Source organism: Pseudomonas sp. MF4836, assembly GCF_002018875.1.
Classification (GTDB): Bacteria; Pseudomonadota; Gammaproteobacteria; order Pseudomonadales; family Pseudomonadaceae; genus Aquipseudomonas.
Window position 1 is genome coordinate 1 of the sequence record NZ_MVOL01000001.1, and the last position, 223,271, is coordinate 223,271.

Sequence of the window (223,271 nt, forward strand, 5' to 3'; positions counted from 1 at the left end):
GGTCATGGTGGCGGCCACGGCGGTGGCCCGGGGGGTTACGACGGCGGTGGTCGTGGCGGCCCCGGTGGTGGTGATCGCCGCTGAGTGCTGAAACCTGGGATGGCGGCCGTGAGGCCGCCATTTTCATGTGCCCGGGTCAAAGGTCCTTGGGCACGGTAAGGGGCAAGGCCATCACGGGCGCATCGGCCAGGCGCCGTCCAGATTTCTCCATCAGGTACCCGACAATCTCCTGGGAGGTCATTTCGAGCTGTGACAATTCCGGATCCTTGAACCAGTCGTCCGGCCAGAAGATCAGGTCCGAGGCATTGGCATTGGCAAAGTTGGTTTCCAGCAGTTGCAGGGCGTAGTTCACATCCGAATCATCGCCGCCGCTGGTGCAGACAAAATCAGCCAGGGCGCAGGCCTCGTCGAAGCTCAAGTCGGCAACGTACTTTTCCTGATGAAACGCCGAGCGGATGAAGTCATCGGCATCGGTGTAGCTGTGGAAATCACGAAACTCATAGAATTCGAACGGCCGGCTGGCGAGGCTGTTCCACTGCTCGATCAGCGCGATGATTTCGGGATCGTCTTCATAGCGGCTCTGATCGATAAGGTGTTCCAGGGCTTCGAGCAGGGTGTTCATGGTGGCCCGTTGTTGCGGGTTCGGGCGTAACGGTTGCAGCCGATCCGGAATGGCCATGCAAGGCTCCTGTGCAGCGAAATAAATAATAATGCCAGTACGAACACTGTCCTGTGGCGAGGGAGCTTGCTCCCGCTCGGCCGCGCAGCGGCCGCAAACCTTGAACCCGCGATTAACCTGCAGGAACGAGGTTGTGGCCATTGGGGCGGTTACGCCCCGGAGCGCCGGTCGACCCAGCAGGAGCAAGCTCCCTCGCCACGGGTGATTTGTCGCAGTATCGCAAGCGGCAGCGGGCGCCATGCTACCTGAGCGCCGCGGCCAGGGGCAGGCATCAGCCGATCCGATCGCCACCCAGTGCGTCGCGCTGCATCGATTGAAGGTTGCGCTCGATGGTTTCGCAGATGGTTTCCATCTGGATCTGGTGTTCGCTGGCACGAAACGGGCTTTGCAGGTCGGTGCCGATGCGTTCGATGGCCAGCAGCATAAAGCCGACCACGGTCGAGGCCAGCGGGGTGTACCAGCCCAGGGACTCCACCAGGCCCACCGGCACGATCAGGCAGAACAGCGAAATAAACAGCCGTGGAAAATACACATAGGGGTAGGGCAGCGGCGTGTTGGCGATCCGCTCCATGCCGCCCTGGCTGTTGGACAGCTCGACCAGGGTGGTTTCCAGCCGCGCCAGGCGAATGCTGTCCAGGCGCCCGGCCTTGTACTCCTTGGCCAGCAGCGCCGCCGAGCCATTGAGAATGTTGTTGGCAAAGTTGTTGGTGGCGCCGCTGCGGGCAAACTCCTCGGTGGGAATGAATGCCCGCACTTCATCCGGGCACGGCTGGCCCTTGAGGTGCGCCGCCAGGCAGTTCACATAGGCCACGTGACGGCGCAACAGGGTGGATTTCACCGGGTTCACTTCGCTTCCCGGGTCATCCAGCAGGGTCAGCACTTGCCGGGCGAAGCTGCGGGAGTTGTTGACCATCGCCCCCCACAGCGTCCGCGCTTCCCACCAGCGGTTATAGGCGCTGCTGTTGCGAAAGCTGATCAGCACCACCAGCGCCGAGCCGAGCAGGGTCAGGGGCATCAGCGGCAGGTTGATCTTGCTGTTGAGAAACAGCATGAAGTCCACGGTGACCGCCACATCCCAGATCAGCAGCCAGAACAGGGCCCAGCCCACGTAGCCCAAGGTCTTGATGATCAGGCGGTATTTTTTGACGATGGCAGCGTTCAAACGGGAACCTCGCAACGGGCGGTAAGCATCAATGCCCTAGCTCGGACGCCGGTTGCCGGGGAAAGGTTCGCCGGCTGCCGCAATCAATGATCCCGAGGCCTGAATCGTTTCAGGCCGGCTGCGGCGCTGCACGCCCCACGGCCTGGGGGCTGGCCGTCAGCAGCAGCCGCGCGCACAGGCCACCTTCGGCGCGGTTATGCAGCTCCAGCTGACTGCCGATCTTGCCGGCGATCATGTTGACGATCGCCAGCCCCAGGCCCGCGCCGTTGGCATTGCCCTGGCTGTAGAACCGCTCCAGCAGCCGCGCCCGGTTCTGTTCGTCGATGCCGGGGCCCGAATCCTCGACGCTGAGGTGGATCGCCCCCGACGCCTGGGGCTGCACCCGGACCCAGACCTCGCTGCCCGGCGGCGAGAAGTTCAGGGCGTTGGTCACCAGGTTCTGCAGGGCGATGGCCAGGGCCACCGGGTCGGTGTCGACTTGGCACGTCTCGTCGCCGTCCAGCACCAGTTCGACGTCCTTTTCCAGGGCCAGGGGCGTCAGCTCCGCCAGCTCCTCGCGGACCAGGGCGGTGAGCTGCACGGTGCTGCGGGTGGGGTTGTTCAACTGCGGCTCGATCCGCGCCATGGTCAGCAACTGGCTGCCGATGCGGGTCGCGCGGTCAACCCCGCTGACCAGAAAGTCCAGGGCCTCGCGCCGCTGTTGCGGGGTGCCGGCGCTCTGCGCGTTTTGCGCGTGGATCCGCAGAATCGCCAGGGGCGTGCGCAGTTCGTGGGCGGCATCGGCGATAAAGCGTCGCTCGCGTTCGAGCAGGGTGTCGATCTGCGCCAGCAACTGGTTGAGGGCGGTGTGCATCGGCTCCAGGTCCCGGGGCAGGGGCTTGAGCTGCAAGGGTTGCAGGGTTGCGGTGTTACGCCCGCGAATCGCCTGGGCCATGGCCCGCAGGGGTTTCAGGCCCCAGCCGATGCTGAGCCAGATCAGCAGCGCCAGCAGCGGCACGCCGATCAGGGTCGGCCACAGGGTGTGGCGCATGATGCGCTGGATCAGGTCCTGGCGAATGTCGTCGCGTTCGCCGACCCAGATCAGCAGCCCCTGCTGGTCGTCGGCCAGGAGGAAGGCGCACCACTCGTTGCCGTTGTCGTCGATGTCGTGGGAGCCGAGGGTGGCGGGCGGTGCCTTGAGCTCCGGGGCTTCGGCGGAGCGCACCAGCAACTGGCCGTCGCTGCGCCAGACCTGGAACGTCAGGCGGGTTTCGTAGGGGTGGGCCACCCCGTCTTCGCCGACCCGGCTCATGGCCTGGTCGAAGGCCTGGTACAGCCGGTCCCAGTCCGCCTCGCCGGGGTCGCGCTGGCGCAATACGCCTTGCAGCAGGCGCGCGCTCTGCGCCAGTTGGGCGTCGTACACCTCTTCGATTTCATGGTGGCTGTCGCGCAGCACCAGCCAACTGATCAGCACATCCCCCAGCAGCACCAGGAGCAGCACCGGCAGCAGAATCCGCGCACGTACCGAATTCATGGCTTGAGCTCCAGCACGTAACCCACGCCGCGCACGGTGCGGATCAGCTCGGCGCAAAGCTTTTTGCGCAGGTTGTGGATCAGCACTTCCAGGGTGTTGCTCTCGACCCGGTCCTGCCAGCCGTACAGCGCCCGCGACAGGCGCTCGCGGGTCACTACCTTGCCCGGGCGCACCATCAATTGGTGCAGCAACTGGTACTCCATGGGCGTGACCACGATGTCCTGGCCCTGGTAGCTGACCTGCTGCGTGGCCGGGTCGAGGCTGACCCCGGCGTGCTCCAGCAGCGGCTGCGCCCGGCCCTGGCTACGGCGCAGCAGGGCGCGGACCCGGGCCTTGAATTCCTCGACATCGAACGGCTTGACCAGGTAATCGTCAGCCCCGGCGTCCAGCCCGGCGATGCGCTCGGCGGTGCCGTCACGGGCCGTGAGGATAAGCACCGGCAGGTCGTGCTGCTCGGCGCGCAGTTGTTGCAACAATTCCAGGCCGTCGAGGCGCGGCAGGCCCAGGTCCAGCAGCAACAGGTCGAAGCTCTCGGTGCGCAGGGCATGCAGGGCGCCGAGGCCATCCTGCAGCCAGTCCAGGGTGTAGCCCTCGGCGCTCAAGGCCACGCGAATACCCTGGCCCAGGGCACGATCATCTTCGACAAGGAGCAGGCGCATGGTGGGGTCTCGGTAGGGAAGCAGGCGCTGGAACGGCGGCATGATGACGCCAGGCGTGGCGCTCCGGCAGTGCCTTGTGTCGGGAAAGATGTAACGGCTCGTTGCCAACTAAGGTTGCCCTAAGCTTGGTTTTGCACAGTGCGATCTCCCTCATCAGACGAGAGCGTTCCCATGCGTAAAATTCTCCTGTTGTCCCTGATCATCGCCAGCCCCCTGGCCGTTGCCGGCCCGCAATGCACCACCGCCGAGCGCTCGCAATGGCAGGACCAGAAGGCCTTCCAGGAGCAGCTCAAGGCCCAGGGCTACGAGATCAGCAAGTTCAAGGTCACCGACGGCAACTGCTACGAGATCTACGGCTTTGACAAAGACAAGCGCAAGGTCGAGATCTACCACGATCCGGTGACCGGCAAAGCGGTCAAGACCGAGATCAAGGGCTGATGCCAGCCGAGTCCCTGCGCCTCTGGGACCCCGTGGTCAGGCTGTTTCACCTGTCCATCGCCGGGGTCTTCGTCGCCAACTACTTCTTCAATGAAGCCGGTGACGACTGGCACATCTGGCTCGGCTACTACGCCATGGCCTGGTTGCTGGTGCGCACAGTGTGGGGATTTATCGGCCCGCGCAGTGCGCGCTGGGCCGACTTCTGGCCGACGCCGGGCCGGCTCAAGGCGCACTTGCGCTCGCTGCTGGAGCGGCGTGCGGCCCACCGCCTGGGCCACTCGCCCCTGGGCGCGCTGGTGATGCTGCTGATGCTGCTGGCGTTGCTGATCATCGGCCTCAGCGGCTGGGCCATGGAAGAGGTGGATGCACTGTGGGGCGCCGACTGGCCGCTGCTGGTGCATGAAACCACGGCCAATGTGCTGCTGGGCCTGGTGGGCGTGCATGTCTGCGCCGCGCTGTACGAGAGCGTCCAGGTGCGCGACAACCTGCCGTTGTCGATGCTCACCGGTCGCCGTCGACGCCTGCCGGATGACGCCGCGCCCTGACTGTTGTTTCCCTTGTTCCCACCCTGCATCTGCAACGGGCTCCTTATGCGTGTGCTTCCTGATCGCCTGATGTCTATCGGCTGTGGCCTGCTTCTGCTGGGGGTGTTCCTTGCCGCCTGGCGCAGCCATCCGCCCCATGAGCTGGCGCCGTTTGCCGAGGCCGGCCCCGCGACCGTCGCCACGGCGGCCGAGGCCCGCCCGCAATACAACAGCCGCTTCGTGTCTTCGGAACTGAATGATTTCGTGCACTCGTCCTCGGTCACTGCCTTGCCCGGTGGCGACCTGATGGCCGTGTGGTTTGCCGGCTCCCGGGAGGGCGCCGCCGACGTCCAGGTGCGCAGCGCGCGCTTTGACGCCAAGAGCGGCGAGTGGGGCGCGGAACAGGTGTTGGCGACCCGGGAAAGCACCCGCACCGGCACCCAGCGCTACATTCGCAAGCTGGGCAACCCGGTGATTGCCCTGGCCCCGGATAACCGCCTGTGGATGTTCTATGTCTCGGTGTCCGTGGGCGGCTGGGCCACCAGTGCGATCAACGTGATGTTCTCCGACGACCTTGGGCAGCACTGGAGCGCGCCACGGCAACTGATCACCTCGCCGTTCTTCAATATCAGCACCCTGGTCCGCGCCGCGCCGGTGTTCCATGCCGACGGCTCCATCGGCCTGCCGGTGTACCACGAGTTCATGGGCAAGTTCGCCGAGTACCTGTACCTGAGCAGCGATGGCCAGGTGGTGGACAAATTCCGCATCAGCCGGGGCAAGAATTCCCTGCAGCCGACCATCGTGCCCCAGGACGGGCGCCGCGCCATCGCCATGCTGCGTTACGCCGGCGACAACCACCATCGGGTCCTGGCCAGCCGCACCGAAGACGCCGGGCAGACCTGGAGCGAGCCCTATCCGCTGGAGCCGTCCAACCCCAATTCGTCCCTGGCCGCCGTGGGCACCGCCGACAACGGCTTGCTGGTGGCCCTCAACGATCTGCAGGACGGGCGCTTCAAGCTCAGCCTGTACGGCACCGATGCCGACCTCAATCAATGGCGCAGCCTGGTCGAGCTGGACCAGTCTCCCGATCCCCTGGGCCAGCCGTTCTCGCCCGAGGCCTACAAGGAAATCATCGGCGAGGGCTTTCGCGCCTCCAGCGGCGCCCGGCGCCTGCCTTTGGAACAACGCTTCCTGAGTAACCTCGACTACCGGGTGTGCAAGCCCCGGGGCTGTGATTTCGAGTACGAATACCCGTACTTCAGCCGCAGCGCCGACGGCATGTACCACCTGGTCTACTCGTGGAATAACACTTTTATCAAACATGTCAGCTTCAACGAGGCCTGGCTGGCGGAGCGCCTGTGATGTTTTCCCTGTGGCAAGCCCATCTGAGTTTTATCCTCCTGAGTTTTGTCCTGCTCGGCAGCCTGCGCCTGACCGCGCCCTGGCGGCCCTGGCTGTTGCCGGTGCTGGCGCTGGTGAGCTTTGTACCGATTAATGGTTTGTCGCTGGCCGCCTATGTGCGCAGCTTTACCGATGATCTGGCCATCAGCACCCTGGTGTTGCTGGGCTGGGTCAGCCTGCTGCGCCTGGGGGTGGTGCAGCCGTTGCCGTACGGGCAGCGGCTGCAGGTGGTGCTGCTGTTCGGGCTGCTGGCCCTGAGCCTGTACCCGGCCACCCTCGGCCTGACCTATGTCGATCCGTACCGCTGGGGCTTCAACCCGCGACCGATGATTGTGCTCATGGGCGCGGCGGCGCTGGTGCTGCTGTGGCTGCGCAACCCCCTGGGCGTGTGGATGCTGGGGGCGGGCACCCTGGCTTTCGCGCTGCGGCTCAAGGCTTCGGAAAACTACTGGGACTACCTGATCGACCCCTTGCTGGCGGGCTACTGCCTGGTGGTCGGGTGCGGCTTGCTGGCTGCCGCCGGCTGGCGCTGGCTGCGGCGGCGCCCGCGGGCCGGGGCAGGTCAGTTGAAACCTTCGCTTTGACAACACAGAGGTAAACATGGGGTGGTTGCAATCACGCCGCCTGCGCTACGGCGTGGGCGCGATCGGCTTGGTATTTGCGGTGCTGGCGCTGTTGCGGCTGGTGTTTGTGCTGGGGTTCTCCGGGATTGACCTGGCGGCCGCCGAAGACAAATCGCCGCTGCTGCAAACCCTGGGCATCGGCCTGCGCTTCGACCTGCGTCTGGCCCTGTTGCTGATGCTGCCCCTGGCGCTGCTGGCCTGGCTGCCGCGCTGGAACCTGCTGCGGGTGCCGGCCCTGCGTTGGCTGGCCCGGGGGTATCTGCTGCTGGTGCTGGGGGCGGTGGGGCTGGTGTACATCGTCGATTTCGGTCACTACGCCTACCTCGGCGTGCGCATCAACGCCACGGTGCTGCGTTACCTCGACGACGCGCAGATCTCGCGGCAGATGGTCTGGGAAACCTACCCGGTGCTCTGGATCAGCCTGGCTTGGCTGGTCGCGCTGGGGCTGTGGTTATGGGCCCTGGTCAAGCTGGAGCGGCTGACCCTGGATCGCCCGGCCCGGCCCATCGGCACCCTGGCCGTGGCCTCGGCCGCCGTGGTGGGGGTTGTCGCCGTGCTGCTGGCGCTGCTGGGGCGGGTGGAAAAGCTCAACCTGGAAAACCCCGTGCCCCTGCGCTGGAGCGATGCGTTTTTCTCGGGCAACAGCCAGGTCGCGGCCCTGGGCCTGAACCCGGTGCTGTTTCTGTACGACACCCTCAAGGCCGGCCAGGCGCAATTCGACGAAGCCCAGGTGCGCCAACATTACCCGGCCGTGGCCCGCTACCTGGGGGTGCAGCAGCCGGATGCGCAGCGCCTGAACTTCAGCCGTGAGCAGGGCGTGCAGCCTTACCGAGCAACGGGGCAACGGCCACCGAATGTGATCTTCGTCATGCTCGAATCCCTCGGCACCAGCGCGGTCGGCGCCTACGGCAACCCGCTGAACCCGACGCCCAACCTGGACAAGCTGGCGAGCCAGAGCTGGTTCTTCAAACACTTCTACGTGCCGGTCACCGGCACCGCGAAAACCGTGTGGGCCAGCATCACCGGGGTGCCCGACGTCACCCGCCAGGAGACCGCGACCCGCCACCCGCTGATCACCCGCCAGCACAGCCTGATCAATGCGTTCGAGGGCTATCAGCGCCTGTACATGATTGGCGGCAACGCCGGCTGGGCCAACATCAATGCGCTGATCCGCCAGAGCATCGACGGCGTGCAGCTCTACGACGAGAGCTACTGGAAGTCGCCGCTGGTGGACGTCTGGGGCATCTCCGACCTCGACCTGTTCAAGGAAAGCGACGCCCTGCTGCGCGCCGTGCCCAAAGACCAACCGTTCTTCGCCTACCTGCAAACCTCGGGCAACCACCGGCCGTTCACCATCCCCAAAAGCAACGACGGTTTTGAGGTCAAACAGCTGACTCTGGAGCAGGTGCAAGCCGCCGGCTCCCGCAGCCTGGAGCAATACAACGCGGTGCGCCTGCTGGACTTCAACATCGGCCGGCTGATGGACATCGCCAAGGCCGGGGGCTACTACGACAACACGATTTTTGTGTTCTTCGGTGACCACAACACCCGCATCAGCCAGATCCCGCACATGGCCCCGGCCTTTGAACAGCTAGGGCTGGAAAGCAACAACGTGCCGCTGCTGATCCATGCCCCGGGGCTGTTGCAGCCACGGGTGATCGAAGAAGCGGTGGGGCTGGCTGATCTGCTGCCCACGGTGGCCGGCATGGCGGGCATGTCCTTCACCAACGGCGCCATGGGGCGGGATATTCAACAGCCAGCGCCGGAAGGGCAGCGGGTAGTGCCGTTGGTATTAAGGGAAGGGACCTTCCCGGTGATCGGCGGCGTGACCCAGGACTTCCTGCTGCAAATGCAACACGACGGCAGCGGGCCGACCCTGCATGATTTGGCCTCACCGACCCCACGTGACGACGTGGCCCAGCAACACCCCGAAGAGTTTCAGCGGTTGCTGGAACTGACTCGGGGGCTGCACGAAACGGCACGCCTGATGCTGTATAGGAATGTGCGTTAGTTGTAGCCGCTGCCGAGGCACGAGGCTGCGCTGGCCGGTGCAGACGCCGTGGTGTGTCAGGCATATGGATAGCGTTCTCAAGGGCCAGCGTCCGAACGCGGCCCGAGTCTAGCGGCAGCGGCTACAGGTTGGTTTGCAGTCGGCGTACCGCGTCGCGGGCCTGGGCGCCGAGTTCGGCGAGGTCGAGGTCGGGCAACTGGTCGTTGTCCACCGTCAGCCGCCCGCCCACCAGCAAGGCGCGCAAGGTCGGGCGGCCGCCGCCGACCACCGGGCCGATGGCCGGGTCGTGCAGGCCGAAGTAGCGCGGCTGGTCCAGGCGGTAGATCGCCAGGTCCGCCGCCATGCCCACCTGCAGGCTACCCACCGCGTCCAGGCCCAATACCCTGGCCCCGCCCGCCGTGCCCCAGCGCACCACGTCCTCCACTGTCGCCGCGTGGGCGCCGCCTTCTTCGTCACCGCCGGCATAACGGGGGCGGGCCCGTTCACCGGCCTTGGCCCGCTGCATCAGCCAGGCAGCGTGGGTTTCGCTGATCATGTCGCAGGCCTCGTTGGAGGCCGCGCCGTCGACGCCGATCGACACCTGCATCCCCGCCGCTTCCATGGCCACCACATCGGCGATGCCGCTGCCCAGGCGGCCATTGCTTTGCGGGCAGTGGGCGATGCCGGTGCCGCTGGCCCCCAGCAACTGGATCTCCTCGGCGTCGAGCTTCACCAGGTGGGCGAGCCACACGTCCGGCCCCAGCCATTCCTGCTCGGCACAAAACGCCACCGGCGACAGACCGTGGCGCTGCTGCACCTCGTTTTGATACTCCACGGTTTCGCTGAGGTGGCTGTGCAAGCGAATGCCCAGGCGCCGGGCGACCCGGGCGGTTTCCCGCAGGTGCTCCGGGGGCATGGAGTAGGGCGGACTGGTGGGCGCCATCACCACCCGGCGCCAGGCATCAGCGGCCGGATCGTGGTAGCGCCGCACCAGACGCTCGACGTCGTCCAGGTACTGCGTGAGGGTTTCCGGCCCCGCAGCCGTCCGGCCTTCGGCCTGACGCACCTGCGTCGCCCCGCCCCGGCACAGCACAAAGCGCAGCCCCAGGCGTTCGGCTTCCTCGAACAGCACCTCGGCGCTGTCGAACTGCATGCCCGGCAGGTACAGGTAATGGTGGTCGGCGACGGTGGCGCAGCCGGAGCGCGCCAATTCCACCAGGCCGATGCGCGCCGCCAGGCGAAAGCTCTGCTCGTCGAACAGGCCACGGTAGCGATAGGGCACCGCCCCCAGCCACGCCCCCAGGCTCTGGTCGATGCCGGCGGGAATGCCCTTGAGCAGCGACTGGAACAGGTGATGGTGGGTGTTGACCCACGCCGGATAGACCACGCAATCCCGGGCGTCCAGCACACGCTCCCCGGGCAACGGGGGCAGGGCACCGAGGGCGGCAATGCGGCCGTCGATGATGCGGATATCCGGCCCGGCATGGCGCGCGGCCGCGCCGGGCAAACCGGTGAGAATCGCGCTGGCATTGCGCACCAGCCAGCTGTGTTGAAGGTTCATATGAGGCTCCATGCGCCGCACTTGCGGCGGACTCAAAAGGTTAGCCGAATTCGCTTTCGTGCCAATTGCGCAGGCTCAGGCGGGCGAGCAGCGCCATCAGGCTGAACAGCGCGACACCGGTCAGGGCGATCAGCACCAGGGCGGCAAACAGCCGGGGAATATTCAGTTGGAAGCCGGCCTGGAGAATCTGGTACGCCAACCCGGCGCCGGTACCGCCGGTGCCGGCGACGAACTCCGCCACCACCGCGCCGATCAGCGCCAGCCCGCTGGCAATCCGCAGCCCGGCAAAGAAACACGGCAGGGCACTGGGAATGCGCAGGCGCAGCAACACCTGCCAGCGGCTGGCGCGGTTCAAGCGGAACAGGTTGAGCAGGCCGGGGTTGACGCTGCGCAGGCCGAGCACGGTGTTGGCGATGATCGGGAAGATCGCCACCAGGGTCGCGCAAATCACCAGCGCCACCGTGGTGTTGCTGCACCAGATGATGATCAGCGGCGCCACCGCCACCACCGGGGTGACCTGCAACAGAATGGCGTAGGGAAACAGGCTGGCCTCCAGCACCCGGCTCTGCACAAAGACAAAGGCCGCCAGGGTGCCGATCAGCACCGCCAGGGCGAACGAGAAGAAGGTGATCTTCAGGGTCATCCACAGTGCGCCAAACAGCATCGGGCCATCGCTGACCAGGGTGCGACCGATGTCGGCCGGGGACGGCACCAGGTACACCGGCACCTGCCAGGCCACGCAAGCCAATTGCCACAGGCCCAGCAACACGGCGCCGAGCAACAGCGGCGAGACGATGCGCAAGACCGTGGGGTGACGCAACCAGGGGGTAAAGGATGGGCTCATGATCGGGCTCTCGGAAAGGAACTCAGCAAGGATCGCCATTGGCCTGGGCCAGCAGCCGGGACAGATGCGCGCACTGCTCGATAAAGGCCGGGGAGGTGCGGTAGGCCTCGTCCCGATGCAGCGGGCCGTCGATCGCTACATCGGCGATCACCCGCCCCGGGCGTGCGCCCATCACCACCACCCGCGACGACAGGTACACCGCCTCGAAAATGCTGTGGGTGACAAACACCACGGTCAGGTCGCGGCTGGCCCAGAGCTGGCGCAGGTCACTGTCGAGCTTGTTGCGGGTGAACTCGTCCAGGGCGCCGAAGGGCTCGTCCATCAACAGCAGGTTGGGCTCGGTGGCCAGGGCCCGGGCGATGGAGGCGCGCATCTGCATGCCGCCGGACAACTCCCGCGGGTACACCTGGCTGAAGCCGCCCAGGCCCACCAGCGCCAGGGCCGCATCGACCTTGGGCTGGCTCTGTTCCTTGGGTATGCCGGCCAGGTCCAGGGGCAGGCGCACGTTGTCGCTGACCCGGGCCCAGGGCATCAGCGTCGCCTCCTGGAACACCATGGCCAGGCTGCGCCCCGGGGTGTGGGTGGCCGGACGGTCCTTGCCCCACCAACGCACGTGGCCGGCGGAGGGTTGCTCCAGGCCGGCGAACATCTTCAGCAAGGTGCTTTTGCCACAGCCCGACGGGCCGAGCAGCGACACGAACTCGCCGCGCTGGATCGCCAGCCTGACCCGGCTCAAGGCGTGGGTGCCGTTGCTGTAGGTTTTTTCCACCTGGTTGGCGAACAGCGGCGTTTGCACGCCGACGCTGTCGGCGGCGGGCAAGGGCTGTGGCTGGGCGTTGGCCCGGGTAATGGTCTGCATCAACATCGCGCTCTCCCCTGAGGTCATGAGCGGCTGGAAAAACCCCGGCGCACCGGGGCGCGGTCAGTGGCTGAGGAACACTTCGCTTTCGCCGTGGGCTTCGAGCAGGCCCAGCAGTTGCCGGCGAATCACCAGCCCGGGCTTGTCCGAGGGCATGTGCAGCTCCACCCGGCGTCGGGTGTCGACACAGGCGTCGTAATCGGTGGCTTCGAGAATGTCCCGGTCCTCGGCGGTGATCGCCGCGTCCCAGTCGATCAGCTCCCGGGTCGAGCACTGTTCCTCGCTGTCATTGCGATACAGCCATTGCACCAGCATCAGCCGCCCGTCCTCCATGGGCGTGGCGCAGTTGTAGATGATGTGGTGGATGCCGCTGTCCGGGTACATGCAGCCAAAACGCCGGGAGAAGGGCAGGTAATAGCGGTTGATCAGGTGGCGCTGGGTGATGGGCTCGGTGCTGCCGGTGATGCGAAAGCTTTCTTCGGGGTTGCGGATCGGCACCCGGGTTTCCGCCTCGAAGCCGTAGTCGGTTTCGCGGAACTCGTAGCCCGCCGGTTGCGGCTGGTCGAACAGACCGAAGTTGGCCTTGTGCACAAAGGAAAAGTGCGAGTTGTCGAAGGAGTTTTCCATGACCCGCAGCGGGCTGGTTTTCCACTCTTCATAAAACTGGAAGATGCGCCGGTAGCCCGGGGCGCCGTCCTCGGGAAATTCGGGGATCGGTTGCAGCGGGTCGTCGAGGGCGACCCAGGCGTAGCCGTATTTTTCCTGGCAATGGAAGGCCTGCACCGCCGCGCCCTTGGGGATCATGCCGGCGGGGTTTTGCGGGATCTTCACGCAGGTGCCCGTGCAGTCGTATTCCCAACCGTGGTAGCCGCAGGCGATGTTGCCTTCTTCGCTGACAAAACCCTTGGACAGCTTGGCGGTGCGGTGGCAGCAGCGGTCGCGCATGGCCACCGGGGTGCCGTCGGGGCGCTTCCACAGCACTAGGGCTTCGCCCAACAAAGTAAAGGGCTGTGGCCCGGCATCCAGGGCGGACATGGGCAGCAGGGCGTACCAGAAACGGCGCAATACAGGTTGTTTGGTTACCAACATAACAAGTGTCCTCAGGGTCATCGTCGAGCCGGCTCTGGGGCCTGGCTTCGGGGGCTATTGCGGTTGGCAGGGCGTGGTCAGCGGCTGGCGGCCTGTTCGGCGGCGGGCAGCACCTTCAAGTCCTGGACGAAGCGCGTGGTGTAGGCCTTTTGCCAAGGCGCATCGGCGCCGAGCAGGCCGGCTTCCACCATAAAATCGCGGGTGGCTTGCCAGCGCGCATCGCTCATCACCCCGATGCCCTGGGTGGCGGCATCGCCCCCGGTCACCAGGCGGTATTGCTTGAGGGTCGACAAGCCCCAGGCCAGCAGCTCATCGCTCATGTTCGGGTTGTCGGCCTTGATCAAGGGGTTGGCGCTGGGGTTGTCCAGGTAGCGCTTCCAGCCCTCCATGGACGCCCGGACAAACGCCTGGACCCGCTCGGGGTGTTGCTCGATCACGTCCTGGCGAGTGACCAGGGTCGAGCCGTAGGGCGGGTAACCGGCATCGGCGAACAGATAGAACTTGGCCTGCTCACCGGTCTTCAGCGCCTGGAACAACTCCGAGCTGGCATAGGCCTGCTGGGTGGTGTCGGCGCCCGCCAGGAAGGGTTGCAGGTTGAAGGTGTAGGGCCGGGCCTGGCTGTCCTGCAACCGATACTTGCCCTTGAGCCACGGCCACCAGGTCTGCTGCCCGGAGGTGGACACCAGCACCTGCTTGTTCTGCAACCCGTCCAGGCCGCTGACATCGGCATGGGTCAGCAAACCCTGGGGGTCACCCTGAAAGGGCGCGGCCACCGCCACCACCGGCAGGCCCTGCTCCACACTCTTGAGGATTTGCAGGTCGTAATTGACGATAAAGTCCGCCTGCTTATTCACCAGCAACTGCATGCCGTTGACCTGCGGCCCGCCCATGCGAATGGTCACGTCCAAGCCTTCCTTTGCATACAAACCGTCGGCCAAGGCCTGGTAAAAACCGCCCTGTTCCGCCTGGGCGTACCAGGACGTGAGCAGCACCACCTTGTCATTGGCCAGGGCCCAGGAGGGCGCCACCAGGGCCGCGGGCAACAGCGCGGTGGCCAGTAGCGAACGAAGCGGATGACCCAAGGCAAAGCGAGTTTTCATGATGTGTTCTCCACAACGATTCGAAAACCGCCGCGCGCCAAAGCGGCACGCCAGCGAAGGCCGGTCGGAGAGAACGTGGGAAGAGAGAGGGCGCCAGGGCGCAACGACGTGAACACACGGCTGACACTTCTCTCTTGCCCGGGGCGCTGGCGCCGCGTTCAAGCATCCGATCGGATGTACGCCCCACGGGGGGCGCAAGAGCAATGTCCTATGCCATCGCTGGCACTAACCGCTTCTACTCGCCAGGAGCCAAAGCCAGAACTGTGCCAAGTGCTCGCAGCCGCTCAAGCTCGGGTGTTCGGCCATCGGTGGGTAGGGTGAGGCGGGAGGGGATGAATCGCGACGGTGCGAGCTGGGGCAGGCGAGCGTCAAAGTGGTGCGCAGCCATGGGTTGTTTGGTGTTAATTGCTGATCAAGATTGTGCTGAATCAATGGTTGAGATTGTATTCGATCAGTTGGCACGACCTCTGCTAAGTCCCCAGTCGAGTAGAAGCGGTCAGCACTGAACGGGTCCGACACCGGACACCTCAGCGCAGGGCATTGCTCTGGCGGCATCACGCCGCGCACCCGGCAGGGTCGTGCCTCAGCGCAAGCTGAGGGCCAGAACAAGGGTCAGTCCGCAGCCTGGGCATGCCTTGCCGGTGATATCCCCCGATCACCTATCAAGGGCCGTCCATGAACGCACTCCGCACCGCCAAACCTGTACCTTCACGCCTGCGCCGCAGCCTGCTGCCACTCTGCGCCCTGGCCAGCGCCGGCGCCGAAGCCAGCCCCCTGCTGTGGAACGACAACAGCCTGAGCTACCTCTACGGCCAACACTTCAAAGTCGATGGCACTGGCGACGACACCCAGCAAACCATCACCTTCGAACATGCCAGCGGCTGGACCTGGGGCGACGTATTCCTGTTCGTCGACAACAAGTGGTCCAACGGCCTCTCCGGCAACGACGGCCACACCTACTACGGCGAATTCTCCCCACGCCTGTCCCTGGGCAAAATCAGCGGCCAGCCCCTTAGCTACGGCATCGTCAAAGACCTGCTGATCGCCGCGACTTATGAGCGCGGCGAAAACCGCAACCGCAAATACCTCCTCGGCCCCGCCGTCGACCTCGACCTGCCGGGCTTCGACCGCTTCTCCCTCAATACCTACTACCGCCAACCCGACGGCATCACCGGCAAAGCCGCCGGCCAATGGCAAATCAACCCCACTTGGTCCATGACCCTTCCCCTGGGCCGCTCCGACATCCTCTTCGACGGCTACCTGGAGTGGTACGTCAACGACGTCGGCACCAAAGGCACCTCCAACTTCGTGGCCAAAAGCTTGCACATCAACCCGCAGCTTAAATACGACGTGGGCAAGGCACTGGGGCAGAAGGCCAAGCGGTTTTACGCGGGGCTGGAGTGGGATTACTGGTCGGATAAATATGGGATCGAAGACAGCCCGGGGTTTAAGACGGACCAGAATGCGTTGAGTGTGTTGGTGAAGGTGCATTTTTGAGGGGGAAGGGGGCGCATTGCGCCCCAGCCGGAGTGCAGAAAAGAGTAGCCTCTAACTGGCTACCATTTCGGGACGAAAACTACTGGAAGTCAGGCGCTTGAGTGCTATACCAAGCGCCTGATCGTCGAACAGTCTGCTCTTGCGAGCAGCCGCACCGGCTCCGCCATCCCAATGTTTCAGGGCGTCACGCACGGCAGGAATAGTCGGGGAAACCCCGTCCTGGCTCAGCAACCAGTCGACCGTCGCCAGCAACTCCATACCGAATGGGGATTCAAAACCATCAATCAGCTCAGCAGTGCGTTCAAGGGCGAGCGCGTAATCCTTGGCTTCTGTTTTTAAATAGGTTTGCAAAAAAGCTTTACGCTCTTCGTCAAACCAAATCACATCGCTGATACCCGCATCGCTGATGCGTTTATTGCAATGCAGATAGCTGCCATCCAGATTGTTCAGCAGATGCTCCAGCCGGTTGGCGTAAGGCCCGTATTTGTGAGCAACGAACTGAAGTTCCAGAGGATTTTTGGTGTTCGGCAGATTTTCTATGGCGCGTTCAAGAAACCAGGCCAGCTTCTGAATCTCAAGCAGGCTGCATTCCATACCTAACACCCAATAGCGCCTAACCAGCTCGGCAATGAGCGCGCGAGCAGGAGTGAGCTTTTCCACGCCGCTACGTTTGGCCACATTCAAATACTGATTAGAAGGCTCGAATACCAACACATCGACATCCAGATCGCTCAGGACCTCAACAATCTGCTCGCGAACTTCTGGCCATTTCAAACCACCGTTGCCCGCACCTAAGGGTGGAACTGCCACGGACTTAACATGGTTATCAATCAAAAAGCGCCGTAGATCATGTAAACCTTCTGTGATCCATGCCATCTGTGACGGTGATCGCCAGTGACGCTTGGTGGGAAAGTTCACGATCCACCGAGGGCCGTCCAGTTCGTTGACGGCGGTGACGTGCATTTTTCCTGTTTCCACTTCGCTAGCCTTGCAGGCTGCCGAATACAGACGGTAATTCTCGGTAAAGCGCTCTTTAAACATCAGCGCGATACCTTTGCCCATCACGCCCACGGTATTCACCGTGTTGACCAGAGCTTCAGTCTTGGCTTCCAGAAGGTTGCCTTGGGTAAAACGGATCATTGGAAATACCATCCCGGACGTGCATGAACAGGCAAGGCCAAACCTCGGGTAGCCAGGTCTTGTTCTATGCGTTTCTTCATTGCACCGCTGTAGCACATGATGCCGAGGAGTCCTGTAATCGGTAGGTTACGGTGAATCAGCGCTTCGGCTTGATAGCGCTCCATTTTTTTGGGGTCATCAGGATCGCGCTTAAAGTCGCGTCGCTGAAGGATAGTCCAGTCGATCTGGCCGAGATCCGCCAGATCGCTGTAATAGTCTGTCCAATCTGGGTAGGCATGTGCGTTTGTGAAGACGAACGGTAACCCTAGCTGTTGGATGCGGTACAGGCTTGAGACCAGGATTACGATCTCGTCGTTGCTGCGCTGCTGGACACTCCACCCGGAGTGAATGTTTTTCATCATCACAGAGAAGGGGGTGAAGTAGAAGGGTATGTAATCTGCCAGCACTCCACCTGGAGCAATCGGCACATGGCGGTTTCGGCGTTTGTCGATCAGATCAACGTTGCCAATGTTCACGTACTGCGGCGCCTGCATCTCGGAGCTAGCGCAGTGCAGACCGTTGTCCAGAATCCAGGGCAGATTATCGCGATGGACGATCCTCCAAATCAGAGATTTTTCTGGATTCAGACTGCTGTAATTCATCGACGAAACATTCCGGGATTCACTCCAATTTGTACAGAAACACCAGCCTCGCGCATTTTAGCCCCGCAAAGTGCTTCAACCTCCGGGTTGGAGACAAAAATCTTGAAAAAATCATTAGCAGAAACAACGGTGGGAGACAGGCATTCTGCCATGCAGACGCTTTTGCAGTGAGGGTCGTGATAGTCCCTTTGGTTCATCACATCCCAGTCAATGGCTTCGAAGCCTGTCTTATAGTCAAGCAATTGAATGGTGTCGTTAGCTAATGGATGTCGAGGAATGACCTTCCAATCCTTTTCAATCGCTAAGGATCGGCGAATAGAAATGACTACGAATTGAGTGTCGCGTTTATTGCCCTGAACGCTTCCGTCAAATGGATTCGCGGCAAACCAATGAAAGGGGACGTAGTTTTCAAGTCCCAGAGCTTGTCGTTTTTTAAGAATTTCAGCATCAGCTACGTCTTTGAACCCTTGGAGTTGCGCACGTGGCTTGAGGCCGCTTTGAAAAATATTGCTTAAATTTTCAAGGGCGGTGAGGTGGTAAAGCAGCTTCTGTTCCTTGATATCTGCCATGTCGGTCTCCTTGACCTATGCAATTGCTGAGCGATTTCAGCCCTGCTGCTTCTTCCGTGGGGACAACAACCTCAGGTAAATACTCACACGCTGGTGCGATTTGGCAGGTGCCGATGATGATTCTATGGTGCCATCATTTGGGGTCGCAAGGTCAATCTGAGCTTCGCCAGCCGACCAGCAATTATTCCAATGGATGCGGGCTTTTGTTGCCGTCAATCAGTCCATATTTCCGTTAGTTAGAGGGGGAGTGTTGAAAGTGGTTTAGTGGTTAATCGGGTAGGAGCGGGGTAAATCACGTCTTACCCCGTTTTCTCCTTCCTCAGACCTGCTGAGGGTTTTCTGCCGGCTTGCCGGCATCCAGCAACGAATCCACCACCGCCCTGGCCATTTCCACCGAATGGATCATCGACCAAATCAACCCGCGCTCCACGCCGCTGGCGCGTTCGGTGATTTCATCGCTGACCTGTACCGCGCTATCGAGCAGCAGCGATATATGAATCAACGCTTCTTCAGCGCTGATGCCGGCGCGGACATTAAACAGGGCGTCGCGCCCGACTGGGGTGGACGCTGTGTTTTTCAGGGAACTGAGGATTAATGCCTCGGCGTTGTTCGCGGTCAGGGCCAGGCGAATACGCTGGGTGTCGCGATCGTGTTCGGGGGTTCTGAATTGCCCGGGTAAGGTCAGGGGCGGATCGGGAACAAGCTTTTTCATGGTGCATCTCCAACGTGAGTGGAGCTGCCAGGTATCGCTGCTAAACGAATGGGTGGCAGCTGAACGCAGGTTAGCAGACCGGTCACATTGGAAACCCGGCGCACCCGAAGGTGCCCTGCGCACAGCCGCCATAACGTGCAGACGAAAGTCTGCCGATAGGTGACGTTGATGCGCCAATGTGATGTGTCGAGCTGCTAAACCCGGCCACTGATAAGCAGTGACGCACCGAGCCTAGACAGCGCTTTTCATAGGCGCAAGCGGTTTGGATTCTCTAGGAAAAGTCGCTCAATGGAAAGCGAAGCGCCTTACGTTGGGTGGGGAATGAGGGTGGGTTTTGGGTTTCGGGATGTAACGTCCCGTGTGGAGGCTCAGAATGTCGAGGCACTGAGAGCTCGGTAGACGGCTTAAAAAATGTCCTGACGAAAGCGCAGTTTCAAGAAAACTCTCAATCTGCTGGGACAAAATCGCTAGCGCTCGACAGCGGAGCGCCATTCAAACCTTGCACTTGATCCAATCGTCGGGTATCAGCTCTACGCACTAGAAAGGTCATGCCGTCGATCTGAGTGACGGAGTGACGGAGTGAACTTAGGTATCGGCTAGCTTCGCTTGCGAGAATCAGCTCGAGAGTGGCTATGAACATAACAACAGGGAGAAACACCCATGGCCGTATGGCTAGTCCGGGCGGGGTCCGCAGGTGAGTTTGAAGACAAGTTCATTAGCGAGCGCCGCGTTTATGTGACGTGGGATGGGCTGAATGTCGATTTGAGCACCCTCAAAAATCGCGAACAAGTACAGGCAGAGTTGTCGGTTCGTTACCCAGAATCGAAGCCGAAAACGCTGCAAAATTGGAGCAGCCAGATTTGGCCCTTCCCTCAGCGTATGCAGGCTGGAGATTTGATCGTACTGCCGCTCAAAACCCAGCCGGTGGTTTATATCGGCAAACTTGTCGAGGGCTATCATTTCTCCAGCGCTGGCCCTGATCCATTCTTCCATTGGCGAGCGGTTGAGTGGATTGGCGAAGCAATCCCTCGTTCCAACTTCTCCCAAGACCTGCTCTACAGCTTCGGCGCGTTTATGACCATTTGCCGCATTCAGCGCAATAACGCAGAAGAGCGCATTCGCTCCATGGCCAGCCACAACTGGCAGCCCGAGACGTTGCAGCAGTTGGTGTGTGACACCGCTACTGCATCGGATGAGGTGGCTGTTGAGGAAGCCGAAACAGATCTAGAACGCACCGGTAAAGACCACATCGTTCGACTGATCGAGCGACGTTTTAAAGGACACCGCCTGACTACCCTGGTGGCGGCGATACTGCGTGCACAAGGCTTTAGCGTCTGGCAAAGCCCCGAAGGCGCCGATGGGGGCGTTGATATTTTGGCCAGTAACGGCGTGATGGGCTTTGGTGGGCAAGCTATCTGCGTTGAAGTGAAGTCGGGCACAGGTTTGGTTGATCGACCAACTGTCGATAAATTGCTCGGCGCAATGACTAAGTTCAATGCTGGTCAGGGGCTATTCGTGGCGTGGGGTGGTTATCGCGCAAATGTGCAAAAGGAGCTGGCGTCGAGCTTCTTCCGCCTGCGCTTGTGGAACCAGGACGATCTGCTGGAGCAGCTGTTTATGTATTACGACCGGCTGGATGAGGGGATCAAATCAGAGTTGCCATTGAAGCGGGTTTGGACAGCGGCGCTGTCGGAAGAAATTTAATTGGGTGGAAAAGCCGGCTTGTGGTTAGCTTTTAACTGATCTATGTTTTTGAAAAACAATGATTTAGGTGTTTTGGAAAGCGCTCTGATCCCCCATTTGTTCCCCCACTTTTTTGTGGTTTTTGCACGGCATTTGACAGGCTTTTTTCGTGGTTCGGCCTACGGTTTTTCGTGAGGCTGAACCCGAATAGTGACATCCAACCCGTGGGGCCATCAGTCGTTGCTGTACCCGGCAAGTCGACTCTTAAAGTATTCGCGGTCTCCTGATCGGTACAGTATAAGTAGCAGCCCTTCATCCCACGAGTCATCAATGTTCGATACGTGTTTTTGATGATCAGGTCTGTCTCTTGCTGCGCCAGAGCAGGTTGCTCCTTCATCAACTTCTTCGAGCCACGAATAGATTTTTCGTGCTTATCTCGCTCATGCGGCGACGTCACCACCTGCCCATCACGCACGAATAGATCCGGTCCAATGATCACTCCAATATAATCAACTTCCAGCCCTTGGCATGTGTGGATACAACCGACCTGCCAGGATCTATAAAAGTGTTTTCTGGCGTGGAGAGCATCCATAGATCTCGGAAACTTGTGCAATAAATATGTTCTGCCCGCCATAGCTTGGGTGTCTTACGCACAATACCGGTATGGAATTTGTAATTCGGCTTGCAGAAGCGGCAGCATCGTTTCCTATAGCTACAATGCGTGACGGATTCAGCAGGCGAATTAGCTCTTTTAGTAACTCCTCACCGATTTTTCTTTCTAGAGTATTGTGCTGTCGATTTGTAAACTGTTCGCCCGCTGCGTGCGGATGAAGAGGAAAAACATTCCAGAGAAATATTTGTGCATCTACTTGGTCTAACATGTTCCAAATAACTGCAGCTGTCCGTTCCGTGACAGCGTTCCCAATGGTAGGTCTTTCGGCGAATAGATTGAACCGTTTGGCATGGTTTTCAATGTGCGCGTCATCAGTCAATGCTAGACCTGTACGGCGGCCGCCGCGATAACCAAGATCCCGTCCGATCCATATGGCATCGATAGGGCGGCTTGTTGCGCTGTATATTATTTTGGATAGCATTTGGGCACGAAGGCTGGGGGCTTCTATACTGTCATGTATTTCGCAGCGATCTGAATACGGGTTGAAGCAATTTTCTAGGTGCAATTTAACGATTGTTTCAACAAAAGGGTGTAGCTTCATATGTTCTACTCTAGTGGTTCATATCGTATGGTACGCAGTGAGCGATCACCAATGATCCAGCCTCCTTGAGCCGCTTTCACTTGGCGGAAGACGCTGTACCCTTCTAATATCGCCTTTTCCCAAAGTTTTAAAGGGCAACGTTCTACTTCGTAACCGCTTACAAATTCCCCAATGATTTTCAACATTCCAAGTGAGATTTTATCTTGGTTTTCAAAGAAGTTTAGTTCTTTGGCTCTTGAAAAGATCCAGGCAGTCAAACCTTCTTCAACAACGATTGCTCGTCCGCTATCTTGCTCCTCGTCGTACTCAGGGTTACTTTTTCGCTTATGTTTTATCAATGAGCGGACTACTGGCGACCAATGGAGAATGGCTGCGTATGCAAGATGAAATACATCATGAAAGCGGTATCCATCGTGGTCGGATATATTGTCTGTCAAAGGATCTCCGATGAAAACTCCATTCCATTGGAGATAGCTTCTGCTGCTTTCACGTTGATTAATACGGATTTTAAAGTCGCGCGGAAGTTGCTCGTCAAACGAAAAATTTGAATCAAAGTCGATTAAGTCTGCAGGGTTTGGATCTAGAAATGCTCCGCGAGCTTTGCGTAGGTTTGCCCTAGCAACCTCTGAAAATACTAGCTTGGCAGCGTGAAGGGCATCAAGATAGTCTTTTGCGAAATTTACAACATTTTCTCGCGAGGGCACACTTCCCAACAATGACGCCGCAGAACGACCGAGGCGTACCAGTGAAACATCTGCAGAATCTCTTGAAGCAATTGGCATTGCTACATACGCGAAAGCACCGTCAATAACATCACTTGCTACGCCCACGGTTTGAAAGTTTTCACACTTGACTGCGTCGGAAAATATATCGCTAAGTGGAAGTTCCAAGCGTTTACAAAGCGCTGCTAAATACCAAAGTGTATCTCCAAATTCTTCTTCTGCTGCTTTTTTAAAGCCGGGGTAGGCGGACTGCTCTCGAATGTGTTTTTTTGCAGTGGACATGATTCCACCGACTTCACCATATAGACCTTGTAGTATTGGGTTGACATCTTTTAGATCGAGCACGTCAGTAAGGGCAATTTCCGTGGCATATTCGGAAAGTAAGAGAGAACCTTCTTTTTGCATGAGGCGTCACTTCCTGAGTGAGATCCATTCAAAAGGCGCTCCTTGATACCCTGTTAAATCAAGGCTGCGCACCCATGTTTCCAAGCTTTCGAAAAGTTGTGGGTCATTGAAAGTAGTCGATCCAATCCCACTTTTGCACAAACGGCGTCCTCGTCGATCCACAAGGTGTACGGGAAACTCCGGCCCTTCTCCGCCAAAATAGACGAAATCGCTGCTAATTAGTACGCGATTTGTTCCGGTGTCCCTTTTAACATGTTCAGGTTTAAGTGCACCATCTTCTTTTGAGTGAAAAGAGTCTCGTTGATTCCAGTCCGATTCAGGGTTGCCTCGAAAGTAAATGTTGTCGCCGCAACTCTGCTTTCTGCTCCCATTACGGAATGGCTTTTTATTGTCAAAACGGAGGTCTGACGCGTATTCATCGAAAGAAATCGCTTCAGTGATTTTCATGGCGTAAACCAGATGTCCGCCTCTTCTGACTTTTCTGTCGTTACTCCCACTACCAACAACCCAGTCACCAATGTGTGCACTTTTACGAATGGTTGGCTTGCAGGTAGCTAAAGTACAAAATCCATAGTGGGGATTGGGCGCAAATCCGCTATCATAACGTACAACATATGAGTGGATACGTGCCATCAGCAGGGGTGCCTATTAAGTTCAACTGGCTCGCAGTCACTTCCGTCTGGCTTTTCCCACGTATCCTTTCCGTTAATGGCATCTATTATTGAGTCGCCGTTCCAACCTACTAATGCATCGGCGTATTCTTTGAGAGCTGAGGGAAGATCGCACTCTTTTTCTCCGTGTTCCCACACGCCAATAACTCTTTTTCCTTGTTTGGCAGCATATTCAATTTCCCAGTTTACCCAGTCACTATCTTTTGTTTGTGGGGAAACATAACAAATAAATACACCTGCCCAATTTATTGCAGGGGCAAGTATTTGGGTTTTAATGTAATGCGGATCGGTCGCATTGTTGAATTTTCCGGTATGAATAGATGAGTCTCGGATATCTAGACCTTTTGGAGCCAAAAGATCCTTCAGTTTCTGCAATCCATGATCGTCTTTGTGTACGTGACTGATGAATACGTTTTTTTGTTTGGCCATGCCTCTACTCCCTGATGCAGTGCGGTCATTTTGCCAGCATAGACCGTTTTCAGATCAGTGAGTAGGTCCGACGTAGCATCAGGTAGCTATGTCGCTGTTGTTCAATTCCCCGTCTCTGCGGGATCAAGCCGACCCTGTATGCATCGATAGGATGCGTTTTCATGCTCATGTAGGCTCCAGCATTAGCTATGGTCACGTACTGATGCCTATTCCTCACCTCGTCCCGCCAAAAAAGTTGAGTGTTATCAGGGATCAACGCCCCTGCGACCTGTGAGGGTTGTCCACTAACGCGGGACTTACGACTCCTTACGACCGGGAGCTTGGGCATCTCATGATCTGGCCTCCTGAACACTTCCGAAGACGTGGGCGGGTGGAGACTGCGCTGGCTGACGAGACCAATGCCGCGAGATCCTGAGTCGGTGAAGGCAGTGGAGCGATGACAGGGGCATACCTGACTGTCAGTCAGGTGCAGTCCGTTCCGTGTGCTGCGGCACCATCATCTACATCGCTGTTGCGGGTGACTTCGGTGTTTGTCACGCCGATTGTCACGAGGGGGATGCCGCAAAGCCTTGTACGAAGTGGGCTGCAGCAGCGGTAGGAGCGCCCGTCTCTTTCCGGAAGAAAGAGACGGGCGCAGGTTGGCGCAAGGAAATGGCCAAGCGGATAGGTTGCTGCAGGGCAGTTATGAAAGGGGATGAGTTGCCGCAGTGGGCGCACTGGTAAAAGTAGGCATCCATCACATCGCTGTGACCGTGCGAGCTACCGGACGCTAATCGCACTTTGGGAGAACCACCACGGTGTGGCGTAGCCTTAAAGGTTCTGGCTACCAGGGAGCCGCTAACGGCAGCGCTTTGAGGCTTCTTTCTATCGCCCGCGTATGGCTGGGTCAACCGAGTTGCGCGCAGTCCATTGCGCCAATCAGCGGTGCTGGAAGGCGTTGGCCGTTAGTGATACTGGGTGGACATTTAGCCGTTTATCGTCTTTTTAATGTGAACCCCTGCGCGTGGGAATGTTAAGCCATCCCATGCGCAGGGGCTCGGTTGGAAAACCTAGAGCGAGGCTGATAATGGTCCGAAGAAGCGTGAGTGTCATGCTACAGCGTGGGGGACCAAGCATGTCGAGACAAGGGGGGAGAGGGTTATCAATAGCTATTCCACGTGGGTACGCCACGGGCAAAGCTACCGAGATGACTCCACTTATTGCCGCGGTCTTCGACGTAGTGGTTCGTGACTTGGTTCTTTAAGTACTTGGTGACCACCGGATAAAGACCCAGATATTCTTGTCCTTGGAAACTCTGGTTTTCAGAGTCCAACAGCGGAAGGATGGCGACCCGGCCAGGCTTGTGGCCGTCGAAGAACCCTAGCTCCCAGGGCATCCATTTCGAGTTTGAAGCGTTTTCAGTGGCGATATACATCATGGAGCTTGAGTGCTTCATGCGGTCTCGGAGGATGGCAGCTGTCTCCTTGTCCACCGAGCTGCGGTCCAGTTGCCGATCGACAACCCAGTCCACATAGACGCGCATTCCCTGCTTTTGCAGGAGAATCATTACCCCCAGAACAAGGTCCGAATCGTCGGTGGAGTGTGACAGGAAGATGTCGAACTGCTCGTATGATTTGTAGTTTTCCATTGTTGCGGTCAGAACAGCTTTTGCAGTGCGATATCCACGAGCGCCGGCCGCAGCGGCACGCGCCTCGCTTTTGGTAAAAAAAGCCATATTGAGTACTTCTGGTATGGGTTACTGATTGATGGAGTTTTCGATCCAGCTCGCCAAGTTGTCCCTAATATCGCCATAGGCATCGCTATAGTTGGGCTCATACACAAAGGGCTTAACGATCTGACCGCTTTTGTTCTTGAAGCTGAACTGATTAAAAGGGTTGGCCCCCATTGTCCCGAAGCCATTGCGGGGGCAATTCAGGCGGTGGATATGAACACCCACCACTGCCTTGCCCAGCTCCCAGGCTCGCTTGATTTCGTACTGGACCCATGGACGGTTGGCGGTCTGGCTGCCGATCAGCACCACTAAGCAAGATTTTCCGTTCAGGTTCTGGTCGATCCAGTTTTTCACGCCTTGCTCAGTGCGTTTGATCTGTTCCCACGTGTTAGGGCTGACGGGCTCATCGCCTTCCAGCGCACCCATTCGGCGGATCTGCTGCACTCGCATCACATCGTTGTCGAAGTGAAAGCTATAGAAAACCTTGCGTTTCATCACTAACCCCCAAGTTTCTTAATGATGGACAGAATTTGCCGTTCGATTTTGGCCCGATTAGCTGCGGGGTCCGCGAGTTGCGCCACCTCCGCTTCAAGCCAGGGATAATCGCAGAAGTGGTTAACTGGATCCGCAAGCATCTCGTCTGCCAGAGCCTTCGCCATGTAACCGGAAGTTCCAATGGGCAGTGCTACGACGCCTTTCTCCTGAGCAATTTCGAATTCCTTATGTACGCCGTCGGCGTTAACGACGCTGCCGTCCTTAACCTTGTTGCCGAAAATGAAGAGGGCTATGCCTGAAAGCCCAATCATGCGGTGCCTGTATTCATGCCACAGATCGGGCAGGTCTTTGCCATTCGAGGCCACCTGTGGGAACGGCCGCATGATGAGTTGATCCTCTGAGTACTTTTCTGGTTTGGAATAAATGGCATCGAGAGCACCGTTGATGACCGCGCTCCCGATTCCCCAGCCAAATCCATTGACGACTCTGTAACCCCCTTTCACCAAGGATGCAGAAAGGGAGTGCACGAAATTCAGGGCATCCTGCTTGTCCCAGGCACCGTACTCTTCGGCGCTACCGGAAATGAAGATGGTCTTCTTGAGGAAGCGGCTCTCGATCTCCTTCAAAATCACTGGTATTTCATTGTAATCGTCGATCAGAAGTGCCTGAATGCCAAACCGCAGCAGGTCGCGAACATGGTGCTCCTGTCGGCGCCGCCGATACTTCGCGGACTCTTCGTCCTCCTTCCCTTGCAGCTCAGCAGGCTCCTTGCGAAGGAAGCAGTAGTGGGTTCGCCGATAATCGTCCGGCACGTGCAGTCTACTGAGCACGTAATCCAGGTTGGGGTCCGTGAAACTGAAGCCTATGAACAGGAATGTCTTAGAAATCAGATCCCCACTCAGGGTTGTTACAAAGGCTTCGTGGCTCTTGTGGTATTTCTCGTATTGAGACTTATAGAGAATGGCAGCACCTGGCGACGACACGTCACCGTGCATTTTGTAAACGACGGCGTCACGCTTGGGGCGAGAGGTAACTAGGTCGTCTGTTTTGCGTTTGATATCCGCGACGCGGTAGTTCTGCTTGAGGCTATCTTCTATCAGAGTGTCGTAGTTGGTCGTCCAATACGTTCTGATCGGAAGTCGGGAGATGATGTCGTGAGCTTCGGAGGGTTCTGCCTGCTCCGAGAATTCTTCAAGGATTTTTCGGGCCAGGCCGTTCGAGCTGTTTTTCTGGTTGACATGGTATTGCGCAACCGAAATCAGGTCGTGCTCCAGCTCAACCTTAAGACCCAGTTCTTCAGCGATTTCACTGAGCAGCTCGCTCCAGTTGACGAAACCGCAGCTTTTAGAAAGGCCCGCGCCGGCAAACACAGCGGCCCCCCCATTCTCAATGTCCTTTACATACGTTCTGATGAACGCTTCAATTTCGGCTGAAAACTTACCGGTCATACCCGGATACTTCCCTGTAATTGGCCAGTAGCCATCATACGGGGAGAGGGGGGGGTGTCAATGCAGCCCCAGGGGGTTATTAAGCGTCCACCGATCTTGCAAGTAACTATGCGAGCTTCCGGGCGCGAATCGCACTTGGGGTGAACCACACTCGGTGTGGCGTAGCCTTAAAGGTTCTGGTTACCTGTCCTGTTTGTCGGTAGGGGCGGGCTGATTTATGGCGTTAGCCGCGTTACGGGGAAGTGACCTATAGCCAGCACCTGCTACATCCGGTTTGGCAGCACTCAGCCAATTCCTGCTCAATCTGCTCGATGCTAGGCAAGGTCGATTGCAGCTCCGCCGGTAGCGCCGCCCTCAGTTGACACTCCGCGACGCCCATGGGTTTGGCGCTGTCACGCAATGCGTATTCTGCCACTACCTCGTTTTTGCTTTTGCACAACAGCAAGCCGATGCTGGGGGCGTCGTGCTGGCTTTTCATCTGGCTGTCCACGACTGTCAGGTAGAAGCCCAACTGGCCCAGGTGTTCAGGCTTGAACTTGTCAGACTTCAGTTCGATGACCACATAGCAGTGCAGCTTGAGGTGATAAAAAAGCAGGTCGATGAAGAAGTCTTCTCCACCCACTTCCAGTGCCACTTGCCGGCCAACAAAGGCAAAACCTGCCCCCAATTCCAGCAGAAATCGGGTGACATGCTGTACCAGGGCATGTTCGATATCGCGCTCGTTTGCCTCCCGGCTCACATCGAGAAAGTCGAACACATAAGGGGCTTTCAGTACCTGTTGCGCCAGGTCCGAGTTGGGGGCCGGTAGCTGCGTTGAGAAGTTGGTTTGTGCCATGCCTTCACGCTCCAGCAAGCGAGTTTCGATGTGCATGCCCAGCACGTTTCGGGCCCCGCCGTATTCAACGGCTCGTTGGGCGTAGGCCAGGCGTTCTTGTGGCACGTTCAGCTTGGTGATCAGCAGCAAGCTGTGGCTCCACGGCAATTGTCCAACAGCCTGTTGGACAATTTCAGAATCGGGCCAGGCCTCGGTAAAACCATCTGACCTTCAATCGATTTTGCTATCCTGCGCCCCTTTCCCCCCTCAGCAAGGAGCGCCCGCATGACCCGGTCCATTGATGGCTGTACGCAAACAAGGGCTGGCAAACGGCGTTACCTGCCTCACCTCCTGGCCCCAGCCCTCCTGCTAGGCCTCGCCCTAACCACCTCAGCAGCCCACGCCAACCCCACCACCACCTACCGCGGCACCCTCGGCGCCACCCCGGTTGAGCTGGCTCTAACCTACGACTCGCAATACGGCGGTGGCTTCTCCGGTTATTGGTTCACCGAAGCCGAGCGCTTGCCCATTCCTTTGGAGCTGACGCCGTTTCGCCAGGGCGCGGGGCTGTTGATCAATATCATGGACAACCCGACCCTGCCGGCGGCGGCCGTGTCGTTGCTGCCTTTCACTGAAGGTGCTGATGCGCTGCAGGGCTCTTTTGTCGATCTGCGCACGGGCGCGCAGCAGCCGTTGCAGTTGCAGCGGGTAACGCGTTTTGGTGACAGTCAGCGGGATGCCTTTGACGGTGAGTTGTTGCAGCCGGTGCAGGACAAGGATTTCTATTTCAGTGTGCATGCCGCGCGCAAGGCCGGGGAGGAGGTGGCGCGGGTGGACCGTATTCGGGTGATGAGTCGTGTCACGGGGACGCAGGTGCAGGAGATCAGTGGGCCGTGGTGCATGCCTGCGGTTGGCACCGGGACGCTGACTTTCGGGCATTTCCAGGCCGGGTCGCCGATGGATTTTCAGGCCCAGAGTTATCGCCTGGCGGAGTCGGATGGCCGGCTGTTGTGCGGGCCCACTCAGTACTACCTGTACAACCGTGAAAGCCAGCAGTACCTGCGCCATCCGCTGCTGGAGCAGTTCGCCGTGGACGGTACGTTGCGCTTTTCGCCCAGTGGCCAGATGGAGTTCAGCAAGCAGGACTTTATCAATTTCGATCAGCGCACTCGGCGTTGGGATTATTACCGGGTAATCAGCCCGGATCGGCTGGAGTTTCTGTCGTCTGGCGAGGAGCGTTTCTGATGGGGTGGGGTGATTTTTATCGCGGATTGGCGGCGGGGCTGCTGGTGCTGTGGATGCTGCCGGCGCAGGCGGCTCATGGGGTGTATGAGGGCACCTTGGGCAAGCAGGCGATTGTGCTGACCCTGGGTAACCAGAACGCCGTGTACCAGGGCACTTACGCCTACCAGCGCTATCGCACGCCGATCCGGCTCAAGCCGACCTTCAGTTTCAGCAATAAGGTGCTGGCCATGGATGAGCTGGACGAGCAGGGCTTGCCGGTGGCGCGTTTGCAGTTCAACGACTTGATGGTCAGCCGTCAGCGCGAGCAGGTACGCGGCAGTTGGACCAGTTATCGCACCGGCAAGACTTTGCCCATCAGCCTGAAGCTGGTGGGCCTGGTGGATTCGGACCGTTCGTGGCCGCAGCCGAGCACCGCGCTGTTGCAGAGTGCATCCACCTCGCGTTGGTATTTCCAGTTGCCGATGCAGGGCAATGATCGGCGGGTGACGGCCATTGAGGTGCTGAGCAAGGCCACCGGCAAGCCCTTGCAGACCCTGGCGCTCGCCGAGCCGGGGTGCCCGAACCAGGGCGTGGATACGTTGCAGGTGCAGGCCGAGGGGGATCGCGTGGGGATCAGTTTGAGTGGCTGCTCGTTGCCGGGGTTTGCGTGGAATAAAAGCAGCGGACGGTTTGAGGTGTTGCCGTGAGGCTGATCAGAACCTGCAAGTTAATCTGTGGAGTTCCCTATGTTGGATAAACCATCACCGGTGCTGATTCAGGTGTACATGGCCGATGACGATGGCGCCGTTCGCGAGGAGCTGCTGGCGCGGCAGATCGATGAGGACACTTACGAGTTGCTGTCCTCCCCGGGCCTGGCGCAAAACCTGGCGCGGGGCGATATCGTTTCAATCCGCAATCCCGAAGCACCGGCTGAAGTGCTGCGTCGGGGCGGTAATTTCTGCATTCAGATCTATGCCGATTACATTGATCCGGAGGTGATCAGTGCACTTGAAAGCGACGTCATTCGTGAGTTGGGTGGCACCTTGGATGGGGTGTGCGAAGGCAATTTGGCGTTGGCTGTTCCTGCAAAAAACGGGATGGAGAACATCAACAGGTTTTTCGACCGCTTCCGCGAAAAAACCGGGATCCAGTGGTACTACGCGAACGTCTATAAAAACCTTGATGATGATGAGGACGAGACGCTGTTGAATTGGTGGTTGGAGTGACCGGACTGTGGCCAAAGCGACCAAGTAACCGATCAAGTAAGCGACCAAGTAGCCCGGCAGCTTTGGGTCATTGAGGGGCGATGCGCCCAGGCAATTGTCCAACAAGCTGTTGGACAATTCTGTCCCCGCCGATGAGCCATGCCGTTTCAGGCAATCTGCAGCCGGGGTGCTTTATGAACGCGTTTTACCAACAGCCCCAAGCCCCCACCCACCAGCAATATCGCCGCCATAAAGTACATCGCCGCCTGAGTATTCCCCGTCACCTGGGTCAGCCACCCCACCACAATAGTGCTGAAGAACCCCGCCACGTTGCCCAGGGTATTGATCAACGCCACGCCCGCAGCGGCTGCGGCGCCGCCCACCACAGCGGTGGGCAAGCCCCAGAACACCGGCAGGCTGCTGATCATGGCGGCGGTGCCGATGATGAGGCCGAACATGGCCAGCATCAGGTTGTCGCCGAAGAAGGTGCCGAAGGCCACGCCTAGCGCGCCAATCCCCGCGCAGACTGCCAGGTGCCAGCGGTACTCGCCGTGGCGGTCCGAGCTGCGGCCCACGATCACCATGGCCACCGCTGCGGCGGCGTAGGGCAGGGCGGTGAGTACGCCGATGGCCCAGGGCTGCTGCACGCCGCTGTTGCGGATGATGGTGGGCAGCCAGAAGCTGATGACGTATTGGCCCAGCACCAGGCAGAAGTACACCGCGCCCAGTAGCCAGATTTGTGGGTTGAGCAGGCCGTCGCGCAGGCGGTGGCTTTGTTTGTGTGCGGCTTCGCGGTCGATGGCGGCTTGCATGCCGTGGCGTTCTTCGGCGGTGAGCCAGTGGGCGTCGGCGATGCGGTCGCGCAGGAGGAAGAACACCGCGGCGCCGAGGGCCACGGCAGGCAGGCCTTCGATGACGAACAGCCATTGCCAGCCGGCGTAGCCGGAGACGCCGTTGAGGTGTTGCAGGATCAGGCCGGAGATCAGTGAGCCGAACAGGCTGGAAATCGGCAGGGCCATGATGAACAGGGCCGTCATCACCCCCCGGCGTTGGCTGGGGAACCAGGTGGTGAGGTAGAAGATGATGCCGGGGAAGAAGCCGGCTTCGGCAATGCCGATCAGCAGCCGCAGCACGTAGAAGGTCAGCGGCGTTTCGATAAACATCATGGCCGCCGACAGCAGGCCCCAGGTGACCATGATCCGCGCGATCCAGCGTCGCGCGCCGAAGCGGTGCAGGGCGATGTTGCTGGGGATTTCGAACAGCAGGTAGCCGACGAAGAAGATCCCGGCGCCGAGGCCGTACACCGCTTCGCTGAACTTGAGGTCGTCGAGCATCTGCAACTTGGCGAAGCCGACGTTGACCCGGTCCAGGTAGGCCACCAGGTAGCACAACACCAGCAGCGGGATGATGCGCCAGGCGGTCTTGCGGTAGGCCGAGTGCAGGGCCGCGTCGTCGAGGGCCGCGGGCGGCGGGGAAGGTTGGTTCATGGCTAGCCTCTTTATTCTTGTTGTCGAAGCAATGGGTGAAACAGCGGTTCAGCCTTCGGGCAGCAGGCGGGTCGCGGGCCATTCGCCGGAGCGGCACATGTCGCGCACCACCTGGCCGATCAGGGCGGCGATCAGGGTTCGCAGGTTGCTGCCGGGCAGGGCCTCGCACACGCAGATACCCAGGGTGCGAAACACCACGCGCGGGGTGATGGCGTGGGCCACCAGCCGGCCTTCGGCGACTTCGCGCAGGGCCAGGTTGAGCGGCATGATGCTCGGGCCGATGCCGGCCTCCACCGCGCTTTTGAGGATGTGCACCGAGTTGACTTCCATGGCCACGGTCGCCGGCGGCAACTGCTGCTGGGCCACGGCCTGGTCGACAAAGGCGCGGGTGCTGTGACTGTGGGCGCGGCTGGGGAACACCAGGGGCTGCGCCACCGCCTGGGCCAGGGTCACGTCGCCGGGAGGCGGCATGTGCGGGGCGCCGGCGCGGTGGATCAGGTAGAAGTCTTCTTCGATCAGCGGGCTGAAGCTGACTTCCGAGGGCAGGCCGATATCGGTGAACAGGGCGATGTCGACCCGGCCGCGCACCAGTTGGTCCACCAGGTTGCCGGTGAGTTCTTCATTCAAGTGCAGTTGCACCTGGGGGTAGGTGCGGGCCACGGCCTGCATCAGCGGCAGGGCGACGATAGTGGCCACGCTTTGCGGCAAGGCGAGCACGATCGAACCGCTCAGGGTCGCCGCTTGCGGGTTGACCGCGGCCTTGGCCGCGCTCAGGTGCTTGAGGATGCCCTGGGCGTATTCATAGAACACCTTGCCCGCCTCGTTGGCGACGATGCCGCTGTTGCTGCGATGGAACAGCACCGCGCCGAGTTCGGCTTCCAGGGCCGACATCTGCTTGCTCAGGGCCGATTGCGCCACGTGCACCTCCCGTGAGGCCCGGGACAGGCTGCCGGCATCGACCACGGCGACGAAGTATTTGAGTTGCCTGATTTCCATAAGCCTTCCTTGCGCGCTGAGGGCCGACGCCTATTCGACTGGCGTGCCGCGGACGAAGATCTTGCCCGGGTTCATCAGTTGCTGCGGGTCGAGGGCGGCCTTGATCGCGGCCATGATATCCACCGCGTTCTGTCCGTGTTCCAGGCTCATGAAGCCTTGCTTGGTCAGGCCGATGCCATGCTCGCCGGTGCAGGAGCCGTTCATGGCGATGGCCCGTTCTGCCAAGCGATGTGCCACCTCTTCGGCGCGCTGCACTTCGTTCGGGGCCTCGGGGTTGACCAGGATCACCGCGTGGAAATTGCCATCGCCCACATGGCCGAAGATCGGCGCCAGCAGGCCGTTTTGCTCAAGGTCGGCAGTCGTGGCTTCGATGCATTCGGCCAGGCGCGAGATCGGCACCACGGCGTCGGTGGTCAAGGCCCGGCAGCCGGGGCGCAGGGCGATGGCGGCAAAATAACCGTCGTGCCGCGCCTGCCACAGGCGGCTGCGGTCTTCGGGGTGCACGGCCCAGTCGAAGTCCTGGCCGCCGTGTTCATCGGCCAGCATGCGGATGGTCTCCACCTGTTCCTTGACGCTGGCTTCGGAGCCATGCAGCTCGAAAAACAGCGACGGTGCCTCGTGCAATTGGGTCTTGCTGTAGGCATTCAGAGCGCGGACGGTGAGGGCGTCAATCAGCTCGATACGGGCAATCGGCACCCCCAGCTGGATGGCCTGGATCACCGTGCGCACCGCCTGGTCGACGCTGGGGAAGTTGCACACCGCGGCGGAAATCGCTTCCGGGATCGGGTGCAGCTTGACCGTCAGTTCCGCCACCGTGGCCAGGGTGCCGCCGGAGCCGATCAGCAGATGGCCCAGGTCATAGCCGGCCGAGGATTTACGCGCCCGACCCCCGGTGTGAATCACCCGGCCATCGGCCAATACCGCGGTCATGGCCAGGACGTTTTCACGCATGGTGCCGTAGCGCACGGCGTTGGTGCCTGAGGCCCGGGTCGCCGCCATGCCGCCCAGGGAGGCATCGGCGCCGGGGTCGATGGGGAAGAACAGGCCGGTGCCGTGCAGCGCTGCGTTCAGCTGTTTGCGGGTCACCCCGGGTTGCACGGTGACGTCCATATCGTCGATGCGTACTTCCAGAATCTGGTTCATCGCCGACAGGTCGATGCACACCCCGCCATGCAGCGCATGCACCCAACCCTCCAGGGAACTGCCGCTGCCGTAGGGAATGATCGGTACCCGGTGGCGGTGGCAGGCCTGCTGCACGGCGACGATTTCATCCAGGCCGTTGACGAAGGCCACGGCTTGCGGCGGCATGGGGTCGAGGGCGGAGATATCGCTGCCATGGTGTTCGCGAACACTGGCCGAGGTGCTGAAACGTGGGCCCAGCAACAGCGTCAGTTCATCCAGCAGGGCGTTGGGCAGCGGCAGGGAAGCAGGCGTAGCGGTGGCGGTGGGCAGCATCGAGCAGTCTCCGGTTTTATTGTTCCTCGGGTTCGGCGGCTTGGCCGTGGGCCCGGGGCGGGGGAGTTACCCATATCCTAACTGCATACAGGGGGTGTGGGTCGTGCAGAATTGAGATGGCGGTATCGCGCAGGCAGATGGTGGCGGGCGCGGTTGGCGTTGCAGGCGAACACCCCTACGCCCCGTTCCGTGTCACCCCTGACCCTTGCACCTGACCAGCGCCAGATACACCCCGGCTTCTTTCCCGGGTTCGATGTAGTGCGCATCTTCAAGGTCCGTGACCTTGGTCGGCGCCATCACCAGTTCCAGTTGCGGTGCACCTTCGTACCAGGGGTCGGGGTCATTCAGCCCGTGCCTGAAGGCGTCGAGGAATGCCTGGCAGCTGTCGAATTTGCCGTAGCTGTAGCCGCCTTGCTGGTCGCTGTAGAAGCGCGAGTAGGTCAGGAGCACGATGCCCCAGCGTTCGATGCGCTCCTTGGGAGAGGTGCGGGGAATCGCCTTGGCCAGGTCGTTGCGGATTTGCCAGATCTTGTCGTAGGTATTTTTGTTGTTGTGCACCACCTTGAATTCGAGGGCGGTGGAGGGCTGTTCGGCGTAGCTGTCCTCGACCCAGATATCCACCTTGCGCCGCTCGGCGGCGATCAGCCAGCGCGGGACGTTGGTGCGCGCGGCCAGGTCGCCTGAGAGGCGGTAGTCGATGCGTTCGTCGAGTTGGCCACCGAGGCCGAGCGGGTCGCGGTGAATGTCGAGCAAGGCGGCCGATTCCAGGCTCAGCCACAGCTCGGGGGCGACGGTGACGACGATGGATTTGAGCACGCGCTGGCGTTCTTCCTGTTGCAGATGCGCCAGCAGCAGTTTGGCAAATGGGGGAACAAAGGACATGGGATTTCCGTATCAGGGTTGAAAGGTCCGTGGCGTCATTTGCCCAGGACTCGCAGGGCAGTCAACAGCGCGCGGATCATGGCATGCCTTTTTAATACCGTCAGCTGTGGGCCTTATCCTGGCGACCAGGCCTGTGGCATTGCAGCAAATGCCCAAGGCGCCGATACAGGGTGTATGGTTCTGCTGGACCGCCCGCTGGCGGCGTGTTCAGCATGACGGCGCTGTTGCTCGGCCCTGGGGTTTGTCACTGCCCTTGGGGGTGACGATCCTGAGCTTCGCGCCTTTTTGACGATTGCCTATTGCACCGGTGCTGCCCTGTTGAAACGCGATCTTCGGCTTGCCTCATTGTTGACCTACCTGGTGTGTTCATCGGTCATTCTGTTGACGCTGTGGCAGGTCTGGACCGCTCGCGACAACACCCTGAGTGATATCCAGACCGATACGGTCAACCTGACCAACGCCCTCAACACTTACACCGACGGCATCTTCAAGCAGAGCGAGCTGGTGCTGATCGGCCTGGCCGAGCGGGTCGAGCACCTGGAGGATGATCCGCGCCAGATGTCGCGTTTGCGGGGGGTGGTGGCGCAGCAGATGGCGGCGTTGCCGCAGCTCAATGCGATGTTCTGGTACGACGCCCAGGGCGATCTGAAGTTTTCCACGGTGACGGCGTTGGGCCCGATGAATGTCACCGATCGCGAGTTTTTCACCTACCACCGCGACCACCGCTCATGGACCGCGTTTATCGGCCCGGCGATTCGCAGCCGTGCCACCGGCGACTGGGTGATCCCGGTGAGTCGGCGCATCGACTATCCCGATGGCTCCTTTGCCGGGGTAGTGTCGGTCAGCATCGGCCTGGATTACCTGCTGGGTTTCTACAAGCGCATCCACGTCGGCGACACCGGGGTTATCAGCCTGACCTCGTCCCAGGGGCGCCTGCTGTTGCGTTATCCGTTTCACGAAGCGGACATCGGCCGCGACCTGTCTTCGGCGCCGATCTTTGCCCAGGCGCTGGAGGAGCAGGATTGGGGCACTGCGGATTTCGCCTCCAGGGTCGATGGCATGCGCCGTCTGTATGCCTTTCGCAAAAGCGACCAATACCCGCTGGTGACCACCGTTGCCGTGGGCCGTGACGAGGCCTTGCAAGGCTGGTGGAGCCAGACCCGGCAATCGATGGCGGTGGTCCTGCTGCTGTTGGGGCTGGTTCTGGTGCTGGGGCGGCGTTTGATCACCCATATCAACCGGCGGATTGGCGCGGAGCAGGCGCTGCTCGCCAGCCAGGGCACCCTGCTGGAACTGAACCAGGCCCTGGAGGTGCTGGCTTCCCAGGACAAGCTCACGGGGCTGGCCAACCGTCGCAGTTTCGACGGCTTCCTGGACATCGAATTCAAGCGTGCTCGGCGCACGGGCAACCCGTTGTCGCTGGTGCTGATCGATGTCGATGTGTTCAAGCGCTACAACGATCACTACGGGCACCTGGCAGGGGATGAATGCCTGAAAAGCATCAGCCGCCTGATCGAGGAGTGCGTGCGGCGCCCCGGGGACCGGGTGGCGCGCTACGGCGGCGAAGAGATTGCCGTGGTCCTGCCCAATACCGATGAAGCCGGGGCGCGAGCCGTGGCCGAAACCATCCGCCAGACCATTGAGCGCGCGGGCCTGCCGCACCTGGGCAGCCCGTTCGGGATCATTACCGTGAGCCTGGGGGTGGCCACCTGGGTGGCGCAGGATGAGCCTTGCGACCCAAGCCAGTTGATCGAACTGGCGGACCAGGCGCTGTACTCGGCCAAGGCCCAGGGCCGCAACCGCACTCACACCTTCGCCCATCCGTCCATCCACGCCCTGTAGCCGCTGACCCGCCACGCGCGGCTGCGACCAGCAACAGGGCGTGCCGCCGCATGCCCGAGCGCGCGGCGGGTCAGCGGTTACAGAGCCGGTTCAGGAGTGCCATGTGCCGGCTGGGATGCGGCCTGGGCGGCGCGCTGCAACTGGCTGGCGACCAGGGTGTTTTTCAGCAGGTAGGCAATGGTCATCGGCCCCACGCCGCCCGGCACCGGGGTGATGGCGCTGGCCACGGTGCGCGCGCTGGCGTAGTCCACATCGCCCACCAGGCGGCTGCCGGACTCGCCGGCAATCCGGTTGATCCCGACATCGATCACCACCGCTCCGGGTTTGAGCCAACTGGCGTCGATCATCTGCGGCCGGCCCACGGCCGCCACCACGATGTCTGCCAGGCGGCACAGCGCCGGGGCGTCGACGCTGCGCGAGTGCACCACGCTGACCGAGCAATGGGCCTGCAACAGCAGGGTGGCCATGGGTTTGCCGACAATGTTCGAACGGCCGATGACCACCGCGTGCAGGCCGCTCAAGTCACCGCAGGTTTCGTGCAGCAGGCGCATGCAGCCGCTGGGCGTACACGGGGTCAGGACGTCGATGCCCTGCACCAGGCCGCCGACGTTTTCCCGGTGGAAACCGTCCACGTCCTTGATCGGGTCGATGGCATGAATCACCGCCTGTTCATCGATATGGGCCGGCAACGGCAGTTGCACCAGGATGCCGTTGACCGTGACGTCGGCGTTGAGCCGGGCGATCAGCGCCAGGACTTCGGCCTGGCTGGCGTTGGCGGCCAGCAGGTATTCCAGGGAGCGGATCCCGACTTCCTTGGCCCGTAGCAGTTTGTTGCGCACATACACCTGGCTGGCCGGGTCTTCACCGACCAGGACCACCGCCAGGGCAGGGAAAATCTGTTGCCCGGCCAGGGCCAGGACCTCTTCCCGGACCTCGTCGAGGACCAGGGCAGAAATGGCCTTGCCGTCGATATCGCGGGCAAGTGAAGGGGTGCTGCTGATCAAAGGCGTCACCTTGAGCGTGAAAGAGTAAGGGGCGAGGCGGTCATCGGGCGGCGGATGGCCTCAATGCCGGAGCCGAGACCTGAAGCCGCGAAGCAGGCTACCAGTTGCTGGCGGGCCTGCACCAGCCGCAGTCCTGCTGCCAGGGTGACGCAGAGCAAGAGATCGGTAGTTTTTGCCATGCGAGGCGATCGGCGGCGCCCTATGGGCCCAGCCAGGTGAATGTGCACGCTGTAGCCGCTGCCGAGCCCGCGAGGCTGCGCTGGCCCTGGAGAGCGCCGGCATTGGGTCAGGACCACCGGCCTTCAGCATCGTGCGCGATAGCGCCCCGGGGTCATGCCGAACCAGCGCAGGCAGGCTTTGTGGAAGCTGCTCTGGTCGCGAAAGCCCAGCAGGGCGCCGATGTATTTGACGCTGCGGGTCGAGTTGCGCAGGAAATTATGGGCGAGCATCAGCCGCGCCTCATCCTGCAGCGCCGAGAAATGCATGTCTTCATCCCCCAGTCGCCGTTGCAGGCTGCGGGCGCTGACCCCCACTACCTGGGCGATATGGTCCAGGTTGCTCGACCCGCCCTGGGCCAGCCGCTCGGACAGCACGCGCCGCACCTGGGCGGTCATCGAGCCGCTGAGCAATTGGTTGAGGCGGGTGCGGGCGTATTCCACATGCAGCACGTCCAGGGCCGGGTCGGCGCTGGGCAGGGCGATCGCGCAATCGCTGGCGCTGAAGGTCAGGCTGTTGTGCGGGGCGTCGAACTGCAGGTTGTTGCCCAGCAGGCGCCGCAACAGGCGGGTGTCCTCGGGTTCGGGGTAGGTAAAGGCCGCCGCCAGGGGCTGGGGCTTGTGGTTGGGCAGCAGCCAGTGCACCAGGCCCAGGGTCTGCGCGGTGCCTGCGTCGATAAACGGCCGCGGGGTCAGCGAGGGTTCGTTGGTGATGTCGAAGCCGATCAGCTTCAACGCATGGGGTTTGCGTTCCAGGCACATGCAAAAGCCATTGCTGACCAGCGAGTGGTAATCCACCAGCCGCTGCAAGGCCGCGCCCAGGGTCGCGCATGACATCACCGCGTAACCCAGCACCTCCAGATTAGCCGGGTGTGCACGGGTATAGGCCAACAGCCCGAGGTCGGCATTGCCGGTGCGTTGTACCGCTTCTTCCATGACCTTGTAGACCAGTTCCAGTTTGACGCCCTTGGGGTTTGCATAGACGTCCTCGCCACTGTCGAAATGCTTGAGCAGAGCGTCAACGTTAGCTCCTGCATCACTCAGGGCATGGGCAAGCACCCGAAAACTGGCGCTGGTCATTCTGTGCATAGTTCTTCCTGGACTAGTGGCTAAGTGATATCGCGCGGGCCGTTGCATGATCGCAATAAACAAATGGCCGCAGTCGATTAACCGGGTATGCGCGTTTCCCAGGACAAGCGAAAGGTACCCGGGAACACTTCCGGGCAGCTCTCCGAGGGTCGATCATGGCCGGCAATCAACCATGGCCGTGGCGCGCAACTCGCCGTGGCCCTGCCTATGGACGTGTCATGCAAAGAGTCAGGGACTTTTACCGGGAGCTGTCACGGGGCCAGTTGCTGTTGGCCTTCCAGCCTGTGGTGTGGCTGCCGGGCAGCAGCCGCGTGTTGTATCAGGAGGGATTGCTGCGCCGTGCCGATGCCCAGGGGCCCGAAAGTTATCCCTTCGCCCTGATGGAGCAGCACCAGATGATGCGCGACCTCGACCGCAGCGTGGTGCAGTGCGTGATCGACCGGTTGCAGGCCGATGAGCACCTGCGCCTGGGCTGCAATATCTCTGCGCAGAGCGCGATCATCGACACCTTCTGGCAGGAGATTCTGACCCAGCTGCGGGGCACGCCCTCGGTGGCCTCGCGGCTGGTGATCGAGATCACTGAAAGCGCCCGTCCGCCCAGCACCGGGGCGGCCATCGAGTTTGTCCTGTGCTTGCGCGAGCTGGGTTGCCGGGTGGCCATCGATGATTTCGGCTCGGGCCTGGGCACCCTGGAATTCATCCGCAAGACCCGCCCTGACATCGTCAAGATCGATCAGGGCTACCTGCAGCGCGCCCGCCTGGAAACCAACAGCGCCCAGACCCTCGGCCACCTGGTGCAACTGTGCAAGACCCTGGCGCCCTGCGTGATTATCGAAGGCATCGAGACCGAGGCCGACCTGGCCCTGGCCACCGCCTGCGGCAGCGAGTGGGGCCAGGGTTACCTGTTCGGCCGGCCCCGGGCCGACGCCCTGGGCGCCAGTTGTCGCTTGCGTGATCGCCCGCTGACTGCCTGAGGCCCGGGCCCAGGGGTCAGTGTTCCGATGGGTGCTGCAGCTCGTATATCTCCTCGGGCGTCAGCGGGGCCACGGGGGCGGGGTCGTAGTCATAGGGCTGCATTTTTGGCCGCTCTGGCTGGACCGCATCGTAAGGCAGCAGCACGGTGTCGATCAGCGCATCCGCTGGCAGGGTGACGACGATATAGACCGGGCACACCACCGTGACCCAGCATATGCCCCGCAGGATTTTGCCGTAGCCCATCTCATACCCGGTGAGCAGCTGGGCGCTGGTCTTGGTCCCACGGTAATAGCGGTCGTCGCGCCAGTCGTAGGTCCCCGGAACCCGGGCCATATAGGTGCCGCAGCCGGAAAGCAGCAGCGTATTGAGCAGTAGCAAGCGGGCGAGAATCTTGATGATGAGGTTTCCAGGGAGCAAGGCCGGGCAGCAAGACACCCGGCGCAGCACCGGGCGAGCAACGGGTTGAACGCGGGTCAGGCGTCGACGGGCAGCATCACGGTGTCGACCACCACATCGGCCGGCAAGGTGACGATGGCCACGACCGGGCAGACGATGGTGAACCAGCAGAAGATCGTGGCGTAGCCGTCGTAGCCGCGTGCGCCGTAGGTGGTGAGCAGCGCGACGTTGGCCGAGGTGCCCTGGTAGGTCCCCGAACCGCTGGCGTTGGAGCTGAGGCGGGCAATAAAGGTGCCGCAGCCGGTGAGGGACACCAGGCAGAGCACGAGCAGGATATTGAGCGTTTTGATGAGGCCATTCCTTAGCGAGCGGTTTTTTCCGCGCGCATGGTCGCAGAAGCCTGGGCTTGACGCTAGATTGTTCGCCCTCAATCAACGACTAACACCGGGGAGCTGGCTGGCGATGACGATTTACCGCACCACAGGTGAGTTATTTATCGAAGAACCCATGCCCTGGGGCCTGCGCGGCGACCCGTATTTATGGCGGGCCATGGCCGCGCATTTTGCCAATACGCCGCTGCCGGCAACGGCGGCAGAACTTGAGGATTCGATCACCCAGGCGTTCGAGCGGCTGACTGGCAAACCCCTGGCGACGCCAACCCATTTTTTCGTCGAAACCTTCGCCCATGGCGGCATGAGCAGCGGCGGTATTTCCCCGCAGTTCTGGCGCGAAAGCGCGCTGCCGCTGCTGCTCGGGCGCCTGGCTGCAGGCTGATCAGCGCGCGGGGATCAACCCCACCAGGGTCGGTATCACCCACCTCCACCCCGGCCTGAGTCAGCAGAGTCGTGGCCTGGCCCCGGTGGTGGGTCTGATGATTGAAAAAATGCAGCAGCAGGGCGTAGAGGTTACGCGCGCCGGTTTCGCCTTGCAGGTTGCGGTACTGCAGGTCGTGATCGAGGTCGGTTTCGCTCAGGGCCTGGGTCCAGTCGAGCAACGCCTGGTCCAGTGCCTGACGCTGTTGCCACAGGGCCCGAATATCGGGCGCCAGCAACGCCTTGAGATTCACCGGCGGCGCCATCTGCCGCAGCGGTTCCAATGCCTCGTGCCGCGCCGGGTGTCCGGCAAAACGCTGGAGCCAGACGATGTCCCCCGCCAGCAGGTGATTCAAGGTCCCGAGGATCGAGCCGAAAAAGGCTTGGCGATCGAGGCCGATGGCGCTGTCCGGCAGGGTCATCGCCGCGGCGTACAGGTTGTGGTTCATCCACTGGTTGTAGCGGGCCATCAGGCACAGGTGTTCGGTGCGGGTCATGGTGCAGTCCTGCAGGTCGTGGTCGCTGGGCAAGGGCGACAGCTTGGCCTCGCCCAGGATCGCGGCGCAAGAAATAAGCGCCTTTTTTTCAAGGCCGGCCAGGCGGGCGATCATTCGCGGGACGCGATCAGGCGCAGTCAATTATCCTGCGCGCCAAACGTTGATGAGGGAACACGGTGAACGACTCGGAACAGGTGGCGCTGTTTGTCCTGCTCAAGGCCTTCGACAGGTTGGGTCCTTGGCTTGAAGGGCAGGGCATCGCACTGCCGCAGCAGGCGCATCGCTTTATCGACCTGGCCTGGGGCTGCCTGGCGGCGGGAGCTGCGACCTTGAACACGCAGGCCCTGGACGCTGCCATAGACGCAGCAGTGGTCGATGAGCAGGGCGCAGGCACCGCCGAGATTCTGAAAAACCTTTACCTGTATGCGCTTGCCGATTTCGCGATGTTTTTCTCCGAGGCCACGCCCGCCAGTTTGAGCGCAGCCGAAAGCGCCATCGTCGATGCCTATGACTATGGGGCAGGGCAACAGTATGTGCTTGAGCGCAAGCAGGGTAAGGCGGTGGTGTTGAGTGTCGAGGATGAGCAGGCAATCGCCGGGATGCCGCTGTACCGTGATGCGGTTGCCTCATTGCACGCGGACCGGACCTTCGCCCAAGGCCTGGGCGACTGGGCCCGGGTCTTGGAGTATCGCTGAGCGGCCGTTATCCATCAGCGGTATGCCTGCCTGAAATCAAAGTGCTTGATCCGGATGTCCATGACGAACCAAGGAGCGCGTTGTGCAAGACGCAGTCGCAGTAGAAACCATCAGGGCCGCGTTGTACGCCACCACCGGCAAGAAGGTCGGCAAGCGCGTGCAGGCACTGGCCATCGAGCATGCCAGCCTGGCCTTGAGTCACGAGCATTACCCCGACGCGGGTTTTGCCCTGCTGCTGGAGATACTCACGGTCGATGCGTTGTTCAATAAGCGCGGCATCGAGTATTTCCTGGTGAACCTGGCCGCCGACATGCACCAGTTGTCGCTGGCGCAACGACAGGCGTTGTTGCAGGTGGCCGGCGAAAACTACCCTCGCTACACCTACCTGGACGGATGTTGGGTCCTGGGTGATCTGATTGCCCGGCACTATGAAAAATCCCAGGCCATGGCCTTTTTCAAAAAGGTCTTTCGCAGCGCCAGCGCCGAAGGTCAAGAGGGCGTGGCCCTGGGGCTGGATGTCATTGCCCGCCATGCAAAACGCGACCCGGGAGTGGTCAGGGAAGTGCAGCGGATCTTGAGGTCTGCGTCGTGAGGCAGCAGGAGCAAGGGGCACAACATGTTCGATGAATACCGGGCGGATACCGCCGTCTACCAGGCGCTGGAGCGCCACTTCAGCGAGTTTTTCCAGGCTGAAATCAAGCGCCGGCAGGCAGACGCCAACCTGATGAATACGCCTTACTACAGGACCACCTTCGCCAATGGCCAGCCGTTTTTTGACGGCAATCCGATCTTCTCCGCCAAACATGAACGCACAGGCGAAACCCTCAGGGTGGTGCTCGACGAGGACATTCAGCCACTGTGTTCTTACCTCGACAAAGAGGGGCAATCCGAGCGGGTGATTGTGGGCCATGTCTCGGCGCTGGCCGACATCCGGCAGCAAGTGGCGCAGTGGATAGCCGTGCAGCTCGGCGTTTGAACAACCCTTGCCCGAGGGGGGAATGGGGCCTGACTCCAGACGCGTGCATGGCTCCTTCCAGCCATTAAAAAAACCGCCCCTTTGGCCCCGATAACATCGTTTCTCGGGGCGTGGGCTTTTCTCTATATTGGCCCGCAGATCCAGCGCAGTCCCTGACTGCGCGCCCTTTAGCGTGAGCCTTCACCATGAATAAGAAACCTGAAAGCACAGGGCTGCACTCTGCCGGCACCGGGACCCGCGTGGTCTGGGGCGGCGAGCAGGTCAAGCACCCCTACAACGCCACCCAGACGCCGATTGTCGCCAGTGCCGCCTACGGCTACGACGACATCGACCAGTGGTACGACGTGGCGCTGGGCAAGGCCCCGGGCTTTATCTACAGCCGCATGAGCAACCCCACGGTGGAGGTGCTGGAAGCCAAGCTCTGCGCCCTGGAAAACGCCGAATCCGCCGTGGCCTTCAGCAGTGGCATGGCCGCCATCAGCAGCGTGCTCTACAGCTTTTTGCAGCATGGCCAACGGGTGGTCTCGACCAAGGACAGCTACGGCGGCACCAACAAGATTTTCGAAGAGTTCCTGCCGCGCATGGGCGTGGCGGTGACCCTGTGTGAAACCTTCGACCATCAGCAAATCGAACGGGAAATCGCCAAGGGCTGCGATGTGCTGTACCTCGAGACCCCGACCAACCCGACCCTGAAAATCGTCGACATCCAGCGCCTGGTGGCCGCGGCGAAACAGGTCGGTGCGCTGGTGGTGGCCGACAATACCTTTGCCACGCCACTGAACCAGAACCCCCTGGCCCTCGGGGTGGACGTGGTGATCCACAGCGCCACCAAGTTCCTCAGCGGCCACGGCGACGTGTTGGGCGGCCTGGTGTGTGGCAGCGAAACGCTGATGGCCCAGGTGCGGCACTACCGGGAAATCAACGGCGCCGCCCTCGACCCGTTTTCGGCGTACCTGATCATCCGCGGCATCAAGACCCTGGCCCTGCGCGTGCGTCAGCAGCAGCACAGCGCGCGGGCCCTGGCTGAGTTCCTGGGCAGCGAGCCGCTGGTGGAGTCGGTGAATTACCCGGGGCTGCCCAACCACCCGAATCACGCCGTGGCCTGTGCGCAGATGCGCGGCTTTGGCGCCATCGTCAGCTTTGTGCTGGTGGGCGGCATGGACACGGTCAAGCTGCTGCTGCCGCGCCTGCGCTATGCCCATTGCGCCGGCAACCTGGGGGCGGTGGAAACCATCTACGGCCCGGCGCGCACCACCAGCCACGTTGAAAATACCCTCGAAGAACGCCTGGCCCTGGGCATTTCCGAAGGCCTGGTGCGGGTCTCGGTGGGCATTGAAGACACCGACGATCTGCTCGCCGACCTGAAGCAGGCTTTCGCCTGGGTCAGACGTTCACTGCAGCCGGACGCTGCGGTCCAGACATCCCTGGCCGAACCCTGCGTTGAGGCCGCCAACTGAGTTCAGCCACACCCCCTCACGGCAAGGTCGCCGTGAGTTCTCCATGAAGAGCCAAAAAAAATAAAAACCTGTCGGCATCGCCTTTGATTTCTGCCCGTGTCTGTGACGCAGACGTCGACCCTTGCCCTGACCCCTTTCATGAGAAAAATCATGTCCAGTACCCCACAACAAATCGCCGCGCGCAGCGGCTTCAAGCAGGAAATGCAGACCCGCCACATCGTCATGCTGGCCTTGGGCGGCGTGATCGGGACCGGGCTGTTCCTGACCTCCGGTTACACCGTCAACCAGGCCGGTCCTTTGGGCGCGGTGATCGCTTATATCATCGGCGCGCTGATGGTCTACATGGTCATGATGTGCCTGGGCGAGCTGGCGGTGCAGATGCCGGAAACCGGCTCCTTCAGCACCTACGCCACGCGCTTTCTCGGCCCGGGCACCGGCTACACCGTGGCCTGGCTGTACTGGCTGACCTGGACCGTGGCCATCGGCTCGGAATTCACCGCCGCCGGCATTCTCATGTCGCGCTGGTTTCCCGACACCCCGGTGTGGATCTGGAGCGCGCTGTTCGCCGGGGTGGTGTTCCTGACCAACGTGGTGTCGGTGCGCCTGTTTGCCGAGACCGAGTTCTGGCTGTCGCTGGTGAAGGTGATCACCGTGGTGGTGTTTCTGCTGATCGGTGGCGGGGCGATTCTCGGCCTGTTGCAGATCGATCAGGTGCACAGCATCGGCCTTGGCAACTTCACCCGCGAGGGCTTGTTCCCCACCGGTTTCATGCCGATTGCCATGACCTTGCTGGCGGTGTCGTTCGCGTTTTCCGGCACCGAGCTGATCGGCATCGCCGCCGGTGAAACCAAGGACCCGCAGCGCAATGTGCCGCGGGCGATCCGCACCACCGTGCTGCGCCTGGCGATCTTCTTTGTCGGCACCATCTTCGTCCTCGCCACCCTGTTGCCCCGGGAGCAGGCCGGCCTGGTGGAGAGCCCGTTTGTCACGGTGTTCACCTACATCGGCATTCCGTACTCGGCTGACATCATGAACTTCGTGATCATCAGCGCGCTGCTGTCGGCCGCCAACTCCGGGCTGTATGCCGCCTCGCGCATGCTCTGGACCCTGAGCGACCAGGGCCACCTGCCCAAGCAGTTCTCGGCCCTGACCCGCATGGGCACGCCGCTCAACGCGATCATCGTGAGCATGGCCGGCGGCGCTGCGTCGTTGCTCAGCAGCGTGTTCGCCGCCGACACCATCTACCTGGCGCTGGTGTCGATCTCCGGGCTGGCGGTGGTGGTGGTGTGGATGAGCATCGCCGCCAGCCAGATCGGCTTTCGTCGGCACTATGTGGCCAATGGCGGGGATATCCGCGACCTCAAGTTCCGGGTTCGCGGCTACCCCTGGGTGCCGCTGGGAGCGCTGGCGTGCTGCGCCCTGGCCTGTGTCGGCATCGCCTTCGACCCGGAGCAGCGCGTGGCCCTGTACTTCGGTTTGCCGTTCATCGCCTGGTGCTATTTCGTGTATTACATTACCCGCACCAGCCGCGAGCGACGCTTGTCGCTTGCTTCCTCGGCACACCCGGCAGATGCGCTCCAGGCGCGCTCCACGGGTTGAACACGCGCGTTCGGTGCCGGGGGCGTCAATGAGGTTCGGGTCATGAAGCAAAAGACATTACCGCCACTGAACTGGCTGCGGGCCTTCGAGGTGTCGGCCCGCTGCCTGAACTTCACCCACGCCGCCGAGGAACTGTTCCTGACTCAGGGCGCGGTCAGCCAGCAGATCCGTCAGCTCGAAAGTCACCTCGGTGTGGCGCTGTTCAAGCGCCTGCCCCGGGGCCTGGGCCTGACCGAAGAGGGCCAGGCCTACCTGCCGGTGGTGCAGGACGCCATCACCCGGCTGGCGGTGGGCACCAACGAGATTTTCGGCCAGCACAAGCGCCGGCCGCTCAAGGTGCGCGGCAGCCTGTCGTTTTTCGTGCACTGGTTGGCGCCCAAGCTGGTGGATTTTCGCCAGGCCCATCCCCACGTCGATATCCGCTACATCAGCAATATCTGGGTCAAGGAACTGGACGGCGAGGACGACATGGAAATCCGCTGGGGACACGGTCAATGGCCGGGGCTGGTGTCCCAGCGCCTGACCTGGGACACGCTGTTCCCGGTGTGTTCGCCGGCGCTGATGGCGCGCTCGCCGCTGCGGGTGCCGGCAGACGTGGGCGAGCATCCGCTGCTGCACGTGCTGGGTTACGAAGAGGGCTGGGGCTACTGGTTGAACATGGTCGGCGCCGAGGGCGTGGACTCGTCCACCGGTATGCAGTTCGACACCCTGATTTCCACCCTGCGCATGGCCGAGCTGGGGCAGGGCATAGCCCTGGCGCGCTCGTCGATGGTCGATGAAATGCTGGCTGACGGGCGCTTGATCGAGCCGTTTACCCAGCGCATCGAAGCCAGCGAATCGTTCTATCTGGTACGCGGTTCCGGGGCCGATCAACACCCCGATGCCGTGATGTTTTCCACCTGGCTGGTTGAGCAGGCACACCGTTTCAAATAGATGGCTGGAGCCACCCATGCGTTATGTCAGTACACGGAGTTCGGCGTTGCAGGCCGATTTCGAGAAGGTGGTGTTGTCCGGAATAGCCGACGACGGCGGGCTGTTCGTGCCCCTGGAACTGCCACTGTTCAGCCCCCAGGACATCGGCAACTGGTCGACCCTGGCCTACCCCGAGCTGGCCTATCGGGTGATCCGCCCGTTTGTGGGCGAGTCCATCCCCGACGCCGATCTCAGGCAACTGCTGGAACAGGCCTACAGCGGTTTCAGCCATCGTTCCGTGGCGCCCTTGCATCAGGTCGACCGTAATGAGTGGGTGCTGGAGCTGTTCCATGGGCCGACCCGGTCCTCCAAGGATTTTGCCGCGCGTCTGCAGGCGCAGCTGGTGCAGTACTTCCTGGGTAAACGCCAGCGTCGCGGCGTGGTGCTGGGGGCCAGCAATGGCGATACCGGGCTGGCGGCCATCGACGCCTTCAAGCACTGCGAGCAGGTCCAGGTGGTGGTGTTCTATCCGCCTGCGGCGGTGCCGGCGCAGCAGTTGCGGGAGTTGCAGGCGGTGGCCCACCCCCGGGTGCACCGGTTCGAGCTGGAGGGCAGTTTTGACGAGTGCCAGACCATCGTCAGCCAGCTGTTCCGGCACTGGCCCTGCGCGGGCTACGAAGCCATCAGTTTCAATTCCAGCAACTGGGTCGGGGTGCTGGCGCAGCTGGTGTTTTATTTTCATGCGGTGCTGCAACTGGGGGGCGGCCAGCGGCCCATCGGGTTCAGCGTGCCGGCGGCGAGTTTCGCTGAAGTCTATGCCGGCTACATCGCGCAGAAGATGGGCCTGCCGATCACTCAGATGATCGTGGCCACCAATCAGAATGACGCGCTGCACCAGTTGTTCCTGAAGAATCACTACTCCCGTTCGCGGGCCAATAAAACCCTGTCGCCGGCCATGGACCTGTCGATCTTTTCCAACCTCGAGCGCTTCCTCTGGGAACTCTACGGCCACGACGGCCAGGCGGTCAGCGGCTTGATGGCGGCGTTCGAAGCGTGCGGCGAAATGACCCTCGGCAACGAGTTCTGGCTGCAGGCGCGGATGATCATCGACTCCTATGCGGTCAGCGATGACCAGACCCTGGAGGAGATCAGCTCGCTGTACCGCGACACCGGCTACGTCATCGACCCGCACACCGCCACCGGAGTGCTGGCGGCGCGCCTGTACCGGCGCAGCCTGGTGGCGCCGATGGTGACCCTGGGCGAGATCTGCCCGGGCAAGTCGGCGCTGTTGCTGGCCGAGCTGGAGATCCCGGCACCGCCGGCCCGGCCCGTGACATCGGCCTCGGCGTCGGACCAGGTGTATCGGCTGCGTCCGGACCAGTTGGACATCATTCATCAACGGCTGGGCGCGCTGTGAACGCGCCGCACCGGGAGGTTCTGTGAAGCGAATTCTCGACCCGCTGGATGAGCGCATCATCGCCGAGCTGCGGCTCAATGCCCGGGCTGCCCATGCGGAGCTGGCGGCCAAGGTCAACCTGTCGCGCAACGCCGTGCGCCAGCGCATCGAGCGCCTGGAACGCGACGGCGCGATCCAGGGTTACACCGTGCGTGAAGGGGAAGGGCGGCAGGCATCGGCCACGATCAATGCGGTGATCTTCGTCTACCGCTACGACCGCATGCGCGGCGCCGAAGTCTTGCAAGCCCTGCGCGCCATGCCGCAAGTCACCCAGTGCGACGTGATGAGCGGCGAATTCGACCTGATGCTGCGCGTCGGCGCCGCCTCGGCCCAGGGCGTGCACCAAGTCTGGAACGACATCGCCGCGCTGCCCGGCGTCGAAAACACCGTGACCTCCTTCGTGTTGTCCTCGGTGGTCTAACCCTGATTGCCTAAAAGGCGCAGCCTGCGCTGTCCCTCTCATACACCGGTTGTGCATCAGGCGACCGCATCGCTTTGCAGGGCCTGCGTCCAAACGCAGCCCAACGGCAACCGACCTGTGGCGAGGGAGCTTGCTCCCGCTCGGCTGCGCAGCAGCCGCAAACCCTGCTACCCGTTTCTGCCTGAATGCACGCGGTGCCTGTTTTGGGGCCGCTTCGCGCTGGAGCGCCAGCCCGGCCCAGCGGGAGCAAGCTCCCTCGCCACGGTACACGCCGCTGCCGAGCCTGCGCTGTCCCTCTCATACACCGGTTGTGCATCAGGTGTACCGCATCGTTTTGCAGAGCCAGCGTCCGCACACAGCCCAACGGCAACCGACCTGTGGCGAGGGAGCTTGCTCCCGCTCGGCTGCGCAGCAGCCGCAAACCCTGCTACCCGTTTCTGCCTGAATGCACGCGGTGCCTGTTTTGGGCCCGCTTCGCGCTGGAACGCCAGCCCGGCCCAGCGGGAGCAAGCTCCCTCGCCACGGTACACGCCGCTATCGAGCCTGCGAACCCAACCACCCGCCCTGTACCTGACACTCCTCGGCGCCCTCAATGGCCAGCGCAGCCTATCGGCAGCGGCTACAGGTTGCCCCGGCCCGGAACACGGGCCGCGCCCTGGTCAAAACGCTCAATAAATAGAGCAAATTGGCCTATTTCACTGCCCTGGCCGCGTCCCTAATCTAGTGCCCAACAACCCCTCACCCGGATCAAGGGCCATAACAAAATGACTGAATACAAACTCGCGCTGGTGGGCTTCGGTGGTGTCAACCGGGCCTTGGCCCAACTGATTGCCGAGCGCAATGCGCGCTGGAAAACCGAGCTCGGCTTCACCCTGAAAATCGTCGGCGTGACCGACCTGTTCCTCGGCTCGCTGATCGGCCGCGAAGGCCTGGATGCCGGGGTGCTGGCACGCCTGCCAGCGGTCAAGGGGGCCTTTGCCCAACTGCCGGGCGGCAGCGCCGAAGCGCAGAACGCGGCAGTGATCAAAGATTCCGGCGCCGACATCATTGCCGAGGCCACCTTCACCAACCCGGTGGACGGCGAGCCGGCCACGTCGTTCTGCCGCTGGGCCCTGGAAAACGGCCAGCACGTGGTCACCACCAACAAGGGCCCGATCGCCCTGCACGGTCCAGAGCTCAAGGCCCTGGCCCAGCGCCATGACGTCGGCTTCGAATACGAAGGTGCGGTGATGAGCGGCACCCCGGTGATCCGCCTGGCCAAGCAGACCCTGGCCGGCAGCGAACTGAGCGGTTTCGAGGGCATCCTCAACGGCACCTCCAACTACGTCCTGACCCGCATGGAAGGCGGCCTGGGCTTTGCCGAGGCGGTCAAGGAAGCCCAGGCTCTGGGTTACGCCGAAGCCGACCCGACGGCTGATGTCGAAGGGCATGACGTACGCCTCAAAGTGGTGATCCTGGCCAACGAGTTGCTGGGCGCCAAACTCACCGTCAGCGATGTCAGCTGCAACGGTATTTCCGCCCTCGACCTGGCCGACATCGAACAGGCCCGCGCCGACGGCGCACGCTGGAAACTGATCGGCGCCGCCACGCGCCACGCCGATGGTTCGGTGAGTGCCAGCGTCGAGCCGCGCCTGTTGGGCAACGATCACCCGCTGGCCGGGATCAGCGGCGCCACCAATGCGGTGTCGTTCAACAGCGAGCTGCTGGGCGCGGTCACGGTCTCCGGACCGGGCGCCGGGCGCCTGGAAACCGCGTTCGCTCTGCTCTCGGACATCATCGCCATCCACCGCCGCGTTGCGCAGCACTAGGAGAAGGCCTGTGAACCTATCGCGTCTGGCCCTGGCGGTTGTCGAATCGCCGATTGATGTACTGAACCCCTTTGATGGCAGCCTGGTGGGCAGCGTCGAGGACATGAGTGCCGCCCAGGTTCCGCAGTTGCTGGAACAGGGGCGCAGCGGCGCGCGGGTGTGCGCCGGGTTGCCGCGTTATCGCCGCGCGCAGATCCTCGAACAGGCGGCCCTGAATGTCGAACGCGACGCCCCGGCCTTTGCCCGGTTGATCGTCGACGAGGCCGGCAAGACCCTCAAGCAGGCACAAAAGGAGGTCAAGCGCTGCGTCAACACCCTCAAGCTGTCGGCGGAGGAAGCCCGGCGTAATGCCGGGGAAGTGGTGCCGTTCGATGCTTACGAAGGTTCCGAGTCGCGCCAGGGCTGGTTCTCCCGCGAGCCCCTGGGGCTGATCGTGGCCATCACCCCCTACAACGATCCGTTGAACCTGGTGGCCCACAAGCTCGGCCCGGCGATTGCGGGTGGCAACGCGGTGATTCTCAAGCCGTCGGAGCTGGCGCCGCTGTCGGCCCTCAAGCTGGTGGCGTGCCTGGTCGAGGCCGGCCTGCCGCCATCGGTGGTCACGGTGGCCACCGGCGGTGCCGAGTTGGGCAAGGCCCTGGTGGCGGCCCGTGAGGTGCGGATGATTTCCTTCACCGGCGGTTTTGTCACCGGTGAACAGATCGCCCGCGGCGCCGGCCTGAAAAAGCTGGCCATGGACCTGGGCGGCAATGCGCCGGTGATTGTCATGGGCGATTGCGACCTGGAGGCGACGGTCGACAGTTGCCTGTCCGGCGCTTTCTGGGCCGCCGGGCAAAACTGCATCGGCACCCAGCGCCTGTTGATCCAGGCCTCGATCTACGAGGCGTTCCGCGAGCGTTTTGTCAGCCTGGCGCAGCAGTTGGTGACCGGTGACCCGTTGCTGGCCAGCAGCGACATCGGGCCGATGATCAGCGTGCAAGCGGCGCAGAATGCCGAACAGGTGGTCAACGAAGCCCTGGAGCAGGGCGCACGCCTGCTGTGCGGGCACCGGCGCGAGGCTTCGTGCTACGCCGCCACGGTGCTGGAAAACGTCGATCACGCCAGCCGCCTGTGGCGCAACGAGGTGTTCGCCCCGGTGGTGGTGCTGGAGCCGTTCGAGACCTTCGATGAAGCCATCGAACTGGCCAACGAACCGGAATACAGCCTGCATGCCGGGATCTTCACCTCGAACCTGGCCACCGCCATGAGCGCCGCACGACGCATCGAGGCGGGCGGGGTGATGATCAACGACTCATCCGACTACCGCTTCGACGCCATGCCGTTCGGTGGCTCCAAGTACGGCAGCATGGGCCGTGAGGGCGTGCGTTTCGCCTATGAAGAAATGACCCAACCCAAAGTGGTGTGCCTCAACACCCTGGGTTAGCGGTCACGGTTCCAGGTCAACGGTCGTTGCGCACCGGGCAGGTTTGGTCACCTGCCCGGTGTTTTTTTGTGTGGCTGCTGCTGAGCCTGTGAGGCTGCGCTGGCCGTCCAGCCCCTGTGGCGAGGGAGCTTGCTCCCGCTGGGTCGCGTAGCGGCCCTGAAACCTGGCACCTCGGTTTTATTGGGGGGCATATCCGTTGCTGCGGGTGTGGCGGGTATGGGTTCCGCTCTTACAGCGGGTCACTTTGGAAAAGCCCCAAAGTAACCAAAGGGCTCTTGCCCCACCACTCGGTGCCTCGCCTAGGCTCGGCATGCCCTCGCTCCGGCAGTGATCCGTGGGCCGCCGCGATGGGCCATCCCTGGCCCAGCGCGGCTAACCCGGCGTCCTGCCGGGTTACCCACGGCTCACTGCCTGCGTTCGGCCAGCGTGGTTTAACGGGCGCTTCAGATCAAAATCACCTGCAAAGCGAGGCGGCCCTCCGGCCGGCCTGGTTTTCGGCTCGTCTGAATTTCTGTAGCCGCTGCCGAGGAACGAGGCTGCGCTGGCCCTTGAGGACGCCGTGGAGTGTCAGGTGTATTTGCGGCGGTTCAGATGGCCTGCGGCAGCGGCTACAAGACGCTAAACACCGCATCTTTTACCGTTACCCCCAACAGCTTTTTCAATACTCGGGATGCTGCGGCAAGTCGTCGGTAATGCTGAACCAGGGCGCCTTGCTGGCGACAAACACATGGCGGCTGGCGCGCACGCCGGGGTCGGTGTCCAGGGTGCCAAGGGGCACGCCGAGAATCTCGGGCTGTGTGTCGAAACGGGTTAGCAGGCTGGAACCGCAGCGTGAGCAAAAGCCTTTGTGCTCGCCTGGGGATGATTCGTAAAAGGTGATCAACTGCGCCCCGGCGGTGGTGGTCCAATCCGCGCTGGCGATTTTGGCCCGGGTGCGAAACGCGGCTGCGTGCAGCTTGCGGCACATCGAACAATGGCAGTTCAGTACATCGTTCAGCGGCCCGTTGATCTGGTAGCGCACCGCGCCGCACAGGCAGCTGCCCTGGTGAATTTTGTGTTGGTCAGTCATGCCTTTCTCCCTTGAATAAACCTTGGTCCGCAGGCCCGGTCACGGTAGCTCCGTGGCCGGTGGCGGGGGCTTCAATCTAGTCGCCGCCCGCGTGCTACAGAAGGTCGGGAACGGTCGGCGAGTGGGAGTTTTCCGCCATTAAGCCTCGGCTAAGCCTCGGCGTCGTTCTCGAGTGCGTCGGCCTCGCGCTCGCGACGAAAGCTCATGATGTGCGGCAGTTTTTCCTCGATCCAGTCCACCAGCGCCTCGACCCGTTGCGCAGCTTCCTGGCCCAGGGGTGTGAGGTTGTACTCAACATGGGGTGGCACCGCCGGCAACGAGTGGCGGTGTACCAGGCCATCGCCTTCAAGGCCTTGCAGGGTCTGGGCGAGCATTTTTTCACTGACCCCGCCGATCTTGCGTCGCAGGTCGCTGAAGCGCTGGGTGCCGCCGAGCAGCACCACCAGCACCAGTACGCCCCAGCGGTTGGTCATGTGCTTGAGTACATCGCGCGATGGGCAGTTGACTGCCAGCAGTTCGCCGCGTCGCAGCTTGGCGCTCAAGGGCAGGGGCAGGTCTTCGGAAACGCTCATGGTACTTACCTTTTTGTACGTACTTACTAAAAGTTAGCCAGGGCGATAGGGTGGGCGCTCTCTCGTCTTCACACAAGGATTTTCCCCATGATTGCTATCACAGGTGCAACCGGACAGTTGGGTCGTCTGGTGATCGATGCGTTATTGCAACGGGTGCCCGCCAGCGAAGTGCTGGCCTTGGTGCGCGACCCCCTCAAGGCCCGGGACCTGACGGCCCTGGGCGTCACCGTGCGCCAGGCCGATTACAGCCAGCCGCAAACCCTGGCCACGGCCTTGGCCGGCGTCGAGCGTCTGTTGTTGATTTCCTCGAACGAAATCGGCCAGCGCACCGCGCAGCATCTTGCGGTGATTGATGCGGCCAAGGCCGCCGGGGTGAAGCTGCTGGCCTACACCAGTGTGCTGCGTGCCGACACCTCGGCCCTGGGGCTGGCGGCGGAACATCTCGCCACCGAACAGGCGTTGAGCGCCTCGGGCCTGGACCATGTGTTGCTACGCAATGGCTGGTACAGCGAAAACTACAGCGCCGGTTTGCCCACGGCCCTGGAGCACGGTGTGTTGCTGGGCGCCGCCGGCCAGGGCCGCATCGCTTCGGCGGCTCGTGCTGATTACGCCGAGGCCGCGGCCGTGGTGCTGACCAGCGAAGGCCAGGCCGGGCGCGTCTACGAACTGGCCGGCGACAGCGCCTACACCCTTGAGCAACTGGCGGCGCAAACCGCTCGCCAGTCCGGCAAGCCCCTGGTGTATCAGAATCTATCCCAGGAGGAGTACCAGGCTGCGCTGCTGGGCATTGGCCTGCCCGAAGGGTTCGCCGTACTGCTGGCCGACTCCGACGCGGCGGCGGCCAAGGGCGCGCTGTTCGATGACGGCCAGCAACTGAGCCGGCTGATTGGGCGCGGCACCACGCCGATCGCCGACTCGGTGGCAGCTGCGCTCAAGGGCTGAGGGCCAGCGCCGGGCAATGGCCTCATCCGGTAGGTTTCGCGGCAGGCAGGGCACCGGCCATTTTGGCCGGTGGCTTGGCCTGCATCAGGGTGTTGATGGCCTGGCGATAGCGGTTGCCGGCCAGGCTCATGCTGTTGTTGTGGGTGCCGCCCCGGATCAGCAGCAGTTGCTTGGGCTCTTGCGCGGCGTTGAACAATTGCTGGCTGAAGCGTGACGGTACGTAGCGGTCTTCCAGGCCGTGGACCACCAGCAGCGGCATGCCGATGCGGTCGATCTTGTCGATGGAGTCGAACTTCTGCGACAGCAGCCAGCGCACCGGCAGCGAGGTGTTGCCGATAGCGGCGGCCGCATCGGCCAGGCTGGTAAAGGAGGACTCGATAATCAACCCGCGCGCGGCCACCGGCGTGTGGTTGCGGGCGGCTTGCTGCCCGAGTTCGGCGGCCAGGTCCACGGCCACCGCGCCGCCCAGGGAGTGGCCGTAGATCAGGCGTTTGCGCGCATCAGGTTGCAATACCAGGAGTTTGTCCCAGGCGATGCGCGCGTCCTGGTACACGCTGCGTTCCGAGGGCAGGTCGCCCTGGCTTTGGCCGAAACCACGGTAGTCGATGGCCAGCACCGAATAGCCCAGGGCGTGCAGTTGCTCGATGCGAAACAGCTGGCCGGTGAGGTTCCAGCGCACCCCGTGCAAATACAGAATCGCCGGCGCATCGGCCCGGGCTGCCGGCCACCACCAGGCATGAATGTTCTGCCCGGCCTTGAGGGTCTTGGGCGTGAGCTCCAGCTCGCGCACGGTTTTGGGCAGGCCGTGGTACCAGCCGGCTGTACCGGGCTCGATGCGAAACACCAGTTTGCGTTCCTGGTGTTCCAGCACCTGGCAGCCCACCGGCACCCCGACCAGCAAAAGGGCCATGCACAGCAGGGACAGCCAGCGACGGCCGGCACGCTTGAGCAGGGATGCAGTCATGGAGGGAGTCACCACACAGAGAACACAGATGACGGGTTTTAACAGAACTGCCGCCGCCGCGCGTATGGAATTCGGCGGACGGTGCGGCAGATGTTTTACAAAATGCTGGGCAACTGACGGGTCTTTCAGCTGTGGCGCAAGCCTTCCAGGCCCAGTTGTGCCAGGTAGCGGACCTTTTCGTCGTCGTCCTGCAGCGCTTGCAGCAAGCCCTGGATGGCCTGGGCCTGGGCGGCGGCGCCGAGCCAGCGGTTGTTCAGGACGCAGGCGGCGTGGCGGCGGATCACCCGGTAGGGCGAGGCCAGGCCGGCCAGGGCTTGGGGCAGGTCCTGATCGCTGATGGTGGTGAAGGAGCTGCCCGGCTTGAGGGCGTCTTCCACGGCCGCGGTCAGACCCGGACGTTGTTCGAGCAGGCTGATCAGCACGCTGTAATCCAGGGCCGCCGGTTGCGTGCGCTTATCGTTGAGGTGGCTCAACGGCGTGCAAAGACCCTCCACTGCCACGTCGTCGGCCTGTCCCAGCAACCACTCGACATCGTCCAGGCAGGCCAGGGCCCTTGCGCACCAATGGCGCGTGGTTTCCTGTTGGGCCTGGCCCAGGCGCAGGCGCAAGGCCTCGATCACCGCCGTGTCGGCATGCCCGGCCAGGCCCAGGATGCGCGCGATGGCATAGGGGTCTTTGACCTGGTGCAGGCGTTCGATCAAGGCGCTGCTGGCACGGGGCCCTTGGGCGATCAGCCAGGCTTGGGCTTCTTCGGAACCGATGCGTTGAGTGCGTTGCAGGCGGTCGAGGTAAAAGCTCAGCTGTTCGGCATAGGGCAAGGCGGCGATTTCTTCGCGCAGGCGGTCGGTGGCGACCTCTTCGGGAAAGTGCCAGGCAAACAGCTCGGGGGGCATGCTGGCGCGGGCCATGCCGACTTCGTCGTTGAAGTCATGGAACAGCGCGACGAAATGCCGATCGACCCGAGGATCGTCCTTGAAGTGTTCGCGCAAGGCCCGGGCCGCCTGCGCCACGCTGGCGACGAACTGCGCTTCGACCGCCTGCCAATGTTGCGGGCCCTCGCGGTTGGCTTCGATTTGCAACGGCTGATCCCAGGCTTGCAGCGCCGGGTTGGCGTAGTCATCGAGCTCCCAATCCCAGCGCCAATCGGCAGGGTTCCAGCGCACGCCGCTGATGTCCCGGGGCTGGCCCGGGCCATGATCTTCCTCCAGGGTCGCCTCGCTGCTGACGGCGAGTGAAGGCAGGTCAATAACCCGATCCTCTTCGCGGTAACTGGCATGGAAGGCCACGGCATAGGGCGCGGGAATACCCTCGTTCAACAGGGTTTCCAGTGCGTCGCGGGCGCTGTCGAACAGGGCGTTCTGCAGGGCGTTCCAGTCCATGGCGGGGGTCCTTGGCAAGCGGTGGGCGGCGCTGGAGCACGCCGCGGTGGCGAACTCTGGCTCAGCTGTCCAGCCTTGTAAAGCCTGTGCTTGAGCCTTCAGCGCGGCGGTGCTTGTTCAACCTGTAGGCAAACTGCGCCCGGCTCAGCCCCAGCAGGCGGGCGGCGGCGGACAGGTTGCCGGCGCTTTTTTCCAGGGCTTCGTTGATCAGGCGTGACTCCAGGCCTTCGATGGAAAAGTCCGGGTCCCGTTGATTGAGGCTGTCGAGCAGGGTCGCCTCGGCCTCGGGGCGCGGGCCCGGGGCCAGGGACAGGCCGCCGTGGTCGTCCAGGGAATAGGCCTCTTCGGGCAAGGGTTCGTTGCGAAACAGGTGCACCAGGTCAATCGCCTGTCCGTCCTCGCTGGCGATCAGCCCGCGTTCGATGAGATTTTGCAGTTCGCGCACATTGCCGGCGAAGTCATAGCGCAACAGCACCTTCAGGGCGCGCATGGTCAGCCCCGCCGGGGTCCGCGCGTATTCGTGGCAGTAGCGCTGGAGGAAGGCGTTGATCAGCAGCGGAATATCGTCGCCGCGTTCGCGCAGGGGCGGCAGGGCGATGGGGTAGACGTTGAGCCGGTAGAACAGGTCGGCGCGAAATTCGCCGGCGGTCACCGCCTGGCGCAGATCGATATTGGTCGCCGCCACCACCCGCACATCCACGGCGATGCCGTGGCCACCGCCGACCCGCTCGATCTCCCGTTCCTGCAAGGCACGCAGCAGCTTGCCTTGCCCGGCCAGGCTGAGGCAGGTGATTTCATCGAGGAACAAGGTGCCGCCCTGGGCCCGTTCGAAGCGTCCGGGGCGCGAATGGGTGGCACCGGTGAAGGCGCCGCGTTCGACCCCGAACAGCTCGGCCTCTATCAGGTTGTCGGGGATCGCCGCGCAGTTGAGGGCGATAAAAGGCCCGGACCGGCGCGGGCTGAGCTGGTGCAGTTGGCGCGCGAACAGCTCCTTGCCGACCCCGGATTCGCCGCTGATCAGCACCGTGGCCGGGGTTGCGGCCACGCGCTGCAAGGCCTGGGTCGCGGCATTGAACGCGGCGCTGGTGCCAATCAGTGGTTGCTGGCTGGAGGCGGGCGCAGGGACGCTCGACGGCCTGCTCGGGGCGACGGTGGCGGTGGGCGCTGGCGACGGCGAAACGTTCAGGTAGCTCAGGTCTTGCTCGACATCGCCCCACTGGGCGGCGGTCTTGCCCAGCACCCGGCAATTGGCGTGGCCCATGCCGCGGCATTCCACCTCGCGGAAAATCACCATCTGGCCAAACAGGCAACTGACAAAACCGATGGCGTAGCCCAGTTCGGTCCAGCACACCGGGTCCTGGCCGATGCCATAGGCGGCCACGTGTTCATCGGCCTCGCAGGAGTGGTGCCAGAGAAACTCGCCGTCATAGAAACCGGAGTCGGCGTCGAACTTGAAATGCAGCGGTTCGACTTTGGTCATGCCTTCCAGGCTGTGCAGGTGGGTGCCGGCGCGAAACACCGCCGCCGCATCGGCCTGGGGCCAGCGCTCGCGGATCAGCCGCGCATCCCGCGCGCCACAGGCATAGCCGGTGCGGGTGAACAGGCCGCGCGCCTGCTCCAGGCCCTGGCGCTCGATGATCTCCCGCCGCAGGGCGCCGAACGACGAGCTGTGCAGCAACAGCATGCGCTGGTCGTTGAGCCAGATACGGCCGTCGTCGGGGGAGAAGAACAGGCAGTCATTGAGTTCGGCAGGGGTCGGCGAGCTGCTGGCGCTGAGTTCGCTGCTGTCGCCACGGGGGCGGTAGGGCTCGCGGGTCAGTTGAGGGTCGGGCAGCGGGCAGTGGGGAATGGTCATTGTTTTGGCCCCGGGCGTTTGAGTGCTCGATATGAGCAATTGGCGAGATAGTTATTAAACATAACTTTATCAATTGAACAAGCGCGCCCGGAGCGAGCGACGCCCAGCAGCGGCGACGCACTCCCGAGGGCACCGGTGCAAGCCTTGAGTTAGAGCCATCACGGCAGCCTCGGCGAGTCCCTTGGCGAAACCGGCACAGCCCTTGCTCAAGGCCTGGTACGGCGTTGCACCAAGCCCTCGGGCGGCGACGACGAACACAATGACAAGAAACTGGAGTGTGCAATGACTGTGTCTGAAACCACGCAATTACTGCGGCGGGCCCTGGAGGCCCACTGCCTGTTCAATGGCGACTGGGTGCCCGGGTCGGCCCCGGTGCAGGCGGTGCTTGAACCCGCCACCGGCGAGGTGCTGCTGCACAGCGCCATGGCCGACCCGGCCGATATGGCCGCCGCCTGCCGCGCCGCGGCGTTGGCCCAACCGGCCTGGGCCGCCCTCGGGCCACGCCAGCGCGCCGAGGTGTTTCGCAAGGCGGCGGGCTGGGCCCAGGCTGCCTTCGACGAGTTGGCGCTGTTTGTGGCCCGGGAAACCGGTGGCGCGTTGTTCAAGGGCGAACACGAAGTGCGCGAGGCCATTGTCCTGCTGCACCAGGCCGCGGGGTTGCTGTCCCAGCCCCACGGCCTGGTACTGCCCAGCGAAGCCGGGCGTTTGTCCTATGCACGGCGCCAGCCCCACGGCGTGGTCGGGGTGATTTCGCCGTTCAACTTTCCCCTGGTGCTATCCCTGCGTTCGGTGGCGCCGGCCCTTGCGGCGGGCAATGCGGTGGTGCTCAAGCCCGACCCGCAGACCCCGGTCAGCGGTGGTTTGCTGATTGCCTGCCTGTTTGAGGCCGCCGGCTTGCCCAAGGGTTTGTTGCAGGTATTGCCCGGGGCTGCGGATGCCGGCGAAGCGCTGTGCCGTGACCCCAATGTGCAGATGATCGCCTTTACCGGTTCCACCGGCGCCGGGCGCAAGGTCGCTGAAGTGGCCGGGCGTCACCTGAAAAAAGTGGCCCTGGAGCTGGGGGGCAAGAACCCGCTGATCATTCTCGAAGACGCCGACCTCGACCTGGCCGCGAGCAACGCCGCCTGGGGCGCCTGGTTGCATCAGGGGCAGATCTGCATGGCCAGCGGCCTGATCCTGGTTCATGAGTCCATTGCCGCTGCATTCACCCGCAAGCTGGCGGACAAGGCCCGGGCCCTGACCGTGGGCAATGCCGCTCGTGGAGAGGCCGCCCTTGGCCCGTTGATCAACGCGCGGCAATTGCAGCGGGTGCAGCAGATTGTCAGCGACACCCTGGCCGCCGGAGCGCGCCTGGAAGCTGGTGGCGAAGCCCGCGGCCTGTTCTACCTGCCGACGGTGCTCAGCGGCGTGCGTCCGGGCATGCGGGCCTTTGAAGATGAAGTCTTCGGCCCGGTGGCCACGGTGGTGAGTTTTGCCAGCGACGAGGAGGCCATCGAACTGGCCAATCGCACCGAGTACGGCTTGTCTGCGGCCGTGATTTCGCCGTCGGTGGGACGTGCCATGGCCATTGGCGATCGCCTGCAGTGCGGCCTGCTGCACATCAACGACCAGACCGTGGCCGACGAATGCATCAACCCCTTCGGCGGGCGCGGCGCCTCGGGCAATGGCGGCAGCGTCGGCGGCCCGGCGGACTGGGATGAATACAGCCAATGGCAATGGGTCACGGTGAAAAACACTGCGCCGGCCTATCCCTTCTGATTTCCGAAAACCCTGTGCCTACACAACAATAAGAGGGCTTGAACATGAACCTGCACAACAAAATCCTGGTGGTCACCGGCGCCGCTTCCGGCATCGGTGCCGAGCTGGCGCGCCTGGCGCAGTTCCAGGGGGCGACGGTGATCGGCATCGATCGCCATGAACCGCAACTGACCCTGGACGGTTTCTTCCAGGCCGATCTCGGTGACCCGGCGAGCATCGACGCCCTGGTGGCGCAGTTGCCGCAACGCATCGATGCCCTGTGCAATGTCGCCGGGGTGCCCGGCACGTCGCCGGTGCAGGCGGTGGCCCAGGTCAACTACCTGGGCCTGCGCCACCTCAGCCAGGGGCTGCTGCCACGCATGAGCCCGGGGGGCAGCATCGTCAACGTGGCCTCGATCCTCGGGGCGCAATGGCCCGAGCGCCTGGCGCTGCACAAGGCCCTGGCCGCCACCGAGTCCTACAGCGCCGGGCAGCAATGGCTGGCGGCCAACCCGGTGCCACAGGGCAGTTGCTACCAGTACTTCAAGGAGGCGCTGATTGTCTGGAGCTTCCTGCAATCCCAGAGCTGGTTTCGCGAGCATTCGGTACGGGTCAACTGCGTGGCACCGGGGCCGGTGCTGACGCCGATCCTTGGTGATTTCGTGAGCATGCTCGGCGAGGAACGGGTGGCCCGCGACAGCGTGCGCATGAAGCGCCCGGCCCTGGCCGATGAGGTGGCGGCGGTGATTGCCTTTCTCTGCTCGGACGCGGCGCGCTGGGTCAACGGGGTCAACCTGCCGGTGGATGGCGGGCTCGCGGCGACCTACGTGTAACCCCAGCCGATGCCATAAACCCCGGCCCTGCCGGGGGTCTTGAACAACAACAAAAATACAGGACTAACAAGATGCCCAAGCCATTCTTGCGGACCCTTGCGGCCGCGATATGTGTCGCGCTGTGCAGCAGCGCCTACGCCTACGACCTGCCCGGGTTGAACCTGGGCAGTACCAGCTTCTACGACGGCTCGCCGGTGCCGGCGGGGCCCGGCTGGTACCTGGAGGAGTACCTGAGCTATTCCCGGGCCACTCGCTTCAACGACGCCAACGGCAACAAGCTGCCCCTGCCCAGGCAGCAACTGGAGGTGGTGGCCCCGACCACCCAGATCATCTACGTCGGCCAGCCCCTGGCCAATGGCGCGATGCCGGGCTTTACCCTGATCAATACCTCCCTGGCTCATGTCGACGTCGACGATGGCTTGAACAACGCCGCCTTGAGTGCCCGCGCCGGTTTTGGCGACCTGATCCTCGGCGCCTTTGTGCAACTGCCCACCCTGACCCGCGCCGACGGCAGCCCGTGGCTGACCCAGCGGATCGAGGCCGATGTCTCGGTGCCGGTGGGCGCCTACGACCGCAACCGTTCGATCAACCCCGGCAGCAACTTCTGGTCGTTCAACCCGTATTACGCCGCCACCTACTGGTTCACCCCGCGCTGGTCGGCCAGCGGTCGCTTCATGTACCTGTGGAACGGCAAGAATCACGACCCGCAAGCCGGTTTCGGCGACGTTTCCGACACCCAGGCCGGTCAGGCCCTGCACGCCAACCTGACCCTGCAATACGCCTTCAGCGAACAGTTCAGCGCCGGGCTCAACGGCTACTGGCTCAAGCAATTCACCGACACCCAAGTCGACGGCCACGCCGTCAGCGGCCGTCGGGAAAAGGTCTGGGCCATCGGCCCGGGCGTGCTCTATGCCTTCAATAAAGAGAACGTGCTGTCGGTCAACGCCTACTTCGAGCAACAGGCCGAGAACCGCACCGAGGGCAACAAGCTGGTGTTTAACCTGTTGCACAAGTTCTAGCGGGGAGGGCGGTTGGGTGGTGCCGGGCGAGGGGCGGCCCGGCGCCATGTGGGGCGGGAGCTGCCACCGCTGTCAGCTTGATAGCGGGTGGGGAAAGGGCGCAGTAGGGCAGGTTTTTGATGGGGGAATCGTTGAAATCAAAGTGCCGCTACTTTAGGGTCTGCAACCTGAACGGTCGGGCCTGATACAAGGGCCAAAAAGGGACGTTGATCGTCATTGCCGATCGCTAGATAAACAGTCAGCTTTCACGAATAAGGATGGTTCATGTACTACCCCCGCGAAGCCGAAAAAGATCATCTCTACAATCGGGTCATCCTCCTCACGATTGCCTGCTGCGTGCTGCTGGCATTCGCCTTCATGGCCCGAGGGTCAGGTGTGATCTACGGTGCCATTCATCTAAGCCCTACCGAGGCGGTGGGCACAGTCGCCCAGATTGAGCGATTCGAGAAAAACAGCCGCTTCGCCACCATTCATTACACCTACACCGACCATGACGGCCAGGTTCACGAAAACAGCTACTTCGATGCTTATTACGATGAGCACCCTGCATACGACGTCGGTGGCCCCATTGATATCCAGTATTCGGCCTGGTTTCCGTCGGTAAGCAGCCTGTCCTCTGCACTGCATACCTACCGCATGAGCTTTTACATCATGGCCACTGCATTGCTGTTGGTGCTGCTGTTTCTGGGGATCTCGGCATGGACGATCAATCGGATTGCCTCGATGAAGGCCGAAGATCGGGTGTATTGAACGTCAGTGTCTGTAGCTGCTGCCTCGCCAAGCTCGGCAGCGGCTACGGGATTTGTGTTTTTGCGCGCTCCTGTCGCTGGCTGTTACTCAGGCACTTTCCTGCCCACTTATGGGCCGCTCGCTGGGCCATTTGGTAGCAAATCTCCCGTCTTCTGGGTATCCCGTCAGGGCCGTCGCGCCCGGCCAACGGGTCTAAACCATTGCAAATCAGTCACTTGAATGTTTTCAGGGCAACCTGGCACGGCTTCTGCATTTTTGAATTTATGGATAATTGGATACAAAAATACAAAAGGTGCCCGCCATGCAATTCGCTCCCGCTTACGTTGAACGTCAGCCCCTGACCGCCGAGGAGGAGGCTTACAACTTTCTGCTCGAAGCGATCTGCTGCGGCCGTTACTGCAAGGGCGATCGGCTGATTGCCGAGGATATTGCCGGTGAAATCGGCATGAGCCGGATGCCGGTGCGTGAAGCCTTTCGCCGCCTCGATGCCCAGGGCCTGGTGACGTTGCGGCCCAACCGGGGAGCGATCGTCAGTGGCCTGGATATCGCCGAGCTGCACGAAGTGTTCGAGATGCGCAGCGCCCTGGAGGGGCTGGCCGTGCGGGTGGCGGTGGCCCATATCGGCGAGCGCCAGCTGGCGGCCCTGGAGCGGCTGCTCGACGAGATGGATGACTACCGCGACGAGAGCGCGCAATGGGTCAGCCGCCACCGCAAATTCCATGAATACCTGTGCAGCCTCAGCGGTCGGCCTCGGCTGCTCAAGCAGATCTCGGCCCTGTATTTGCTGATCGAGGCGCCCATGCGCCTGTGGCTGCAACATGTCGATAAACCCCTGAGCGCGCGCCAGGAGCACGCGGTGATCCTCGACGCGATTCGTGCCGGCGATGCCGATCAGGCCGAGGCCGTGGTGCGCGAGCACATCGAAGGCACGGTCCCCGAGCTGATCAAGTTTCTGCAAGCCGAAAAATAAGCCAAGAAGCGGGCTCCGAGCCCGACCCTGTTGTGACTTTGAGTACTGCCCCCGTTACTAACCGAACTGGAGTGTCTGGTCATGCACAAAACAAGCGCCTTGCTTGCCGCGGTATCCCTTGGACTTTGTGCACAGTGGGCGCTCGCCGCGCCCGTGGTGCCGGAGCGATTGCAAAAGGTCGACAAGTTGACCTATTGCTCGGGCATGGATTCGCCACCCCTGGTGTCGTTCGACGAGGCGCAGAAGCCCAAGGGCCTGACCGTGGACCTGGGCCTGGAGATCGCCAAGCGCCTGGGCAACAAGCAGGTGCAGTGGCGGGTGATTCCGTTCTCCGGGCTGCTGCCGGCGTTGCTGGCCCAGCAGTGCGACATGATCGTCGACCAGTTGTTCGACAAGCCCGAGCGCCGCGAGGTGATCGACATCGTCAACTACATGTATTCCAGCCAGTCGGTGGTGGTGCCCAAGGGCAATCCCAAAGGCATCCGGACCCTGGACGCGCTGTCCACGCACAAGGTGGCGGTGCTCAACGGCTCGACCATCAAGACCCTGCTCGACGCACACAACGAGACCCTGACCAAGGCCGGCAAGCCGCCCATGAAGCTGGTGGTCTACAACACCGACACCGATGCCTTCCAGGCCTTGCGCATCAGCCAGGTCGACGCCTACGGCACCACCGTGGAAACCGCCGGCTACTACGCGGCCATGGCCCCGGATCTGTTCGAGGAAGGGGTGCCGGCCTTCAGCCGGATTCTCACCGGGCTGGGTATTCGCAAGGATGACCCGCAACTGACGGCGGCGGTGCAGCACGTCATCAGTGACATGCGCAGCGACGGCAGCTACAGCCAACTGCTGGCCAAATGGCATGTGGCCAGCGACCAACTCGACTGAGGCGTGCCCCTGATGAACTTCAATTGGGATGTGTTCTGGCAGTACCTGTTGCAGCCCAGCGGGGTATACCTCACCGGGCTCTGGCTGACCTGCCTGATCAGTGTGCTGGCGATGTTGATGGGCTGTGCGCTGGGGCTGGTGGCGGCGCTGATGCGCCTGTCGCGCAACCCCCTGCTGCATCTGCCGGTGCGTTTTTACGTGTGGTTGATGCGCGGCACGCCGCTGCTGGTGCAGATCGTCTTTCTCTACACCGCCCTGGCGGCGGGAGGGATTTTCCGCTTCGAAGACCTGGAGCTGTTCGGGCTGGTGGTGCCGGGCAATATCCAGGCGGCGATCATCGCCCTGGGCCTGAATGAAGGCGCCTACATGTCCGAGATCATCCGGGCCGGGATCGGCGCGGTGGACAAGGGCCAGTACGAGGCCGGGCGTTCCCTGGGCATGACCTTCGGCAAGCTGATGCGGCGCATCGTGCTGCCCCAGGCCTTCCGCGTGATCGTTCCGCCCCTGGGCAACGAATTCAACGTGATGCTCAAGAACACCACCCTGGTCAGCGTGATCGGCGTGCAGGAGCTGCTGCTGAGTACGCAGATGGTGACCTCGGCCACCTTCCGCGTCTTCGAGTTGTACCTGGTGGTGGCGATCTACTTCCTGATGCTCACCACCTTGTGGGGCTTCTTCCAGCGCTGGCTGGAACAACGCTTCGGCCAGTCGGACCGGCCCACGCCGCCGCCTGCCAGCAGCCGCATGTTCGGCCGCCACACCCTGAAACTGCTGCGGGGACGCTAAGCATGGCGCACAAGAGCGAAGAGCTGATCATCGATGCCCAGGACATTCACAAGTCCTTTGGCGAGCTGCAGATTCTCAAGGGGATTTCCCTGCAGGTGCGGCGCGGTGAAGTGGTGGTGCTGATCGGTGCCTCGGGCTCGGGCAAGACCACCTTTATCCGCTGCATCAACCTGCTGGAAGACATCCAGGGCGGGCGTATCCGGGTCAACGGCCGGGCCATGGGCTACCGCGAGCGCGCCGACGGCAGCCTGGTGCGTGACTCGGAACGCAACATTGCCCGCCAGCGCCGGGACATCGGCATGGTGTTCCAGCGCTTCAACCTGTTCCCCCACATGACCGCCCTGGAAAACATCATCGAAGCGCCGATCCAAGTGCTCGGCGTGCCGCGTGCCCAGGCCCTGGAGCAGGCACGCGGCCTGCTGGCGCGGGTCGGCCTGGCGGACAAGGCCGGGCACTACCCGTCGATGCTTTCCGGTGGCCAGCAGCAGCGGGTGGCGATTGCCCGGGCGCTGGCGATGAAACCCCAGGCCATGCTGTTTGACGAGCCCACCAGCGCCCTGGACCCGGAAACTGTGGGCGAGGTGCTGCAAGTGATGAAGGAGCTGGCCGAGGAGGGCATGACCATGGTCGTGGTCACCCATGAAATGGGTTTTGCCCGGGAAGTGGCGGACCGCGTGGTGGTGCTCGACCAGGGCGAGTTGATTGAACAGGGGCCGCCGGAGCAGATCTTCAGCCGCCCCAGCCATCCCCGTACCCAAGCCTTTCTCAGCCGTGTGCTGTGATCTTTTCCAGGGAGTTGACCATGCGTTTATCCAGTCTTGCCGCGGCCTTGTGCATGGCCGCCGTGTTGCCCCAGGTGCAGGCCGCCGAGCAGGTGGTGAAGGTGTACAACTGGTCCGACTACATCGCGCCGGACACCTTGAAAAACTTCGAGCAGGCCAGCGCGATCAAGGTCCAGTACGACATTTTCGACACCAATGAAATGCTTGAGGCCAAGTTGCTGTCCGGGCACTCGGGGTACGACCTGGTGGTGCCTTCCAGCCAGTTCCTGTCGAAGCAGATCCGCGCCGGAGCCTACCAGCCGTTGCAGCGCAATCTGCTGGGCAACTGGCCGCACCTGGACCCGCGTCTGATGCAGCGCCTGGAGGCCGCCGACCCGGGTAATCAATACGCCGTGCCCTATATGTGGGGCACCGTGGGCATCGGCTACAACGAGGAGAAAGTCCGCGCCGCCCTGGGCAAGGACGTGGTGCTCGACTCCTGGTCGATGGTGTTCGACCCGGCCAACCTGGCCAAACTCAAGAACTGCGGAGTGGCGTTTCTCGATGCGCCGGTGAAGATCATTCCCCAGGCCTTGCTCTACCTCGGCCTGGACCCCAACAGCAGCCGCCCCGAGGACTATAAAAAAGCCTCGGCGCTGCTGATCAAACTCAAGCCGTCGGTGACCTACTTCAACTCGTCGAAATACACCGCCGACCTGGCCAACGGAGATATCTGCGTGGCCATCGGTTATTCCGGCGACGTGATGCAGGCCCAGACCCGGGCCAGGGAGGCCGGTAAGCACACCGACATTCGCTACCTGATTCCCAAGGAGGGGGTGAACCTGTGGTTCGACATGCTGGCCATTCCCAAGGATGCCGGCAACGTCGCCAATGCGCACAAGCTGATCGACTACCTGCTGCGCCCCGAGGTGATCGCCCCGATCAGCGATTACGTGGGCTACGCCAACCCGAATAAAGACGCCACCGCGCTGATGGACCCCAAGGTCAGTGGCAACCCCGGGGTGTACCCCGGCGATGAGGTGATCAGCCACACCTTTGTTTCCGCCGATCTGCCGGACCCGATCCAGCGCCTGATCACCCGCGAGTGGAACCGGATCAAGTCCGGCCAATGAATTGACGAGTGTTTGCCATGTTGAAATTTTCTGCCCACGAGTACCCCTATCCGTCCCAGCGCCAGAGCGTGTTCGCTCGCCGGGGCATGGTTGCCGCCTCGCAACCCCTGGCGGCCGAGGCCGGGATCGAGATCATGCGCCAGGGCGGCAATGCCATCGACGCCGCGATTGCCACGGCCGCGGCCCTGACCGTGGTCGAACCCACCGGTTGCGGCCTGGGGGGCGATGCCTTTGCCCTGGTCTGGACCCAGGGCCAGTTGCATGGCTTGAACGCCAACGGCCACGCCCCGGCGGCCCTGAGCATCGAGGCGGTGCAAGCCGCCGGCCATCAGCAGATGCCGCTCTACGGTTGGGAACCGGTCACCGTCCCCGGTTGCCCCTCGGCCTGGGCCGAGCTGTCGCGGCGCTTTGGCAAATTGCCGTTTGCCGACCTGCTGCAACCGGCCATCAGCCTGGCACGGGACGGCTTCCCGCTGTCGCCGGTGGTCGCCCATCAATGGCAGATCGCCCTGGATGAATTCAGCCCCCACCGCAGCGCGTTGCTGGAACCCTGGTTCGACACCTTCCTGATCGACGGCCGCGCGCCCAGGGCCGGCGAACTGTTCCGCAACCCGGCCCAGGCCCGGACCCTGGAAGAACTGGCGACCAGCGCTTGCGAAAGCCTGTATCGCGGGCCGCTGGCCCAGCGCATGGATGCCCATTCCCGCGCCACCGGCGGCTACCTGCGGGCCACTGACCTGGCTGACTACCGGGCGCAGTGGGTCGAGCCGATCCACATCAATTACCGTGGGGTCGACGTCTGGGAAATCCCCCCCAGCGGCCAGGGCCTGGTGGCGCTGATGGCGCTGAAGATCCTTGAAGGCTTCGACTTCGATCACCGCGACAGCCAACAGACCTGGCATCGCCAACTGGAGGCGATGAAGCTCGCCTACAGTGACGGCCTGCACTACATCACCGATCCGCAGCATATGCGCGTGGCCGTGGCCGACCTGCTGAGCGATGCCTACAGCGCCCGGCGCCGCGAGCAGATCGGCGAACAGGCGCAGCCCCCCAAGCCCGGCGACCCCCATGCCAGCGGCACGGTGTACCTGGCCACGGCTGACGCCGAGGGCAATATGGTGTCGTTTATCCAGAGCAACTATCACGGCTTCGGCTCCGGCGTGGTGCTGCCCGACAGTGGCATCGCCTTGCAGAATCGCGGCCAGGAATTCAGCCTCGACCCGAGCCACGCCAATTGCCTGGCCCCGGGCAAAAAGACCTTCCACACCATCATTCCCGGCTTTCTCAGCCAGGGCGGCGAGGCCCTCGGGCCGTTTGGGGTCATGGGCGGCTACATGCAGCCCCAGGGCCATGTGCAAATGGTCATGAACCTGGTGGATTTCGGCCTCAACCCGCAAGCCGCGCTGGATGCCCCGCGCTGGCAATGGCTGGGGGAGATGAAAGTCGGCATCGAGCAGGGCGCCTCCCGCGACCTGGCCAACGCCCTGGCCCGCCGCGGGCACCAGGTGGAAATCGCCAGCGACCTGACCGACTACGGCCGCGGCCAGATCATCCTGCGCGACCCGGACAGCGGCGTGCTCTGTGGCGGCACCGAACCGCGTGCGGATTCCCATATTGCGGTGTGGTAATGGGCCCCGGGAGTCGTTTTTCCAGGTGGACCTCCGGCGTGTGAAAGGGACCGCGTCCGAACGCGGCCCAAACCTTTGGCGGCTATAGGGTATTTCCGGGGTCTGGAGGGACCTAGAAGAGCGGCAGGGTGTAGCTGACGATCAGGCGGTTTTCGTCGATGTCGCGCAGGTAGCTGGAGCGCAGGGCGGCGTTGCGCCAGAGGATGCCGAGGTTTTTCAGGGGGCCGCCCTGGAAGGTGTAGCCCAGGTCGGTGTCGCGTTCCCATTCCCGGCCTTCGCCGGCGACGGTGGCCGGGTTGGCGTGGCTGGCGGTGGTGTAGCGGGTGGCGAAGGTCAGGCCGGGCAGGCCCAGGGTGGCGAAGTCGTAGCTGTAGCGCAGTTGCCAGGAGCGTTCGCCGCGTTCCATGAAGTCGTTGGCCATCATGTAGTTGGTCAGGTAAGCGTCGGTGCCGACCACGTAGGGCATGGCGGTGGCGCCGCTCAGGCCCTGGTAGCCCAGGCCCAGGCCATGGCTGCCACGGGTGTAGCTGAGCAGGGCATTGAGGGTGCGGTTGTCGACCTTGCCCGCGCCGGCATTGCCGACGTCGGCGCTGAGGTAGTAGCGCACATCGCTCTTCAGGGTGCCGCCGCCCAGGGGCAGGCTATGGACCAGGCCCAGGTATTGCTGACGGTAGATGTTTTCCAGCTCGCCGTACTGATAGCTCAGGGTCAGGTTCTTGCCGATGGCGTAGTCGCCGCCGGCCAGTTTGAAGTCGTCGGCGTCCGGGGTGGCCTTGAAGCGCTTGTTCTTGTTGACCAGGGTCAGCACCTGGTTGTGGGAGTAGTCGCGCAGGGTGGTGCGGTTGATGTCCCCCAGGGTGAAGGTCACGTCGTCCAGCTCCCTGCTGGTGAGGATGCCGCCCTGAAAGGTCTGGGGCAGGATGCGCCCGGTGCTGGAGGCAATCACCGGGTACTTGAGGATCTGGGTCCCGACCTTGAACTCGGTTTTCGACAGCTTGACCTTGGCCGCCAAACCGAACTTGCTGTACTGGTCCGGCGCCCGTCCGTCATGCCCCACCGGCAGCAGGCCGGTGCCGCTGCGGTCCGGGCCGGAGTCGAGCTTGAGGCCGAGCATCCCCAAGGCGTCGACCCCGAAGCCGACAGTGCCCGGGGTGTAGCCGGAGCGAATATCCAGGATAAAACCCTGGGCCCACTCTTCGCGCCTGGAGATCCCGGCATCCTCGCGAAAGTCGCGATTGAGGTAGAAGTTGCTGGTCTGCAAGGTGCCGTGGCTGTCTTCGATAAAACCTGCGGCGAAGGCCGCCGGGGACAGCAGGGCGGCAGGCAGCAAGCGGATGCAGAGCATGGTTTTTTTATTGTTGTGCATGGTCGGTCCTGTAAGTCTGCGGGCACGGCGTTGCCGCTCGCGCAAACGGGTGGCGATGATCGGGTGGTTATCTGGAGGGTGGCGGCAGGGTTCGCGAGCCGGCTGGTGGCCGACTCGCCTACCCATGCCCTAGGGCGGTAAAACCCCGCGCCGGCTTGTGGCCGTGGCGGTCTCGCAGGTCAGGCCAGGACGCCGATCTGCCAGGGGCAGAATTCGTCCTCGCCCAAACCGTTGAGTTCGCTTTTGGTCTTTTCGCCGGAGGCGTGATCCAGCAGGCGCTGGAAAATTTCCTGGCCCATTTGCTGGATGCTCTTGTCGCCGTCGATGATCTGACCGCAGTTGATGTCCATGTCATCGCGCATGCGGGTGAACATCGGCGTATTGCTGGCCAGTTTAAAGGTTGGCGCCGGCACCGAGCCGAAGCATGAGCCGCGGCCGGTGGTGAAGGCGATCAGGTTGGCGCCGCCGGCAATCTGCCCGGTCGCCGACACCGGGTCGTAGCCCGGGGTGTCCATGAACACCAGGCCGTGGCTGGTGACCGGGTAGGCGTATTCATAGACGTCCATCAGCGGCGCATTGCCGCCTTTTTTCGCTCCGCCCAGGGATTTTTCCAACACGTTGGCCAAGCCGCCGGCGTTGTTGCCCGGGCTGACCCGGCCATTGATCTGGGTGTCACGGCCTTCGTTGTATTTGAGCCACCACTGGATGCGCTCGATCAACTTGTGCCCCACCTGCGGGGTTACGGCGCGGGCGGTCAGGGTGTGTTCGACACCGAAGATCTCCGAGGTTTCCGAGAGGATCGCGGTGCCGCCGTGGCGTACCAGGATATCCACCGCCGCGCCCAGGGCCGGGTTGGCCGAGAGCCCGGAGAAACCGTCGGAGCCGCCACATTGCATGCCGATCATCAGGTGCTCGGCGGACACCGTCTGGCGCTGCACCCGGTTGGCGGCGGGCAGCATGCCCTCGATCAGGCGGATACCTTGCTCGACCGCGCTTTTGACCCCGCCCACGTCCTGGATCACCAGGGGCTGCAACAGGTCGTTTATCTGCAGTTTTTCCTGCTCGATAAAACCGTGGATGTTGTTGCGCTCGCAGCCGAGGGCGATCACCAGGCCACCGGCGGTGTTGGGGTGGCGGATATGCCCGGCAATGGTGCGACGCAGCAGGTCCATGGGCTCGCCGGTCATCTCCATGCCGCAGCCGATTTCATGCACGAAGGGCACCACGCCATCGATGTTGGGGTAGTCGGCCAGGCGCTGCTCGTCGAAGTGGTTGGCGATCTTGCGGGCCACGGTGGCGCCGCAGTTGCCGACCACGAACACCCCCAGGTAATTGCGCGTGGCCACCCGCCCATCCGCACGTACGATGCCCTGGAAGGTGGCGCGCTGCTCCGCCGGCAGCAGCTCGGTGGGCACGTAGTCCAGGCCGTAGCGGTAATCGCGCGCGGTTTCGCCAAAGGCGATGTTGTGGCTGTGCATCCAGGTGCCGGGCGGCAGGTCTTCGGCGGCGTAGCCGATCACGGTGTTGTACTTGAGCACCGGCTGGCCTTTTTCGATCAGGCGGGTGGCGATCTTGTGCCCCAGGGGCACGGCTTGCAGGGTACTCAGGCCTTCGTCGGCAATGACGGTGCCGGGGCCGATATCGAGCCGGGCAACGACCACGTTGTCGGCGGGGTCCAGGCGAATGACGGGGCTGACTTCACGGAGGGACATGGGTTCACCAAGGGTTATGTACGGCGTGGATCAGCAGGTGACTGAGCCACGCTCGGATTGATTCAAGGAATGCGTGCTCAGGCCACGGTGCTCACGGGCGTGCGGGCGGCGAGGCTCTTCTGTTTGCCGATGCCTTCCCACAGGCCTTGCAGGTACATGATGCCCAGCGCGCGGTCGTACAGGCCGTAGCCCGGGACCCCGGTTTCACCCCAGATCATCCGGCCGTGGTCGGGGCGGGCGTAGCCGCTGAAATGCGCGTCGTGCAGGGCGCGCATGATTTCCGCCATGTCCAGGGAGCCGCATTCGGTGGGGTGCGCCGACTCGTAGAAATCACCGTTGTCGGCCACCTTGACGTTGCGCAGGTGCACGTAATGCACCCGTTGCCGGGCGGCGAATTCGTTGATGAACGCCGGCACATCGTTGTTCAGGTCCGAACCGATGGTGCCGCTGCACAGGGTCAGGCCGTTGGCCGGCGAGTCGATGATGCTCAGCACCCGGCGATGGTCGTCGATGTTCTTGATGATGCGCGGCAGGCCGAACACCGAGCGCGGTGGATCGTCGGCGTGCAGGGCCAGTTTCAGGCCCAGTTGTTCGGCCACCGGCACCAGTTTGCCGAGAAAGTATTCCAGGTTGCTCCACATCTGCTCGGTGCTCACGCCCTGGTATTCCTCCAGCAGCGCCTGCAGGGTCGCCGGCGGGTATTTGGTGCCGATGCCGGGCAGCGGAATGACCCCGTTGGAGACGTCCAGCTTGTCCACCAGCGCCGCTTCGAACGCCAGGGTGTTGGAGCCGTCCGGCAGTGGGTATTCCATGTGGGTACGGGTCCAGTCGAATACCGGCATGAAGTTGTAGCAGACGATTTTGATGCCGCTGGCAGCCAGGTTCTTCAAGGTCTCGATGTACTGCGGAATCAGCGCGTCGCGCCCCGGCTTGCCGAGCTTGATCTCCTCGTGCACGCGGAAGCTGTCCACCACGTCCATCTTCAACTGGTGCTCGGCGGCGGCCTGGCGCAGGCTCTGGATTCGCTGCTGCGGCCAGACTTCGCCCAGGGGCAGGTCGTACAGCGAGGACACGATGCCGTACAGGCCCGGAATCTGTTTGATGTATTGCAGGCTGATGGGGTCTTTCGGACCGTGCCAGCGGAAAATCATTTTCATCAGAATTACCTCTTCTGGATGCAGGTGTCAGGTTGCGCTATTGAGGGCGAAGCGTTGAATTTTGCCGACGATCAGCCAGTAGCTGAGGACCGCGACCAGGCCGTGGGCCCCGACGTAGATCAGCGCCCACTCGAAGGAACCGGTGGTTTGCAGCAGGTAGCCGATGACCACCGGGGTCACGATCCCGGCGCTGTTGCCGAAGGCGTTGAACACGCCGCCGGTGGTGCCGATCAGTTCCTTGGGCGCGGTGTCGGCGACCACGGTCCAGCCCAGGGAGCCGAAGCCCTTGCCGAAGAACGCCAGGCTCATCAGGCCGATCACCAGCCATTCGCTGCTGGCGTAGTTGCACAGGATGATGCTGGCGCTGAGCAGCAGGCCGATGGTGATCGGGGTTTTACGGGCCAGGCTCAGGTTGCCGGTCTTTTTCAGGATGCGGTCCGAGATAAAGCCGCTGGAGATGCCCCCCACCAGGCCGCAGAGCGCCGGGATGGCGGCGATGAAGCCGGCCTGGAGAATGTCGAAGCCGCGCTCCTTGACCAGGTAGATCGGGAACCAGGTCATGAAGAACCAGGTGATCGAGGTGATGCAGTACTGGGCGATAAAGATGCCCACCAGCATGCGGCTGCGGAACAGTTGCCCGATCTCGCTCAGGCGCAGGCCCTTGCCGGTTTGCGCGGCCTTGGTCTTGGCGCTCTCCAGGTCCACCAGGCCGTCGCCGGCGCGGATGTATTCCAGTTCCTCGGCGTTGAGCTTGGGGTGGTCGATGGGCAGGTAGTACAGCTTCCACCAGAGTGCGGCGATGCCCAGGCCGATCAGGCCCATGATGATGAACACGTACTCCCAGCCGAAGCGGTAGCAGAGCCAGCCCATGATCGGGGTGAACAGTGCCAGCGACAGGTATTGCGCGCTGTTGAAGATGGCCCCGGCCACCCCACGTTCCGAGGACGGGAACCAGGCCGCGATGATCCGTCCCGACGCCGGCCCCACCGGGGATTCGGCGGCGCCCAGCAAAAAGCGCAAGGCCAGCAGTAGTGGGACCACCAGGCCGATGAAGTGGACCAGGCCCATCATCACCGTGAAGCACGACCAGACCACCACCGCGAGCATCATCGAGCGCTTGGAGCCGATCAGGTCGGTGAGCCAGCCCGAGGGAATCAGGAAGATCACATAGGCCCAGCTGAAGGCAGAAAACAGGTAGCCCATTTCCACGGCGCTGATTCCCAGCTCCTTGCCCATGTCGCTGCCCGCCACGGACAGGGCCGCGCGATCACCGGTGCTCAGGGCCAGCACGATGGTGATCAATGCAAGGATCAGGAAGCGATAGCTGGTCTTGGCCACAACCGGACTCGCGGTGGATTGCCCGCTGTCCGGTGCAACGCCCGGCCGGGGCGCGGTGCCCGCCAGCGCGTAACGCTCAGTATTGCTCATGGTGTGCCTCATATAGTTATTGTTGTGACGAGTGTGCGTGTTGCTTGCCGGGCCTGGGCCCGGCGCTGTCATCCCAGGCCTCGGGCCTGTCCGGAGGGTTCGGTGTAATCCACCGCCACCCATTCGAAGTACGGTTTCAGCGCCGTCACCAGGGCCACGTGGGCCGGGTGCGGCAGATAGCGCTGGACCGCCTCGGCGTCATCGAAGCTGGATTCGAGCAGGTAGTCCCAGCAGATCGGGCGGTCGAGTTCGTTGGCCGAGACTTTCCAGTCGCGGACGAAGTCGATCTCCTGGTCCAGGTCACGCATCCACTGGATCAGGCGCTCTTCCAGCTCGGGATTTCTAGCAACCCCGGGCAGGCGGCGAAACATCACGATGTGCCTCATCATGGCCGCGCCTCCAGGACCCAGGCCGGGGCATCCTGCAACGCCACCGGGCGCAGGAAACGCTCCAGGGCGGTGTAGCCGACCGAGGTCGTCTGCGGCGCGGTCGAAGCCGGCCACGGACCGCCGTGCTGCTGGGCGTGGGTCACGGCAACGCCGGTGGGCACGCCACTGAACAGCACGCGACCGGCGATGCCCCGGGCAGCGCGCAGCAGGCTGCGGGTCTGTTCGTTCGATTGTTCGAAACCCCACAAGGTCGCGGTCAGGGTGCCGCCGATGGCGTCGAGCACGGCGCGCGCCTGGTCCACGTCCCGGGCGCGGATCACCACTGCCGCCGGGCCGAAGACTTCTTCGCGCAACTCGGGCTGCTCGATAAAGGCCTGGGCCTGGATCTCGAACAGGCGTGGCGCCGGGCCTGCGCCATCGGCCAGGGGTTCGAACAGCGGGCGTACCGCCGGGGCCTGTTGCAAGTGGGCGACGCCCTGGTCGAAGCCGCGGCGCATGGCCTCGGTCAGCATCGGGTGGGTGGGCAGGGGCCGCAGGGCCTGGGCCAGGGACTCGATAAAGCGCTGGCTGGCCGGGTGCTCAAGCAGCAGGATCACCCCCGGGCTGGTGCAGAACTGGCCGCAGCCCAGGGTGATGGAGGCGGCCAGGGTGCTGGCCAGTTGCTCGCCGTCACGCTCGAGGATTTCCGGCAGCGCCAGCAGCGGGTTGATCGAGCCCAGTTCGCCGAAAAACGGAATCGGTCGCGGTCGCTGATTGGCCGCTTGCCACAGGGCCTTGCCGCCCTGATAAGAGCCGGTAAAGGCCACGGCGGCGATCTGCGGATGCTGCACCAGGTGCAGGCCGGCCTGACGCGAGGCGCCTTCCACCAAGCCCAGCAGACCCTGGGGCAGGCCCTGCTCGGCGAGCACGCCCTGGGCCACTTCGTACACCGCACGGGACAGGCGTGGGTGGCCGCTGTGGGCCTTGACCACCACCGGGCAGCCGGCCGCCAGGGCCGAGGCGGTGTCGCCGCCCAGCACCGAGAAGGCAAAGGGGAAGTTGCTTGCCGAGAACATCGCCACCGGGCCCAGGGCCTGCATCACCCGGGTCAGGCGTGGGCGCCCGGCCGGAGGGGCGCCGGCCACTGCGTCATCGTCGATGCGCATGTACGGCACGCCGGCCCTGACCTCATCGGCAAAGCCGCGCAATTGAAACGCCGTGCGCGCGACTTCTCCGGTCAGGCGCGTCGTGCCCAGGGATGTTTCAGCTTCGGCAATCGCGATCAGCGCCGTCTGCTGTTGCTCAAGCGCAATGGCCAGGCCGTCGAGCAGGGCGGCGCGCGCCTGGCGCCCGGACTCGGCCCAAAAGGCGGCGGCCTGGTGGGCCTGGGCCACGGCCTGGTCGATAAGGTGCAGTTCCGGCGTGCTCATTGGGCGCTCCCGGTGGCAGGTTCGAGGTGGTAGCCGCGGCCTTCGTAGTCGAAGTCCACCAGTTCGTTGATCGGCACGTCCTTGTCGGCCGGTGAGGCGTAGTAGGCGCGGATCTCCTTGATCAGCCCGCTGTGTTCGTCGAACACGTACCACTCATCGCCACGCAGGGCAGTGCCGAGCTTGCTCTTCCAGTGAGTCCATTCGATCACCGCTTCGTGGCTGTCATGGCTGACCAGGATTTTTTCGATGGTCCATTGCGAGCCCAGATTCTCCACGCACCACACCCACTTGTCGGCGATGGTCTGCGCGCTGCGCCAGGGTATCTGCGGCAACCCGGCCGGGAAGTAATGCACGGCGTCGGCGGTGAAACAGGACACCAGCGCGGCCGGGTCGCCGGCGTTGCAGGCGGCGAAGTAACGGCGGATCAGGGTGGCGTACGGATGCTCGATGCTCATCGGTTGTGCTCCTGCTGGCCAATAATGCTGGGGATCGGCTGGCGTCCGGCGGCGACCCAGGCGTGGTAGTCGCTGATGGCTGCCGGGCTGGGCGGGTACACGCCCCACAGGGCTTCACCGGCGGCGATGCGCATGGCCAGGTAGCTTTCCAGGTCGTCCTGCAGCGCGCAGTAGTCGGCCAGTTCGGCGGCCAGGTGCGCCGGGACCACGGTCAGGCCGTCGGCGTCGCCGACAATCACATCGCCCGGGTACACCGCGACCCCGGCGCAGCCGATCGGCACTTGCAGGTCGGCGACGTGGTGGTAGGAAATCCGCGTGGTGGCGGTGATTTCCCGGGCGTAGGCCGGCAGCGGCAGGGCGGCGATTTCACTGCCGTCCCGCAGTGCGCCGTCGGTGACGATGGCCTTGGCGCCCCGGGCCAGCAGGCGGGTCACCAGGATGTTGCCGGCGGAGGCGGCGCGCGGGTCGTTCTGGCTGTCGATCACCAGCACATCGCCTGGCTGGATCTGCTCCACGCCCTGCCACTGCAGGTTGTCGCCATTGGGCTTGGTGGTCATGGTGCCGTAGGTGTCGATGTCTTCCCGGGCCGGGATGAACCGCATGGTGAAGGCGCGCCCGGCAAACGGCTTGATGTGTTTGCTCAGGGCCCGCAGACCGACCAGGGCCGGCTGGCGAAAGCCGAGCTTGAACAACTGCGTGGTCAGGGAGCCGCTGCTGCAGGTGGCGAGCTTGGCCAGCACGGCATCGCTGACCGTGACCTTGCGGTTGGCGGAGTTGTCGTGGGCGTCGGCGTACTGGTGGATCTGGGTCATTGTTGTGCTCCTGGCAAAACGCGCGTTTGGGTACTTATTCCCGCAATTTGGGATTGTTTTCAGGATTAAATCCGCTGTTGGCCTGGATCCTAAGACGGAATTGACTTGGGTGAAACGCGGTTTATGCTGCCCGGACCGGTTTGTTCCAACGAGTGGGAATTTCTTATGACTAGCTCCGCCGAGGGCACAGGCGCCCTCGAAAAAGCCATGGATGTACTGGAAGCCATTGGCTCCCAACCCAACGGCCTGGCCCAGGCCGATCTCGCGGCGCAACTGGGCCTGCCGCGCACCACGCTGTACCGGATCATTGCCAGCCTGATCGAGCGCGGCATGATCCGCCGTGATCCGGTGCGCAAGGTCTACCGCCTGGGGTTCCGCTATTTGGAACTGGTGCGCAATGCCTACTTGATGCCGGACCTGGTGGCCGCCGCCAGTTTCGAATTGCGGGCCCTGCGCGACCTGACCGGGGAGACGTCCTACCTGGCGGTGCTCGACGGCAACCAGGTGATGTCCCTGGAGCGTTGCGACGGTGCCCACACCCAGCGTTCCGCCGCCGCCCTGGGGCAGAGCAAGCCGGTGTATTGCACCGGGCAGGGCAAGGCGATCCTGGCGGCGCTGGATGAAGCCAGCCGCGAGGACATTCTCAAGGGCCTGACCTTTACCGCCCTGACCCCGCTGACCATCGTCGATCGCCGGCGCTTGCACACCGAGTTGAAGATCACCCGGGCCCGGGGTTATGCCATCGACGACGAAGAGATCGTGCTCGGGGTGCGTTGCGTCGCCGCCGCCATTCGCGACAACGCTGGCAAGGTGCGCGGCGCCTTGAGCGTGGCCGGGCCGGCCTACCGCCTGACCCTGGCGCGCCTGGAACTGCTGGGGCCGGAGCTGGCGGATGCGGCGCGGCGGGTGGGGGCGCAGTTGAGCGAATCCAGCGTGCGCATTGCCGACAGCGAAGTGGAACTGGTGGAGGGCGGCTGGTCGTTCAATGGTGCGTTCCCGCGCTGGAGTCAGGTCAAGCAGCGGCTGTTCTGGGCCGATACCCTGGCCCCGGCGATCTGGGTCCTGGATGCCCAGGGCGAACGCCTGTTCGCCCGGCTCGACGCGCCGATCAGCGCCATGGAACTGCACCGCGACGGCTTGTTGATTGCCCATGCCAATGGCTGGTCACTGTTGGATCGCCAGGGGCAGGAACACCCCCTGGCCCACTGGCCGGGCAAGCCGTTGCTGGGCTTGGCCAGCCACCCCGATGGCGCCTTGTGGGCGTGCCAGAGCACCGCCGGTGGTTGCCGGCTGGGGGAGTTGGACGCCCAGGGCGAGCTGCGCGCGGCCTGGCAGTTTCAGGAGCGCATCAGCACCTTTTGCTGGGACGCGGCGGGGCAGGCGCTGTTCGCCGTGGGCCCGGACTCGGGCACCCTGTACGTGATGCAGGCCGGCACCCCGACGGTGCGCCGTTTTGCCTCGCTGCCCAAGGGGTCCGGGCGCCTCAGTGGGCTGGCGCTGGACCGTCAGGGCGGGGTCTGGACTACCCTGCGCGACGGCTGGAGCCTGGTGCGCTTCAGCGAAGACGGCAACCTCGATCGCACCATTGGCCTGCCGGTGCCGAGCCCCAGCGACCTGACCTTTGCCGGGCCCGATCACGACCAGCTGTACATCACCAGCTCACGCCATGACCTGACCATGGAGACCCTGGGCAACGCCCCGGCTTCGGGGCGCCTGTTCCGGGTGCGCCCGGAGTGGGGCGGCGCCCCGGCGCAGCCGACCCATTGGGGGATCTGAAGCCCGTGGCGTTGTACGCGGGGCGTTGAACTCGCGGGCCGGGCGCCAGTCCTATGGCTCACGCAGAGGCCGCTCAAGTGGCCCGGCGGCGCTGGAGTCCAGCGTGCATGACCGTTGGCCCCGCTCAAGGAGAGAGTGAAACATCACCTTGAGCTGCCGCCGTGATCGGTGGCGCCAGGTGCCGACCTGGCACTCGTCCGGGCCGCAACGCCCCGGGCGTTGGGTCGGGTGTCGCACTTGCTGCGGATCGACCCGACCACCATGAAACACCTCACTGGCCTGTTGCGCGCGCTGGCCATCGCTGGCTGTCTGGGCGGCTGCATCAGTGCGCCCATCGAACTGACTGCACAGACGCAACAGCGCTTGAAAACCCAACCGCCGATCCGCTTTTTACTGACCTTCGATGACGGTCCCAGCGCCTCGAGCCTGTTCAATCCAACACAGTCGGTGCTCGATGACCTGGCGCACAACCCGTTGCTGCCGGGGATCAAGGCGGTGTTCTTCGTCCAGACCCGCGCGCCCCGTGCCGGTGGCAGCGAGATCGGCCGCGAGCTGATGGTCCGCGAGCATGCCCAGGGCCATCTGCTGGGTTTGCACACCGCCACGCCGTGGCACACCAACCACCGCTCTTTGAGTCCGGCGCAACTCGAGCAGTCCCTGAGCGATGGCAGCGCCGACCTCGCGGCCATCAGCGGCGCGCCGACGAGCCTGTTGCGTCCACCGTTCTGGAATTACGACAAGCGCACCTTTGCCGCCTACCAGCGGCATGGATTGCAGGTGCTGCTGACCGACTTGAGCGCCAATGACGGCAAGGTCTGGGGCATTACCGCCAGCCCGCGACGCCGGGCCAATCTGCTGCGCCAGTTGTCCGAAGTGCGCGAGCAGATCGCCGTGGGCGCACTGCCGGTGGTGGATGGGGTGATTCCGCTGGTGGTGACCTTCCATGACCTTAACCGCTACACCTCACGGCACCTGCAGGAGTACCTGCAGATCCTGATGGACAGCGCCCGCGCCACGGGCGTGGCCACCGCCGAAAAACCCTTCTACGACGACACCCGGCAACTGCAACGCGCGGTCATGGCCCGCACCGTGCGCAGCAGCGCGCAAAGCGTGCACCTGCCAGGCATGTGGAATTGGTGGTGGGCTGGCGACAGCCAATAAAGCTCAGTCACGCTCCCCATTCACCAGGCCCATCTCCAGCGTTCGTGACGGCCAGCGTCCGAACGCGGCCAGCGGCTACAAGGTGGCATCTACCGCGCGGCTATCGCCTGGGCCAGTTGGTCGTCGCTCATGTGCGGCGCGGGGTAGTGGTTGTGGTAGTCGCGCACGGCGCGTTCAAATTGTGCGCCGCGAATCGCGCCGCTCGAGGCGACGAAGCTGGTGGCGTCATCTTTGGCGAAGCTGAGGAATGTTCGCGGCTCGGTGGTGAAGGCGCTGGCGAGCAAGGTGCCGCCGATGCTGTACAGGGTGGAGCTGTCGGAGGGGGAACCTCGGCCTTCCATGGCCCAGGCCGGCAGGGCAGCGAGGATCAGGGTGGCGGCGAGGGTGAGGCGTTGGCGAAAATCCATGTCGGTTCGGCATCCTGGTGGCAAGAGGCGCGTTGAAACTCGCCGCTTGCCAGCCTAAACCTGCGCAAGGGCAGGCGCCATGCCAAGCGCAACAAAAAACCGGCCAGGCGCATGCCTGTCAGAATCAGCGCCCGCCAAAGCGCGCCAGCGCCGCTTCGATAAAGTGCCGCACCTTGGCGGTCTTCTGCCGATGGGCCGTGTACAGCAGATGCATCTGCCGGCTCGGTGCGCTGAAGTCGCTCAGCAGGCGCACCAGATCGCCCCGTTGCAGCGCCGGCGCCAAAAAATCCTCCGGCCCCAGCACCACGCCAAAGCCGTCCAGCGCGGCGCTCATCAGTGCCCTGCTCTCGTTGACGTGCAAGCGGCTGCTGACCTGCACCCGGTGCACGTTGGTGCCTTGGTTGAAGGTCCATTCGCTGTCGGCCGGGCGCGACCAGTAGGCGTACCCCAGGCATTCATGCTGCTCAAGGTCGCTTGGTACCTGGGGCGTACCGCGCTCGGCCAGGTAGCGCGGCGCGGCGCAGGCCACCAGTCGATAAGGCGCCAACGGTCGCGCCGTGAGGCTGGAGTTGGCCAGTGGGCCGATGCGAAACGCCACCTCGAAGCCTTCCTCCACCAGATCGACGAAGCGATCGGTCAGGTGCAGATCGATCTCCACCTCCGGGTGCAGGCGCAAGAAGTCGGTGACCAGGGGCATCAGGCTGTAGGAGCCAAAGGTCACCGGTGCGCTGATTTTCAGCTTGCCGCGAGGGGTGTCGTTCATGATCTGCGCCAGGGAATCGGCGGCCTGGGCTTCGCTGACAATGTGTTTGCAGCGCTCGTAATAGGCACTGCCCAGCTCAGTCAGGCTCTGGCGTCGAGTGGTGCGGTTGAGCAGCCGCGCGCCCAGCCGCTGCTCGAGCGCGGCCACATGCTTGGCCACCATTTGCGCCGACATGCCCAGGCGCTCGGCCGCGCGGGCATAGGACCCGGTGTCGGCCGCCATCACAAAGGCGCCCATGCTGGTCAGGCGATCCATTCAATACTCCTGGTAATGAGTCTAAGTAAGGGGTGACGATTTATCTGCTTATGGTAGCCAATCATCATAGGGCCTTCTTACCCCAACAGCGGAGAACGACATGCGTATTGGCATTATCGGAGCAGGTTTTATCGGGCGCGCCGTGGCGCAACTGGCGCTCAAGGCCGGGCATTCAGTGATGCTCAGCAATTCCCGGGGGCCGCACACCATGAGCAGCGTGCTCAGCGGGATCAGCGGCTGCGAGGTGGGCACGGCCGAGGAGGCGGCGCGGTTTGGCGAGGTGGTGCTGGTGGCGATTCCCTTCGAGCATTACGCCAGCATTGACCCCGAGTGGCTGGCGGGGAAAACCCTGTGGGACGCCAACAACTACTACCCGGATCGCGACGGCCATATCGCCGTCCTGGATCGCTTTGAAACCACCACCAGCCGCCTGCTCGCCGAGCACTTTGCACAATCGAGGGTGGTCAAGGTGTTCAACGCCATTCTCGCCCAGGACCTTTTGCAGGACGGCCGACCCCAGGCCGCGCCCGACCGCCGCGCGCTGCCGATCGCGACGGACGACGCCCAGGCCAGGGCCCAGGTGATCGAGTTTCTGGACCAGGTCGGTTTCGACGCCGTCGATGGCGGTGGCCTGGATCAGAGTTGGCGCTTCGAGCGGGCCAAGCCGGCGTACTGCGTGCCGCTGGACCAGCCAGGGCTGAGCGCTGCCCTGGCGGCGGCCGAGCGTGAGGTCGAGTTGCCGCTGGGGTCCTGGCGGCGCTGAGGGAGCCTGGGCAATCGACAGCGATAGCGAACAGGGAGGAGGGCGGTCCGGTAAAGGCGACGAAAGAAGGTGTGCCCGCGAGCGATATTAAATAGAATGAGTCTCATTTGATTTAACGTGCCACGCCGGGTGCCCTTGCCATGAATGATGCCGTACTGCCAACGGAGCACACCCTCGACAACCTGTACCGTGACCACCGCAGCTGGCTCGAAAGCTGGCTGCGGCGGCGCCTGGGCAACGCCTGGGATGCCGCCGACCTGAGCCAGGACACGTTCTTGCGCGTGCTTGGCAGCGCCCAGCCCCTGACCCAGTTGCAGGAGCCACGGGCCTATCTGCTGACCGTGGGCAAACGCCTGCTGATCAACTTCCACCAGCGGCGCAGCCTCGAGCAGGCCTACCTCAACGCCCTGGCAACCCTGCCCGATGCCTGCGTGCCTTCGCCTGAACAGCGCTGGATTCTCCTGGAAACCCTGCAAGCCCTGGATGAACTGCTCGACGGTCTGCCGAGCGGGGTGCGCCGCGCGTTTCTCTGGAGCCAGCTGGAAGGCCTGGGTTACCGCGAGATTGCCGAGCGCCTGCGGGTGAGCGAACGCACGGTCAAGCGCTACATGGCCCACGCCTACGAACACTGCCTGCTGGTGGACCTGTGAATCCGGCACCCGCCAGCGACCCCCGCCAGGTCGCCCGTGCCGCCGCCCAGTGGCTGGCGTTGCTGGAGTCGGGCACCGCCAGCGAGGGCGACCAGCAGGGCCTGCAACAATGGCGCGAGCGCTGCGCCAGTCACGAACAGGCCTGGCAGAAAGCCCAGATGCTGCGCCAACGCTTCGCCGAATTGCCCTCGGCCCTGGCCCTGGCCAGTCTCGACCGCCCGCAAGCGGGACGCCGTGCGCTGCTCAAGCGCGGCCTGGGTGTGGCGGTGCTGGTGCCAACAGCCTGGTTGCTGAGCCGGCAATTGCCCCTGGAGGTCTGGCGCGCCGATCTGCACACCGCCACCGGCGAGCGCAGACAGGTGCCCCTGGCCGACGGCAGTTCCCTGCAACTCAATACCGCCACGGCGGTGGATGTGGACCTGGCCGCGCGCCGCCTGACCCTGGTCCAGGGCGAGATGGCGCTCAAGGTGCCGGGCAGCGCGGCCCTGACCCTGCACACCCACTTCGGCCGGGTGCGGGTCAGCCAGAGCGAAGTCTGCGTGCGCCAGGACAGCCTCGGCTGTCGGGTTTCGGTGGTCAGTGGCACGGTGCAGGTGCAGCCCCTGCAGGGTCCGGCCCTGACCTTGCGCGCCGGGCAGCAGGTCCGTCTGCAGGCGTCCGGGGCCGGGTTGCCGCAGGCCTTCGACAGCGCGATGCCGGGCTGGCGCGAAGGGGTGTTGATGGCCCAGGACCAGCCCCTGGGCGATTTCCTGCGGGAGTTGAGTCGCTACCGCAGCGGCGTGTTGCGCTGGGAACCGGAGTTGGAAGCGCTGCGGGTCACCGGCAGTTTTCGGGTCGAGGACACCGACCGGGTATTGGCCCTGCTGGCCGCCAGCCTGCCGCTGGAGGTGCAGTCGCGGACCCGTTTCTGGGTCACGCTGTTGCCGCGTAAAAAAGTTGCTTGAGGGCTGTCCCCTTTTTTCGAGGTGCCTGTCATTGCAGGTAAGTGAACGAAAAAGAGAGCCTCTTCAATGCCCCTCGTAATGCCTAGTTCTGTGCGTCCCTTGCTGCGCCTGAGTCTGTTGCTGAGCCTGAGTGCCAGCCCGTTGCTGGTCCCCGTGAGCTGGGCCGAGGATGCCGGGCGCCGCAGCTACCAGGTGCCGGCCGGCAGCCTGGGCGCGGCCCTGACCCGCTTTGCCGGGCTGGCCGGGGTCGACCTGTCGGTGGATCCGGGCCTGGTCAGTGGGCGCAACAGCGCCGGGCTTTCCGGTGAGTTCGCGGTGGAGGAGGGCTTTGCCCGGTTGCTGCAGGGGTCGGGTTTGCAACTGCAAGCCGTGGGCGAGCAGGCCTACACCCTGGCGCCGGCTCCCGAGGCGGGTAGCCTGGAGCTGCCCAGTACCTCGATTCTCGGCGCCAGCATCCCCAGCAGCGGCGAGCCCTATGCCGGTGGCCAGGTGGATCGCAAGGGCGGCCAGGGCCTGCTCGGCGACCGCGACTTTATGGACACCCCGTTCAACCTCACGTCCTACACCGCCGAGGCCCTGAAAAACCAGCAGGCGCGGACCCTGGGCGACGCCGTGGCCAGCGACCCCTCGGTGCGCACCACCAACCCGGCCAGTGGGCGTTTCGAGCAGTTTTCGGTGCGCGGCTTCAGCCTGTTCAACAGTGATGTGTCCTACGGCGGCCTGTACGGGATCCTGCCCACCTACGCCATCGACATGGAAATGGTCGGCCGCCTGGATGTGCTCAAGGGGCCGGGCATGCTGCTCAGCGGTATTCCGCCCCGGGGCAGCGTGGGCGGCGGCATCAACATCGAGCCCAAACGCGCCCAGGACACCCCCCTGACCGAATTCACCGCCAACTACGCCTCTGCCGGGCAGACCGGCGGCGCCGTGGACATCGGTCGCCGCTTTGGCGAGGGCGACCGTTTTGGCCTGCGCTTCAATGGCGTGCGCCAGTCCGGCGACACCGAGTGGGACCACCAGCAGATCAAGCGCGAGACCGGGGTCATCGGCCTCGACCTGCGTGATGAGCGGCTGCGCCTGTCCCTGGACCTGGGGCACCAGGAACGCCACGCCGATGCGCCGATCGAGCGGGTTGAAGTGGCGGCTGCGGCGAAAATGCCCAAGGCCGAAGACATCAAGCGCAACATCGCCCAGTCCTGGACCTACGCCCATTCCAAGGACAGCTTCGGCGCAGTGCGCGGCGAGTATGACCTCAGCGACTCGTTGATGGTGTACGCCGCCTTTGGCGCACGCAAAGGCAACTACGACTTCCTGCGGCACGCGGTGCAGGTGACCAACAGCAATGGTGATTTCACCGTCACCCCGCGCACCTTTCGCCGTGATGAAGACGTCAAGACCGCCACCATCGGCTTGCGCAGCGGGTTCAACACCGGAGCGGTCGGGCACACGGTGAACCTGAGCCTGAACCGCTTCAATATGGATTTCGACAACGCCGGCGAGCGTTACCTGCGCGGTGTCAGCAACCTCTACCGCCCAGTGGAACTGCCGCTGCCGGGGCGCCCGAACCGCATCGACACCAGCACCCACACCGAAAACCGTTTCACCAGCCTGGCCCTGGCCGACACCCTGAGTTTTGCCGAGGACCAGGTGCTGCTGACCCTGGGCGCGCGTTTGCAGCGGGTTCAGGTCACCTCCTGGAGCAACGGCGTGCGCGACGAGCCGGTGAATGACGAAAAAGCCCTGTCCCCGGCCCTGGGTCTGGTGGTCAAGGTCACCGATCACCTGTCGCTGTACAGCAACTACATGGAAGGCCTGAGCCAGGGCGAAACCGCTCCGACCACCGCCACCAATGCCAACGAAGTGTTCGCGCCGTATCGCAGCAAACAGGTGGAAGTCGGCGCCAAGTACGACCTGGGCAGCTTCGGCATGAGTGCCAGCCTGTTCCGCATCCAGCAGCCGTCTTATGTCTACGACGAGAACAACAACTTCAAGCCCGATGGCCAGTTGCGCAACCAGGGCCTGGAGCTGAATGTATTCGGCGAACCCCATGAGGGTGTGCGCCTGTTGGGCGGGCTGATGCTGCTCGACAGCGTGCAGACCGAAACCGGCAAGGGCCTGTATGACGGCAATCGCGGCACCGGCTCGCCGGTGGTCAACGCCAACCTCGGCGCCGAATGGGATATCGACAGCCTGCGCGGCTTGACCCTGACTGCCCGCGCGATCCACACCAGCTCGCAGTATCTGGACCCGGCCAACCAGCAGAAAATCGACGGCTGGGAGCGCTATGACCTGGGGGCGCGCTATGCCTTTGAACTGGGCGAAAGCCCGATTACCCTGCGCGCCACTGTTGAGAACGTGCTGGATAAAACCTACTGGGCCTCGGCTGCCACTTCGTCCGACAGTGCGGCGGGGCTGACGTTGTCGACGCCGCGCACCTGGTTGGTGTCGGCCACGGTGGGGTTCTAGGGCGGGCAGGTTGAGCAGGGCGTGCAGCCTCGGGGGCTGTGTGCCTGGTTCGTTGGCTGGTCAGGTTTTTGTGGGGGTTATTTGGTCTTTGTTGAGGGCGATGAAATCGACGTGCTGCAGGGGGGAGAAATCCTTCAGGGCGTCCTGTAGGTGCAGGTGCTCCAGGCCGTGGGTGGTCATTTGTTCCGATGCGTGGATCAGGAACTGGCCCAGTTCTCTCAGGGTTTGTGGGGTGGCGAGTATGGAGATTTCGTCCAGCTGGAGGCTGGTGGTGGTTCCGATTGGGGTGCCATGGACGGTGAATTCGTTGAGCATTGTTATCCTTCATTGGTCCGCGGGGGGTGGCAGTTATACCTGAGGAAACACCACCTGTGGCGAGGGAGCTTGCTCCCGCTGGGCCGCGTAGCGGCCCCAAGACCTGACGACTCGGGTTTATGGGTGTGCATATCCATTGCTGCGGGTGTGGCGGGTATGGGTTCCGCCCTTACGGCGGGTCACTTTGGAACAGCCCCAAAGTAACCAAAGGGCTCTTGCCCCACCACTTGGTGCCTCGCCTAGGCTCGGCATGCCCTCGCTCCGGCAGTGAGCCGTGGGCCGCCGCGATGGGCCATCCCTGGCCCAGCGCGGCTAACCCGGCGTCCTGCCGGGTTGCCCACGGCTCACTGCCTGCGCTCGGCCATCGTGGTTGACGGGGCGCTGCAGATCAACATCAAGAGCAAGACGGCGGCCTTCCGGCCGGCCTGGTGCCGTGGAGTGTCTGGTGTGTTTGCATCGATGCTGATGGCCCGCGGGCCGAGCCTGCGGCAGCGGCTACAGAATGGGCATCCTGTAGCCGCCATTGGGGAGGGTTCAATGTGCCGGTTTGAGCTGGGCAGTGGCGTTGGCGCGGGTGATGACGGTGAGGATCGACAGGGCGGCGATGACCAGGCCGGGGGAGGTGGCCAGGAGGACGCCGGTGGTGCCGGCGCCGGCGGCGAGGATCTGGCCGGCGGCCAGGGGGCCGGCGACTGAGCCCAGGCGGCCGATGGCCACGGCCGCGCCGACGCCGGTGGCGCGCACGGAGGTGGGGTAGGAGGGCGGGGCCAGGGCGTAGAGCACCAGTTGCGCGGCCATCACAAACAGCCCGGCGGCAAACCCGGCAATCGCCATCGGCACAATGCCCACCGACAGCCCCACTCCGGCCAGCGCTGCCAGCAACCCGGCGTATACAAACAGCACCACCTTGAGCCCGTTGCAGCGGTCCAGCAGCAGGCCGCCAAGCAGCGAGCCGAGGGCGCCGCCGATGTTGAACAGCATCTGCACCAGGCCCGCCTGGGGTTTGCTGAAGCCTTGTTCGAGCAGCAGCGACGGCAGCCAGTTGAGCAGCATGTACATCACGGTCAGGGTGAAGAAATAACTCAGCCACAAGGCCAGGGTGCTGCGTGCGCGACCTTCGCCGAACAGCGCCTGGGCCGTGGAGGCTCGGCTGTTGCCGGCGCTGGCGGTCTGTTGGCGGAAGGCAGTGGATTCCGGCAGCAACCAGGCCATCAGCGGCACCACCAGCAGCGGCACCAGGCCGCCGATGATGAAGGTGGTCTGCCAATGTTCACTGGAGAACATCGCCACCACCGCTGCCAGCGCACCGCCCAGGGGCACGCCGCAGTACATGACGCTGATGGCCGTGCCCCGGCGGCGTTCGCTTACCGCTTCGGCGCACAGGGCGATCAGGTTGGGCAGCGCCGCGCCCAGGCCGAGGCCGGTCATGAAGCGCACCAGCAGCAGGCTCGAGTAGCTCTCGACGTACGCCGTGCACAGCGAGAACAGGCCGAACAGCAGCACGGCGCCAACCAGGATTTTCTTGCGTCCGATACGGTCGGCGACCCAGCCGCCGAAGAACGCCCCGGGCAACAGGCCGATGATCCCGGCACTGAACACCCAGCCCATCATCTTCGGGTCCAGGGCAAAGCTCTGGCGCAATCCGGCGGCGGCGGTGCCGGCCGCCTGCAGATCGAACCCCTCGATCAGCGCAACGATAAAGCACAAAGCGATGGTCAGCGTCGAACGACGCGATGGACTGTCCATGGGCAAACCTCATTGTTGTTTTTGTTGTGGTGGCAAGCCAGGCGTCGGCACTGAATGCATCGGCGTTGCTGGCTGGCGATTAAGATAACAAAGATAACTAAAAAATGAATAGCGTCATGATGTCAGGCAAAAAATACAAATAAACTCATATAAATCAAATGATTAACCTATCAATCCAGATGCAACTAAAAAATAGATAATATTATTAATGTTCGATTATCGGTCATTGACGATTGACGAGAGCCCCCGGCTGTTTCCATTCTCTGTCCGCGACGTTGGCTGCAAGGCCCTCGCTCAACACCTAAAACAACAACAAAAAATGGACATTGAACATGCCAAAACTCCCCACCGACGCCGTTGCGGCTGCGTCAGCTTCCCGTGTGTCCAGTCTCCATCCGGGTCTGGCCCTGGCCTTGCTGGGTGCGAGCCTGTTGCCCGGCCACCTCTGGGCCGCGGGTTTTGTCGAAGACAGCCACGGCACCTTGACCCTGCGCAATTACTACCTGGATCGCGACTACAAGGACGACGGCGCGAAGACCGCCGCGCGGGAATGGGCCCAGGGTTTCATCATGAACATGGAGTCGGGATTCACCGAAGGCACCGTCGGCTTTGGTCTGGATGTGCGCGGGCTGCTGGGGGTCAAGCTCGATTCCTCGCCGGACCGCAGCGGCACCGAACTGCTGCCGGTGTCGGCCAGCGACAAGCGCGCCGCGGATGACTACTCGCGGCTGGCGCCCACCGCCAAACTGCGATTTGCCCAGACCACGGTGAAGACCGGCGATGTCTCGATCTTCCTGCCGTTCGCCTTTGCCAGCCCGTCGCGCCTGCTGCCGCAGACCTTTCGCGGCACCACCCTGAGCTCCAAGGACATCGACGGCCTGACCCTCAACACCGGCTACATCGACCGCATCAACAAGCGCGACTCCACCGACTACCAGGCCATGACCATTGCCTCGCCCAACCGGCGTTTCAATGCCACTGCCACCACCTCGCACCTGGCGTACCTGGGGGGCGATTACCAGGTCAACCCGGACTTGAGTCTGCGCGCCTATCACGCTGAAGTGGCCGACCTCTACCAGCAGGACACCCTGGCCCTGCTGCACAATCTGCCCCTGGGCAATGGCGTGCTGACCAGCGACCTGCGCAGTTTTTTCAGCCGTGAAGACGGCAGTGCCAAGGCCGGCAAGGTCGACAACCGCAACCTCTCGGCGTTGTTCGGCTACAAGTTCGGTGGGCACCGCGTGAGCCTGGGGTACATGCATTCCACCGGCGACACGGCCACGCCCTACATTTCCGGCACCGAGTTGATGGGCATGAGCGAGCTGACCATGAGTTCGGACTTTCTCAACGCCAAGGAGCGTACCTGGCAAGCCATCTACGACTATGACTTCGCGGCGTCCGGCTTGCCCGGGCTCAAGAGTCGGCTGCGTTACGTGCGCGGCGACAACATCGAGCTCGCGGCCTTCAATGCCGAGGAGCGCAAGGAGCGCGAGTTCCAGATGGAGCTGGGGTACGTGGTACAGAGCGGCCCGCTGAAAAACGTCGGGCTGATGGCGCGCAAGTCGATCTACCGCAATGATTTCCCGGCGGGTGCGGCGTTCCGCGATGAAAACCAGACCCGCTTCCTGGTGCTCTACACCTTGCCGATCTGGTAAGCCCTCAAGCGAGCTGCAGCAATGTGCCGGCCGTGTGCCGGCACCTTGCGTTCAGTCCTGATACACCTTCTTCAGCAGGCGCAGCAGCTCTTCGCGTTCCTCGCCGCTCAGGGCCGAGGTGGAGTCGAGGTCGCTTTGCGCGGCGATCTGCTTGAGCTCCTTGAGCAGGGTTTCGCCGGTCTTGCTCAGGAAGATCCCGTAGGAGCGCTTGTCCGGTTTGCAGCGCACCCGCACCGCCAGCGCGCGGCTTTCCAGCTTATTGAGCAACGGCACCACTTGCGGCGGTTCGATGGCCAGGGCCCGCGCCAGGTCGGCCTGCATCAGCCCCGGGTTCTGGTCGATGATCGCCAGGGCCGAGAATTGCGCCGGGCGCAGATCATGGGCCGAAAGCCGGCCGATCAGGTTCTGGAACAACTTGAGCTGGGCGCGGCGCATGGCGTAGCCAATCAGTTCGTCCAGTGCCGAATCCAGCGGCGCCTGAACCTCGGCGTTGGCGGGTGGGGCCTCGCGCAGGTCGGCGAGGGGAGAGGGCTTGGCCATGGCAAAAACATCCTGGGCGGTTAACAAGGCTATCTAGTTTGCCGGGGTTGGCGGCTGATAGCTACGGTTGCCTGTATGAGCAGTCTCTGCAGAAGGTTTTTATCCAGGGGAGAAAAAATTGGTTAATTCAATTAATGGTTAATTGACATAACTATATTTGCGGTTTAATTTCGAATCATCTTCAAGCCCAGAACAAGAGAGCATCGCCATGAGCAATTACGAAGGTCGCTGGACAACGGTCAAGGTCGAAATCGAAGAAGGCATCGCGTGGGTCATTCTCAATCGCCCGGAAAAACGCAACGCCATGAGCCCGACCCTGAACCGGGAAATGATCGACGTGCTGGAAACCCTGGAGCAGGATCCGGCCGCCGGCGTGCTGGTACTGACCGGTGCCGGCGAAGCCTGGACCGCGGGCATGGACCTCAAGGAATACTTTCGCGAAGTGGATGCCGGCCCGGAAATCCTCCAGGAAAAAATCCGCCGTGAAGCCTCCCAATGGCAATGGAAACTGCTGCGCATGTACGCCAAGCCGACCATCGCCATGGTCAACGGCTGGTGCTTCGGTGGCGGCTTCAGCCCGCTGGTGGCCTGCGATCTGGCGATCTGCGCCGACGAAGCGACCTTCGGCCTCTCGGAAATCAACTGGGGCATCCCGCCGGGCAACTTGGTGAGCAAGGCCATGGCCGACACCGTGGGCCATCGCCAGTCGCTGTACTACATCATGACCGGCAAGACCTTTGGCGGGCAGAAAGCCGCCGAGATGGGCCTGGTCAACGAAAGCGTGCCCCTGGCCCAATTGCGCGAAGTCACGATCGAACTGGCGCGCAACCTGCTGGAGAAAAACCCGGTGGTGCTGCGCGCAGCCAAGCATGGCTTCAAGCGTTGCCGCGAGCTGACCTGGGAGCAGAACGAAGATTACCTGTACGCCAAGCTCGACCAGTCGCGGCTGCTGGACACCGAAGGTGGGCGCGAGCAGGGCATGAAGCAGTTCCTCGACGACAAGAGCATCAAGCCCGGCCTGCAGGCGTACAAACGCTGAGCCCGGCAGGCGAATAGCGGGCGCATCCCGCTGTTCGCTGCGCCGCCCTGGCGCTACTGTTACACCGCTGCGCTGCATTCCCGACAAAGACAAAAAGAGGAATCACCATGCTGGACGTGCCCCTGCTGATTGGTGGCCAGTCGCGCCCCGCCGGCGACGGTCGAACCTTCGAACGCCGCAACCCGGTGACCGGCGCTGTGGTTTCGCGCGTGGCCGCCGCGACCCTGGAAGATGCCGATGCCGCCGTGGCGGCGGCCCAGGCTGCATTCCCCACCTGGGCGGCCCTGGCCCCCAATGAACGGCGCAGCCGCCTGCTCAAGGCCGCCGAGCAATTGCAGGCGCGCAGTGGCGAATTCATTGCCGCCGCCGGCGAGACCGGGGCCATGGCCAACTGGTACGGCTTCAACGTGCGCCTGGCGGCCAACATGCTGCGTGAAGCGGCGTCGATGACCACCCAGATCAATGGCGAAGTCATCCCCTCGGATGTCCCCGGCAGTTTCGCCATGGCCCTGCGCCAACCCTGCGGCGTGGTACTGGGCATCGCGCCATGGAACGCCCCGGTGATTCTCGCCACTCGGGCCATCGCCATGCCTCTGGCCTGCGGCAACACCGTGGTGCTCAAGGCTTCCGAACTGAGCCCGGCGGTGCACCGCCTGATCGGCCAGGTGCTGCAGGATGCCGGCCTGGGCGATGGCGTGGTCAACGTCATCAGCAATGCCCCGGCGGATGCCGCAGCCATTGTCGAGCGCCTGATCGCCAACCCGGCGGTGCGGCGGGTCAACTTCACTGGCTCGACCCATGTCGGGCGGATTGTCGGCGAGCTTTCGGCGCGCCACCTCAAGCCGGCCCTGCTGGAACTGGGAGGCAAGGCGCCGCTGCTGGTGCTGGATGACGCCGACCTGGACGCCGCCGTCGAAGCCGCCGCCTTTGGCGCCTACTTCAATCAGGGGCAGATCTGCATGTCCACCGAGCGCCTGATCGTCGATGCCAAGGTCGCCGATGCCTTTGTCGCCAAGCTGGCGGCCAAGGTCGAGACCCTGCGGGCCGGCGACCCGGCGGCCGAAGATTCGGTGCTCGGCTCCCTGGTGGATGCCAGTGCCGGCACACGGATCAAGGCCCTGATCGACGATGCCCTGGGCAAGGGCGCGCGGCTGGTGGTCGGCGGGCAACTGGACGGCAGCATCCTGCAGCCGACCCTGCTCGACGGCGTCACCGAGCAGATGCGCCTGTACCGCGAGGAGTCCTTCGGCCCGGTGGCGGTGTTGCTGCGCGGCAGCGGTGATGAAGAGCTTTTGCGCCTGGCCAACGATTCCGAGTTCGGCCTGTCGGCGGCGATTTTCAGCCGCGACACCGGGCGCGCCCTGGCCTTGGCGCAGCGGGTCGAGTCGGGCATCTGCCATATCAACGGCCCCACCGTGCACGACGAAGCGCAAATGCCGTTTGGCGGCGTCAAGTCCAGCGGCTACGGCAGCTTTGGCGGCAAGGCCTCGATCGAGCACTTCACCCAATTGCGCTGGGTCACCTTGCAGAACGGCCCACGGCACTACCCGATCTGATCCGTCGCCACGGGCCGCGGCGCGATTGCGCCCGCCGCCCGTGTGCAGGCCAGGCATAACAATAACAAGGCCGCAGCCACCGGCTGCCATGCTTGCCAGCTGTCGCCCTGCGTGCGCGGCGCAGGCGTGCCTTGATGGAGGACATGTACGTGAGTTCCGAATTCAGAGCGCCATCCCCACCCGCGGCCAACCCGCCGCGTTACCGCCAGGTGTCCATTGGCCGGCCGGCGGTTGCGGTCAGTGAAGAGCAGGGCGTGCTGCATATGCGCTCCCTGGAACCCCTGGCCCCGTTGCCGGATCGGTTGCTCGATCGCCTGGTGCACTGGGCCCGGGTACGCCCCGAGCAGACCTTTATTGCCGCGCGCGAGGCGGGCGGCGACTGGCGCCGGGTCAGCTATGCGCAGATGCTCGACAGTGTGCGGGCCATCGCCCAGGGCCTGCTGAGTTACGGGCTGTCGGCCGACAAGCCGCTGGCGCTGCTCTCGGGCAATGACATCGAACACCTGCAACTGGCCCTGGGCGCGATGTACGCCGGGATTCCCTATTGCCCGGTGTCGCCGGCCTATTCGCTGCTGTCCCAGGACTTTGCCAAACTGCGCCACGTCTGCGACCTGTTGCAGCCGGGGCTGGTGTTTGTCAGCGATGCCGGCGCTTACCAGCGCGCCATCGACGCCGTGCTGCCGCCCGAGACGCCGCTGATCAGCGTGCGTGGCCAGGTGCCGGGGCGGCGTCAGGCGAGCTTTGCCAGCCTGCTTGCAGAGCCCGGTGGCGCCGAGGCCGATGCGGCCTTTGCCGCCACCGGCCCGGACAGCATCGCCAAGTTTCTCTTCACCTCGGGCTCGACCAAATTGCCCAAGGCGGTGATCACCACGCAACGCATGCTCTGCGCCAACCAGCAGATGCTGTTGCAGACCTTCCCGGTGTTCGGTGAAGAGCCGCCGGTGCTGGTGGACTGGCTGCCGTGGAACCACACCTTCGGTGGCAGCCATAACGTCGGCATAGTGCTCTACAACGGCGGCAGTTTTTACCTGGACGACGGCAAACCCACGGCCCAGGGCTTCGCCGAAACCTTGCGCAACCTCAAGGAAGTCTCGCCCACCGCCTACCTGACCGTGCCCAAGGGCTGGGAAGAACTGGTCAACGCCCTGGAACAGGATGGGGAGTTGCGTGAGTGTTTTTTCAAGCGCATGAGCCTGTTCTTCTTCGCCGCCGCCGGGCTCTCGCAAAGTGTCTGGGACCGCCTCGACCGGGTCGCCGAGCAGCACTGCGGCGAACGCATCCGGATGATGGCCGGGCTGGGCATGACCGAGGCTTCGCCGTCCTGCACCTTTACCACCGGGCCCTTGTCCATGGCCGGCTACATCGGCCTGCCGGCGCCGGGGTGCGAAGTGCGCCTGGTGCCGGTGGACGGCAAGCTCGAAGGGCGTTTTCGCGGGCCGCACATCATGCCCGGCTACTGGCGCGCAGCGCAGCAGACCGCCGAGGTGTTCGACGCCCAGGGCTTCTACTGCTCGGGGGATGCGCTCAAGCTCGCCGACGCCCATGACCCGCAACTGGGGCTGATGTTCGACGGGCGCATCGCCGAGGATTTCAAGTTGTCGTCCGGGGTGTTTGTCAGCGTCGGCCCACTGCGCAACCGCGCGGTGCTTGAAGGCTCGCCCTATGTCCAGGACCTGGTGGTGGCAGCGCCGGACCGCGAATGCCTGGGGGCTTTGGTGTTCCCACGCCTGTATGAATGCCGCCGGCTGGCCGGGCTGGCCGCCGATGCCAGCGACGCCCAGGTGCTGACCAGCGCGCCGGTGCGCCAGTGGTTCGGCGACTGGTTGCAGCGCCTGAACCGTGAGGCCAGCGGCAATGCCAGCCGCCTGGAGTGGATCGCCCTGCAGGTGGAGCCGGCGTCCATCGACCGTGGGGAAATCACCGACAAGGGTTCGATCAATCAGCGCGCGGTGTTGCAGTGGCGCGCCGAGCAGGTCGAGGCCCTGTATCGCGGCCTGGAGCCGTCGATTCTGCGCGCCGGGCCCAAGCCATGAGTGGCAACGGGCAGTACGCCGGGTTTGCCGATGTGGCGATCTACGACGCGCTGCGCACGCCCTGGGTCGACCTCGGTGGCGACCTGGCAGAGATCTCGCCGATCGACCTGGGGATCAAGGTCGGGCGCGAGGTACTGGCTCGCGCCGGCATCGATCCGCGGGCGGTGGACAGCGTGCTGGCCGGGTCCATGGCCCAGGCCAGTTTCGACGCCTACCTGCTGCCCCGGCATATCGGCCTCTACAGCGGCGTCGGGCAGGCGGTGCCGGCCCTCGGCGTGCAGCGCATCTGTGCCACCGGTTTCGAGCTGCTGCGCCAGGCGGCCGAGCAGCTGCGGGACGAGGTGCAACTGGCGTTGTGCGTGGCCAGTGAATCGATGTCGCGCAACCCGATTGCCGCCTACACCCATCGCGGCGGTTTCCGCCTGGGGGCGGCGGTGCAGTTCAAGGACTTTTTATGGGAAGCGCTGTACGACCCGGCGCCGGGGCTGGACATGATTGCCACCGCCGACAACCTGGCGCGGCGCTATGGCCTGACCCGTGAAACCGTGGATGCCTACGCCTGCACCAGCCACCAGCGAGCCCTGGCGGCCCAGCAGGCGGGCTGGTTCGAGCCGGAAATCGTCGCCGTGCGCAACCAGACCTTCGAGCTCGACGGCTATCAGCCGCGCAGCATTCGGCTGCCGCGGGGTGTCGACTCGGTCAGTCAGGACAGCCATCCGCGCCCCAGCGAACAGGCGGCCCTGGCCCGGCTGCGGGCCATCCACGAGGGTGGGATGCAGACCGCCGGCAACAGTTGCGCAGTGGTCGATGGCGCGGCAGCGGCCCTGGTCGGGCGGGCGTCGGCGTGCAGCACTACGCCCCTGGCGCTGTTGCTGGCCAGTGCGGTGGTTGGGGTGGCGCCGGAGTTCATGGGCATCGGCCCGGCCCCGGCGATTCACCTGCTACTCCAGCGCAGCGGCCTGAGCCTCGAGCAGATCGGCCGCATTGAAATCAACGAGGCCCAGGCGGCCCAGGTGCTGGCCGTGGCCCGGGAGCTGGAGCTGGACGGCGAGCGCCTCAATGTCCAGGGCGGCTCCCTGGCCCTGGGCCATCCCCTGGCCGCCAGCGGCCTGCGCCTGGTGCTGACCCTGGCCCGGCAACTGCGCGAGCACAACCTGCGCTACGGGATCGCCGCCGCCTGCGTCGGGGGCGGCCAGGGCATGGCGCTGCTGATCGAAAACCCGGCCTGGCGCGCCTGAGGCCGACCGGCCCGCCGACCCTGGCGGGCCACTCTTTTTCTACCCGATGAGGTGTCCCCATGTGGAGCTACCAGGCGCCCCTGCGCGATATGCAATTTGTCCTTGAACACTGGCTGGAGGCGCCCGAGGCGTGGCGCCACAGCCCGACGTTCGAAGCGCTGGACCTGCCCCTGGCGGTGCAGGTGCTGGAACAGGCCGCGCGTTTCAGTCAGGGCGTGCTGGCCCCGCTGAACGCCAGCGGCGATCGCCAGGGCTGCCAGTGGGCGGACGGGCAGGTCAGCACCCCGGACGGTTTTGCCGAGGCCTATCGGGCCTATGTCGAGGGTGGCTGGCCGGCCCTGGCCTGCGCCGAAGCCCTGGGTGGCCAGGGCCTGCCGCAACTGCTGGACGCCGCGCTGCAAGAGATGCTCTACGCCAGCAACCATGCCTGGGCCATGTACACCGGCATCGCCCACGGCGCTTACCTGTGTCTCAAGACCCACGGCGAGCCCTGGCTGCAGGAGCGTTACCTGCCGGGGATCATCAGCGGCGAGAGCCTGCCCACCATGTGCCTGACCGAGCCCCAGGCCGGCAGTGATGTCGGCCTGTTGCGCTGTCGTGCCGAACCCCAGGCCGACGGCAGTTATCGCCTGAGTGGCAGCAAGTTGTTTATCTCCGGCGGCGAGCACGACCTCACCGACAATATCCTGCACCTGGTGCTGGCCCGGCTGCCGGGCGCACCCGAGGGCAGCCGGGGCATATCGCTGTTCCTGGTGCCCAAATACCTGGAACAGGGCGAGCGCAGCAGCGAGGGCAGAGGCGAGGGCAACGGCGTGTGCAACGGCGTGTGCAACGGCGTGTGCAACGGCGTGCGCTGCGACGGTATCGAACACAAGATGGGGATCAAGGGCAGCGCCACCTGTTCCCTGGTGTTCGAGGCGGCTCAAGGGTGGCTGGTGGGGGAGGCTAATCGCGGCTTGGCGGCGATGTTCGTGATGATGAATTCGGCGCGGCTGCACGTGGGCCTGCAAGGCCTGGGGCATGTCGAAGCGGCCTGGCAGAACGCTCGCGACTACGCCGGCGAACGCCAGCAGATGCGGGCGCCGCTGCGGCCCACCGGCGTTGCCGCCCAGGCCGCCGACCCGATCCGCTATCACCCGGCCATGCGCCGCGTCCTGCTGGAATTGCGCGCCACCAGCGAAGGCCTGCGCGCCATCGGCTACTGGGCCGCGCACCTGCTGGACCAGGCCGAGCAGCACTCCGATCCCCTGGCCCGGCAGCAGGCCGAACAGCTGGCGCAACTGCTGACGCCGATCATCAAGGCCTACTTCACCGAGCAGGGCTTTCGCCAGGCCAGTAACGCCTTGCAGGTCTTCGGCGGCTACGGCTATGTCACCGAGTTCGCCATCGAGCAGACCCTGCGCGACAGCCGCATCGCCATGATCTACGAAGGCAGCAACGAGATTCAGGCCAACGACCTGCTGCTGCGCAAGGTGTTGGGGGATCGGGGGCAGGCGTTCGACCTGTTGCTGGCGCAACTGCATGCCGAAGCCGGGCGGGGCGCCACTGTGGCCGAGTGCGCTGGCTTTGCCGGACAGTTGGCCAGCCTGGGTCAGGCGCTTGAAGGGTTGGTGGACGAGGTGTGTGAGTGGGCGTTGGAGGATGTCGAATATCCGTATCGCGCAGCTGGGGATTTTCTTCAGCTGTGCGGCTTGAGTTTGTTGGCATTGGCCTGGGCTCGGGCAGCGCGGGTCTCGCGGGTTTTGCCTGAAAGCGATCCGTTGCGCGTGGCTAAGCTGGAGACGGCTGGGTTCTTTTTCAGCTACCTCTTGCCCCAGGCGGAGCAGCGGATAACGGCTGTGCGTGGGGCGCGGGCGGCGTTGGCGTTTATCTGAGGCTATTGGATCCATTGGACGTCACTTTCCCCGTGGCGAGGGAGCTTGCTCCCGCTGGGTTGCGTAGCGGCCCTAAAACCTGCCGCCTCGGATTCTTGGGGGGACATATCCGTTGTTGCGGGGGTAGTGGATATAGGTTCCGCCCTTACGGCGGGTCACTTTCGAAAAGCGCGAAAGTAACCAAAGCGCTCTTGCCCCACCACTCGGTGCCTCGCTTAGGCTTGGCATGCCCGAACGAAGGCATTGATCCGTGGGTCGCCGCGATGGGCCATCCTTGGCCCAGCGCGGCTAACCCGGCGTCCTGCCGGGTTGCCCACGGCTCACTGCCTGCGTTCGGCCAGCGTGGTTTAACGGGGCACCCAGATCAAAAGCAAGAGCGAGGCGGCCCTCCGGCCGGCCTGGTTTCCTGGAGCCGCTGCCGTGGTGCGTAACCCTGTGGTGAGGGAGCTTGCTCCCGCTCGGCCGCGTAGCGGCCGCAAAACCTGGGTCCGCGATCTATCTGTAGGAATGAGGTTTTGGCCATTGGGGCGGCTGCGCCACCCAGCGCGAGCAAGCTCGCTCGCCACAAAAGCGCTCGGCATATCGAGATTCATCGCCAGGCATAAACCCCCTGTGGCGAGGGAGCTTGCTCCCGCTCGGCCGCGCAGCGGCCGCAAACCCAGAGCCCGCGATCGATCGGTAGAAATGAAGTTGCAGCCATTGGGGCGGCTGCGCCACCCAGCGGGAGCAAGCTCCCTAGCCACAAACGCCCGCGGCATATCGGGATTCATCGCCAGGCATAGACTCCCTGGCCACTGGGGGCTCAGCAGCCATGGCCGATAATCGCCCGTTAATGCAGGTGCACTCGTGAATTCATAACTGATTGATTTATATATAAATTAAGTTTTTTTGTGGCTGATTCAAGTGCCTGTGACCGGCCTTTGCATTCAACCCAACTCTTGTTAATGGATCCATTAACGGTTTTATTAGCGGCCTGGCGATGGCAGGAGCCCTCCTGACCGTCCGCGATAAAAACTACAAAAAGGGTTTCGTCATGAATGGCTTATCAATGGCGCGCAACGGCCTGGGTTGCGTGCGCCTGTTGTCTGTGTGCAAACGTCTGCCTGTTATTTCGCCTCGGGTCGCGGCCGGTCTGGAGGTGCGTCCATGAGCCTCGATCTGAAACAGCGGGTCGATAACGGCCCCATGAGCCGCTTCCAATGCCTGGCCATCGGCATCTGCATTGTGCTGAACATGATCGACGGCTTCGATGTGCTGGTGATGGCCTTTACCGCGGCCTCGGTCTCGGCCGAGTGGGGGCTCAATGGCGCGCAAATCGGCTTTCTGCTGAGTGCCGGGCTGTTTGGCATGGCCGCCGGTTCGTTGTTTATCGCGCCCTGGGCCGACCGCTTTGGGCGGCGCCCGCTGATTCTGTTCTGCCTGGCGCTGTCGGGGCTGGGCATGCTGCTTTCGGCCTTGAGCCAGACCCCGTTGCAACTGGCACTGCTGCGCGGCCTCACGGGGCTCGGCATCGGTGGCATCCTGGCCAGCAGCAACGTGATTGCCAGTGAGTACTCGAGCAAGCGCTGGCGCGGGTTGTCGGTGAGCCTGCAGTCCACCGGTTACGCCCTGGGCGCGACCCTGGGCGGACTGCTGGCGGTGTGGTTGCTGACCCATTTCGGCTGGCGTTCGGTGTTCCTGTTTGGCGGCGCGGTGACCTGGCTGGTGATCCCGCTGGTGCTGCTGTGGCTGCCTGAATCCCTGGACTTCCTGCTGGCGCGGCGCCCGGCCAATGCCCTGGCACGCATCAACCGTCTGGCCCAGCGCCTGGACCAGGCGCCGCTGACCCAACTGCCGGCGCCGGTGCTCAAGGAGGCCGGGGCCCGCAGCGGTTTCGGCCGGTTGCTGGCCCCGGCCATGCGCCGCACTACCTTGCTGATCTGGCTGCTGTTTTTCCTGGTGATGTTCGGTTTCTACTTCGTCATGAGTTGGACCCCGAAACTGCTGGTGGCTGCCGGGCTCTCGGCGCAACAGGGGATCACTGGCGGGGTGCTGCTCAGCGTCGGCGGGATCTTCGGTGCGGCGCTGATCGGCGGCCTGGCCTCGCGCTGGCCCCTGACCCGGGTGCTGTCGCTGTTTATGCTGATCACCGCCGGGTTGCTGGTGCTGTTTGTCGGCAGCGGCTCGTCGATCGCCGCGGCCCTGGGCCTGGGGTTGTTGATCGGGCTGTTTTCCAATGGCTGCGTAGCCGGGCTCTACGCGCTGTCGCCGGTGGTGTATGACGCCTCGGTGCGCGCCACGGGGGTGGGTTGGGGCATCGGCATTGGGCGCATTGGCGCGATCCTGTCGCCGACCGTGGCCGGCTTCCTGCTCGATGGCGGCTGGCAGCCGCTGCACCTGTACGGGGTGTTCGCCAGCGTGTTTGTTCTGGCTGCCGGGTGCCTATTGCTGCTCAAGCCCGGGGCGCAACCCAGCCCCGCGCCAGTCGCTGCCTAGGCCTGGCCGCTGATGATCGCCTCGGCGATGGTCGCGCAGAACCAGCGCAGGGCGGCCGAGCTGTCGCTGTTGGTGTGCCAGTGCAGCGAGACATCGAACTCGGCCACCTGGAACGGCAATTCAAGCATCTGCAGGCCGCCCTCGTGAATGAACAGGCGGGCGATCTGCGCCGGAAGCACGGCCAGCAGGTCGGTGCCGGGGATGATCTTGGGCAGCACTGAAAAGTGCGGCACATGCAGGCTGATCCGGCGCTCCACGTTCATGTTTTTCAGCACGTCTTCAACACTGCCGTGACCGGTGGTGCGGGTCACGGTGACGTGCCGTTCGCCAAGGAACTGCTCCAGGCTCAAGTGCCGGCCGATGCGCGGGTGGCTGGCGCTGAGCAGGCAGGCGTAGCGTTCGTGCATCAGCACCTGGCTGCGTGTGCCGGGCACCGGGTGGCGGCAGATGGCGGCGTCGATCTTGCCGCTGGCCAGCCACTCGCCGACCTGGTCCACCTGCAATGGCAGCACCTCGACTTCGGCCAGGGGCGCGTCCCGGTTCAGGCGCGCCAGGATCAAGGGCAGAAAGCCCATTTCGCCGAGGTCGGAGAGGGCAATGCGAAAGCGCCGTTCGGTGCTGGCCGGGTCGAACTGGCGGGTGCTTTGCACCGCGCTTTCGATGCGGGTCAGGCAGTCCCGCAGATTGGGGTACAGCTGTTCGGCGACAAAGGTCGGCTGGATGCCGTCGCGGGTGCGGCTGAACAGTTTGTCGTCGAGCAGTTCGCGCAGGCGGGCCAGGCCGTAGCTGACCGAGGGTTGGGTGACGAACAGGCGCTCGGCGGCCAGGGTCACGCTGCGGGCTTCGTAGAGGGTGACGAAGGTGCGGATCAGGTTCAGGTCGATGTGGCTCATGGTGCCTCGGACTGTCGATCTTGATATAGACCGTTCTTATTTTAGATAGAGATAGTATCGATTTGATCAATTGCGTGGCGGCTGCAAGAGTAACTCAAAATCTAAAAACCAGCGGCAAGGGTCCCTATGAAAACCGTTCACTCTGCGTCCTACGACATTCTTCGCGAGCAAGGCCTGACCACCATTTTCGGCAATCCCGGTTCCAATGAACTGCCGTTCCTCAAGGGCTTCCCCGAGGACTTTCGCTACATCCTCGGCCTGCACGAAGGCGCGGTGGTGGGCATGGCCGACGGCTTTGCCCTGGCCACCGGCCAGCCCACCTTCGTCAACCTGCATGCCGCCGCCGGCACCGGCAACGGCATGGGCGCGCTGACCAACGCCTGGTACTCCCACAGCCCGCTGGTGATCACTGCCGGCCAGCAGGTGCGCTCGATGATTGGCGTCGAGGCGATGCTGGCCAATGTCGATGCCGCGCAGTTGCCCAAACCCCTGGTCAAGTGGAGCCACGAACCGGCCTCGGCCCAGGACGTGCCGCGCACCCTGAGCCAGGCGATCCACATGGCCAGCCTGGCGCCACGGGGGCCGGTGTATGTGTCGATTCCCTATGACGATTGGGCCTGTGAAGCCCCGGCCGGGGTCGAGCACCTGGCGCGGCGCCAGGTGCTCAGCGCCGGCTTGCCGTCGCCGGCGCAGTTGCAGCAACTGGGCGAGCGGCTCTCGACGGCGCGCAACCCGGTGCTGGTGCTGGGGCCGGATGTCGATGGCAGCCGCAGCAACGGTCTGGCGGTGCAGCTCGCGGAAAAGCTGCGGATGCCGGCCTGGGTTGCGCCCTCGGCTTCCCGTTGCCCGTTCCCGACCCGCCACCCCTGTTTCCGTGGGGTGTTGCCGGCAGCGATCGCCGGCATCAGCCGCAGCCTGGCTGAGCATGATCTGATCCTGGTGGTGGGGGCCCCGGTGTTCCGTTATCACCAGTTCGCTCCCGGCGCCTACCTGCCGGCCGGTGCCGAGCTGGTGCACATCACCTGCGACCCCGGCGAAGCGGCGCGGGCGCCCATGGGCGACGCCCTGGTGGCGGACATCGCCCTGACCCTCGAAGCCCTGGTGGGCGTGGTTCGCCAGAGCGAGCGGCCGCTGCCCGAGGCCTTGCCGCGGCCGGCGACGATCGTCGAGGAGGGCGGCCTGCTGCGCCCGGAAACCGTGTTCGACCTGATCGACCAACTGGCGCCCAAGGACACGATCTACGTCAAGGAGTCCACCTCCACCGTCGGTGCCTTCTGGCAGCGGGTCGAGATGCGCGAGCCCGGCAGTTACTTCTTCCCGGCCGCCGGTGGCCTGGGCTTCGGCCTGCCGGCCGCGGTCGGCGTGCAACTGGCGACGCCCGAGCGGCGGGTAGTGGCGATCATCGGCGACGGCTCGGCCAACTACGGCATCACCGCGTTGTGGACCGCCGCGCAGTATGGGATTCCGGTGGTGTTCATCATCCTCAAGAACGGCACCTACGGCGCCTTGCGCTGGTTCGCCGACGTGCTGGGGGTCAGCGACGCCCCGGGGCTGGATGTACCGGGCCTGGATTTCTGCGCCATCGGCCGGGGCTACGGCGTGCATTCGCTGCAGGCCAACACCGCCGGGGAGTTTGCCGCAGCCTTCAGCGAAGCCCTGGCGGGCCAGCGCCCGGTGTTGATCGAGGTGCCGACGCTGACCATCGAACCCTGAGGCAAGACCCCGCGCCGGGTTCGTTCCCGGCGTTGCCAGCCGCGCTCGGCGCGGCACTACAACAACAATAAAAAAGAGGTGGTTATGAACAAGACTGAGGTCATTGACGTGACGACGAGCGTGCCGCGGTCGCCGCGTGCCGGTTCGGGCAATGCCGATATCGGGTCCCTGCTCGATGAGGGCCCCTTTACCCGGATGCAAAAGCTGGTGGTGCTGCTGGCGGCGCTGTCCATCGTGCTGGATGGTTTCGACGGTCAACTGATCGGGTTCGCGATCCCGATGATGATCAAGGAGTGGGGCGTTACCCGCGAGGCCTTTGCCCCGGTGGTGGCGGCCGGGCTGATCGGCATGGGCATCGGCAGCGCCTGCGCCGGTCTGTTCGCTGACCGTTTCGGGCGGCGCATGGCGGTGATCATGAGTGTGTTCGTGTTCGGCGCCGCGACCTGCGCCATCGGCCTGGCGCCGGATGCGCTGACGGTGGCGATCCTGCGCTTTGTCGCCGGCCTGGGGATCGGTGGCGCGCTGCCCAGCGCGACCACCGTGACCGCTGAATTTACCCCGGCACGCCGGCGCACGCTGGCGGTGACCGCGACCATTGTCTGCGTGCCCCTGGGCGGGATGCTGGCAGGGTTTTTCGCCTCCCATGTGTTGCCGGTCTATGGCTGGCGCACGCTGTTTTTCGTCGGCGGCAGCTTGCCCATCGTGCTTGGGTTTGTACTGCTGGCGGCGCTGCCGGAGTCGCCACGCTTCCTGGCGCGGCGGCCACAGCGCTGGGGCGAGTTGAACACCCTGCTGGGACGCATGGGGCGGCCGATGGCCGAGGGCGTGCGCTACACCGATGCCCTGGAGCAGGCCAGCGAAAAACGCGACGGCTTCCGCGCCTTGTTTGCCCTTGGTTACGGGCGGGACACGGTGTTGGTCTGGGTGGCGTTCTTCATGTGCCTGACCGCGGTCTACAGCGCCTTCAGTTGGTTGCCGACCATGCTGATGGCCGAAGGCTTGCCGACCTCGGTCGCCGGTTCGGGCCTGACCGCCTACAACTTGGGCGGGGTGATCGGGGCCCTGGTGTGTGCCGTGGCGATGACCCGCTGGGGCTCGTTTTGGCCGCTGGTGATTTGCTGCGCGGGCGGCGCGGTCAGTGCCTTCGCCATGCAATGGGTGGACATCAATCAGAACACCAGCCTGCTGATCTTCGGCTTCGGTGTGCATGGCCTGTTCGTGAACGCCGTGCAGTCGACCCTGTATGCGCTGTGCGCCTTTATCTATCCCACCAACGTGCGTGCCACCGGCACCGCATCGGCCCTGGCCTTTGGGCGCATGGGGGCGATCCTCAGTGCGTTTGCCGGCGCCACCATCATCACCCAGGGCGGCGCCGGGGGTTACCTGACGCTGCTGGGCTCGGTGATGGTGATGGCGCTGATCGCCTTGTTGCTGGTGCGCCGGCATATTCCCCGGCGAGTGCCGGGCCGGCCATGACCACTCATTCTGAAACGGAGGTTCGATGAATATTTCCATTCTCGGGGCGGGGGCCATGGGCTCCCTGTTCGGCGGCCTGCTGGCGCGGAGCGGGCAGCAGGTCACCCTGCTGGACATCAACGACGCGCACCTGCACGCCATACGCCGCGAGGGTTTGCGCCTGGAGACCGACAACGGCGACCAGCGCGTCAGCGGCCTGGTCGCCTGCCGCCCGGAGCAGGCGCCGGGCCAGCCCGATCTGTTGCTGGTGTTCACCAAGAGCCAGCACACCGACAGCGCGCTGCGCGGCATCGCCGGGCATATCGGCGCCCAGACCCGGGTGCTGACCGTGCAGAACGGCCTGGGCAACGCCGAGGCCCTGTGCCGCCACGTCGCCCCGGAGCAGGTGCTGATCGGCATGACCAATTGGCCGGCGGACATGGTCGGCCCGGGCCACGTGCGCTCCCATGGCCAGGGCATGGTCCGGGTGTGGTCGGCGGACGGCGTCGAGCGCCCGGCCAATGCCGAGGTGGCGGCGGTGCTCGAGGGTGCGGGCTTGAACTGCGCGCCGGACCCCGAGGTGTGGACCTCGATCTGGGAGAAGGTTGCCTTCAATGCGGCCTTGAACAGCCTCTGCGCAGTGACCGGTTGCACCGTGGGTCAGTTGGATGGTGCCTCTGAAGGTGTCGAACTGGCGCGCGCGATCGTGCTGGAGGTGCTGGCGGTTGCGCAGTCGGCGGGGGTCGCGACTGATACCCAGCGTTGCCTGGACAGCGTGGCCTACGCCATCGCCCATCACCGCACGCACCAGCCGTCGATGTTGCAGGACGTGCTGGCCGGGCGCTCGACGGAGATCGGCGCGATCAACGGCGAGGTGCTGGCCCGGGCGCGTCAGGCCGGCGTCGCCGTGCCCCATACCGCCACCCTGCTGGGGCTGGTGCGGCTGATCGAGGCGCGAGCTTCGGGCGCCGTGCACGAATGACCGCCGCAGCGAATTTACCCATTCTGTTTCCAGGAGACGTGACATGAGCAATTCCCCAGCCGTTTACGCTGATCTGCACCTGCAACCCATCGCCGCCCAATGGCGCGCTGGCGCCGGGGGTAAAACCCTGGCGGTGAGCAACCCGTACGACGCTTCGCTGTTGCTGGAGATTCCCCAGGCCAACCGCGCCGACCTCGACGCCGCCTACCGCAAGGCTGCCGAAGTCCAGCCGCAGTGGGCAGCGCTCGGGCCGTCGGCACGGGCGGCGGTGCTGCATCAGGTGGTGGCGGTGTTCGACCGGCGCCGCGAGGAAATCATCGACTGGATCATTCGCGAGTCCGGCAGCACCCGGCTCAAGGCCCAGTTGGAATGGGGCGCGGCGCGGGCGATTGCCCTGGAGTCGGCGTCGTTTCCGGCGCGGGTCCACGGGCGCATCGTCGAGTCCGATGTGCCGGGCAAGGAAAGCCGGGTCTACCGCAGCGCCCTGGGGGTGGTGGGGGTCATCAGCCCGTGGAACTTCCCGCTGCACCTGACCCAGCGCTCCATCGCCCCGGCCCTGGCCCTGGGCAACGCGGTGGTGGTCAAGCCGGCCAGCGACACTCCGGTGTGCGGCGGCCTGTTGCTGGCGCGGATATTCGAAGAGGCCGGATTGCCGGCCGGGGTGCTGAGCGTGGTGGTGGGGGCCGGCAGCGAGATTGGCGATGCCTTTGTCGAGCACACGGTGCCGTCGCTGATCACCTTTACCGGGTCGACCCCGGTGGGGCGCGGTATCGGCCGCATCGCCAGCGGCGGCGAGCACCTCAAGCATGTGGCCCTGGAACTGGGCGGCAACAGCCCGTTCGTGGTCCTGGCCGACGCTGACCTGGAGCACGCGGTGAATGCGGCGGTGTTTGGCAAGTTCCTGCACCAGGGGCAGATCTGCATGGCGGTCAACCGCATCATCATCGACGACAGCCTGTACCCGGCGTTTGCCGAGCGCTTCGTGGAGCGGGTCAAGGGGCTCAAGGTCGGTGATCCGAATCTGCAGGACACGGTGATCGGCCCGGTGATCAACCCCCGTCAGTTGCAGGGCCTGCAGGAGAAAATCCGCCTGGCCCGGGCCGAGGGTGCCGAGCCGCTGTACGAGGGCGGCGGCCAGGGCAACCTGCTGGCGCCCCATGTGTATGGCGAGGTCACGCAGGACATGGACCTGGCGCGCAACGAAATCTTCGGCCCGCTGGTGGGGCTGCTGCGCGCGCGGGATGAAGCCCATGCCCTGGAGTTGGCCAATGCCAGTGAGTTCGGGCTGTCCAGCGCGGTGTTCAGCGCCAGCCTGGAGCGCGCGGTGGGCTTTGCCCGGCAAATCCGCGCGGGCATGACCCATATCAACGACATCCCGGTGAACGATGAGGCCAACGCGCCCTTCGGCGGGGAAAAGAACTCGGGCCTGGGGCGCTTCAACGGCGACTGGGCCATCGACGAGTTCACCCGCGATCACTGGATCAGCGTGCAACACCAGCCGCGTCAGTATCCCTTTTGATGCGTTAGCCCACTGATTCAAGCCCGGTCCAGCCGGGCCTTTTTGCAGCCCTGTCGGGCGGGCCTTCGGCGGCCTGCCGGGGAGCGGCTGCGCCCATGAAAAACGGAGAACAATAAGAATGAGCACCCCATTGACCTTCACCCGTTCGCTGTTGGCGGCGGCCATGACCTCGGGCCTGTGCCTGCCGGTACTGGCAGCCGAAGACGGTGGTTTTTTCGAAGACGCCAAGACTGAACTGCTGCTGCGCAATTACTACTTCAATCGTGATTTTCGTGACTCGGGTGCACCCAAGAGCCAGGTCGAGGAGTGGGCCCAGGGTTTCATTCTCAAGTTCAGTTCCGGCTACACCCCGGGCACCGTGGGTTTTGGCCTGGACGCCATCGGCATGTTCGGCGTCAAGCTCGACAGCAGCCGCGCGGTCAGCGGTTCCGAGCTGTTGCCGGTGCATGATGATGGCAAGGCGGCGGACAACTTCGGGCGCGCCGGGGTGGCGGCGAAGATGCGCATCTCGGCCACGGAGTTGAAGGTCGGCGAATTGCTGCCGGACATCCCGCTGCTGCGCTACGACGACGGCCGCCTGCTGCCGCAGACCTTTCGCGGGGCCATGCTCGACTCGCGGGAGATCAGCGGCCTGGGCTTGCAGGCCGGGCAATACAAGGCGGTCAGCCTGCGCAACTCGTCGGACATGCAGGACCTCTCGGCCTGGGCTGCGCCGGGGGTGACCTCGGATGCCTTCAACTATGTCGGCGCCGAGTATCGCTTCAATCAGCAGCGCACCCTGATCGGCGCCTGGCATTCGCAGTTGGAAGACATCTACCAGCAAAGCTATTTCAACCTCTTGCACAAGCAGCCGGTGGGGGAGTGGGTGCTGGGGGCGAACCTGGGGTATTTCATCGACAAGGACGACGGCCGCGCGCGCATCGGCGAGGTGCAGAGCCGGACCGCCTATGCCTTGTTCTCGGCCAATACCGGTGGCCACACCCTGTACCTGGGCCTGCAGAAAGTCAGTGGCGACAGCCCCTGGATGTCGGTCTATGGCAGCAGTGGCCGGACCCTGGGCAACGATATGTTCAACGGCAACTTCAGCAACGCCGACGAGCGTTCGTGGCAGGCGCGCTACGACTACAACTTCGCCGCCGTGGGCGTGCCCGGGTTGCTGGCGATGGTGCGTTATGGCCATGGCGAGAATGCCACGACCAAGGTCGGCAGCAACGGCAAGGAATGGGAGCGCGACACCGAAGTCGGCTACACCTTCCAGAGCGGCAGCCTGAAAAGCCTCAGCCTGCGCCTGAACAACGCCACCAACCGCCGCAGCTTCAACAGCGATTTCGACCAGACCCGATTGATCGTCAGCTACCCGTTGTCCTTCTAATTCTGCAGCCGCTACCGCCAGGCTCGGGCCTGGCGGTAGCGGCTGCAGGACACCGGGTGATCGCTTGCTGCCGCCGGCGCGAGGCTTGCGCTACTATGGCGGCCCGTCTTTTGTGGAAGTGCCTGGATGAGTAAGCCCGGTCAAATGGTGCTGGTTGCGCTGCGCAAGATGATCGCCTCGGGCGAGTTGGCGGCGGGTGAGCGGTTGATGGAGATTCCCACCGCCGAGCTGTTCGGCGTATCACGGATGCCGGTGCGCATGGCGTTTCGCACCCTGGAGCAGGAAGGCCTGCTGGTGCGTTTTGGCGGGCGTGGGTTCCAGGTGCGTTCGGTGAGTGCCGACGACATCGCCGGCGCGGTCGAGGTGCGTGGTGTGCTGGAAGGTTTGGCCGCGCGCCAGACTGCCGAGCGCGGCCTGTCTGAGTCTGCGCGGGCGACCTTGGAGTTGTGCCTGGCCCAGGGCGATCAGCTGTTCGACAAAGGCTATGTCACCGAAGACGACCTGGAGGCCTATCACGACCTCAACATGCGCTTTCACCAGGTGATCGTCGAAGGCAGCCACAACCCGGCCATCGCCGATGCCCTGGCGCGCAACGACCATCTGCCGTTCGCTTCGGTAACCGCCCTGGCGGTGGATCGCAATGACCTGGGCCGCGAGTACCGGCGCTTCAATTACGCCCACATGCAGCACCATTCGGTGTTCGATGCGCTGGTCAATCGCCAGGGCGCGCGGGCCGAGGCGATCATGCGCGAGCACGCCAACGCTACCTTGCGCTACGCCGAGGTGTTCGGCGCGGCCACCAGCGACGAGCGGATGAAAGTCATTCTGCGGACGCAGTGACGCTCAGATATCCAGCACCAGCAGCGGAGTTTTCGAGCGTGAGCAGCACGGGGTGAACTGGTCGTTGAGGGCCTGTTCTTCCTCGGTCAGAAACAGATCGCGGTGCTCCGGCACACCTTCCAGCACCCGGGTCAGGCAGGTGCCGCAAATGCCCTGTTCGCAGGACATGGCAATCTCCACCCCATGCGCTTGCAGCACTTGCACCACGCTGCGATCGGCCGGTATTTCATAGACATGGCCGGTGCTGCCGAGCTTCACCGAAAAACGACCATCGTTGCTGCTGTCCACGGGCGCCGCGGCAAAGTATTCGCGGTGCAGGCACTCTTCGCGCCAACCCTGGGCGCGGGCGCTGTCCAGCACGTATTGCATGAAACCGCCGGGGCCGCAGACGTACAGATGCACATGCTCCGCCGGCCCGGCCAGGACCTTGGCGGCGTCGAGCGCAGTCTGCGGTTGCTCATCGAAATGCAGGAATACCCGCTTGGCAAACGGCGAATCCTTGAGGCGCTGGACGAATGCCGCGCGCTCGCTGGCGCGGGCGCAGTAATGCAGCTCGAAGTCGGCGCCGCTGTGGGCCAGGCGTTCGGCCATGCACAGGATCGGGGTGATGCCGATGCCCCCGGCGAACAGCAGGCTGCGCCTGGCTTCATGGACCAGGGGGAACAGGTTGCGCGGTTCGCTGATGCGCAACCGGCTGCCGACCTGGACCTGGGCATGCAGGCTGGCCGAACCGCCCCGTGAGGCCGGGTCCTTGAGCACGCCGATCAGGTAGCGATGGCGTTCTTCAGGGTGGTTGCACAGCGAGTACTGGCGCACCAGGCCATCGGGCAGGTGCACGTCGATATGGGCGCCGGCGCTGAAGGGGGGCAGGGGGCTGTCGTCGACACTGGCCAGCTCGTAGCTGCAGATGTCGAGGGCTTCGTTGTTGCGGGATACCACCAGCACGTCAATCATGTTCGGTCCTTGGAGTGTTGCCGCCAGGCAGAGGGCTCACTTCTGTTTATTCGTCACTGCGGCGCTGCAGGCAGGGCATGCGCGGTGGGCAAGGCCGCGCCCCAGGGCTTACTGGGCGCTGGCGATCAGCTGCGGTTCGGCGCTGCGTTCCTGGGCGATCAGGCGCTCCAGAACTCGGCGCGACTGCACGCCGCCGGCATCGATATTGAGCTTGAGCAGGTTGCGCGTCGGGTGCGCGAGCAGGTTCTGCTGCTGGCGTTCGAGCATCTCCAGGTCTTCGCTGAAGATCTTGCCCTGGCCTTCGCGGATGCTCGCGGTCAGCTCCTGGTCCTGGGGGTTGAAGTTGCGTGCCATGCCCCAGAAGTACCAGATCGAGGTGTCGGACTCGGGGGTGATGAAGTCGACGACGATGCTCGATGCCTTGTATTGCGGATCGGCGTGGTAGCCGCCCTTGCCGGCATGGGCCACGCCGACTTCGATCAGCACGTGGCTGGGCGGGGTGAAGCGGCAGATCTGCCAGCGGTCCACCGGCACGTCGTCGGCCACGTTGTTGCCCCGCAGCGCCATGCGCCAGAACGGCGGGGCCATGATGTTTTCCATGTGTCGCGCCGTTACCACTTCATCGCCTTCGACCGTGGTCACCGGCGGCGCTTCGTCGATTTCCTTCTGGCCGATGCTGGAGGCGTGGACGTAGGTTTCGTGGGTCAGGTCCATCAGGTTGTCGATCATCAGGCGGTAGTCGCAACCGATATGAAACAGGCCGCCGCCGTAGGCCCAGTCGTCGCTGACCGCCCATTCCAGGTGGTGGATCAGCGCCGGGTCGGCCTGGGCCTGGTCACCGGGCCAGACCCAGATAAAACCGTAACGCTCGACCGCAGCAAAGGTCTTGTTGCACGGAAAGCCGCGTACCCGCTGCCCGGGCATGGCCACCGTCTTGCCGTCGCAGCCCATCACCAGACCGTGGTAGCCGCACACCAGGTTGCCGTTTTCGACATACCCCAGCGACAGTGGCGCGCCGCGATGGGGGCAGAAATCTTCGATCGCGCTGATCTGTCCTTCCAGACCGCGATAAAAAACCATTTTTTCACCGCAAATCTGTCGGCCCAGGGGCTTGTCGGTGATTTCATCGGCGGTGCAGGCAACATACCAGGTGTTTTTGGGGTGCATGGGAGGTCTCCAGGCTACGGCTTGTTTTTATTTAATGGATCCATTAAAGATCGGCGGCCAGTGTCTGGTCAATCACTGTACCGGCTGTAAATGGGTTTAATTGGGCGATTATCGGACGTTTGGTTGTTGTTAATGGATCCACTGAGGTGTGCTTCTGACTACGACTAAAACTGGTGGTCTCCACCCTCAGGCGCTTTTCGAATTTGTCCGAATCGACTGAAAAGGGCTGCCGGTTCAGGATTTGCCGCCGTGGTCGGGGCCTGGCGGGCACTTGCCATTGGCCGTGACAACGAACAGCATCGCGAAAGCGCCGGTGTATCGTGGTTCGGGCCAGCTCGGTCTGCTGCCCAATAGTGGGTCGCGCCTGCATCAACTCGGCCGCGCGGAATGGATTTGCAGGAAAAGGAGCAGGGCAATGGTGTCTCAAGTTCACGTCGATGACGCTAGTTCGGTCAGCCACAACGCTTTGTTGGGCGCCCTGGATCGGGCCATGGCGATCGCCGAATTTTCCGCCGAAGGTATTTTGCTCAACGCCAACCCCAACTACCTGCTGCTGTTGGGCTACAGCCGCGACAACGCGCTGGGGCTGCATCACCGGTCCTTTTGCAAGGGGCTGTATGCCGACTCCGAGGCGTACCGCCTGTTTTGGGCAGGGCTGTTGGCCAGCCAGACGTTTTCCGGGATCTGCGAGCGCCGTCGCGGTGACGGCAGCACCTGCTGGCTGGAGGCGACCTACACGGCGATTCTCGATAAAGCCGGCAATGTGGAGCGGGTGGTCAAGGTCGCCACCGATATCAGCCTGCGCCACCAACGGGAAAGCGAACTGGCCGAGCACAACCGGCGCCTGTCCCTGGTGGCCGGGGCCACTGACTCCGGGGTGCTGATTGTCGGCGCGGACTGGCGGATCCAGTACGTCAACAGCGGCTTCAGCCGCATGTTCGGCTGGCAGCAGGAGGACCTGGCCGAGCGCTCGCCCATCGAATTGCTGGCGGCCAATGCCAACGCCCACTACATCGACTATGTGCGCCTCGAGCTGCTGGCTGGCCGCTCAGTGCGGCGCGAGGAAATCGTCGTCGGCAAATCCGGCCAGCGCTACTGGATCAATGTGGTGGCCAACCCGGTAATGGGGGAGGACGGGCGTCTGGTCAGCGTGGTCTCGGTGCTGACCGATATCACCCAGTCGAAGATGTATGAAGTGCTGCAGCACAACGCCCTGGAAGCCATGGCCAGCGAACAGCCGCTGGCCCAGGTGCTGGAGCTGATCTGCCGTGAGGTGGAGCGCATCGCACCGGAAGTGGCGGCCTCGATCCTGGAAGTCGACGAACATGGCTGCCTGCAATCGTTGGCCGCGCCGAGCCTGCCGGCGGCCTACAGCGCGGCGCTGTGCGGCGTGCCGATCGGGCCCAGCGTGGGCTCCTGCGGCACTGCGGCGTTTCGCAACGACGCGGTGCTGGTCACCGATATCGCCAACGACCCGCTGTGGGCCGACTACAAGCACCTGGCCCTGGAGCTGGGGTATGTCGGCTGCTGGTCGACACCGATTCGTTCCAGCCAGGGGCGGGTGATCGGCACCTTCGCCTTTTACTTTCGCGAGGCCCTGGTGCCGGACCTGTTTCACCAGCAGATCGTCAATTCCTGCGTGCACCTGTGTGCCCTGGCCTTGCAGCGGGAACACGCGCGGGCACGGATTCGCCAGCTGGCGTTCTACGATGCCCTGACCGGCCTGCCCAACCGCAGCCTGCTGCAAGCCCGGGCCGACCAGGCGATCAGTGCGGCGCGGCGCGACAGCTCGCAGTTGGCGGTGCTGTTCGTCGATCTGGACCGCTTCAAGAAGGTCAACGATTCCCTGGGCCACCCGGCGGGGGATGAGCTGTTGCGGATCGTCGCCGGGCGCCTGGAGCGCGAGTCACGGGAGTCGGACATCGTCGGCCGGCTGTCGGGGGATGAGTTCGTATTGATCCTGCCCGATTGCGATTCGACCCAGGTCGCGGCCCAGGCCGAGCAACTGCTGCTGGCCCTGGGCGCGCCGTGCCTGGTGGACGGGGTGTCCGTGGCCTGCTCGGCGAGTATCGGCATCAGTGTGTTCCCCGGCGATGGCCGCGACATGGAGACCCTGCTGCGCCGCGCCGACATGGCCATGTACCAGGCCAAGTCGGGCGGCCGTGGCCAGTTGAGTTTCTTCAGCCATGAACTGAACCTGCTGGCCCAGGAGCGCCTGGCCCTGGAGACAGCCCTGCGCGAGGCCCTGCAGAACAACGGCTTGCGCCTGCATTACCAGCCGCAGATCGACCTCGCCAGCGGCCAGCTGTGTGGGGTCGAGGCCCTGGCCCGCTGGACCCACCCGCAGCTGGGGGAGATTTCCCCGGCGCGCTTTATTCCCCTGGCCGAGGAGTGCGGGCTGATTGCCGACCTCGGGCGCTGGGTACTGGCCCAGGCCTGTCGCCAGTTGAGTGACTGGCGGCGGCGGGCACTGGCAATCCCCTCGGTGTCGATCAACCTGTCACCCACCAGTTTCCACAACCTGGACCTGCCGCGAATGATTGCCGACACCCTGGATCACCACGGACTGGTGCCCAGGGACCTGACCCTGGAGATCACCGAAGGCGTGCTGCTCGACACCAACCCCAGCACCCTGAAGACCATCGACGAAGTGCATGCCCAGGGCGTGCGCCTGTCGATGGACGACTTCGGCACCGGCTATTCGAGCCTGAGCTACCTGCGCCGGTTGCCCCTGAGCGAGCTCAAGCTCGACCGCAGTTTTGTCTCCGACCTTGAAGATGACAGCGCGGCCCGGGCCTTGAGTGCGGCGATCATGGGCATCGGCAAGAGCCTGAACCTGACGGTGGTGGCCGAAGGCGTGGAGACCGCTGGCCAGTGCCTGGTGCTCAAGGACCAGGGCTACTCGGTGGCCCAGGGTTACCTGTTTGCCCGGCCATTGGCGCCGGAGTCGCTGGAGGCCTGGCTGAGCGCGGCCATGGCCTGAGGGGCCCGGCGACTGGTTCAAAGGCGCAAGGCCAGGGCGCCGATAACGATCAGCGCCAGCAGGATCAGGATCGCCCCGCACACGCGTTCCAGCCACGGCAGCACCTGGGAAAAACGCCGCAGCACGCGTTGATTGCCGATGGCCAGGGCCACCAGCAAGTCCCACAGCAGCACGGCGGCGAACATCCACAGGCCGTAGAACAGCTTCCAGCCGGGCGAGGTGTCGGCACTGACCAGAGACGCCAGGCTCACGTAGAACAGGGCGTTCTTCGGGTTCAGCAGGCCTGACAGCAGGCCCATGCCCAGGCCGCGCCACCACTGGCCACGGCCACGGGTTGCCGGCGCACCCTCGGCGGCGACCGGACCCAGGGCGCTGCTGCCGGCGTGCCGAATAAACATCCCGCCCATGTACAGCAGGTAGCCACAGCCGGCCAGTTGCAAGGTGATAAACACCGCGCTGTCGGCATGCAGCGCCGAGACCCCGGAAAATGCCGCAAGAATGAACACACCATTGGCCAGGGCGATACCCAGGCAGGCACCGGTGGCGGACTTCCAGCCAGCGGCCATGGACAGGCGCGCGACCAGGAAAAAATCCGGACCGGGGGACAGCAACGCCAGGAAATGCGCGGCGGCGACCATCAGAAACTGCTGCAACATGGGCAAACTTCCAGGGACAGGGGGCGCCAGTGTGCGCAGCGGCCCCGAGCCCTGTATTGAAGAAAATTGCGCGCGGCTCAGCTGCGATACAGCCCCGGGGTCACCCCGACGTGGGCCTTGAACACACGCTGGAAATGCGCCTGGTCGGCAAACCCCAGGCGGTAGGCAATCGACGCCATGCCCTGGCCTTCGCGCAGCCAGTGGCGCGCCTGGTTGATGCAGCGGTTGAGCTGATAGGCGTGGGGCGTCAGCCCGGTACTGGCACGAAAGGCCCGGATCAACTGGTAGCGGCTCATCCCTGCCATGGCTGCCAGTTCGGCCAGGGGCAGCAGGCTGTGGTTGTCGTGCTGCAAGAAGGCCATGAGCCGCTTCAGCTCGCCGCTGGCCAGCGCAGGGTTGGCGGCGATGTCGATCCGCTGCGCGGCGCCATCGTGATCGCCGATGAATTCGATCAGCGCGGCGTCTTTTTCAGCGCTGCCCGCAGCAGAAAACAACAGCCGATTGAGTTGGCAGAAGCGCTGGTAGAGTGCCGGGTCGTGGCTGATCAGCACCGGTTCGGGGGCGCTGTCCCCGGCGTGGGTTTCGGCCCTGAGGGCTGCCAGCCACTGCGCATCCAGGTGCAGCATCTGATAGCTCCAGGCGGTCTCCGGCAGCGGGTTGCAGGCGTGCACGCAGCCGGCGGGGACAAACACCAGGCTGGCGCTGCGGATCAGCGTCGGGCCATCTGCCGCCCCGGTGAAGAGGCTGGCCCCCTGGTCCACCGCGCCGATGGAGTAGGTCGGATGGCTGTGGGGCTTGTAGTTGGCGCGGCTGTGGCAGGCACGGCGGCTCTCGACATGGGGCAGCGCCGGGTCGCGCCAGAACTGGGCGATGGCGGTCTCGGGCGCGGCCCTGGGCGTAGCGGGGAGGTGAGCCGGTTGAGCCATGCGCGGAGGGGGTCCTGAAGTGTTGGAGCGGTGGGGCATGCTCTCATATTTTTGGCATCGTACCAGGGGGCCTTGCGTCGCCTGGGTTGGCGCTATCGCACGAAACGCTGGGTTGTTATTCTGTTTTGGTCATTTTTGCCGTGGCCTTCGTGTCGCGCTCCCTGAACCCTGAGGCGTTTCCTGCATGTCCGATTCGGCGTTTGCCTCCTCTTATGAATGCGCGGCGATGCCGGTCACCGGCGTTGCGGTGGACTATCCCAATGGCCATGTGATCCCGGCCCACCGCCATGACCGGGCGCAGTTGCTGTATGCGATCGAAGGCGTGCTGGTGATCGAGACCCAGGCCGGGCGCTGGGTGGTGCCGCCCAGCCGTGGGGTGTGGCTGATGGCCGGGGTCGATCACACCGTGCGCATGCGCGGCGCGGCCCGCATGCGCAGCCTGTTTATCAACCTCGATGCGATTGCGGGCCTGCCCCAGGGCGATTGTGTGATCGAGGTTTCGCCGCTGCTGCGCGAGCTGATCCTGGCCGCCACCGCGGTGCAGGAGCACTACCAAAGTGACAGCCGCGAAGGGCGGATCATGCGCTTGATACTCGATGAGCTGCGCTGGCTGCCGGTGCTGCCGTTCAACCTGCCCTGGCCTCAGGAGCCGCGCATGCTGCGGGTCTGCCAGACCCTGGCCGCCGACCCCGCCGACAACAGCACCGCCGAACACTGGGCCGACCGCCTGGCGATGAGCGGCAAGACCTTTCACCGCCAGTTCCAGCGCGCCACCGGCATCACCTTCGGCCGCTGGCGGCAGCAGGCGCGGCTGCTGCTGTCCCTGGAATGCCTGGCCCAGGGTATGCCGATCGTGCAAGTGGCGTTGCAGCACGGTTACGACAGCCAGAGCGCCTTCGCGGCGGCCTTCAAGCGCCAGTTCGGGGTGCCGCCGTCGCTGTTCTACCGTTGACCGTCACGACCGGCGCAGCACCAGCCCGGCCAGCACACAGGCCAGCATCGCCAGCCCGGCCAGGTAAAACGCATCGCTGTAGGCCATCAGCATCGCGTCGCGGTGCACCAGGCGCTCCATCAGCGCCAGGGCTTGCTGGCGCAAGGGGCCGGCGGCAGCGCCGTGCAGGGCGCTGGCGTAGTCCATCGGCACATGGCTGAGCATGCGCACCATGTCCACCAGCCGTTCCTGGGTCGCCTGGGCAAAGGGCGACACCGCCTCGCCGATGCGCTGGGCGTGAAGTTTTTCGCGCTCGACCACAATCTGGCTCGACAGCGCGATGCCAATCGCACCGCCGACGTTGCGCACCATCGAGAACAGGCCTGAGGCCGAACCCACCTGGTCTTTTTCCAGGCCCTGGATCGCCATCACCCCCAAGGCCACCACCACCAGCGACTGGCCGATGCCACGCACCACCAGCGAGGGCACGATCACGTTGGCCGCGGCATCCGGGTTGAGGTGGATGTTCATCAGGCAGCCCAGGCCGGTGATGGCAAAGCCGAGGATGATGATGGTGCGGGCGCTGGTCCAGCGCATCAGGCGCGGGGTGGCGAATGACATGGCGAACTGGATCAGGCCGTAGGGGATCATCATCAGGCCGATCTGCCGCGCGTTGTAGCCGTGGATCTCGGCGAAGTAATTGGGCACCAGGAACACCACGCCGAACACCACCGCGCCGAAGGTGAATTGCATCAGGCTGGCCAGGCCGAAGTTGTAGCGGCCCAGCAGGCGCAGGTTGATCAGCGGGTGCTCGCGGCGCAGTTCGATGCAGACAAACGCCAGCAGCCCGATCACCGCCAGCGCCGCGCAGTTGGCGATGAAGGTCGAGGCGAACCAGTCGTTGCGACTGCCTTCCTCGAGCATGATCTGCAACGCCGAGAGCCCCACGGCCATGGTCGCGATACCGAACCAGTCGCCCTGGCGCAGCTTGTGCAGCATCACCGGCTGCGGCCGCACCGACCAGCCGATCGCCGCCAGCAGCAACAGCCCGGGCGGCACTTGCAGGTAGAAGATCCAGCGCCAGGAGTAGGCGTCGGTCAGCCAGCCCCCCAGGGACGGCCCGGCGGCCTGGGCGACATTGTTGGCCACGGCGAACAGGGCCATGCCCATGGGGTGCCGCGCGGCCGGCAGCTCGGTGACGATGAGCTGGAACGACAGCGGAATCAGCACCCCGCCAAAGGCGCCCTGCAGGGTGCGGGCGATGATCATGGTCTGGATGTTCGGCGCCAGGGAGCAGGCAATCGAGAACAGCACGAAGCCCGCGGTGCCGACCATCATCACCCGGCGCATGGAGAACACTGATACCAGCCAGCCGGTCATGGGGATGATGATGATTTCGGCCACTAGGTAGGCGGTGGTGATCCACGAGCCTTCCTCGAAGGTGGCGCCGAGGGAGCCGCGCACATCCGGCAGCGAGGCGTTGGTGACGTGCACATTCATCCCGGCCATGAAGCAGCCGACCACGCTGCCCAGCACCGCGACCCAGGTGCGCAGGGAAATGGCCGGCGCGGCCTCGCCAGTCTGCTGTCCAGGGTTACTCATGGTGGGTGTCCACGCTGACGATCACCGACATGCCGGGGCGCAGTTCAGCCGCGCGCGGCTGCCCCGGTTCCAGGCGGATGCGCACCGGCATGCGCTGCACGATCTTGGTGAAGTTGCCGGTGGCATTGTCCGGTGGCAGCAGGGCGAACTGGGCGCCGGACGCCGGGGCGAAACTGTCGACCCGGCCCTTGAGTTCCAGGCCGCCCAGCGCGTCCACTTCGATGTGCGCCGGTTGCCCGGGGCGCATGGCGTCGACTTGGGTTTCCTTATAGTTGGCCACCACATAGGCCGCTTCGGGCACCACGGCCAGCAGCGGCGCCCCAGCCTCGACGTATTGACCGATGCGCAGGCTGCGCTGGCCGGCGGTGCCGTCGACCGGGCTGCGGATTTGCGTGTGTTGCAGGTCGATCCGGGCCAGTGCCAGCCGCGCCCGGGCCTGGGCCACCGCCGCTTGCGCCTTGTCGTGGCGAGCCTGGGCGAACTGCTGCTCGGTGTCGATGATCGCCACTTGTGCACGGCGCGCAGCCAAGGCAGCGCGGGCTGACGCCAGGGCGGCATCGGCCTTGCGGGTATCGGCCTGGGCACGCTCCAGCTGCTGGGCGCTGCTGACTTCCTGGGCTGCCAGGTGTCGCTGCCGGCGGTCTTCCTGGTTGGCCTGGCGCGACTCGGCTTCGGCGGCGCGGGCGCGGCCTTCGACTTCGGCAATCAGGCTTTGCTGCTGGCGCTGGCGTGCCGCCAGGTTGGCGATGCGCGCCTGTTGCGCGCGGGTTTCGGCCAGCGCTTCGTCGACGGCCGCCTGGGCCTGATCGACATGGGCCTGGTAATCCGGGTCTTCGATGCTGGCCAGCAGGTCGCCGGCTTTGAGTGCCTGGTTGTCCTGCACCCGGACCTCGGCCAGGTAGCCGGAGATCCGTGGGGCGACCGTGACAATGTCGGCCCGCAGGTAAGCATCGTCGGTCTCAATCTGGAAGCGTCCGTTGCGCCACCAGTGCACGCACCAGGCGACCAGCAGCAGGCCGGCCAGCACCGATGTGGCGTAAATCAGCACGCGGCGCCGGGTCATGGCGCGCGCGGGGGCCGCAGTCGAAGCGGGAGCGGGGGTATCGGTCATTGCGGGTACTCGCTTTCAGGCAAGGTGGAAGAGTGGCGGGCGAGCCGCGTGGCACGGGCGATCGGCGGCGCTTCACGCCAGCCGCCGCCCATGGCCTTGAACAGCAGCAACTGCGCGTCCATGACCTGGGCATCGGCGCCGGCCAGTTCGGCCTGGCGTTGCACGTCACGGCGCTGGGCCTTGAGGTATTGCTGGGCAGTGCTGGCACCGGCGGCGCGGTCCAGGGCTGCCAGGCGCAGGCGTTCGGCGCTGTACTGCGCGGCCTGGCGCCAGGCCTGTTGCTGGCGCAGCGCGGCGTCGTAGTCGACCAGAGCCTGTTGCAACTCCTTGAGGGCCGCCAGCAGCGTGCCGTCGAAGCGTGCCAGGGCGGCGTTTTCCATGGCGCTGGCCTGGGCGATGCGGGCCCGGGCGCTGCTCAGGTTGGGAAAACTCCACGACAGCAGTGGCCCCAGGCTCCACACGGTGGCCCCGCTGTCGCCGTAACCGTCGGGGTGATGGGCGGAGTTGAGCACGTTGGCCCCCAGGGAAACCCGTGGGTAGAGGTCGGCCCTGGCCACGCCGATCCGCGCGGTGGCGGCGCCGAATTGGCGCTCGGCCTGGCGCACGTCGGGGCGCTGGCGCAGCACCGCCAGGCCATCCAGGCTTGGCATCGAGGCGGCCAGGGTCGGTGCGGCCTGACAGGCCAGCGCCTGGGAAGGCGCCGCGCCAGGCGGGCGGCCCATCAGCAACGCCAGTTCGCCCAGCGCGCGCTGCCGCCCGGCCTCCAGCGCCGGTACGCGGGCTTGCAACTGGCCGACCCGCTCCTGGGCCCGGGCCACTTCCAGCGCGCTGCCTGCACCGGCGCTGTGCAGGCTCGACGCCAGGGCCTGGCTGCGTTCGGCCAGGCTCAGGGCGTGCCGGGGGATGCTGGCGCGCCGGGCGTAGTTGCAGGCATCGAGCCAGGCGCCGGTGGTCTGTGCGGCCACCAGCACCCGCAGCCCGTCGGCGGCGGCCTGGGCGGATTCGGCGTCGGCCTGGGCCGCGCGGCTCAAGGATTGCAAACGGCCGAAAAGGTCGAGTTCCCAGGCCACCGCCAGACCCAGGTGATAGCGGCTGCCGGTGCGAATGTGCGAGCTCTGGTTGAGTGCCGCTTCCAGTTGATCGTCCGCCGAGCTGCCATAACCGGCATCAGCGCTGAAGGCGGTTTGCGGTTGGCCCTGGGCGTCGGCCTCCTGCAGCCATGCGCGGGCTTGCAGCAGGTTCGCCGCCGCCACTTGCAAGTCCCGGTTGTGAATCAGCGCCTGCTCCACGGCGGCGTTCAGCGCCGGGTCGCGATACAGGGTCCACCACTGGTCCGGGAGTGGGCTGTTGACGCTGGCGGCGGCAGGGGGGGCAGGGCTGGCTGTGGGCTCGCTCCAGCTGGCGCAGCCATTGAGCGTCGCAAAAAACAAGGCCAGCAGCGACCGTCGATAGAGATCCATGGGGCGCACTCTTGTAAGGGGTGCGGCCACTCTAGAGAGCCGGTCAATCGACCGTCTAACGTGAACTCCCAATCATTTATCTTGAAATGGACATTCTGTGGCCGAGGCCGAGGCGCGTGCCAACGCAAAGGTTAGGGCTGCTGGGGGTTTCAACTCAGGAGTTGATAATTATTCTTATTGGTGATTATGATATGTTATTACATATTTTTAAGCCCCCTCAGGAGCCTCACCATGAAAGTGCTTTCATCCCTCAAAGAAGCCAAGAATCGTCACCGCGACTGCCAGATCGTCAAGCGTCGCGGGAGGATCTACGTGATCTGCAAATCCAACCCGCGCTTCAAGGCGCGCCAGGGCGGGGCGAAAAACAAGAACAAAGGCTGAGCCGCGATCGGCCCCGGGCATTCACCCTGGGTCAACGCTCCCTGCTCAATGCCTCACAGGCTGCTTTCTCGGGGCGCTGGCTTGTCGTATGTTTGCGGGCTGTTTCCGACATGGAGGTTTCCCGTGAGCAAATACCAGCCCCTTGGCGATTATTTCAACGCCCTGCGCACCGACTCAGTGACCCTGACCTTCACCGAGATCGAGAACATGCTGGGTTTCGAATTGCCGGACTACACCCAGACCCATACCGCCTGGATCAATGACCCGCAGCGGCCTCAGGCCAAGCAATGGCTGGACGCAGGCTTTCTTAAAGATCGGGTAGATTTTACCCGCCGCGAAGTGTCGTTTTTTCGGGCCCAGCCCCGGATACCGAGCCCGGAGCAAGCCGAGCAGGCAGCGCCCGCCGAGGACATCCGTGACCAGGCCCTGGCTGATGAGCAGCAGCGTCAGATCGAACAGGACCCCAGTCTTAGCGCCACTGAGAAACAGCGCCTGATCCGCTCCCGCATCGGCCAAGACCTGTTTCGCCAGCGAGCGCTCCAGATCGAGCCGCGCTGCCGGCTGACCGGGGTGAGCGCGAAAAACTTCCTTATCGCCAGCCATATCAAGCCCTGGAAAGACTGCAATAACACCGAGCGTCTCGACGGCAATAACGGGCTGATGCTCGCCCCCCACGTCGACCGGCTATTTGACCGGGGCTGGATTTCGTTCGAAGACAGCGGCGAGTTGCGGGTGTCGGCCCAGGCCGCTGAAGTGCTGGGCGCCTGGCACTTGCATGGCGACCTCACGCCCACGCCGTTCAATCCGCAGCAGGCGGTTTACCTGGCCTACCACCGGCGCGAGGTATTCAAGCCCTGAGGACGTCCAGTCGTAAAAAAGCCCTGGCACTGCAGGGCTTTTTTGTGGGCGCGCCGGTGGCCTCAACCGCCTTTGGCACTGACGATGCTCGCCACCTGGCGTGGCTGGCAGTTGAGGTAGGCCGAGGACTTGAGCCAACGCTGGTCGGGGTACCAGGAAAACATGAACTGGCCGTCCTTGAGCTTGTCGATAACCTGGCGGGCCACTTGCGGGCGCACTGCCGGGCAACCCTGGCTACGGCCGATGCGGCCCTGGCGCTGGCTCCAGAGCGGGTTCACGTAGTCGGCGGCATGAATCACGATGTCGCGATCACGGGCCCGGTCGTTGAACCCCGGTTCCAGGCCGTCCATGCGCAGCGAATAACCGTGGCTGCCTTCATAGCTTTCCTGGGTGCGGAACAGGCCCAGGCTGGACTGATAGCTGCCCAGGCGATTGGAAAACTGCGTGGCGAAATTTTCCCCGGACTTCTGCCCATGGGCCACCAGGTCGCGCAGCACCAGAGTCTTTTTACGCAGGTCGAAGATCCACAGGCGGCGTGCCGTGGACGGTTGCGAGTAGTCGATGACGGCCAGGTGCCGGGCTTGGCGGGCACCGCTGTTGACCGCGCACTGCATGGCGCTCAGGGCGCTTTTGAGGGCTTGTGGATTGAGTTCCGGGGCGGCGTGGGCGAGGCTGTTGAACATCATCGGGCTTGGGGTGCCGACGGCGAACGCGGGGCTGCAGATGGCCCCCAGGGTCGTCGCTGCCAGGCCCAGGCGGCGCAGAAAAATCAGCATGGGAAGCGGTCTGTATAGCGGTCGGTAAAAAGAGTCCCTACCATTGCGTTGGCTCCTGACATTCTGTGGTTCCCCCGCCAGCGCTTGCTACGCTTGGCCTGCTGGTTCGCGGCAACGGTTGCCGAGGTTGATCCGTCCTATGACGGCCATGGATTTGGAGTAAAGCAGTTGTTCAAAAAAACCGCATGTTACTTGAGCCTTTGCCTGCTCGCTGCGCCATTGGTCGCGACCGCCGACGAACCGATAGTCGATCCCACCAGCCCCGTGCAGTCGGCATTCACCCAGTTATCCCTCGCGTGCCCGGCCCTGGCTGTGCAGATGGACGGGCCGACCCGAAGCCTGTTGCAGGCGTTTTACCAGCAACACAATGACCTTGAAATCTGGTCCGCCGACGGACGCGTGGCGGCCTTGCAGGCACAATTGCAGCAGTTGGCCGATGACGGCCTCGACCCGGCCAGCTACCCGTTGCCGGCGGATGCGGCGACCCCCGGTGCGTGGTGTGCCGAACTCGATACCAGCCGGCAATATCTCAAGGCCCTGCAGGACCTGCACTACGGCCGTTTGTCGCAGGCGCGTTTCGAGCCGCTGTGGCACGCCAGCCAGGCGCCCGCCGAGCGTGAGGCCGAGCTCCTGGCGCTGGCTGCTCCGGGGCTTGCGGACCTTGCCAGCGCATTCCAGCAGGCGCGCCCGGGCATCGAGCTTTATCAGCGCCTGCGCCAGCTGTATGCCGAGCAGCGCCAGCAGCCGCTGCCCCAGTGGCAGCCCCTGGCCAGCGGGCCGTTGTTGCGCCCGGACATGCAGGACGCGCGGGTTCCCGCGTTGGCCCAGCGGCTGTTCAGCGAGGGCTACCTGAGCAGCCCCCTGGCCACGGACGATAACGCCTATGGCCCGGAGCTGGTAAACGCGGTCAAGAGTTTCCAGCTCAACCATTCGCTGCAGGCCGACGGGGTTGTCGGGCAGGGCACCTTGAATGAACTGAACATCAGCCCTGCCGTGCGCCGTGGGCAATTGCGGGTCAACCTCGAGCGGTTTCGCTGGCTGGCCCAGGACCTGGAGCCCACCAGCCTGCTGGTGAACGTCGCCGCGGCGCAGTTGAGCGTGTACCAGGATGGCGTGCCGGTATGGCAGACCCGGACCCAGGTCGGACGGGCCGAGCGCCAGACGCCGCTGCTCAAGTCCCGGGTTACGCGCCTGACCCTGAACCCGACCTGGACCGTGCCGCCGACCATTCTGCGCGAAGACAAGCTGCCGCAGATCCGTCGCGACCAGACCTTCCTCAGCCGGCAGAACCTGCAGGTGCTGGACAGCGAAGGGCACCCCCTGGCCGCGGACCAGATCGACTGGGACAACCCGGGCAATATCCTCTTGCGCCAGGACGCCGGGCCGCGCAACCCGCTGGGGAAAATGGCGGTGCGCTTTCCCAACCCGTTTTCGGTGTACTTGCACGACACCCCGAGCCAGGCACTGTTCAGCAAAGGGCCGCGGGCCTTCAGCTCGGGCTGTGTGCGGGTCGAGCAGGTCATGCAGTTGCGTGATTGGCTGCTGAGCCCGGCCGAACGGGCGCGTACCGATGAGTTGCTGGCGACCGGCCTGACTCATGAGTTCCGCCTGGCCAAGCCGGTGCCGATCCTGCTCACCTATTGGACGGCGCAGGCCGACAGCTATGGCCAACTGCTGTATGCCCCGGATATCTACGGGCGGGATGCGGCGCTGCTGGCGGCCCTGGGCGGTAAACCCTGAAGGCTCAACTTGCGGAGCGGGGTTGATAACGGGTGTAATGTTGTTTTGGCATCACCCAGTCAATTCATCGCTTCGCAAGGAAACGGACATGAAATTATTTGCACCGACGCTTCTCCTTTTGGTCTGCGCGTCGGCCAGTGCCGCAACAGGGGAGTGGCAATCGGGTTGGGGTCAGGGCAAGACAGAGTTTTTCGCGGGGGATGAAAGCACCAGTTACTTGAACTTTGCCTGTGACGCCGACGATGAAATGAGCCCGGTCAGCGGCTCGGCAACCATCGCCGGCCAATCGTTCTACTCCCACAACGACAAGGGCGGCTTCGACGTGATCGTCGACGGCGTCGAGTACAGCAACCCGTTCTACGTTGAGTGCAATGCGTGCTCGGGGTACTTCCCGGAGTTCTGGGCGGCCATGCGCAAGGCGAAAAAGATCGAGCTCAAGGCCGGCGCCCTGACCAGCTCGGTGCCGACCAAAGGCCTGAGCAAACTGCTCAAACCCTACAACTCGAAAGAAAACCCATGTGGCACCGGGGCCTGGTAATTCCCCCCGAAGCTGATCAGCCCCGCCTAAGTGCGGGGCTTTTTATTGCTCGGCGTCGCACTCGACATCGCCCGCGCCCATATGCTCGAAACCCGTCAGCGTGATTGAGGTCGAGCCCGGTGAACCATCACCCAGGGGCGATGCGGGCGACGACTCGATGTGCGCGGTCATGATGTTTTCCGGCAGGCCGCCTTCGGGTGGTGCGGAGCCTTCGGTATCGGGCAAGCCAAAGGCCTGGCGCACCTGGGCGGCGTCGAGTGTGCCCTTGAGGGTCAGGGTCAGTTGCTGCAACTCCCCGTGTTCCCAGGTCAGCTCGACGTCCGTCGCCAGCGGGTGGACCCTGCTGGCCAGGCGCGGGGGAAACGCCGGGCCTTCGTCGTAGCGATCTGTGTCGTGGCACGGCCCGGTCGGCGCCTGATAATGGCTCAAGGCGCAATTGAAGCGCGGGTCGCGGTGGCCCAGGGTCTTCTCCAGGTAACAGCCCAACTCGCCGGAACTCATGCGTGGCCAGGCCAGCACATTGAGGTTCGGTGCCTGCAACTCGGCCCCCGGAGCCTGGCCGGCAAAGGCCAGTAGCAAGCCGAGAAGCATGAGACGGGGGTGGCGGTTGAGCATTTTTCGGGTACCTGGACGAGGGGCTGGGCGGTGGCCAAAAGCAGGCGAGACGATACGCGAGTCCTGAGGGCTCGGTCAGCTCCCCCGAAGACAAAATACGCATCCGCCCTTATCGAGGGCGTCGGCGTGGCTGCGCCGCCCGCGCCATGACCTTGCCCCAGACCAGCGCCGCGAACAGCGAAAGCCCCGCCGCGGCCCACAGTGCCGCCGACAGGCCGGTCGTAAAGGATGGAAGAGCCGTCGCCAGCGAACCGAAGATCGCGACGCCCAGGGCTGCCCCGGTTTGCCGCGCAGTGTTCAAGGTCGCGGCTGCCACGCCGGCCGCCTGGGGCGCCACGGCCTCCATGGCAGGCGCGGTGGCCGCCGGCGAAATGAAGCCCGAGGCCAGGCCGATGGCGATCATCGAGAGCAGGTTCGGCAGGCTTCCCCCCTGCATCAACCCCAGCGCCCCCATGGCATACAGCACAAACGCCGCGCACATCGGCCAGCGCGTACCGCAGGCCCGAACGACGCGGTGTGAGAGCAGGCTGGCCAGCGCGACCATTGCGGTCAATGGCACAAAGGCCAGCCCGGCGTGCAGCGGCGAATAGCCCCGGATTTGCTGGAAGTCGAGGCTGGTGACAAAGAACAGGCCGTAAAACACTAGGGCCGACAGCGCGGACACCAGGGTCGAGCCGGCGAATATCGGTTGCCGAAACAGCGCCAGGGGCAGCATGGCATGGGGCGAACGGGCCTCGATCCAGACAAAGGCCAGGCCGGCCACGAGGGCAATGGCCGCGCCCGAGAGTATCAGGGGCGACGTCCAGCCCGGCGCCTGGCCTTCGATCAACACCCCGATCAGCGCGGCCAGGGCGACGCTGGCAGCGAGCTGGCCCGGCCAGTCGAAGCGCACGTTCTGCGGCGCCTGCGGATCGGCCAGCAGGCGCCAGGCCAGTACCACGCCACATATGCCCAGGGGCAGGTTGACGAAGAAAATACTGCGCCACCCCAGCCACTGGGTCAGCGCCCCGCCAATCAGCGGTCCGGCCGCCATCGCAATACCGCCGCAACTGGCCCATAGGCCGATGGCGCGCGCCCGTTGTTGCGGGCCGGGGCAGGCTTGATGAATCAACTTCAGGGAGCAAGGCACCAGCAGCGCCGCGCCAAGGCCTTGGGCGACACGCGCCGCGATCAGCATCCCCGGGCTTGCGGCAACCCCGCAGGCCAGCGAGGCGCAGGTGAATAGCAGCAGCCCGACCAGGTACAGCTTGCGCGCGCCCCAGCGATCACCCAGGGCGCCACCCGTCAGCAGGGCGCTGGCGAATGCCAGGGTGTAGGCACTGATGACCCACTGCAAGCCGCTGACCGTCACGTCGAGCCCGAGCGCCATGCTTTGCAGGGCGACGTTGACCACCGAGGTGTCGAGCATGATCAGCGCGTAGCTGAGGCTGGTGGCCAGCAACACCTGGCGCTGCTGGGCAGGCACGGGGATGGCGGTCTGTATTGCGGACGCAGGCGTATGGCGCGCGCGGTGCAGGAGCGGGGTATCAGTCGGGGCAACCATGGGCAGGATCCGGTACGGGGGGGGCGGCTTGCAGTCTAAGTACCCAGGACTGCCGGACGTTTCGTCACGCATCGAAGTGTCCGGGCAGGGTTCGGGCTACCATGGCCACCCCTGGAGACCGACCATGCCTGTGAACCCGACCCTTGCTTCCACTGCCTTCCTGATGGCCGACCCGGCCCGTGCGGCCATGCTGATGGCGTTGGTGGGCGGGCAGGCACTCCCGGCTGGCGAGTTGGCCTATGTGGCGGGCATCACCGCGCAGACTGCCAGCAGCCACCTGGCCAAGCTGCTGGGCGGAGGTTTGCTGGCGGTCGAGACCCAGGGACGGCATCGCCTGTTTCGCCTGGCCAGTCCCGAAGTGGCCATCGCCCTGGAAAGCCTGGCGGCGGTCACCCCGGTCCGCGACATCCGTTCGCTGGCCCCGGGGCGCCACGCCCGAGACCTGGGTTTTGCCCGCTGTTGCTACGATCACCTGGCGGGGCAGTTGGGCGTCGCCATGACCCAGGCGCTGCAGGCCCGAGGGGTCATCGAACCTGGGCCAGACCAGCAGTTCCTGATCACCGCTTCAGGCCAGGCCTGGTTGGCCGAATTGGGGCTGGACGTCACGCAGGTCAAAGCCAGCCGCCGTGGCCTGGCTCGGCAATGCCTGGATTGGACCGAGCGCGAACACCACCTGGCCGGGCCGCTCGGGGTGCAGTTGCTGAACCTGCTGTGCGCCAGGGGCTGGCTGCGCCGGGTGAAAGCCTCCCGGGCGATCCAGGTCACGCCCGAGGGCTGGGTCGGGTTGAAGGAGCAGTTCGGAGTCGATCAACAATCCCTTGAGACTCCGCGGCTGCCTGCGGATTGAACCTGCTCCGGCTGGGGTTATTCGCTGAATTGGAAGTCGAGCCAGCGATCCAGTTCGTTGAGGGTGTGGTGAGGCCTGTCAGGGATTCTCTCGAGTTTTGCAGCGATTATGTCTCGGTTTGAATCAGACAGCTCATAGCCGCGGGTTCTAAGGAAGTAATCGATGTAGTCCTCTATTTCCAGTGCCTCGGTGGATGAAACGAACACCTTGAAGAGCGCGCCCTGGTATTGCTTGCCATCGTCACGATTCCCGCCCAACACATCACCTCTAGGTTCTTGAAAGGGAAGTCGATTCCCTGTTTTAAGTATAGATCTGCTGCGAATCCGCCAAGGGGCCGGGCCGGTAAAAGTGGACGCTGGATCCGCCATTTCATAGGGGGCAAAGCTGTACCTGGAAATGGCTTAAGATCAGCGACCGCTGGAATGACTCCTCTCGATCAAAACAGGACGCGACTTCTATGGATAAGGCCTTTTCTCAACTCGGCGAACGTTTGCACAACCGCCGGTTCTCGGTGGCGGACAACACCCAGGGGCTCTCCGGGGCCGGCACGGTGTTTCATTACCTGGTCGAGGGCAACGCCATTTCGAGCACTTACCAGGGCGGCCGGATCCACCTGGGGCATCAGGTCGGACGCGTGACCGGCCCGGATACCCTTGAGCTTCTCTTTCATTGCCTGACGACGGAAGGCGAGATTCTGGCCGGCTGGTCCCGGGGGACGGTCGGCGTTGATCAGGCCGGGCGCACCACGCTGGCCTTCACCTGGGGTTGGTTGTCGGGCGCGACGGGAGGAGGGGAGTCCAGCTACGTGGAGCTGGTTCCCTAGCGGCTGAAAAACGCCTGAGCACTCAGGCGTCAGCAACAAGGGGGCACCCGGGGAGTAGTACATTTGTGCTATTGGGGCAACTGGCCAGTCTGCTTAGACTTCCGGCCAGTCTCAAAGGTCGAGACTATCCCCTTCAAGGATCTGTAAATGAAAAAGTGCATCACCCTTGCTGTGCTCGTTTCTGCCTCACTGTTGTTGCACGGCTGCGCCGCCCTGGACTACAACTCCGGGACGCAGGTGTCGTCGCAGCAACTTGCCCAGTTCCAGAAAGGCAAGACTACTCAGCAGCAAGTGACTGCCGCCATTGGCCATCCACCGAAGAAGTCTGAAGTGGGTGGCAAGGAAATCTGGACTTATCCCTACACCAAAATCGCGGCCCTTCCGTTTGCCCCCAACGTCAACGAGAGCACCATTTTCGAATGGTCGTCCAAAGGCGTGCTGCTGGACGTCTACAAGGGCGGTGGCACGCCAGGTCAGTCGGGCAACGCGCTGTTGGATGCAGCCGGGATGTAATAGCTTGCGCCACAACAAAAAGCCCAGCTTATCGCTGGGCTTTTTGCATCCAGGGCCGGTGCCTGTGACTTCCGAGATTCACCCTCGGGCGTTGCGCCAGGCTTCCTTCTGCCATCAGCAAAGCGTGGCGCGACTCGAGCCCCCGCCAGTGCTGCTTACTTCTTCTTGGCCTGGGCCTCTGCGGCAAGGCACTCAAGGGCAAACTGCTCGGTGTACGTCATCTGAATGGCACTGGTCTCGCCCTTGACGGTCCTTTCGCCATCCAGGATGTAGCGAATGCGCTTGTCGGTCACGCCAATACGTTTCGCGATCCATGAAGGGGTCTGGCCGATGCGCGAAATCAGCTTGTCGGCATAGTCGGTGGAAGGGTTATAGCGCTCTGCGTTGGGTGTCATGTGACGTCCGGATAAAGGTGGGTCTGTGATGCGTTGGTGGATACGGGACACGGTGCGCCATTTTCCGGGTGATGTCGCGGTTTGAATGGAATGACGCCACGGGTTGTGTGTCGATAACGGCTTGGCACGGACCTGCCCCCCAAAGTGATGGCTGTGACCAATGAAAGATTTGGTTTTATGATGACCGCCTTTTGATCAGGATGATGACCACCGCCATGGCCAAGCGTAAACGCAAGACACTGCCGAAGGATTTCGATCAGTTGCTGGAGCAGGGCTCGCTTGCCGAGTTGGTTGCCGTGTTCGAAGGGTGCGAGCTTGAAGCCACCGGCGGCTATAGCAAGAACACCGCGCTGGGCTTTTACAACTGTCCTGATGCGCTGGCCCGCTGGCTGGTGGAGCAGGGCGCAGCTATTGATGCCCGTGACACTTACCAACGTACGCCCCTGCACCATCGCAGTACGAGTTGGATCGGTGGCGTCGATCTGCTGCTGGATTTGGGGGCCGATATCGAGGCCCGGGATTACCAGGGCGACACGCCGTTGCATGCCGCGGCCAAGAGCCACAAGGCCGAGGCCATTGCTGCCCTGATCCGCCGTGGCGCCAATGTCGACACCAGGAACCGGCAGGGGCACAGCGTGCTGCATATCGCCCTGGTCACTACGCGCAACGCCGATATCGAGGCCACCGCGAACATCGCCGAGATCCTGTTGGCGGCAGGCCTGCAACGCGATGACAGCATGGTCGCCGAGGTGGAGCGCATCGGCCGTGAATTCGAGTTTCACCGGGCCTCCTTCAACCCGGACTACCTCGAGGCAACGCAAGCCGGCCTGGCCAGTCTCTATCGCCTGTTCGACGTCACTCCGGTTGCCTCGCGCAAGGTGCATGACGGGCAGTCTGCCATCGTGGTAACGGCCACTGGCTGGTTTGAACAGCATCAGCAATTGTGGGCGCTGCTGATTCCATCCTCCGGCGCGGCGGCGACAGTGCAGGGCGAGGTGATCCGCATCAGCGGCCGTATTTCCCAAGAGATTCACCACAACGGCTCGGCCAACTGGGATACGGATTTCAAGGCGATGTTGACGGCCCTGGTGGGACACTTGAGCAGTGCCGTGGCGTTGCCTGCTGCCGAAATCGATGAGGCTCGGGCGCTGGCTGCCGCTCTGCGCGGAGGGGACGATGACGCCGGGCAGACCGATCGTCTCTGTGAGTTGGCCGTGCACTGGGTGATTGCCAATCCCCAGCCATTGGCGTTGGCGGCGCCTGCCTACAGCAGGTAAGGGGGCTCGGGCGGGAGTCGGGTCTCGGCGGCGATTCTAGAACGACGTCGCGATGGCAAGGGCCAGTTGCCGGTCGGACATCAGGGGCGGCGGGAAGGACGAGCGATAGTAGCGAGAGGCTTGTTCAAACTGCGCCCCACGGATTTCTCCGTCCGAACCAATGAACGCGAGGGCGTCACTCTTTGCCGGCTTGAACAGCTCCGGGATGTAGGAGGTGGCCGCCGTGGTGCCTGCGACCACCACGAACGGAATCACCGTGGTGATCATCAGAGCAGCCTGGAACGGGTTATTGTTTTCCGCCGGCAGGGCTTGAGTGCTGATAGACGCCAGCAGCGCGACTGCCAAAGGTTTCCATAAGTCCATTCCTCGATGCTTCCGTGTCGTCTGGTTGGGGGCGCCACGATAGCAGAGTAGGGCGCTGGCCAGAAACACGGAGCCCGGCACATGGCCGGGCTGGTTGATCGGTGGGGCGCTTGAGCCATTTCACGCTGTCCCACCCGATGGGGTCAGCCAAAAAGAGCGCGTTGCCATTGTTGTTCACCGATGATGGCGATAGGGCTGCCAGCCTCTCTCAACTCGACCGCTTTCATGATCTTTGTTCCATAGCTGCTATGGCGCCATTGATCATTGCCAATGCTGCCAACGACCAGATAATGAATTTTCTGGCTCACCGCGCCGCCGATGATGCCGCCACGCTCCTGCACCCGTAGCTGGCAGTCTTTTCGCGGCCCGTAGGCCATGATTCCAGTGAACACGAACACTCTTCCATCCCAGGCAAGATCGGGTTCGGGACGATTGAAGGGAAGGTCGTTGGGGGCGCTGAAGGTTTGATCACTGGCCATCGGCTTTTCGGTACTCAGGCCGGAAAAGCTCTGCAGCAGCCCGATAAGCTCAAGGGATTCCTCGGCATCCAGCACGCCGTCCAGGAGCATGTTGGAGAGCCGTGAATACAGCAGGTTGATCACCGGGTCATCGAGGTGGACGAGGTTGGTTTCAAGCCAGTCCCTGAGGAACAACCCTTCAGCGGTTGAGACCACGCCGTCAGCGGCAAGACCTGCTGCCAGGCCGACGAGGGCGTCAGCTGAGCGCCTGTCTATCCGTGAACCATGGAAGTATTTGCTGCGTTCGAATTCGTTGTGAATGTCGGTCATGTGAACTCCTTTTCTGAATGTCGTGTCGTTGCGACGAAAATCCCTGTAGGGCCAAAACAGAAGCCTATCCAGCCTGGGCCGATGGTGGTCCAGGCGCTTGACGCTTTTGCGAGTCGACCCGATTGCACCGTTCAACGCCGGCGGGTGATCACCGGCTATCTGGTCATTGGGCGAGCTGGGATTTGAGCCGCTTCAGTGACCAGCGCTCCCTCTCTTCCGTACGAGGCGGGCCATCGGGCCATAGAGTGCTCCTTTGCAGCTCCATGTCCAATGTTTCTCCCTCAAAGCACCCACTGCATGTGCGTTTCAGAGGACGCCAAACGCTCCAGTGAAGGCTTGGAAACAAACGCCACCACGCCAACGAAGGACTGATCGTTGAGCACCTTTTTCACGGCGCTCGTAGGTCAAGAATGCCTGCTGAGCTGCGGCATAAGGCGCTGTATCAAACAAGCCCAGGGCGCGCTGCGAAACGATCATTCATCGTCCCCGTAGTAGTTGACGCCAATGCGGATGATGTCCCGCCCCTGGTCCTTGCGATGGTGGTTGGTGTCGCGCAGGGAGTAAATGCAGCCACAGTATTCCTGCTGATAAAAACGTTCGCGCTTGCTGATCTCGATCATCCGCGCCGAGCCGCCCCCCTTGCGCCAGTTGTAGTCCCAATAGGTGACACCTGGATACTTTTGCGCGCTGCGGATGCCGCTGTCAGTGATTTGCTTCATGTCTTTCCAGCGCGAGATACCGAGGGAGCTGGAAATCACACCGAAGCCGTTTTCATAGGCGTAGAGCGCGGTGCGTTCGAAGCGCATATCGAAGCACATGGTGCAGCGCACGCCGCGCTCGGGTTCATGCTCCATGCCTTTGGCGCGTTCAAACCAATTGTCTTTATCGTAATCGGCATCGATAAACGGCACCTTGTGCTCTTCGGCAAAGCGGATGTTCTCATCCTTGCGCAATAGGTATTCACGCTCAGGGTGAATGTTCGGGTTATAGAAGAAGATGCTGTAGTCGATACCCGAGGCAGTGATCGCTTCCATCACTTCTCCCGAACAGGGCGCGCAGCAGGAGTGCAGCAGCAACTTGTCCGCGCCGTCGGGAAGGCTCAGTTGAGGCCTTTTGATGTCTGTCATGACCGTGTGTCCTGGGTATAAAGTGCTCCGGTAGCCTGTCGGCCAAGAGGGCAGGGCAGCTCAGCGCTCAAACCGCGCGGTGTGCGGCGATGTTGCAATAGTGTCCTTTGAAATACAGCAATGGCTGCGTAGCAGCAGCTTCCTGCAGATTCAACGCCTTCACTTCACCAATCACGATCAGGTGATCACCTGCGGCGTGTTCGGCGTGAATTTCGCAATCAAGCCAGTGCAGGCTGCCGACAATGATCGGATTGCCCAGCGGCGATTCCTGCCATTCGACTCCGTGCCACTTGTCCGTGCCGCGCCGAGCGAACTGGTTGGAAATCCTGACCTGCTCACCCGACAGGATGTTGACGACGAATCGACCTGCCTGGCGGATTTTGGGATAGCTGGCCGAACTCGACATGACACTGAATGACACCAGCGGCGGGCTCATCGACACGCTATAAAACGACTGGCAAGTGAAGCCAATCGGCTCGCCATCAAGGTGTGAGGTAATCACCGTGATACCGGATGCGTAGTGCCCGAGCGCTTCGCGAAAGCTCAATGGCTCGATAGGGGGGGCAGGAACTGACATGGAAGATCCTAAATATTGGGTGCAACTCGAAAGTGCCAAGGAAGGCCTGAAGCAACTCGGTAGTTTTTCAAGACCGCATCAATCCCCCTGTACACCCCCTTGCGACTTTGGCTCAGTACGGGTTCGAGAGCTCTCCGCGGACAATTTCTGCTCCGGCACTTAACGCACTCAGCTTGCCCCGTGCAACTCGGCGAGATAAGGGAGCCATGCCACAGTTGGTGCAAGGATAGAGCTTGTCGGCATCTACAAACTGAAGCGCTTTACGTAGGGTATTGGCTACTTCTTCGGGTGTTTCAATGGTGTTGGATGCCACATCAATGGCCCCGACCATCACTTTTTTACCTCGAATGAGTTCAATGAGATCCATCGGCACATGAGAGTTGTGACATTCCAGTGAAACTATATCGATGCTGGATTTTTGCAGCTTGGGAAAGGCCTCTTCATATTGTCGCCACTCTGACCCCAGAGTCTTTTTCCAATCGGTATTGGCTTTGATGCCATAGCCGTAGCAAATATGAACAGCCGTCTCACATTTAAGACCTTCAATTGCCCTTTCCAGGGTGGCCACCCCCCAGTCGTTCACCTCATCAAAGAACACGTTAAAGGCGGGCTCATCAAATTGGATAATATCAACACCGGCAGCCTCTAATTCCCTGGCTTCCCGATTGAGGATTTTGGCAAACTCCCAAGCCAGTTTTTCGCGACTTTTATAATGGTTGTCATAAAGCGTATCGATCATCGTCATGGGGCCTGGCAGCGCCCATTTAATGGGTTGCGTGGTCTGCTGCCGCAGGAACTTGGCATCTTCAACAAAAACGGGCTTTTGTCGAGTCACCGCACCTACGACCGTCGGTACGCTGGCATCATAGCGATCACGAATTCTAACGGTCTCGCGTTTTTCAAAGTCTACGCCGCTGAGGTGTTCAATAAACGTAGTTACAAAGTGTTGGCGGGTTTGTTCGCCATCACTGACAATATCAATGCCGGCTTGTTGTTGTTCTTGCAATGCCAAACGCAAGGCATCCTGTTTGCCCTCGATCAATTCCTCATTTTGCAATTTCCAGGGTGACCAGAGTGTCTCAGGTTGTGCAAGCCAAGAGGGTTTGGGCAAACTGCCGGCAGTGGAGGTGGGCAATAGTTTTTTCATGATAAATGACCTTGTGATTTTAATGAGTCAAAGCGCGTAATTGGCAGACCACTGCTCTAGAACGGTCTGGTAGGGTTTGATGAAGTTTTCCTCAACAAACTTGCCCTGCTCAATAGCCAGGCGGTTACGTTCTTCTCGATCATAAACAATCAGCGTTAATGAATAATCCTGGTGTTTCAAGCTAGGCTGATAGGATTTTCCGGCCGCTGAATTCGCATTATAAATCTCAGGCCGGTAAATCTTTTGGAAGGTGTCCATCGTGCTGATGGTGCTGATTAGCTCAAGATTGGTGTAATCACTAAGCAAGTCGCCTGAAAAATAAAAGGCCAAAGGCGCGACACTGTTTGCAGGCATGAAGTAGCGAACTTTCAAGCCCATTTTCTTGAAGTAGTCATCAGTCAAGGAGTATTCATCTTGCTGGTATTCAATGCCCAATACAGGATGCTGGTTTTCAGTCCGGTGATAGGTCTTGCTGCTCGAAACGCTCAGGCATATGACAGGCGGTTTATTGAAGTGGTCTTTGTAGGTGTTTGAGTTTACGAAGCTCTTGAATAGCTTTGCATGCAGATCTCCAAAATTATCCGGAGTGCTGAATCCTGGCTGATCCTTGTTGTGTCCCAACAACAGCACGCTAAAGTCATAATCTCGCACATAAGAGGAGAAGTTGTTGCCTACGATGCCCTCAAAGCGTTCATTGGTCTTTCGGTCAACGATGTTTGTTTTCAATATTTCAATCAGGGGGATGGCGCTGCCACTGCTCTCAACATCGATATCCATCTCGACGGAAATGATTTCAAGCTCGACAGTATAACGATCGCCTTTGGGATTATCCCAATGCGCCAAGGCGTTGAAGCGGTTGTCAATCATCCTCAGGGTGTTGCGTAAATTCTCTTGGCGGCTCTTTCCTCTGGCCAAGTTGGCAAAGTTGGTAGTGATGCGCGTATTTTCGGAGGGGTGATAATTCTCGTCGAAATAAATGCTTTTAATGGTAAATATAAATTCTTTGCTCATTATAATCTTGCGCCTTAATTTCTGAGGTAAAGCATTGATTTTTATGGCTTTATACTCAGTGATATTTGTATTATCTGTAATTAGGGCGTATTTTATGCTGAGCCAATGCTTGAGTGAAAATGAATTGATTTCACTAAATCGTTAGCCATATTCATGATGTGTTGTACAACCAGTCGTAAAAGACCCTGTCACGCAGATGGGGAGTGGCACGGCAGTGGCCGAGTTGAGCGGGATCTTTGTTTGAGCGCACGAACACCGGGCTTGTCCGTGCGCTAGCTCAAGGAAAAAAGCTCGGGAGATACGAGTCGTTGACCCAACGTCAACAAACTGGAAGTGTTGCAGTTATTGGAACTTGGCATGTCCGTGTCAAAGCTGGGCAAAGACTTCTGACGTCCCGCCAGACCATTATTGGGATTAGCGGGAAAGCCAAGGATGAAATTTATCAGGTATCCCTTCAGCACCTATAAAAGATACTAAAAGCTTGGGGGCACATAAGGAATATTTTGGCATTTGCCGTGAAATATTTCCCCATTCTGAATTTTGAAAAGCACTATTTTTCTGGCTTTATTGACCGTCGCTTCAAGTGTGCAGTCGGAACTATGACCGACATTCTCGTAATACTCGGTATAGGTCAAACCGTTCGCTCCCGGTGTCAAGGAAGTTCCGGCCGCTTCAGTGGTCGACCACTGAGATGATTTGTACCACGTCATTACGACAAGTGTGCCTGCGTCAGGACTTTGCGTTGCCTTCATCGTATCGGGCCTGCCAAAAAAATTCAGCGCCTCTTGGGCATCGCGACCTTCCCAACGATTTTGAGCAATGACGGAACAGCCACTGCTGATCATTATGCTTGATATTGCCAGTATTAAAGAAAGCGGTTTAATCCATTTATTTGTCATGGTTTTTAACTTATCTGGCCTTTGCGGGTGGGGGGTTGTCTAGCATCTGCTCCAACTCTTCCATTGGGCTCTTTGGCGGTGCTTGTAACTCGGTGATCATCCCAAGCATTTTCATCTGATCGAACTTGCCCAATGACAGCATGCCGTTGAAGACTCGATCCTGGGGGTTGCACACAAAGGCAAATGTATATAAAAGCGCCTTGTCATCCAACGTATGCCATTCATTGGAGACTTTCAAATCCCGGCGTGCGTTACTCGTTCTCTCTATTGATGTTCCTTTAAGAAAGCGCGCTCTGTGCTTGGAGCACTGGACTTCAACTGAATAGACATCCGCCAATGGCTTGGCTGGGTCGGCGAAAACCTGGTTAACGTCTACTGACTGAAACCCATCCGCCGCTTGACTTCGTGGCGTCATGGAAGTGAGATCGGCCACAAACACTATGTTGTTTTTGCCCGTGCCTGTGCTAAAGACACTCCACCAGTCGCCAATGGGATTCGCTTTGTCAGCTATCGCTGAAGTGGAGGCTGTGAGCAGCAATGTGAGTGTTATGACGCCTTTATTTAATCTCAAAAATTCTGACATGCTGCGTCCTACCTCCTGGAATATAAATTTGACATCTGTTTGCATGAAGAAAATAAGTCATCACGCTAAAATTTAACCCGCCAACCAAGTGGCTTGCCCTGGCGATAGTTTGTGGTCAGCACGACGCTGCCATGCTCGTAGCGTTTGGTGATGAAATTAAAAGATCAAGTCAGCTTCATTACGACCAAAAATCAGATAATACATTTCATCGATCATCATCAGCTTCGGGCGTTGAACTACCCAGGCAAACGCCGCTAGTGATGCCGTGCGACCCGTTGCAGCGTCAAATTGGCAGCAGTAGTCGGGACTATGATTGTCGCAGGAGCGAAGAGTCAACTAGCACACATGTGCTATTCCAAGCGCTTAAAGCAACTCTGATAACGACCTCTCGATCTTGTGAAATTCCCACCACGCACAAACGAAACAGTGGGCCTGCTTGACCAGGGGATTTTGGTTTCGGCGGTCCAAAAAGCAGGCCTTTGCACCTGGCTGAGGTGTGGGGGGCTGGCTACCACAACGGACGTTATAGAAAGCAGGGGAGGAGTGGGATGTCAGGGAAGTCGGTCCTTGAGCATAGGCACGGATACAAAAGTAACCCTAAAAAAAATCAGCTAAATCAATCAATTAAGTGTTTTTCAAGAATTCAGGATACAAAACATTTCAAAACTCCCGTGTACAGGTGCGGAATGCCAAGCGTAATTTCACCCTCAAGCTGTGCGGTCAACGCTGTTGGGTCTGCAATGGAATTCAGCCTGTAGCATCCCGGATCTTCATGCCTTCACCGGGTTTGCACCTACAACAATAGAGGGAGCTATCCGTGAACTGCATTTTCTGTGCAATCGCCAAGAAAGAATCACCGGCTGCCGTTGTCTACGAAGACGAGCAGTGCCTGGCATTTCTCTCCATCCAGCCGATTACTCCTGGCCATGTCCTGGTCATTCCCAAGGCCCACGCAAGTGGCCTGGGTGATATCCCTCCTGAAACCTGTGGCCACATGATGCGTGTGGGTCAACGGGTGGCGGCCGCCCTGCGTGAAAGCGGCTTGAGCCTCAACGAACAACCCTGTGAAGGTATCAACCTGCTGCTGTGCGATGGCGCTGTGGCTGGGCAAACCGTGGGGCACGCACACCTGCATGTGCTGGCCCGCTTTGTCGGTGATGGTTTCAACCTGGGGCATGCGGACCTGCCACTCGCGACGCCTCAAGTGTTGGGCGAGCGCGCAGAGCAGATCCGTCGAGCCTTGACCGCGCTGCCACCGGTTTAACTGTAAGTTTCTTTTAGTTTAAAGGCACGCCCGTAATAAGAGGGTTGGGTGCCTTGCTGTGCGCAGTCCGTAAATCATCAACTTGTAGGTGTCTACGCAAGGAGGCGAAGCTATGTATTGTACTGTGGAAACTTAAGTTGCGCTGGGCTGAACTAAATACTACAGATCACAACAAGAAGGGGGTTCTCATGCCGTCACTCGCCAGTAATAAGGCTGCCTTGCCTTCGGCAAGTATGCAGTTGGTAAAAGATGATTCAGCCGGATCGGCCATCTACAGTTTCTATGATTCAGTACTTCAAGAATTGTGTCAGTCTGACAAGGTTAAAGTCAGGCAAGTGGTTACTCCTGCACAGTTTATCGAGCTGTCTCGTGCCCGCAGTCGGTTGTACGGGCAACGAAAGATTTACTACAAAACGCTGTTTGGTAACTCGGTTGATGAAAGCGTCTGCCTGGATGAATACGATTCCCGTTCTTACGTGTTTGCCTTTTATTATGACGGTGAAATTATCGGCACCCAGCGTATTACGCCTTTCCCTCATGAGTCGGGCGAGTTCATCAGCCATGAACAACTGGTGCAGTTCTCCGGGCCCAATTACGAGCGTGAATGCGTTGAACTCTCGCGACTTATTGTCGACAAGCATTCCCCGGTCAAGAACGTGGTCAACGGATTGGCCATGACTGGCGCCTCGCTGGTCGCCCTGGAAGGCGGCTACAAAACGTTCATCACCTACGTAAAGCCGAGGCTTGCGCCAAAGTTTGACAGCTTCGTCTTTGATCAGGACGGTATTTTCTTCCAAATCAAGGCTCGCGGCGATCATTACTACGCCCTGTACAAAGGCGATCTGTTGCCGTCGGTCACGCCTTTCTTCGGCCTGCAAAGCTGCCCCGCAGACCTGAAGGACGTTGATGACTTGATTCGCTACACCTTGGCCGCCCGTACCGCTATGCACTCACTGGCGGTATGAGCATCCCCAAATAACGACAACATTGAGGTTGATCCAAGATGGAAGCCAGGAACAAAGAAGTGGTTATCGAGTTTTACGAGCGCATGTTTGGCCAGCGTGAACTGGCGGTCGCCGATACATTAATTGCCGAGGAATATGTACAACACAATAACGTATTTATTCCGCCGCGCCTGGAAGGCTTCAAGACCTACTTTACGCAGTTCTTCAAGACGTTCCCCGAGTCGGGTACCAGCATTGAACGGGTCTGTGCGGAAGGCGACTATGTGTTCCTGTATGCCAAGCATTGGGCCAAGCACAAGTTCTTCACCGTGAATTACAAGGTGATCGATATTTATCGTGTGGAGAACGGTGTGTTGATGGAACACTGGGACACTATCGAAGGCTTGGGGTTCTTCTCCAAATTCATCTACATCATTAAGTCCGTGTTGCGCCTGTAAGTCCGTGTTCGCCTGAAAGTAAAAAAAGCGTCATAAGCGATTTATCAACCCCCCAAGGAAGAGAGTGAAATGACTGAAGTGACCGAGTTTCGCAAAGAGCTGAAAGCCGTCTGTGATGCCGAATGGGAAAAGATCAAGGTCGGCCGTTTTTTCCAGATGATGAAGCGCCCAGAGTTGCAGCGTGAGCTCTACATCAAGTCGATTGTTCAGGTGTATCACTACACCAAGAACAACGCGATCAACCAAGCGGTGGCGTGCTGGAACCAGGACCACAAAAAGGTCGGCTTGCTGCGCTTTGCGATGAAGCATGCGCTGGAAGAACTGGGCCATGAAAACATGGCGTACAACGACCTCATCGCCATTGGCGTCGACAAGTCCGAGTTCGAAAAACCAATGCTGCCGGCCACCGAAGCGTTCTACGGCTACCTGGATTTCGTCTCTGTATGCCGCGGCATCATTCCACGGCTGGGCTACAGCTTCTGGGCCGAAGACTGCTACGAGCACCTCGAGCCATTGATGGACGTATGCAAAAACCATCTCAAGCTGACCGATAAAGAACTGACCTTCTTCGTTGCCCACGCGATCATCGACGAGAAACACTCCGAGCAAGTCAACGCAGCCATCGACCGTTGGGTCGAGACCGACGAAGAAAAAGAGGCGGTCAAACAAGTCGCACGCACCACGGTTTACTTGATGGGCAAGATCCTCGAGTCGGTCGCCGACGAGTTCTAAGTCTTGGCAACAGGCGTCCTCGCGCACCCCGCTGCGTGAGGACTTTTTTACATGGCGTGCACAACAATAAAAACGATCGGTTGGTCATGGCGCTTGTCGAACCGCCTGGCTGCCACGGTCAATCCACTAGGAGGTGCCATGAGTAGCAATAGCGACATGATTACCTGGGGCATGATGCTGCGCAAAATCCCCTCGATCACCCGGGCCATTCCTCGGCTCGTCAGGGGAGTCAAAGCGTCCAAGCTCAAGGTCGATCAGCCCTGCGGCCTGGGTTGGGCCTTCGAACAGGCGGTTGCGCGCAACCCTCAGGGACCGGCGCTGCTCTACAAGGACAATCGTTTCAGTTATGAACAGGTCAACCAGTGGGCCAACCGTTTCGCCCATTACTTGCTTGCCCGTGGCCTGAAAAAAGGCGACGTGGTCGGCATCTTTATTGAAAACCGCCCGGAATTGCTGGTCAGCGTGCTGGCCGTCAGCAAGATCGGCGGTATCTGCGCCATGCTCAACACCTCGCAGACCAAAAATGTCCTGATCCACAGTTTGAACCTGGTCAATCCCTCGGCGATTATCGTCGGCGAAGAGTTGGTGCCATCCTTTGACGCGGTGCGTAACGACATCGCCATCGATGAGCTGAGCACGTTCTTCCTGGCTGACACCGATACCACTCGCGATGCGGGCATCGCGCCCGAGGGTTACGTCAACCTGACCCGCGTCAGCGAAGAGCACTCCACCGCCAATCCGGCGACTACCCAGCAGGTCTATTTCGACGACGCTTGCTTCTACATTTACACCTCCGGCACCACCGGTTTGCCCAAGGCTGGGGTGTTCAAGCATGGGCGCTGGATGAAAGCCTACGGCAGCTTCGGCATGATCGCCCTGGATATGCGCCCCGATGACATCGTCTATTGCACCTTGCCGCTCTATCACGGCACAGGGCTGTGCGTGAGCTGGGGCTCGGCATTGGCCGGCGCCTCGGGTTTCGCCATCCGCCGCAAATTCAGCGCCAGCCAGTTCTGGGATGACGCGCGCAAATTCAAGGCCACCACCATTTGCTACGTCGGTGAATTGTGTCGCTACCTGATCGACCAGCCTCCCGCGCGCAACGATGGCGACAACCCGGTGGTGAAAATGATTGGCAACGGCCTGCGCCCAGGCGTGTGGATCGACTTCAAGACTCGCTTCAACATCGAGCGAGTCTGCGAGTTGTATGCCGCCAGTGACGGCAACATCGGCTTTACCAACATCCTCAATTTCGACAACACCATCGGCTTTGCTCTCAACACCTGGTCGCTGGTGGAGTACGAACACGACACCGGTGAGCCGCGGCGCGGCGCGAACGGTTTCATGCAGAAAGTCGGCAAGGGTGGCCAAGGCTTGTTGCTGGCCAAGATCGACGACAACGCCCCGTTCGACGGTTACACCGATCCGGAGAAGAACAAAAAAGTAGTGCTGTACGACGTTTTCGAAAAGGGTGATCGCTACTTCAACAGCGGCGACTTGATTCGCGATATCGGCTTTGGCCACGCTCAATTCGTCGACCGCCTGGGGGACACTTACCGCTGGAAGGGCGAAAACGTCTCCACCACCGAAGTCGAAAACATCATGGTGCAACACCCCCACATCGCCGAAGCCGTGGCCTACGGTGTGGAAATCAAAAACACCAACGGTCGCGCCGGCATGGCCGCCATCACCCCAACGGCCCCGCTGGAGCAACTGGACTTTTGCGACTTGCTGCGCTTCGTCAAAAGCCAGATGCCTCACTACGCGGTCCCGATGTTCCTGCGTATCAAGACCTGCATGGAAACCACCGGCACGTTCAAATACCAGAAAACCAAGCTAAAGACCGAAGCCTTCGACCCCAGCCAAACCGGCGAAGACCCGGTCTACGCCTGGCTACCGGGCACCGAAACCTATGTGCGCGTGACCGAGCAGGTGCTGCAGGACATTCATGGCGGCAAGTTCCGCTATTGAAGGGCAACTGCGCGAGGGTTAAACCACAAGGCCGGCATCACTAAGTAATGCTGCTCACTTAAGCGGAGCAGCATTGCTGGATGCCTGGGCAGGAAGGCGGTAGATTCAGCCCCCAAAGGATGAAACACACCTGTGGAGTGGATTTTGCGCAAACTGATTGTTGTGCTTGTGCTCGGTTTTTCGTGCAGTTTTCCCGCCATTGCGGGTGATGGCAAGGCGGTCGAAGTCTCGGCCTTTGGAGCGATTGTTTCATCGAGCCTTGCTGTGACGCTTTTCCCCGTGACGCTGACCGAAGACAGTCAAGAAAGTAGTCGGAATAGTTCAAACAGAGGCGACCGAAAGATAGTTGCCGCTCGCAATGATGCTGCAGCTTTCGTCGCGAGTGATGGCGTTATTAGAGGCGCAAACCTGGAGGCGGCATTCGAGGTTTTACGGACTCAGAATACGATGGGTACAGTCAGCGACATCGAGCTGGCTGAAGCCGTTCTGGTTTACCAATTGCGCTAGAAGAATGGAGTTTCGATGACGGGTAGCCGACCCGCCGCTGGGCTTTTTCGTCTCACGCACCCCAGGTGTGTGGTTCGCTAGTGCGAGCTGTGCAGTGTCGAGCCGCGCCCGGTATGCGTCGTGGTCAGCGATGTTTGAATACTCTTCCGTTGGTGCGCTGGCCGGTGATCGTCATGCCATCCATTTCCCACACTTCGGTGCGGTTTCTGAATACTTGCCGACGGGCCCCTTTCTCTTCTAATACCTGCGCTGCCATCTGTCCGGCCATTCGCTCTGGATCGACCGTGGTGGTTACGACGCGCTTAAAAGCGCGAGTTTGGTAAAAAATTTGCTAGTGTTTATCCGCGTGATAACCAGACGGTTTTCAAGAGCATTACCTTTAAAAAAGGGTGCGGATATCCATGACCAATGCGACGCCAGCCATCAAACTCAGCACACTCAGGCAAATTGCCCCCTATCTGAGTATGCGCGGGGTGTCGCCACTGGAGTTCTTTCGGCGCTTTGGTATTTCCCCGCATGTTTTTCAAAACCCTGAAGCTTGGGTATCGCGAGCGGCCTGCTTTCATATCGCCAATGAAATGGCTGCCGTGGCACAGGACCCCTTCGGCGGAGCGATGATTGGGAACCTGACCGATGTGCGCTCAACCGGCATGTGGGGCGAGTTGATATTGGGCTCGACCAACCTCGCTCAGGCGTGTGCGGCAGCGGCGGTCCATACGAACCTGGTGCATCAGGGAAGCGAAGTAAAAATTGTCACCGAAGGCCGTACGGCGAAACTGATCCAACATTTTACCGGGCACCACGGGGCTGATCCGAAGCAGGTCATTTTCGGCACTCTGGCGGTGCTTAGAAAAGTGCCGCTCATGTCCGGCGCGCCTGGCGCTATTCGGGTGTATCTAAAAAACTCGAGAGAGCGAGGCGACGAGGCGCTTGAAGAGTACCTGGGCCCGAACCTGGTCATGAACGCTGAGTACAACATGATCGAATTTGATCGTGAGTTGCTCGAGATTCCCCTGCAACCTGTTCGAGATGTTGCCTGGAAAACCACCCAAGCCTTGAAGTCGACGGCTGACACCGCTGACGTGCTCGTCCAGCAGATCGCGAATCAGGAACTTTCCAAACTTGTCACTGTTTCAAGAAAGATTGGACTGTCTGTTCGAACCCTGCAGCGGCGCCTCGAATATTGCGGTATCGACTTCGACGCTTTACGTGACGAGACCCGTCGCAGTGAAGCCCAGCAGTTGATTGCCTGCGGCAGATACAGCGCGACCGAAATTGCCTACATGGTCGGCTACAGCGATCCAGCGCACTTTACGCGCGCCTTCAAGCGTTGGACGGGAAGCCCGCCGTCTCACTATCGCGCCCTCTTGAAACAAGACCGGAACATCCTCGTTTAACCCCTCTCCCAAAAAATTGGCCTCTTTGCGCGGCGGCCTTCTCGTACGCGCTCGCATTGCTTTTGGCACCAAATGGCAAGTTTGCGCCAAGGCGTTCTTATACAGTCAAAAAATCAACGCCAACTAATAAAACCAAGGGGTTCAAATGTCCCATTCATCCACGGCCAGCATCTTTGCCATGGCGCTGGTCGCTGCTGGAAGTGCTAACGCTCAGTCATCGCCAGAGGCGGCGATACCGGTGGGTGTCGATAACTTTATCCGTGCCGAGTCCGACCTCTACTTGGGGAAAATGGTGGCGAGTGGCAGTTTGGGCCGGTTTGTTCACAGCCGCGAAGCGGTACCCATCGACGCCCAGAATGTGGTCCGGATGAATCGGGACACACTCTATTCGTCAGCCGTGTTCGATCTCGATGCAGGCCCCGTCACCATCACCTTGCCAGAGTCTGGCGGGCGGTTCATATCGATGGCGATTATCAATGAAGATCACTACGTGCCCTTCGTTACGTACGGCGCCGGGAGTCGGACACTGACCAAAGAGGCCGTCGGCACACGCTATGTATTTGTTGCTGTGCGCACGTTCTTCGATCCCGCAGATCGCCAAGACCTTGAACAGGTACATGCACTGCAGGATGCAATCACGGTCAGCCAGGCCAGGGTGGGGGAGTTTGTAGTACCTAAGTGGGACCAGGCGAGCCAGACAAAGGTGCGTGAGGCCCTGGAGGTCCTGGGTTCGACGATTCCTGACTACAACCAATCCTTTGGCCCCAAGGGCACGGTCAATCCAATCCATCACTTGATCGGCACAGCAACGGGGTGGGGTGGGAACCCAGCCAAGGACGCTATCTACCTCGGCGGCGTGATGCCTGAGAACGATGGGAAAACCGTTTACCGGCTCACAGTTGGAGATGTACCGGTCAAGAGCTTTTGGTCGGTCAGTGTTTATAACGCCGACGGTTATTTCCAGAGGAACCCCTTTGACGCCTATTCGTTGAACAACCTCACCGCCAAAAAAAGTGCGGACGGCTCGATTGTTATCCAGTTCGGCGGTTGCGACGCGAGTATCGCTAATTGCCTGCCTACCCCACCTGGCTGGAACTACACCGTCAGGCTTTATCAGCCGAGCGAACAAATACTGAATGGCCAATGGCGCTTCCCGAAGCCGCAGCCCGTCGCGCTCTAATTCATCACGCCTGATGTTTATAACTCGGCATAAACGCCCATCAATACGTGTTGTTTACACCAAAGGAAGGAAACGATGACCACCACCGGCGGTTCAAACTTTTTCAAGTATCAAGCGACGCTCATGATAAGTGCGACCCTTGCGTTTTCGATGGTGTTGCCTGTTCACGCAGACGATTCAGGTGAGCCCTCCGTGACCGTGGGTGGCGGACTCGCCGTTGGCCCGCTGTACGAAGGTTCCTCACACTACGCCTCGTTCCCGTCACTGAAACTCAAAGCGGTTTTGCCTACTGAAAACTGGGGCAAGTTCACCGCAGCCTTCCCGGACGGACTGCGCTGGGACTTGCCGGGGTTGTCGCCTTTCGGCATTGCCCTGTTGCTGGGTTACGACCAGGGACGCAAGGAAAGAATCCACACTCTGGGCGGTCGTGATGACTACCTGAAGGGCATGGGCAACCTGGACAGCACCGCTCTTGTTGGAGCGGAAGCGTATTGGGTTCTGCCAACCGGTCGTCTGTTTGTTCGGGGCCTGCAAGCCAGCCAGAGCCGCGACTACGGTGGCGAGAGCCTGGGGCGTACCGCGTTTCTGGAAGCCGGTTTCGCCACTGCATACGCGCTGTCTTCAACATTGACCCTGGACTCGACGCTGTACGGCACCTGGAGCAATGAGAAAGACATGATGGCGCGCTTCGGCGTCACCGCCCAACAAGCTGAGCGCACCGGCTTCGACGAGTACCACCCGGGTGGCGGCATGCGTGACGTGACCTTGAAGCTGGGCCTCACGTGGCAATGGCAACCACAGTTGGCACTGGAAGGCGGCATCAAGACCTACGCGCTGGTCTCTGATGCCCGCAACAGCCCGCTGACGGGTGAAAACGTGGGCGCAGGCGCCTATCTGAATGCCCTTTACCGGTTTTGATAAGGGAACACTCGATGAAAACAGTACATAAGCAGTTGGGGCTGGCCAGCCTGCTCTGGTCGGGACTGGTGCTTGCCGATGACGCGGCCACAAAGGTTACGGACCCTCACTTCAAGCTGGCTCCGGGTTATCTGAACTCGGCAGACTTGCCGCTGCTGCTGGCGTTGCTGGGCGCCCCACCTAAGCCCGACTCTGCGGCGCTTGCACGGGATGAGGAGGCTCGGCGAGCAGCATTGTCGCTACGCGGTACGGCGCGGGAAAAACTCGCCGCGGCGGATGCAGAGCTGTCATTCCCGGGCCCGGCCAACGCATTCTCCTGCGCGATGGGCACCCCGATCAGCGAGAAAAGTACACCGCATCTCTACACCCTGATGCAGCGCACCCTGACCGATGCGGGAGGCTCCACCTATGCCGGGAAGAATGCCTACAACCGCACCCGTCCCTTCGTGGCACACAACGAAGGAACCTGTCGCAAAGACATGGAACCGCTGTTGCGCACGGATGGTTCCTGGCCTTCCGGCCACTCCGCCGCCGGTTGGGCCTGGGGCCTGTTGCTGGCCGAGATTCAACCTGAACGTGCAACCGAGTTGATGACCCGCGGGTTGTCATTCGGCCAGAGCCGAATCATCTGCAACGCACACTGGCAGAGCGACGTCGATGCAGGCCGCATCATGGGCGCTGCGACGGTAGCAAGCTTGCATAGCAATCCGGCGTTCCTGGCGGATCTGGCGGCCGCGAAGGAAGAGGTCAAGGCCGCACAAAAGGCCGGTTTGAAGCCTGCAGAGGACTGTGCGGCCGAGGGCGTGGCGCTCTCGCTGACTCAGCACTGATCGGGGGGAAGCACCATCATGTACCGTGACAACCCTCCCTCGGCTCTGCTGCGAAAGCACGCACGTCTGGCCCTACTGGCTAGCGCCTGTATCTGCGTCGGGCCCGCCATGGCGGCAGACAACGATGACTGGACGTTCAACGGCGGACCTTATGTATGGGGCGCAGGCATTCGTGGACACGTGGGTCATAGCAGCACTGGAACCCAATTCATAAAATCCGATTTTTCCGATATCGCCAAGACGGTCGATATGTCGGTGATGCTGATGGGGGAGGCGCGTCGGGGCCCCTACAGCGTGCTCGCCGACCTGATGTACATCGACACCGACACCCGCAACCGCTTGCCCGGGGGCGCCAAACTTGAGGTGCAAAGCAAGACCGCCTCCGGGTTCCTGGGTGGCGGCTACACAGTGTTGGGCGATGAAACCCGTCGACTGGAAGTCGCCGGTGGCGTACGCGTCTGGTACAGCGGTACCACCCTCAGCTTCCATGGTGGACCGCTTGGTGGCTTATCGGGCTCTGATAATGCGACCTGGGCAGACGCCATGGCGGGCCTGCGTGGGCACTATGCCGTGAACGATCGATTCTGGTTGTCGTCCTGGGGGATGGCGGGCGCCGGGCAGTCTCGGGAAGACTGGGATCTGGCAGCGCTGGCAGGCTGGGAGTTTTTGCCCGGCTTTTCGGCGGTGGTCGGTTACCGGGCGATGGGGGTGAATTATCGCCATGATGGCTTCGTCTACGACATCGTCCAGAAGGGGCCTTTGCTGGGGATCAGTGGGCGCTTCTGAAGCCTTATATCGTTTTGATTTCACTCGAAAGGACTGTCGCGGAGACCCGGCATATGGTTCAAGAATTCAACCACCACCGTGAATGGATGGCAGCGCTTGATAAGTACGAGAAACTGCTGATTGAAAATCCCAGTCTCCGCTGGGAAGAGTTGCCGGGCGATCAGCACACCCGTATGGCACTCGGACTGTACAAGCTCAAGTGTTTCGCCGGGCGGATGCTCGAAGGCGATACGGCAATCTGGGCCAGACTGGAAGCCATGGACCAGGTTCGGCTCCATTTGATTAGCGAGCATCACTGGACCCTGCATGACGTGCGGCAGATACAGGACGAAGAGGATTTTGTGTTCCTGCTTCATGATGAATTGGAACAGATGAAGCTGACCAAGCAAGAGGCTGAACCTGTTCGCCAGTGGACGGATCATCTTGGGACACGGGCGGAGTACCAGCAGCACTATCGGGATTGCGCTTCATAGGGGGGCTCGATATTGCAACTCGCGCCAGTAGCAAGCCTTGCGCGTATACACGGCAGCCCAGCTTTCGCGGGTAGCGTCACTCTGCCAGCCAATAATTGGCTCGTGTGCGCCAGCGACTCAACGAAGCGGCTCAAGGCTTCAGTGACTACTGTGGGTTTGCGCTGCAGGAGTGTTGAGGAATAGGCGCTGGGCATCGGCAACCAGGCATAGCTCTACGAGGATAACGCCACAGACTCGATGGACTGTTTAGCTTGGGCGATGCTGAGCCCACTCGGCAAGCTCGCGCCATTCTTGGCCGCAAGGATCTCGGCCATCACGCTGACGGCGATTTCTGCAGGCGTCTTACTGCCAATGTAGAGGCCGATCGGCCCGTGCAGGCGCTCAAGCGACGCCTCGGTCTCACCAAAATGCTCGATCAGGCGTTCGCGGCGCAGCTGGCTGTTGCGCCGTGAGCCGATGGCGCCGATGTAGAATGCCGGGCCGTGGAGGGCTTCGAGCAAGGCCAGATCATCGAGTTTTGGGTCATGGCTCAACGCGACGATGCAGGTGCGCAGATCCACCGCGAAGTCCCGTACCACGTCATCCGGCATGCCAACGATGCGTTCCACGCCGTCTACCCCCCAGGTCTCGATGTACTCGGGACGCGGATCGCACACCGCCACCTTGAAACCATTGAACAACGCCATGGTGGCCAGATACTCGGCCAGCGCACCGGCACCGATCATGAGCATCCGATAGCCTGGCCCCAGGGTATTGAGCATCTGCGAATCATCGAAGCTGAATTGCTCCGGCGTCGCGGTCGACTCAAGTGCGACCTGACCGGTCGCCAGCGCCAGGCGACGGCGAACCAGTTGCCCGGCGTCCAGTTGCACCAGCAACGCGTCAAGAGACTGCCACGACGGGTTGAACTCAAGGATCAGTTCAAGCGTGCCACCACAGGGCAAGCCAAAGCGATGCGCCTCATCGGCGCTGACGCCATAACGCACCACTTGCGGCGCGCTGTCGCGAAAAGCGTTGCCGCCATGGGCCGTGGTATAGCGATGGATCAGATCGTCTTCGATGCAGCCACCTGACACGCTGCCCACCACGCGACCGTCGTCACGCAAGGCCATCATCGACCCCGTCGGGCGTGGCGAAGAACCCCAGGTGCGCGCCACCGTGGCGAGCAATACACGCTCGCCGGCGGCTAGCCAGCCCCGCGCGGTGCGCAGAACCAGCAAGTCGATGCTTTCCATCAAAATCTCCTCTTAGCGCATGTGCAGGATGATCGGGCTGCTGCTGGCCGGGTCGGTGTGTTCACGCAGTTTGCCCACCGTCTGCGCATCAACCGCACTGCCCTGATTGCCCCAGGTGCTGCGCATGAAGGTCAGCACTTCGGCGATCTGCTGATCCGACAACTGCTCACGGAAGGCCGGCATGCGATAAGCGTCCGGCACGCCGGCAGCCACCACACGTTGCGAACCATTCAGGGTGATGTTGATCGCCGAAGCGCTCTCCTTGGCCAGTGCAGAGGTGGCGCCCGCCAGCGGCGGCATCCATTCAGGTTGTCCCTTGCCGTCCAGGCCGTGGCACGAAGCACAGCGCGTCTCGTAGGTGTGGGTGCCAGGGGCATTCAGACGCGTCGCTGCCGAGGCCTCTTGATACTGCCAAGGCTGCCCGTCGCGCTGGCGGTCGCCGGGCAATGACTTGAGATAGCGGGCAATGGCCGTCAGGTCGTCATCGGTCATGAATTGCGTGGAGTTGTTGAAGGCTTCGGTCATCGAACCGTAGACCACCGCGTGTTTGTTGCGACCGGTCTTGAGGAACTGCACGATCTCCGGCTCGCTCCAGCGGCCCAGGCCGGTGTTGTGATCATCCCGCAGGCTCGGCGCGTACCAGCCATCAAGCAAGGCACCCGCGAGGAACGGCGTGCCGGATTCATCCAGTGCCTTCTCGTTGAACGCCAGGCCACGCGGGGTATGGCAACTGCCGCAGTGCGCTGCGCCTTGAACGAGGTAAGCGCCACGGTTCCACACGTCATCCTGCGACGGTTTGGCCACATAAGGCTCGGCGTCGACAAACACACCGTTCCACAGTGCAATCGGCCAACGCAGGTTCAGCGGAAACGGAATCGCACTCGGGATGTTCGCCTGTTTCACCGGCGCCACGCCTTTCATGAAGAACGCATACAGCGCACGCACGTCATCGTCACTGAGCTTGGCGTAGGACGGGTAGGGCATCGCCGGATACAGACGGCGACTCTCGGGCGCCACGCCGTGGCGCACGGCCCGGTCAAAGTCCGCCAGGCTGTAGTGGCCAATGCCGGTTTCCGTATCCGGGGTGATATTGGTCGCATGGATCGCGCCCAGCGGCGTGGCCATTTCCAGTCCGCCAGCGAATGGTGCACCGCCCGACACGCTGTGGCAGGCCACGCAATCGCTGAGTCTGGCGACGTATTCGCCACGGGCGACCAGTGCCGGGTCGATGTCGGCCACGGCGATCGGATGGTTTTCAAGGCGCGAGACAGGCTCGCGGGTGACGTACCAGGTCAGCAGGCCTGCCGCGACCAGGCACGGCACCGCCAGCCAGCCAGCGGTTCTTGCGAATCGGCTGTTATTCATGAACGCTCCGGCGCTGATCAGGTGAAGGTGTGTCGGCTCATGGGCAGGCTGCGCACCCGCTGGCCGGTTAGCCTTGCCACCGCATTGGCGACGGCGGGCGCCACGGCGGGCAACGGCGGTTCGCCGATACCGCCCATTTTTTCCCCGCTCTCGACCACACGCACGTGTACCCGAGCCATCCGCGCAGGCGGCAGGATCGGATACAAATCGTAATTGCGCGCCCGGGGTTTGCCATCAATCCACACTGACTCCTCCACCAGCGTCTGGGACAGCCCCAGCGCCACGGCGCCATTGACCTGAGCTTCAACAATCGCCGGATTGACGATGCTGCCCGGGTCAATCGCCTGCCAGATGTCGTGCACCTTGACCTGGCCGTTCTCGATGGACACCTCGGCGATCACCGCCGTCTCTGTACCGAACGGCGAAGCCATGGCCACGCCGCGCGCACGTCGGCTGCCATCCTCGGCAGTAAACGGCCCGCGTTTCCAGCCGCCCGACAGCTCAGCCACCGCCTGCAGCAACGTGGTCAGCCGTGTGTTGTCGCGCAGCAAATGCAGGCGCAGGTCGAACGGGTCCTTGCCACCCTTGTCGGCCAGTTCATCAAGGAACGATTCATAGAAGAAGTCGTTGAGGGAATTGCCCACCGAACGCCAGTAACCGAGCATGGCCGGACCTTTGACGTAGATCTGTGCGATGCGCTTGTTGGGGACCGCATAGGACTTGCCCGACAACCCTTCAAGCGCCGTCGGATCAAGCTTTTCACCTTGCTTGCCAGCGAGGGCTTCGGTCGGGCCTTCGGTGGCACTGATTGCTTCGATTGCCAGCGGCCAGCCGTCGCTGTCCAGCGCGGCGCGGAAATTCACTGCGGCAACGGGACGGAGCACATCACGCAGGAACTCTTCCTCACGACTCCAAATCAGTTTGACCGGACGGCCAACCGCCTTGGACAGCGCGATCGCCTGAGGGTAGGGACTGGCCGAGTCGTAGAGAAAATGCCGGCCGAAGAACCCGCCCAGCAGCGGCGAATGCAAGGTGATGCGCGACGGATCCAGGCCCGTGCGTTTGGCGATGTCGGCACGGAACATGTCCGGTGCCTGATTCGGCAACCAGACTTCCAGCGAGCCGTCCGGATTGAATCGGGCCAGTGCAGAAGGCGGTTCCAGTTGGCCGTGGTTCAAGTATTGGTTGTGGTAAGTGGCGTCGACCCGGGTCTTGGTCCCCTTGAGAATCGACGCCACGTCGCCTTCATTTTCATCATCTTTGGCGGGGCCTTTATCTTCAGCGAGGCGCTTGAACCAGGCATCGCTGGAAAAGTCGGCGGGCATCGGCCGCACGTTGCTGTCGGCCGTTGGCTCCTGCCAGTCGACCTGGATCGCCTCGACGGCACGTTTGGCGTGCCACCAACGCTCGGCGACCACCGCCACGGCGCCCGGCAGACGATGCACGGAATGCACGCCTTTCATCGCCTTGACCTGGTCTTCGTTGCGCAGGTTGCCCACCGTCATTCCCAGGCGCGGGGCATGTTGCACGGCAGCATGCAGCATGCCGTCGACCTTCAGATCGATGGTGTAAAGCGCCTTGCCCGTGGACTTGTCGTAAGCATCGATGCGCTTCACCGGTTTGCCGATCCAGCGGAACGTGCTCGGATCACGCAGTTGCACGGAGGCCGGATCGGGAACCGGCAGATCCATCGCGCGTTCGGCCAGTTCACCGTAGGCCAGCGAGCGCCCCGATTTGGCATGCACGACTTTGCCTGGCTCGGTGCTCAACTCGTGCACTGACACCCCAAGCTGCTGCGCGCCCGCCTGCAGCAGCATGGCGCGGGCAAGGGCACCGAGGCGGCGCATGACCGGGTAACTCATGCGCACCGACATGCTGCCGCCGGTGATGCGCATGCCGTTCTCCATCACCACATAGGCCTCGCCGGGCGGGGCGGCTTCCACCAGAAAGGTCGCCGGGTCGGCATCCAGTTCTTCACCGACGATCTGCGCCATTGCGGTGAATGTACCTTGTCCGCCTTCCATGAACGGGCAGAGCAAGCGCACGCGGTTGTCCGGACGGATCTCGAGAAACGCCGGGACCTGCGTGCCGCGCTCGGCCGTCGCCGCCGTCGCCGTTGCAGCTTGCACGCGAGTCGCGCCAAGTGGCAGACCGAAACCGAGGACCAGTGCACCGACGGCGGTACCGGTCAGAAAACGTCTGCGCGAAACATTGATCGGTTCGTGCAGGTCCAGTGCCGAGGCGTGCTGTGAAGGGTCGATATGAACGTTCATCACGCGTCTCCCTTGGTGGCAAGTTCATGCACGGCGGCATGAATGGCGTTGTAAGTGCCGCAGCGGCACAGGTTGACCATCGCCGCCTCGATCTGCGCATCACTGGGTTTGGGGTTGTGTTTGAGCAGCGCGGTGGCGGCCATGACTTGCCCGGACTGGCAGTAGCCACACTGGGCGACCTGCAGATCGACCCAGGTCGAGACCACCCGCTTGCCCACTTCATCGGCTTCGATGGCCTCAATGGTGGTGACCTCGCGGCCGACCACGCCAGCCACCGGCGTGACGCAGGAGCGCACGACGTTGCCGTCCACCAGCACCGAGCAGGCGCCGCATTGCGCCAGGCCACAGCCGTACTTGGTCCCGGTCATGCCCAAGTCATCGCGGATCACCCACAGCAAGGGCGTATCGGCGTCGGCATCGACCTGATAGGTCTTCTGGTTGATTCGAAGTTCCATGGTTCACCCGCTTGATCATCGGTTGACGTGCATTGTTATGAGCGGTGACACGCGGCGAGGCGCATCACCGGTGACGCTGGTTTTTGTTCAGTTCGCTGCGGTGCCGAGTGCTTCTGCCTCGTATGGCTGCCCACGTAGAAGCGCAATGTCACGACTGGGCGCGGTGCCGAACAGCCGGCCATATTCGCGGCTGAACTGCGAGGGGCTTTCATAGCCGACTGCAAATGCAGCCCGCGAGACGTCCAGGTGCTCCATCAACATTAGTCGACGAGCCTCGTTCAGCCGCAGCCATTTCTGGTACTGCAGTGGGCTCATGCCGGTGAGCTGACGGAAATGATGGTGAAAGGTCGGGGCGCTCATCTGCACCCGTGCGGCCAGATCGTCGATGCGCAGGGCATCGGTGTAGTTGACCTTGAGCCAGTCGATGGCCTTGGCGATGCGATAACCCTGACCATCGACGGCAGTGATTTGTCGCAGCCGCGCGCCTTGATCGGTATGGAGCAACCGATAGTGGATTTCTCGCAGAATCAGCGGCGCCAGGACCGGGATCGCCTCGGGTTCATCCAGCAGTGCCAGCAGGCGATCGAGCGCGCCCTCCAGAGCAGAAGACAGGCTGCCAATCCCGACGCCCGTGCCCATTGATTGCTGGCGCTTCGCAGGCAAGCCGCTCTTGGTGATGACCTCGGCAAGCATGCTGATATCCAGTTTGAGTACGAGACCGACACAGGGCTGTTCGGGACTGGCAAGCATCACTTCGGAGTTGGCGGGCAGGTCCAGTGAGGTGACCAGAAACCGTGAAGGGTCGTAGTTGTAGCCCTCACCACCGACCCACAAGCGCTTTTCGCCGCGACCCACGAGAATCAGGCTGGGTTCTACCATGCACACGGCGGGCGGCGCCGGCTGGTCGCGACGAAACAGCGACAGCCCGGGTATGGCCGTGGCGAAGTCACCCGGTGCGCTCACGCGCGGGTCAATGTTCAACGCCAAAGGTGATTCATGGCGCAGAGGGGTATCGATCATGTCAGGTCACTCCTGTTGATCGAACTCTAATCCGCGCAAGAGACGTTTCCTATCCATCACCCTGCATCCCCAGAGGATCAGGCAAGCATTCAAGAGGAATGCACTGGGGAAGGGCCGGATTGACCGGGAGAATGTGTCTATCTGTTACAGGGGCAGTGCCCGGATGGGCGACAAACGGCTTGCCCCTGCGCATCGCACCCACTCGTTTTTTTGCACCTCAGGCAGTTCCCATGACGTTTCCTTCTACAGATCCTTCTAAAAGAACAGGTGGCTGGAGCGCAGTGCTGGCCATGTCGTTGGCCGCATTCGCCTTGGTCGCTTCAGAGTTCATGCCCGTTAGCCTGCTGACGCCCATCGCGGCAGACCTGCACATCACCGAAGGCCAGGCAGGGCAGGGTATTTCCGTGTCCGGTGCCTTTGCATTGATCACCAGCCTGCTGATTGCCTCGGTTGCCGCTCGCGTTGAACGGAAGAAGTTGCTACTGGGCCTGACCTTACTGATGATCGTCTCCGGTACGGTCGTCGCGCTCGCGCCGGGCTATCCCTCATTCATGTTTGGGCGTGCCCTGATCGGGATCGCGATCGGTGGCTTCTGGTCATTGTCGGCGGCGACTGCAATGCGCCTGGTGCAGCCTGATCAGGTTTCCCGGGCGCTGGCCATCGTCAATGGCGGTAACGCTCTGGCGACGGTCATCGCCGCGCCGGCGGGCAGTTTTCTTGGCTCGTTGATCGGCTGGCGCGGTGCATTCTTCTGTGTAGTCCCGGTCGCAGTGCTTGCCGCCGTGTGGCTGCTGATAAGCCTTCCGTCCTTCAAGGCCGAGCGCCAGGCAGGCAGCGGCAACGTTCTGCGGCTGATGAAACAGTTGCCAGTCGCCTTGGGAATGGTCGCCGTCAGCGTGTTTTTCATGGGCCAGTTCATGCTGTTCACCTACCTGCGGCCATTTCTCGAGGGCGTGACTGGCGTCAGTGTTTCAAGCTTGTCGTTGATGCTGCTGGGGCTGGGACTGGCAGGTTTTATCGGCACCTTTCTGATCGAAAGGTTTATGGGCCGCGGCCTCTACCGCACGTTGAGCGTCATCCCGCTGATCATGGCGGCCATCGCGCTGGCGTTAGTCAGCTTCGGCAAATCACCGGTACTGACCGCCGTGTTGCTCGGACTCTGGGGACTGGTTGCGACGGCCGCACCGGTCGGCTGGTGGACATGGCTGGCGCAAACGCTTCCGGATGATGCGGAAGCCGGAGGCGGCTTGCTTGTGGCCATTGTCCAACTGGCGATTGCCGGAGGCGCGATCATTGGCGGTCTGGCCTTTGACCTGAGCGGTTACAAAGCCACCTTCGAGCTCAGTGCCGCGGTGTTGGTTGCGGCGTCAGTGCTTGCCTGGCTGGCGGGTCGCAATGCCACGCAAGTTCATCTTGTCGAGTCGAGCGCGACAGCCTGACGTGATCAGCCGTCTCTCAGCGGATGGGTTATGGACATGAGCAGAAGTGGCGAGCAAGCAAGCGTGTGGCTGATCCTCTCGGCGATTTTAATCTGTGTATCGATGAGCCCTGTGGCCATGGCCCAAAGCTCATCGCTGCACCAAAGCACCGATCAAATGGCTCCGGGTAAAGAGATGCCTGTCATGCCAGACAACTCAGCGATGTTGACCAAGATCAAACTGAAATTTGCAGTTCAAAAGGCCGTGTTGGAACTCAACGACAATCCGCCTTCCCGCGATCTTGTGTCCATGCTGCCGCTCACGGTGAAGTTCAGCGACGATAACGCTTTCGAGAAAATCGCTTTTCCGCCGCGATGGAAGAGGAGTTTGACCTCCATCTGGAGTTGAGCGAGTGATGTCGCCGTTGCTGGGTTGGTTCATTGTTTGATCCCATGCTGCGGATCAAGGCTTTGTTCTGAGGCGAACTGAATACTCAGATCGTGCCTGCGCAGTATCTGGCACTTCACCCTTTATAACGGTGCAACAATGCCAGCGGAAATCAGGCAACGAGATGGGCTAACCCTGAGTGTTATGCAGTCCCCAAGGTGGGCCGTTGCAGCAGATTGTCTTGACCCAGCGCATGCTCAACGAATTGTTGCTATCACCTGCGAGGGTGATCAAGGATTGATCGCCCTCGCAGCGTGTTAGGCGTATGTCGGGGAACCAGTCGGACGCATCGACTGCTAGTTATGATTTGAGCCATTTTCTATCGTAAAAGTTACGGTCGCGTTATTACCTTTATCTGCGGTGTATGTGCATCTTACTAAGTCGTTGTCTGGATGTATTGAGTATGTGTTTCCGCCAGAGAAGGGGTTATCCCATTTGATGTTTATATCGTAGATCTCATCATCATCTGTGAATGAATAGGAGCATTCCCCCTCTGTTCCTGTCATGAATCCATCGGAGTCGGTTTCCCAGCTTGCATGCCCAGGGCCGTTGGATGTTGAGTTTTTAGTTATGCGATCTGGTGGATAAGTTATCCATTCGCCGTGGGGGAGTTTCTGCGAGGAGGTAATTAACCGTAAGTTGTACTTTGAGTTGTTTGTGACTTTTATGACTGTGCTTCTTGCGGCGTCAGACATGGCTGCTTCTCCGTTATTGGTCTTTATTGAACGTTGTTTTGCTAGCGGCTATCGGCAGGTGATATTGAGATTCAACATTAGTATTTAGTGTTGTGTTGTCAAGTTTTTAGGGGGTATTGTTTTTTGGTACTTTTGGACGCTTGGTTTTTTTGAAATTAAAGGCTCAGATTGTAAAATAAAATGCGGATCAGATTTATTGGTTTTTATCGTCACGGCGAGGATGGCCCTAGCCTCCGCTGCCCGAGCAAGTGTAACTGTAGGTAATGTCGGACATGGAGATGGCTGGTATAAAATGACTTTCTTGTCTGATTTTTTGACTGGCAAGAGGTCGAATCTAGGATGCATATCGTAAAAGAACTCATGTTTTCGGCGCAGGTGAGCTTCTTCAAGGTTCGATAATGTACGTGGAGGCGCCGTGGAGTTGGATGTTTACAGGTGTTGATTTCTTAAAAATGGATGGGATGCAATGGAGGTGTTTCTATGATTAAGTATGTCGTTAATTCCGATGTAAAAAAGATGGAAAATTTTTCGGTTCAGGAATTGATGGAGTACGCTAATAATAATCCTTCTGGTCCGTTACCTTTTTTTAAGGTGGAAGGTAAAGACACAAAAAATTTGGGTGTTGATGAAAGTGCCGTGATTCACTATGCGGATCAACCTGCAGCTATTATAGCCGTTGGTCTTTCCTCATGCGCAGCGGTGATATTGGCTCGTTATGATGGAGGTGTTCCCAAAAAAGCGGCTTTATATCATGCTAATGGCGGTACCATTAAAAAAGATAACTTGGTAGATCTTATGGTGCTGCTCGATCTTGTATGTGGTGAGCCTCTGCCGGAGTCTGTATCTATTTTGGCTATCTATGCCGTGCCCAAGAAGGAAGATAAATATTATATTGAGGATGCTAATAAAATATCTTGGTGTGGTGTTTCTTCTGAGAATATATTGCTAGTTTCGAATGCTGATCAGGGGAATTTCGGAATAAATAATAGATTTCTAGTTGGCGGTCTTTGATTTTATATTGGTTCGCTGCAAGGTAAATTACGCCACGATATCCATCGTGGCGACCTCTTCAGATTGTCGCGGCAATTTATTACAACCGATGAGTTGGGTTGCGACGTGCTGGTGAATGGTGAAAAATCTTTGGCCGACCCAATAGCCAGATTCAGAATTATCCTCGATACCATTTTCTGCAATTATTCGAAGCCGTGGCGCTCGCTCAATATCTGAAGAGCATCATCAAATTCTTTCGAGACAATCAGTGTTCGCTTCTCGGCGCCGATCTTGTCGAGCAGCTCCTTCTCTTCGTGCGCTTGTCCCGCTGGATCTGCGCGTTGTCCTTGGCCATGGCCAACCTCTTCTATTCCGCTTTCGCCACGCTCGAGGTGGGCCCAGGTGGGCTCTTCCAATAGTTCGGCTTCCGCGTCCTCTCCAGCAGTCATGCGCTTGCGGACGGCTTCGTTGTGATCGCGGATTTCCTTGAGACGAGTAGCGATTGTTTTCTTGTTTGGAGTGATCACGCTTTTCAACGACACAAACTCATCAGGCACTGTCTGTTCGTTGTCGACGATCACCCGCTCGGGCGATAGGGCAAGAGTGATGGTGAACAGCGGCCGCTTGATCGATTTGATATCTGCCGCTTCCATGTTCCGGCGCAGGTAGTCGCTGAGCTGGCCCACGGTGTTCGTCTTGATGCGCTTGAGCTCGTTGAGGCGGTTGACTTCTTTGTCGATGGCGTCGATATCGCCCTCGATGTTCCGGCACAGCATGACGATGTTGTCGGCCTTCACCTCGAACTCACCTTTGATGCCATCCATGGTATCCTAGATGGCCTGGCGAAGTCCTTCGCGCTGCCTGCGCTGCCCTGGACCTTGTGCATCACCCTGAACTGGTGGAGCAACCAGAGACTGCCGCCCTAGTCGCAGGTTGGCTCTGGCAGTCGAACGGCCTCAATGAGCTGGCCGACTCCGGGCAGTTCGCCAAAATCACCCGAACCAACAACGGCGTGCTGACTTGCCAGGCGGACCGTGTGGCGCTGCGGGACCTGGCGGCGAAGGTGCTGGCATGAACGCTTTGGCGCTGAAGGTCGGAGGGGGGGCGCTGGAGGTTCTGCTGCTGGCCGCGTTGGAGGCCAGGGCGCTGTTCAGCGTGTACGATCACGGCAAGGCGGTGAATGATGCGGGGTGGCAAACCCGCTGGGCCGACCGTGACGCCGTCGACAAACAGGCCAGGGCGCTGACCGAGCTCGCCGAGCGCGAGAAGGAACAGGCCCATCAACGATCAATCACGAAGGCGGCAGCAGCTGATCAAAGCCGGAGCAGGGGTGTACCTGGGCCGGAGCGCCGAAGAACAGGGGCCGACCGCTCTTCAATCGGATGAAGTAGAGCTACTTCTTCTTGGGATCATCGGGATCCCTTACCCACTCATCCCTCCCTTCGCTGGGCACATTGGCACAGCCTTTTGGCCAGAGCTGTTTGAAGAACTTGCCGGTGTTAACCGTCTCAACCCGCGCATTGATCGGTTCGGGTCTCTTTCCCTTCGCCCAAAAGGGCGCCCATCCCCAATGGACTGCATCTATGTGCGGGCCGTCCTCCTGACCGTGCAGCACTTGCACGTGCGTCGAAGGAGCGACGTTTAACCGGTTTATCGGTTGAGTGTCGTCGCCGCTGAACAGCTTGAGCTGCGGGCTCAGCTCTTCCATGTAGACCACCATCCCATCGGAAGAACTTGCTGCTAAGGGCCAAAATCGGCGATATCCATTGCTGTCACCCGGAATTGATGCAACTGCATTTATGGCGCCGCTGGGAGAGAGGCCTACTTACTGAAAATTGGTGCGCACCGTATCAACACAATCCTTGTAGACGCCAGGCAAAACACGGAGCGCCGGGAAATTCTTAGCGAACCCGCCGACGCCAGATTTCGACGTATTGAAGACAAGCAGATTGTTTTCTGTCTCAGTTACCCAGAGACCAATGAACGGATCGTAGTTAAATTTCGAGAGGCGTCGATGCTGGTTGTGACCGTTCAAAGTATTGGTTCTAATGGGCTGTCTCAGCAGAAAAAGCACCCTATTCGTTTTGGTCCAAGGTGAAGTGGTGTCTTTCCTTCGGTTGATAGAGCCCCACCATCCCTCACGCACCTTTGCTTCAAGTAGAGCCCCTGATGCTGGAATTAGCTTCGCATGTTTAAAACTATTGATATCCAATCGATCAATTCGAGGGCAATTAAATTGCACCGTGCAGGAGACGTAGAACAGTTCCCATCTGGCTACACGACGTACTTAGCACCGTTACCTCTTCCTACAGAGACATCGCCACATAGCCCTTACGTCAGCGAACTCAACGACACGTATCTGGACTTTGGAGGAGGCAAACCCCAAGTTTTTTCATGGCAGATGACCCTGGGAAGTCCGTTTACCGCCGCGCTCTTTATGATAGTAGGTACTCAACTGAGTATGGGACTAATCGCCGCTACCAGCGGCTTTGGATTGACTGAAATTCTGGAGTTCAGTGCAAGCCTTTTTATCGCTACTCTGAAACCAGCCTTTTATATGTACATAGTTGGACTTACTGTTGGATTAGTGGTGTGGATTTACAATTATAAAAAGTACACAAATATCATCCCCACACGCTTCAACCGTCAGCGCCGTGAAGTCTGCTTTATGCCCACAGGCGCAGAAACTCCAGTTTTCGTGCCTTGGGAATCGCTATCCGCCTGGGTGGTTCAGGCGCAAGGCACCACGCAATATGGTGTACGGCGACAGTACGGGATGGGCATGGGATATCAACATGAGGGCCAGATGGTCAGCGTAGAATTCGTTTGTGGAGGCCTCCCGCTCGCGATTGCCCATTGGGAGGCTGTGCGTGCCTATATGGAGTACGAAGTCCATGACCTCAAAAGCATTCAGGACGCCATGAACCTACAAGGCCCCAACGATCCGCCCCATGAAGGGATGCACACGTTCCGAAATGCGCGAACACGCCTACACCGCAGGATTCGCGAAAAGGAAGTGGGCTGGATTCACGGGTTCTTCTGGTATCTCTTCCATGTCATGACGTTCTGGACCTTACCCAATCTACTTGTCGAATGGGAAATTCGCCGAATTGCAAAAGTTGGGCGCAAAGCTTTGCCTGAGGTCATGAGTACATGGTCTGAGTCACTACCTGGGGAGCAATGGGCAAAACCCAGTGAGGATTTAATACGCCTGAGTAATCAGGTCAAGGAAATGAAAAAACAAAAACCAACACGCTTAATCACTGAAATTTTTGCAGACGTTTACCAAAAAAGAAAATAGTGAGAAAACTGTGGGTGATGATTGGCGCAACAGCAAAGCGCCTGCAGGCTCAAACCGGTGGCGTCGTGAACATCTGCGACCAGGTCAAGCGCGACTGGGTGTTACGCAACACCGACGTGTCCGAGGTTTGGGGCGTAGGCCGGCGAATGAAAGCGCACCTGGACGCCATGGGTCTCAAGACCGCGATGGACCTGGCCAAGGCCGACCCCTGGACGCTGCGCAAGAACTTCAGTGTGGTGATCGAGAAGACAGCGCGGGAGCTGGCCGGCACGCCGTGCCTGGAGCTGGACGAGCCTGACCCGCCGAAACAGGAGATCTGCTGCAGCCGGATGTTTGGCAAGCGCCTCAAGGACCTGGCACCGATTAAAGAGGCCGTGGCCACCTACATGATGCGTGCTTCGGAAAAGCTCCGCGCACAGAACTCCCTGTGCAAAAAGATCCGCGTCAGCATCCGCACCGGCATGTTCAATCCGTAGGAGGCCAACTACGCCAATGGCGTGATAGTGGATCTGTCATACCCGACCGATGATGTTCGGCTGCTTACCAAGGCTGCGGTTGATGCCCTTGATCGGGTATTCAGCCCCGGCTTCAACTACAGCAAGGCGGAAGTGATGCTGCTGAGCCTGTGCCAGCCTGGCGAGTACACCGACGATCTCTTCGCCATATCCCAGCCGGCCGAGGCCACGAAGGTGATGGCGGTCCTTGACCAGATCAATGGTCGATGGGGTAGGGGAACGCTGCGTTCAGCCAGCGTCCCGACCAGTCCGGACTGGGGAATGCGACGGGAGATGATGAGCCAGAGCTACACCACGAAGCTTGATCAGTTGTGGAAGGTTTCATGTCGATGACGTAGTAGTCCGACAGGCAGCTTACGGCCAAAAGCGGTCTCTCGTGAGTGCTAGCCCCGACCAACACTGTTGTCCGGCCAAAAACTTGAGGGAGCCTTATCTAGCGCATAGCTTGTTACACTAGATTTTTTAGGGCTTATTTGTACCAATTGAGACTGCAGCATAAAAAGCGCCCTCCCACAAAAAGGCGCCATGCAAGTTATATTATGCTGGGTCAAACCCACTTAAATTTGTGTTTGGAGCTACTTCCGACAGATGTGTTGGATTGTTACTTCTAAGTATGTGCAACGCATTTTGGGAAAGTGCTAAATATTTATTAAGCTCATTTCTGTTTTTTGTGTAATACCTGTCTGTATATTTTATTTCGCGGTTCGAGCGATTAAAGCAATCTATCGCTTTCTCCAAATAAGGAATTGCTGTTTTATCGCTAATTTTTTTAGCAATTTGATACCTGCCTATGCCCATTCTAAGGAGGCAGAGAGAGTTGGACTTCCCTAAGTTATTCGCTTTTTGAATATAGTTATCAGCAGACTCTACATCACTTTTGTGATAAAGAATAATAGCTAATGTGAGCAAAGCATCCGGGTTTTTTTCGTCAAGGTTCACAGCCTTCCTTGCCATATTGAACGCTTCGTCGAGATCATGGGCTCTATGCAGTAAAAACCATGCAAAACGATCATGGAGTGCCGCATTCATAGAGTCATCCTGTATAGCCATTTCAAACAAGTCACGTGCGTCAGCGATTTTTCCCTTGTCAGTAGCTATCTTAGCGGCTTTTGCATACTGGCCGCGAAATGCCTCTGCGACGCGATCATTCTTATACTCTAATTCTACTTTCTCTCTTTCCTTTGCGTGCTCATCCACTATTTTTGCACAGTTTTGTATAATACCTTTATCGAGACTTGGTAGTTTTGAAAGTTTCTGGAGGAAAAAATTATGCGCTAGATCTACTATTTCTAGCTCGTAGGATTGACCGTAGCTTGTTAGATTTGCAAAATATGTTTCGTCCAAGCTTTGATGAAACTCGTCATGCGGAATGCCTATTTCTTGGCATGCATAACCAACAGAAAACTCATCGACTGGACAGGTTATACTTACAAGAATCAGGTAAACGTGCCGCTGTGACTCACTCATTCGTAACCAAGCATCTTCGTACAAGAACTCTAAAAGCTGATCGTTGGACTTTCTGAAAATACTCGATAACGCATCATCTATACCTACCGAAGCCCTAGCAATATATTTAACTAAGGCATCCATAAGTAGTGGCTTGTGGGAGAGTTGAGAACTAACTCGCCTCAATCGAGCATCCCCTGCTTGCATGATAGGTTTAGCGCAATGCTCCGCACCTAGTCTACGGAGCAGTTGAATCGATTCCTCTTCCGTAAGCGCACTAACTTGAATAGGCGTCACGTTCATTAACTCTCTTCGACGGGACGTTAAAATTATACGTCCTATTTTTCTGGCTACTTCGTCAAAAAAATCAGTAAGTTCTTCTCGGTCTGCGACTGAGGTTGCGAGTGTTTCAGTATTATCAAGAACTAGCAATAAATCATTTCTTGAGTAACCTTGAGTTGCCAGCTCATTTCTTACTTTGTCAATTAACGCTACACCCTCAACGCGATACCATTCTTTTCCTAACACATCCTGTAGGCAGTACATGATTTCTCTAATGCCATCCTCCATTGCATTAGAAATCCCACGAAAGTGAGTTATCCCCTGGTCGGTCCATTTTGTCATTTTTGCAGTGTGATAACTGATTATTTCGGGCATGCCCGCGGTTACTTCAATTACTCCATCGATAAGCTTATTCAAAAACTCCAACACCAAAGTTGTTTTTCCGTATCCACCGTCCCCGAAGATCAAGCAGGACCTCGACTCCTCGGGTTCATTAAGCCACTTTGTAAGCCTCGCGAGCTCTTTTTTTCTCCCCTCAAATGTCGACGTTTGTCTGGTGGGAATATTCTGCAACAAAGAGAACTTCTCACTCTCCTTTATTATTTGGCTGTATTTGAATTTATTTTGCCGCTGAAATCCCTGCTCGGAAAAAACGTTGGCTTCTTGCAAGTCACTTGTGAATTCTGCTGCGTTGTCCCAGCATAATACTTGGCCTTGAACTTTCCACAAACTTTTCTTAAACGTTACCTTTTTTACAACCACTGCTTTATTATTAATTATCAGCGGTGTATTTATTGATAGTGAGCTATAAGCCCCAGACAAAAGCAGCTCATGCCGATCTGGATTGAAAGCTGGAATAGCTTGAGAAAAAACAATTAAACATCTTCTTATAAGCCCTGCCATTTTAGGGCTCCACTCTTTTATATCGTTCTTATCAACAACACCATGCGCAAGAACTTTATTTCGAAACTCAACCCACTTCAAAATGTCCGTTGCTAAATTTGTGCTTTCTCCTTCATATTTTTCAAACCAGCCCTTTAGATATTCATCACTGATCAAGCTGCGGATAATAGGAGCCACTTTATCGAGTATTTCTAAGGGCAAGCCGTCCGAAGGTTGTTGAAATCTGCTTGCTAAATAATCGAGTTCGTTACCTGTATCAGAATTTGGAATAAGTCGCCGTACGATTTCGAGTGAGACTATCGCTGCTGTTTGGAGAATTGATCGAGTAATAGAGTTAAGATAGCTTAATTTATCTGACTCTGAACTCATATTGTAAGTTTTGGCTAGCTCGGCCAAATAAATATCTTTCACAAGATCACTCCATTGATTTTTTAAAAAGCACTTTTAATTAAGGCTGCAGACTGTTTAAGACTTTCATTGAAAATCAAAGCTATCAATTTGACATCGCGGTGTCTACGGGAAATTAGCTGAGGATTGGATCAATCCATTGAAGGGCTTAGCAATATCAGTTTCCGATCCAAGGAGTGGCTCATAGCTGGCCTCATGTGGCGGCTCCCGACTCAACAATACGTCGTATGCATATTTCGCCATGTCGATGTCTCTGCGGTGATTGACCGCCTGGGGTCGGAAGCGGCCCTTCGTGGCCGGCAGTTTCCGATCGATTGCCGCCGTCGGCGTCCGGCGGCTTTCGGCCAGAAGCAAGCGTTCGAATGAGTCTAAATGCTAGGGACGATTCAAACCTCTGCGGAGTTAAAGCACATTGCCCAAATTCCCGCTATTGGCCGATAATAGTTGCTCACAAATGACCTTTACCGGCCAAAAGATAGAAAGTGGCACATTTCTTTAAAAAAATAGCTCATCACACCCCGATAGGAATTACCAAAACCTTTTTTATCCAAAACCAAAACTAAGCTAGAGAGAAGCCAGTCGTGAAAACAAGTCAATATTTCCTTTATTCCGGCATCAGCACATGGATATTTGAAGAGCTTTGTGATGAACTGAAAAACGGTATCGAATGGTCATTGGAAAGAAGAGGGCTGAAGGGAGTTGAAAACTCAGAATTCAGAAATATTATAATCGGCGAAACCACTGCTACCCCCTTGTCTATTAAGTACTCTGCATTCATTTCAACCGAACTTGAATCGCACATTGCCAAAATGAACAATTCCGGCCTTCAAATTGAAAGAGCCCCCATTGATCCATTAGCGGTCTTAAGGAAACTTCAGGTAGAGTTAAAGAAGATAATATCCGATCGCAATAAATTAATTCATAATTCGTGGTCGCCGCAATTGCTAAGCGACGAAAAGCTCGCAGTGAGAGCGTTCAGCAAAAAAATATCTGAAAGAGGCAGTACAATAAAAGTATCAGAATTTAATGAATCCGACTTTATAAAATTCATTAGAAATTGTGAGCTTCTCAAACGCATGATCAGCTACTTAAACCATTGTTTAGACACGCAATCATCGCTGGATCGCTACTTCGAGGCCACTAACGACACAATACTGCCAATCAACAATGTAGAAATGGAAAAGCTATCAATCTTGGTCGAAATGCAGGAACAGATAAATAAGCTCGCCTAGGCGCCCGCCCGCTTCTGGCCGATAGCGGTCGCTCATGAGCGGCAGCTATCGGCCGATAGTGGTTAATTGTCAATGACGCCTAAACAGGAGCTGTGGCCATCATCAACTCTGCCATGCGAACACAGTAGTGCGTTGCAAGATCTTTCTGAGATAGTAAGGATAGTTTGCCAAAGTCGGGAGCGTCTGCCATCCACTCTAGGAGATTTTCCCTCGAAGTGTCACCGGCGGCTGCCCAGAAGAAATCGAAATAATCGAGTGGAGTTTTCAAAGGCTTGCGACCAGCGTTGTGATCGATTACGCCGAAAAATGTAGATGGGTGTTGTTTGTATGCTTCCAACTCGGCCTCTGTTAGGGCAATGGTGCACATGAACCGCGTCCCATTGGTCGCCAAAAAAATACAGCACGCTTGCTGCTGCTCCGGCATGACAACGCCGCTCTCCAAGAGGGCATCGACTTCTAACCCATCTGGTACAGGCAATACGAAGCGAGAGCCGATCTGGAGCTTGCCTGCCGGTGGTTGACTGGCAAAAGCGTCCGCTTCGCCGTCGAACGAAACCGGTATTTTCAAATGTTCAGTCATGGACTTGGCGAGTTCGAATATCGGTGAGTGTCGTCTCCGAATCTCCACCTGTTCTAACAGGGTTTTGTAACCCGGTTGCAGGTCATCCACTCGAAACCCCCATAGCAGAAAGCTGAGCGGAACCTTAACCATGTTCAAGTGATGCTCTTCTGGGGAGTGTATTGCTATCACGTAAGCCGCGGGCAGCGTTCTGCCGATAGGATCTTCAGCATACCGTTTAAGCCGTGCTCTGGTTTCCGCCAAAGGAATTGGGAGCTGTTCGCGTTGATGATGTTCCTGTCGAGGGTCGTTCGTATCGATAAAAACTATCCGAGGATGTTCCGCTTGCTTGTTCAGAGCGTTGTACAACAGCTTATTGATCTTCAGTCTGGCGCCTTCGCGGCGTTTAGCTTCAACGGAGTATTTTATTCCGGTAGCGACATGGGTAGCGACGAACTCTACGTGGGTTGAACTGCGGTCCGTCTCATCCTCTAGTTCGAGGGTGAACCCAGCCCGCAAAAGCAAGGCTGCTACGCGCACTTCATGCCTCGCTCCTGGGAATCCAGCAGAGTTCTTGATTCGTGCAATGAGCAAGGGCTCAACTTGCGTTGAATGCTTCAACGCGTATAGGTCATAGGCGAAGTGCATGTACGATGACAAAGCCCCCGTCGAGGGGAGTATGAATTTATCTTTGAGGGTCTTATTTTCCGTCGCTTGCTCAGAGGCTACGGCAAACCAAGCTAAAACCGGATGCTGATTCTCTATCGGTTTGATTGCTTCACACTGCCACCAGTCATCGCCTAAGACAATTCTTGGATAATCGCGCAAGAAATCGTGAAAGGTCTTCCAGTTTTTTGCTGCATGAAGCTGATCGCCTACGGCAACAAAGCGATGTTCATCGACTTGGGTGGAAACAATTGGTCTACCTAGTCCTTGTTGTTCACGACGCTGGAGCTCGTACGCCTCATGTGCCATACCTAAGGCAGCTTGCAGAACCTTAAGGTGTTCTGGAGAGCCATGGCATCGCTTAAACTTTTTGCCACTATCGCAATGACAAGGGCTGTTTCTGCCAAGTTTTTTCATGAAGTCATTCCTTGATGCGCGTAGGTCGCCGGAGATTACTCAGGAAGTAATCTAACGACAATTGCCTGACGTCGAATGAAGCTAATCATCAAGTCTTATTTTTGTTGTCGGTGAGCCGAAGGTGGTGAGTCTTGGGACTGCCGATATGGCTTGAACGGCTGCTTCTGGCCGAAAGCTGCCAGTCATAAAAGGCTGCTTTCGACCCAATGTTGATACTGCAGAGATGAAATCACGCTCGCTTAAAAGCAACCTTAATCGCCGCACCAGCTTGACCCGCGAGCAAAGCTATCTCAGAGTTGATGACAACCTCGCTCCAAGACAATTTGGTTGCGACGCACACTATTAAATACAGCTCACAGTAGCCCCCCCCCGAGTTCGGTTTTGACCCAAGCAAGGGTGCCCCCTAACGCAGCCATCGTGACTGGGATAGAGATATACCGGCTTCCGTCCGTCACTCGCATGCCGCCACGACGACATTCGAAGTGAACGGCCAGTCGTTCGTAGGTCTCAATGTCAATGCCATGCACGACGACGAAATAGCTTAAGCAATCATCTTGGCTCACTGTAGTGATCATATTTTTACAGCCTACCTCACAGACCAACTTGTCATTGGTGTCATAGCAGATAAATTCCGCTTTTGGCCCACTTCTGCCAGTGTCGACCGGCTGTATTGGGTCGTTTTCTTCCGTCTTGCGACGGGCAGAAGACGACCCAAAGCAGACGTCGAGGGCGAGCTTCTGAGAATGGTCGCTAAGACGATTTACGTGGAAAAGGTAAGCACTCTTACCTCTTGAGTATCCGCTATGAACGCATTGACTTGCTCTAGCGGATGTGGGGAAAGCTCTGGGTATTCATCCGCAAGGTATTCGGTGACCGCATCTTCTTCCCAAGGGCCGAGCGAAGTCATGTAGTCAGGGTACTGATTTTGAATTTCTCTCCATGATTGGTAAGGATGCTTGGAGAGCAACATGACTGTTCGGGTGTAGATAATATGAATCTGCACGAATCTAATTCCGTATGTTGACGTCTGGGACACCGCCAGGCGAGTTTAAAGCCTTTTCAAGACTGTCTTCCTGTCAGCAGCTTCTGGCCGGTTGCTGCCCTTCACGACAGGCAGTAATCGGCCATAAGCGTCCTGTCAGGAGGTGCATCAGCCAAGTTCTTGTCGGGCGTAGCAGTACTATGGCTGGTCGATGGGTGAGGATTGAATCGACTTCCAGTTATGCAGCAAGAGGTCGGTGATATCGCTGGTGATTTGCATCGGCAGCGCCAGTACGTGCTGAGGGGATTGTGTTCGGTCGGCAGGACGCCGGGAGAGGTATGCGCCGTATGCATCATCGGCATAGCGCAGATTTTATCGGAGTAGGTGTTCGGCGTGGAAAATCCCGGTGCGACTGAATAGTTTTAGGACGCGTCCGAAAACTAGCGGCGGGAATGCAGAGAGGGGTGGTTTGAGACGGGTATGCCAGAAACGAAAAAGCCCTGAATAATCAGGGCTTTGTCGTACAAATATGGCGGAGGCGATGGGATTCGAACTCATGGACCTGTTACAGTCGACGGTTTTCAAGACCGCTATTTAAAGCCGGTGAAACCGTGGCTTGTAGCTGTTTTTCGTTACAGTACTTTGGATTTTCCGGTCCTCTGTAGACCGCATTCTACAAGGGGTGGGGTTTGAGTTTTGTAACGGGGTTACTGGCTATTTCGACGGTTTTGCGATGGCGCCGATGCGGCGGTAAACGCGCTCGGTGATGTCGCCTTTGGTGTGACCCAAGAGCAGGCTGGCGTCGGCGACGTCGATGATTTCCGACGCAGCTTTTGGCCGGATGTCGCGGAATTGGAAGCTTCCGATCTTCTCGGCGAGTTGAGTGTCGCCTTTCTCTTCGGCCTCTTTCCTGGCCTTTTCCCGAGCCTTGTCCCACCGATCGCGGAGCATCTTCGCGGTCATGCGCTTACCACGCGCACTTACGATCAGATAGCTGCAAATGTGCTGAGCATTGCGCTCGGCCATTTTCGCGATCAACGACCCCAGGCTGTTAAACTCATCGCCGTCAGTCATCTGGATACGCAGCTTCTTGTGCGTCTTGTTCTGCTGCACGCCCAAGTATTTCCCCTCGACATCATCCTTCCTCATCACCAGGACGTCCGCTGGCCGTTGGCCGGTCAGATACGCCAGGTCCATCGCGTCTTTCAGCTCTTGAGCTGCCTTCTTGTAAACAGCGTCCCAAACCACATCATTCGCGTAATAGTCCCGCGGTGTTTCCTTATTTTTGCGCACGCCCTGGCAGGGATTTTCTTTGGTCGTCAGCCCCCACTCCCGAGCGATATTGAAGACGTGGGATAGGGTGGCAATCTCGCGGTTCGCCCGCACCTTGGCTGTCCGCGCATCACGGTATCCGGCAATCGTGGCCGGGGTTATCGAGTCAATCGGCGCGCTGTCGAACATCGGCCTGAGCTGCTTGATCTCCGCCAGGTTGTCCTTCTGAGTGCGCGCCGCTTTCTTCGAGACGATATCGCGGATATACCGATCGAAGATGCCCTTCATGGTGCGTAGGTCCAGCGGCTTTTCCTTCGCTTCGAGCTCCGCCCATTTGATCCTAGCCAAGTCCAGGTCTTTACCCAGGGGAATCGCCTTACCAGTCAGGTCCAGGTAGTAATAGGCAATCCAATCCTTTCCGCTTTTCCGTGGCCGCGTCCATTGATACATCCGGGGCGGCAAATTGCGTGTTTCGGCCTTACGGGGTCGCATATCAGTTCACTCGCGAGAAGTCAGGCGTCCATGCCGGCGCCGCCGGCGGTGGGTTGGTATCCATGATGGTCGGGGAGAGCATGCCCAGCTTCATGCGGGCGTACATCCGGCCAACAAGTGGTCGCTTTCCGCGGCTTTCGATGAATACCCATTGGCGATCAACCAGCCAGCGGCGTTGGTAGGCCCGGGCCTTGTAGCCAGTGAGCTCTGCCAACTCCTCGTCGGAGAGGATTTCAGTTTCCATGGTGATGCTCCGCGCCGCGCTGGGCGGCAGAAGGTGGTGATGGGTTAAACCGTTTGCTTGGCGAGTAGCTCTGCTGATGTCGCGATGGCGAGGCCGACCTTGGATGGCGGCAAATCCCGCCCGGCCAGCGCGTCCATCAGGCAGCCAGATACGAGGTCCAGCGCTGAGACAAGCTCTGCTGTGTTGGCTGAAGACTCCCGACCCATGTCCCAGAACCGCTGTGCCCAATGACCTTCGGGCGGTGGGCATCTGTCCTGGGCGCCGAATGCCAGTGTCCCGACAATCGCGTCACAGAGGTCGCGCTTGTAGGCGTTGTCGCCGTCGATGCTCAGGCCGTTTTGGCGCAGCGCGTCCAGGGCGTTGTTCAAGTTCGATTCGGGCGATGGCAGCACCAGGTCAAAGTCTTTCTTGCCGGGACGGCAGGCCACCAGCAGCAGCTCGCAATCAAGCGGCAGGTGCTGCGCCATATCCGATATCGCTTCGATAGCGGCTTCGCGGAATGCATTCTTTTCTTCGGACATAGGAATTCCTCACCCGCCGGCCGGCAGGCTGTTCAGATTGTTGAGTGGGTTGTTTCAGATGGTGCTGATGGCCGCCGGCGTTGCGCCGTGGGATGGTTGCGTGGCTCGCCCGGCCTATGTCCTGGCCACCTCGCTGACTGCTCGATGGGTTGGGCGGGCTTCTCAGATCAGTTCTGCAGGCACGCTGACTACATCGCCCAGCTTTGCAGCAACGATGGCGCGGCAGGCTGCGATAAGCGGGGTTGGGCCGATGCCGTTGCATTCCTCAACGATGGCCACCCATGTTTCGGTGCCGGTCATTTTCAGAGACAGGAGGTGCTTCTCGATCAGGTGGCCGCACTGGCTCCAGTATTCAGATGGCGCGTATTTAAAATCGATCCCACCATGCGTCTTTCCGGTGAGCACACATTGCTGAAACATGCGGGCCCAGTAGGGCGTGTCGCTCGCACCGCCAGCCACGGCCCAATCCAGCGCCGGCCCGATCAGTTCAGCGGTCTTCACTTCGATCATTTGCGTCATGGCCTTGGCCCCGTGTAGATCAGGTAGAGCATGTAGGCGAGGGCGATCATGGGGTCAGCTCCTTGATATGGCTGTCGATCCATTTCCGCATCCGCTGCCAGCGCTGCTCTGGGGTTTCGTTCCAGCCACACTCGTCGTTCTCGAACACGACTTCGGCCGCCATGGCTGGTGCTATCCCGAAGGCTTCCGACACTGTCTCTCGGCAATGCGCATCGATGGTTCCCATGTCGATGCCGCGCTTCGCCCCTAGAACCCCGAGCGTGCAGAACTGGCCGTCGGCTTCAAGGGTGTCTGCCACCAAGCGCTTATCAGGCATGGCGTCCAGCGCATCGCGCAACTCGACTAAGAAAGCCTGACCGCGCTTGCCCCTGAGCGCCGAATTCACAGCGCCCCGCCAGCAGATCAGATCCCACCCACCGCAATCATCGCTGTATCCGCTACGGCTCATGGCGTCACCTCCCGGCGCGCCCACCAGCAGACCGGGCCATCGTCGGTGTCATGGATAGCCAGGCAGAACCAGCCTTCGCCGTCCGGACGGTCCGGTTCCCAGTAACTGCAGTCCGGGTCTCCCGCTTCGAAATAGCGATCAGAGACCGCGGGGTCGCTGTGGTATTCAAGTGACACCATCTTCACCTGCAAGCCCTGTGCAGCGATCCAGGCCTTGCACTTATCACCGTCGCCCTCGTCGAAGTCGGGCATATCGGGGTGAGCGAACATTCCGTATTCATCGCGCACGACCGGGGCTGGCTGGATCAATTTGATTTCTTCAGGCATGACTTCGTCCTTGGCCGCAATAGCGGCTAACTTGAAAGGGAGGGATGGCTTTATGCCTCGATAGAGAGTCCACCCGATTGGGTGTAAAAGTATGGTTTAACTTGGTTCTTAATGGTTCAACATGGTTCAACTTGGTTCAATTAAGGAGGGCGTGTGTCACACATTCGGGATGTGCCAATCGAACATGAATACCGCGGGCAGAAGGTGTTTCTGAAGTTCGAATGGGAGCGGCCAAACGATGTGGCACCGGTCTTATTCCGGGTGATTGAGTCGAGCGAGATTCCCGGCTTTGGGAATGTGGCGGCGGAGATCGCCGGCCCCTGGCAGGACTACCAGGCCGCCCTGGCAGATGCGATGGCAGCGGCCGAACGTTGGATCGACTGGCAACTGACTTAAGCGGGATGCTCGCCATGGGGCTGGGCGGCGTAGAGCGGCGTATCGCAGTACTCCGAGCGCAGTGCGCTACCCGCGATATTCCTCGGCAGGTTGTGCATCATCGGATTGTTCGGCTGCACCTCTCGCGGCGAACGACTGCACAGCAGTAGCTGCTCACCATTGGCCCACGCCACCGGCTCGCCCTGGTGCTGGACGGCTGGCTTGGCGAGAAGGGCGCGCAGCTCTTTCCACGCGCCCCAGAATTCAGGCCCAGCAATCGAGACGTGAGCATCCCTCAGACGCTCCAGCAGTTTGCGCAGTTCGTTATTCATGGCTCGCGCCCTCGGCGGTCTGCTGCTCCTGGCGCAGGGCTTGTTGCACTGCCTCGACAACCCGGCGCAGGTATTTGTATTCGTGGTTTTCCTCGACAGCCTTCCCATCGAGCGGGTAGTGCCATTCGTCCCCGAACAGTTCGGTCAGCAGCGCGCTGTGATGCCAGCACTCGCTCGATCTCTCGACACTGCGCAGAATATCGATGTCGTCCCAGAGCTGGCGGGCTTCGCTTTTGCTCAGCTCGCCCAGTTCCCAGTCATGGCGGCCTGTCTGCTGCCGGCGGCGCTGCACGATGCACTTCTGGGCCAGGGTGTGCAGAGCTTTGCCGCTGAACACCGTAGGGCTGATACCGCGATCCAGGCAATTCAGGATGTAGTCCCAGCCGCCACGCGCCACAAACTCGGCGACGGTGCGAGGGCCCATGCCGCCCCAGTAGGCGTTCCAGCTATTGTCCCAGCAGTTGATGGTGATCTTGCCCTGGGCGGTCTGGTAGTTCGGATCGGATTCAGTCGGGCAGTCGCGCCGGCCGAAGTCCTCGAGGAAGACGGTGATAGGGTCCAGCCGCGGAGCGCCGGTGATCACCAGCTTCGTGACTGTCGAGCGTTCCACCTGCAGCAGCGCGGTCGGTTTGTTTTCTGTAGGCATGGTGAGTCCTTGCCGGGCCAGGCCCAGGCGGTGGGTGCTACGATGGCGCCTCACTCAAACGAGCAAGCCCATGACAAAGCACGATATTTATGATGAGCACGAAGGCTTTCAGCTCTGGAACTACATGGAGTGCGAGAAGGACGAGGAGGGCCGGGAGACCTGGCGGATCAACGTCGAAGTGAAGCGGGGCGGCGAAGTGGTGGTGCCGGTTGTTGCGGGTGACCGAACCTATGTTGACCGTGGCCTGGCGCAGGTGGCCGGCCGAGAGCTGGGTGCCAAGCTGGTAGCCGGCAGGGCTTAAGCCGCCTCCGACACCCGTTCAGTAACGCGCCACGGGTCATTGGCCCGCGCCAGTGCCGCCATCGGCGGTGGGCTGACGCTGTTGCCGCACATGTGCACCTGTTGGGTCTTGGTGAACGGCTTGCCGTCGGCGCCGTGGCTGATGATGTAGTCGGCCGGGAAGCCCTGGGCCTTGTACAGCTCAGCCGGTTTCAGCATCCGCAGGCAGATGTCGACGATCACATACGGCGTCCCTTGGAGCATTACGGTGACCATGGCCAAGCGATCCTTGGTGGTGATGGTCGGTGCTGGTGAGTCGCAGGCGCTGATGTTCTCGGTGCCGTAGTAGCTGATCAGGAATGCGGCGACACGCAGGGCGCCCGCCTCATGCTCTGGCGAGAGTGTCAGCGATACCAGCGAGCTCTTGCCGCCGCCACCGGCCGTGATGGTAGGCGCCGGTTCTTCCAGGCCCTGGCCAACACTGGCGCCGAACGCCCGCTCCATGAATGCGCTGGCCAGCCCGTGGTGCTGGCCGCCGGCGCTGATGGTGTGCAGCGGGTCGTTTACGTCCCGTGCGTCACAGTTACCGCGCAAGTGCACCAGGTTCGCTGCCACCAGTTGCTGCTGGCTGCCGGTGTTAGTCACCGTGGTCATTGGGTCTTCGATGCTCTTGGCGGCCGTGGTGTTGAATCCGCCATTCATCTGGGCCATGAACACCGTGGATATGCCCATGGCTTGAGCGGCCCCGGCCGGGCGCTGATAGTTACCGCCGCTGGTGATGGTCGGCAGTGGCTCATCCAGCGCCTTGCCCGCGTCGTTGAATCGGAACTTCACCAGGTGCGCTGATGCGATCGAGTGCCCGCCGCTTGCTGTGACGGTGCCCAACGGGGCAGTAGAGGATTTGCAACCGTCTCCCCAGCGCTGAACGCCTCCCGGCTTCCCTTCGCCGTGGGCAGCGGTAACCATCACGGGACTGATCAGCGTCAGTTCCCCACGGTTCGCGCAGGTCACCGTAGGCAGAGGGTCGAGCGGGTCATTGATCCGGTCGCTGCCCTGGTGGGTTGCCGGGGCAATGATGGGGCTCACCACCGAGAAGGCGCCCCCCTTTGGGTAGGAGGTGATGGTGCGCAGCGGTTCACCGGCCGACTGAACTGTCTCCCCTGACCAGTTGGCGATCGGCACAATGAACGGCGCCGGGCTGTCGATGACGAACTTCTTCATGCCCTTGGCAACGCGGCGCAGGGTGGCCGGGGCCAGGTCCTTCTTGCGACCGAAGATGCTTTTGCCCAGGTCGGTGAAGTCGATGCAGTCGGCGGCGGTTTTCCACTTCTGCTGTCCCTTGGCCGGCGACTTTGCGTGGGTGGGGGCCGGCCACACGATCGGCTGGCCATCGCACCGCGCGATCATGAACAGCCTTTCCCGGCTCGTCGGTGCGCCGAAGTCGCACGCTTTGATCACCTTCCACTCAACGACGTAGCCCATGCCCTCCAGCAGGGCCACGAAGCGGCGCCAAGTCCGGCCGCGCTGCTTCGGGTCGGGGATCAGGAACTGCTGGCCCACTGGTACAACCTCACCAGGTGCAGCAATCTCGCCGCCGAGCTTCACCAGGCGGCCGGTGGCCTTGTCACGCTTGGCGATCAGGCGCCCCCACTGCAGGATCTGCTTTACATTCTCCAGGCTGATCACCCGCGGCCGCTTCATGCCTGCCCACTTCAGGCCGATCCACGACAGGTTGCGGATCTCGCGCTTGCGCGGCTGGCCGCCGGCTGCCTGGCTGTGGTGGGTGCAGTCCGGCGACATATGGAACCAGCCCACGGCCTTGCCGCCGCATTCGGTGTCCGGGTCACCATCGAACACGTCGGTGGTGAAGTGCTTGGCGCCTGGGTGATTTACGGTGTGCATGCTGATCGCTTGCGGGCTGTGGTTCTTCGCCACGTTCACCGTGCGGCCCAGGCCCATCTCCAGGCCGGTCCCGGCACCGCCGCCACCGCAGAAGAAGTCGACAACGATCTCATCGTCCTGAGGGTTGAAGCCGAGTCCGTATTGGGTTTTGAAGTCGAAGGGGTGTTTCTTCTGTTGTGCGGACATAGAGGATCCTCGCCGGCTGGCGTGATTCGTTGATAAGGGGTATTACGGGTGACCGGCTTGGAGCCGGATCAGGCGCGCCTGACTTTGAAATGCAGCATCGCCTTGATGCTGTGGCAGTAATCCTGAAGCCGCTCATAGGCCTTGTATCTGGCCTGGCTGCGAGTGGCGGCCCAGACCCTGACCAGATCTTCGCGGGCTTCCCGACTCCAGTCGAGGTCGTCCCAGTCGTGCTTGAACGGCAGGACCAACCACTCTTTGAGCGGAAGCGTTTCGGCCATCTCGCCGTACTGAATTTCGTGGGTCGGGTGGTAGTTGCCGATGCGCTTCTTCGGGTCTTCATCCAGCACCACGCCGATGTAGTGGCCACGATCGGCCAGGATGATGCCGGGCTTCCCGTAGGCTATGACGCGGCGGCCGACTTCAGCGGGCACCTGATAGTGCTGCCGGACGTATGCGCAGTTGTGGCTCATGGATTATCTCCAGTCAGGCGCCGCCCTCCGTTACTGGATGCGACTGTGTGAAATTTGGTGAAGTGGCGGAGTGATGGCTCTATGATTCGCCATCACTCACGCATGGAGCGCAATAGATGCGGCGTTTGCTGGTTTCAACGATTGCATTGTTCATGGCTGGCTGCTCTGGTCCAGGTGTTGTGCCAATGGGGCGCGACACTTACATGATCGCGAAGGAAGGTAGCTTTACCACCTTTAGTGGCGGGTCCGTAAAGGCGGAGCTGTATCGGGAGGCGAACGCTTTTTGCGAGGGCAAGGGCAAGCAGCTGATGCCGCTCAAAGATTCGTCCATAGACAAAGGTTACGGCCGCCATGCGAGTGCCGAGGTGCAGTTTCGTTGTCTTGACGCCAACGATCCAGAGTTGCGTCGTCCGACAATGGAATCCGAGCCCAACATGAAGATTAAATTTGAGTAAAAGACCTCCGTATCCGGTGGCGTGGTTGGTTAGGTTGGGGTATTACGGGTGACCGGCATGGAGCCGGATAGGGAGAAGCGATGTTTCCAAATACATGCTGTGAAAACTCAATTAACTCCTATGAAGCCAACGATAATCTCGGGCTTTTTGAAATCATCGGTGGGCGTGATGCCGTTGATGAAGAGTTGCTAGTTAAGTGCAAGGATTGCCATGACGAATGGAGCAGGCGGTACCAGAAGGGTGGCACGCTGATCTGGATGAAAACGAAACAAGTTTCTCAGCCTGCTTAACTGGCCCGCCAAATTGACTCAAGCGCCGGCGCGCTTGAGTTGCTCGGTGAGTTGAGTGGGTAGCCCGCGCAGCGTCAGCGTGCCACCGGCTTCGTCAAACTCGATCTTGCCACCCAGCAGATGCGCCTCGAAGCTGATCGACAGGCCTTCGGCCCGGCCGGTGAAACGCCGGAATTTGTTCAGCGTTTTCTTATCCGGCGGCAGGGTCTCGGAAAGCCCGTAGTCCTTCGCTTTGATGAAGTCGTAGAAGTTTTTCGGCCGGTCTTCGTCGATAAGGCCGGACAGCTCTTCAAGTGCGATCGGCTCACCCATCTTGGCCTGGGCCATGGAGTAGTTGACCAGGGTGCTGGCCTTCTCACGGGCCGCCTCCTCGACAATGTCCTCGCTATCCACGAAGTCGCTGAACGCCTTGAGCAGTGTCCGGGTTTCGCCTGGGCCGTCGATTCCTTCCTGGCAGCCAATGAAATCGCGGAAGTAGTCGTTGAGCTTCCGGCCCTGCTTGCCCTTCAGGAACGAGATGTACTGCTTCGATTGTGGGTTGTTCTTCCACTCGCTGATGTTGATGCGCGCCGCCAGACGGATGCGGTCCAGGTCCAGGCGCTTTACTGCCTTCAGGTGCAGGTCTTCCGTCATGGCTATCGCTTCGGTTTCCTGTACCAGTGCGATGGTCAGGTAATCGGTCAGGCCTTGCTGGTAGTGACAGAAGAGTGCGTGCCCGCCTGTGGTCAGGTTCGACTCTTCCATTAGCTTTGTCAGATGACTAGCGGCGATGACGCTGAAGTTGAAGAAGTCGAAGCCGCCGGCCAGGTACTTGCCGAGCCAGCCGCTGAGTGGGAAGGCCCCCGATTCAGCATGGAATAACCCCCAGCCCTTACCGGCGGTGGCGTTGTAGCTTTCGTTGAGTTGCTGCATCAGGTCATCACGGGCCGAGCTATCGACCTGCTCAGCGGCAGCCAGGTGCAGAGCGGCTGGGGTGCCATCGGGCTTCTTGTCGATCTTGTGGATTACGCTGTGGAGGATGGGCATTGCGATTACCTCAGGTAGGCGCCGCCCTCCGTGACCGGTGGTGGCAATTTGGTTTGGGTTGGGGTATTACGGGTGACCGGCATGGAGCCGGATCAAGGAGAACGAAATGCCACTTCTAGTTGACCGTATGCCACCAGTTGATTACGACGACCCAATTCACGACGTGCCATTCGTGATCGCCTTCAACTGGGGCGATCAGCACAATCCGATTCCCGAAGAGATCATCGTCCTGACAAAGGTTGGCAACGACATCATCGTCGCAGCGACACGGCAGACTGGCTGGTCCTCTTATGAGGAGGCTGTCGAGGTTGGCAAGCTGGCGGCTGATAAATTCGTCTCGAAATACTGGCAGGACTGAAGGGCGGTTAGTGAGGCGCGGTGATTTCGTCGTCTGGCTCTGGTGGGTCATCGGCGAGCGACTTCAATCCCGCCGCCCGGATGATCTGCGACACCTTTTCAGTAACCACAAAAGGTGTCGTGACACATTTGAGCATCAGCGCCGCTGTTTTGAAGTCAGCGGCGATCACATTGCGCAGCAGGGTCTGGTGCACCTCCTGCTGATTGTTGAAGCCGTGCTGCTTCATCAGGCGCTTTAGGTCCTTCTTGAAGATGCCCGCCACCTCAATCGTAAATTTCTCTACGCCCAATGCTGCGTCCTTCGCCGCTGCCTTCGCGCGCTTTCGGCGCTGTTTGAGCGCCTCCGCCGTCGGCTCTTGCTGTTCCTCGGCCATGGCCAACCTCTTCAATTCCACTCGCGGCAAGCGCTGGCCATAGCTGCCGCCGACGCTGGCTCACTCTGTTGTTGATCCCCCTCAAGCCTGGTCACCGATGGTGATGCCGTTCTCGATGGCGATCATTTGCACGCGCTTTACCCTGATCGACATGGCTGTGCCGATCTGGGAGGCGGTGAGGCCTTTCTCGGCATGCTTGCGGACCTCTGGGGCCAGGCGCTTCCGTTCGGCGCGCAGGCGGTCCTGGTGACTCGACGGGCCGTAGCCATTGTTCTCGCCGCTCACGCCCTGGGCGATCTGCTGGGCGCTTCCACCGCTTCCGAAAAAGGCATCCATCTGACGGCCCAGTTCCGCGACTATGGCGTCGCGCGGGTTGGGCATGGGCGCACCAATCATCGGGCACCCCCGGCCAGGCGGGCCGCCTGCGCTTCAAACTGGCTGGCCATGTCCACCGCGGCTTTGTAGATCCAGCGGAATGCCTTCGTCTTCCCGGTGACCAGATCAACGATGTGGTAGGCGTTGCCCACTGTCTGCACCTGGAAGCGCACTTGCTTCTCCGGCATCACCAGGTTGACGCGGCGGGCAAACTCTTCGCGGGCCATCTGGCTGCGAACCATCAGGGCGCCGAGGACTTCCCGGCGCTGTTGCATCAGTGGGTGCATGGCTGATACCTCGGTGTGGGGTTGCGTTTATTCGTCAGGGCCCTGACCGCCTGGTGGTTGCCGGTGGGCACAGAGGAGGGCGCTGACGGATAAATGCAGGCGAAAAAAAGCCCGATCGAGACCGGGCTTATGTTTTGTCACAAACGCCTCCGTACGTGACAAGCCAGCGGGGCCATGGGGGCTGCGCTGGTATGTGTGCGTTTACATGGCTGCCAAACCTCCGTTGCTCGTTCACTGGGTAGAAGTGATGCAGGTGGCCGGTATAAGCCGGGGTTTCGTCCGCATCCCGCTACACCCTGTTGCCAAGGTGCAGAAGTGATGCTTTGCCGTCGTTTAAGCGATAAATACACCATCGTTCGATTCCCCAACTGGACCTTGAGGATTCGGACCATCTGCCTGACCTACGATGATTTCCCGCCGCATCGCCTCGGCCACCGCTGCCGACTGACGATGAACGCCCAGCTTGAACATGGCGTTGGAGATTCGCTTGCTGACGCTTCCCGGCTCAACGTCGTGGGAGCGTGCGATCTGTTTGGCGGTTAGGCCCTGGGCAACTAAAAGCAAAAACTGAAGTTCTCTGCGAGCAAGCCCACGGCCGAGATGGCCGATCCATGTGCCGCTCTTAATGATTGATTCCATGTTGTGTGCCTCTCGGTTGATTTCCCGTCTGGCCCTGTTGCCAAGGCCAGTCGGTGAAATCCCCGGTCCCGCTACTGGCGGCAGACCGGGGTTGTTGCGTCATCGATGTTGGCCAGTTCCCCACCGCTGATTGCAGGGCTGGCCGATCTTCGTCGTTGTGGGCTTCGAGCTTCCTCCCCGCAGCGTCAAACAGCATCTGTTCGCCTTGGATCACAGGTCCCTACAACATGCACGCTACAGCTCTGAATGCCCTGGCTGATTGGGGCAGGGTGCATGAGGTCCGGCGGTCCCAGCCGAGGCTATCGGGCCCGCTAATTCAATTCTGTTTGCCGGGACCCGCTACTGGCGGCGGTCACCGGCTTGAATCAAATGTCACTCCAGCCGCGGGCCTTTCGGCTTGTTCTCCCGCTGGATAACTGTTCTTGGCGCTTTACGCTGCACGCCTGGGTCAGTTGCCAACCCTCTGAACCGTTGAGGCCGGTTCATCGCTGCCTTTCATCTGGCCGGTTGTTATCCGGCGATGAGGCAAATTTAGAAAACTTAACAAGAATGGTCAAGCCATATTTTTAGATAACTTAACAAAAAGTTAATTAAGACAATCTCGAGGCGAAAAAAAACCCACTCAATGGCGGGTCTTCATTTGCGCTGCGGGGGCTTCAGCGGGAATACATGGCCCACCAAAATACGTGGCCAATGATCGCTATTTGTTGGTCCTGGACCTCTTGAAAGGTGTAATCCTCGTCTGGGTGCTCGTCTCGGTTAAAGCTACGCAACCGGATTCCTGTTGGGGTCCTATACACCTGCTTCACGCGGAGCTGCCCGTTGTGGCTTATCGCGTACATCTCTCCGTCGACGACGTCCCGCAGTGAGTTTTTCCCGACGTTTACACCAACGGTTGCTCCATCGCGCAGCACCGGAATCATGCTGTTGCCGCTGACGGAGACACACTTTGCGTTCGCAAACTGCACGTTGTTCTGGCGCAGATCTTTCTTGAAGAACCTCAGCCTGGCTGAGTCGCTCTCCTCAATGGAGTATTTGCCTGAGCCTGCCGACAGCTCTACCTCTTCAAGGAAGGGGACATAGACCTCGTCTTCGTCCAGTGGCGTTTCATCATCCCAGGTTTCGATAGGCGTAAGGCTCGGCACCCTGGGCGGATCGATGCCTTCTGACAACCACTCAGCTGAACAGTTGAGGGCCCTGGCCAGCGAGGTAAGGTTTTTCCCCTTGGCGCCATTGGTCCCATTAATCCAGAAAGAGACCGTCGCTTTCGATACGCCGGTCATCTCGCTGATATCTGTAGCGCGGAGGCCTAGGGCATCCATGCGTGCTTTGAGTCGTTCGCTGAAATTCATATTTAGGATTCTAAACATTGAGAGGTTTAGATAACTTGCCTTTTGGTGTTAACATTTCTAAACTCGCGACAGTGAAATGGAGAAACCTTAATGACCTATGACCAAGCCCTGAAGTTTTTTGGCTCGCCTGGCGCAATCGGTGCGGCTCTCGGCGTGACAAGAAGCCGGGTTTCGCAGTGCAGATCCGCAGGCGGGTTCTCCTACCCAATGCAATGTGTGTTGGAGAAGGAGTCCAGTGGAGAGCTTTGCGCGACTCGTGAAGACGATCCAGCAAGTGCCACCAAAGAAACACCTGCTTAACCGTCCGATGAACTGATTTTCCGCTCTATGGGCAAAAACAAAAAGGTGATCCGGCTTTGCTGTTGATTCATCCAGTAGCCAAATCGCAGGCATAAAAAAACCGCCTGGCAGGGCGGTTCGTTACAGCTTTAAAGCGAGGTCAATCATGATCAATAACGCCCAATCAGTCAACTGCCCCAGAGATGTCGCGACACCTTCTGAAACCTCGGAGGGCGTGTCGCAACACCGTATCACCGATCAGTCTGCCGCTATGCAAGCAGCCCTTCAGGTTTGCCGCCAGTACTCCCGCGAGTCTAAGTCCCAATTCCGCAGAGAGTGTCTTGACCGCCTGAGGGCATCGCTTGTCCCGGCAAAGGATGTTTCCGCATGAGCACCATCATCATGAGTTTGTGCTGGCCCTTGCAGGGCATGAGCGGCCCGCAAAAGGCCGTCTTAATTTCACTGGCTGACAACGCCAACGACGAGGGTGTTTGCTGGCCGTCTGTTGCTCGCATAGCCGAGCGAACCTGTCTTGCTGAACGGACTGTTCAGGCTGCCGTAAAGTGGTTGACCCAAGTTGGCATTTTGGCTGTCCGCGAGCGGATGGGGCGCTCGACTATTTATACCCTGACCCCCGCGTCATATGCACCCCCGCAAAAGACGCACCCCGCAGCAGATGCACCACCACCCCCGCAGCTCACGACAGCAACCCCCGCAGCAGCCGCACCCAGAACCGTAATAGAACCATCAAGTGAACCATCACCTCCTGTCGGCGGCGAGCAACCGGCGAAGATTTCGAAGCCGAAATGCCCAACTCAGGCCATCGTCGATTTGTTCAACAAGACGATCCCTGAGTTTCCTCGGGTTGTGATGCTGACCAAGGATCGAATCGAAAAGCTCGGTGCGCGATGGAACGAGAGTGATGTGCACCAAGATCTTTCGTTCTGGGCGGAGTACTTCGCTCTGGTTCGGTCGAGCAAGTTTCTGATGGGGGAGGTGTCCAGCACGGGCGGGAACTCTTTCCGCTGCAACTTCGACTGGCTGATCGCTCCTCGCAACTTCGTGAAGGTTGTGGAGGGCAATTACCATGCGTGACCCATTCAGCGTTGAGGCCGAGCACGGCGTCCTGGGGGCTATGTTCCTGCGCCCGGAACTGATCGATATTCTAAGTGCAGACCTGGCCGTCGAAGACTTTTACTACGACGACAACGCGGCGCTTTACCGCGGGATCCTGGCGCTTCACGGCGAAAACAAGCCTGTTGATGCGGTCACTGTCGGCCTGTTCCTTGGAGCCTTGCCCAGTGGCGACAACGCCGTTGCCTATGCGGCCGAGGTGACCCACAACACACCGAGCGCGGCCAATGCGGCCTCGTATGCCACGACTGTGCGTGAGCGGAGCCTGGACCGGTCAATGATCGAGCTCAGCCTTCGGATCAACGAGATCGCCCATAGCGACCAGCCTACCGTCGACAAGGTGGCAGCGGTTCAGGCCGAGGCCCAGGCCATTGACGGCCAGACTGCGACCTCTGAGGTCATCAAGGCCGAGGATATCCTGGACGACTACATCGAGGTTTTGCAGGCTCGGGCAGATCGGGGGGAGGGTATCGACGGCCTGTCGACTGGCATAGACGATTTGGACGAGAAGCTGCAGGGGCTCAAGCCTGAACAGTTGATCATCATTGCCGGCCGGCCCGCGATGGGCAAAACCACCCTGGCGATGAACATTGGGTCTCACAACGCCATCCGCGCCGCAAAAAGCGTGATGGTGTTCAGCCTCGAAATGCATAACACAGGCCTGATGGATCGCTTTATGGCATCCGAGGGCCGTATCCCTCTCCAGTTGATCAAGAGCGGGAAAGCGCCGCACACCCATGGCGCTGAGCTGATGAGCGCCGCCGGGAAGCTCAAGCACTCGAAACTGTTCATCTCCGATCGTCCCTCGATGACGATCAACCGCATACGCTCGTCCGCCCGCCGGCATAAGCGCCGTCACGGGCTGGACCTGATCATCATCGACTACCTGCAGCTGATGGAGTCCGACTCGCGCACCTTCAGCCGTGAGCAGGAAGTCAGCCATATGACGCGCAGCGCAAAGCTGATGGCGCGTGAGCTTGGCGTCCCGGTGATTCTGCTGAGTCAGCTCTCGCGTGAATGTGAAAAGCGCCCAAACAAGCGCCCGCTCTGCTCGGACCTGCGCGAATCCGGCGCCATTGAGCAAGACGCCGACATCATTTTGTTCGTGTACCGAGATGAGGTTTACCACGAGCACACCGAGGCGAAGGGCATCGCCGAGATCATTATCGGCAAAGGCCGAGACATTGAAACCGGCACCGTTCGTACAGCCTTCCTTGGGCAGTACAGCCGATTCGAGCAATTGGCGGCAGGTTGGGTTGAGCCCGTGCAACCCGAGAAGGTGACCAGCCTGGCCAGCCGTTACAAGTCCAAGGAAAAATTCTGATGACTACCCAACGTTTCGCCGAACCCAACCTATCCGTCTACCGCTACGCCGTGCACTGCTGCTCGTTCAAGATGGACTTGAGCTTTGCCCCTGATCACGCCCTGGCCCTCTTCGCCGATGAGGCCATGGCCAAACGGTACGGTGCCTCGATGTGGCCAACGACCTTCGAGGTCGTCGACCTCCTTGCTCCCAAGGAGGGCGCCGCTTGAGCACCCAAATCAAAACCCTGACCGTGAAGCTCTCGGACGCCGAGATTGGGCGAAACGCCAAGCTCGAGCACGTGCGCGACTTGCGGGATGCCGGGCACCCGGCATTGCACTTTCGGTTCGCCAAAAATCGCGCCCGCGGCTCCTGGTACTTGCTCAGCAAGCGCCAATGGCACCGCATCGGCGCCTTTCCGGACCTGTCGACCAAGCAGGTGCTCGCGGCTTTGCCTGCGGTTCGTCTGCGGGTGGCGGCTGACGGCGCGGCCAGCGTCTCCGGCTGGGTGACCGTGGGCGAGCTGCTCGACTGGTTTGGCGATCGCATGGCCAAGTCGCGCGCGCTTTCGGAGAAGCGCCGGGCCGCTGGCAAGTCCGCGATCAGTTGCCAGCTCAAGCCGCGCCTGAACGACCTGCTGCTGCGCGACGTCAGCGCGCAGACCCTGGACCAGTTGCTGATGTGGCCGGCCCAGGCCGAGCTGTCGTTGTCCTACGTCCAGCAGCTCTACCGGCTGCTCGCCGTGGCCTTCCGCCAGGCCCGCAAGTTGGACCTGATCCCGGTCAACCCGATGGCGGAGCTCAAGTTCGTCAACTTCACCACGGCGCGCATCCTGCCCAAGCCTGCGCGGCTGCGGGACATCCAGTTGCCTGAGCTGGTGCAGCTATTGGCCGAGCGCTTCGACAGTGTACCGGGCGACGCCATGCTGGCCTTGATGATGCTGTGCCACGGCACGCGGATCGGCGAGACGCGACAGGCACGCTGGGCCGACATTGCCCTGCCTGAGCGCGAGTGGTTCCTGCCGGCCGATCACACCAAGAGCAAGACCGAGCTGCGGGTGCCGCTGACCGACCAGGTGGTTGCGCTGCTGCAGCGCTACCGTGATCGCCAGGCCGCCCAGGGCTATGAGGGCCAGTTCCTGTTCCCGTCGCGCCGTGGCAAGCCCCTGAGTGACAACCAGGCCAGCGCGGTTTTCACGCGGCTGGGGCAGGGCGCCTGGACCAGCCACGACCTGCGCAAGGTGGCCCGTACTGCCTGGACCGACCTGGGCGTCGACGGGCACATCGGCGAGATGCTGCTCAACCACTCCCTGGGCAAGATCGCCTCCACCTACATCAACACCCAGGCCAAGGAGCAGCGTCGACTCGCCTTGGTCAAGTGGCACACCTGGTTAGATCAGCGCGGCTTTCAGGCGATCCATAAGCAGACAGGCGTTAGATCTGAGGATTCGCAAAACCTTGTAGACGCCTTGAATAGCGCGGCCTGCGAGTCATTCCCACAATTTGTTAAGGGCGAGGTTTGAAAATGATGGTTTTGCTCGATAAGGCATCTGGCCTCGCTGTGAACCCGGCTGAAGTCGGTTCGATGCGGTACGAGAAATGGAACGGAAGCACGCACCTGGTGCTGACCATGCAAAACGGCAAAGAACTTTCCGTGCAGCACTGGCCTTATGGCGACGGGCCGAATGTCTACCGCCTGCACGAGCAACTGTTGGAGGCTCAATGAAGAAGTCACACGGCCCCGCATTCCGCGCAGCTCAGTTGGACCTGGCCAAGTGTCCAGTCTGCCGAGGTCGTGCGGTGATCAAGAGCGTTTTCTACGAATTGTCCTGCGTGCAGTGCAATGCCTCGGGCTGGGTCACCGCCGAAACCGGCGAGGTGCTGCCGCTGGAGGTGCTGGTGACGCAGTTGAGCATCCGTCTACAGGCTGCCGAGCATCAGATCGCACAGTTCAACTGCTTCAAGCCTGCCGGTGCTAACGCGCAATACAACGAGAACAACCGCCGTGGCCCAGGTGCCACCAACTACACAGGGGATTGAGCCATGGCCAGAACACCGAGCTTCAACGAGCGCACTGCTGAGGATCTGCTGGAACACTGGGGCCGATGGGTCGTGCTGGGTTCCGGCGTCTCATGCTGCGCTTCCCGCGAGAACACCATCGCTGACCCCATGATTACCGATGACGACGCCCTGATGATGGATAGATTGGTCGGCCGCCTGCGCAGTCGATACCCCGAGGCAGGCAATGTCATCATTGCTTATTACAGATCGCGCGATATCGACCTGATGACCGTAGGCAAGCGTCTAGGGTTCGGATATGGCAAGACCCAGGGTCTATGGAAGGCCGGAATCGCGTGGATTGACGGTGCTCTGGATCTTCGGCGAAATGCCGCTTGACAGGATCGATTTGGAACTATAGTTTTCACGTTACTTTGCGGTTTTTCCGCGAGCAAAGCCCAGCCTTAGAGTTGGGCTTTTTGCATTTTAGAGTTAGTCACCCATAGGCCGCCCTCACTGTTACTTGTTGTTACGAAGCGAGACTTGATCCCTGCGCTGCAAATACGGAGGCTGGGACGTGCCATCATTTCGGTGGCATTTAAAGTGGGGGAGTAAACGATGTCGTTTCCGTACGATCACGATCACGATGAACATCAAGATGAAGATCTCACAGATGCAAAAAAGCAGCTTGGTATTCTTGGGGTGCCGGAAGAAGACTTGAGCGATGAACTGAAAGAGGAGCAGAGAAAAATACACGACGGAGATTGGGAGTTGTGAGCTTTTGAGCTCGTTATGCCGCGAACTGCAATGTTGTTGTTTTCGATGTGAATTTTTTTGTATTCCAAGGCCTCGCATTTTGCGGGGCTTTTTCGTTTATGCAGATGATGCGCGGAACTCGGTCGTGCTTGGGTTAGCACAGGCCTAGATCGTTAAGACCCAATGCTGGAGATGCAGCACCAGCCATCTGCACCTAATCCAAGCCTCGGCATTTGCCGGGGCTTTTTCATTCGCGCTCCCAGAAAGGGAGGAATCGAGATGCCGAACATGCCTGAAAAGGATCCTGGCCTTTGGGCCGCAATGATTGCCTGGCTGGTCATGCATCAACCTCAGCTTTACGCCTCGGGTCTCTCGGTCGGCATCGCTGTGCTACGGGTGATGTATGGCGGCGGTACTCGGCGCCAGATGTATCTGGAGGGTGCTTTGTGCGGCCTGGTCACGCTATCGCTTGTCCCGCTCCTTGAGTGGATGGGCTTACCGCAGAGCATGGCAACGTTCGCCGGTGGTGCCGTTGGCTTCCTTGGCGTTGAGAAGGTGCGCGGGTACTACGATCGCGCCGCAGCCAAACGAGTTGAAGGCTGATGGCCTGTCCTGGATGCGCCGCTCGGCGCGAATGGTTCAACAAGATGAAGAGGCTGGCATATGAGCGAGCAAAAGGAATCCTCGGGGCTAACCCTGTGCCGACTGACACCGGAGCAGATGGCGATCATCCAGGGGAAGGAACAGCAGTTTCTGACGGTTTTCAAGCAGCAACTGGCCGAGGAGGCCAAGACCAACGAACTGCTGATCCTGCTGATTCAGGCGCTGGCCACTGAGCAAGACGACCAAGACCCTGATTCGCTGGCTACCACCTACATGGACGGCACACCAGTACGCGGGCTGCCCTGATGGCCAAGATACCCAGCCTCAAGTCAAGGCTGACACCGGTGGACACTCGCAAGGTCTCATCGCTTGCTGATGCTTCGGGTGGTGAGTCGTGGGGCTCTGGTCGTGGTGGGCGCCCGTGGCGCCGAAAGCGTGAGTCGGTCCTGATTCGCGATAACTACACCTGCCGAGTGTGCGGGCTGACCACCAAGGACCTTGAGGTGGACCACATCGTCAACGTCGCCCAGGGCGGCACCAACGACGATAGCAACCTCCAGGCAATTTGCATCCCATGCCACAAGGCCAAGACGGCTCGCGAGTCAGCGGCCTATCGAGGTTGATGCACGTCATTGACGTGCTGCAAGGGGGAGGGGTGTGTCGAAAGTTCAGGACCTTTTGTCTCGGACACCACTCCCCCTCTCACGCGCAGATTATTTCCCCTTTTGAGGTTTTTGTTAATGGCGTTAACACCTAAACAGCGCGCCTTTGTCGTCGCCGTGCAAGGTGGCGCCTCGAATAAGGACGCAGCAATAGCCGCTGGTTACGCGGCCCCCAGCGCTTCAGTCGCCGGTTCGAGACTGGCTAAACACCCAAACGTTATGGCTGCACTCGCCAAGGCCGGCGTTAACAAAAATGTTAATGCTCCATCCGGTAAGACAGTGTCACCGGTCGGCGCCGACCAGTTGCCTGAAGAGCCGCTTGCGGGCGGATTCGATTTGGCCCGAGCCCTGAGACATTCCGACCCGAAGGATTTCCTTTTGGCTGTCATGAACGACCTCGAAAGCGAGGCGAAGTTACGCGTCGACGCCGCCAAGGCGCTGATGCCATTCGTTCACTCCCGTAAAGGCGAGGGCGGAAAGAAGGATGCAGCGAAGGAAGCGGCGGAAAAGGCCGCTGGAAAGTTCTCCAGGCAGGCCCCGCCCAAATTGGTCGCAGCAAACGGTAAGCAGGTCTAACTATGGAATGGTCGACCGCATGCCCTGAATGGGAGCAGCGCCTGATCGACCATGAGTCGATTATTCCGCCGCCGATTTTTGTAGACGAAGCCGAGCGCGCGCTTCAGATATTCAAGGAACTCCGCGTTCCGGATCTGCCAGGCAAGCCAAGGATGGCCGACTGCTGCGATGAGTGGGTGTTCGACTACGTCCGATGCATCTTTGGTGCTTACGACGCCGAGACCGGCAAGCAACTGATCCGCGAGTTTGGCCTGCTGATCAGCAAGAAGAACACGAAAAGTACCATCGCCGCCGGCATCATGCTCACTGCATTGATCCTGTGCTGGCGAGAGGAAGAAGAGCACCTGATCCTGGCCCCAACGCGCGAGGTTGCGGACAACGCGTTCAAGCCAGCCGCGGCAATGGTCCGCGCTGACGAAGAGCTGTCAGCGATGTTCCACATCCAGGATCACATCAGGACGATCACAGATCGCACCACGCGAAACTCCTTGAAAGTTGTTGCGGCCGACACTGACACCGTTTCCGGTAAAAAGTCGGGGAAGGTGCTGGTCGATGAACTTTGGGTGTTCGGCAAGCGCGCCAATGCCGAGTCGATGTTTATGGAGGCACTTGGCGGGCAGATCTCTCGAGAAGAGGGCTGGGTGATCTACCTGACTACCCAGAGCGACGAACCCCCTGCAGGCGTATTCAAGGAGCGCTTGAAGTATTGGCGCGAGGTGCGCGACGGCAAGGTTGTCGACCGCAAGACGCTGGGTGTGCTCTACGAATTCCCTGCGCGCATGGTTGCGAGCAAGGAGTATCTGAACCCGGACAACTTCTACATCACCAACCCAAACATCGGTCGGTCGGTGAGCGCTGAGTGGCTAGAGGACCAGCTCAAGAAACGGCTAGGCACCTCGGACGGCTCTCTGCAGAAGTTCCTGGCCAAACACCTGAACATCGAAATCGGCCTCAACCTACGCACGGATCGCTGGGCCGGCGCTGATCACTGGGAGGCTGCCGGCGACAACTCGCTGACCTTTGACGAACTGCTGCTGCGTTCCGAAGTGATCGTGGTGGGTATTGATGGTGGTGGGCTGGACGACCTGCTGGGGCTCAGCTTAATTGGTCGTGAGCGTGAAACGCGGCGCTGGCTGCATTGGGCACATGCCTGGGCTCACAAGATCGCGCTGGAGCGCCGCAAGGACATCGTTTCTAACCTGCGTGACTTCGAAGCAGATGGCGACCTGACCATTGTTGATCGGCCCGGCGACGATGTGCAGCAGGTGGCTGACATCATCTGTGAAGTTCGTGACGCAGGCCTTCTGCCCGACAAACAGGCAATTGGCGTCGACTCAGCTGGCATCGGCGACATAGTTGACGAGCTGACCACCGAAGAGCGCGGAATCACCATGGAGCAGATCGTTTCGATCTCCCAAGGCTGGCGTCTCAATGGCGCAATCAAGACCACTGAGCGCAAGGTGGCCGGCGGCGAGTTCATTCACGGTGGCACACGGCTTATGGCCTGGTGTGTCGGCAACGCCAGAACGGTCGCGGTAGGTAACGCGATCGCAATCAATAAGCAGGTGAGCGGGTCGGCAAAGATTGACCCACTTATGGCTACTTTCGACGCAACAACGCTCATAGCACTGAACCCGGTGGGTTGCGGTGATCTACAGGGCTTTTTCGACAATCCAATTATGGTGGGGCTTTGATGGCGCGCGAAAAGAAACCCGGGCGAATCAAGGCCACTCTTCAAAATTGGCTTGGTGTGCCCATCGGCTTAAAGGATGGTTCGTTCTGGCAGGAGTGGTTCGGCAGTTCGATCAGTGGGCAGCACGTATCGGTTGATAAAGCCATGCAGCTGTCCACGGTATGGGCCTGCGTCCGCTTGCTTTCGGAGTCGGTGTCGACCTTGCCGCTGAAGCTGTACCGCCGCCTGCCGGATGGGTCAAGGGCTCCGGCGACTGACCATCCTCTGTATCGGCTGCTGTGCCGGGTGCCTAACTCGGAAATGACCCCGCAGCGTTTCATGCTGCTGGTGGTTGCGAGCATCTGTCTGCGCGGCAACGCTTTCGTTGAGAAGAAGATGCTGGCGGGCCGGATTATCGCGCTGGTGCCGCTTCTGCCGCAGTGCATGCGGGTCAAGCGGCAGGACAATGGCCGGCTCAAGTACACATACACGGAGAACGGCGTAGAGCGCGACATTCCTGAAAAAACCTTGATGCATATCCGCGGCTTTGGTCTGGATGGCGTGTGCGGGATGCTGCCCGTAACGACTGGCAAGGAGATATTTGGATCGGCCATGGCGGTAGAAGAGGCGGCCGCCAAGGTCTTTGCCCAGGGTATGCAGGCCTCCGGGATCCTCTCCAGCGACAAGACGCTCACCCCGGCACAGCGCGAGCAGTTGCGCAGCAGTCTCGGCTCCTTCATGGGCTCCAAGAACGCCGGCAAGATCATGGTGGCCGAGGCTGGGCTGAAGTACCAGGGGATCACGATGAACCCCGAAGCCTCGCAGATGCTGGAGTCTCGCTCGTTTAGCATTGAGGAAATGTGCCGATGGTTCCGGGTGCCGCCTTTCATGGTTGGGCACATGGACAAGCAGTCCAGCTGGGCCAGCTCGGTGGAGGCGCAGAACCTGCACTTCCTCACCAATAGCCTGCGTCCGCTGCTGGTGAATATCGAACAGGAGATCACCCGATGCCTGATCGGTGAGGCTGATGCTGACGAGTTCTTCGCTGAGTTCGCCGTAGAAGGCTTGCTGCGCGCTGACAGCGCCGGTCGCGGCGCCTGGTACAGCACGGCGCTGCAAAACGGCTGGATGTGCCGCAACGAGGTGCGCCGGCTGGAAAACATGGCGCCGATCCCGGGCGGCGATACGTTCACCGTTCAGTCGGCGCTTGTACCACTCGACCAGCTAGGGAAACAGTCCGCAGGCATGTCGCCGGCCGCCACAGCCTTCATGTTGCGCATCACAGCTGCCAACCAAAGCGGTGACAAAGAAGCGATCAATGAGGCCTTTGAGTTGGCATCTAAGGCGCTTGATGCTGGAAATCCTGACGGGCCAATGATGGCCCATGCGCTGATATCGCTACCACGGCTTCTCGCCGCTTGATCCTGGAGTAACCAATGACCCTAAAGACCATTCCGGCGCCGCCGGAGGCTCGGCCGCGCGCGCAGGTTCACTGCGACCTGACGCCGAAGGCCTTGGAACGGTGGAATCCATCGATCAAGGCTGCGAGCACTGACGACAACACCATCACCATTTATGACCCTATTGGGTACGACTGGTGGACCGGTGAGGGGGTAACAGCAAAGCGCATCAGCGGCGCACTGCGGTCGATTGGCGACAACGATGTTGTCGTTAAGATCAACAGTCCGGGCGGCGATGTGTTTGAAGGGCTGGCCATTTACAACCTTTTTCGAGAGCACAAAGGCAAGGTAACTGTGCAGATTCTTGGTCTGGCGGCCTCAGCAGCTTCCTTCATTGCCATGGCCGCTGACGAGATCCAGATAGCCCGTGCTGGCTTCTTGATGATCCACAACAGTTGGACCATGGCCGCCGGCGATCGCAACGACATTCGAGAGGTGGCTGACTTCCTCGAGCAGATCGACGGCACCCTGGCCGATATCTACGCCGTGCGAACCGGCGACCCAATCGAAGCCATGCGCAAGCTCATGGATGTCGAGACCTGGATGGGCGGCGCCGCTGCTATCGAGGCGGGGTTTGCCGACAGCCTGCTTTCGTCGGATGCGGCTATCGAGGATGTGGGCGCATCGGCGCCACACCAGGTTGCCGCCCGCCGTATGGATCTGATCCTGGCAAAACAGGGCATGCCGCGCTCCGAGCGCCGCGCCCTCATTCAAGAACTCAAGGCTGGTACGCCTGGCGCTACCACCTCCGGCAAGCAGAACGCTGCCGCAATCCCGACCGACCTGGTCGACCCCATTGCCGAGCTACAGGCCGCGCTTTCGCGGTTCTCGGAAGCAGCTATCCAAACCGGAGAAAAACCATGAGCGAAACTACTGCGGACCTGTTGAAGAACGTCTCCAACGAACTCAAGAAGGCCACCGACGAATTCAGCAAGCAGGCTGAAAATGCCCTGACCGAAGCCAAGAAGGCTGGTTCGCTGTCGGCGGAAACTAAAAGTGCAGTCGACGAGCTGGCGACCAAATTCAACAGCCTGACCGAGGCCGAGAAGCAACTGAAGGCGCAGCTCGGCGAGCTTGAGCAAGAATTTGCACGCACTCCAGCCAGCACGGCCGCTGCGTCCTGTGACACTGTCGGCGGCGTTGTCATCAAAAGCGAAGCGCTGAAGCAATTCTCTGCCCACGTCGAAGGTAACCGTCGTGTCAGCATCCCTGTTCACGCGGCGCTGCTCAGCACCAACGTGCCCGCCGGCGTGGTTGAGCCGCAGCGCCTTCCCGGCATTGATGTCGCGCCCAAGCAGCGCTTGTTCATTCGCGACCTGATTGCACCTGGTCGCACCACTCAGCCCACGATTTTCTGGGTGCAACAAACTGGCTTCACCAATGCTGCGCGTGTCGTGGCTGAGGGCACCAAGAAGCCGTATAGCGATATCCAGTTCGCCACCAAGATGACCGCCGTGAGCACACTGGCACACATGTTCAAGGCATCTAAGCAGATCCTTGACGACTTCGCTCAGTTGCAATCGACCATTGATGTCGAAATGCGCTATGGATTGAAATACGTAGAAGAGGCAGAGATCCTTTTCGGGGACGGCACCGGCGTTCATTTGCATGGCATCGTTCCTCAGGCCACTGCTTTCGATGCTGCGTTTGACGTGGATAAGCAGTCTGGTATCGATGATCTGCGCCTGGCGATGCTGCAGGCGCAGTTGGCTCGACTCCCGGCCTCGGGTCATGTCCTCCACTTCATTGACTGGGCCAAGATTGAGCTGACTAAGGACAGCCTTGGCCGGTACATTCTCGCCAACCCGCTTGGCCTGAGCGGTCCTCTGCTGTGGGGGCTGCCTGTTGTTGCGACCGAGATCGCGGCCTTCCAGGGCAAGTTCCTCACCGGTGCCTTCCAAACCGGCGCGCAGTTGTTCGACCGTGAAGATGCCAACGTGGTGATCTCTACTGAGAACGCAGACGACTTCGAGAACAACATGATTTCGATCCGTTGCGAAGAGCGTGCGGCGCTGGCCGTTAAGCGACCAGAAGCCTTTATCTATGGCTCGTTCACCGCGCCCGCTGCTTCTGGCGGCTAACCCTGGATAGGCCGCTCTCGGGCGGCCTTTGGAGGCAACCATGAAAATGATTACCCGCAAGCCGCTGTACTTGGGCGGCAAGACGCTGACAGAGGGCTCGCTGTTCATCACCGATGAGCAGCACGCCCGACAGTTGATCCAAATGGGCTATGCCGTGGAGTGCGACGACGACGGCGAGCCTCTGGTTGATCTGACCGAGCAAGAAGAGTCGCCCGATCCACTGACAAGTGAAAAAGCGGCAGGCAAGCTAGTTGGCAAGAAGAAAGGTGCCTGAAATGACTGTTATCTCGATCGACGTGGCTATGCAGCATTTGCGAGCCGATAGCGAGGATCAGAGCTACGTCACGCTGGTGCTGGAGGCTGCAGAAGACAGCGCGGCGCAGTTTTTGAACCGTCGTTTCTATTCCGACGGCAACGCACTCACTTCCGACGTCCTGGCTGGCAACGCTGGTACTGATCCGATCCTGATCAATCCGTCTATTCGGGCCGCCTGCTTACTGATCGCCGGCAAGCTTTACAACTCGCGAGAGGATGCGGTCACGGGCGTTTCCGTCACCGAGCTTCCTTCGGGATCTCAATCGCTGCTGATGCCATACCGCATCGAGATGGGTGTGTGATGAGGGCGGGCGATCTGCGCCACCGCATTAGATTCCAAAAGCGAGTGAACGGGATGGACCCCGAAACCATGGAGCCTATCGAGGCGTCGTGGGTTGACGTTGCCACTCTGTGGGCGGCGGTTAACCCGCTCAGCGGTCGTGAGTTCATCCAGGCCAAGGCTGCTCAGTCCGAAGAAGTCGGCCGCATCGTGATCCGGTACCGCCCTGACATCAAAGCGGCCATGCGCGGCATCGAGGGTGACAGGATCTACAACATCCAAGCGGTTCTACCCGATCCTAAGTCAGGCCGGGAATATCTGACCTTGCCTTATTCTGAGGGTGTGAACGATGGCTGACGAGATCAGGTTCAACCTGCAGGGCATCGACGGCGTTGTGCAGAAGATGCGCGGTTTGGCACCCAAGTTACAGCGCTCCGGTCTCCGGAAGGCCGCCAGGCGCGCCATGAACATCGTCCGGGACGCTGCTCGTGATGCCGCCAAGGTCATCGACGATCCGGAAACCAAGGAAAAGATCTGGAAGAACATCATCACCCAGGAGGCGACCAAGCAATCGCGTCGAGAGGGCGGCGTGGTGATGCGAGTAGGCGTTAGGGGCGGCGCGGGAGCAAACCAACACAGCAAGGATGCCAGCGGCAACCCTGGCGGAGACACAAGGCACTGGCGATACATCGAATTCGGCACCCAGTTCACGCCGGCGGCGCCTTTTATGCGACCAGCTTTCGCCAATAACATCGACCCGGTCACCAGCCGCTTTTCGTCTGAGCTGATGAGTGAGATCGATATTGCATTGAGGTAAATCTGATGTTTGCGCCAATCAATGCGGTGTGCGCTCTCGACCCTGGAGTTATCGCGCTTTTGGGCAGCCCGCCGCAGCGCCTCTACTCATTTGGCGAGGCCGCACAGGACACAGTAAAGCCTTATGCGGTTTGGCAGACCATCAGCGGTAGTCCCGATAACTATTTGGCCGGGCGCCCAGACATCGACGGATTTACGCTGCAGGTCGATGTGTTTGCCACTTGCGCCAAGGACGCCCGAGCTGTTGCCAAGGCCTTGCGCGATGCCATAGAGCCTTGCGCCTACATCACTCGATGGGGCGGTGAGAGCCGCGACCCGGTAACAAAGAATTACCGGTACAGCTTCGACGTGGACTGGATAGTCCAGCGATAAAGATCCAACCCAACCAAACCATCCCGCCAAGTGCGGGTTTTTTATGCCCGACATTTGGAGAAAACTATGTCGATTTTGACTCAGGGTACCCAGGTTTTCGCCTTGGTCCCGCCGCTGACCGGTACCGGCCCGAAGACCGTTATGGCCATCGAATGCGCCACCTCCTTCGACCCGGGTGGCTCGCCAGCTGAGCAGGTAGAAGACACCTGCCTAGAATCTCAGGAACGCAGCTATAAAAAAGGTCTGCGCACCCCCGGCCAGGCCTCGCTCGGGCTCAACGCTGACCCTAACAACGCGAGCCACATTCGGCTGCACCAACTTTCCGAAACCGACGGCGACACCACCATCAAGTGGGTTGTTGGCTGGTCTGACGGTGTTGCGCCGCCGACCCTGAACACTGCTGGCGACGACTTTGAACTGCCGGAATCGCGCACATGGTTCGCCTTCCAGGGCTACGTGGCCGACTTCCCGTTCTCGTTCGCGCAGAACGCGGTGGTGGCTTCTACCGTATCCATTCAGCGTTCCGGCGGTTCCGCCTGGATTCGCAAAACCGCGTAAGGGGCTCGCATGAACCTGGCTCAACTGAAAAAGAAGGGGGGCGTCATTGCTGACGCCCTCGTACAGCGCGAAGTCGAGTGGAAGCACCTCGACGCCAAGGGCAAAGAGGTAACCGAGAAGTTCAAGGTGCACATTCGGCGCCATGCCTTCGGTGTGATGGAGGCCATGTTCGCCGGCGGTGAGGCGGAACGCTTCAAGAACGCTCGCTACCTGTCTGCCAGCATCATGCTGGGCGAAACGGGCAACGAAGAGCTGCCATTCGAGGACGCTGTAAACCTCGACTCCAGCCTGGGGGTGGTGTTGTTGCAGGCCGTGAACGAGGTCAATAACCCGGCAAAAAACTGACCCCCGCCGATGAGTTGTGGCACGAACTGGTGCTCAACGGAGTCGGCGGGTGCACCATCGCAGAAGCCAAGGCCAATATCTCATACGCTGAGGTGCTGGCCTGGGTTGCATATCGGGATAAGTACGGTTCGCTGAACATGGGCCGCCGGCTGGAGTTCTGCGGCGCGATTGTTGCGCATCAGGTCAACCGAATGAATGGCGGCAAGGCGGAGCTTGTTGATTTCATGCCGCATGTGTCGCGGGCGGAGGTGAGCCTAGAGCAGGCCATGGAGGAGTGGGCGTGATCACCGCCAGGGATGGTGGTAGATTGCCACCTTCTTACATGGAGTGTTGCTTATGTCTAGGTTTAAGATTTCACTGATTTTATTTGCTTTGCTTGCGTCATCCTCATTGGTGCATGCGGATGATAAGAACTGCGAAGCTATGGCCTTTCTAGCTAAACAAATAATGGCTGGAAGGCAGGCTGGTGTGCCCATGACGAAGGCTATTGAGCTAAGCAAGAGTGACAACAAGACGCTTGAAAAAATTTCTCGTCTATTTGTTATTGCCGCCTATGAGGAGCCTGCATACGGCACAAAGGCCATGCAAGAAAAATCGATCAACGAATTTGAAAACAAAATGTATCTTCCTTGCATCAAGGAAGGGTAGACAATCAAGGTTTCCAAACCCGCCATGTGCGGGTTTTTTATTGCCTGGAGAAAAAGTTAATGGCATCTCGCTCGCTGGGAACGCTGACCCTGGATCTGATCGCCCGAATCGGCGGCTTCCAGCAGGGCATGGATCGTGCCTCCCGGTCTGTCGCCAGCACTGGCGCCGCTGCCGATGCTGCGTCCTCACGTATCCAGGCGCTCCAGGGGCAGTTCCTGTCCCTTTCCAGTGTCGCATCGAAGATTGCCGGGCCTCTGGCGGCAGCGTTCAGCGTGAGCAGCGTGTATCAGGCCACCGAGGCCTACAGCTCCCTAACCAACCGCCTAAAGCTCGTGACAAGCGGTTCAGCTGAACTGGCGACTGCTCAGAGGGCGGTCTTCGATATCGCACAGAGCTCCCGGCAGCCCTTGTCTGCAACTGCGGAGCTTTATCAGCGAATTGCCACAAACCAGGCCGCTCTCAAGCTATCCGGCGAGGGTGTGGCCGGGGTTGTGGGGACCATCAGTAAAACCCTGGCAATCTCTGGTGCCTCAGCGGAGAGTGCAAACGCAGCGCTAATCCAGCTAGGGCAGGCGTTTGCGTCCGGCGTGCTGCGTGGCGAGGAGCTTAACTCCGTCATGGAGCAGGCCCCGGCACTATCTCAAGCAATCGCTGCGGGCATGGGTAAAACAGTCGGCGAACTGAGAACGATGGGGGCAGCCGGAGAGCTTACTGCACAGGCCGTGGTTAAGGCGCTACAAAGCCAAGCCGGCGCGGTGGACAGCCTCTTCGCCAAGACAGCAACGACCATCGGCAATAGCTTTACCGCAATCAGCAACTCCATGACCAGGTTCGTCGGCGAGCTTGACCAGGCGACTGGAGCAAGCTCCAGAGTTGCGGCTGAGTTCGTGAGCATCTCGAAGGCTATTGATAATAGTCTTCCGGGTTCGCTTTCTGCTCTGCAGAAGAACTCTGACGCTCTTTCTCAGGCGTTAACTACCGGTCTCTATGTGGCTTTGGCGCGCGTTGCCGGTGGTTACGCCCAGCAGGCGGGTAACGCCTTGTATGCGGCGAAGGCAAATCAGTCGCTGCTCACTTCGGCAGCAGCGACTGCAAAGGGTGACCTGTACGCCGCCCAAGCGAAGCAGATTGACGCAAAAGCCCTGCTCCAACGAGCCAATCTCGAAATCAAGTCGGCCGAAGGTAAAGTCGCATCTGACCGTGTGCGTCAAGCATCAGAGCTGGCGAACATCAAGTCGGTACAAGCCTCCCTCGTTGCTGAGCGGCTTCTCGAGCAGCAGCGGCTTGCAGCTCAGATTACTGATACTGGTCGTACGGCATCTATCTCCAGAATCGCAGAGCTTCGCCTTGCTGAAGTGGCGGTTACAAGAAAAGTTGAACAGGCGGAGCGATCGTTAGTTACTACGACGGTTGCGACATCGACGCAGATCGAGCGCGCTTACGCGATGAGAGCCTCCGCCGCCGTCGCCTACGCCGAAACGGCGGTGGCAGTGAATGCTCTAACCACCGCATCAAATAACGCCGCCGCAGCAGCGAGCATTGCATCGAGAGCATTTGGCGCCCTGGCAACTGCGGGCAAAGGTCTCCTTGCCTTGATGGGAGGCCCAGTCGGCCTGCTTTTCATTGCTGGCGCTGTTGCTGTGTCGTTCATTGACTTCAGAAGCAGCGCCGAGAAGGCTGCCCAGGGTCTGGAGGGATTGAAGGGCCCGCTGGATGAAGTGATTGCGAAATTCCGGTTGCTGACGCAAGAGCAAAAGGCTGGCGCACTTGTGCGCTGGGGTGAAGCTCAGGCTGAGGCAATTAAGGCCACCAGTTCCGAGATGGCATCGCTTCAGCAGAAACTGAAAAAAGGCATTCTTGGGTCTGACTCTATTTCGCTGCCGTCGAGGATTTCCGGGTCAAGCAACAAGGAAATTATCGACAAGGCCAAAGCCTACAAAGACCTGAGCGAAAGGCTGGATGAAGCGGGAAGAAAGGGAGAATCCATCCTTCCCGTTCTGGAGGAGGCAGCGAAAGTACCAGGTGTGTCTCCGAAGCTACTGGATGATCTGAGAAAAGGGGCTGAAGCCTGGTCCAATCAGAACGAAATTCGCAAGGAATCAGCTAAAAACCTCGCCGCACTGAATGGGGAGATGGGTAAAGCGGCAACAACTACAGCGACCAGTACTCAGACCACAACAGGTATGACCGCTGCTGGCGAGAAGTACCTAAAGACCTTGCTCGGCCAGGTAGGGGCTCTGCAAGACAATAATGATGCCGTAAAAGAAGCGGCGCGATACCTTGCTGAGCACAAAGATCTGTCGGAGGCGGATCGGGTTGCGATCATGTCTGCCGCAAATGCGAAAAAGGCCCAGACAGAGGCGAACAAGGCGGCAACCGCCGAAACCAAAAGCAACACCTCGGCAATCAAGACGAATCTCAAGACCTTTGAGGACGCCCAGGAAAACTATAAACGCCAGATCGCTCTGATCGACGAATCTTCAGGGAAGCGAAAAAACGCAACTGAGGTGGAAAAGCTGGCGTTTGAGATTTCCAGCGGCAACTACGCAAAACTCAGCGAGCAGCGGAAGTCGGAGCTTTCTGGTCTGGCCTCCGAACTCGATGCCAAAAAGGCTTTGGTCAAAGCCAATGAGGATGCTGCCAAGCTCGCTGCACTGAAGTTCAATCTCCGCGAGAGCAACCGGTCGGCCAAGGATGGGTTTGCCCAAGAACTGGCGGGGGCCGGGGAGGGCGACAAGTATAAGGCCCGGCTCAAGGAGTTTCTCTCAATTGACCAGGACTTCAACAAGCAGCGCCGCGAGATGTACGCCCAATACGAAGCCGCATCCCTGGCTAAAGACCCGGACGCCAAGACGAATTATCAGAAGAATACCGCCGCCCTGGATGAGGCGCTTGCTGAGCGGCTGGTCATCCAGCAGGACTACTACAACCAGCTGGATGAAGCCCAGAACCAATGGATGGACGGGGTCAGTAATGCGTGGCAGAACTATGTCGATGCAGCAACCAATTATTCTGCCATGGCGGCAGAGGCAACGTCCTCTGTGCTTGATGGTGCGAAAAGCGGTCTGAGTACCTTTCTCTCCGATGTTGCGAGTGGCGCGGAAACTGCTGGGGATGCCCTGGGCAACTTGGTTGCTGACTTCGCCAAGTCAACGCTACAAGCGCTCTCTGATATGGCGGCGCAGTGGTTGGTGTACCAGGCTGTGCAGTTGCTGGTGGGTAAAACTACTCAAGCGAGTGCGGTTCCCACGCTTGTGGCCAACGCCCAAGCTACGGCGTTCCAGGCCAGTCTGGCTGCGTTCGCCTCGACTGCTGCAATTCCTATCGTTGGACCAGCGGCAGCACCAGCAGCAGCTGCCGCCGCGGCTGCGGCAACTGCTCCAATGGTAGCTGGCGTGGCAAGTGCTGCGCTTGCGGGTATGGCGCACGATGGCATGGGCAGCATCCCCAAGGAGGGCACTTGGCTTCTGGATGGTGGCGAGCGCGTGGTCGCGCCAGAGCAAAACAAGGACCTGACAAACTTTCTTGCCCGCCAGACGGCGGTCACGGATTCTTCTGGTGGCGGGGGTGGCATTCATATCAGTGCTCCTGTAACCGTACAGGCTCAGCCGGGCATGAGTGGCGATGCCGCTCGCCAGCAAGGCGAGGCCATGGGCCAGGGGTTGGTTTCTGAGATTCGCCGCGTACTTCAAGGCGAAATGAGGCAGGGTGGCATGCTCTGGAGGCGAGTCTGATGGTTGAAACATTCAGCTACTGCGTTCAGTTGGGCGCCGACGGCGATGTTGAGCAACGGACCTGGTCGAACGACTTCGGCGACGGCTACTCTCAGGCTGGCGGCGTCGGCATCAACACCAAAAGCCAGACCTGGAACCTGACACACTCAGGGGTTATGGCCCCTGGTGAAGACCTGGCCCAGGTTCGCGACTTCCTTGATCGGCATGAGGGGTATAAGTCTTTTCTCTGGACACCTCCCGGGGGAGCGCAAGGTCGGTACCGGTGCAACGGGTACAAGACCAAGCCGCTTGGCGCGGGCTTATGGACGCTGTCGTTCACGTTCAAGCAGACCTATACACCCTGATCTTCAACCTCAAAGAGCCCCGCCAAGTGCGGGGTTTCTTGTTTCTGGTGGTTTATGAATTACAACACCGAGATCCAAAAGCTCGAGCCCGGCAACCAGATCAGGCTGTACGAGCTCGACGCTACACGCCTGGGGGCCCAGCTGTGGCGATTCCACGGCCATGCACAGGAAGGGGAAATAATCTGGCAGGGGCAGCTGTATTCGCCGCTCCAGATTGAAGCCAAGGGCTTCGATATTCGCGGTGATGGCCGGCCGGCTACTCCAAGCCTGCAGGTGACCGATGAGCTGGAAGGCGTTCGCGGCGCAATCACCGCGCTGTGCCTGCGCTTTCGAGACCTCGCCGGCGCCCGGGTGACCGTGATCGAAACGTTCCGCCATTTCCTCGACGCGGCCAACTTTCCCGAAGGCAACCCGGAAGCCAGCGCCCAGGCAAAGAAAAACATCTGGTACATCGAGCAGAAGACTGAAGAGCTTCCCGGGATCTCGTTGACGTTCGAACTTTCCAGCCCCACCGACATGGAGGGTCAGATGTTGCCCTCTCAGCAGATCACCAAGCTGTGCCGGTGGGCCTGCCGTGGCGGGTACCGGCAGGAGGCCTGTGCCTACACCGGCCCGGCGATGTTCGACAAGAAGAACCAGCCCACCGACAACCCCGCGCTTGATCGCTGTGGGGGCTGGTGGAGCAGCTGCAAGCTTCGGGGTAACACGCGCCGGTTTGGCGGGTCCATGGGCGCTAGCCTGATCGCAAGTTCGAGGTAGTCATGCGCATCAACAAAAAATTGCAGGACGCGATCCGCGCTCACGCCGAGCAGGCTTACCCGGCCGAGGCGTGCGGCGTACTGATCAAGTCGGCCGCCGGGCGAGAGTATGTTCCGTGCGCCAATATCGCCGGCACGCCGCGAGAGCACTTTCAGATCGACCACAAGGATATGGCCAGGGCGGAAGACCTGGGCGACGTACTGGCGATCATCCATAGCCACCCAGACGCGGCGCCGACGCCAAGCATGGCCGATCGTGTCAGCTGTGAGCTTCACGAGTTGCCCTGGGGCATCGTGGGTTGGCCCGGCGGTGAGTTCGAGTGGTTTAAGCCTTCGGGCTTCCAGGCCCCGCTGCTGGGGCGCGACTTCTCCCATGGCCTGCTGGACTGCTGGTCGGCCTGCCGCGACTGGTACGCGCGCGAGGCGGGCCTGCAACTGCCTAACTTTGAGCGCCGCGATCTGTGGTGGGAACAGAAGGATGGCCCGAGCTTGTACGAGGACAATTTCGCAGCCACCGGCTTTCACCAGGTCGCCGAAGCGCGCCGCGGCGATATGCTGGTCCTGCAAGTGCCGACCCCCGGCCGCGAGTGTTATTTCCCAAACCATGCCGCTATTTACCTGGGCGATGAGCCGGCGCTGGTCAGCGAGCCGGCGCCGAAGCTTGGTGGTTCTGGGCCGTTCGTTTACCACCACATGCCCGGCCGGCTGGCCGCCCGTGAGATCTATGGTTGGTCGATGGCCAGCCGGGTCAAATTGATTCTTCGGCACAAGGACTACCGGCCATGACGATGCGCACGATCAAGCTTGGCGGTGTGCTGGGCAGGAAGTTCGGCAAGCAGTACCGACTGGACCTGCACAGCGTCTACGACGCGACCAGCGCGCTGTGCGCGATGAAGCCTGGCTTCGAGAAGTTCATGCGTACAGCGCACGAGCGCGGGCTGGTGTTCGCCGTATTCGTTGACGAGCGCAATCTGGCTCACGAGGAGCTCGCCCTTTCTGGAAACCTTGAAGGTGACATTCGCATTCAGCCGATTGTCCAGGGCAGCAAACAGGCAGGTATGTTCCAGACGCTGCTCGGCGCGGTGCTGATCGTGGCGGGCCTCGTCACAGGCGGCACCACCTCCGCCCTGGGCGTTGGCCTGCTCGCCGCCGGCGCTGCGGTTGGCTTGGGCGGGGTTGTGCAAATGCTGTCGCCGACCACCAAGGCCAATGCCGAGGGCAAGAACGACGACGGCAACAACCCGAGCTACGGGTTTGGCGCGGCTATCACAACCATCGCCCAGGGCAACCCATACCCCTTGCTGTATGGCGAACGCGAGATCGGCGGCGCCGTTGAGTCGGGCGGGATCTACACCCAGGACAACCTCTGATCGAACCACTTCACCCAACCCGCTTCGGCGGGTTTTTTGTTATCTGGAGGGCGCATGAGCGCAGTAGCAAAAAAGGCGGCGCAGAAGACAGGTCGGCCACGCCGAGCAGCTTCCGGCAGCAAGGGCGGGCAGGCCAAGCAGAAGAGCCCTACCATCGCCTCCAACAGCGTGCCGTCGCTTTCCACTGCGCGAATCACTTACCTCTGGAGCTGGGGCCCTATTGTCGGCCCCGTCGACGGCTTGCGCTCGATCAAGCTGGCCGGTACGCCGATCCAGGCGCCCGATGGCACGATCAACTATCCCGGGGTTAAGTGGCAGTTCCGCAATGGCGAGCTGAACCAAGACCGCCTGGAGGGGATCGCTGAGTCCAGCAACGAAATCGATGTGAAGCAGGAGCTGCGCAGCGGTACCCCGTGGCTGCATACCATCAACAACTCAGTTATCGATGCTGTCCGTATCCGCTTCAGCTGGCCAACGCTTCGCCAGCAGGACACCGCCGGCAACATAAGCGGGGTTCGGATCGACTATGCGGTCGATATCTCGACCGACAACGGCCCCTACATCCAGGTGCTGACCTCATTCGTCGATCGCAAGAACATCACAAAATACGAGCGCTCACACCGACTTGAGTTGCCGGCCGGCTCGCGCTGGACCATCCGCGCGCGCCGCCTCACTCCCAATGCCGGCAGCGATCTTGTGTCGGACGAAATGGTGGTCGAGGCAATCGCCGAGGTTGTGGACAGCGACCAGGAGTACCCGCTAACCGCGGTCGGCTGCATCGAGTACGACGCCCAGGTGTTCGGCGGTGATATCGCAAAGATTGCGATCCTGATGCGTGGCCGGATTATCCGTGTGCCAGCCAACTACGACGCGCAGACTCGCACCTATGCCACGTCTGGGCCGGGTACCAGCAATGGAATTTGGGACGGGACCTTCAAGGAGGCCTACACCAACAATCCTGCCTGGATCTGGTACGACCTGGTGTTGCACCCGTACTACGGGCTTGGCGATCGCATCGACGCAACCATGGTGGATCGCTGGTCGCTGTACCGGATCGGGCAGTACTGCGATCAGTTGGTTCCGGACGGGAAGGGCGGCCAGGAGCCGCGTTTCACCTGCAACCTGTATTTCCAGAAGCAGGCCGAAGCCTATGCCGTGCTTCAGGACCTGGCCTCAATATTCCACGGGCTGGCCTATTGGGATGGCAGCCAGATCGTCGTCAATGCCGATATGCCTGGCGACCCGGTGTACACCTATAACCAAACGCAGATCCTCAATCAGGGCGGCATCAAGTACGACGGCAGTCGTGCGCGCGATCGCCACACTCAGTTCATGGTCGCCTGGGACAACCCGGAGCAGTCATTCGAAACAGACAAGGAGCCGGTATTCGACGATGAGGCCCTGGCCGAATTGGGCGTGGTGCGCGACACATCGCTCGATGCGATCGGTTGCACGTCACTCGGGCAGGCGCAGCGCGCTGGCCACTGGGCGCTGATGACTGAGCAGTTGCAAACCCGGGGCGCAGTTTTTCGTGTTGGGCTCGACGGCGATATCCCAAGACCTGGCCAGGTGATCGCCGTTGCAGACCCGGCGCTGGCCGGGCGAGCCAATGGTGGCCGTATCTCTGCCGTTGCGGGCCGAGTAATCACCCTGGATCGGGACACCGAAGTGCCAGTGGACTCTCGCCTGTTTGTGAACTTGCCAAGCGGTAGGTCCGAGGCCCGGCAGGTCCGCTCAGTCTCTGGTCGAAACGTCACCGTCATGGCCGACTACAGCGAGCAGCCCCAGGCTGAATGCGGATGGGTGCTGGATTACGACGACCTGAAGCTGATGCAATTCTACGTTCGCAACGTCACGCGGCCGGAGTGGCATCAGTTCCAGCTCGAGGTAATCCAGCACGAGCCCAGTAAGTTCGACTACATCGACAACGGTGCGGTGGTCGACTCCCGGCCAATCACCGGGATTCCAATCGGCACCCAAGATCCTCCGGCGCGCGTGCTGCTCAGCCAGAACGTGGTCATCGATCAGGGGATCGCGAGCACAGTTATGACCATCGCCTGGGATGCTGTGCCCAACGCCGTGGCCTATGACGTTGAATGGCGGTGGGGCGCACGCGAGTGGGTGAGGATCCCACGGACAGGGGAGCTGCTGGCTGACGTGCCGGGCATCTACTCCGGCCAGTACATGGCCCGAGTTCGCGCGGTCAGCGCATCCAATGTGTCATCGGTGCCCACCACGTCAGTGCTGACCAACCTGGAAGGCAAGACGGGCCTGCCGCCGGCGGTGGCGTTCCTGTCCACCACCAGCGAACTGTTTGGCATCGGTATCCGCTGGAGCTTCCCGCCAGGCGCTGAGGACACCCAGCGCACGGAGCTGTGGTATGGCCAGGCCAATGATCTTTCGGTGGCCACCAAGCTGGCCGACTTGGCTCACCCGCAAAGCAACTACAGCATGCAGGCGCTTTCTGCCGGTGCTCAGTTCTTCTTCTGGGCGCGCCTGGTGGACCGCACCGGCAATGTGGGTCCGTTCTACCCCGTCGGCAATGGTGTGATGGGGATGGCCAGCGCCGACGCGGCGCCGGTGCTTGAGTTGATCGCCGGGCAGATCGGCCGCACTGAGCTGGGCGACGATATCAACGATGAGCTCGACAAGATCCCAGGCTTGCAGGCGCAGATCGATGCGCTCGACGGGCTGTCGGCTTATGACCCCGATTCGGTGTACCTCGAGGGTGACCTGGTGGTGGTCGGCAAGCGGATCTATCAGGCCACTAAGCTGGTGCCGGTCGATACCTCGCCGCCGAACGTCGACTACTGGGTGGACGTTGGCCAGGTGCTGGTCTCGGCCAATGGCCTGGCACGCCAGGTGGAGACCAACACCACCAGCATCACTGAGCTGGGTGGCGTGGTGACTGTCCAAGCTTCGAGCCTTCAGGCGCTGCAGGCTTCCTATCGAGATGACAACGGGGAGGGCGATCTTGCCGATGCACTCCAGGGCTACAACGCTTCGGCGAGTTTCGCGCAGGAAGTGAAGACGCGCGCCTCGCAGAACGAGGCCATGGTGCAGCGGCAGGCCGAGCTCAGCGCAAAGGTGGGAGATGTCAGCGGCTCAGTGGACGAGCTCGAGAGCGTTGTTGTGAGCGATCGACAGGCGACAGCCCAGGCCATCCAGCAGATCGGCGTCAAGATCGAGGATAACTCTGCGGATATCCAAACGGTAAGCCGGGCCCAGGCCGACACCGACGGCAAGTTTTCCACGATGTACTCGGTGAAGATGCAGGTCAACGCCGACGGCCAGTTGGTGGCTGCTGGTTTTGGTCTGGGTATCGAGCAGGACGAAGAGGGAGTGCTTCGAAGCCAGTTCCTGGTGAGTGCGGATCGATTCGCGATCGTCAGTACGCTGGCAGGCGGCCAGGTCTTCACGCCTTTCACCGTGCAGGGCGGCCAGGTGTTTATGCGCTCGGCGTTCATCCAGGATGCTTCGATTGGTGTGGCAAAGCTGACCCAGAGTATCCAGTCGGCCAACTATGTCCCGGGCAAAACCGGGCTGATGATCAATTTCGTCACCGGTGAGTTCGAGTTGAACAGCACCGTCGGTGTTGGTGGACGCCAAACCATCAATAACCGCGGCGGCAAAGTCTTCGACGAGAACGATGCCAAGCGCTACCAGTGGGGAGATCTTTCCGCATGAGCTATGGGATAAGGGTATGGGGGCCAACCGGAAATCTTGAGTTGGATGAGAACTCGTTCACGGTAAGAGTTGTGTATTCAGGGCTTGTCAGTAGAGGAGTACCTAATAACTCAGGGCCCAGGAATACCTACATAAGTATTCCCGGAGTCAGCCCATCAACACACTCTGCTGTATGCCTTCCAATCGGCGCATACCCCCAAGATCCAAATGCGCAAAATGCCTATGCGGTTCAGTTTGAGCCGCAAGTTGTCGAGGGTGGGGTTTATGTTTGGTTTGGCAATCGATCCCACTCTACTGCGGTGATTGGCCTGGGAACACAAAGGCTCTTGGTTATGAAGGATAGATAGATGTCTTATGGTCTTGAATTTACCAATAACAATAACGTGGTCACGTTAGATTCGGAGTTTTCAAGGTTAGTCGTTTTGCAGTCCGGTAGGTATGCAGGGGGCGCCGGTTTCTCCCCAGCAGTTACCACGCAGGAGCCGCCCCTGGTATTTGTCAGGCCCGATGCAAGCACCACGTTTCAATATGCAACCATTAGTGGTGGTCCTGGCAACTGGACGGGGTTTTCTTTTGTTGGGGGCGGTGGAGGAAAATTCTTCTGCGCCGCGTTCCAATCAAGAGAGGTTGCAACTTATGGATTTCGCATTTGGGATGGGAACTCCAAACTTCTATTCGACAGCGGAACGCCTTGTGCACAGTTCACGCGAACGATAACAAACTGGACTTACCTAGGTTCATCTACTGTTGGTCAGGGTCAAAGAAGGAGTAACTGGACGGCTTACTCGCCTCTTGATACCGGAGACTACATGTTGATAAACACGATTGGCATGGACGTTGGAAGTTCTAGTACAACATACGCAAAACTATACTGTACCTGGGAGTACGAAAATAACAGGGTTGTCCCTTTCATTGTGGGGGTTAGTAACTCTTTATCTTTCTATATCCCAATTGTGTTCGCTAAGCCCATCTCTTAGGACAAACAAATGACATGGTATAAAACGGGCACGGTTTCCTTAGCCCAAGGTTCTAATGCCGTTATTGGTGCGGGCACCTCCTTCATTGCAAACTCGCGAGTGGGGGATGCATTCCGAGGCCCTGACGGTGAATGGTACGAAGTCACCAACATCGCGAGTGACATCGCTCTGTCCATCGCGCCGAGTTATCAGGGTGAGCCTGTTTCAGGTGGGGTCTATTCGCTCGCACCCATGCAGGGCTACGTCAAAGACTCGGCCGACGCACTGCGCGCGGCGACCAGTGTGATTGCCAGCGGCGTGGCGAACATGCAAGAGCAAGTCACGGCCGCAACCGAAGCTGCAGCGACCGCGGTTCAGGCTGAAGCCGTGGCTGTGGCCAAGGCGGATATCGCAACTGCTGCCGCTGACCTGTCGACCCAGAATAAGGAGTCGACCTCGCAGGATGCGACGTCAGCTGGCCAAGCGGCTCTGCGCGCCGAGGCGGCAAGGGATGCCGTCGTTGGCTCTGAGGAGGCGGCAGCGGCGTCGGCTCAGGCCGCTGCGGAGTCTGCGGAAGAAGCCGAAATAGTCACCCGTGGTAAGGCAGCCAGCGGCGCGAACAGCGATATTACGTCGCTCTCCGGGCTCACTACGGCGCTGAGCGTGGAGCAGGGCGGTACGGGTTCGACAACGGGTGTTCCGACCCTGGTGGGGGCCACGGCCTCGACTGCCGGGGCAAAAGGTCTGGTGCCGGCTCCGGCGGCCGGTGATCAGCTCAAGTTCTTGCGTGGCGACGGCACATTTCAGGCGGTTACGGTTTCTACGGCTTGGGGCGGGGTTACGGGCACGCTTTCGGCGCAGGCGGATTTGCAGGCGGCTCTTGACCTAAAGCTAGACAAAAGCGATGCAACCCCAATCAAATCGTACGCCTCTCCTGATCAGACAATCACGCCGGGGGGGTCACTAACCTTGCTTCACCAGCTTGGCTCTGAGCCCTTTGAAGTTCAAGGGTTTATCGTTTGCAGAGATGCGGACGCCGAGTACGCAGTAGGCGACGTTGTCCCTGTACCGCATTTCGCAGTGGACTACGCGTACAACTATGGGGTCTCGCTCGTAACCAGCTCTACAAATATCTTCTGCCGTTTCGGCACAGCCGCTGGCGCATTCTTTGTATTGCGAAAGACTACAGCCACAACAGTTGGAATTGTCCCTGCAAAATGGCGTTTCATCGTGAGGGCTAGAACATGACCACTAAATATTTCATTAATAGCGACGGCAGATTTGTCGGCGCGTTTGGCGAAGGGGCGGAGCCTCCAGCAGGAGTTATTGAGGTTGAATCCCCGCCACCCATTCACGCCGACCAGCCATGGCATTTCCCCGGCTGGGGGCCAAGCCCAAGCCATACCCGCAAGGTCGAGGATGAATGGCGAACAGCCGAGATGCCTATCGCCCGCGAGAACGTGACCGCCATCGAATTCGGCGATGACAGCATTTCCGGCACCGCCGCCGATTGGAAAGCCTACTGGCTCGCACTGCGAGCCTGGGTCGAGGGCGCCGATGGCTTCCCGGACGCCACCCACCGGCCACTCAAGCCAACCTGATACACCGCCACCCGCCATTGAGCGGGTTTATTTTTCCCTGAGGAAATACCATGCCCATCACCCAGCAGCAGTTGCTGCAGATCCTTCCCCAAGCCCGCCAAGTCGCGGGCTTTTTTGTACCCGCGCTAAATGCAGCGATGACACGTTTCAAGATCAACTCTCCGGTGCGCATGGCGGCCTTCATCGCCCAGGTCGGGCATGAGTCTGGCCAACTGACTCGGATGGTCGAGAACCTGAACTACAGCGCGGATCGGCTCCAGGTCGTCTGGCCGAATCGCTTCGACGCCGCCCTGGCCGCGCAGGTGGCACGCAAGCCGGAGCAGATCGCGAACATCGCATACGGCGGCCGAATGGGTAACGCGTTGCCCGGCGACGGGTGGAAGTATCGAGGCCGCGGCCTGATCCAGTTGACCGGTGCGAACAACTACCGCGCCGCCGGCGTCGCCCTGGGTCTGGACCTGGTGAATCACCCTGAACTGGTGGAGAAGCCTGAGACTGCCGCCCTGGTCGCTGGGTGGTTCTGGCATTCGAACGGCCTCAATGAGCTGGCCGACTCCGGGCAGTTCGCCAAGATCACCCGAACCATCAACGGCGGTCTGACTGGCCAGGCGGACCGCGTCGCGCTGCGCGACCTAGCCGCGAAGGTGCTGGCGTGATCAGCCTTCGCACCGCAGGTGCGGCGATCTGCCTGGCGCTTGTGGCAGTTGCAGTTTGGGGTGCCTACAAGCATGGCCGCTCAACAATGGATGAGGAGTGGCAAAACCGCTGGGCCGCCCGTGACGCCGGTGACAAACAGGCCTGGGCCCTGGCCGAAGTCGCCGAGCGCGAAAAGGAACAGGCCTTTCAACGATCAATCACGAAGGCGGCAGAAGATGGACAACGTAGGAATGATGAGGCTTTTGCTGCTGGTGCCGCTGTTCGCGCTGATCGTGGCGTGCGGGACGAAGCAGATCGAACCGCCAGCAGTACCGCAAGTCAGGCCCGCAGCCATTCCTGCACTGCGGCCGCAAGCGAGGCAGCTTCCCGCGCCGTCCTGGTGCTCGCCGACGTGTTCAAGCGCGCTGATGAAAGAGCGGGAGACCTGGCAGCAGATGCTGATCAAAGCCGGAGCAGGGGAGTGACGTGCGAGCAGGCTTATGACGGAGTAGTGAAGGCCGCACACCGCGCGCCTTTATAGACTTGGGCCATTACGGCGCCGCCAACAGCTGCTGTCGCTGTAGGCCGGCGGCTTCCAAGGCGATGTGGAGGTTTTCCAGATCCTGGGGGTTGAGGGCGCTGAGCAATTCTAGGGCTTCGCAAAAGCCAACGCCGCGCGCGGTGGCGATCAGCACTGCCTGCGGGCTGTCGGCGCGCTGTATGTCGCCCAGCAACTGCAGGGCCTTCGCTAGTATGGCGGGGCTCAGAGCTAAGTGGCCTAGGATACTGTCGTAGGGGGCACGGTCGCTCATGGGGTATTGACCTTCAGACGCCGAATCGCCTGGGCGCTGGCCTGCTGCCGCGCCTGCTCCAAGGCCTCGAAGTTTTCGTTGTCGATCACCTGGGCTACCAATAAGGCGCTGATCCAACCGCCAGTGCGCCCTAGTCTGAATGCTAAGGCATCCGGACTTGTGACCTGGTTGAACGCATGCAGTTCTTCAGCCCAAGCATCTTGTAGCTCAGGGGTTGGTAGAGGTGATTGATCAAGCATGGGCATAAGGATCCTTTCGAGCGAGGGAGAGCTGTGCGTAAAGGCAGCCTAAGTGGGACTGGCCTGCTCGTCTAGGGATGTTGGTTTCGACGGCTCAAAAAAAGGCCCCCGCACCTGGGCAAGGTGTGGGGGCCTGTTTTACATAATGGGCGATATTCGAAGCGCAATTACACCCGGCCGGCCTTTTTGATCAGCTTGATCAGCGTGGCCTTTTTGGTATCCGACTTTTCATAACGAGCAAGCTCACTCAAATACGCCTGCGCTACATCACCGCCAGCCTCGGCTAGCGCTGAATAGATCGCACTGCGTTCACGGCCGGTCGTCGCGCGCTCGGCGCACACAATCAAATTTTCCACATCTACGTTGCCTTCATTTGCCATGTTGACTCCTCGTATTGCGGGACGGCCGCTCCATGATGGCCCGACCGGGGTTCCTTTCTCACGGCTTCAAATACCCTGCAAAGGGTGGGGAATTCCTTTCAGGCGTATGTCAGGGTAGTCGCTCCTTGAGCATCATGTCGGTTCCAAGCCCCATTTCCCTCAATAAGTGATCGCGCTGGTGTCTGATCTGCTCAAGGCTTCCGAGCTTACTGAGCATCTCAGACGCCTCACCGGTCAGGCGTGCGATCTGAATTTTTGCATTTTTCATTTCGCCACTGAGCCTCGACCTGTCCTCGGCAAGCTGGTCGTTCATTTGAACCAGGCCGAAGATGTCGGATCTGGCTTTGCGTAACTGACGGTTCAATTCGTCGACCTCATTCTCCAGTAGCAGAATGTGTTGCTTGCAAGACTCCAGGGGAGTGGGCAGGCCAAGCCAATCGTCGGTGTTTTCTATCTCGGTGTGATCCATGGCAAGGTCTCAATTGTGCTGTATGTGCATACAGTAATTGAGGCATGAGCAAAGCGCGATTCACGCCGACGAGCTGTAGAGGTTTGGGATTGTGTTCGGTCGGCAGAAAGCCGAGGAGGCAGGGAAATCTGAATAGTTTTGTAACGAGCGCCAAATAGTTTTGTAACGCATCGCCTCCGAGTGGCTTTTCACCAAACCCCAGAAACGAAAAAGCCCTGAATAATCAGGGCTTTAACGTACAAATATGGCGGAGGCGATGGGATTCGAACTCATGGACCTGTTACAGTCGACGGTTTTCAAGACCGTTGCCTTAAACCACTCGGCCACACCTCCGTATTGCGTTGCGGGCGCCATAATACCCGAATGAAACACACTGTCAAACTCTCTGCGTAGCTTGTTGCAGAGCGTCTGTTATGATCTTTGCCACTGAACGTTTCAAACCAACAGGAGTGTCGCCATGCGCGAACAGGATTACGCAGTTAATAACGGCGTGCAGGCTGAGCAGCTAGAGGTTAGCCGCGTCCTGCGCAACACTTACGGCTTGCTGGCTCTCACCCTCGCATTCAGCGGCGTGATGGCTTTTGTGGCTCAGCAGATGCGTGTCGGTTACCCGAACATTTTCGTGGTGCTGATCGGCTTCTACGGCCTTTTCTTCCTCACCAACAAACTTCGTGATTCGGCCTGGGGCCTGGTGTCGGCGTTTGCCCTGACCGGTTTCATGGGCTTCCTGCTGGGCCCGATCCTCAACCGCTACCTGGGTATGCAGGGCGGCGCTGAAGTGGTCAGCTCGGCCTTTGCCATGACGGCGCTGGTGTTTGGTGGTCTGTCGGCCTATGTGTTGATCACCCGCAAGGACATGAGCTTCCTCGGTGGTTTCATCACCGCAGGCTTCTTTGTCTTGATGGGCGCAGTGCTGGCCAGCTTCTTCTTCCAGATCAGCGGCCTGCAACTGGCGATCAGCGCGGGCTTCGTGCTGTTCTCGTCGGTGTGCATCCTGTTCCAGACCAGCGCCATCATCCATGGCGGCGAGCGTAACTACATCATGGCGACCATCAGCCTGTATGTATCGATCTACAACCTGTTCATCAGCTTGTTGCAGCTGTTTGGCATCATGGGTCGCGATGACTAATCGTCTGCCCTGAATAAAAAAGCCCGCTTCGGCGGGCTTTTTGTTGCCTTCAGTTTTGTGTGGCGCACATAAAAGGCGCTCTCGCGGGCGATCAGCCCATGGGCGGCAGGCGGCGTTTGACTGGGGTTTTCTTGACGATGGCGGTGTTGGTTTCAGCGTAGGTGTTCAGGTGATCGAGCAGGGTGTCCAGTTGCTCCATGGAGCGCACGTGCAGGCGGGCGATAAAGCAGTCATCCCCGGTGACCTTGTCGCACTCGGTGAATTGGGCGATGGACTGGATCTGTCGTTCGACCTCCTGCAACTTGCCCGGCAGGGGGCGGATACGGACGATGGCCTGCAACTGATAACCAAAGAGTTTGGGGTCGACCTCCACCGTATAGGCCTTGAGCACGCCGCGTTCTTCGAGGCGGCGCAGGCGTTCGGCGACGCTGGGGGACGACAGGCCGCTGATCTGTGCCAGAGCCTTGAGCGAGCGGCGTGAATCTTCCATCAGGGCGCTGATCAGCGCCTGGTCTATTTCGTCGATCATCGCAGCCTCTTAGGTGAAGTACGGATTGTGCCTTGATAAAAAAGGCATACGGCGGTTTTTGCCTATCGCAAGCGCTGGAGCGGCCCAGGGCGGCATTGTCATACTTTTGGCACCTGTTGAGGAGCCTGAAGATGGACAAAATGACACGCCGCGGTTCGCTGGAAATGACCGCCGCCATGCTGATTTCCGGAACCATTGGCTGGTTTGTGCTGGTGTCCGGGCAGCCGGTGCTGGATGTGGTGTTCTGGCGCTGTGTGTTCGGCGCCGGCACCTTGCTGCTGATCTGCGCCGGGTTCGGTTTGCTGCGCCCGGGCATCCTGACCCGCACCACCTTTGCCCTGGCAGTGCTCAGCGGGGTGGCCATCGTCGGTAATTGGCTGCTGCTGTTCGCCTCTTATTCCCGCGCCTCCATTGCCATCGGCACCGCGGTGTATAACGTGCAGCCCTTTATGCTGGTTGGGCTGGCGGCGCTGTTTTTGGGCGAAAAAATCACCGCGCAGAAGCTGTTCTGGCTGGGTGTGTCGTTCGCCGGGATGCTGGCGATTGTCAGCGCCCATGGCCAGCAGGGCGCCGGTGGCGATGATTATCTTGCAGGCATCGGCCTGGCCCTGGGCGCGGCGCTGCTCTACGCCTTTGCTGCGTTGCTGATCAAACGCCTGACCGGCACGCCACCCCATCTGATCGCCTTGATCCAGGTCTGCACCGGGGTGCTGTTGCTGGCGCCTTGGGCCAACCTTTCGGTGTTGCCGGCGCAGCCTTCGGCCTGGGCCAGCCTGCTGACACTGGGCATGGTGCACACCGGGCTGATGTATGTGTTGCTGTACGGCGCGATCCAGAAGTTGCCCACCGCGTTGACCGGCGCCTTGTCGTTTATTTACCCGATTGCGGCGATCTTCGTCGATTGGCTGGCTTTCGGGCATCGTCTTGAGTGGCTGCAATGGCTGGGGGTGATCGCGATTTTGCTGGCCGCTGCCGGCATGCAACAGGGCTGGACCTGGCGTTTGCGGCGTGCGATCACGCCCTGAATCAGATCTTCCAGTGTTCCGCGCTTTTGGCCAGACGCTGGCGCATATCGCCCAGGTTGGCCACCAGTTGCCGGGTCAGCAGGCGGTAGCCATCGAGCGCCGAGTACACCGGGGTAGTGTTGGAGGGCTGCAGCAGGCTGTCGTCAAGGCGCCGCCCCAGGCGTTTCGAGGCGCCGGATTGCAGGGCCCGGGCCATGCCGATCAATTGCACGCGCACCAGGCGGTTTTCCTGTTTCAGCAGTTGTTGCAGGTGCGCCAGGGCTTGTGGGTCGCTGACATCGGGGCGGGTGTTGGCGAGGATCTCCAGGGTGCTGAAGCACATGCGCAAGTTGCGCTGGATGGCGTCGAGCTCAGTCATGGAAATGCGCACCTCCTTGGACACCGAGGGCATCAGCGAGCGCAGTTGCAGCAGGGTCGCGTTGAGCCGGCTGAGCAGCTTGAGGTGTTCATCGTCGGTGACCGACTGGCCGTTGACGATGCGCCCGTACACGGTGGCGCAGTCACGCAGGGCGCTGGCCAGGTTGTAGCGCCAGGAATAGACCGCGTACAGCGGGATGGCAAAGGAAAACGCCAGCGCCAGGGCGATACCGATCAGGATATCCACCGCCCGCCACAGGCCGTCGGTGATCTGGTTGTCACCATGGCCGGCCACGATAAACACGGTGATCGCCGACAGCAGGGCGGTGTAACCCCCCTTACCGATGGCGTGATAGGAAAAGAAGCCGCAGACCACCGACATCCCCAGATACGTCACCCAGGGCAGGCCCAGGTAAGCCTGTTGCAGCACCAGCAGCAGGCCGACCCCGGCCCCGATCAGGGTGCCGATGGCCCGCTCGGCGGCCTTCTTGCCGATATTGCCGTGGTGCTGCAAACCGCCGATCACCACCAGCATGGTCACCGACGCCCACTCACCGTGGGGCAGGTTGATCCCGGTGGTCAGCAGGATGGTCGCGATCAGGCCCAGGGAGACCCGTACCGCATGGATCAGCCTGGCGTGGCGGTAGCGCCGATACGGGTCCAGCAAGGGACGCAGGAGTCGGCGCAACAGCAGGGGCATTCGGGAGGTTCGCAGGTCGCTCATCGGGCTCGGCTATGGGCTCCAGTCAGGGATTTTAGAATATGTAATCGGTGGTCAAAAAGCTCGACTCGCGATTACGGATGATGTCGCTGATCAATTCCTTGTTGCTCTCCAGGAACTTGGTCGCCACCAGGGTGCGGATCGAGAAGGTGCGCAACGCATCATGTACCGACAGCGTGCCCTCGGCGGAGTTCTTGCGTCCGTTGAACGGGAACGTATCGGGCCCGCGCTGGCACTGGGCGTTGATATTGATCCGCCCGACCTGGTTGGCGAAGGTGTCGACCAGGCGCCCGACTTCAGTGGAGTTGGTGCCGAAGATGCTCAACTGCTGGCCGAAGTCGGATTCGAGTACGTAATCGATCACGGTGTCGAGGTCGCGGTAGGGCACGATCGGCACCACCGGGCCGAATTGCTCCTCCTGGTACACGCGCATCTGGGTGGTCACCGGGTACAGCACCGCCGGGTAGAAGAACGAGGCCCGGGCTTCGCCGCCGCCACTGTTCACCACCTTCGCGCCTTTGCTGGTGGCATCGGCCACCAGCGCGTGCAGGTAGTCGACCTTGCCCGACTCCGGCAGCGGCGTCAGGGCTACCCCCGGCTCCCAGGGCATGCCGGGCTTGAGGTTCTTCAGCTTGGCGTTGAATTTCTCGATAAAGCGCTCGATCACCTCTTCATGCACGAAGAGGATTTTCAACGCGGTGCAGCGCTGGCCATTGAACGACAGCGAGCCGGTGACCGCCTCGTTGACCGCGTTGTCGAGGTCGACCTCGGGCAGCACGATGCCCGGGTTTTTCGCATCCAGGCCTAGGGCGGCACGCAAGCGGTGAGGCTTGGGGTGGAGTTTTTTCAGGTCGCTGGCGGCCTTGTTGGTGCCGATAAACGCGAAGATGTCGATCTTGCCGCTGGCCATCAAGGCGCTGACGGTCTCGCGGCCGCTGCCGTAGATGACGTTGATCACCCCGGCCGGGAAGCTGTCGCGAAAGGCCTCCAGCAGCGGTCGGATCAGCAGCACCCCGAGCTTGGCCGGCTTGAATACCACGGTGTTGCCCATGATCAGGGCCGGAATCAGAGTGGTGAAGGTTTCGTTCAGCGGATAGTTGTACGGCCCCATGCACAGCGCCACACCCAGTGGCACGCGGCGGATCTGGCCGAGGGTGTCCTGCTCCAGCTCGAAGCGGCTGGAGCGGCGATCCAGTTCCTTGAGGGCATTGATGGTTTCGGTGATGTAGTCGCAGGTACGGTCGAACTCTTTTTCCGAGTCCTTGAGGTTTTTACCGATTTCCCACATCAGCAGCTTGACCACCGCCGAGCGCTGTTCGCGCATGCGCCCGAGGAAGGCTTCGACGTGCTGGATGCGTTCGGCCACGCGCATCGTCGGCCACACGCCTTGACCCCGGTCATAGGCCTGCACGGCGGCGTCGAGGGCGGTGAGGGCGGTGTCGGCATCGAGCAGCGGCGTGCTGCCCAGGATCACTTGCTCATCACCGTTGGGCCCGGCCAGATACACCGGGCTGCGTACCACGGCCAGGGGGCCGGTCCAGGTCTTGAGTTCGCCGGCGACCAGGTACTCGCGTTGTTCGGTCTGGCCGTCCAGGCGGTATTGCTCGGGAATATCAGCGGCGGCAGGAAACAAGTGCTCGAGAAGATTGGCTGTGGTCATGACTCTATCCCGTTTGAATGCGCGGACCTGTGGGGCGGTCCGCTGGCGAATGACAGTCGACAAGCGGCTACAAGGGTTATACGCCTGTATGGCGCCGGTCTTTAAGCAGTCTGGGGTAATGCGTGGCAGGGCAGGCGGGTGATGGTCTGGGTCTTTGGCCCAAGAGTAGACCTTTTTCTCTGCCCGGCGCGAGGACTCAAGCCTCAGCCGGCACTGAACAGCTGGCGGATCAGGCGCGGGGTGCTGCCGGTCCAGCGCTTGAACGAACGCCGGAAATTGGCCGCATCGTTGAAGCTCAGGTACTGCGCCACGTCGTCGTTGCTCCAGCCCTTGACCTGATACAGGTACAGCGCCACGTGCTTGCGTACCAGGTCGACCTGATGCTGAAAGCAGGTGTCGTGTTTCTGCAGTTTGCGCTTGAGCGTCGCCGGGCTCATGGCGAAAGCCAGTGCGGCCTGTTCCAGGTTCGGGGTTTGGCGCACATGGGTTTGCAGGTAGCGATAGAGGCAGTCGAGAAACCCCGAGCCCAGGCCCAACTGCTCCAGTTGCGCGGTGGCCTGCTGGCGCGCCACCTGGCCGGCGGTGGCCGAGGCATTGGGCCAGGGCTGGGTCAGGAACTCCCTCGGGATGCGCATCAGGTCCAGGGGCCGACGGAACTGCGTGTGCTCCCCGAGGTGCACCCAGTACTGCTCGACGTAACGCGGTTCGGCGTGGCTGAAGCTGCATTCCCAAGGCAGGCGCTGGCCGCTCAGCCACTGACTCATGGCGATCAGCGAGGTCATGCTGGCTTCGAGCAGAAAGCGCCACTGCTCGCCGGCGCCGCAACTGTCGAGCCAGTAGCAATAGGCGTACTGCTCATCCAGCAACAGCCGTGGCGCCACCAACGGGCTGAGCAAGGCCTGTTGCTGGATCAGGGTGTCGAGGGCCTGGTGCAGGTTTTGCGCATGTTGCAGCGAATGGCTGGCCGCGCCGTAATGCCCCGGCAGCAGGCGCTGGCCGAACAGAAAGCTGCTGTCGTCGGCGTCCAGCAGGCGCCGGCTGTTACCAATCAGGGCGAGGAATTGTTGTGGGCTGAGACGGGTCTGGCCCGCCAGGATGTCTTCGTGGAACAGGCCGGTGCCACGCAGCAGGCGGTGGCTGTCGATGTCCCGGGACAGCGCCAGGTCGATCAGGGTCGCTGGCTGGTAATGCCCGGGAATAAAGCGGCTGTCGGTTTCATACCAGAGGGTCTTGAGCGTCATTGGGGCGGCCTCAGGCGGTCTTGGCCAGGGGCTGCTTGGCCCGCGCCAGCGCCAGGTTAAGGCGCTTGAGGAGGGC

General features: G+C 61.1%; 225 protein-coding genes, 1 tRNA gene and 8 pseudogenes (1 of these 234 running past the window's edge). 127 read left to right on the forward strand and 107 right to left on the reverse strand.

Going from position 1 to position 223,271, the window contains the following annotated elements; all coding sequences use genetic code 11:
- Positions 1-136: 136 nt before the first annotated feature.
- The 4 genes from MF4836_RS00005 to MF4836_RS00020 all read right to left on the reverse strand — a co-directional run bounded on the left by MF4836_RS00005 (position 137) and on the right by MF4836_RS00020 (position 4,013).
- Positions 137-679 carry a hypothetical protein gene (locus MF4836_RS00005; protein WP_078468519.1) on the reverse strand — a complete coding sequence of 181 codons (543 nt, stop codon included), beginning with the start codon at positions 677-679 and terminating at the stop codon, positions 137-139.
- 271 nt (positions 680-950) lie between these two features.
- Positions 951-1,841, reverse strand: coding sequence for a bestrophin family protein (locus tag MF4836_RS00010; RefSeq protein WP_078468520.1), 891 nt, complete (start codon positions 1,839-1,841; stop codon positions 951-953).
- 109 nt (positions 1,842-1,950) lie between these two features.
- Complete coding sequence (locus MF4836_RS00015; RefSeq protein ID WP_078468521.1) at positions 1,951-3,354, reverse strand: sensor histidine kinase; 1,404 nt, start codon at positions 3,352-3,354, stop codon at positions 1,951-1,953.
- Positions 3,351-4,013, reverse strand: a complete 663-nt coding sequence (locus MF4836_RS00020; protein ID WP_078469115.1) for a response regulator — start codon at positions 4,011-4,013, stop codon at positions 3,351-3,353. Before MF4836_RS00020 ends, MF4836_RS00015 begins: the two co-directional genes overlap by 4 nt.
- A gap of 171 nt (positions 4,014-4,184) precedes the next feature.
- On the opposite strand from MF4836_RS00020, the gene MF4836_RS00025 reads away from it, so the two are divergent.
- From MF4836_RS00025 to MF4836_RS00045, 5 genes are read left to right on the forward strand one after another with little or no spacing between them, the layout of a single operon-like run.
- Entirely contained in the window at positions 4,185-4,451 is a 267-nt protein-coding gene (locus MF4836_RS00025; protein ID WP_020296694.1) for a PepSY domain-containing protein, read from the forward strand.
- The gene (locus MF4836_RS00030) at positions 4,451-4,996 is read left to right on the forward strand and encodes a cytochrome b/b6 domain-containing protein (RefSeq protein ID WP_078468522.1); all 546 of its coding nucleotides are present in this window, start codon (positions 4,451-4,453) and stop codon (positions 4,994-4,996) included. The genes MF4836_RS00025 and MF4836_RS00030 overlap by 1 nt, the downstream gene beginning before the upstream one ends.
- Before the next feature lie 45 nt (positions 4,997-5,041).
- Positions 5,042-6,337: a sialidase family protein gene (locus tag MF4836_RS00035; protein ID WP_078468523.1), complete on the forward strand. Its 1,296-nt coding sequence runs from the start codon at positions 5,042-5,044 to the stop codon at positions 6,335-6,337.
- Complete coding sequence (locus MF4836_RS00040; RefSeq protein WP_078468524.1) at positions 6,337-6,960, forward strand: hypothetical protein; 624 nt, start codon at positions 6,337-6,339, stop codon at positions 6,958-6,960. The genes MF4836_RS00035 and MF4836_RS00040 overlap by 1 nt, the downstream gene beginning before the upstream one ends.
- 16 nt (positions 6,961-6,976) lie before the next feature.
- Positions 6,977-9,010: an LTA synthase family protein gene (locus tag MF4836_RS00045; RefSeq protein ID WP_078468525.1), complete on the forward strand. Its 2,034-nt coding sequence runs from the start codon at positions 6,977-6,979 to the stop codon at positions 9,008-9,010.
- 121 nt (positions 9,011-9,131) lie between these two features.
- Here MF4836_RS00045 and MF4836_RS00050 read toward each other — a convergent pair whose 3' ends face one another.
- From MF4836_RS00050 to MF4836_RS00070, 5 genes are all read right to left on the reverse strand, one after another.
- The gene (locus MF4836_RS00050) at positions 9,132-10,550 is read right to left on the reverse strand and encodes an amidohydrolase family protein (RefSeq protein WP_078468526.1); all 1,419 of its coding nucleotides are present in this window, start codon (positions 10,548-10,550) and stop codon (positions 9,132-9,134) included.
- 40 nt (positions 10,551-10,590) lie between these two features.
- Positions 10,591-11,319, reverse strand: a complete 729-nt coding sequence (locus MF4836_RS00055) for an ABC transporter permease (RefSeq protein WP_178102904.1) — start codon at positions 11,317-11,319, stop codon at positions 10,591-10,593.
- Positions 11,320-11,416: 97 nt separating this feature from the next.
- Positions 11,417-12,259, reverse strand: a complete 843-nt coding sequence (locus MF4836_RS00060; RefSeq protein WP_078468527.1) for an ABC transporter ATP-binding protein — start codon at positions 12,257-12,259, stop codon at positions 11,417-11,419.
- 57 nt (positions 12,260-12,316) lie between these two features.
- Positions 12,317-13,342 (reverse strand): aromatic ring-hydroxylating dioxygenase subunit alpha, encoded by a 1,026-nt coding sequence (locus MF4836_RS00065; RefSeq protein WP_078468528.1) that lies wholly within the window; start codon positions 13,340-13,342, stop codon positions 12,317-12,319.
- A gap of 77 nt (positions 13,343-13,419) precedes the next feature.
- Positions 13,420-14,442 carry an ABC transporter substrate-binding protein gene (locus MF4836_RS00070; RefSeq protein WP_078468529.1) on the reverse strand — a complete coding sequence of 341 codons (1,023 nt, stop codon included), beginning with the start codon at positions 14,440-14,442 and terminating at the stop codon, positions 13,420-13,422.
- Positions 14,443-15,117: 675 nt separating this feature from the next.
- On the opposite strand from MF4836_RS00070, the gene MF4836_RS00075 reads away from it, so the two are divergent.
- Positions 15,118-15,939 (forward strand): outer membrane protein OmpK, encoded by an 822-nt coding sequence (locus MF4836_RS00075; protein WP_078468530.1) that lies wholly within the window; start codon positions 15,118-15,120, stop codon positions 15,937-15,939.
- A 51-nt stretch (positions 15,940-15,990) separates the two neighbouring features.
- Here the strand turns inward: MF4836_RS00075 and darG are convergent, their stop codons facing one another.
- The 4 genes from darG to MF4836_RS00095 all read right to left on the reverse strand — a co-directional run bounded on the left by darG (position 15,991) and on the right by MF4836_RS00095 (position 19,001).
- Positions 15,991-17,079 (reverse strand): type II toxin-antitoxin system antitoxin DNA ADP-ribosyl glycohydrolase DarG, encoded by a 1,089-nt coding sequence (gene darG / locus MF4836_RS00080; RefSeq protein WP_078468531.1) that lies wholly within the window; start codon positions 17,077-17,079, stop codon positions 15,991-15,993.
- Positions 17,076-17,720 carry a type II toxin-antitoxin system toxin DNA ADP-ribosyl transferase DarT gene (gene darT, locus MF4836_RS00085; protein WP_078468532.1) on the reverse strand — a complete coding sequence of 215 codons (645 nt, stop codon included), beginning with the start codon at positions 17,718-17,720 and terminating at the stop codon, positions 17,076-17,078. Before darT ends, darG begins: the two co-directional genes overlap by 4 nt.
- The gene (locus MF4836_RS00090; protein ID WP_078468533.1) at positions 17,717-18,289 is read right to left on the reverse strand and encodes a DarT ssDNA thymidine ADP-ribosyltransferase family protein; all 573 of its coding nucleotides are present in this window, start codon (positions 18,287-18,289) and stop codon (positions 17,717-17,719) included. The genes darT and MF4836_RS00090 overlap by 4 nt, the downstream gene beginning before the upstream one ends.
- 319 nt (positions 18,290-18,608) lie before the next feature.
- The gene (locus MF4836_RS00095) at positions 18,609-19,001 is read right to left on the reverse strand and encodes a DUF6124 family protein (protein WP_078468534.1); all 393 of its coding nucleotides are present in this window, start codon (positions 18,999-19,001) and stop codon (positions 18,609-18,611) included.
- Positions 19,002-19,661: 660 nt separating this feature from the next.
- Between MF4836_RS00095 and MF4836_RS00100 the strand changes: the two genes are divergently transcribed.
- The gene (locus MF4836_RS00100) at positions 19,662-20,705 is read left to right on the forward strand and encodes a restriction endonuclease (RefSeq protein ID WP_078468535.1); all 1,044 of its coding nucleotides are present in this window, start codon (positions 19,662-19,664) and stop codon (positions 20,703-20,705) included.
- A gap of 212 nt (positions 20,706-20,917) precedes the next feature.
- On the opposite strand, the pseudogene MF4836_RS00105 reads toward MF4836_RS00100, so the two are convergent.
- The 9 genes and pseudogenes from MF4836_RS00105 to MF4836_RS00155 all read right to left on the reverse strand — a co-directional run.
- Positions 20,918-21,234, reverse strand: a pseudogene (locus MF4836_RS00105) (DNA/RNA helicase domain-containing protein); the annotation flags it as partial.
- Positions 21,235-21,241: 7 nt separating this feature from the next.
- Positions 21,242-21,898, reverse strand: a complete 657-nt coding sequence (locus MF4836_RS00110; RefSeq protein ID WP_078468536.1) for a uracil-DNA glycosylase — start codon at positions 21,896-21,898, stop codon at positions 21,242-21,244.
- A 5-nt stretch (positions 21,899-21,903) separates the two neighbouring features.
- Positions 21,904-23,025 (reverse strand): nucleoside triphosphate pyrophosphohydrolase family protein, encoded by a 1,122-nt coding sequence (locus MF4836_RS00115; RefSeq protein WP_078468537.1) that lies wholly within the window; start codon positions 23,023-23,025, stop codon positions 21,904-21,906.
- 6 nt (positions 23,026-23,031) lie between these two features.
- Positions 23,032-23,658, reverse strand: coding sequence for a hypothetical protein (locus tag MF4836_RS00120; RefSeq protein ID WP_078468538.1), 627 nt, complete (start codon positions 23,656-23,658; stop codon positions 23,032-23,034).
- Positions 23,658-24,125, reverse strand: a complete 468-nt coding sequence (locus MF4836_RS00125; protein WP_078468539.1) for a TIR domain-containing protein — start codon at positions 24,123-24,125, stop codon at positions 23,658-23,660. The genes MF4836_RS00120 and MF4836_RS00125 overlap by 1 nt, the downstream gene beginning before the upstream one ends.
- A 1,141-nt stretch (positions 24,126-25,266) precedes the next feature.
- A complete protein-coding gene (locus MF4836_RS00140; protein WP_078468541.1) occupies positions 25,267-25,839 on the reverse strand; it encodes a TIR domain-containing protein in 573 nt (190 codons plus the stop codon).
- 21 nt (positions 25,840-25,860) lie between these two features.
- On the reverse strand, positions 25,861-26,331 hold the full coding sequence (locus MF4836_RS00145; protein ID WP_078468542.1) for a TIR domain-containing protein: 471 nt from the start codon (positions 26,329-26,331) through the stop codon (positions 25,861-25,863).
- 2 nt (positions 26,332-26,333) lie between these two features.
- Positions 26,334-27,779, reverse strand: coding sequence for an SIR2 family protein (locus MF4836_RS00150; RefSeq protein ID WP_078468543.1), 1,446 nt, complete (start codon positions 27,777-27,779; stop codon positions 26,334-26,336).
- Positions 27,780-28,026: 247 nt separating this feature from the next.
- Positions 28,027-28,812, reverse strand: a pseudogene (locus MF4836_RS00155) (PDDEXK nuclease domain-containing protein); the annotation flags it as partial.
- A gap of 66 nt (positions 28,813-28,878) precedes the next feature.
- Here MF4836_RS00155 and MF4836_RS00160 point away from each other — a divergent pair.
- From MF4836_RS00160 to MF4836_RS00170, 3 genes are read left to right on the forward strand one after another with little or no spacing between them, the layout of a single operon-like run.
- Complete coding sequence (locus MF4836_RS00160) at positions 28,879-29,838, forward strand: hypothetical protein (protein ID WP_078468544.1); 960 nt, start codon at positions 28,879-28,881, stop codon at positions 29,836-29,838.
- On the forward strand, positions 29,838-30,524 hold the full coding sequence (locus tag MF4836_RS00165) for a hypothetical protein (protein WP_078468545.1): 687 nt from the start codon (positions 29,838-29,840) through the stop codon (positions 30,522-30,524). The genes MF4836_RS00160 and MF4836_RS00165 overlap by 1 nt, the downstream gene beginning before the upstream one ends.
- Before the next feature lie 39 nt (positions 30,525-30,563).
- Entirely contained in the window at positions 30,564-31,043 is a 480-nt protein-coding gene (locus tag MF4836_RS00170; RefSeq protein ID WP_078468546.1) for a DUF4265 domain-containing protein, read from the forward strand.
- Positions 31,044-31,189: 146 nt separating this feature from the next.
- Here MF4836_RS00170 and MF4836_RS00175 read toward each other — a convergent pair whose 3' ends face one another.
- From MF4836_RS00175 to MF4836_RS00190, 4 genes are all read right to left on the reverse strand, one after another.
- The gene (locus MF4836_RS00175; RefSeq protein WP_078468547.1) at positions 31,190-32,509 is read right to left on the reverse strand and encodes an MFS transporter; all 1,320 of its coding nucleotides are present in this window, start codon (positions 32,507-32,509) and stop codon (positions 31,190-31,192) included.
- Positions 32,510-32,557: 48 nt separating this feature from the next.
- Entirely contained in the window at positions 32,558-33,505 is a 948-nt protein-coding gene (locus tag MF4836_RS00180; protein ID WP_078468548.1) for a LysR family transcriptional regulator, read from the reverse strand.
- Positions 33,506-33,535: 30 nt separating this feature from the next.
- Complete coding sequence (locus MF4836_RS00185; protein ID WP_078468549.1) at positions 33,536-34,960, reverse strand: FAD-binding oxidoreductase; 1,425 nt, start codon at positions 34,958-34,960, stop codon at positions 33,536-33,538.
- A gap of 192 nt (positions 34,961-35,152) precedes the next feature.
- Positions 35,153-35,842, reverse strand: a complete 690-nt coding sequence (locus MF4836_RS00190) for a hypothetical protein (protein ID WP_078468550.1) — start codon at positions 35,840-35,842, stop codon at positions 35,153-35,155.
- A 318-nt stretch (positions 35,843-36,160) separates the two neighbouring features.
- On the opposite strand from MF4836_RS00190, the gene MF4836_RS00195 reads away from it, so the two are divergent.
- Complete coding sequence (locus MF4836_RS00195) at positions 36,161-37,684, forward strand: sensor domain-containing diguanylate cyclase (RefSeq protein ID WP_078469117.1); 1,524 nt, start codon at positions 36,161-36,163, stop codon at positions 37,682-37,684.
- Between the two features lie 77 nt (positions 37,685-37,761).
- On the opposite strand, the gene MF4836_RS00200 is transcribed toward MF4836_RS00195, so the two are convergent.
- Both MF4836_RS00200 and MF4836_RS00205 read right to left on the reverse strand, forming a co-directional pair.
- Positions 37,762-38,697, reverse strand: a complete 936-nt coding sequence (locus MF4836_RS00200; RefSeq protein WP_078468551.1) for a bifunctional 5,10-methylenetetrahydrofolate dehydrogenase/5,10-methenyltetrahydrofolate cyclohydrolase — start codon at positions 38,695-38,697, stop codon at positions 37,762-37,764.
- Between the two features lie 293 nt (positions 38,698-38,990).
- Positions 38,991-39,992: an AraC family transcriptional regulator gene (locus MF4836_RS00205; RefSeq protein WP_078468552.1), complete on the reverse strand. Its 1,002-nt coding sequence runs from the start codon at positions 39,990-39,992 to the stop codon at positions 38,991-38,993.
- A 218-nt stretch (positions 39,993-40,210) separates the two neighbouring features.
- On the opposite strand from MF4836_RS00205, the gene MF4836_RS00210 reads away from it, so the two are divergent.
- On the forward strand, positions 40,211-40,966 hold the full coding sequence (locus MF4836_RS00210) for an EAL domain-containing protein (protein ID WP_078468553.1): 756 nt from the start codon (positions 40,211-40,213) through the stop codon (positions 40,964-40,966).
- Positions 40,967-40,982: 16 nt separating this feature from the next.
- Here the strand turns inward: MF4836_RS00210 and MF4836_RS00215 are convergent, their stop codons facing one another.
- Both MF4836_RS00215 and MF4836_RS00220 read right to left on the reverse strand, forming a co-directional pair.
- Entirely contained in the window at positions 40,983-41,345 is a 363-nt protein-coding gene (locus tag MF4836_RS00215; RefSeq protein WP_238596102.1) for a YceK/YidQ family lipoprotein, read from the reverse strand.
- Positions 41,346-41,440: 95 nt separating this feature from the next.
- A complete protein-coding gene (locus MF4836_RS00220; RefSeq protein ID WP_238596103.1) occupies positions 41,441-41,677 on the reverse strand; it encodes a YceK/YidQ family lipoprotein in 237 nt (78 codons plus the stop codon).
- Positions 41,678-41,825: 148 nt separating this feature from the next.
- Between MF4836_RS00220 and MF4836_RS36040 the strand changes: the two genes are divergently transcribed.
- Positions 41,826-42,137 (forward strand): hypothetical protein, encoded by a 312-nt coding sequence (locus MF4836_RS36040; RefSeq protein WP_078468554.1) that lies wholly within the window; start codon positions 41,826-41,828, stop codon positions 42,135-42,137.
- 28 nt (positions 42,138-42,165) lie between these two features.
- Here the strand turns inward: MF4836_RS36040 and MF4836_RS00230 are convergent.
- Positions 42,166-42,672: pseudogene (locus tag MF4836_RS00230) on the reverse strand (DinB family protein); the annotation flags it as partial.
- Positions 42,673-42,848: 176 nt separating this feature from the next.
- Between MF4836_RS00230 and MF4836_RS00235 the strand changes: the two are divergent.
- The 10 genes from MF4836_RS00235 to MF4836_RS00280 all read left to right on the forward strand — a co-directional run bounded on the left by MF4836_RS00235 (position 42,849) and on the right by MF4836_RS00280 (position 53,419).
- On the forward strand, positions 42,849-43,367 hold the full coding sequence (locus MF4836_RS00235; RefSeq protein ID WP_078468555.1) for a hypothetical protein: 519 nt from the start codon (positions 42,849-42,851) through the stop codon (positions 43,365-43,367).
- Positions 43,368-43,449: 82 nt separating this feature from the next.
- Positions 43,450-43,959: a hypothetical protein gene (locus tag MF4836_RS00240; protein WP_078468556.1), complete on the forward strand. Its 510-nt coding sequence runs from the start codon at positions 43,450-43,452 to the stop codon at positions 43,957-43,959.
- 24 nt (positions 43,960-43,983) lie between these two features.
- The gene (locus tag MF4836_RS00245; RefSeq protein ID WP_078468557.1) at positions 43,984-44,343 is read left to right on the forward strand and encodes a hypothetical protein; all 360 of its coding nucleotides are present in this window, start codon (positions 43,984-43,986) and stop codon (positions 44,341-44,343) included.
- A 185-nt stretch (positions 44,344-44,528) separates the two neighbouring features.
- Positions 44,529-45,800, forward strand: coding sequence for a cystathionine gamma-synthase family protein (locus tag MF4836_RS00250; protein ID WP_078468558.1), 1,272 nt, complete (start codon positions 44,529-44,531; stop codon positions 45,798-45,800).
- Positions 45,801-45,950: 150 nt separating this feature from the next.
- Positions 45,951-47,399, forward strand: coding sequence for an amino acid permease (locus MF4836_RS00255; protein ID WP_078468559.1), 1,449 nt, complete (start codon positions 45,951-45,953; stop codon positions 47,397-47,399).
- Between the two features lie 42 nt (positions 47,400-47,441).
- Entirely contained in the window at positions 47,442-48,332 is an 891-nt protein-coding gene (locus MF4836_RS00260) for a LysR substrate-binding domain-containing protein (RefSeq protein WP_078468560.1), read from the forward strand.
- 16 nt (positions 48,333-48,348) lie between these two features.
- Complete coding sequence (gene thrC, locus MF4836_RS00265; RefSeq protein ID WP_078468561.1) at positions 48,349-49,728, forward strand: threonine synthase; 1,380 nt, start codon at positions 48,349-48,351, stop codon at positions 49,726-49,728.
- 22 nt (positions 49,729-49,750) lie between these two features.
- Positions 49,751-50,188 (forward strand): Lrp/AsnC family transcriptional regulator, encoded by a 438-nt coding sequence (locus MF4836_RS00270; protein ID WP_078468562.1) that lies wholly within the window; start codon positions 49,751-49,753, stop codon positions 50,186-50,188.
- A gap of 764 nt (positions 50,189-50,952) precedes the next feature.
- Complete coding sequence (locus MF4836_RS00275; protein ID WP_078468563.1) at positions 50,953-51,996, forward strand: homoserine dehydrogenase; 1,044 nt, start codon at positions 50,953-50,955, stop codon at positions 51,994-51,996.
- Positions 51,997-52,006: 10 nt separating this feature from the next.
- Positions 52,007-53,419, forward strand: coding sequence for an aldehyde dehydrogenase family protein (locus tag MF4836_RS00280; protein WP_078468564.1), 1,413 nt, complete (start codon positions 52,007-52,009; stop codon positions 53,417-53,419).
- A 658-nt stretch (positions 53,420-54,077) separates the two neighbouring features.
- On the opposite strand, the gene MF4836_RS00290 is transcribed toward MF4836_RS00280, so the two are convergent.
- Both MF4836_RS00290 and MF4836_RS00295 read right to left on the reverse strand, forming a co-directional pair.
- A complete protein-coding gene (locus MF4836_RS00290; RefSeq protein WP_078468565.1) occupies positions 54,078-54,488 on the reverse strand; it encodes a GFA family protein in 411 nt (136 codons plus the stop codon).
- A gap of 149 nt (positions 54,489-54,637) precedes the next feature.
- A complete protein-coding gene (locus MF4836_RS00295; RefSeq protein ID WP_078468566.1) occupies positions 54,638-55,060 on the reverse strand; it encodes a winged helix-turn-helix transcriptional regulator in 423 nt (140 codons plus the stop codon).
- Positions 55,061-55,147: 87 nt separating this feature from the next.
- On the opposite strand from MF4836_RS00295, the gene MF4836_RS00300 reads away from it, so the two are divergent.
- Positions 55,148-56,002: an SDR family oxidoreductase gene (locus tag MF4836_RS00300; protein WP_078468567.1), complete on the forward strand. Its 855-nt coding sequence runs from the start codon at positions 55,148-55,150 to the stop codon at positions 56,000-56,002.
- A 22-nt stretch (positions 56,003-56,024) separates the two neighbouring features.
- On the opposite strand, the gene MF4836_RS00305 is transcribed toward MF4836_RS00300, so the two are convergent.
- From MF4836_RS00305 to MF4836_RS00315, 3 genes are all read right to left on the reverse strand, one after another.
- A complete protein-coding gene (locus MF4836_RS00305) occupies positions 56,025-56,966 on the reverse strand; it encodes an alpha/beta hydrolase (RefSeq protein WP_078468568.1) in 942 nt (313 codons plus the stop codon).
- Between the two features lie 125 nt (positions 56,967-57,091).
- Positions 57,092-58,345: a DUF4303 domain-containing protein gene (locus MF4836_RS00310; RefSeq protein ID WP_078468569.1), complete on the reverse strand. Its 1,254-nt coding sequence runs from the start codon at positions 58,343-58,345 to the stop codon at positions 57,092-57,094.
- Positions 58,346-58,406: 61 nt separating this feature from the next.
- The gene (locus MF4836_RS00315; protein WP_078468570.1) at positions 58,407-60,200 is read right to left on the reverse strand and encodes a sigma-54-dependent Fis family transcriptional regulator; all 1,794 of its coding nucleotides are present in this window, start codon (positions 60,198-60,200) and stop codon (positions 58,407-58,409) included.
- Positions 60,201-60,482: 282 nt separating this feature from the next.
- On the opposite strand from MF4836_RS00315, the gene MF4836_RS00320 reads away from it, so the two are divergent.
- The 10 genes from MF4836_RS00320 (at position 60,483) to MF4836_RS00365 (ending at position 70,705) form a co-directional block, all read left to right on the forward strand.
- Positions 60,483-61,958, forward strand: coding sequence for a benzaldehyde dehydrogenase (locus tag MF4836_RS00320; protein WP_078468571.1), 1,476 nt, complete (start codon positions 60,483-60,485; stop codon positions 61,956-61,958).
- Between the two features lie 44 nt (positions 61,959-62,002).
- Positions 62,003-62,770 carry a coniferyl-alcohol dehydrogenase gene (locus MF4836_RS00325; protein WP_078468572.1) on the forward strand — a complete coding sequence of 256 codons (768 nt, stop codon included), beginning with the start codon at positions 62,003-62,005 and terminating at the stop codon, positions 62,768-62,770.
- A 71-nt stretch (positions 62,771-62,841) separates the two neighbouring features.
- Positions 62,842-63,789, forward strand: coding sequence for a SphA family protein (locus MF4836_RS00330; protein WP_078468573.1), 948 nt, complete (start codon positions 62,842-62,844; stop codon positions 63,787-63,789).
- 264 nt (positions 63,790-64,053) lie between these two features.
- Positions 64,054-64,539, forward strand: coding sequence for a DUF3592 domain-containing protein (locus tag MF4836_RS00335; RefSeq protein ID WP_178102895.1), 486 nt, complete (start codon positions 64,054-64,056; stop codon positions 64,537-64,539).
- Between the two features lie 301 nt (positions 64,540-64,840).
- Positions 64,841-65,509: a GntR family transcriptional regulator gene (locus tag MF4836_RS00340; protein WP_078468574.1), complete on the forward strand. Its 669-nt coding sequence runs from the start codon at positions 64,841-64,843 to the stop codon at positions 65,507-65,509.
- 81 nt (positions 65,510-65,590) lie between these two features.
- A complete protein-coding gene (locus tag MF4836_RS00345) occupies positions 65,591-66,397 on the forward strand; it encodes an ABC transporter substrate-binding protein (RefSeq protein ID WP_078468575.1) in 807 nt (268 codons plus the stop codon).
- Between the two features lie 12 nt (positions 66,398-66,409).
- A complete protein-coding gene (locus tag MF4836_RS00350; protein WP_078468576.1) occupies positions 66,410-67,183 on the forward strand; it encodes an amino acid ABC transporter permease in 774 nt (257 codons plus the stop codon).
- A gap of 2 nt (positions 67,184-67,185) precedes the next feature.
- Positions 67,186-67,965: an amino acid ABC transporter ATP-binding protein gene (locus MF4836_RS00355; RefSeq protein WP_078468577.1), complete on the forward strand. Its 780-nt coding sequence runs from the start codon at positions 67,186-67,188 to the stop codon at positions 67,963-67,965.
- A gap of 20 nt (positions 67,966-67,985) precedes the next feature.
- Positions 67,986-69,077, forward strand: a complete 1,092-nt coding sequence (locus tag MF4836_RS00360) for a polyamine ABC transporter substrate-binding protein (protein ID WP_078468578.1) — start codon at positions 67,986-67,988, stop codon at positions 69,075-69,077.
- 17 nt (positions 69,078-69,094) lie between these two features.
- Positions 69,095-70,705, forward strand: coding sequence for a gamma-glutamyltransferase family protein (locus tag MF4836_RS00365; RefSeq protein ID WP_078469121.1), 1,611 nt, complete (start codon positions 69,095-69,097; stop codon positions 70,703-70,705).
- A gap of 112 nt (positions 70,706-70,817) precedes the next feature.
- Here MF4836_RS00365 and MF4836_RS00370 read toward each other — a convergent pair whose 3' ends face one another.
- The 8 genes from MF4836_RS00370 to MF4836_RS00405 all read right to left on the reverse strand — a co-directional run bounded on the left by MF4836_RS00370 (position 70,818) and on the right by MF4836_RS00405 (position 79,433).
- Positions 70,818-72,071, reverse strand: a complete 1,254-nt coding sequence (locus tag MF4836_RS00370; RefSeq protein WP_078468579.1) for an OprD family porin — start codon at positions 72,069-72,071, stop codon at positions 70,818-70,820.
- A gap of 179 nt (positions 72,072-72,250) precedes the next feature.
- Positions 72,251-73,783, reverse strand: coding sequence for a UxaA family hydrolase (locus MF4836_RS00375; RefSeq protein WP_078468580.1), 1,533 nt, complete (start codon positions 73,781-73,783; stop codon positions 72,251-72,253).
- 77 nt (positions 73,784-73,860) lie between these two features.
- Complete coding sequence (locus MF4836_RS00380) at positions 73,861-74,940, reverse strand: mannonate dehydratase (RefSeq protein WP_078468581.1); 1,080 nt, start codon at positions 74,938-74,940, stop codon at positions 73,861-73,863.
- A gap of 27 nt (positions 74,941-74,967) precedes the next feature.
- Positions 74,968-76,368 carry an MFS transporter gene (locus MF4836_RS00385; protein ID WP_078468582.1) on the reverse strand — a complete coding sequence of 467 codons (1,401 nt, stop codon included), beginning with the start codon at positions 76,366-76,368 and terminating at the stop codon, positions 74,968-74,970.
- A 68-nt stretch (positions 76,369-76,436) separates the two neighbouring features.
- Positions 76,437-76,757 carry a Dabb family protein gene (locus MF4836_RS00390; RefSeq protein WP_078468583.1) on the reverse strand — a complete coding sequence of 107 codons (321 nt, stop codon included), beginning with the start codon at positions 76,755-76,757 and terminating at the stop codon, positions 76,437-76,439.
- Positions 76,754-78,166 carry an aldehyde dehydrogenase (NADP(+)) gene (locus MF4836_RS00395; RefSeq protein WP_078468584.1) on the reverse strand — a complete coding sequence of 471 codons (1,413 nt, stop codon included), beginning with the start codon at positions 78,164-78,166 and terminating at the stop codon, positions 76,754-76,756. Before MF4836_RS00395 ends, MF4836_RS00390 begins: the two co-directional genes overlap by 4 nt.
- A complete protein-coding gene (locus MF4836_RS00400; RefSeq protein WP_078468585.1) occupies positions 78,163-78,621 on the reverse strand; it encodes a nuclear transport factor 2 family protein in 459 nt (152 codons plus the stop codon). Before MF4836_RS00400 ends, MF4836_RS00395 begins: the two co-directional genes overlap by 4 nt.
- Positions 78,618-79,433, reverse strand: coding sequence for a ribonuclease activity regulator RraA (locus MF4836_RS00405; protein WP_078468586.1), 816 nt, complete (start codon positions 79,431-79,433; stop codon positions 78,618-78,620). Before MF4836_RS00405 ends, MF4836_RS00400 begins: the two co-directional genes overlap by 4 nt.
- 165 nt (positions 79,434-79,598) lie before the next feature.
- On the opposite strand from MF4836_RS00405, the gene MF4836_RS00410 reads away from it, so the two are divergent.
- Entirely contained in the window at positions 79,599-81,209 is a 1,611-nt protein-coding gene (locus tag MF4836_RS00410; protein ID WP_078468587.1) for an IclR family transcriptional regulator domain-containing protein, read from the forward strand.
- A gap of 261 nt (positions 81,210-81,470) precedes the next feature.
- The gene (locus MF4836_RS00415; RefSeq protein ID WP_078469122.1) at positions 81,471-82,370 is read left to right on the forward strand and encodes a polysaccharide deacetylase family protein; all 900 of its coding nucleotides are present in this window, start codon (positions 81,471-81,473) and stop codon (positions 82,368-82,370) included.
- 89 nt (positions 82,371-82,459) lie between these two features.
- Here the strand turns inward: MF4836_RS00415 and MF4836_RS00420 are convergent, their stop codons facing one another.
- Both MF4836_RS00420 and MF4836_RS00425 read right to left on the reverse strand, forming a co-directional pair.
- On the reverse strand, positions 82,460-82,777 hold the full coding sequence (locus MF4836_RS00420; protein ID WP_078468588.1) for a DUF2388 domain-containing protein: 318 nt from the start codon (positions 82,775-82,777) through the stop codon (positions 82,460-82,462).
- Between the two features lie 124 nt (positions 82,778-82,901).
- Positions 82,902-83,795 (reverse strand): LysR family transcriptional regulator, encoded by an 894-nt coding sequence (locus tag MF4836_RS00425; RefSeq protein ID WP_078468589.1) that lies wholly within the window; start codon positions 83,793-83,795, stop codon positions 82,902-82,904.
- Positions 83,796-83,895: 100 nt separating this feature from the next.
- Here MF4836_RS00425 and MF4836_RS00430 point away from each other — a divergent pair, with 100 nt between their 5' ends.
- From MF4836_RS00430 to MF4836_RS00445, 4 genes are all read left to right on the forward strand, one after another.
- On the forward strand, positions 83,896-84,558 hold the full coding sequence (locus tag MF4836_RS00430; RefSeq protein ID WP_078468590.1) for an NADPH-dependent F420 reductase: 663 nt from the start codon (positions 83,896-83,898) through the stop codon (positions 84,556-84,558).
- Positions 84,559-84,698: 140 nt separating this feature from the next.
- Complete coding sequence (locus MF4836_RS00435) at positions 84,699-85,208, forward strand: sigma-70 family RNA polymerase sigma factor (protein WP_078468591.1); 510 nt, start codon at positions 84,699-84,701, stop codon at positions 85,206-85,208.
- The gene (locus MF4836_RS00440) at positions 85,205-86,152 is read left to right on the forward strand and encodes a FecR domain-containing protein (RefSeq protein ID WP_078468592.1); all 948 of its coding nucleotides are present in this window, start codon (positions 85,205-85,207) and stop codon (positions 86,150-86,152) included. The genes MF4836_RS00435 and MF4836_RS00440 overlap by 4 nt, the downstream gene beginning before the upstream one ends.
- Before the next feature lie 66 nt (positions 86,153-86,218).
- On the forward strand, positions 86,219-88,618 hold the full coding sequence (locus MF4836_RS00445; protein WP_078468593.1) for a TonB-dependent receptor: 2,400 nt from the start codon (positions 86,219-86,221) through the stop codon (positions 88,616-88,618).
- Between the two features lie 60 nt (positions 88,619-88,678).
- Here MF4836_RS00445 and MF4836_RS35460 read toward each other — a convergent pair whose 3' ends face one another.
- Complete coding sequence (locus tag MF4836_RS35460; protein ID WP_078468594.1) at positions 88,679-88,933, reverse strand: Imm32 family immunity protein; 255 nt, start codon at positions 88,931-88,933, stop codon at positions 88,679-88,681.
- 534 nt (positions 88,934-89,467) lie between these two features.
- Positions 89,468-90,679, reverse strand: coding sequence for a 3-(3-hydroxy-phenyl)propionate transporter MhpT (mhpT, locus tag MF4836_RS00460; protein WP_078468595.1), 1,212 nt, complete (start codon positions 90,677-90,679; stop codon positions 89,468-89,470).
- Positions 90,680-91,011: 332 nt separating this feature from the next.
- Here mhpT and MF4836_RS00465 point away from each other — a divergent pair, with 332 nt between their 5' ends.
- Positions 91,012-92,334: an OprD family porin gene (locus MF4836_RS00465; protein WP_078468596.1), complete on the forward strand. Its 1,323-nt coding sequence runs from the start codon at positions 91,012-91,014 to the stop codon at positions 92,332-92,334.
- 51 nt (positions 92,335-92,385) lie between these two features.
- On the opposite strand, the gene MF4836_RS00470 is transcribed toward MF4836_RS00465, so the two are convergent.
- On the reverse strand, positions 92,386-92,874 hold the full coding sequence (locus MF4836_RS00470) for a MarR family winged helix-turn-helix transcriptional regulator (RefSeq protein ID WP_078468597.1): 489 nt from the start codon (positions 92,872-92,874) through the stop codon (positions 92,386-92,388).
- A gap of 208 nt (positions 92,875-93,082) precedes the next feature.
- Here MF4836_RS00470 and MF4836_RS00475 point away from each other — a divergent pair, with 208 nt between their 5' ends.
- From MF4836_RS00475 to MF4836_RS00505, 6 genes are all read left to right on the forward strand, one after another.
- Positions 93,083-93,913 (forward strand): p-hydroxycinnamoyl CoA hydratase/lyase, encoded by an 831-nt coding sequence (locus MF4836_RS00475; RefSeq protein WP_010567568.1) that lies wholly within the window; start codon positions 93,083-93,085, stop codon positions 93,911-93,913.
- 107 nt (positions 93,914-94,020) lie between these two features.
- On the forward strand, positions 94,021-95,469 hold the full coding sequence (locus MF4836_RS00480; protein WP_078468598.1) for an aldehyde dehydrogenase: 1,449 nt from the start codon (positions 94,021-94,023) through the stop codon (positions 95,467-95,469).
- Positions 95,470-95,618: 149 nt separating this feature from the next.
- Complete coding sequence (locus MF4836_RS00485; protein WP_078469123.1) at positions 95,619-97,502, forward strand: feruloyl-CoA synthase; 1,884 nt, start codon at positions 95,619-95,621, stop codon at positions 97,500-97,502.
- Positions 97,499-98,740, forward strand: coding sequence for a thiolase family protein (locus MF4836_RS00490; RefSeq protein ID WP_078468599.1), 1,242 nt, complete (start codon positions 97,499-97,501; stop codon positions 98,738-98,740). The genes MF4836_RS00485 and MF4836_RS00490 overlap by 4 nt, the downstream gene beginning before the upstream one ends.
- A 59-nt stretch (positions 98,741-98,799) precedes the next feature.
- Complete coding sequence (locus MF4836_RS00495; RefSeq protein ID WP_078468600.1) at positions 98,800-100,614, forward strand: acyl-CoA dehydrogenase; 1,815 nt, start codon at positions 98,800-98,802, stop codon at positions 100,612-100,614.
- Positions 100,615-101,760: 1,146 nt separating this feature from the next.
- The gene (locus MF4836_RS00505; RefSeq protein ID WP_078468601.1) at positions 101,761-103,089 is read left to right on the forward strand and encodes an MFS transporter; all 1,329 of its coding nucleotides are present in this window, start codon (positions 101,761-101,763) and stop codon (positions 103,087-103,089) included.
- Here the strand turns inward: MF4836_RS00505 and MF4836_RS00510 are convergent.
- Positions 103,086-103,982, reverse strand: a complete 897-nt coding sequence (locus MF4836_RS00510) for a LysR family transcriptional regulator (RefSeq protein WP_078468602.1) — start codon at positions 103,980-103,982, stop codon at positions 103,086-103,088. The genes MF4836_RS00505 and MF4836_RS00510 overlap by 4 nt on opposite strands.
- Positions 103,983-104,108: 126 nt before the next feature.
- On the opposite strand from MF4836_RS00510, the gene mdlC reads away from it, so the two are divergent.
- The 6 genes from mdlC to MF4836_RS00540 all read left to right on the forward strand — a co-directional run bounded on the left by mdlC (position 104,109) and on the right by MF4836_RS00540 (position 111,863).
- The gene (gene mdlC, locus MF4836_RS00515; RefSeq protein ID WP_078468603.1) at positions 104,109-105,695 is read left to right on the forward strand and encodes a benzoylformate decarboxylase; all 1,587 of its coding nucleotides are present in this window, start codon (positions 104,109-104,111) and stop codon (positions 105,693-105,695) included.
- Between the two features lie 84 nt (positions 105,696-105,779).
- The gene (locus tag MF4836_RS00520) at positions 105,780-107,171 is read left to right on the forward strand and encodes an MFS transporter (RefSeq protein ID WP_078468604.1); all 1,392 of its coding nucleotides are present in this window, start codon (positions 105,780-105,782) and stop codon (positions 107,169-107,171) included.
- 25 nt (positions 107,172-107,196) lie between these two features.
- Complete coding sequence (locus tag MF4836_RS00525; RefSeq protein WP_078468605.1) at positions 107,197-108,132, forward strand: ketopantoate reductase family protein; 936 nt, start codon at positions 107,197-107,199, stop codon at positions 108,130-108,132.
- A 43-nt stretch (positions 108,133-108,175) separates the two neighbouring features.
- Positions 108,176-109,651, forward strand: a complete 1,476-nt coding sequence (locus MF4836_RS00530) for an aldehyde dehydrogenase family protein (RefSeq protein ID WP_078468606.1) — start codon at positions 108,176-108,178, stop codon at positions 109,649-109,651.
- A 118-nt stretch (positions 109,652-109,769) separates the two neighbouring features.
- Complete coding sequence (locus MF4836_RS00535) at positions 109,770-111,023, forward strand: OprD family porin (RefSeq protein ID WP_078468607.1); 1,254 nt, start codon at positions 109,770-109,772, stop codon at positions 111,021-111,023.
- 126 nt (positions 111,024-111,149) lie between these two features.
- On the forward strand, positions 111,150-111,863 hold the full coding sequence (locus tag MF4836_RS00540) for a GntR family transcriptional regulator (protein ID WP_078468608.1): 714 nt from the start codon (positions 111,150-111,152) through the stop codon (positions 111,861-111,863).
- 3 nt (positions 111,864-111,866) lie between these two features.
- Here MF4836_RS00540 and MF4836_RS00545 read toward each other — a convergent pair whose 3' ends face one another.
- Positions 111,867-112,817, reverse strand: coding sequence for a PDR/VanB family oxidoreductase (locus tag MF4836_RS00545; protein WP_078468609.1), 951 nt, complete (start codon positions 112,815-112,817; stop codon positions 111,867-111,869).
- A gap of 108 nt (positions 112,818-112,925) precedes the next feature.
- A complete protein-coding gene (locus MF4836_RS00550) occupies positions 112,926-113,984 on the reverse strand; it encodes an aromatic ring-hydroxylating oxygenase subunit alpha (RefSeq protein WP_078468610.1) in 1,059 nt (352 codons plus the stop codon).
- 415 nt (positions 113,985-114,399) lie between these two features.
- Here MF4836_RS00550 and MF4836_RS00555 point away from each other — a divergent pair, with 415 nt between their 5' ends.
- On the forward strand, positions 114,400-116,967 hold the full coding sequence (locus MF4836_RS00555) for a sensor domain-containing protein (RefSeq protein WP_078468611.1): 2,568 nt from the start codon (positions 114,400-114,402) through the stop codon (positions 116,965-116,967).
- Positions 116,968-116,984: 17 nt separating this feature from the next.
- Here MF4836_RS00555 and MF4836_RS00560 read toward each other — a convergent pair whose 3' ends face one another.
- Together MF4836_RS00560 and MF4836_RS00565 are read right to left on the reverse strand one after the other, a co-directional pair.
- Complete coding sequence (locus MF4836_RS00560) at positions 116,985-117,620, reverse strand: LysE family translocator (RefSeq protein ID WP_178102905.1); 636 nt, start codon at positions 117,618-117,620, stop codon at positions 116,985-116,987.
- Between the two features lie 80 nt (positions 117,621-117,700).
- Positions 117,701-118,549, reverse strand: a complete 849-nt coding sequence (locus MF4836_RS00565) for an AraC family transcriptional regulator (RefSeq protein WP_078468613.1) — start codon at positions 118,547-118,549, stop codon at positions 117,701-117,703.
- A 184-nt stretch (positions 118,550-118,733) separates the two neighbouring features.
- Here MF4836_RS00565 and MF4836_RS00570 point away from each other — a divergent pair, with 184 nt between their 5' ends.
- A complete protein-coding gene (locus MF4836_RS00570) occupies positions 118,734-119,501 on the forward strand; it encodes an AraC family transcriptional regulator (protein ID WP_020300684.1) in 768 nt (255 codons plus the stop codon).
- Between the two features lie 3 nt (positions 119,502-119,504).
- Here MF4836_RS00570 and MF4836_RS00575 read toward each other — a convergent pair whose 3' ends face one another.
- From MF4836_RS00575 to MF4836_RS00585, 3 genes are read right to left on the reverse strand one after another with little or no spacing between them, the layout of a single operon-like run.
- Positions 119,505-121,082 (reverse strand): DHA2 family efflux MFS transporter permease subunit, encoded by a 1,578-nt coding sequence (locus MF4836_RS00575; RefSeq protein ID WP_078468614.1) that lies wholly within the window; start codon positions 121,080-121,082, stop codon positions 119,505-119,507.
- Positions 121,075-122,193: an HlyD family secretion protein gene (locus MF4836_RS00580; RefSeq protein ID WP_078468615.1), complete on the reverse strand. Its 1,119-nt coding sequence runs from the start codon at positions 122,191-122,193 to the stop codon at positions 121,075-121,077. Before MF4836_RS00580 ends, MF4836_RS00575 begins: the two co-directional genes overlap by 8 nt.
- Entirely contained in the window at positions 122,190-123,653 is a 1,464-nt protein-coding gene (locus tag MF4836_RS00585; protein ID WP_078468616.1) for an efflux transporter outer membrane subunit, read from the reverse strand. Before MF4836_RS00585 ends, MF4836_RS00580 begins: the two co-directional genes overlap by 4 nt.
- A gap of 231 nt (positions 123,654-123,884) precedes the next feature.
- Between MF4836_RS00585 and ykgO the strand changes: the two genes are divergently transcribed.
- Positions 123,885-124,034 carry a type B 50S ribosomal protein L36 gene (gene ykgO, locus MF4836_RS00590; RefSeq protein WP_020297337.1) on the forward strand — a complete coding sequence of 50 codons (150 nt, stop codon included), beginning with the start codon at positions 123,885-123,887 and terminating at the stop codon, positions 124,032-124,034.
- Between the two features lie 123 nt (positions 124,035-124,157).
- Positions 124,158-124,892, forward strand: coding sequence for an HNH endonuclease (locus MF4836_RS00595; RefSeq protein ID WP_161955720.1), 735 nt, complete (start codon positions 124,158-124,160; stop codon positions 124,890-124,892).
- A 62-nt stretch (positions 124,893-124,954) separates the two neighbouring features.
- On the opposite strand, the gene MF4836_RS00600 is transcribed toward MF4836_RS00595, so the two are convergent.
- On the reverse strand, positions 124,955-125,668 hold the full coding sequence (locus MF4836_RS00600) for a murein L,D-transpeptidase catalytic domain family protein (protein ID WP_078468618.1): 714 nt from the start codon (positions 125,666-125,668) through the stop codon (positions 124,955-124,957).
- A 168-nt stretch (positions 125,669-125,836) separates the two neighbouring features.
- On the opposite strand from MF4836_RS00600, the gene MF4836_RS00605 reads away from it, so the two are divergent.
- On the forward strand, positions 125,837-127,408 hold the full coding sequence (locus MF4836_RS00605) for a L,D-transpeptidase family protein (protein WP_078468619.1): 1,572 nt from the start codon (positions 125,837-125,839) through the stop codon (positions 127,406-127,408).
- 88 nt (positions 127,409-127,496) lie between these two features.
- Complete coding sequence (locus tag MF4836_RS00610) at positions 127,497-127,946, forward strand: hypothetical protein (RefSeq protein WP_078468620.1); 450 nt, start codon at positions 127,497-127,499, stop codon at positions 127,944-127,946.
- 42 nt (positions 127,947-127,988) lie between these two features.
- Here MF4836_RS00610 and MF4836_RS00615 read toward each other — a convergent pair whose 3' ends face one another.
- Positions 127,989-128,561, reverse strand: a complete 573-nt coding sequence (locus MF4836_RS00615) for a hypothetical protein (protein WP_078468621.1) — start codon at positions 128,559-128,561, stop codon at positions 127,989-127,991.
- Positions 128,562-128,670: 109 nt separating this feature from the next.
- Complete coding sequence (locus tag MF4836_RS00620; RefSeq protein ID WP_078468622.1) at positions 128,671-130,104, reverse strand: MFS transporter; 1,434 nt, start codon at positions 130,102-130,104, stop codon at positions 128,671-128,673.
- Between the two features lie 124 nt (positions 130,105-130,228).
- Here MF4836_RS00620 and MF4836_RS00625 point away from each other — a divergent pair, with 124 nt between their 5' ends.
- Complete coding sequence (locus MF4836_RS00625; RefSeq protein WP_078468623.1) at positions 130,229-130,951, forward strand: ArsR/SmtB family transcription factor; 723 nt, start codon at positions 130,229-130,231, stop codon at positions 130,949-130,951.
- A gap of 17 nt (positions 130,952-130,968) precedes the next feature.
- Here MF4836_RS00625 and MF4836_RS00630 read toward each other — a convergent pair whose 3' ends face one another.
- Positions 130,969-131,208, reverse strand: coding sequence for a hypothetical protein (locus MF4836_RS00630; protein WP_153050169.1), 240 nt, complete (start codon positions 131,206-131,208; stop codon positions 130,969-130,971).
- A 200-nt stretch (positions 131,209-131,408) separates the two neighbouring features.
- Here MF4836_RS00630 and MF4836_RS00635 point away from each other — a divergent pair, with 200 nt between their 5' ends.
- Both MF4836_RS00635 and MF4836_RS00640 read left to right on the forward strand, forming a co-directional pair.
- Entirely contained in the window at positions 131,409-131,774 is a 366-nt protein-coding gene (locus tag MF4836_RS00635) for a hypothetical protein (protein WP_078468625.1), read from the forward strand.
- A 147-nt stretch (positions 131,775-131,921) separates the two neighbouring features.
- A complete protein-coding gene (locus MF4836_RS00640; RefSeq protein WP_078468626.1) occupies positions 131,922-132,287 on the forward strand; it encodes an outer membrane protein assembly factor BamE in 366 nt (121 codons plus the stop codon).
- Between the two features lie 155 nt (positions 132,288-132,442).
- Here MF4836_RS00640 and MF4836_RS00645 read toward each other — a convergent pair whose 3' ends face one another.
- Positions 132,443-132,682 carry a hypothetical protein gene (locus tag MF4836_RS00645; RefSeq protein ID WP_020297345.1) on the reverse strand — a complete coding sequence of 80 codons (240 nt, stop codon included), beginning with the start codon at positions 132,680-132,682 and terminating at the stop codon, positions 132,443-132,445.
- A gap of 215 nt (positions 132,683-132,897) precedes the next feature.
- On the opposite strand from MF4836_RS00645, the gene MF4836_RS00650 reads away from it, so the two are divergent.
- A complete protein-coding gene (locus MF4836_RS00650; RefSeq protein WP_238596104.1) occupies positions 132,898-133,959 on the forward strand; it encodes an ankyrin repeat domain-containing protein in 1,062 nt (353 codons plus the stop codon).
- Positions 133,960-133,995: 36 nt separating this feature from the next.
- Here the strand turns inward: MF4836_RS00650 and MF4836_RS00655 are convergent, their stop codons facing one another.
- The 8 genes from MF4836_RS00655 to MF4836_RS00690 all read right to left on the reverse strand — a co-directional run bounded on the left by MF4836_RS00655 (position 133,996) and on the right by MF4836_RS00690 (position 140,454).
- Positions 133,996-134,322 (reverse strand): DUF2388 domain-containing protein, encoded by a 327-nt coding sequence (locus MF4836_RS00655; RefSeq protein ID WP_078468627.1) that lies wholly within the window; start codon positions 134,320-134,322, stop codon positions 133,996-133,998.
- A gap of 143 nt (positions 134,323-134,465) precedes the next feature.
- A complete protein-coding gene (locus MF4836_RS00660) occupies positions 134,466-135,110 on the reverse strand; it encodes a BRCT domain-containing protein (RefSeq protein WP_078468628.1) in 645 nt (214 codons plus the stop codon).
- A gap of 473 nt (positions 135,111-135,583) precedes the next feature.
- The gene (locus tag MF4836_RS00665; RefSeq protein ID WP_078468629.1) at positions 135,584-136,237 is read right to left on the reverse strand and encodes an epoxyqueuosine reductase QueH; all 654 of its coding nucleotides are present in this window, start codon (positions 136,235-136,237) and stop codon (positions 135,584-135,586) included.
- A gap of 67 nt (positions 136,238-136,304) precedes the next feature.
- The gene (locus MF4836_RS00670; protein ID WP_078468630.1) at positions 136,305-136,814 is read right to left on the reverse strand and encodes a flavin reductase family protein; all 510 of its coding nucleotides are present in this window, start codon (positions 136,812-136,814) and stop codon (positions 136,305-136,307) included.
- A 112-nt stretch (positions 136,815-136,926) separates the two neighbouring features.
- Entirely contained in the window at positions 136,927-137,961 is a 1,035-nt protein-coding gene (locus tag MF4836_RS00675) for a methionine synthase (protein ID WP_078468631.1), read from the reverse strand.
- A 27-nt stretch (positions 137,962-137,988) separates the two neighbouring features.
- Positions 137,989-138,972 (reverse strand): DUF1852 domain-containing protein, encoded by a 984-nt coding sequence (locus MF4836_RS00680; RefSeq protein ID WP_078468632.1) that lies wholly within the window; start codon positions 138,970-138,972, stop codon positions 137,989-137,991.
- Positions 138,973-139,445: 473 nt separating this feature from the next.
- Positions 139,446-139,871 carry a hypothetical protein gene (locus tag MF4836_RS00685; protein ID WP_078468633.1) on the reverse strand — a complete coding sequence of 142 codons (426 nt, stop codon included), beginning with the start codon at positions 139,869-139,871 and terminating at the stop codon, positions 139,446-139,448.
- 10 nt (positions 139,872-139,881) lie between these two features.
- On the reverse strand, positions 139,882-140,454 hold the full coding sequence (locus MF4836_RS00690; protein WP_078468634.1) for a hypothetical protein: 573 nt from the start codon (positions 140,452-140,454) through the stop codon (positions 139,882-139,884).
- Between the two features lie 817 nt (positions 140,455-141,271).
- On the opposite strand from MF4836_RS00690, the gene MF4836_RS00695 reads away from it, so the two are divergent.
- From MF4836_RS00695 to MF4836_RS00750, 12 genes are all read left to right on the forward strand, one after another.
- Entirely contained in the window at positions 141,272-141,718 is a 447-nt protein-coding gene (locus MF4836_RS00695) for an HIT family protein (protein ID WP_078468635.1), read from the forward strand.
- A gap of 188 nt (positions 141,719-141,906) precedes the next feature.
- Positions 141,907-142,683, forward strand: a complete 777-nt coding sequence (locus MF4836_RS00700; protein ID WP_238596105.1) for a hypothetical protein — start codon at positions 141,907-141,909, stop codon at positions 142,681-142,683.
- Between the two features lie 59 nt (positions 142,684-142,742).
- Positions 142,743-143,120, forward strand: coding sequence for a nuclear transport factor 2 family protein (locus tag MF4836_RS00705; RefSeq protein WP_178102896.1), 378 nt, complete (start codon positions 142,743-142,745; stop codon positions 143,118-143,120).
- Between the two features lie 69 nt (positions 143,121-143,189).
- Complete coding sequence (locus MF4836_RS00710) at positions 143,190-143,852, forward strand: iron-containing redox enzyme family protein (protein WP_020297374.1); 663 nt, start codon at positions 143,190-143,192, stop codon at positions 143,850-143,852.
- Between the two features lie 138 nt (positions 143,853-143,990).
- Positions 143,991-145,823: a long-chain-acyl-CoA synthetase gene (locus MF4836_RS00715; RefSeq protein ID WP_078468638.1), complete on the forward strand. Its 1,833-nt coding sequence runs from the start codon at positions 143,991-143,993 to the stop codon at positions 145,821-145,823.
- Positions 145,824-145,967: 144 nt separating this feature from the next.
- The gene (locus MF4836_RS00720) at positions 145,968-146,330 is read left to right on the forward strand and encodes a DUF2388 domain-containing protein (RefSeq protein ID WP_238596106.1); all 363 of its coding nucleotides are present in this window, start codon (positions 145,968-145,970) and stop codon (positions 146,328-146,330) included.
- 401 nt (positions 146,331-146,731) lie between these two features.
- Positions 146,732-147,727 (forward strand): AraC family transcriptional regulator, encoded by a 996-nt coding sequence (locus MF4836_RS00725; RefSeq protein ID WP_078468639.1) that lies wholly within the window; start codon positions 146,732-146,734, stop codon positions 147,725-147,727.
- 145 nt (positions 147,728-147,872) lie between these two features.
- Complete coding sequence (locus MF4836_RS00730; RefSeq protein WP_078468640.1) at positions 147,873-148,907, forward strand: DUF1254 domain-containing protein; 1,035 nt, start codon at positions 147,873-147,875, stop codon at positions 148,905-148,907.
- Between the two features lie 75 nt (positions 148,908-148,982).
- The gene (locus tag MF4836_RS00735; protein WP_078468641.1) at positions 148,983-149,825 is read left to right on the forward strand and encodes a MipA/OmpV family protein; all 843 of its coding nucleotides are present in this window, start codon (positions 148,983-148,985) and stop codon (positions 149,823-149,825) included.
- Between the two features lie 14 nt (positions 149,826-149,839).
- Positions 149,840-150,655 carry an acid phosphatase gene (locus MF4836_RS00740; RefSeq protein ID WP_078468642.1) on the forward strand — a complete coding sequence of 272 codons (816 nt, stop codon included), beginning with the start codon at positions 149,840-149,842 and terminating at the stop codon, positions 150,653-150,655.
- A gap of 15 nt (positions 150,656-150,670) precedes the next feature.
- Positions 150,671-151,441 (forward strand): hypothetical protein, encoded by a 771-nt coding sequence (locus MF4836_RS00745; RefSeq protein ID WP_078468643.1) that lies wholly within the window; start codon positions 150,671-150,673, stop codon positions 151,439-151,441.
- Between the two features lie 53 nt (positions 151,442-151,494).
- Positions 151,495-151,914, forward strand: a complete 420-nt coding sequence (locus MF4836_RS00750) for a hypothetical protein (protein ID WP_078468644.1) — start codon at positions 151,495-151,497, stop codon at positions 151,912-151,914.
- A gap of 212 nt (positions 151,915-152,126) precedes the next feature.
- On the opposite strand, the gene MF4836_RS00755 is transcribed toward MF4836_RS00750, so the two are convergent.
- From MF4836_RS00755 to MF4836_RS00775, 5 genes are all read right to left on the reverse strand, one after another.
- The gene (locus tag MF4836_RS00755) at positions 152,127-153,149 is read right to left on the reverse strand and encodes an XdhC family protein (protein ID WP_078468645.1); all 1,023 of its coding nucleotides are present in this window, start codon (positions 153,147-153,149) and stop codon (positions 152,127-152,129) included.
- A gap of 12 nt (positions 153,150-153,161) precedes the next feature.
- Positions 153,162-154,514: a c-type cytochrome gene (locus tag MF4836_RS00760; RefSeq protein WP_078468646.1), complete on the reverse strand. Its 1,353-nt coding sequence runs from the start codon at positions 154,512-154,514 to the stop codon at positions 153,162-153,164.
- Between the two features lie 17 nt (positions 154,515-154,531).
- Positions 154,532-156,787: a xanthine dehydrogenase family protein molybdopterin-binding subunit gene (locus MF4836_RS00765; RefSeq protein WP_078468647.1), complete on the reverse strand. Its 2,256-nt coding sequence runs from the start codon at positions 156,785-156,787 to the stop codon at positions 154,532-154,534.
- On the reverse strand, positions 156,787-157,242 hold the full coding sequence (locus tag MF4836_RS00770) for a (2Fe-2S)-binding protein (protein WP_078468648.1): 456 nt from the start codon (positions 157,240-157,242) through the stop codon (positions 156,787-156,789). Before MF4836_RS00770 ends, MF4836_RS00765 begins: the two co-directional genes overlap by 1 nt.
- 87 nt (positions 157,243-157,329) lie before the next feature.
- Entirely contained in the window at positions 157,330-158,262 is a 933-nt protein-coding gene (locus MF4836_RS00775) for an AraC family transcriptional regulator (protein ID WP_078468649.1), read from the reverse strand.
- Between the two features lie 230 nt (positions 158,263-158,492).
- Here MF4836_RS00775 and MF4836_RS00780 point away from each other — a divergent pair, with 230 nt between their 5' ends.
- The 3 genes and pseudogenes from MF4836_RS00780 to MF4836_RS35720 all read left to right on the forward strand — a co-directional run.
- Positions 158,493-159,701, forward strand: coding sequence for an MFS transporter (locus MF4836_RS00780; protein WP_078468650.1), 1,209 nt, complete (start codon positions 158,493-158,495; stop codon positions 159,699-159,701).
- Between the two features lie 30 nt (positions 159,702-159,731).
- Positions 159,732-160,088: a cyclophilin-like fold protein gene (locus MF4836_RS00785; RefSeq protein WP_078468651.1), complete on the forward strand. Its 357-nt coding sequence runs from the start codon at positions 159,732-159,734 to the stop codon at positions 160,086-160,088.
- Between the two features lie 219 nt (positions 160,089-160,307).
- Positions 160,308-160,388: pseudogene (locus tag MF4836_RS35720) on the forward strand (lysis protein); the annotation flags it as partial.
- Between the two features lie 35 nt (positions 160,389-160,423).
- Here MF4836_RS35720 and MF4836_RS34835 read toward each other — a convergent pair.
- On the reverse strand, positions 160,424-160,822 hold the full coding sequence (locus MF4836_RS34835) for a Crystal protein ET79 (RefSeq protein WP_153050171.1): 399 nt from the start codon (positions 160,820-160,822) through the stop codon (positions 160,424-160,426).
- 480 nt (positions 160,823-161,302) lie between these two features.
- Between MF4836_RS34835 and MF4836_RS34840 the strand changes: the two genes are divergently transcribed.
- Entirely contained in the window at positions 161,303-161,833 is a 531-nt protein-coding gene (locus tag MF4836_RS34840; RefSeq protein WP_153050172.1) for a hypothetical protein, read from the forward strand.
- Between the two features lie 347 nt (positions 161,834-162,180).
- On the opposite strand, the pseudogene MF4836_RS00795 reads toward MF4836_RS34840, so the two are convergent.
- Positions 162,181-162,666 (reverse strand): annotated as a pseudogene (locus MF4836_RS00795) (siphovirus Gp157 family protein); the annotation flags it as partial.
- A 26-nt stretch (positions 162,667-162,692) separates the two neighbouring features.
- Here MF4836_RS00795 and MF4836_RS00800 point away from each other — a divergent pair.
- Positions 162,693-162,887 carry a hypothetical protein gene (locus tag MF4836_RS00800; RefSeq protein WP_193791377.1) on the forward strand — a complete coding sequence of 65 codons (195 nt, stop codon included), beginning with the start codon at positions 162,693-162,695 and terminating at the stop codon, positions 162,885-162,887.
- Positions 162,884-163,198 carry a DUF2514 family protein gene (locus MF4836_RS00805; protein ID WP_078468652.1) on the forward strand — a complete coding sequence of 105 codons (315 nt, stop codon included), beginning with the start codon at positions 162,884-162,886 and terminating at the stop codon, positions 163,196-163,198. The genes MF4836_RS00800 and MF4836_RS00805 overlap by 4 nt, the downstream gene beginning before the upstream one ends.
- On the opposite strand, the pseudogene MF4836_RS00810 reads toward MF4836_RS00805, so the two are convergent.
- A pseudogene (locus MF4836_RS00810) lies at positions 163,143-163,532 on the reverse strand (SOS response-associated peptidase family protein); the annotation flags it as partial. The gene MF4836_RS00805 and the pseudogene MF4836_RS00810 overlap by 56 nt on opposite strands.
- 468 nt (positions 163,533-164,000) lie before the next feature.
- On the opposite strand from MF4836_RS00810, the gene MF4836_RS00815 reads away from it, so the two are divergent.
- Positions 164,001-165,113, forward strand: coding sequence for a hypothetical protein (locus tag MF4836_RS00815; protein WP_078468653.1), 1,113 nt, complete (start codon positions 164,001-164,003; stop codon positions 165,111-165,113).
- 29 nt (positions 165,114-165,142) lie between these two features.
- Positions 165,143-165,961: pseudogene (locus MF4836_RS00820) on the forward strand (DUF4113 domain-containing protein); the annotation flags it as partial.
- Positions 165,962-166,165: 204 nt separating this feature from the next.
- Here the strand turns inward: MF4836_RS00820 and MF4836_RS00825 are convergent.
- A complete protein-coding gene (locus tag MF4836_RS00825) occupies positions 166,166-168,670 on the reverse strand; it encodes an NB-ARC domain-containing protein (RefSeq protein WP_153050173.1) in 2,505 nt (834 codons plus the stop codon).
- A 578-nt stretch (positions 168,671-169,248) separates the two neighbouring features.
- On the opposite strand from MF4836_RS00825, the gene MF4836_RS00830 reads away from it, so the two are divergent.
- Positions 169,249-169,899, forward strand: a complete 651-nt coding sequence (locus MF4836_RS00830) for a hypothetical protein (RefSeq protein WP_078468655.1) — start codon at positions 169,249-169,251, stop codon at positions 169,897-169,899.
- Positions 169,900-169,978: 79 nt separating this feature from the next.
- Here the strand turns inward: MF4836_RS00830 and MF4836_RS00835 are convergent, their stop codons facing one another.
- The 8 genes from MF4836_RS00835 to MF4836_RS00875 all read right to left on the reverse strand — a co-directional run bounded on the left by MF4836_RS00835 (position 169,979) and on the right by MF4836_RS00875 (position 176,345).
- Positions 169,979-171,541 carry a YecA family protein gene (locus MF4836_RS00835; RefSeq protein ID WP_078468656.1) on the reverse strand — a complete coding sequence of 521 codons (1,563 nt, stop codon included), beginning with the start codon at positions 171,539-171,541 and terminating at the stop codon, positions 169,979-169,981.
- Positions 171,542-172,301: 760 nt separating this feature from the next.
- Positions 172,302-172,544: a hypothetical protein gene (locus MF4836_RS00845; RefSeq protein WP_078468658.1), complete on the reverse strand. Its 243-nt coding sequence runs from the start codon at positions 172,542-172,544 to the stop codon at positions 172,302-172,304.
- A 693-nt stretch (positions 172,545-173,237) separates the two neighbouring features.
- Positions 173,238-174,287: a tyrosine-type recombinase/integrase gene (locus MF4836_RS00850; RefSeq protein ID WP_078468659.1), complete on the reverse strand. Its 1,050-nt coding sequence runs from the start codon at positions 174,285-174,287 to the stop codon at positions 173,238-173,240.
- Between the two features lies 1 nt (position 174,288).
- Positions 174,289-174,531, reverse strand: a complete 243-nt coding sequence (locus MF4836_RS00855) for a DUF4224 domain-containing protein (protein ID WP_078468660.1) — start codon at positions 174,529-174,531, stop codon at positions 174,289-174,291.
- A 44-nt stretch (positions 174,532-174,575) separates the two neighbouring features.
- Positions 174,576-175,052 carry a hypothetical protein gene (locus MF4836_RS00860; RefSeq protein WP_078468661.1) on the reverse strand — a complete coding sequence of 159 codons (477 nt, stop codon included), beginning with the start codon at positions 175,050-175,052 and terminating at the stop codon, positions 174,576-174,578.
- Positions 175,053-175,214: 162 nt separating this feature from the next.
- Positions 175,215-175,571, reverse strand: coding sequence for a phage protein NinX family protein (locus tag MF4836_RS00865; RefSeq protein WP_078468662.1), 357 nt, complete (start codon positions 175,569-175,571; stop codon positions 175,215-175,217).
- Between the two features lie 46 nt (positions 175,572-175,617).
- A complete protein-coding gene (locus tag MF4836_RS00870) occupies positions 175,618-176,019 on the reverse strand; it encodes a hypothetical protein (protein ID WP_078468663.1) in 402 nt (133 codons plus the stop codon).
- Positions 176,016-176,345, reverse strand: a complete 330-nt coding sequence (locus MF4836_RS00875) for a hypothetical protein (RefSeq protein WP_078468664.1) — start codon at positions 176,343-176,345, stop codon at positions 176,016-176,018. Before MF4836_RS00875 ends, MF4836_RS00870 begins: the two co-directional genes overlap by 4 nt.
- A 153-nt stretch (positions 176,346-176,498) precedes the next feature.
- On the opposite strand from MF4836_RS00875, the gene MF4836_RS00880 reads away from it, so the two are divergent.
- The gene (locus tag MF4836_RS00880; RefSeq protein ID WP_078468665.1) at positions 176,499-176,741 is read left to right on the forward strand and encodes a hypothetical protein; all 243 of its coding nucleotides are present in this window, start codon (positions 176,499-176,501) and stop codon (positions 176,739-176,741) included.
- On the opposite strand, the gene MF4836_RS00885 is transcribed toward MF4836_RS00880, so the two are convergent.
- Entirely contained in the window at positions 176,738-177,052 is a 315-nt protein-coding gene (locus tag MF4836_RS00885; protein WP_078468666.1) for a hypothetical protein, read from the reverse strand. The genes MF4836_RS00880 and MF4836_RS00885 overlap by 4 nt on opposite strands.
- The gene (locus tag MF4836_RS00890) at positions 177,045-177,698 is read right to left on the reverse strand and encodes a hypothetical protein (protein ID WP_078468667.1); all 654 of its coding nucleotides are present in this window, start codon (positions 177,696-177,698) and stop codon (positions 177,045-177,047) included. The genes MF4836_RS00885 and MF4836_RS00890 overlap by 8 nt, the downstream gene beginning before the upstream one ends.
- Positions 177,699-177,768: 70 nt before the next feature.
- Between MF4836_RS00890 and MF4836_RS00895 the strand changes: the two genes are divergently transcribed.
- Positions 177,769-177,999 carry a hypothetical protein gene (locus MF4836_RS00895; protein ID WP_078468668.1) on the forward strand — a complete coding sequence of 77 codons (231 nt, stop codon included), beginning with the start codon at positions 177,769-177,771 and terminating at the stop codon, positions 177,997-177,999.
- Here MF4836_RS00895 and MF4836_RS00900 read toward each other — a convergent pair.
- Both MF4836_RS00900 and MF4836_RS00905 read right to left on the reverse strand, forming a co-directional pair.
- Complete coding sequence (locus MF4836_RS00900; RefSeq protein WP_078468669.1) at positions 177,996-180,065, reverse strand: DNA cytosine methyltransferase; 2,070 nt, start codon at positions 180,063-180,065, stop codon at positions 177,996-177,998. The genes MF4836_RS00895 and MF4836_RS00900 overlap by 4 nt on opposite strands.
- Positions 180,066-180,133: 68 nt before the next feature.
- Positions 180,134-180,535 (reverse strand): hypothetical protein, encoded by a 402-nt coding sequence (locus MF4836_RS00905; RefSeq protein WP_078468670.1) that lies wholly within the window; start codon positions 180,533-180,535, stop codon positions 180,134-180,136.
- Between the two features lie 116 nt (positions 180,536-180,651).
- Here MF4836_RS00905 and MF4836_RS00910 point away from each other — a divergent pair, with 116 nt between their 5' ends.
- Entirely contained in the window at positions 180,652-180,990 is a 339-nt protein-coding gene (locus tag MF4836_RS00910; protein ID WP_153050174.1) for a hypothetical protein, read from the forward strand.
- A gap of 80 nt (positions 180,991-181,070) precedes the next feature.
- Positions 181,071-181,280 carry a hypothetical protein gene (locus MF4836_RS00915; RefSeq protein ID WP_078468672.1) on the forward strand — a complete coding sequence of 70 codons (210 nt, stop codon included), beginning with the start codon at positions 181,071-181,073 and terminating at the stop codon, positions 181,278-181,280.
- 18 nt (positions 181,281-181,298) lie between these two features.
- On the opposite strand, the gene yejK is transcribed toward MF4836_RS00915, so the two are convergent.
- Complete coding sequence (gene yejK / locus MF4836_RS00920; RefSeq protein ID WP_078468673.1) at positions 181,299-182,306, reverse strand: nucleoid-associated protein YejK; 1,008 nt, start codon at positions 182,304-182,306, stop codon at positions 181,299-181,301.
- Positions 182,307-182,412: 106 nt separating this feature from the next.
- Here yejK and MF4836_RS00925 point away from each other — a divergent pair, with 106 nt between their 5' ends.
- Complete coding sequence (locus tag MF4836_RS00925; RefSeq protein WP_078468674.1) at positions 182,413-182,664, forward strand: hypothetical protein; 252 nt, start codon at positions 182,413-182,415, stop codon at positions 182,662-182,664.
- 7 nt (positions 182,665-182,671) lie between these two features.
- Here MF4836_RS00925 and MF4836_RS00930 read toward each other — a convergent pair whose 3' ends face one another.
- From MF4836_RS00930 to MF4836_RS00950, 5 genes and pseudogenes are all read right to left on the reverse strand, one after another.
- Positions 182,672-183,037: a hypothetical protein gene (locus MF4836_RS00930; protein WP_078468675.1), complete on the reverse strand. Its 366-nt coding sequence runs from the start codon at positions 183,035-183,037 to the stop codon at positions 182,672-182,674.
- A gap of 81 nt (positions 183,038-183,118) precedes the next feature.
- The gene (locus tag MF4836_RS00935) at positions 183,119-183,418 is read right to left on the reverse strand and encodes a hypothetical protein (protein WP_153050175.1); all 300 of its coding nucleotides are present in this window, start codon (positions 183,416-183,418) and stop codon (positions 183,119-183,121) included.
- 11 nt (positions 183,419-183,429) lie between these two features.
- Entirely contained in the window at positions 183,430-183,699 is a 270-nt protein-coding gene (locus MF4836_RS00940; RefSeq protein WP_078468677.1) for a hypothetical protein, read from the reverse strand.
- Positions 183,700-184,104: 405 nt separating this feature from the next.
- Positions 184,105-184,338 (reverse strand): annotated as a pseudogene (locus MF4836_RS00945) (response regulator transcription factor); the annotation flags it as partial.
- A 656-nt stretch (positions 184,339-184,994) separates the two neighbouring features.
- The gene (locus MF4836_RS00950; RefSeq protein ID WP_078469126.1) at positions 184,995-185,690 is read right to left on the reverse strand and encodes a S24 family peptidase; all 696 of its coding nucleotides are present in this window, start codon (positions 185,688-185,690) and stop codon (positions 184,995-184,997) included.
- Positions 185,691-186,356: 666 nt separating this feature from the next.
- Here MF4836_RS00950 and MF4836_RS00960 point away from each other — a divergent pair.
- The 36 genes from MF4836_RS00960 to MF4836_RS01135 all read left to right on the forward strand — a co-directional run bounded on the left by MF4836_RS00960 (position 186,357) and on the right by MF4836_RS01135 (position 215,174).
- Positions 186,357-187,064 carry a helix-turn-helix domain-containing protein gene (locus MF4836_RS00960; RefSeq protein ID WP_078468680.1) on the forward strand — a complete coding sequence of 236 codons (708 nt, stop codon included), beginning with the start codon at positions 186,357-186,359 and terminating at the stop codon, positions 187,062-187,064.
- Positions 187,057-188,427 carry a replicative DNA helicase gene (gene dnaB / locus MF4836_RS00965; protein WP_078468681.1) on the forward strand — a complete coding sequence of 457 codons (1,371 nt, stop codon included), beginning with the start codon at positions 187,057-187,059 and terminating at the stop codon, positions 188,425-188,427. Before MF4836_RS00960 ends, dnaB begins: the two co-directional genes overlap by 8 nt.
- Complete coding sequence (locus tag MF4836_RS00970) at positions 188,427-188,636, forward strand: hypothetical protein (protein WP_078468682.1); 210 nt, start codon at positions 188,427-188,429, stop codon at positions 188,634-188,636. The genes dnaB and MF4836_RS00970 overlap by 1 nt, the downstream gene beginning before the upstream one ends.
- The gene (locus MF4836_RS00975; protein WP_078468683.1) at positions 188,633-189,928 is read left to right on the forward strand and encodes a tyrosine-type recombinase/integrase; all 1,296 of its coding nucleotides are present in this window, start codon (positions 188,633-188,635) and stop codon (positions 189,926-189,928) included. The genes MF4836_RS00970 and MF4836_RS00975 overlap by 4 nt, the downstream gene beginning before the upstream one ends.
- 2 nt (positions 189,929-189,930) lie before the next feature.
- Positions 189,931-190,131 (forward strand): hypothetical protein, encoded by a 201-nt coding sequence (locus MF4836_RS00980; RefSeq protein ID WP_078468684.1) that lies wholly within the window; start codon positions 189,931-189,933, stop codon positions 190,129-190,131.
- Positions 190,128-190,445, forward strand: coding sequence for a hypothetical protein (locus tag MF4836_RS00985; protein ID WP_078468685.1), 318 nt, complete (start codon positions 190,128-190,130; stop codon positions 190,443-190,445). The genes MF4836_RS00980 and MF4836_RS00985 overlap by 4 nt, the downstream gene beginning before the upstream one ends.
- Positions 190,446-190,448: 3 nt before the next feature.
- Positions 190,449-190,802, forward strand: a complete 354-nt coding sequence (locus tag MF4836_RS00990; protein WP_078468686.1) for an antiterminator Q family protein — start codon at positions 190,449-190,451, stop codon at positions 190,800-190,802.
- Between the two features lie 219 nt (positions 190,803-191,021).
- Complete coding sequence (locus MF4836_RS35320; RefSeq protein ID WP_161955721.1) at positions 191,022-191,180, forward strand: hypothetical protein; 159 nt, start codon at positions 191,022-191,024, stop codon at positions 191,178-191,180.
- Between the two features lie 258 nt (positions 191,181-191,438).
- The gene (locus MF4836_RS01000; protein WP_078468688.1) at positions 191,439-191,762 is read left to right on the forward strand and encodes a phage holin, lambda family; all 324 of its coding nucleotides are present in this window, start codon (positions 191,439-191,441) and stop codon (positions 191,760-191,762) included.
- Positions 191,763-191,822: 60 nt separating this feature from the next.
- Complete coding sequence (locus tag MF4836_RS01005; protein ID WP_078468689.1) at positions 191,823-192,068, forward strand: hypothetical protein; 246 nt, start codon at positions 191,823-191,825, stop codon at positions 192,066-192,068.
- Positions 192,068-192,385, forward strand: coding sequence for an HNH endonuclease (locus MF4836_RS01010; RefSeq protein WP_078468690.1), 318 nt, complete (start codon positions 192,068-192,070; stop codon positions 192,383-192,385). The genes MF4836_RS01005 and MF4836_RS01010 overlap by 1 nt, the downstream gene beginning before the upstream one ends.
- 117 nt (positions 192,386-192,502) lie before the next feature.
- Positions 192,503-193,000: a terminase small subunit gene (locus MF4836_RS01015; RefSeq protein ID WP_078468691.1), complete on the forward strand. Its 498-nt coding sequence runs from the start codon at positions 192,503-192,505 to the stop codon at positions 192,998-193,000.
- 2 nt (positions 193,001-193,002) lie between these two features.
- A complete protein-coding gene (locus MF4836_RS01020; protein WP_078468692.1) occupies positions 193,003-194,694 on the forward strand; it encodes a terminase large subunit in 1,692 nt (563 codons plus the stop codon).
- On the forward strand, positions 194,694-196,094 hold the full coding sequence (locus MF4836_RS01025) for a phage portal protein (RefSeq protein ID WP_078468693.1): 1,401 nt from the start codon (positions 194,694-194,696) through the stop codon (positions 196,092-196,094). Before MF4836_RS01020 ends, MF4836_RS01025 begins: the two co-directional genes overlap by 1 nt.
- Before the next feature lie 14 nt (positions 196,095-196,108).
- Positions 196,109-196,996, forward strand: coding sequence for a head maturation protease, ClpP-related (locus MF4836_RS01030; RefSeq protein ID WP_078468694.1), 888 nt, complete (start codon positions 196,109-196,111; stop codon positions 196,994-196,996).
- Positions 196,993-198,213 (forward strand): phage major capsid protein, encoded by a 1,221-nt coding sequence (locus MF4836_RS01035; RefSeq protein WP_078468695.1) that lies wholly within the window; start codon positions 196,993-196,995, stop codon positions 198,211-198,213. The genes MF4836_RS01030 and MF4836_RS01035 overlap by 4 nt, the downstream gene beginning before the upstream one ends.
- A 40-nt stretch (positions 198,214-198,253) precedes the next feature.
- Positions 198,254-198,487 (forward strand): hypothetical protein, encoded by a 234-nt coding sequence (locus MF4836_RS01040; protein WP_078468696.1) that lies wholly within the window; start codon positions 198,254-198,256, stop codon positions 198,485-198,487.
- Position 198,488: 1 nt separating this feature from the next.
- On the forward strand, positions 198,489-198,830 hold the full coding sequence (locus MF4836_RS01045) for a head-tail connector protein (protein ID WP_078468697.1): 342 nt from the start codon (positions 198,489-198,491) through the stop codon (positions 198,828-198,830).
- Complete coding sequence (locus tag MF4836_RS01050; protein WP_078468698.1) at positions 198,830-199,165, forward strand: phage head closure protein; 336 nt, start codon at positions 198,830-198,832, stop codon at positions 199,163-199,165. The genes MF4836_RS01045 and MF4836_RS01050 overlap by 1 nt, the downstream gene beginning before the upstream one ends.
- The gene (locus MF4836_RS01055) at positions 199,158-199,625 is read left to right on the forward strand and encodes an HK97-gp10 family putative phage morphogenesis protein (protein WP_078468699.1); all 468 of its coding nucleotides are present in this window, start codon (positions 199,158-199,160) and stop codon (positions 199,623-199,625) included. Before MF4836_RS01050 ends, MF4836_RS01055 begins: the two co-directional genes overlap by 8 nt.
- A gap of 5 nt (positions 199,626-199,630) precedes the next feature.
- Positions 199,631-199,996 carry a DUF3168 domain-containing protein gene (locus MF4836_RS01060; protein WP_078468700.1) on the forward strand — a complete coding sequence of 122 codons (366 nt, stop codon included), beginning with the start codon at positions 199,631-199,633 and terminating at the stop codon, positions 199,994-199,996.
- A gap of 66 nt (positions 199,997-200,062) precedes the next feature.
- Positions 200,063-200,554, forward strand: a complete 492-nt coding sequence (locus MF4836_RS01065; RefSeq protein WP_078468701.1) for a phage tail tube protein — start codon at positions 200,063-200,065, stop codon at positions 200,552-200,554.
- A 9-nt stretch (positions 200,555-200,563) separates the two neighbouring features.
- Positions 200,564-200,899, forward strand: a complete 336-nt coding sequence (locus MF4836_RS01070; RefSeq protein ID WP_078468702.1) for a phage tail assembly chaperone family protein, TAC — start codon at positions 200,564-200,566, stop codon at positions 200,897-200,899.
- 29 nt (positions 200,900-200,928) lie between these two features.
- Positions 200,929-201,183 (forward strand): phage tail assembly protein T, encoded by a 255-nt coding sequence (locus tag MF4836_RS01075; protein ID WP_078469127.1) that lies wholly within the window; start codon positions 200,929-200,931, stop codon positions 201,181-201,183.
- Positions 201,184-201,235: 52 nt separating this feature from the next.
- Complete coding sequence (locus MF4836_RS01080) at positions 201,236-201,547, forward strand: hypothetical protein (RefSeq protein WP_078468703.1); 312 nt, start codon at positions 201,236-201,238, stop codon at positions 201,545-201,547.
- A gap of 59 nt (positions 201,548-201,606) precedes the next feature.
- Complete coding sequence (locus MF4836_RS01085) at positions 201,607-205,281, forward strand: phage tail tape measure protein (protein WP_078468704.1); 3,675 nt, start codon at positions 201,607-201,609, stop codon at positions 205,279-205,281.
- Entirely contained in the window at positions 205,281-205,625 is a 345-nt protein-coding gene (locus MF4836_RS01090) for a phage tail protein (protein ID WP_078468705.1), read from the forward strand. The genes MF4836_RS01085 and MF4836_RS01090 overlap by 1 nt, the downstream gene beginning before the upstream one ends.
- A gap of 54 nt (positions 205,626-205,679) precedes the next feature.
- Entirely contained in the window at positions 205,680-206,384 is a 705-nt protein-coding gene (locus MF4836_RS01095) for a phage minor tail protein L (protein ID WP_078468706.1), read from the forward strand.
- 2 nt (positions 206,385-206,386) lie between these two features.
- Positions 206,387-207,169, forward strand: coding sequence for a C40 family peptidase (locus tag MF4836_RS01100; protein ID WP_078468707.1), 783 nt, complete (start codon positions 206,387-206,389; stop codon positions 207,167-207,169).
- The gene (locus tag MF4836_RS01105) at positions 207,166-207,753 is read left to right on the forward strand and encodes a tail assembly protein (RefSeq protein WP_078468708.1); all 588 of its coding nucleotides are present in this window, start codon (positions 207,166-207,168) and stop codon (positions 207,751-207,753) included. Before MF4836_RS01100 ends, MF4836_RS01105 begins: the two co-directional genes overlap by 4 nt.
- A gap of 54 nt (positions 207,754-207,807) precedes the next feature.
- The gene (locus MF4836_RS01110; protein WP_078468709.1) at positions 207,808-211,440 is read left to right on the forward strand and encodes a host specificity protein J; all 3,633 of its coding nucleotides are present in this window, start codon (positions 207,808-207,810) and stop codon (positions 211,438-211,440) included.
- 347 nt (positions 211,441-211,787) lie between these two features.
- Positions 211,788-212,417 (forward strand): hypothetical protein, encoded by a 630-nt coding sequence (locus MF4836_RS01120; RefSeq protein ID WP_078468711.1) that lies wholly within the window; start codon positions 211,788-211,790, stop codon positions 212,415-212,417.
- A gap of 9 nt (positions 212,418-212,426) precedes the next feature.
- Entirely contained in the window at positions 212,427-213,644 is a 1,218-nt protein-coding gene (locus MF4836_RS35725; protein ID WP_238596108.1) for a hypothetical protein, read from the forward strand.
- 191 nt (positions 213,645-213,835) lie between these two features.
- Positions 213,836-213,997: a hypothetical protein gene (locus MF4836_RS35325; protein WP_161955722.1), complete on the forward strand. Its 162-nt coding sequence runs from the start codon at positions 213,836-213,838 to the stop codon at positions 213,995-213,997.
- Between the two features lie 50 nt (positions 213,998-214,047).
- Positions 214,048-214,653: a glycoside hydrolase family 19 protein gene (locus MF4836_RS01130; RefSeq protein ID WP_178102897.1), complete on the forward strand. Its 606-nt coding sequence runs from the start codon at positions 214,048-214,050 to the stop codon at positions 214,651-214,653.
- Positions 214,650-215,174, forward strand: a complete 525-nt coding sequence (locus MF4836_RS01135) for a DUF2514 family protein (protein ID WP_102047872.1) — start codon at positions 214,650-214,652, stop codon at positions 215,172-215,174. Before MF4836_RS01130 ends, MF4836_RS01135 begins: the two co-directional genes overlap by 4 nt.
- A gap of 10 nt (positions 215,175-215,184) precedes the next feature.
- Here MF4836_RS01135 and MF4836_RS01140 read toward each other — a convergent pair whose 3' ends face one another.
- The 5 genes from MF4836_RS01140 to MF4836_RS01155 all read right to left on the reverse strand — a co-directional run bounded on the left by MF4836_RS01140 (position 215,185) and on the right by MF4836_RS01155 (position 216,866).
- Positions 215,185-215,445 carry a hypothetical protein gene (locus MF4836_RS01140; protein ID WP_078468712.1) on the reverse strand — a complete coding sequence of 87 codons (261 nt, stop codon included), beginning with the start codon at positions 215,443-215,445 and terminating at the stop codon, positions 215,185-215,187.
- Positions 215,442-215,684: a hypothetical protein gene (locus tag MF4836_RS34845; RefSeq protein WP_153050176.1), complete on the reverse strand. Its 243-nt coding sequence runs from the start codon at positions 215,682-215,684 to the stop codon at positions 215,442-215,444. Before MF4836_RS34845 ends, MF4836_RS01140 begins: the two co-directional genes overlap by 4 nt.
- Positions 215,685-215,851: 167 nt before the next feature.
- A complete protein-coding gene (locus MF4836_RS01145) occupies positions 215,852-216,064 on the reverse strand; it encodes a hypothetical protein (RefSeq protein ID WP_078468713.1) in 213 nt (70 codons plus the stop codon).
- A 109-nt stretch (positions 216,065-216,173) separates the two neighbouring features.
- Positions 216,174-216,533 carry a hypothetical protein gene (locus MF4836_RS01150; RefSeq protein WP_078468714.1) on the reverse strand — a complete coding sequence of 120 codons (360 nt, stop codon included), beginning with the start codon at positions 216,531-216,533 and terminating at the stop codon, positions 216,174-216,176.
- Positions 216,534-216,778: 245 nt separating this feature from the next.
- Positions 216,779-216,866 (reverse strand) — tRNA-Ser (locus MF4836_RS01155).
- A 124-nt stretch (positions 216,867-216,990) separates the two neighbouring features.
- Here MF4836_RS01155 and MF4836_RS01160 point away from each other — a divergent pair.
- Positions 216,991-217,662 (forward strand): Bax inhibitor-1/YccA family protein, encoded by a 672-nt coding sequence (locus MF4836_RS01160; RefSeq protein WP_020297396.1) that lies wholly within the window; start codon positions 216,991-216,993, stop codon positions 217,660-217,662.
- A 91-nt stretch (positions 217,663-217,753) separates the two neighbouring features.
- On the opposite strand, the gene MF4836_RS01165 is transcribed toward MF4836_RS01160, so the two are convergent.
- Positions 217,754-218,191, reverse strand: coding sequence for an Lrp/AsnC family transcriptional regulator (locus MF4836_RS01165; RefSeq protein ID WP_020297397.1), 438 nt, complete (start codon positions 218,189-218,191; stop codon positions 217,754-217,756).
- Positions 218,192-218,322: 131 nt separating this feature from the next.
- Here MF4836_RS01165 and MF4836_RS01170 point away from each other — a divergent pair, with 131 nt between their 5' ends.
- Positions 218,323-219,216 (forward strand): DMT family transporter, encoded by an 894-nt coding sequence (locus MF4836_RS01170; RefSeq protein ID WP_078468715.1) that lies wholly within the window; start codon positions 218,323-218,325, stop codon positions 219,214-219,216.
- Position 219,217: 1 nt separating this feature from the next.
- Here MF4836_RS01170 and MF4836_RS01175 read toward each other — a convergent pair whose 3' ends face one another.
- The 4 genes from MF4836_RS01175 to MF4836_RS01190 form a co-directional block, all read right to left on the reverse strand.
- A complete protein-coding gene (locus MF4836_RS01175) occupies positions 219,218-220,273 on the reverse strand; it encodes an FUSC family protein (protein WP_178102898.1) in 1,056 nt (351 codons plus the stop codon).
- Positions 220,274-220,328: 55 nt separating this feature from the next.
- Entirely contained in the window at positions 220,329-221,954 is a 1,626-nt protein-coding gene (locus MF4836_RS01180; RefSeq protein ID WP_078468716.1) for an NADP-dependent glyceraldehyde-3-phosphate dehydrogenase, read from the reverse strand.
- A 203-nt stretch (positions 221,955-222,157) separates the two neighbouring features.
- Positions 222,158-223,195, reverse strand: coding sequence for an AraC family transcriptional regulator (locus MF4836_RS01185; RefSeq protein WP_078468717.1), 1,038 nt, complete (start codon positions 223,193-223,195; stop codon positions 222,158-222,160).
- A 10-nt stretch (positions 223,196-223,205) separates the two neighbouring features.
- Positions 223,206-223,271: the 3' portion of a GGDEF domain-containing protein gene (locus MF4836_RS01190; protein ID WP_078468718.1), read on the reverse strand. The gene runs 849 nt beyond the window's last position; the window shows 66 of its 915 coding nt (coding positions 850-915); the start codon falls outside the window, past its right edge; its stop codon occupies positions 223,206-223,208.

Excerpts from the sequence above, each read along its gene's own strand:
- MF4836_RS00005 (WP_078468519.1), bottom strand. The coding sequence starts at position 679 with ATGGCCATTCCGGATCGGCTGCAACCGTTACGCCCGAACCCGCAACAA.
- MF4836_RS00015 (WP_078468521.1), bottom strand. The coding sequence starts at position 3,354 with ATGAATTCGGTACGTGCGCGGATTCTGCTGCCGGTGCTGCTCCTGGTG.
- MF4836_RS00020 (WP_078469115.1), bottom strand. The coding sequence starts at position 4,013 with ATGCGCCTGCTCCTTGTCGAAGATGATCGTGCCCTGGGCCAGGGTATT.
- MF4836_RS00025 (WP_020296694.1), top strand. The coding sequence starts at position 4,185 with ATGCGTAAAATTCTCCTGTTGTCCCTGATCATCGCCAGCCCCCTGGCC.
- MF4836_RS00030 (WP_078468522.1), top strand. The coding sequence starts at position 4,451 with ATGCCAGCCGAGTCCCTGCGCCTCTGGGACCCCGTGGTCAGGCTGTTT.
- MF4836_RS00035 (WP_078468523.1), top strand. The coding sequence starts at position 5,042 with ATGCGTGTGCTTCCTGATCGCCTGATGTCTATCGGCTGTGGCCTGCTT.
- MF4836_RS00040 (WP_078468524.1), top strand. The coding sequence starts at position 6,337 with ATGTTTTCCCTGTGGCAAGCCCATCTGAGTTTTATCCTCCTGAGTTTT.
- MF4836_RS00045 (WP_078468525.1), top strand. The coding sequence starts at position 6,977 with ATGGGGTGGTTGCAATCACGCCGCCTGCGCTACGGCGTGGGCGCGATC.
- MF4836_RS00050 (WP_078468526.1), bottom strand. The coding sequence starts at position 10,550 with ATGAACCTTCAACACAGCTGGCTGGTGCGCAATGCCAGCGCGATTCTC.
- MF4836_RS00060 (WP_078468527.1), bottom strand. The coding sequence starts at position 12,259 with ATGTTGATGCAGACCATTACCCGGGCCAACGCCCAGCCACAGCCCTTG.
- MF4836_RS00065 (WP_078468528.1), bottom strand. The coding sequence starts at position 13,342 with ATGTTGGTAACCAAACAACCTGTATTGCGCCGTTTCTGGTACGCCCTG.
- MF4836_RS00070 (WP_078468529.1), bottom strand. The coding sequence starts at position 14,442 with ATGAAAACTCGCTTTGCCTTGGGTCATCCGCTTCGTTCGCTACTGGCC.
- MF4836_RS00075 (WP_078468530.1), top strand. The coding sequence starts at position 15,118 with ATGAACGCACTCCGCACCGCCAAACCTGTACCTTCACGCCTGCGCCGC.
- darG (WP_078468531.1), bottom strand. The coding sequence starts at position 17,079 with ATGATCCGTTTTACCCAAGGCAACCTTCTGGAAGCCAAGACTGAAGCT.
- darT (WP_078468532.1), bottom strand. The coding sequence starts at position 17,720 with ATGAATTACAGCAGTCTGAATCCAGAAAAATCTCTGATTTGGAGGATC.
- MF4836_RS00090 (WP_078468533.1), bottom strand. The coding sequence starts at position 18,289 with ATGGCAGATATCAAGGAACAGAAGCTGCTTTACCACCTCACCGCCCTT.
- MF4836_RS00095 (WP_078468534.1), bottom strand. The coding sequence starts at position 19,001 with ATGAAAAAGCTTGTTCCCGATCCGCCCCTGACCTTACCCGGGCAATTC.
- MF4836_RS00100 (WP_078468535.1), top strand. The coding sequence starts at position 19,662 with ATGGCCGTATGGCTAGTCCGGGCGGGGTCCGCAGGTGAGTTTGAAGAC.
- MF4836_RS00110 (WP_078468536.1), bottom strand. The coding sequence starts at position 21,898 with ATGAAGCTACACCCTTTTGTTGAAACAATCGTTAAATTGCACCTAGAA.
- MF4836_RS00115 (WP_078468537.1), bottom strand. The coding sequence starts at position 23,025 with ATGCAAAAAGAAGGTTCTCTCTTACTTTCCGAATATGCCACGGAAATT.
- MF4836_RS00120 (WP_078468538.1), bottom strand. The coding sequence starts at position 23,658 with ATGGCACGTATCCACTCATATGTTGTACGTTATGATAGCGGATTTGCG.
- MF4836_RS00125 (WP_078468539.1), bottom strand. The coding sequence starts at position 24,125 with ATGGCCAAACAAAAAAACGTATTCATCAGTCACGTACACAAAGACGAT.
- MF4836_RS00140 (WP_078468541.1), bottom strand. The coding sequence starts at position 25,839 with ATGGCTTTTTTTACCAAAAGCGAGGCGCGTGCCGCTGCGGCCGGCGCT.
- MF4836_RS00145 (WP_078468542.1), bottom strand. The coding sequence starts at position 26,331 with ATGAAACGCAAGGTTTTCTATAGCTTTCACTTCGACAACGATGTGATG.
- MF4836_RS00150 (WP_078468543.1), bottom strand. The coding sequence starts at position 27,779 with ATGACCGGTAAGTTTTCAGCCGAAATTGAAGCGTTCATCAGAACGTAT.
- MF4836_RS00160 (WP_078468544.1), top strand. The coding sequence starts at position 28,879 with ATGACCCGGTCCATTGATGGCTGTACGCAAACAAGGGCTGGCAAACGG.
- MF4836_RS00165 (WP_078468545.1), top strand. The coding sequence starts at position 29,838 with ATGGGGTGGGGTGATTTTTATCGCGGATTGGCGGCGGGGCTGCTGGTG.
- MF4836_RS00170 (WP_078468546.1), top strand. The coding sequence starts at position 30,564 with ATGTTGGATAAACCATCACCGGTGCTGATTCAGGTGTACATGGCCGAT.
- MF4836_RS00175 (WP_078468547.1), bottom strand. The coding sequence starts at position 32,509 with ATGAACCAACCTTCCCCGCCGCCCGCGGCCCTCGACGACGCGGCCCTG.
- MF4836_RS00180 (WP_078468548.1), bottom strand. The coding sequence starts at position 33,505 with ATGGAAATCAGGCAACTCAAATACTTCGTCGCCGTGGTCGATGCCGGC.
- MF4836_RS00185 (WP_078468549.1), bottom strand. The coding sequence starts at position 34,960 with ATGCTGCCCACCGCCACCGCTACGCCTGCTTCCCTGCCGCTGCCCAAC.
- MF4836_RS00190 (WP_078468550.1), bottom strand. The coding sequence starts at position 35,842 with ATGTCCTTTGTTCCCCCATTTGCCAAACTGCTGCTGGCGCATCTGCAA.
- MF4836_RS00205 (WP_078468552.1), bottom strand. The coding sequence starts at position 39,992 with ATGCACAGAATGACCAGCGCCAGTTTTCGGGTGCTTGCCCATGCCCTG.
- MF4836_RS00210 (WP_078468553.1), top strand. The coding sequence starts at position 40,211 with ATGCAAAGAGTCAGGGACTTTTACCGGGAGCTGTCACGGGGCCAGTTG.
- MF4836_RS36040 (WP_078468554.1), top strand. The coding sequence starts at position 41,826 with ATGACGATTTACCGCACCACAGGTGAGTTATTTATCGAAGAACCCATG.
- MF4836_RS00245 (WP_078468557.1), top strand. The coding sequence starts at position 43,984 with ATGTTCGATGAATACCGGGCGGATACCGCCGTCTACCAGGCGCTGGAG.
- MF4836_RS00250 (WP_078468558.1), top strand. The coding sequence starts at position 44,529 with ATGAATAAGAAACCTGAAAGCACAGGGCTGCACTCTGCCGGCACCGGG.
- MF4836_RS00255 (WP_078468559.1), top strand. The coding sequence starts at position 45,951 with ATGTCCAGTACCCCACAACAAATCGCCGCGCGCAGCGGCTTCAAGCAG.
- MF4836_RS00260 (WP_078468560.1), top strand. The coding sequence starts at position 47,442 with ATGAAGCAAAAGACATTACCGCCACTGAACTGGCTGCGGGCCTTCGAG.
- thrC (WP_078468561.1), top strand. The coding sequence starts at position 48,349 with ATGCGTTATGTCAGTACACGGAGTTCGGCGTTGCAGGCCGATTTCGAG.
- MF4836_RS00275 (WP_078468563.1), top strand. The coding sequence starts at position 50,953 with ATGACTGAATACAAACTCGCGCTGGTGGGCTTCGGTGGTGTCAACCGG.
- MF4836_RS00290 (WP_078468565.1), bottom strand. The coding sequence starts at position 54,488 with ATGACTGACCAACACAAAATTCACCAGGGCAGCTGCCTGTGCGGCGCG.
- MF4836_RS00295 (WP_078468566.1), bottom strand. The coding sequence starts at position 55,060 with ATGAGCGTTTCCGAAGACCTGCCCCTGCCCTTGAGCGCCAAGCTGCGA.
- MF4836_RS00300 (WP_078468567.1), top strand. The coding sequence starts at position 55,148 with ATGATTGCTATCACAGGTGCAACCGGACAGTTGGGTCGTCTGGTGATC.
- MF4836_RS00305 (WP_078468568.1), bottom strand. The coding sequence starts at position 56,966 with ATGACTGCATCCCTGCTCAAGCGTGCCGGCCGTCGCTGGCTGTCCCTG.
- MF4836_RS00310 (WP_078468569.1), bottom strand. The coding sequence starts at position 58,345 with ATGGACTGGAACGCCCTGCAGAACGCCCTGTTCGACAGCGCCCGCGAC.
- MF4836_RS00315 (WP_078468570.1), bottom strand. The coding sequence starts at position 60,200 with ATGACCATTCCCCACTGCCCGCTGCCCGACCCTCAACTGACCCGCGAG.
- MF4836_RS00320 (WP_078468571.1), top strand. The coding sequence starts at position 60,483 with ATGACTGTGTCTGAAACCACGCAATTACTGCGGCGGGCCCTGGAGGCC.
- MF4836_RS00325 (WP_078468572.1), top strand. The coding sequence starts at position 62,003 with ATGAACCTGCACAACAAAATCCTGGTGGTCACCGGCGCCGCTTCCGGC.
- MF4836_RS00330 (WP_078468573.1), top strand. The coding sequence starts at position 62,842 with ATGCCCAAGCCATTCTTGCGGACCCTTGCGGCCGCGATATGTGTCGCG.
- MF4836_RS00335 (WP_178102895.1), top strand. The coding sequence starts at position 64,054 with ATGTACTACCCCCGCGAAGCCGAAAAAGATCATCTCTACAATCGGGTC.
- MF4836_RS00340 (WP_078468574.1), top strand. The coding sequence starts at position 64,841 with ATGCAATTCGCTCCCGCTTACGTTGAACGTCAGCCCCTGACCGCCGAG.
- MF4836_RS00345 (WP_078468575.1), top strand. The coding sequence starts at position 65,591 with ATGCACAAAACAAGCGCCTTGCTTGCCGCGGTATCCCTTGGACTTTGT.
- MF4836_RS00350 (WP_078468576.1), top strand. The coding sequence starts at position 66,410 with ATGAACTTCAATTGGGATGTGTTCTGGCAGTACCTGTTGCAGCCCAGC.
- MF4836_RS00355 (WP_078468577.1), top strand. The coding sequence starts at position 67,186 with ATGGCGCACAAGAGCGAAGAGCTGATCATCGATGCCCAGGACATTCAC.
- MF4836_RS00360 (WP_078468578.1), top strand. The coding sequence starts at position 67,986 with ATGCGTTTATCCAGTCTTGCCGCGGCCTTGTGCATGGCCGCCGTGTTG.
- MF4836_RS00365 (WP_078469121.1), top strand. The coding sequence starts at position 69,095 with ATGTTGAAATTTTCTGCCCACGAGTACCCCTATCCGTCCCAGCGCCAG.
- MF4836_RS00370 (WP_078468579.1), bottom strand. The coding sequence starts at position 72,071 with ATGCACAACAATAAAAAAACCATGCTCTGCATCCGCTTGCTGCCTGCC.
- MF4836_RS00375 (WP_078468580.1), bottom strand. The coding sequence starts at position 73,783 with ATGTCCCTCCGTGAAGTCAGCCCCGTCATTCGCCTGGACCCCGCCGAC.
- MF4836_RS00380 (WP_078468581.1), bottom strand. The coding sequence starts at position 74,940 with ATGAAAATGATTTTCCGCTGGCACGGTCCGAAAGACCCCATCAGCCTG.
- MF4836_RS00385 (WP_078468582.1), bottom strand. The coding sequence starts at position 76,368 with ATGAGCAATACTGAGCGTTACGCGCTGGCGGGCACCGCGCCCCGGCCG.
- MF4836_RS00390 (WP_078468583.1), bottom strand. The coding sequence starts at position 76,757 with ATGATGAGGCACATCGTGATGTTTCGCCGCCTGCCCGGGGTTGCTAGA.
- MF4836_RS00395 (WP_078468584.1), bottom strand. The coding sequence starts at position 78,166 with ATGAGCACGCCGGAACTGCACCTTATCGACCAGGCCGTGGCCCAGGCC.
- MF4836_RS00400 (WP_078468585.1), bottom strand. The coding sequence starts at position 78,621 with ATGAGCATCGAGCATCCGTACGCCACCCTGATCCGCCGTTACTTCGCC.
- MF4836_RS00405 (WP_078468586.1), bottom strand. The coding sequence starts at position 79,433 with ATGACCCAGATCCACCAGTACGCCGACGCCCACGACAACTCCGCCAAC.
- MF4836_RS00410 (WP_078468587.1), top strand. The coding sequence starts at position 79,599 with ATGACTAGCTCCGCCGAGGGCACAGGCGCCCTCGAAAAAGCCATGGAT.
- MF4836_RS00415 (WP_078469122.1), top strand. The coding sequence starts at position 81,471 with ATGAAACACCTCACTGGCCTGTTGCGCGCGCTGGCCATCGCTGGCTGT.
- MF4836_RS00420 (WP_078468588.1), bottom strand. The coding sequence starts at position 82,777 with ATGGATTTTCGCCAACGCCTCACCCTCGCCGCCACCCTGATCCTCGCT.
- MF4836_RS00425 (WP_078468589.1), bottom strand. The coding sequence starts at position 83,795 with ATGGATCGCCTGACCAGCATGGGCGCCTTTGTGATGGCGGCCGACACC.
- MF4836_RS00430 (WP_078468590.1), top strand. The coding sequence starts at position 83,896 with ATGCGTATTGGCATTATCGGAGCAGGTTTTATCGGGCGCGCCGTGGCG.
- MF4836_RS00435 (WP_078468591.1), top strand. The coding sequence starts at position 84,699 with ATGAATGATGCCGTACTGCCAACGGAGCACACCCTCGACAACCTGTAC.
- MF4836_RS00445 (WP_078468593.1), top strand. The coding sequence starts at position 86,219 with ATGCCCCTCGTAATGCCTAGTTCTGTGCGTCCCTTGCTGCGCCTGAGT.
- MF4836_RS35460 (WP_078468594.1), bottom strand. The coding sequence starts at position 88,933 with ATGCTCAACGAATTCACCGTCCATGGCACCCCAATCGGAACCACCACC.
- mhpT (WP_078468595.1), bottom strand. The coding sequence starts at position 90,679 with ATGGACAGTCCATCGCGTCGTTCGACGCTGACCATCGCTTTGTGCTTT.
- MF4836_RS00465 (WP_078468596.1), top strand. The coding sequence starts at position 91,012 with ATGCCAAAACTCCCCACCGACGCCGTTGCGGCTGCGTCAGCTTCCCGT.
- MF4836_RS00470 (WP_078468597.1), bottom strand. The coding sequence starts at position 92,874 with ATGGCCAAGCCCTCTCCCCTCGCCGACCTGCGCGAGGCCCCACCCGCC.
- MF4836_RS00475 (WP_010567568.1), top strand. The coding sequence starts at position 93,083 with ATGAGCAATTACGAAGGTCGCTGGACAACGGTCAAGGTCGAAATCGAA.
- MF4836_RS00480 (WP_078468598.1), top strand. The coding sequence starts at position 94,021 with ATGCTGGACGTGCCCCTGCTGATTGGTGGCCAGTCGCGCCCCGCCGGC.
- MF4836_RS00490 (WP_078468599.1), top strand. The coding sequence starts at position 97,499 with ATGAGTGGCAACGGGCAGTACGCCGGGTTTGCCGATGTGGCGATCTAC.
- MF4836_RS00495 (WP_078468600.1), top strand. The coding sequence starts at position 98,800 with ATGTGGAGCTACCAGGCGCCCCTGCGCGATATGCAATTTGTCCTTGAA.
- MF4836_RS00505 (WP_078468601.1), top strand. The coding sequence starts at position 101,761 with ATGAGCCTCGATCTGAAACAGCGGGTCGATAACGGCCCCATGAGCCGC.
- MF4836_RS00510 (WP_078468602.1), bottom strand. The coding sequence starts at position 103,982 with ATGAGCCACATCGACCTGAACCTGATCCGCACCTTCGTCACCCTCTAC.
- mdlC (WP_078468603.1), top strand. The coding sequence starts at position 104,109 with ATGAAAACCGTTCACTCTGCGTCCTACGACATTCTTCGCGAGCAAGGC.
- MF4836_RS00520 (WP_078468604.1), top strand. The coding sequence starts at position 105,780 with ATGAACAAGACTGAGGTCATTGACGTGACGACGAGCGTGCCGCGGTCG.
- MF4836_RS00525 (WP_078468605.1), top strand. The coding sequence starts at position 107,197 with ATGAATATTTCCATTCTCGGGGCGGGGGCCATGGGCTCCCTGTTCGGC.
- MF4836_RS00530 (WP_078468606.1), top strand. The coding sequence starts at position 108,176 with ATGAGCAATTCCCCAGCCGTTTACGCTGATCTGCACCTGCAACCCATC.
- MF4836_RS00535 (WP_078468607.1), top strand. The coding sequence starts at position 109,770 with ATGAGCACCCCATTGACCTTCACCCGTTCGCTGTTGGCGGCGGCCATG.
- MF4836_RS00540 (WP_078468608.1), top strand. The coding sequence starts at position 111,150 with ATGAGTAAGCCCGGTCAAATGGTGCTGGTTGCGCTGCGCAAGATGATC.
- MF4836_RS00545 (WP_078468609.1), bottom strand. The coding sequence starts at position 112,817 with ATGATTGACGTGCTGGTGGTATCCCGCAACAACGAAGCCCTCGACATC.
- MF4836_RS00550 (WP_078468610.1), bottom strand. The coding sequence starts at position 113,984 with ATGCACCCCAAAAACACCTGGTATGTTGCCTGCACCGCCGATGAAATC.
- MF4836_RS00555 (WP_078468611.1), top strand. The coding sequence starts at position 114,400 with ATGGTGTCTCAAGTTCACGTCGATGACGCTAGTTCGGTCAGCCACAAC.
- MF4836_RS00565 (WP_078468613.1), bottom strand. The coding sequence starts at position 118,549 with ATGGCTCAACCGGCTCACCTCCCCGCTACGCCCAGGGCCGCGCCCGAG.
- MF4836_RS00570 (WP_020300684.1), top strand. The coding sequence starts at position 118,734 with ATGTCCGATTCGGCGTTTGCCTCCTCTTATGAATGCGCGGCGATGCCG.
- MF4836_RS00575 (WP_078468614.1), bottom strand. The coding sequence starts at position 121,082 with ATGAGTAACCCTGGACAGCAGACTGGCGAGGCCGCGCCGGCCATTTCC.
- MF4836_RS00580 (WP_078468615.1), bottom strand. The coding sequence starts at position 122,193 with ATGACCGATACCCCCGCTCCCGCTTCGACTGCGGCCCCCGCGCGCGCC.
- MF4836_RS00585 (WP_078468616.1), bottom strand. The coding sequence starts at position 123,653 with ATGGATCTCTATCGACGGTCGCTGCTGGCCTTGTTTTTTGCGACGCTC.
- ykgO (WP_020297337.1), top strand. The coding sequence starts at position 123,885 with ATGAAAGTGCTTTCATCCCTCAAAGAAGCCAAGAATCGTCACCGCGAC.
- MF4836_RS00600 (WP_078468618.1), bottom strand. The coding sequence starts at position 125,668 with ATGCTGATTTTTCTGCGCCGCCTGGGCCTGGCAGCGACGACCCTGGGG.
- MF4836_RS00610 (WP_078468620.1), top strand. The coding sequence starts at position 127,497 with ATGAAATTATTTGCACCGACGCTTCTCCTTTTGGTCTGCGCGTCGGCC.
- MF4836_RS00615 (WP_078468621.1), bottom strand. The coding sequence starts at position 128,561 with ATGCTCAACCGCCACCCCCGTCTCATGCTTCTCGGCTTGCTACTGGCC.
- MF4836_RS00620 (WP_078468622.1), bottom strand. The coding sequence starts at position 130,104 with ATGGTTGCCCCGACTGATACCCCGCTCCTGCACCGCGCGCGCCATACG.
- MF4836_RS00625 (WP_078468623.1), top strand. The coding sequence starts at position 130,229 with ATGCCTGTGAACCCGACCCTTGCTTCCACTGCCTTCCTGATGGCCGAC.
- MF4836_RS00635 (WP_078468625.1), top strand. The coding sequence starts at position 131,409 with ATGGATAAGGCCTTTTCTCAACTCGGCGAACGTTTGCACAACCGCCGG.
- MF4836_RS00640 (WP_078468626.1), top strand. The coding sequence starts at position 131,922 with ATGAAAAAGTGCATCACCCTTGCTGTGCTCGTTTCTGCCTCACTGTTG.
- MF4836_RS00645 (WP_020297345.1), bottom strand. The coding sequence starts at position 132,682 with ATGACACCCAACGCAGAGCGCTATAACCCTTCCACCGACTATGCCGAC.
- MF4836_RS00650 (WP_238596104.1), top strand. The coding sequence starts at position 132,898 with ATGGCCAAGCGTAAACGCAAGACACTGCCGAAGGATTTCGATCAGTTG.
- MF4836_RS00655 (WP_078468627.1), bottom strand. The coding sequence starts at position 134,322 with ATGGACTTATGGAAACCTTTGGCAGTCGCGCTGCTGGCGTCTATCAGC.
- MF4836_RS00660 (WP_078468628.1), bottom strand. The coding sequence starts at position 135,110 with ATGACCGACATTCACAACGAATTCGAACGCAGCAAATACTTCCATGGT.
- MF4836_RS00665 (WP_078468629.1), bottom strand. The coding sequence starts at position 136,237 with ATGACAGACATCAAAAGGCCTCAACTGAGCCTTCCCGACGGCGCGGAC.
- MF4836_RS00670 (WP_078468630.1), bottom strand. The coding sequence starts at position 136,814 with ATGTCAGTTCCTGCCCCCCCTATCGAGCCATTGAGCTTTCGCGAAGCG.
- MF4836_RS00675 (WP_078468631.1), bottom strand. The coding sequence starts at position 137,961 with ATGAAAAAACTATTGCCCACCTCCACTGCCGGCAGTTTGCCCAAACCC.
- MF4836_RS00680 (WP_078468632.1), bottom strand. The coding sequence starts at position 138,972 with ATGAGCAAAGAATTTATATTTACCATTAAAAGCATTTATTTCGACGAG.
- MF4836_RS00685 (WP_078468633.1), bottom strand. The coding sequence starts at position 139,871 with ATGACAAATAAATGGATTAAACCGCTTTCTTTAATACTGGCAATATCA.
- MF4836_RS00690 (WP_078468634.1), bottom strand. The coding sequence starts at position 140,454 with ATGTCAGAATTTTTGAGATTAAATAAAGGCGTCATAACACTCACATTG.
- MF4836_RS00700 (WP_238596105.1), top strand. The coding sequence starts at position 141,907 with ATGCCGTCACTCGCCAGTAATAAGGCTGCCTTGCCTTCGGCAAGTATG.
- MF4836_RS00710 (WP_020297374.1), top strand. The coding sequence starts at position 143,190 with ATGACTGAAGTGACCGAGTTTCGCAAAGAGCTGAAAGCCGTCTGTGAT.
- MF4836_RS00715 (WP_078468638.1), top strand. The coding sequence starts at position 143,991 with ATGAGTAGCAATAGCGACATGATTACCTGGGGCATGATGCTGCGCAAA.
- MF4836_RS00725 (WP_078468639.1), top strand. The coding sequence starts at position 146,732 with ATGACCAATGCGACGCCAGCCATCAAACTCAGCACACTCAGGCAAATT.
- MF4836_RS00730 (WP_078468640.1), top strand. The coding sequence starts at position 147,873 with ATGTCCCATTCATCCACGGCCAGCATCTTTGCCATGGCGCTGGTCGCT.
- MF4836_RS00735 (WP_078468641.1), top strand. The coding sequence starts at position 148,983 with ATGACCACCACCGGCGGTTCAAACTTTTTCAAGTATCAAGCGACGCTC.
- MF4836_RS00740 (WP_078468642.1), top strand. The coding sequence starts at position 149,840 with ATGAAAACAGTACATAAGCAGTTGGGGCTGGCCAGCCTGCTCTGGTCG.
- MF4836_RS00750 (WP_078468644.1), top strand. The coding sequence starts at position 151,495 with ATGGTTCAAGAATTCAACCACCACCGTGAATGGATGGCAGCGCTTGAT.
- MF4836_RS00755 (WP_078468645.1), bottom strand. The coding sequence starts at position 153,149 with ATGGAAAGCATCGACTTGCTGGTTCTGCGCACCGCGCGGGGCTGGCTA.
- MF4836_RS00760 (WP_078468646.1), bottom strand. The coding sequence starts at position 154,514 with ATGAATAACAGCCGATTCGCAAGAACCGCTGGCTGGCTGGCGGTGCCG.
- MF4836_RS00765 (WP_078468647.1), bottom strand. The coding sequence starts at position 156,787 with ATGAACGTTCATATCGACCCTTCACAGCACGCCTCGGCACTGGACCTG.
- MF4836_RS00770 (WP_078468648.1), bottom strand. The coding sequence starts at position 157,242 with ATGGAACTTCGAATCAACCAGAAGACCTATCAGGTCGATGCCGACGCC.
- MF4836_RS00775 (WP_078468649.1), bottom strand. The coding sequence starts at position 158,262 with ATGATCGATACCCCTCTGCGCCATGAATCACCTTTGGCGTTGAACATT.
- MF4836_RS00780 (WP_078468650.1), top strand. The coding sequence starts at position 158,493 with ATGACGTTTCCTTCTACAGATCCTTCTAAAAGAACAGGTGGCTGGAGC.
- MF4836_RS00785 (WP_078468651.1), top strand. The coding sequence starts at position 159,732 with ATGGACATGAGCAGAAGTGGCGAGCAAGCAAGCGTGTGGCTGATCCTC.
- MF4836_RS34835 (WP_153050171.1), bottom strand. The coding sequence starts at position 160,822 with ATGTCTGACGCCGCAAGAAGCACAGTCATAAAAGTCACAAACAACTCA.
- MF4836_RS34840 (WP_153050172.1), top strand. The coding sequence starts at position 161,303 with ATGATTAAGTATGTCGTTAATTCCGATGTAAAAAAGATGGAAAATTTT.
- MF4836_RS00805 (WP_078468652.1), top strand. The coding sequence starts at position 162,884 with ATGAACGCTTTGGCGCTGAAGGTCGGAGGGGGGGCGCTGGAGGTTCTG.
- MF4836_RS00815 (WP_078468653.1), top strand. The coding sequence starts at position 164,001 with ATGTTTAAAACTATTGATATCCAATCGATCAATTCGAGGGCAATTAAA.
- MF4836_RS00835 (WP_078468656.1), bottom strand. The coding sequence starts at position 171,541 with ATGAAAAAACTTGGCAGAAACAGCCCTTGTCATTGCGATAGTGGCAAA.
- MF4836_RS00850 (WP_078468659.1), bottom strand. The coding sequence starts at position 174,287 with ATGCGACCCCGTAAGGCCGAAACACGCAATTTGCCGCCCCGGATGTAT.
- MF4836_RS00855 (WP_078468660.1), bottom strand. The coding sequence starts at position 174,531 with ATGGAAACTGAAATCCTCTCCGACGAGGAGTTGGCAGAGCTCACTGGC.
- MF4836_RS00860 (WP_078468661.1), bottom strand. The coding sequence starts at position 175,052 with ATGTCCGAAGAAAAGAATGCATTCCGCGAAGCCGCTATCGAAGCGATA.
- MF4836_RS00865 (WP_078468662.1), bottom strand. The coding sequence starts at position 175,571 with ATGACGCAAATGATCGAAGTGAAGACCGCTGAACTGATCGGGCCGGCG.
- MF4836_RS00870 (WP_078468663.1), bottom strand. The coding sequence starts at position 176,019 with ATGAGCCGTAGCGGATACAGCGATGATTGCGGTGGGTGGGATCTGATC.
- MF4836_RS00875 (WP_078468664.1), bottom strand. The coding sequence starts at position 176,345 with ATGCCTGAAGAAATCAAATTGATCCAGCCAGCCCCGGTCGTGCGCGAT.
- MF4836_RS00885 (WP_078468666.1), bottom strand. The coding sequence starts at position 177,052 with ATGAATAACGAACTGCGCAAACTGCTGGAGCGTCTGAGGGATGCTCAC.
- MF4836_RS00890 (WP_078468667.1), bottom strand. The coding sequence starts at position 177,698 with ATGCCTACAGAAAACAAACCGACCGCGCTGCTGCAGGTGGAACGCTCG.
- MF4836_RS00895 (WP_078468668.1), top strand. The coding sequence starts at position 177,769 with ATGACAAAGCACGATATTTATGATGAGCACGAAGGCTTTCAGCTCTGG.
- MF4836_RS00900 (WP_078468669.1), bottom strand. The coding sequence starts at position 180,065 with ATGTCCGCACAACAGAAGAAACACCCCTTCGACTTCAAAACCCAATAC.
- MF4836_RS00905 (WP_078468670.1), bottom strand. The coding sequence starts at position 180,535 with ATGAGCCACAACTGCGCATACGTCCGGCAGCACTATCAGGTGCCCGCT.
- MF4836_RS00910 (WP_153050174.1), top strand. The coding sequence starts at position 180,652 with ATGCGGCGTTTGCTGGTTTCAACGATTGCATTGTTCATGGCTGGCTGC.
- MF4836_RS00915 (WP_078468672.1), top strand. The coding sequence starts at position 181,071 with ATGTTTCCAAATACATGCTGTGAAAACTCAATTAACTCCTATGAAGCC.
- yejK (WP_078468673.1), bottom strand. The coding sequence starts at position 182,306 with ATGCCCATCCTCCACAGCGTAATCCACAAGATCGACAAGAAGCCCGAT.
- MF4836_RS00925 (WP_078468674.1), top strand. The coding sequence starts at position 182,413 with ATGCCACTTCTAGTTGACCGTATGCCACCAGTTGATTACGACGACCCA.
- MF4836_RS00930 (WP_078468675.1), bottom strand. The coding sequence starts at position 183,037 with ATGGCCGAGGAACAGCAAGAGCCGACGGCGGAGGCGCTCAAACAGCGC.
- MF4836_RS00935 (WP_153050175.1), bottom strand. The coding sequence starts at position 183,418 with ATGCCCAACCCGCGCGACGCCATAGTCGCGGAACTGGGCCGTCAGATG.
- MF4836_RS00940 (WP_078468677.1), bottom strand. The coding sequence starts at position 183,699 with ATGCACCCACTGATGCAACAGCGCCGGGAAGTCCTCGGCGCCCTGATG.
- MF4836_RS00950 (WP_078469126.1), bottom strand. The coding sequence starts at position 185,690 with ATGAATTTCAGCGAACGACTCAAAGCACGCATGGATGCCCTAGGCCTC.
- MF4836_RS00960 (WP_078468680.1), top strand. The coding sequence starts at position 186,357 with ATGAGCACCATCATCATGAGTTTGTGCTGGCCCTTGCAGGGCATGAGC.
- dnaB (WP_078468681.1), top strand. The coding sequence starts at position 187,057 with ATGCGTGACCCATTCAGCGTTGAGGCCGAGCACGGCGTCCTGGGGGCT.
- MF4836_RS00970 (WP_078468682.1), top strand. The coding sequence starts at position 188,427 with ATGACTACCCAACGTTTCGCCGAACCCAACCTATCCGTCTACCGCTAC.
- MF4836_RS00980 (WP_078468684.1), top strand. The coding sequence starts at position 189,931 with ATGATGGTTTTGCTCGATAAGGCATCTGGCCTCGCTGTGAACCCGGCT.
- MF4836_RS00985 (WP_078468685.1), top strand. The coding sequence starts at position 190,128 with ATGAAGAAGTCACACGGCCCCGCATTCCGCGCAGCTCAGTTGGACCTG.
- MF4836_RS00990 (WP_078468686.1), top strand. The coding sequence starts at position 190,449 with ATGGCCAGAACACCGAGCTTCAACGAGCGCACTGCTGAGGATCTGCTG.
- MF4836_RS35320 (WP_161955721.1), top strand. The coding sequence starts at position 191,022 with ATGTCGTTTCCGTACGATCACGATCACGATGAACATCAAGATGAAGAT.
- MF4836_RS01000 (WP_078468688.1), top strand. The coding sequence starts at position 191,439 with ATGCCGAACATGCCTGAAAAGGATCCTGGCCTTTGGGCCGCAATGATT.
- MF4836_RS01005 (WP_078468689.1), top strand. The coding sequence starts at position 191,823 with ATGAGCGAGCAAAAGGAATCCTCGGGGCTAACCCTGTGCCGACTGACA.
- MF4836_RS01010 (WP_078468690.1), top strand. The coding sequence starts at position 192,068 with ATGGCCAAGATACCCAGCCTCAAGTCAAGGCTGACACCGGTGGACACT.
- MF4836_RS01015 (WP_078468691.1), top strand. The coding sequence starts at position 192,503 with ATGGCGTTAACACCTAAACAGCGCGCCTTTGTCGTCGCCGTGCAAGGT.
- MF4836_RS01020 (WP_078468692.1), top strand. The coding sequence starts at position 193,003 with ATGGAATGGTCGACCGCATGCCCTGAATGGGAGCAGCGCCTGATCGAC.
- MF4836_RS01025 (WP_078468693.1), top strand. The coding sequence starts at position 194,694 with ATGGCGCGCGAAAAGAAACCCGGGCGAATCAAGGCCACTCTTCAAAAT.
- MF4836_RS01030 (WP_078468694.1), top strand. The coding sequence starts at position 196,109 with ATGACCCTAAAGACCATTCCGGCGCCGCCGGAGGCTCGGCCGCGCGCG.
- MF4836_RS01035 (WP_078468695.1), top strand. The coding sequence starts at position 196,993 with ATGAGCGAAACTACTGCGGACCTGTTGAAGAACGTCTCCAACGAACTC.
- MF4836_RS01040 (WP_078468696.1), top strand. The coding sequence starts at position 198,254 with ATGAAAATGATTACCCGCAAGCCGCTGTACTTGGGCGGCAAGACGCTG.
- MF4836_RS01045 (WP_078468697.1), top strand. The coding sequence starts at position 198,489 with ATGACTGTTATCTCGATCGACGTGGCTATGCAGCATTTGCGAGCCGAT.
- MF4836_RS01050 (WP_078468698.1), top strand. The coding sequence starts at position 198,830 with ATGAGGGCGGGCGATCTGCGCCACCGCATTAGATTCCAAAAGCGAGTG.
- MF4836_RS01055 (WP_078468699.1), top strand. The coding sequence starts at position 199,158 with ATGGCTGACGAGATCAGGTTCAACCTGCAGGGCATCGACGGCGTTGTG.
- MF4836_RS01060 (WP_078468700.1), top strand. The coding sequence starts at position 199,631 with ATGTTTGCGCCAATCAATGCGGTGTGCGCTCTCGACCCTGGAGTTATC.
- MF4836_RS01065 (WP_078468701.1), top strand. The coding sequence starts at position 200,063 with ATGTCGATTTTGACTCAGGGTACCCAGGTTTTCGCCTTGGTCCCGCCG.
- MF4836_RS01070 (WP_078468702.1), top strand. The coding sequence starts at position 200,564 with ATGAACCTGGCTCAACTGAAAAAGAAGGGGGGCGTCATTGCTGACGCC.
- MF4836_RS01080 (WP_078468703.1), top strand. The coding sequence starts at position 201,236 with ATGTCTAGGTTTAAGATTTCACTGATTTTATTTGCTTTGCTTGCGTCA.
- MF4836_RS01085 (WP_078468704.1), top strand. The coding sequence starts at position 201,607 with ATGGCATCTCGCTCGCTGGGAACGCTGACCCTGGATCTGATCGCCCGA.
- MF4836_RS01090 (WP_078468705.1), top strand. The coding sequence starts at position 205,281 with ATGGTTGAAACATTCAGCTACTGCGTTCAGTTGGGCGCCGACGGCGAT.
- MF4836_RS01095 (WP_078468706.1), top strand. The coding sequence starts at position 205,680 with ATGAATTACAACACCGAGATCCAAAAGCTCGAGCCCGGCAACCAGATC.
- MF4836_RS01100 (WP_078468707.1), top strand. The coding sequence starts at position 206,387 with ATGCGCATCAACAAAAAATTGCAGGACGCGATCCGCGCTCACGCCGAG.
- MF4836_RS01105 (WP_078468708.1), top strand. The coding sequence starts at position 207,166 with ATGACGATGCGCACGATCAAGCTTGGCGGTGTGCTGGGCAGGAAGTTC.
- MF4836_RS01110 (WP_078468709.1), top strand. The coding sequence starts at position 207,808 with ATGAGCGCAGTAGCAAAAAAGGCGGCGCAGAAGACAGGTCGGCCACGC.
- MF4836_RS01120 (WP_078468711.1), top strand. The coding sequence starts at position 211,788 with ATGTCTTATGGTCTTGAATTTACCAATAACAATAACGTGGTCACGTTA.
- MF4836_RS35725 (WP_238596108.1), top strand. The coding sequence starts at position 212,427 with ATGACATGGTATAAAACGGGCACGGTTTCCTTAGCCCAAGGTTCTAAT.
- MF4836_RS35325 (WP_161955722.1), top strand. The coding sequence starts at position 213,836 with ATGCCTATCGCCCGCGAGAACGTGACCGCCATCGAATTCGGCGATGAC.
- MF4836_RS01130 (WP_178102897.1), top strand. The coding sequence starts at position 214,048 with ATGCCCATCACCCAGCAGCAGTTGCTGCAGATCCTTCCCCAAGCCCGC.
- MF4836_RS01140 (WP_078468712.1), bottom strand. The coding sequence starts at position 215,445 with ATGAGCGACCGTGCCCCCTACGACAGTATCCTAGGCCACTTAGCTCTG.
- MF4836_RS34845 (WP_153050176.1), bottom strand. The coding sequence starts at position 215,684 with ATGCTTGATCAATCACCTCTACCAACCCCTGAGCTACAAGATGCTTGG.
- MF4836_RS01145 (WP_078468713.1), bottom strand. The coding sequence starts at position 216,064 with ATGGCAAATGAAGGCAACGTAGATGTGGAAAATTTGATTGTGTGCGCC.
- MF4836_RS01150 (WP_078468714.1), bottom strand. The coding sequence starts at position 216,533 with ATGGATCACACCGAGATAGAAAACACCGACGATTGGCTTGGCCTGCCC.
- MF4836_RS01160 (WP_020297396.1), top strand. The coding sequence starts at position 216,991 with ATGCGCGAACAGGATTACGCAGTTAATAACGGCGTGCAGGCTGAGCAG.
- MF4836_RS01165 (WP_020297397.1), bottom strand. The coding sequence starts at position 218,191 with ATGATCGACGAAATAGACCAGGCGCTGATCAGCGCCCTGATGGAAGAT.
- MF4836_RS01170 (WP_078468715.1), top strand. The coding sequence starts at position 218,323 with ATGGACAAAATGACACGCCGCGGTTCGCTGGAAATGACCGCCGCCATG.
- MF4836_RS01175 (WP_178102898.1), bottom strand. The coding sequence starts at position 220,273 with ATGCCCCTGCTGTTGCGCCGACTCCTGCGTCCCTTGCTGGACCCGTAT.
- MF4836_RS01180 (WP_078468716.1), bottom strand. The coding sequence starts at position 221,954 with ATGACCACAGCCAATCTTCTCGAGCACTTGTTTCCTGCCGCCGCTGAT.
- MF4836_RS01185 (WP_078468717.1), bottom strand. The coding sequence starts at position 223,195 with ATGACGCTCAAGACCCTCTGGTATGAAACCGACAGCCGCTTTATTCCC.